Here is a 165,893-nt window from a genome sequence, read left to right as displayed (position 1 = left end):
ATGGCGCGCCCGAGAGGAGTCGAACCCCTAACCTTCTGATCCGTAGTCAGACGCTCTATCCAATTGAGCTACGGGCGCATACCTATGTGATTCTAATGGTGCGGGTGAAGGGACTCGAACCCCCACGTCGTAAGACACTAGATCCTAAGTCTAGCGCGTCTGCCAATTCCGCCACACCCGCGTGTGTGGTGCCGGCCAGAGGACTTGAACCCCCAACCTACTGATTACAAGTCAGTTGCTCTACCAATTGAGCTAGACCGGCGAAGTATTTTTATAGAGAAAGAATGGTGGAGGATGACGGGCTCGAACCGCCGACCCTCTGCTTGTAAGGCAGATGCTCTCCCAGCTGAGCTAATCCTCCAAATAAAAAGCGACCTCTATATTATATAACTACTTGTCCATTCACGTCAACACTTTTTTTCAAAGACATTATGTCGAAAAACGTTGTTTATGAGGACAAGATTTATATTATCAATAATCTTACTAGATTGCAATAGTTTTTCACATAAAAAAAAGCAAGGGATTTAATCCCCTGCTTATACTGATGATTGAACAAGAGTTTTATTTTTCTTTGGAGGCGCACTGCGTTCAGGATATTTCTTAGCTACCACTTCAACATCTACCTTACGATACTCTCGAATATTAGAGGCTTCCCTTAGTAGCTGATCTTCAACATAGTGACGCTTTCGTTTCAATAAAACCCCTCCTCATACTTAGTAACCCCTAGTTACCCTCTTTAGACCAATCATAAACCTGGTCTTTATTACCATATTTAAGCTGGTAATGATAGGTAGGATATAATGTATTCCTCTAGAGCACGTATTATGAACAGTCAATTGAAAAATGAAACTTGTTTATTTTTTCACCGGTAGCTTTTTCTAGAAACGTCACTTCTCCTTCGTTAGAGACCATAACGATCGTTTGTGCTCTGGTGCCATACTTTTCAGATTTAATATAGATGGGCGACAAAAGTCTTTCCCATTCTAGCGGGATACCTGTGTTTGGAAGATCTTTATCTGGCGCTGGTTCAGCATGATCAAGTAATTTGAACAGCTGATCAGAGTCAATCTCTTTAGTTTGGTCAAGATAATCTGATAGTTCTCTCTTGATTCGATCCACTTTGGGCCAGCTTGTATTCAACAGGTGATTACTTACAGCATGAATGCCCGACTCAACTTTCCTAACCTCGTTCTCCCGGTTTGAATAGTAAAAGAACTCATTTACATTACCCACAAACAAGTTGAAACCATTGTAGTGATCCTTTTGTTCCTGCACACTCTTTAAATAATCGTATGGATGAATAGACTGCGTGAGGTAATTGACAGGCAGCTCCCCTCTTGACCGCTCCTTACGATCTTCATTAGGCTCTCGAAAATTTGTTAATGCAGCAATGTTACCCTCAGTCGTAATTCCAAGCCATGTACCTTTTGCTCTTAGGTCTCTTCCAGCTAAAAGGTTAGTATAATCAGTCCAATAATGAGCCCTTTCAGTGGGTCGTTCGTAGAATTCATCTCGATTAGCAATTAAAATGAATGGGTATTTTCGGTTAACATCGATTGCAACTGCGATTAAACACATACGATTTGCCGCCTTCCGATAAGCAGAGGAGCACAGTGTTAACCACTGTGCTCCTTCAACCCTTTATTGTATCAACTTAACCAGCACAAGATGATGAACAGTAACGTTGTTGTGAGTCCAAGCACTCATCACAAACGATGTGTAGTTTATCACACTCTACATTTGCGCAGTTAATGTAAGTGTCTGCATGTGTGCCGCAATGATAGCATGTTCCAACTACCTTTGCTTCATCCGTTTGATTGACATCAACAGCTAAGCGATCGTCAAACACAAAACACTTACCATCAAAATATTTCCCTTGTACTTCTGGGTCTTTGCCATATGTTACGATCCCACCATGAAGCTGAGATACATCATTAAAACCTTTCTTCTTCAAATAACCAGAAAACTTTTCGCAACGAATTCCACCTGTACAATACGTGAGTACTTTTTTGTCCTTTTGATCTGATAAGTTCTCTTCAATCCATTCCGGTAATTCACGAAACGCTTTTATATTCGGTCGAATTGCATTTCTGAAGTGACCGATATCATATTCATAGTCATTTCTCGCATCAATAACGATAACATCATCTCGTTCAAGTGCATTCATAAACTCTTTTGGCTCAAGATAATTTCCCGTAAGCTCATTTGGATCGATATCCTCATCAAGACGGAGTGATACGATCTCATTTCTAGCTCGAACGTGCATTTTTTTAAATGTGTGAGCTTCCGCTTCATCGATCTTAAATTCAATATCAGAAAAACGAGGATCGTTCCTTAACTCTTGAATGTATTGCTCAGTGTATTCTTTTAGTCCTGAGACGGTACCATTTATGCCTTCTTTACCTACGAGTATTCTACCTTTTAAGTCTAGAGACTTACAGAATTTCAAATGCTTTCTAGCAAAGTACTCGGGATCTTCTATTTCTACATACTTATAATATAACAGCACTTGATATGCTGAAGCTTCTGATTGCAAGTCAAAAACCACCTTCTGCGTATTCTAAAATCAGTATTAAATCTTACCTGATTTCTGATGTGATGTAAAGATGATTCTCACGATGTAAAGTATTCATCCTTAAGCTTTTCCAACTCGATTAAAGAAGCCTCTGCCCATCTTCCACCTTCGTGTTTTAGTTCGTTGACTTGTGTGTCCACCGCTTCCTTTAACGACTCGAGGTAATCTGGAATTTCTTCATCATAGTGGTTGATGGCGGAAATAGGGACAAGCGCTTTTTCGTATTGTGATAGCGCCTTACGCTGGTGAAATAATGGCACGTCGAGCTGCTTCGGGTTGTGCAGGTCCCCTTGTGTTGGGTGCTTGATGACTGCAAGAACCTTTACGACTGCTTTGGGAGATTTTACATCCACGATTTCTCCAATGTATCTCCCTGTTTTATAACCTGCTGTAACGATTTCACCTTGTTCAAATGACTTTTTATCTGCCATGATGTCTTCACTCCTTCACCAATGCTTTTACAACCTGATGATATCACAAAATCCTCCAGGGTCTGGAGGATTTCATCTTGTGAATACATGTTTTCCAATTGTCTTAATGACATGTCTGCTTCGAATCCAATCATCAGTGGCTGTTTTTGGATTATAGTAAAACAATGCCCCGGAGCTTGGATCTTCACCTTTTAATGCTTCATATGCTGCAAGGTAAGCCTTTTTTCCAGGTTTCTTGCTATATTGACCGTCAGATACTGCTGTATATGCTCCACTCTGAAAGATAACCTCTTTGATCGAATTTGGGAACTTTGATGAACGAACACGGTTTAGCGTAACAGCCGCAACTGCCACTTTCCCTTCGAACGATTCTCCTCTAGCTTCACCATTTATCAATCGAGCTAGCATTTCAACTTCTTTTACAGAGTATTTTTTAACTGATAATTGGTGACCTTTTACTTCTTTTACATCATTCATATTATTAATAGGTAGGTTCATTCGTAATGCTACCTGGTGCTTTGTTTCTGGATCAGGTTTTGTTTCTTTAGGAGTATCTAATTCTCGTGTAGGCACTTTCGTTTCTGCTTTAACCGAAGTAACTGCTTCAACCTGATGTGATTGATAAGAGATCAGATTTATGAAAAGAGTCATAATCATTAACAATGATACATGTTTTTTCACTTAGCCTCACCCTTCCTATCTCTCAAAATCGTCACAGTTAGAAAGGTTAGAGCATATTCATCATCATTTCAATAGGAAATCGAAGGCCGTATTTCCAGAAAACCGTACAACATGAAACTTATTCCACCTTATTTAAATTCACTATTTGCTAAAACTTGCAACGTCAATTCGTCACTAGGTGGGTTATGGAGTCCTGCTCGTACGTCTCTATATAAACGTTCAATCTTGTTCTTTTTCATTAAACTTCTACCACCGATTATCCTCATAGAAAGGTCGACTACGTCGATTGCCGCGTTTACTGCTTGATGTTTCGCAGCGAATAGCTGTGACTGCATCTGCATTCGCTCTTCAGGATACTTATCCCATTGATCGGCAACAGAATATAGAAAATGGCGTGCACTCAATAGTTTTAATGAAATCTGTCCAATCTTATCTTGAATATGAGGCACTTCACTCAATGGTTTATCCAAACTGTTCGGCTGATACGTATTTACGAATTCGATCGCTTCCTGCTTAGCTGCTTCAGCAATTCCAAGGTAAACCGCAGGTATATGCAACAGCCATCCAGGTGGTATAGCTTTCGTTTTCCGCTCTTTGTCATACACTTCTAATAATCGTTCAGCAGGGACATGGACACCATTAAGAACAAGATCATCACTCCTCGTACCCCGCATGCCAATTACATCCCAAGTTTCTTCAATAGAAACTCCTTCATCTTTCATAGAAATGAGGAAATCGCAAGCTTCCTCACTGTCTTCCAAAGTCGCTTTCACAATCACCTGATCGAGATGAGTACTAAGAGTTGTAAACGTCTTTCTACCTGTCAAACGATATCCTGAATCAACTCTCTTAGCAATCGTTACAGGTAGCCCACCTCTCGTAGGGTCCCCTGTCTTTTCCTCTGTTTGAGCACGATTAATGATCGTTCCTTCTACAACATCTCTAGAAAGTCTCCCGAATGTAATGTCGTTCCACGGTCGTCGATCGTTTAGATCTTTCAAAATACCAAGATGCCAGCCGATCGAAAGCGCAGTAGCCCCCTCTCCTTTACCTAGCTCTTCTTGAATTAAAACAAGCTCATATAAAGAAAGGTCTTCTCCACCATATTGCTTTGGAACAGGTAGCGCTGAGTAACCAGATGTTCTGAACCGATCTAGAATCGATGTTGGAATACTCGCTTCTTCATCGATTTTCGATGCGAATTCCTGTAACTCTTCACTTAAATCCTGCGCTAAATGATGAAGTTTTTCTTCACGCTCATTACGAATAAATTTTTCTATCAAATAAGTCACCTTCCTTTAGTTGACTACTTATCACCGTTCAATTACGATAAAAGCAAATTAAGTTCTTATATTTAACAGTTCATCGATTCGGTCTTGCTTGAAGCCGATAATTACTTCTTCATCGATCACGATCGTAGGCGTAGACATCGATTTATGAGTATTGATCAATTCATCACGAGCTCTTGCATCTTCTTTAATATTAAGCAGCTCATATTCTATCCCATTCACATCGAAATATTGTTTAACAAACTCACACGGCGGACAAGCAGGCTGCGTGTAAACTTTTACATTCTTCATAAACGTCACTTCCCTAATAGAATCTTTTCCGTATAAAACATATCACCAGCGTTTCATACTTGCAACACATCTGTTCTTTAAAACGTTTGTTCCCGATCGATGAAGGGAATTATGCCGACAAGTAGTTGAAACTTTTTTTGAAGATAGAACGTATAAGGTATTACATGGTACCCAACTTTTCATTCTTTTGAAGGAGTGACATATATGAACAACTTACCTGAACAAAATGATAAACAGCGAGAAAAAGCGGAAGAAATTATCCAGAGCTTTTATAATGAAGATGACTCTGATAAAATCCTACAATCTTTATCAGGATTAGGAGAAGATGCTCAGAGGAACGCAGGGCAATCTTTAGAAGCGTTAAAACGTCCTGTAAAAGGAATGATCGATCAACCAGATAATGATCTTCCTGAAAACCTCCACAAGCTAAGGGAGCATGTATCTGAACTAGAACCGACTTATTTAAAGAAAACTAAGTTCAACAAGCTAATGAACAAAGTTCTTGGACGTAATGAAATCGAACAGTATGCAAAAAAGTATAAGACCGTTGAATCTCAAGTAGAGGTTATTGTTGAGTCATTATTAACAGGCAGAGACAAACTTCAAGAAGACAACTTGATGTTGAGAGAACTCAAAGATGTTGCACGTGAAAGGATCGGCGGATTAGAAGAGCAAATGGAACTTGGACAGACGTTGATGACGATGCTTGATGAAGAAGCTGCGAAAGATGAATGGAAGGAAAATCCTCTACCCATTCAAAAAGCTCAACAAAAAGTGGTCAGCCGCGTTAAAAATATGTCACAAGCTGTAATGGTATTGAGGCAATCGATGGCTTCCGTTGATCTAATCATAGAAAATAACGAAAAGCTAGAAGAAGCGATTTTCAATGCTGTTACGATGACGAAAAACATCATCACAGTTACCGCTTCCATCCAACTTGCACTTGGTAATCAGCAAAAAGTTATCACAGCTGTTCAAAATGTGAATGAAGCAACGGAATCAATGCTACTTCGAAATGCAGAAATGCTCAAACAGAACACCGAGGAAACGATTAAAACTCTTGAAAAACCTGCAATTGCGATCGAATCTTTCCGCAAAGCTTATAACGACGTATTCGAAGCGATCGATCTTACAGAAAAATCGAACGCTAGAATCATCGATAGTGGAAAACTATTTATTACTGAGATGGAACAACTCAACAATGAAATGAAGCTTAAGCTTGACGGATCAACTGTAAAGCAAAAGCAGCTTTCTGAAGCTGCAGACCGTCTATAAGACTGGAGGTTATGAACGTGGGGCTACTAAACTCTCCTGAATATCAATGGGTGGAGAAATTTTTGCCTCCCAGATTTAAAACTGTGGAATCATCGTTATTACAAGACGTAGGTTCCTATGAATTTTTAAATTTTGCAGAGCAACTATTAGATGAATTTATTCATAAAATCTCAAACGATTCTCACAAACAAGAAAAATGGAAGCGAACAGAAAAAGGATTTACTATTTTCTTAAAGATCAAACGGAATCTCATTCTTTTTTCAGGGTATGACAGCCAAAAAACTCGCTCTTCTACCCCAAAAAAATTCTTTATACAATGGCAAAGACAAGTTAAGTCTTCGAGTGAACATGGGAAATGTAAACAGGGGTTGATCTTAATCAATGATCGCGGACGAATCATCAAGCGAAGTGTGAAACGGTCCCCTTATTTTTCCGGCATCTTTCATCGAATTAAACAATTAGATCGAGCTCTATTAGGTCCAAAATACGTAGCCCATGCGCCTCAAATTGATGCTACTTTACAAGAAAATGTACAGTTGGTCGAACAGCTTTTGAAAGACCCATCTATCAAAGGGGTTATTTATTCAAGAGCAAACCGACTGTTAAATCTCATCAGTACGATGTTACCTGAACTAGACCTTCTTGATATCGAGGAAAGACACACTGTGAAACGAATGCTATCCACTGAAATCCCTGACCTTTTAGGAGGATATATCGGTTTATCTAAGGATAATAAAGAATTAAGACACGGTGACCTGTTTCAGGCGTTATGTAAAATGGAACTAACACTTCATCAACTGTTGGAAAAGTTAGAGCAACTAAGATTATCTAAAGTTGACCACCTCTTAAAAGTTAACAAGATGAGATACGATAACGATTAAAAGCTAGCTGTCAAAAAAGACAGCTAGCTTTTATTATACTTCTTGCTCTATATTTTCTTTCATGATCGCTTGAATGCGTTCTGTTACTTCTTCTTCTGATAGTCCGTGTTCTTCCACATAGCGATTACGTGGAGATACTCGGCATTCATGAGAACACCCTCGCAAGTATTTATGCTCATTCTCTTCAGAAGTAATGATTTGCTTATTACAATCTGGATTTGCGCAGTTGACGTATCTCTCACAAGGCTCACCAGTGAAATGGTCTTTACCAACGATCACGTGCTCTTTTTGATTGATCGGAACAGAAATCCGCTCATCGAATACGTAACACTGACCGTTCCAGTATTCACCTTTCGTTTCCTCGTCTTTACCGTACGTAACGATGCCACCATCAAGCTGGTTCACATCTTCAAAGCCCTGATTGATCATCCAGCCAGTGAATTTTTCACAACGAATACCACCAGTACAATAAGTTAGGATCTTCTTATCTTTTTTATCAGCAAGATTTTCCTGCACCCACTCTGGTAAATCTCGGAAGTTCTTAATATCTGGATTTATCGCACCTTTGAAATGACCAAGCTCATACTCATAGTCATTACGAGTATCTAAAATGATGACGTCCTCATCCTGCATCGCTTCACGCCATTCTTTAGGGGATAAGTGCTTTCCACCTACTTTGGTAGGATTGTGGTTATCCTCTAATCGAAGAGTTACCAATTCAGGCCGTTCACGAACGTGCATCTTTTTAAACGCATGCTCATCTGCTTCGTCTATCTTAAAGAAAAGATCAGAAAAACGTTCGTCAGCATGCATCATATCCATATAAGCTTGAGTTTGCTCAACTGTTCCAGAAAGCGTTCCATTGATGCCTTCTTCAGCAACAAGGATTCTGCCCTTTAATTCATGTTCGTTACAAAACTCCTGGTGTTTCTCCACAAACTCTCCAGGATTATCGATTTGTACATATTTATAATACAATAATACGCGATAGTCTTTATTGCTCATAATCGTATCTCCTTTATTTCACTGTTTCCATAACAGGCTCAACCGCTCCAAAATATTATTATAATAAATTCTCGCTAGAATGCAAATAGATGGTTTTGAATTACCATATGGTTTCAGGGATGAGCACAGTAAGGAAGCTAAACGATTTCAATTGATGGTTTTACAAATACCTTCACATTTCCTTTGATGGCACGTGTGATCATGCACCCATCTTCTGCTCGTTCTGCAATGTCCATGATCTGTTGTCTCAGTGATTCATCAGGAGATTCCTTCAAATAGACAACTGGGAAATGGTGAATCGATTCAACATGTATTCTTCCTTCTTCACTCACAATTAATTTAGATGAGATTTGAATATCGTCAAAAGGAATCTTTTTTGCTTCAAGATAAAGTCCAAGCGTCATAAAATAACAAGCTGCAGAAGAGCTAAGCAATAGTTCATCAGGGTTGGTGCCTTCATCTAACCCCCCCATTGACGTTGGGATCGTTACACTTGCTGAAAGATTTTCAGAATGAATTTCACCTATCCCAGTTCTCCCGCCTTTGTAGCTTCCCTTTAGCTCAAATACATGTTCCATCCTACATACCTCCATCTAATTTTTCTTATAAGAAAACTCCACTCTTGGAACAGAGTGGAGGTTGATTTAACAATATTGCTCGAAAGCTCCTGTCAAGTTTTCCACGATGTCTTCAACTTCGTGATCTTCAATTTCTTCACGAGGAATGAAATGGAGAACCTGGCCATCTTTCATCAACGCCATGGAAGGAGAAGAAGGTTCGTATCCTTCTAGATACTCTCTCATTTGGGCAGTTGCTTCACGATCTTGTCCGGCAAACACTGTCACAATATGATCTGGTTTCTTTTCATGTTCAATTGCTTCACGAGCTGCTGGTCGCGCTAAACCTGCCGCACAGCCGCAGACAGAATTGATCACAACTAGTGTTGTACCTTTCGTGCCAGTTACAAATTCTGCAACATCTTCAGCAGTGGTGAGTTCTTTAAAACCTGCAGAAGTTAATTCGTCTCGCATCGGCTGAGCCATTTGTTTCATATATTCTTCATATGGATTCATTATGAGAACCTCCTCTTATTTCGATTTCCGTGCTTGCGTCATTTGATGCCATACTGAGCCTTTTGCTTCTTCGCCACCCTTAATACGCTCAAGCGCCATCCTTGCTTGCATCTTTACTTCGAACTCTGGATCTTCTGTTGCCTGTTCTAAAGCAGGTACTGCTGATTCATCGCCTACCTCGTATAAGAACATGGCAGCCCTCCAACGAACAAGCTTGTTTTTATCAGATAGGGCTTCCACCATTTCAGGAATTGCTTCTACATAACCTAAATCAGACATACAGTCTCCCGCAGTACGTCTCACAGTCACTGACTTATCTTTCAACGCTTTATATAGTAGAGGCAAGACGTCTTTTGATTCGATCATCCCAAGATAAACAGCAGCTAGTCTACGTATAGAAGCCTTTTCATCTTGTAGCGCTTTTTCTAGTAAAGGAAGGTCGGTGATTTCTGGATCTAATCGATCTAGAGCAGCATATCTTTCCTTCCATTCTGGATGGTCGAGCATCTCAAGCGTAACATGCTTCTTTTCTTGTTTTCTTGAATCAGGCTGTCCTGGGTTAAAAGCATCTTTCACAAGTGCCCCAAGTCTTTTTTCATCATAAGTTGCAGATACTTCCTCAGTGACTTCAACGCCAACTTCTTCCGGAGAACCATAGCGAGGATTTTGCTCTTTCCACTCTCGTTCCATTACCATATTGTCAGAAGCTGAAGAAGCATCCATCGCCGCTTTCATAAATCGATCAGGTAGACCGAAACGATGTTCTTCTTCACCATCGAGCAGCTTTACCTGCATAGGAATACCTCTAAACATTTGAATGAACACTTTTACTTCGCCGAAATCATCGTCAACGGCATCCTTCGAATTGCTCGTTTCATTCGTTTCTTGTCCAAATGCTGCCCTTGCGCCAGGTAAGATATCTTCCCAGGCAAATCTTGCATTACGTTCTAAAGCAATAAAGTCCATTACATGATAGATTTCTTTTACACCAGGAACTTCCATTAGCTGTTGAATATAATCCGGCGCGTCAGCAAGGTCACTCCCCTGCTTATACTGGCGCGTATCCCCTGCGGCTAATGATTCGTTCAGGTTGATTTTCATCGAATTTGGACTCGGTGTTGGTTCGATCGATACGATCTTCATAGAACCTCCCCCTTCTTCAAGTGATTTTATCATAAGTGATTAACATGTACCATTAAGACCCATCACTCATTAAGTGTAACAACCGTCGCATTTTCTTTGTACTCATAATAATAACTTAATACATCATCCACATATTCATCACTATGGTTGTAAGCATACAGAGCGGTTTCTAACTTACCTTCACTCGCTCCGTTAGCTGATAGATAACTTGCGGCTGTGAATGCTGCATCAGTAATATTGTATGGGTCTGCTTTGCCATCCCCGTTTCCGTCTTTTCCATAGCCGCCGTATTTATTAATCAAGGCAGGATCAGTGATATCGATATCGTCACCCGCATTCAATTTTCCTAAGGCACTACCTTCATATTGCCAACCAAGCCATGTACGAGGCATGAACTGGTAATGGCCGATGGCCCCTTTTGGACTTTCTAGAGATGCCATCGTTGAAAATTTGGTCTCTACGCGATGCACCGCAGCAAGTAATTCCCACTGTATGTCATACTCTTCAGCAGCTTTTTTATACGTATCGACGTATTCTTCCGGAATATGAGACTTCGATAATTGAAAACGGAACGGTTCACTGTTCCCTTGCAGGAAAAGTGCGATTATGACACTTGCTATAATCGTAGTTATTATCAATCGTGCAGGTCGTTTCAACGTTGCCCTCTTCCTTCCTATTTTCGTTCGTTGATGTCTGTAAATTCTTCGCTTGGAAGATGGATCCATTTTCCTAAATAACCGTGATCGAATAGCGCCTTAATTAGAATTAATAAAATTGGCGAGAGAATGACCCCAGCAATCCCGAACAGTGATAGAGAAATGATCATAAAGGAGAGAATTGTAAACGCAGACACACCTAAAGAGTCACCAGTGATTTTCGGCTCCATAATCTGTCTAACAAGCATGACGACTCCTAATAAACCGATTAACCAGAATGCTAGTGTAGTCTGACCCACAATGAACAAATAAATCGCCCATGGTAAGAAGATTGCAGATACGCCTAGCAATGGAAGAATATCAAAAAACGCTGCTAACAATGCGATCGTAAAAGCATTATCTACTCTTAATATCCATAGCCCGCAAAGAACAAGAACAAACGTAATCATGATTAGTTTTAGCTGAGCTTTAACATAAGCACCAATCCCACTAAGAACGTTTTCTTTTAAGAAATAATATGCTTTCTTAAATGTGTTAGGCGTGCGTTTGTTCGCGATTCGTTTCCACATTTCGATTTCTACACTCAAAAAATACGCAAGAACGATGCCGATCACAAAATTGATAATTAACGTAGGGATCGATGTCACAAAAGAAAAGATGCCATTAAGAAATCCAGTCAATATAAACGAAGCTTTCTCAACAACGGTAACGGAGTATTCTTGTGCTTTAAGTAAGACATCAGGTGGTAATGCATTCATCTGGAGCTGAGCCCACTCAACATAATTCAACACCTGCTCTTGAAAGATGTCTACATAGCCAGGAATCAAAGATATTAGGTTTTGTAATTGCACGACAAAAATGGCACCAGCAAGAAAGACTACACTTAATACGACTAAAACAAACAGCAGGGTCGAAATCGTTGTTGCTACTGTTTTTCCCAAACCTTTTCTATGTAAAAACCTAGCGAACGGTTCGATGATCAAGAAAATAACATATCCAACAAAGATAGGAGCTGCAATATCAAACAAAAAGCTAAAAACAAACATGATTAAAAATACTGTTAAGACAATCAAACCAATATCGAAAGCAGTACGAGCATATTGCCTATAAAACGTTAACATTTCTTCACCTCTTGTCACTCTTATGACGTAAGCATATCTTTTTTACGCTCTCTTTTCCATAAAAAAAGGGCTTAGATCCCTATTTTTTATGTGTGCAGATGAAACAATGGCTTTTCAGAAGGTTTGCCAAAATAATAGCCTTGGCCTAGTGAGATTCCAATATCGTTACAGAAGTCAGCTTCTTCTTTCCGTTCGATACCCTCAGCTAATAGTTGGATTCCTTCTTCATTTGCGAGTTTCGCAATTTCGCGCAATGCATCCTGTTTACTCCTATCCCTATAACATTGATCGATAAATTGTCGATCGATCTTTGCGTAATCAGGTTTTAAGGCTAGTAGAATTTCCTTTGTTGCATACCCAGTCCCTAAATCATCGAGAGCGACTTTCATGCCTTCTTGTTTATAAGAAGTAAAGATTTTCTTCAAATGGTCGATGCGTTGAATCTGCTCCGTTTCCACCACTTCAAACACCAGATCACCAGGATTTACGTTATAGTCTTCAACTGCTCGAAATGTCGTCTTCAAGCAATGAGCAGGGTCATAAATAGAAGAAGGTAAAAAGTTAATAAATCTCTTGATTCCATTCGGAAGGAACTTTGAACTGATTTCAATCGCTTTGGTTCGAGCTGCGCTATCTAAAAAGGATTGTAAACCAGAGTTTTGAGCCATTTCAAAAAGTTTGAAGGGCTGAAATGAGTAATGATCATTAGTAGGTCTCAATAGAAATTCATATGCAACGGTTTCGTTTCTTTCAAGTGATAAGATCGGCTGCATGTGTGCAGTAAACAGACCTTCTTGCATTATGGTGATATAGTTCAGATTCTGCAACCGAACATAAAAATGCGGAAAAGCTATCGCAGGCTTCTTATCATCACGTAAAGTTAAAGTAGCACAGCTAAATGTTTTTGAAGCGTTTGAACTAAAATGATCGTCAATCCGACTACATATGTCTGTCAAATCAGTAAGGTTGTCATACGGGATTAAAAAGCTTTCTCCTGAAAGGTTAAATAAAGCGTTTAAACTTTCTAACAATATCGGGGAAGGCGTCGTAATTTCGAAGATACCATTCGGCAAGACTTTTGGAATAAATCCACAATTATTACAGAGCAAGTTTATCATCATCTCCTTATCATAAGAAAAGACAGGGGAATGCCCCCTGTCTTCCTACACTATAACTCTATTTTAAGAGGTTTTCATATAGGTCTGAATAAGTTTCAGCAGACTTTTCCCAAGAGTAATTCAATCGCATCGCACGTTCAACGAGCTTTCTCCATGTAAGACTTTCGTGATGGTAGTAGTGTAATGCGAGTCGAATCGTACTTAGCATATCGTGAGCATTATAATCAGCAAAACTGAAGCCATGCCCTTCACCCGTATACTTATTGTAAGGTTGTACCGTGTCCTTCAGTCCACCTGTTTCTCGAACGATCGGTAAACTTCCATATCGTAGTGCTATGAGCTGACTGATCCCACATGGTTCAAATTGAGAAGGCATTAGAAATAGATCGGAGGCTGCATAAAGCTGTCTTGCAAAGTCATCATTAAAATAAATGTTAGCCGAAAATCTACCTGGGTATCGATGCTCAGCCTCTCTAAGCATGTGCTCGTAGTGCTCATCTCCAGTTCCAAGAACGACAACCTGTACTTTTTCTTCCATGATCTCTGGAAGTACTCTGAAGAATAAGTCCATTCCCTTTTGCTCAACAAGCCGAGTGATCATAGATATCATTGGAATACCTTCACCTTTTTGAAGACCAAGCTTTTCCTGAAGATCGACTTTGTTTTTTTCTTTTAGAAGAAATGATGCATGGTACGTATATTTTAACGCAGCATCTGTTGATGGATCATAAAGCTCGCTATCGATTCCGTTAATGATTCCTTTGAAATCAGCTTCTCTCTTCCTTAGGATCCCATCTAGATATTCTCCAAAATAAGGCTGCTTGATTTCATCAGCATAAGAAGGGCTTACAGTCGTAATATAGTCCGAGTATGTAAGTCCGCCTTTCATAAAACTTACGTTACCGTGAAATTCTACACCCTCATTCGTGAAATGTAATTCACTCAAGTCCAGAAGGTCATGAAGGATGTCTTTTGGAAATATCCCTTGATAGCGTAAATTATGAATCGTGTACACGGTCTTGATGCTATCGTAGTGAGGATGATTACGGTAATGCGCTTTTTTCAATACTGGTACCATCCCAGTTTGCCAATCATGACAGTGGAGGATATCTGGTCGTTCATCCAAGTAAGGAATGGCTTCTAAGACCGCTCTACAGAAGAAAGAAAACCTCTCTCCGTCATCGTAATATCCATAGCTACCACTTCTTTTAAAGTAGTATTCATTGTCGATAAAGTAATACGTAATACCATTGTACCTAAGTGTTTCGATACCACAATATTGATGTCTCCATCCAACTGGTACCGTGATTGCTTCTTTTAGCTCAAGTTTTTCTTTAAACGATTCATTCATATCCTCATATTTTGGGAGGATGACAGATACGTTGATCCCTTGCTTTTGTAGTTCCTTCGGTAAAGCACCGATCACATCACCAAGGCCTCCCGTTTTAATGAACGGGTGGCCTTCGGATGCGGCAAACAATACATTCATGAATTGTTCCCTCCTGCTAAATAACTGTAGACTTTGCAATTACTCTCGGTTCATCTTCAGATGTCACTTTTTCATGTGGTGAGACGGATACATCCTTATCAAGGATAACGTTCTCAATAACAGCGCCCTCACCGATTTCACACTTCTGCATGATGATACTGTTACGAATAATCGCACCTTTTCCTACTCTGATTCCTCTAAATAAAATACTATTTTCGACTGTCCCTGAAATCTTGCAGCCATTGGCAATCAAGGAATTAGCAACGGTTGAAGACTCATCATACTTAGCAGGTGCCTCATGCTTAACCTTCGTATAGATCGGACCTTTGTTGTAAAAGAGTTCCTGAGTTACATTTGGGTCAAGCAGTTCCATGCTATAGCGGTAATAGCTCTCAACGTTATCGATAAATGTCACGTAGCCGCCGAAATGACAGCCGTGAACATTGTAACGCTCTAAGTTACTCGCTATTGCCTCATTAACTGACTTGTATTTACCCGTCTCCATGCTCTCTTCAACGATTGAAATAAGAAGGGATGACTTCATCACGAAGGTATTCAGGTACACATCGTCCCCAGGCAGTGGCTCTACATCAAGATTTAGCTTTTCAACACGATTTTCTTCATTCGTATAAAGAACATTGTACGTATTGCCACTTACATAAGGATCATCACATGGTTTATATACTAACGTAATATCCGCACCGTTTTCTTCGTGTTCATCGATTACGCTGTTAAAATCTACATTCCATACTAACTTTCCATTCGTTACGACAACATAGTTTGAAAGACTACGCTTAAAGTATGATAGATTCTCATAAAATGAACGGATATCACCATTTTCGATTCGTTCCTCACTTGCTGGAGGCTGGAAGAACAATCCGCCTTGATGTCTATCTAAATCCCATTCTTTCCCTGACCCTAGATGATCTAGTAAAGAACGGTATTTCTCTCTTGTGAAAACAGCAACCGTATTAATACCTGCATTCGTCATGCTTGACAGTGAAAAATCGATCAATCGATATCGCCCTGCAAAAGGAACAGAGGCAAAGCTCCGATGACTTGTTAATTCGCTAAGATCATTCTTTTCATCGATTAAGTTAATGACACCTACTACTTTTCTCATCGTTCATCCTCCTGTTCTATTTTGGTACAGAGACTATTTCGCCGTCAGCAATCAAGGAGATAGATCCGTCTTTATTTCCAAGCTCCATGCCATCTTCAATCACTGTACCACTCTCAATGATCGCATTCTCGATTTTAACATTCGCACCAATCTTCACATCAGGCATAATGATTGAGTTCTTGATCGTTGTACCAAGGCCAACGTGCACCCCGTAAAATAGTACTGAACGATACACATCGCCATACACTACGCATCCTTCGTTCACGAGTGAACGGCTCACGTTCGCCTTTGGAGCGATGTATTGTGGTGGCTGGTTTGGATTTACAGAATAAATTCTCCAAGATGGGTCATTTAGGATTAAATCTGGATCGTCATCTAACAGATCCATGTTAGCTTCCCAGAGACTTTGAAGCGTTCCAACGTCTTTCCAGTAACCGCTAAACGAATAGGCATATAGATCCTTTTGGTCTTCGATCATCGCAGGAATGATGTCTTTTCCAAAGTCGTTTGAGGAATTCGGATTTTGCTCATCTTCAGTCAAATACTTTTCTAAAGCTTTCCAACTGAAGATGTAAACGCCCATAGATGCTAGATTCGTTTTCGGTTCTGCTGGCTTTTCTTGAAACTCTACAATTCGATCATCGTCGTCTGTATTCATGATCCCAAAGCGATTCGCTTCGTTCCAAGGCACTTCAAGCACCGCGATCGTAGCGTCTGCTCCTTTTTCTTCGTGATAATCTAGCATTTCAGAATAATCCATTCGGTAGATATGGTCACCTGAAATAACAAGAACGTATTCAGGATCATATTGACGAAGGTAATACATGTTCTGATAAATCGCGTTCGCTGTTCCTTTGTACCACTCTCCACCTTTTTGGCCTAGGAATGGCGGCAATACCGATACGCCTCCGTTCTTTCTATCAAGATCCCATGCACTTCCGATACCGATGTAAGAGTTGAGTATGTAAGGCTGATACTGTGTTAATACGCCAACGGTATCAATCCCTGAATTACTACAGTTACTTAACGTGAAATCAATGATTCTGTACTTACCACCAAACGGGACAGCAGGTTTAGCGAGGCGCGTTGTTAACTTGCCGAGTCTCGTCCCCTGTCCTCCAGCTAATAGCATCGCTACACAACGTTTTTTAGACATATCGATTTCTCCTTTCAAGGTTGCTTTTATTTTTTTTGCCGAGAACCACGATACCTAATGGTGGAATTTTGAGCTGAAGACTATATGGCTGATTGTGATACGGTTGTTTTTCACTAAGCAACTTGTCTGCATTCACCTGCCCGGATCCCCCATATTTTTTCTGATCGCTATTAAACATTTCTACATAGTGTCCAGATGAAGGAACGCCAATTCGATAATCGTAGTAGACATTTGCAGAAAAATTGCAAATAATGATGTCGCAATCACCCTTCGCCTTTCCTTTTCTCATGAAAGAGAGTACAGATTGCGAACTGTCATTCGCATCGATCCATTCAAACCCTTCTGGCTCATGGTCGATTCGCCATAATGCCCTTGATTCCAAGTAAAATCGGTTTAAGTCTTTCACATAACCATTCATTTTGTTATGAAGATCATAGTCAAACAACATCCAATCGAGTTCACTTAAATCTTTCCATTCATCAAACTGCCCGAACTCTCCTCCCATAAACAGTAGTTTTTTGCCTGGGTGTGACATCATATACCCGTAAAGCGTGCGAAGATTAGCAAATTTCTGCCAATAGTCGCCTGGCATTTTGTTCAGGAGTGATTTCTTTCCATGTACCACCTCATCATGAGATAGCGGCAGGAGATAGTTTTCAGAGAACGCATAGAAGAATGAAAATGTGAGTAGATTATGATGATGTTGTCGATCATCCATATGAAGTTCCATGTACTTTAAGGTATCGTTCATCCAGCCCATATTCCATTTATAATTAAACCCAAGACCACCTTCATGGACCGGGGCACTTACGAGTGGATAGTCTGTCGACTCCTCAGCCATCATTAAAACATTTGGGAAGTGTTCAAAAATCGTTTTGTTTAATTTCTGGATGAATTCTTTAGCTGCATGATTTTCTCCTACCCCGCCAGCTCCCTCATGATGATATAAAATCATTTGAGAAACAGCATCTATTCTTAAACCATCGATATGATATAAATCAAACCAAAAAAATGCATTAGAAATTAGAAAGCTAACGATTTCGGGTTTACTATAATCAAAGTTATATGTTCCCCAATTCTTTCTCTCAGCAAGCTCTGGATCTGATGGTTCGAAAACCGGACCACCATCGAACTGCCCGAGACCATGAGCATCTTTACAGAAATGAGCAGGAACCCAGTCTAAAATAACCCCGATATCCTCTTGATGGCACCGATCAATGAATGCCTTCAAGTCGTCTGGATCACCAAATCGACTCGTTACAGAGTAATAACCTGTGATTTGATATCCCCACGAACGGTCGAACGGATGCTCCATCACCGGCATGAGTTCAATATGAGTATACCCATGCTCTTTCACATAAGGAATCAATTCCCTTGTCAGGTCATCGTAAGAGTAATAAGAGCCATCCTGTTTTTTTCGCCATGAACCTGGATGTACCTCGTAGATCGATATTGGAAGGTCATACGGCGGTGTTTTCTTCCTTTTATTCATCCATCTACTATCTCGCCAATCGTACTCATCGACTTTTTTTACGATCGATGCAGTTTTGGGCTTATGCTCTGAATAAAAAGCATACGGGTCAGATTTCATTAAAAGTGAGCCATCTTGTGAAGTAACGCCGTACTTATAAAGTTCACCTTCACGAAGACCTTCAATAAACGAAGACCACAAGCCAGATTCTTCAATCTTGGTCATTTCGTTCCTTGTTGCATCCCACTCGTTGAAATTTCCAACAACAGCTACTGCTTTTGCGTGCGGCGCCCAAACGGTGAAACGTACCCCAATCTTGCCATCCTCTTCTGCTAGATGAGCACCCATCGATCGGTAAGCTTGAAATAAGTTCCCTTGATGAAATAAATACCGATCGTAATCTGTCGGCATCGAAACTGTCATTGCGACACCTCTCTCTCATGCTAATGGTAGCGATTTACTTATGTACTCCGCTACTGTGTTATCATTCGACAGCGTCATTCCAATTCCTTTTCAATCCATGTATTTTCATGAAAAAAAAGTTGAAAATACTGCTGATTAGTCGAAATGTTTTTTCAATGTAAAGAAACCGTGGGTAAACCCACGGTTTCTTTACAATTACGATACATTTTCTTGTGATTGAGCCATTCTTTCTAATAGTTGGTAGGTCATCGAAACTGACCATGCTAATGGAGTATTTTTGTTTGGTACATCCGTTCCACCAATATATAGCTCAGGTATTTTCCCGCTTTCTGGCGTGATCGTCATCGTCTTTTCAAAGTATTCATTCATTTTATCTACTTGACCGATTTGACCATAACAGAGACCTAGCCATGGGAATCCAAAACACCATTCTGCTTCACTGCCTTCGTTATAGTATTGATCACCTTCGTAACGGAGGACTCCACGTTCCCTTTCAAGTCGTTCAGTAATGCGTTCTAAGATTTTTATGGCTGTTGATCTAGAAACGACTCGCAGCGGATAGATCAACGATAAAAGTGAGAGGTCGACTTCCTTTGTGGCACTTTCTGCTGGAAGAAGACGATCAAGGGTTCTCTCTCCTTTTTGAATGAGCTCTTGCGGCACTTCGACTAACGTTCTTACTGCTTTTAATCCAGCTACACACGCTCCAACGCTTGAAGCATGAATCTCTACATTTTCTTCCCACATACCATTATCAGGGTTTTTCCAATACTCGAGACATTCGAGATAATTCACTAGCTTTTGAACGATGCGATAGTCGACTTTATCACGTAATATTGGTTTTCCTACTTGTATTCCTTGGCCTATTCCAAACAGCAGGATGCCGATCGCATCATTTTGAGCATGACCCCATTCGACAGGAATCTCCTCTAGGTCTTTTGAATATCTAGAGTGAATGTATTCATGTAAATATACTGGCTTCTGTTTTGTGTGGATATCTAGCTTCCATTCGTATTTTCTAAGTAATGAAAGAAGGGAATGATAGGCCTTCTCGTACCTTGTACATTTCGATGTTAAATAGGGCATCACAGTATAACAGACGTCTCGGATCCATATATAATCATAATCATCAGAAGTACTCGCAACGTAAGCTCCATTCGGTAACCTCATGCTTTCGAGTACGTTATGCAATTTATATTGGTTCATCCCACTCACCTGCTCCTTATTTTTTACTATAATTGTTACCCTATTCGACATTTTTTTAATCACAAAAAGACCGACCCTTTTTTTAGGGTCAGTCGATTGTACTAGTGATTGCTGTGATTTCTTCATCAACAGGCTCTAGTCGATAAACATAATCGATGTATGTGAGCAGGTTGTCACGTGCTTCTTTTACTTTAACGAATTCTGTTTCGCGTATGAATGCATGTACGAATTTTTCAATTCGTTTTGCAAGGATATCGTCATCAGTTTTCATCATCAGAACGCTTAGATCGATACAAGCGCAGTGATGAGTGTAATAAAGAGCTTTGTCATAGTCGGTAATATCCAATGACTTGCCCCCTTTCTAGGAGCTTACCTATAGTATTTGCAGGGGGACTCCACATACACGAAGAAAAAGATAACAATGATTTCTTAAAGGACGAAGGTATAACCGTCCTTCTGCTCAACTTTCTTTTCTTTTAAAAGCTTACCCATCGCACGTTTGAAAGCAGCTTTACTTATGTTGAACTCACGCTTGATCGCTTCTGGATCGCTCTTATCTGTAAAAGGCATCTTCCCACCGCGATCAACCATATATTGATAAAGTTTGTCTGCATCTTCAAGTCGTGCTTCTTTCACCAAAGGACGAGTCGAGACATTGATCCTGCCGTCTTCTCTTACGAATGTAACCCGGACCTGAACCCTTTCTCCAAGCCGCACGTTTTGCTTCATTTCATCATTGTGAAGAAATGCAAGGTAACCATCATCTGTGAAAACTGAAGCTCCTTCATCAGAAAAACGGTAAACGACGCCTTCCGTTTCTTTATTTTTCAAATCCTCGCTTGCTTCGGTAGAAAGTTCTTTGATTTCTTCAAAGTTGCTTAAATCTGCAAACAGCCGATTCTTCTTATCGAGCTTAAGTCCGCAGTATAACTCGTCTCCTACATCTGGCCACCTCGTGCGTTCTGTTGGCAAGTCGTCTTTTGAAAGGAGCATGTCCTTTTGAATGCCAATGTCTACAAAAACACCTAGTCGAGGTTGCACACCGACCACTTTAAGGATTGAAAAAGAATCGAGCGTAACGACAGGCATCGTCTCAGTTGCAGAAAGCCTGCCTTCATGATCATGATAAAGAAAAACTTCTACTTCATTTCCTTCGTCATGTTGCTCTACCGCCTCATTCTTGTGCAGCAAGACATCTTCGTTCCCGTTCGTTAAAAAATATCCATATTCTTGTTTACGAGCTACTTTTAGCTTCGTTATTTCTCCAGCGTATAATTGTGTTGCCAACTCATTTCACAGCCTTTCATAATCCTTTACTTAGTATATCACTACACCAATATGTATTCTCTATTTATCATAAATCTTTTCATCCTGTAAATACTAACATGGACTTCAATCAAAGGAGAGGTGCACCATGTCAACTTACCGAAAACTTGAAGAAATGCTTAAAAATGCCGATGAGCTCGTTGAATATGCAGGTGAGCAGCTTGAAAAAGCTACTCAAGTCGCGCCAGGAATTACGGATAAAGAATACACTGAAACTCAACAGCTTCTTGAGCAAATGGCGATCGATATCGATAAAATGATCCATAGTGCCACACCAGAACAACGAGATGCATTAACTCGAGCAAGACAGCAAGTACAAGATCGTCAAAACGACTTCATCTTAGGCTTCGATACGTAAAGGTCTGCATTTCTGCAGACCTTTTACTTTTACTATCCTGAATACCCGAAGGAACCGAACTCACTTGCTAATTTCTCAGAATGTTTCCGACGTGCCTTTCTAGCTTTCATTCTCTCTTCTCCACCATCGTAAACAAATTTTTCTTCCTTGGTTTCTGGCAATGCTTCAGGTACCATCGTTGGTTTCCCTTCTTCATTTAACGCTACAAACGTTAAAAACGATGTCGCACAAACTTTTTTCGCACCTGTAATGACGTTCTCAGCGAATATTTTCACTAATACTTCCATCGAGGTGTTGTGTGTCCAGCTGACATAAGACTCAAGACTAACGACTTCTCCCTCGCGGATAGGCTGAAGAAAATCGATCGAGTCCGCTGAAGCCGTCACTACAGCTGACCTAGCGTGTTTTGACGCAGAGATCGCTGCGATGTCATCGATGTATGACATGAGTCTGCCACCAAAAAGAGTTCCGTGTGTATTTGTATCTGAAGGAAGAACAAAGCTTGATTTTGTTGTTCTAGAAACGCGTATTAATTTTTTTGTTAATTGAGTATCTGACATAACGACATTCACCTTTTCTAAAACAGACCGACTGCTTGACCGTCTTCTGTTACATCCATATTTAACGCCGCAGGCTTCTTTGGAAGTCCTGGCATCGTCATTACATTCCCTGTCAGTGCTACGATAAAGCCAGCGCCGATCGATGGTCTAAATTCCCTCACATTAATGGAAAAACCTGTCGGTCGTCCGAGTAAAGCGGCATTATCAGATAATGAATACTGAGTCTTCGCCATACATACCGGTAAGTGAGACCATCCGTTTGCTTCAAACTCTTTTAGTTGCTTGAGAGCCTTAGGACCGAATTGTACCCCATCGGCACCATAAATTTCTTGTGCAATCGTTGTAATTTTATCTTCAATAGATGCATCCAGATCATAAAGTGGCGAGAAGTTGTTTTCGGAATGCTCGATTTGATCAATAACTGTTTTAGCAAGGACTTCTCCACCTTTACCACCCTCTGCCCAAACATCAGTGAGAGCAACTGGCACATCATTTTCATTACACCAATCGAGAAGCGCGTTCACTTCTAAATCAGTATCTGTCATGAAACGGTTGATCGCAACGACGAAAGGTACGCCGAATTTTCTAATGGAAGAAATATGCTGCTGTAAATTGGCTAAACCTTCCTGTAGTGCTGCAACGTTTTCTTCTTTAAGGTTATCTTTTGGAATTCCTCCGTGCATTTTTAACGCGCGAATTGTAGCAACGATAACGGTAGCTGCAGGATCGATATCGCCAGCTCTTGTTTTGATATCAAAAAACTTTTCTGCGCCTAAATCCGCCCCGAACCCTGCTTCCGTCACGACATAGTCAGAAAGCTTTTGAGCCATTTTTGTCGCTGCTACACTGTTACAGCCATGAGCAATGTTCGCAAAAGGGCCACCGTGTATTAATGCAGGTGTGTTTTCTAGAGTCTGAACGAGGTTCGGATTCATAGCATTCTTAAGGAGGAGTGTTAGTGCACCCTGGACCCCAAGGTCAGCTACTGTAATCGGAAGTTTGGAACGGTTGTAGCCGATAACGATTCGTCCAATTCTCTGCTTAAGGTCCGTTAAATCTGATGCTAAACAAAGGATCGCCATCAGTTCAGATGCCACTGTGATATCGAACCCATCTTCTCTTGGAACACCTTGGGTTGGACCACCTAGCCCGATCGTCACTTGTCTTAAAGCTCTGTCATTAAGATCCAAAACCCTCTTCCATGTTATTCGTCTTGTATCAAAATCGAGTTCATTACCTTGATGGATATGATTATCGATCATCGCTGACAATGCATTATGAGATGATGTGATCGCATGTATGTCTCCTGTAAAGTGAAGGTTGATATCCTCCATAGGCATTACTTGTGAATAACCTCCACCAGCAGCCCCTCCTTTAATTCCCATACTCGGTCCAAGAGAAGGCTCCCTCATTGCAACGATTGCTTTCTCACCGATTCGATTAAGCGCCTGGGCAAGTCCAACTGTAACTGTGCTTTTCCCCTCACCAGCCGGTGTAGGATTGATAGCCGTTACAAGGATCACTTTACCAGATGGATTCTCGCTCAGCCTCTTCATGCTTGAAAGTGAGATTTTTGCTTTGTAATGTCCATAAGGCTCCCATTCATCCTCCGTTAAGCCTAAGCCGCTTGCTATTTCGTTAATTCGTTTCATTTTTGCATCTTGTGCAATCTCAATATCACTCTTCATTCGAACTTCCGACTTCATCAAATCCCTCCATACCCTATACTATTTCCATATATATCTTAACTAAGTTTATTAATTACGTTAAGAATAATCAACTGGAGTCTTTGAAAGCTTGACACTTCTCTTAAAATACAGTATATTTTAAATAACCGTTTATATTGCTGATTATTTATTGAATTTAGTCAGACCTTCTCGACTGTGCATTACGTACATAAAGATTGTTGCTTGATTCACAAACATACAATATGAATGGGGAAAATTAAGTTGCACGAAGAACGTGCTAAGTTTTTAGGAGGAACAAACATGCAAAACGGAAAAGTAAAATGGTTTAACGCTGAAAAAGGTTTTGGATTTATCGAAGTTGAAGGTGCTGACGATGTATTCGTACACTTCTCCGCTATCGAAGGCGAAGGCTTCAAAACTCTAGAAGAAGGTCAAGAAGTTTCTTTTGAAATCGTTGAAGGAAACCGCGGACCTCAAGCTGCTAACGTAAACAAGCTTTAATTAATATACGTTTGGAAGAGACTGATGCATGCATCAGTCTCTTTTTATGTTGAAACGATTAACGGATATTCTTTTGGGTCATACTATTCCAGAACAATACGTAAAGGTGGGATAGTATGTCAGAACCGTACTCTGATCTTCAACAGATCGAAATGTCGATTAAGTCGGCTCAACACCTCGTTGGACAAGCTACTAAAAGCATGAACGACAATCAGTTGAAGGCCGCACAAGATGCGTTGAATCAAGCTAAACAACAATTTCAACAAGCAGTAGCACATAAAACTGGCGTAAATGAGAATTTCTTTGAGTTTTCCAGTGAACTCATTGAAAAATGCGATACGCAGCTTAGGGAAGCACAAGAATAAAAGCAGCCAGTAGGCTGCTTTTTCTGTGTTTAGTTATCATCAAGTTCGATCACACTGTCGATTTCAGTTCCCTTTAAAGCTTGTACAGCGAGTCTATGCGATTCTTTATTTTCATTTCGTGAAACGTGCTCATAAATTGGCTGCAGTCTTAATTCCTTCAAGGTAGCATCAATACGATCCATCCATTTTGTTAGAAGCGGCTCATATACTGCCCATTCTCCTGAGAGCTGGCTGATCACTACTTTTGAATCTCCTTTGATCATGACCTCGGTATCATCGACTTTAATGTTCTTTAGCTCCTGTAAGCCAGTCCAAAGCGCTGCGTATTCAGCTTCATTATTATTTTCAAGATAGCTAAGAGCTTTATTCACACGAATCCTTTTTTTCTTTCTTCCTTCAAAAAAATAAATCACAGCGCCACAGCCAGACTCTTTAGATTCCTTATCAAAACTTCCATCAAAAAAAATCTCGACGGAAGAAAGGCTTTCTTCCTTTTTTGATGTGAATTTTTCAAATTCTTTCAGTGACCATTTTGTCCCCCGGTTATCAAGAAAATAAAGGTCGATGGAGCGTCCGGTTTTTTCAATATCTTTTGCCATTAAAATCGCTTGATGTGCAGGTATCTCATCAGATGTCATCCATGCTTGAATTCCTCGAGGCGTCTTGTATTTCCACTTTACAATCACGTTCATCATCTAAACTCCTTATTCATGTAAGGTGCTTTCCGAGCTGCTTTAATTCTTCACCTACAGAACATTCCGTAATACAAAAACGCTGGGCGTGGCACTTGCCATAGTCATGTTGATTCACTCTTTTTAACAAACACCCATCACAGTATGTATCTAGAATTAGACCCACTTCCATCATAACTTCTTTTTTCTTCATTTCTTTCACTCCTACACTCGTCCCCTTCTATATCAAGTTTCTCCATTTACCTTAAATGTATGTCTTCCAGTGCTGTTGATGTATATGATAGAATACAAAAAGACTTGATCAGGGGGGAGGAAACAAAAGTGATTGAAGTTTATATAGATGGAGCAAGTGCTGGTAACCCAGGACCATCAGGTGCTGGAATCTTTATAAAAGGGGATGGAGAAGTCATTCGCTCTTCGGTTCCTCTTGGCACACTTTCCAATCATGAAGCAGAGTTTCAGGCTTTGATTGAAGCACTACGCATTTGCCTTGAAAAGAAACATCGAATCATCTCGATTCGAACGGACTCTCAGCTTGTGAGTGATGCGATCGATCGAAGACAGACGAAAAAGCGAACGTATGAAACTTACCTCTCCAGTGCCCTCGCATTGGTAGATGAATTTGATCTTTGTTTTATTAAATGGATTCCTAGTTCTAAGAATAAAGTAGCAGATGAGCTTGCTAGAAAAGCAATCCAATTAAACACAGCAGGATAACCTATATTCTTATCCTCAATCCCAATGCATCTAGCTCCGTTTGTAACTTCTCATAATCCAGAGTCAGCTTTATATCTTCAAACGAATGTTCAGCAAGGTCTGGTATTTGTTTTTCGATTTTTACGAGTTGAAGACTCAACATAGCTGATTCTTCTCCCTCTATTAACTTCTTTCGATATCTGTTATATTTTGCATCTAATGTTTCGATGCTCGTATATACTCCTTCTACAGAGCCGTATTGTTGGACAAGTGGCAATGCTGCTTTGTCTCCTACCCCAGCAACCCCTGGGATATTATCACTTTTGTCTCCTAATAATGCTTTCACATCGATCCACTGATCTGGCGTAATTCCATATTCCGTCCTAAAATGATCTTCCGTGTACACCTTGTCTCCTTCTTTACGAATCGCAATAATTTGTGAGACGTTCTTATTCAGAAGCTGCAACAAGTCTCTATCATTGCTATAAATAAAACAGTCTCCCATTTCATCGAGACTCCATCGATGTGAAAGAGTTCCCATCACATCGTCCGCCTCAAACCCTTCTACAGTTAATTGAGGAATTCCTGTTGCATCAAAGAAATTCACTGCAGTTTGGTATTGCTGAATCAATGGTGGTGGAAGCTCACCTCGAGTACCCTTATATTCTTTGAAAAGCTCCCTACGCTTTGATTCATCTCGTTTGACGTCCCATGCAACTGCAAAATGAGTTGGGTTATAATCATTAATCAACGACATGATTTTTTGAAATTTCACCCTTAGCGCATTCGTATAAAGTCCTTCTGGTGTTTGGGTTAACTGATCTTCAGATTTCCCGTAAGCAGTCGCAAAATATCCTCTACTAAGTAAATTAAATCCATCTATTAGAATTAATCGGTTCATGAATTTGGTCATCCTTTCATTACATACCTTCCTTTATGGTAACATAAACCGTCTGCATGAACTTTTCCAATTTTTTAGTGGACTTCATCTTAAACAAAGAAACAGACTGCCGATTAACGGCAGTCTGCGTTGGACTTATTGTTGAGGATTCTTTAATTTCTTAGCTTCAATCTCTGCATATGACGGGATGTTCTGTTCCTTCTTCGCATTGTTGTTACGCTGAGCATTTGCATTTCCTTTTTTCTGACGACCCATGATGACACTCCTTTATCTTTCGTTACGATTAGTGTGTCAGAGTCGACCATTTCTATTCAAGAATTAATGAAGCGCCTGCTTGTAGGAACGAAGAAACGTGACGTATTGTTCTGATGCTTCCTGAAATGCTTTTTCGTCTCGACGATCAAGGGCTAAGTTGATCGTGTCTTGATAACGGTTTTTCTGGAAGGTAAAGACAGCTTCATCAAGGATTAATTGGGCGTACAATTCCAACTCAAACGTTTCTTGATCTTTCTTCTTTTTCATCGCTTTTTCTTTCATGTTGTCTCTATACGATTTATGATGGTTGTTCATGTTGCTCTCCCCCCTTAGAAGCTCTTTTTATTATTATACGAGGGAATCGTCAAAATATCAATATTTTTCAGAATATTCCGATTAAATTTCGTTTTTATTTGGTCAACCTCTTCTAGGGAATGCTATTTAAGCGGATAACGATCGATGTCAAAGTAATTCTTTTTTAAAAGCCTCGGTTGATCCATCAATTCCTTAAAGGTAAACGAGGAAGAAAGCTTGGAAGTATCGATCAACATCATTTGTTCTTCAACATCCCCAACAAGTTCATCAGTTTGGTAACACATCCCGCAATCGATACATTGAACAGAAGGTAGCTCCTTTATTTCAACTGCTCGCGTACCATCAGGAAGTTCCCAGTATCCAGTGCCTAGAGTCTCGAAAGCTCCTTCCGTTTCACACCATTTACACCTCATGAACTTTCCTCCTCCACATCATCCTTTTTATTGTATTTGGCTTGCTCAGCTTTAAACTTCTTTTCTTTCATTAAATCTCGCTTCTCTCTTTGATCTTTTAAAGAAGCATGATCTGGATCTTCACCATACTTACTTCTTCGATTCAACCTTTGTAGTCCTTCTGGCACAAGGTTAAATCGTTCATCCGTCATAAGTGAACTTATCCCGATCGCCGGTTTCTTCTCCGTCTGGTAGATACTATTAAAATACGTATCGGCCGTTCCAGGGGTGTAATTTTCTGGTTCTGGGTAAGAAGTGATCACACCTTCGAAATTACGCAGGATAACCTTATTCGCACTTTGGGAAATCATGTAGTTCGGTTGAAGGGCGATCTTCCCTCCTCCACCTGGTGCATCCACTACGAACGTAGGTACCGCGTAACCTGATGTGTGTCCCCTTAATCCCTCGATGATTTCGAGTCCTTTTGATACTGGCGCTCTGAAATGTCCGATGCCTTCTGATAAATCACATTGATAAATATAATATGGGCGAACTCTTATCTTAACAAGATCATGCATCAGCTTCTTCATAATCGCCACGCTATCGTTGATACCTGCGAGAATAACAGCCTGATTTCCAACAGGCACTCCAGCATTTACGAGCATCTCACACGCTTTCTTTGATTCCTCGGTTATCTCAATGCTCGTGTTGAAGTGAGTGTTCAGCCAGACAGGGTGGTATTTCTTTAAAATGTTACAAAGGTCCTCCGTTATTCTTTGCGGAAAAACAACTGGTGCTCTCGTACCGATTCGAATGATCTCCACGTGTGGAATTGCACGTAAATTTTTTAAGATGTATTCAAGGATTTTGTCATTGATCAACAGTCCATCTCCACCTGAGATAAGAACGTCTCTTACTTCCGGCGTTTTAGAAATGTAATTGATCGCTGCATCTAATTGTTTCTTCGGAACTCCCATACCGATTTGTCCTGAAAAACGTCTCCTCGTACAATACCTACAGTACATTGAGCACTGGTTCGTAACAAGAAAAAGTACACGATCTGGATAACGATGGGTTAAGCCGGGAACTGGAGAGTCTTCATCTTCATGAAGTGGATCTTCAAGGTCATATTTTGTTTTGTGCATTTCTTTAGAAATAGGGATCGACTGCATTCTCACTGGACACCTAGGGTCATCTGGATTCATCAAAGATGCGTAATAAGGTGTGATATTCAACGGAATTGTTTTCGTTGCAATTCTAACTCCTTCTTCTTCATCTGGAGTAAGGTTAACGACTTTACGAAGGTCGTCGAGCGTTCGAATCGTATTAGTAAGCTGCCAGATCCAATCGTTCCATTGATCTTCTGTAACATCTTTCCAAAGTTCGATATCCTTCCAATGTCGTGCTGGCTTATAGAGTTGCATAAGCATCGTACATTCCCCCTTCTTGGAATCTACTGATATACTATGCAAGTTTGATGCCAGCTCCATTATTTCTTTAAAACTCTTTTAAGTATACATTTATTACTGACCTTTTCTTTCGCATAAATAATTTATGCTCAATTTTCGGCACCTTCGTATTTCGAGAGTTTGTATTGCAATGTTTGCCTAGGAATCTGAAGCTGCTTGGCTGCTTTCTGAATGTTTCCTCCTGCGCTTTCCATAGCCTTCTCGATTAACCGAACTTCTGTATGGCGTAGCACGTCGCGAAGTGATCCAGACGACTGCATTGGAGTCTCGCTTATTTGTATAGCAGGGAAATCCTCTATTAACAATTTGTCGGTCTCTGAGAAGTTCATCGCTGATTGGATAACATGCTCAAGCTCTCGAACGTTACCTTGCCACTTCCGATCACACAGTAGCGATAAAGCAGCTTTCTCAATGCTTTGAACATTTTTGTTTAATACAGTATTATACTTTTGGATGAAATGATGGATTAGGTCAGGTATATCCCCACGCCTTTCTCTCAAAGGCGGAATCTTCAAATACACGACATTCAATCTGTAAAACAAGTCTTCTCGTAACCTTTTTTCTTTTAGTGCTAATTCAGGCTCTTCATTTAACGCTGCGATGATCCGAACATCGACACGACGTGTTTTGACTGCTCCCACTCTCCTAATAACACCATCTTCAAGAACACGTAGCAATTTTGCTTGTATTTCTACTGGCATCGAATTGATCTCATCGAGAAACAACGTTCCTTTATCAGCTAACTCAAACAAACCAGGTCGTTCTTCAGCACCTGTAAACGTCCCTTTAGATGTACCGAACAAAATAGATTCTAGAATGCTTGAAGGCAACGCTGCACAATTTTGAGCGATAAATGCTCCTTTTCTTCCTGAAGCATTATGGATCGATTGAATAATTAGCTCTTTACCTGTCCCTGTTTCCCCATACACGAGAACAGGCGATACTTGTTGCGCGGCCATCCGTGCCCATTTCTTCACTTTCAGAAACGTTTCATCTGATGTGATGATGTCTGTAAACGTGTATGACGTGCCATTATCGAATTCCTTTGAAGTATTGTTCGTCAACTTAGCTTGGAGTTCCATCACTTTATCAGAAAGTTTCTTTATTCTACTGATATCCCGCGCAATTTCAACAGCACCTACTAGCTCATCGTTCACGATGATCGGAAGAGTGGTATTTATGGTAGAAACAAGACTTCCTCTTACATTTCTATATGTTTGATCTTTATTAAAGATCGGCTTCTTTGTTGAAAGAACATATGAAAGTGTGCTCGTTTCTTTAGAAAGTGAAGGGAATGCTTCAAGATAGTGTTTTCCTAAGACATCTTCGACATTCAATCCATCATGCTTCGCGGCGATTTCGTTATAATAGATCGTCAAACCCTCACTATTAACAGCATGGATTCCTTCATCGATGCTTTCTAATATTGCTTGAAACATCCCATCCGTCATGGCGCTTTGTTTGACCATAAGCTACCCTCCCGCCCATTTTCCGTCTGCATCGCCAATTATTCGGCACTAACACCAAGAGATTTACTCCATAGATTCATATCTTCCCAATCGGAATAAATTTTCACATTATTAGTGAGCCTTCCACCGTATTCATATCCAAGTTGGCAAAAGACTGCGTTCATCCCAAACGATAAGCTCCTCGCGATCGAGTAGGCGTAGTAGATTTCTTCCTCTAATAGGGTGGATTCAAGAGCGTGAATCAGATGTCTCATCGTACCACCTTTTCGACTATCAGGTAACGTTGCACAATCTGTAATCTCGGCATTCTGGAACGTTCTGTTTACTTCTGCAGATGCGGCACTCGTAATTTTTTTATCATCTTCAACCAAATAAAAGATCGTGCCTTCCTTCATTACTTTTCGTATATACTCCGGTTGGTCCATCGGAGTTGGGTATACGTCGAATACCTTTTTATACAAGGTTGATAGCTTTTCTGCATCTTTCTCAGACGCTCGCCTCATGTTTGGTTTTTCAGAGAGAGGTGAAGGTGTTTTCGCAAAAACTCCATCGATAATTTTTTCTTCTTCTTCCCAGCGCTTCGCATTACGGCGCCAGCTTTGTTTATACTTCGTCATCACATGCATATCGACACCAGAAAAGTAGCGATTGATTGTTCCTTCGTATGAAAAACCCATGCTGATAAATGTTGAAAAGTCTCCTTCTTTCACTTTGACGATACATTTGGAGTAATCGTCTGTAAAAAGACGAAGCACATGAGCGATCACATGCTTTACATTTCCTGAGTAGTGTTCAATTCTAATACGTTCATTAAAAAGATCGTGATTACAATGAAATGCATAGTCAGTCCCTTTATAGTGCTGGTCCATCGCTAATTCTCTATGCTCTCCCATACCTTCCCCCACCTTTATTTCCTTTTTGTTTTTTTCGCTTTTTTCTTACCGAAATCCTCCACGATAAAAAGAATAAGAACGGTTTCCCGTTCTTATCAAGCTTAAAAAAATGTCTAATGACGTGTTCTAATTATTAGATGCTTACGCTAATCATCTTCACCAGTTAAACTGAAAGAATTGCTAACTATATTTTCTTATGCTTGGCCACACCATTCAATAATGGTATGAACGTAAATTTCTGCAACGAGCATCATTTTATCAATGTCTACATATTCATTCGAATAATGAGCAAGAGCTGTTTCTCCAGGACCAAAGATTAAGGAAGGGGTATCTGCCAATTCAGTAAGTAGGCCTCCATCAGTCCCCCAAGGAGATGCTTCGATTTGTATTTCTTCACCAGCGCTCTTCTTATAATTACGCTGTAAGATAGCTAGCAATGGATGTTCGACAGGTACTTCTCCTGGGAGCCACCTAGCTCCAAACCACTCGAGTTCGACGGGATGCTTCTTTAACCATTCATCATCAATCGCGTTAAGCGCGCTCGCCATCTCTTCCTTGGCATCCTCTAAAGTCTCCCCTGGAATAACACCCATCCTGCCTTCGATCGTAATTTGATCAGGAACAGAAGACGGCCAGTCGCCTCCTTTTATTGTTCCTAAATTAATCGGAACTGGAATCGGAATTTCTTTATATAGTGGGTCGTTTATCTTTTGGTTGCGATTTCTTTCGAGAGCTTGAATCGCGTTGATTACAATCAAACTCTTCTCTAACGCTGAAACTCCCTCATACCGTGTTCCCCCGTGAGCAGATTGACCGTTGATCCGTAATCGAAACCACATGGAACCCTGTTGCTTCGGAAACACTTTCAAGTTAGTCGGTTCAGGAATGAGTGCAGCGTCTGCTTTATAATTTCTCTGAATGGTTGAAAGCGTACCTGTCCCACCGCTTTCCTCTTCTACGACGCTTTCAAAGATCAGGTCTCCTTTTAGAGAAATACCTAGTTCTTTCAAGCATTTAAGAGCGAGTAACATAGAGGTATTGCCGCCCTTCATGTCTGTCGAACCTCTTCCATAAAGCTTTCCGTCTTTTACCTCACCACTGTATGGATCACTAGTCCAGTCCTCTCTCTTACCAGGGGGCACAACATCAACGTGACCATTTAATATCAGTGAACGTCCTCCACCCGTACCTCTTCTTACACCTACGACGTTCGGGCTATCTGAGAAGTCAGTACGGTTGGCACAAAAGAAAGGGTGAGATGTCGTTTCCTCACCCGGAACAAACCGATCGACTTGTAACTCTAACTGCTTAAGTTCTGCTTCAACGATATCTTGTACATACGCTTCGTTCCCTTGCACACTGTCACATGTAACGAGCTTTTGTAAGAGTTCTATTCCATATTCTTTGTTTCTCTCCATCCATTCCTTTACGTTTTTTTCCATGCTTTAATTCCTCCTGACGAGCTCGATTTCAATTTCCGCTTCAGTTGAATTAAGGACGTCTTCAACGGTGTATCCTGGCATAATTTCAATCAGCTTCAGACCACCACTCTCGATCTTAAGTACAGCCCTCTCTGTTATGATCATGTTTGCTCCTTCCTTTACAGTAAGAGGAAGCGAACAGGTTGTAAGTATTTTGGGCTTGCCATCCTTTGTGGTATGACTCATCAGAACGATCACCTTTTTTGCTTTTTGAGCGAGGTCGATCGCTCCTCCCATACCTGGCACCCGCTTTCCTGGGACGATCCAGTTTGCAATATCACCTTTACCACTTACTTCTAATGCGCCAAGAATCGTAATATCGAGATGGCCCCTTCGAACCATCCCAAACGCTTCAGCGCTATCGAAAAAAGAAGCTCCTTTGATGATCGATACGGGATAGCCTCCCGCATTAGAAAGATTTCCATCTTCATGTCCTCGTTCAGGACTTCCTCCCATTCCTAATATTCCGTTCTCCGTGTGTAGCATGACCCCTAAAGAATCCGGAATATAATCAGCTACGAGAGTAGGAATACCGATTCCAAGGTTAACCATCATCCCGAACTCAATCTCCTCTGCTGCTCGTTTAGCGATCAACTTTCTTGTTTCAGCTCCCATACCCATTTCCAATCAACCCCCTTACTTTGTACGACATGATCAACGAAAACACCCTGTGTGATGATCTCTTCAGGATGCAGCTGCCCAATATCCACAACTTCATCAGCTTCTGCTATCGTAATATTCCCTGCTGAAGCGACGAGGGGGTTGGTATTTCTCGCACTTTGATCATAAATGAGGTTCCCATACCCATCGGCTTTTTTACACGAAATTATCGCTAAATCTGCTTGTAATGCAGGTTCAATCATATATTCTCTTCCATTAACGGTAACTTTCTCTTTTCCTTCTTCGATCGACGTTCCTAGTCCAACGTCCACCAAGATTCCTCCGAGTCCCATGCCGCCTGCTCGAATCTTCTCAGCAAGGGTTCCTTGAGGGTAAAACGTTACCTCAAGGTCTCCGCTATGCATCTGCTTCCCAGCCTCTGGATTCGAACCTATATGCGAAGCGATCAACCTTTTCACACGCTTCTCAGTGACGAGCTTTCCTGGTCCGATCCAGGGAAACCCTGCATCGTTAGAAATCAACGTAATACCCTTTATGCCAGAATCCAATATCCAATCGATCAAGGTTGGTGGAGAACCAACGCCTCCAAAACCACCGCACATGATCGTCATTCCATCTTTCAAAAGGTCAAGATCATCTAGATGGCAGAGTTTACTCTTTCTCATTTTCTTCCTCCCCTTTATCAACTGATCGATCTTGCTTCATATAGTCCCTGATCCATCAATTCTTTCATTAAACTCGTGAATCCTTTATAAAGTTTATCGAGTACCAAGTCTATTTCTTTTTCGTTTATGATGAGGGGTGGTGCAACGAGAATTGCATCGCCTGCTGATCCGTTTAGTCCTCCTGCAGCAGTGTAGACGAGTAACCCAGCATCGTAGCAATGACTGATCAACCTATTGGTTATTTGATGTTCAAGTGGGAACGGTTCTTTTGATATCGTATCTTTCACAAGTTCTATGCCTGTGAGTAGACCCTTTCCTCTTACATCTCCTATGATTGGAAAAAAGGATTTGAGCTTCACTAATCCTTTCATAAGATGGTCACCTTGTTGTTCAACATTTTTGATGACGTTGTTACGTTCTAAATAGTCAAAGACCGCTAGACAAACTGCCGATGATAAGGGATTCGCGCTAAACGTATGACCACTCAGGACAATCTTCGACCCATTATAGATCGTTTCGATGATTCGGTCTGATACTAACGTTCCTGCCATAGGTGTAAATCCGGCACTCATTCCCTTCCCTAATGCGATGATGTCAGGTTGAACGCCCCAGTGTTCCATCGCATACATCTTTCCTGTTCTCCCAAGTCCAGTCATTACTTCATCAGCGATAAATAAAATATCATAGCGATCACAAACTTTTTTCATCGCTTTAAAATAGTGATCAGGTGGCACAACGGCTCCTCCGGCTGCGCCGATCACTGGCTCACAAACAAATGCTGCGATCGTATCAGCACCGAGTCTCTGAATTGTTTGTTCAAATTCTGCCGCATAAAGTTCCGAGCAGTTCGGGCACTTCCCCTCAAACGTACATCGATAGCAATAAGGCGGAGAGAGAGATGGGTAATGTTCTAGCATGGAAGAAAAGCGACTTCTACGTATCACATGTCCTGACATCGATAATGCGCCCATCGTAATCCCATGGTAGCTCATCCATCTTGATATTACTCTGTTCTTTGTAGGCCTCCCTTGCTCCTGCCAAAATTGAACAGCGATTTTCAGTGCTGTTTCCATCGCTTCAGAACCACTATTTACAAAGAAGATATAATTTAAATCCCCAGGTGCTGAGTTGCATAATTTTTCGGCTAATTCTTCAGCGGGACGACTAGTGAACTGTGAACGGTAAACAAACGATACTTTCTCAGCTTGCTTGGTCATCGCTTCATTGATTTCCTTAACGCCATGACCTAAGTTCGCAGTTATGGCACCAGAAGAACCGTCTATAAACGTATTGCCATCTTCGTCATACAAGTAAATTCCCTGACCGTGAGAAATGACCCCATAGTCCAATCCGAGAAGTGGTTTGATTAAATGAGTTCTATTCATAAAATCACTTCCCCTTTTTCTTTTTATTATTAGCCTATGATGAAATACAGGAATTTTCTATCTACTTTTTATACAAAAAATTCTGACTTTATTGTACGATTTGGATAAGAGAATGGGGGGACATCCATGTCGATCACAGTATATGAAGCGCTTCAATTACCAGAGATGAAAGAAATAAAATTGATCGCAGGAAAACAGGGGCTTCACAATAACATTAAATGGATCACGATTGTAGAAGTGATGGAGGATGTTTCACGCTTACATGAAGGTGAGTTTTTAATTACAACAGCGTATGGTTGGCATGAAGCAGAAGGATTTTATTCAGATTTAATCGATACGCTAGCGAGCAGGAAACTATCAGCACTCGCCATTCATACTGGCTTCTATCTCGATGTGATTCCAACTAGTATGATCGAAGCTGCTAATCGTACGGGGCTACCTTTACTCGAGATACCTAGAACGATGAACTTTTCAACTGTGACGAGGAGTATCCTCGAACAGCTCGTTAACAAACAGCTTTCTATGCTCGCATATACGCAGCGAATACAAGAAGATTTAACTTCACTCGTTTTAAAAAACGTGGGACTTTCTGTCATTTCACGATCTCTATCGAAGCTTATCAACGGAAATGTGTTCTTATATGATAAAGATCAAAACCTATTAGCAAGTTCATCACTCGTTCATAGAAAAATTCACGTAGAGGAGACGTATCATATAAGAGGAGATGGACGGGTCATCGGTAAGATGGTGATTCAAAAAGAAGGTGACATCTCACCTTTAGACCGCCTAGCGTTAGAGCAAGCTATCCCGATCTTTGCAATCGAATTTCAAAAACTACAAATTATTCATGATACGAAAGTTCAAATTCAAGCTGATTTCTTAGATATATTGCTTACAAAGAACTATGAAAGTGAAGAAGCCATCCTAAAGAAAAGCAATGAATTAGGATTTGATTTCGAAGGAAAGAATCGAATCGTCATCATCTCCTCAAATAACCTCGAACACCTAGAAAAGTTCGTTCACGAACGGCTTATAACCAAGACAAAAGGCATTGCAAAAAGGAAAATCGATCACCTTATACTTTTACTCACAGGAGATTTAACTGACATCGATGCATTTCAAACTCAGAGCTCTTCTTCTGGTATCAGCTCCTACGTCGTCGGAATTCATGATCTCGACAAGGCACTCAAAGAAGCTTATGCCGCTCATTTATTCTCAAAGTATAAAGGTAATCCAATCGTAATGTATGAAGAACTTGGCGCGTATCAAATGTTTATACAGCTAAAAGACAATGGCGTAGACCTCAAAACGTACTACGAACCTCTTTTGCTTCCAATTATCCATTATGATGAAAAACATCAGTCAGAACTTCTTAAAACACTTGAGACGTTTCTTGAAAACAATCTCGTCATCAATCGAACCGCAGAAAAACTTTTTGTTCATCGCCACACATTAAACTATCGAATCAAACAGCTTGAGAAATTAACCGGTATCAACATTTATTCCTACGAGCTTCGCATTCACATTCAAATCGCACTGTTAGCTTATCTAACCGACCGTATTCTTTCAAATTAAAGTCCGCACGCATTCGAGCGTGCGGACTTTTTATTATCGTCAGAAAATTGGTTATCCACAGAATTCTGTGGGTAATTACTCACCGACCATGATACCCCCTAAACTTTCAAAAATACCTCTATAGGGTATATGGTTTCACCTGTTGATAAGTGTCAGAAAGCTTATCATACTAAGGATTCCTCCATTTATCAACAGGTGAGAAAAAAGGGGATTGTGGAAAAAAGGATCGATTCAGTCCATTTCGACGATACCAATAAAACTATGCTACAATTATGTTTATATTGTTCTCTGAAAGGAAGACGCGACTATGGAACACCTCCTCAACCCAAAAGTAAAATCAATTGAAATATCAGGTATAAGACAATTCTTTAATATGGTTGCTGATTACAAAGACATGATTTCACTCACGATCGGTCAGCCAGACTTTCATACTCCAGAGCACATTAAAGATGCTGCGAAAGTTGCAATCGATAACAATAAAACTACGTATACACACAATGCTGGTATGATCGAGTTACGGAAAGCAGTTGGACATTTTGTCCAATCAAAATATGGCTTATCTTATGATCCAAATCATGAGATCATTACAACTTCAGGAGCGAGCCAAGCTATAGACATAACGTTACGTACGATTCTAACGGAAGGCTCAGAAGTTCTATTGCCTGGACCTGTGTACCCAGGGTATGAGCCGATCATTACACTCTGTGGAGCAACACCTGTTCATATCGATACAAGACAGAATGACTTTAAGCTTACACGTGACTTAATTGAAAAATCTTTGACTCCAAAAACAACATGCATCATTCTTCCTTCGCCTTCAAATCCGACAGGCGTAGCTCTTTCTGAGCAAGAATTAGCTGATCTATCCGAGTTACTGAAAGATAAGGAGATCTTTGTTTTATCTGATGAAATTTATTCAGAGTTAGCATTTTCCGGAAAGCATACCTCGATCGCACAATTTGAAGGGATGCGAGATAAGACAATCGTCATCAACGGATTATCTAAATCACACTCAATGACCGGGTGGCGAATCGGTTTCCTATTCGCCCCAGCGAATATCGCAAAGCATATTTTAAAGGTTCATCAGTACAACGTTTCGTGTGCTTCTTCCGTATCACAGCATGCTGCATTAGAAGCTCTCGAGCATGGGGCAACAGATGCCATTCCAATGAGGACAGAATATGAAAACCGAATGAACTATGTGTTTAACAGACTTGTAGACATGGGCCTCTCTCCTGTTAAGCCTGATGGCGCTTTTTATATCCTCCCATCGATCGAACAATTTGGCATGTCTTCCTTTGACTTCGCTATGAAGCTTGCAAAGGAAGGAAACGTTGCTGTAGTCCCAGGAAGCGCGTTTTCAGCATATGGTGAAGGCTATGTGAGGATTTCGTTCGCATACGATATGGAAATTCTAAAAGAAGGCATGGATCGTCTCGAGTCATTCCTCTCTAAGTTGTAAAATAAAAAACGAGTCCTGATTGTTGAATCAGGACTCGCATTTTTTTTACGGTTCGATAGGATTGTCTTCATAGCTAATCCAGTCACTAAAACTGCCGGGATAAAGCTTTGCGTCAATTCCTGCATCGTGATAGGCCAGTAGGTTCACACAAGCGGTTACACCTGAGCCACAGTAGATGATCGGGGCATTATTTTCTTTCGTTACCCCTCCCCTACTCTCTTTGTCTTTCCACGTATGATCTGAATTTAAGTGGTTTTTCCAAAACAGGTTCGTCGCAGTTGGGATATGACCAGCTCGATTATCGATCGGTTCATTTTGTCCTAAATACCTTTCTTCCGCTCTCGAATCGATGATTTTTTCTCCTCGTTTGATTGCGTCTCTTACCTCTTCCATCGTAACGATCATTTCCTCATTAAGTGTAATAGGGTATGCGGTACGCTTCACTTCTACTTCTTCCGATTCAAGTCCATATCCAGCATCTTCCCATGCTTTAATTCCACCATCGAGAACTGCTCGATTCGTATGACCAGCGTAGCCAAGTAGCCACCATAACCTTGAAGCCATAGCGCCCATTTGTCTGTCATATGCAATTACGTTTGAGTTCTCGTTGATTCCAAGCTTTTCTAATGCAGCCTGTAGCTTGTCCCTGTTCGGGAGGGGGTGCCTACCGCCATGCTTTTTTACTGGTCCTGATAGATCCTTCTCTAGATCTGCATAACGAGCACCAGGGATATGTCCATTAAGGTATGCGTTGTACCCACTTTCTTTGTCAGATAAATCATATTGGCAGTCTACTACTATAGTATCTTCATCACCGAGGTTTTTCTTTAACCAGTCAACTGATACAATATTGTTCATCTGTCTCCCTCCTCTACTTTGCTAGGTACTTAAGTTCGTTGATCTTACTTGCAAGCTGCTTTTTCTCAATAGAGCTCATTTTCATTTCGATTTGAGACTCTACAAACTGATCTACACTCTTCTCGATGTTTTTTCTTACATTGATCACTTGCTGATCATAAAAGCGATGAGCCTTGCTTTCTAAACTTTCTTTAATACGTTCCACATATCGTTTCAGCGGCTCCTCTAGAAGAGCTGAGAGTTTTGTTTGCAGGTTTGCACTACCTTGTTGTTCAAAGAACTGCTTTGAACTTTTATATTCTGACCGAGCAGTCTTCACTAGTTCTTCACTAGAAATCCATTTTTTTAAAGAAGCTGTAAATTCTGGAGTTTCCATCTCCTCAATTTTATCCATTTCACTTAAGAAATCTGGCAACTCTTTGTTGATCAAATTGAATAATTCTCGATGATTTGATTTCAATTCATGTTGAATAAAATAGTCCATCCTTAGTGAAGCTGCTCTCATTTCTTGAATCAAATCTTTTTCTAAGTCCCCTATAAGGTCGTTTATCGCTTTACCTAACCCCTCTTTTCTAGTAAGCATGGACGGGTTAAATGCTTCCTTGTAAAAATCACCAAACCGATAAAAAAGACGTTGAGGAATATAATGAATTAGCTCTTCAATTTCTTGTTTGATCTTACTTTCTGTAGACTTAACAGAATACTCATTTATCTTCTTGACCGCATTCGACTTCGCTGTTTTTAACCGCTCGATATCCTCTTCCTTCTCAACACTATTACTATCAAAATTCGTTAACCATGATTCAAGCATCACAATCATTCGGTTAAGCTCACTCCAGTTCGACTGGATTGCCATTTTCGATAGATCAGACTCAATGAACGTATAGAAACGATCTTCAAACCGTTTCACACCGCCCTTTTCTTGCAATACGTCCGGAAGTGTTGAAACGCCAGCTTCATCGGTCATGGCAACTAAACTCGATACTGGAAATAGCGTAGGCTGTCGTATCCCGTATTGAGCAAGTTGGTCCTCAACATGTTCTTCAACAATCGAAAGTTCCTCACTATCTTTTGCAAGGTCTGCCGCATTCAACAAGAAGAACATCTTATCCATTTCAAAAACGTCTTTAACTCTACCGAGCTGGATGAGAAACTCTCTGTCAGCCTTTGAAAATGCGTGATTATAATAGGTAACATAGAGAATCGCATCTGCTTCCTTGATGTATTGAAAAGCAACCCCTGTATGCCTCGCATTGATCGAGTCAGCCCCTGGCGTATCGACTAGAGTGATTCCTTTTCTAGTAAGAGCGTTGTCATGATATAAGGAGATGGAAGCGATAAAACAAGCTCTAGATTCGTTAACAACTAAATCTTTGTACTCTTCTATCGCAACAGTACGACGTTTTCCTAAATAATCAAGCTGTGATTTACCTTCTAAAACCGCTCTTAAAAACAATGCGTGTGGTTTTGTATCTGATGATTCTCTTGCGAATATTTTTCCACTCTCAATTAAGCGTAAACTATCTTCAATCGAGAAAGTTTTCTCACCGAAGAACGCAAGTGAATGCTGAATATCTTTTAGCAGTTCTTCCTCAGTTTTATAAAACACATCAGCTGTTTCGTGCACGTGGTCAGGGCTTACGGGACATACTCTGTTTAGAGTTGCCGTCGTAGGATTTGGAGATGAAGGAAGAACTCTCTCACCGATCAGCGCATTAGCAAATGAAGATTTACCAGCGCTAAACGCCCCAAAGAGAGCAACCGTGTACGATTTGTGCTCAAGCTTATCCGCTCTTGACAGCAGTGAACGACGACTTTGAGTAAGTCCAGGAACGTCTTCGATTATCTCGGCAGCCTTATTCAATGCTGTGACGGTTTCTTTTCTAGACGGTAGATCATCATGAGAGCTGGTATCGGCAATCGTTTTTTTTCTCTCTACATGCGTTCTTTTTATAGATTCAGTCGAGTGATCAGGTTCTACATAAATTACCTCTTTTTTAGGAAGCTCAAGAAGCTCTTCCATATCGATTCCTTTAGCTTCTGAATCGCGTTTCCCTGTTAATAGATCTTCCAATCCTTCTTTCGTTTTGGACGCTTCATTCACTAACTTGAAATATTCCTTCGCTCGTTCTTTACCTACTGCATTAGAGAATTTCTCTTTCTCTTCTTCTTGAAAATTTTGCAATTCTTTCTCTAATTTCTCTATAAGAGCGTCTTTTTTTCGTTCTGATTGTCCTTTGACCTGAGACTTCAACCTGTTTGATATATTCTCTGTGAAGTGTAAAACAGCCTCGCCAGTTGCTCCTGTACCTTTTTCAGCTTCATGCTTCACAATCGCGTAATCAACCGAAACGGCATAGTCAGCTAATTCATTCTTCTGAACCATTCCTGCCTCTTCTTCTAGTGAAAGTAGCAACTGTTGAAAATGCCATTCTAATTGAGACTTGACCTGTTCTTTTAGTTTCTCTACGAAAACATCGTGCCGCTGTTCTCTTTCTTGCTCCGTTTTTTTATCGCGGAAAATCAATCCAACTTTGAAGCCCGGCTGTATGGATTCGAGGTATGCCCTTCCTGCCTCTCTTACCTCATAAGGCATCAACATAGCACCCTTCGTAATGTTTGTTGCCTCAGAATCGAAAGTTGCCTGCATTTGAGCAATTCTTTCTTTTTGTGATGCGATTGCTTTTGACATAGCAGACACAGCGTCGCTCACTTCATCATCTTCTGGATGAACCGTCGTCACTTCGTTAATCAATGATTGGGCAGACTCGTATACGCTCAGAACCTTGTCTTCTTTTGATTTTTTTGCAAGTCCTTCAATATACACCTTCAGTTGCTCAAACTGGTTATGTGGGTGAGAACGGTCCCTGAGTGAGATGAAGAAGAAGGACTCTAACGTCATGCCCCAAGCTTGAAAAGAAGAAGCTACAGACTTCTTAAACGCGCTAAAGGATAACTCTGATTCTTTGTGTTTATCGATTTGATTGACGATTAAAATAATTTTCTTTTTCTGACGATGGAGCTCACGAATGAATTGATAGTTCACTTCAGATTGAACATGGTTGTAATCCATTACATAAAACACAACATCAGCTACATACATTGAATTCTCAGTCGCTAATCGGTGCGCCTCATCCGTTGAATCGATTCCTGGCGTATCGATAAGAATGACGTCCTCTTCAAGAAAAGACGACGGAGCACTCAACTCGACTTGAGCCACTTCATCACCGTTCAGACAGTAGTTTTTTACTGTGTCAATATTGTATGGTGCTTGAAACACCATTCTTTTGCCATTAAAGAAATCTACGGCTGCACCCTCTTCTCCACTTCTCACCCTTACTGTGTTTGCACTAGCAGGTATCGGACTCGATGGTAGTAGATCTCGATCGAATAATGAGTTGATTAAAGTAGACTTTCCAGCAGAGAAATGACCAGAAAATAAAAAGTGCTGCTCTCTACTCTCAAGCTTCGCAATTAGCTGTTCGATTTTAGAAACTTCTTTAGAATCCAACTCGTTTTTGATTAGTGCTAGCCTCTTTATCAGTAATTCTGTATTTTTTAGTTGTACTGTCTGCTGACTGTTTTTCATATCGTTCCGCTGCCTTTCAAAGTAGTGTCTCTATAAGGATAACGTTTTCAAATGGTTTTTCCCAGTATTTATATATGAAAAAAAGCCGGGAAAGGCCCCGGCTATGATAATTAAGAATTTTTCTTTTTGTCGTTAAACTTACGGCGCTTTGCACCTGAACTACGGTCTTGACGGTAGTTTCCTTTACGTCCACCGCGGTCGTTGCGGTTACGACGGTCGCGGCCGCCACCACCACCTCGGCCATGGCTTTTCTTCGCACGTAGAGGTGCGATGTCTGTAATTTTAACTGGCGTTGTATCTGGTTCTCTAGTTAGAAGCTTAAGAGCTGCAGATACGAGCGTTACTGGATCGTGATCGTCTAGAAGCTGCTCAGCTGAAGAACGATATCCACTGTGATCTTGTTCTTCGATCGTGCTTTGAAGCTGTTGGATAGCAGACTGCTGCTGCCCTTCCATCGCTTCAGCAAAGCTTGGAATCGAACGCTTTTGCATCGAACGCTTCGTGATCTTTTCGATCGTCTTAAGGTGATCGTATTCACGATGCGTGATAAATGTTGAAGCTAGACCGGACTTACCAGCACGTCCTGTTCTACCGATACGGTGAACATAGCTTTCTGGGTCTTGAGGAATATCGAAGTTATAAACGTGTGTAACTCCGCTGATATCAAGACCACGAGCAGCCACGTCTGTTGCTACCATGATATCGATGGTACCGTCTTTAAACTGTTTGATCACCTGGTCACGTTTGCCTTGAGGAAGATCACCATGGATGCCTTCTGCCATATAGCCACGTTTCTTAAGGCCTTCCGCTACTTCATCAACACGTTTTTTCGTTCTACCGAAAACGATTGCTAGCTCAGGAGCCTGAATATCAAGAAGACGACAAAGTAGATCGAATTTCTTCGGTTCACGTACATCGTAGTAATGCTGATCGATTTGAGGAACAGTCATTTCCTTTGATTTCGTTCTAACCGTCTCAGGGTTCGTCATGAACTTCTCTGCAAGGATCGCGATACGCTTAGGCATCGTCGCTGAGAATAGAAGCGTTTGACGCTGTTCAGGAACACCTTTAAGAATTTTTTCGATATCTTCGATGAAGCCCATGTTAAGCATTTCATCTGCTTCGTCAAGGACAACGAAGGAAACTTCTTGAAGACGGATCGTCTTACGTTCCATATGATCGATTAGGCGTCCTGGTGTTGCTACAACGAGTTGAGGGCGCTTTTTAAGGGCTTTGATCTGATGACCGATACTCTGACCACCGTAGATCGGAAGCGCACGTACACCCTTTGCTTGGCCGATACGATTCAATTCTTCAGCTACCTGTACAGCAAGCTCACGAGTAGGTGCAAGCACGATTCCCTGTACATGTGATAGAGATGTATCGATTTTCTCGATCATCGGAATACCAAACGCTGCAGTTTTACCCGTACCCGTTTGAGCCTGTCCGATTACATCTTTATTCTGTAGTCCTAGAGGAATCGTACCAGCTTGAATTGGTGTCGTTTCTTCGAAGCCCATCTGATTTAAAGCTTCGAGTATTGTATTACTTAATCCAAGGTCTTGAAATTTTTTCAACGTATAAAAACTCCTTTTTACATTTAAATGCTATAAACTGGAGAATGCTCTCCACATCATTTTTAAAAAGAGCATTTTCCTTATGTTGGAAAATGCTCTAAACAAGCAATTCTTCATTCACATATAGCGCTAATTAACAGTACCACTATCGCATTAAAAATTCAACTGCGAGAAAAAAATATTTTACATTTATGAATCGGCTTTCGGAAGTCGTTTTTTGAATTCCTTTTGCAGGAGAGCGGTTACATCCCCCATGGTTCCTGATCCGATTTGATTACCACTCACTTCGATAATAGGTCTAACTTCCTGTGTTGTACTCGAGATAAAAACTTCATCGCTTTCAAGTAGTTGTGACTTACTGAACGCTTTTTCAACAGTGGTGATCCCAGAATCCTCTGCAGCACGTAAGATTGCTCTTCTCGTAATGCCATCAAGGATGAATTGATTAGCAGGGTGCGTGTAAAGAACGCTATCCTTCACCATGAATACATTCGTAGAACTTCCCTCTGTCACGATTTCTCCTCTATGGAAGATCGCCTCATCAAACCCTTGTTTTTTGGACTCTTCTTTTGCTAGTACATTCCCTAGCAAGTTTAAGCTTTTAATATCACAGCGCAGCCATCTAATATCTTCTGTGAACATGGCCTTCCCAGGTGGAGGTGTTTCATTACTTTCATATTCTTTGGTATATGCCACTACCACAGGTTCAGCTTTTGAAGGGAATGGATGATTACGAGGTGCGACGCCTCGAGAAACTTGCATATAGAGGTGTCCATTCGAAACGTTATTCCGTTCGACTAGCTCATTCACTTTCTTAGTGAACGTTGCTTGGTCGAAAGGCAGATCAATATGAATTTCCTTGGCACTTCTTACTAATCGCTCAAAATGACCTTCTAATTCAAAGAAGCAGCCATCATAGATTCGTATCACTTCATAGACACCGTCACCGAATTGATATCCTCTATCTTCTATATTAATAGAAGCGTTTTCTTTTGATATTATTTCATCATTTAATAGAATCATGTTAATCCACTCCCGTCTAACATATATACCATTTCACCTTAACATATTCTTTGTGTCGAAAGTATAAACACACTTTTTAATTTTAATACAAATTATCTATTTACAAATTGTGGCTATTAGACTAGTATTTGTATCTGTAGAGAACATTCTAACATTTCAGGAGGTTACACGGATGAAAAAGGTTTTATCTCTAACTATGCTTCTGGTTCTAGTATTCGCAGCAGCTTGTAGCAATGGTAATGGCGCTAACGAAAATGCTTCTGAGAATAACGGCCAGAACAACGAGCAAGCTAGCTCTGAAGAAAATGGTGATCAAACTGATGTTAAAGGTGCATTACTTGATTTCCAAATGAACCTTACAGGTATGATCAATGAAAAAGATGCACCGATCGCCGCTTTTGAAGCTGCTAAAGCGCAAGAAGAAAAGCCATCTGATGAAGAGCTTGCAACGATGAAAGAAGAAGCAAAAACTGCTGCAAACACGATCGCTGAAGATATTCGTGGCATGGAAATTCCAGCTGAACTTGAAGCTCACAAGAGTGACCTTGAAGCCGCTCTAGAAGATCTTGCAAAAGCATATGAAACAAAAGCATCAAACCTATCTGATGAAGCTGGTTATGTTTATGAAGAATCAGATAACCTATTCGCTTCAGCTGAAGAAAAGTTAGCAACAGTTTACGAAGACGCTGGACTTACAGCTCCAAGCATCTCTGCAGAAGTAGCTGACTAATATAAAAAACCGTTACTCTGTAACGGTTTTTTATATTGACTTCATATAGATCAAAATCCATAGATCGTCATGCCGCCATCTACAAATAGTGTTTGCCCCGTCATATAGTCCGACGCTTCAGAGGACAAAAACACGGCAGCTCCGACAAGATCCTTCAATTCTCCTACTCTATTCATCGGTGTTCTTGATAAGATATCTTCAAGATATTCCTTATTCTCAAGCAATTGATCCGTTAGTGGTGTTCTGAAATACCAAGGACCGATCGCATTTACTGAAATACGATCTTCTGCCCACTCTAGCGCTAAATTCTTCGTCATTTGTATCATGCCCGCTTTCGTTGCAGCATACACAACACCCGTACGAAGAGCTACATGTCCTGCAACTGAGGAAACATTGATTATCTTACCTCCCCCATGTTCCCTCATGATGGCTGCGCATGCTTGCGACATAAAAAACGCCCCCTGAAGGTTCGTTTGGAAAATCTTATTCCATTCATTTTCCGTTACGTCTGAAGCTTTCGATCGGATATTCATGCCAGCGTTATTAATCAATACATTGATCTTCCCAGCTTCTTGATAAATCTGCGACACCGCTTCTTCAATTTCTTGTTTGCTCGTTATATCTGTTTGAATCGGATAAGCCTTTCTCCCCTTATCTCTGATCAAACCTGCCGTTTCTTGAATATCAGAAGAAGTTCTAGCAAGGATTGCAACATCTGCACCTGCTTCAGCCGCACCGATCGCAACGGCTCTTCCAATCCCTTTTCCTCCTCCTGTTACTACTACTACTTGATCTGTCAATTCGAATGAAGGTAAATAATTCACCAAAGCCCACCCCTTGTAAAAATTGTGTCACATGAATTTCTTCTAGATATCGGGCGAACTTCCTGCAACTATTTAATTAACATAATGTTGTTATGGTAATCAAAACAAAAAGATTATGTATGGATAATATTTCCTTGTGATATAATCAAACTAAAAGGGGGATAGCAGATGCGACAGGATACACTCGGAACTTCCTTACGTGAACTTCGAATGTACCTTGGGCTATCGCAGGCTGATTTAGCAGATGGCATCTGTACTCAAGCATTGATCAGTCAGATTGAAAACAGTGACGTTTCACCGTCAGCAGAACTTCTCTATCACCTAGCATCTAGACTAGGAGTAGACATCAACTACTTTTTTAATATGATAGAAACGCCTCGCCTGGATTATGTGAACGAAGTATGTCGTCAGGTAAGGCGACACATTAAGAACCGTGAGTATCATACCGTCGCTGAAATCCTCTCTGATGAACAAAACAACCCTCTCTTTTCTACGATTAAAAATCGTCAGTTTTTGTTGTGGCATAAGGCGATCTGCCACTATTATATCGAGCATGATCCTCACAGTTCATTCCAGTTACTTAAGGACGCCCTTCTATTAACTGCAACCACCTCGAAAAATTTTTCTGAGAGAGAAATAGAAATATTAATCAGTATGGCGATTTTACACTGTGAAGAAAAAGAATGGGATCAAGCGCTTCCTTTGTATAAGAAAGCATTCTATCATGTTCGCTTTTACCCTATCATCAACGATGAGACGATTGAGATCAGACTATACTATAATTATTCTAAAGCTCTTTCCTCTACCGGTGATTACGAAAAATCGCTCTCAATTGCGAAAGATGGCGTGCAAATTTGTCGAGAGAAACAGCGGTTTTATTTATTTGGTGAGCTCACCTTTCAATGTGGAAAGCTACATCACCTTCTTGGGAACAAGGATCTTGCACAAACATACTTGTCCACCTCATCCACCATTTTTCAATTAGAAGAAAATACACCCTATAAAGAACACGTCGAGACGTTTGTTAAAAAGATTGGGTGCTAACCCTATTTATGCTTCGTTTTTTCTATTAAAATCACAATAAAGTTAAACAATGATACAAAGAATAAACCAGCAGTGATGAATAACATTAGCTCTTCCATCATGCTACCTCCTTTCGTATGAGGCTATGGACTATTCATTTTTCTACGATCGTATTTCATTTTTGCACACACGTGAAAGACCCCTTTTCATTAATTAGTGACAGTATGGTAGATCGTCTTCATCGAGTTGAACCATAACCCCTTGAGCCATTTCATTCGATTCTACTGGAGCAATCGCATAGCCACCTAATAAAACGATGGAAACGAGTAGCATTAATGACCATCTTTTCATCACTTCACCCCCCTTTGTTACACTTATATTACAGGTTTGGGAAAAATTATGCGTTTGTCCTATTCTATGCTTGGACATAACTAAAAAGCCTTATCCTTCTTAGGATAAGGCTTTTGGATCATTTCAATAAACTTACTTATACTTTATGACGATTTAATGCTTCGATCACCTGTGAAACAGGCTCTTGATAGCGCTCTCGACTCCATGAATTATAAGATGGATGTGGTACATCTTCGATAACCGTCCAATTTTCGCTAGAAACGTTTGCGAGACGGAAGAACTTTTGCGCGAATCTCCCGCACGGTACTAATGTCACTTCTTTATCTAATAAAGCAGCAAGACGCTCCCTAAACTTATGAAGTATGAACGATTGAACGATATTGAGCTCTTCTTCTTTAAAAGTATCCTTATGGTTATATTTTCGAATTGTTTCTAATCGTTCTAATAAATCCGCAGCAGATTCGATGTCATTTTGATGATAGGGACGCTTCTGCATCGGGATGTTGCATACGTTCAACAATCCGATCGTATCTAGTGAAGGCCGATCGACGTCATCCTCTTCATGCTTTTTTAACAATAATCCTAGCGGCTTGTTGTATTCCTGACCGAATAGCTTTTTTGCCATCGTAGCACCTGAAGCTCCAGCTACAGGAACCCCATTCTTAACCTCCGCAACATGAGGTGATTCTAGAATGAAAATCAACCTAGATTTAGGTGTGATGAATGGCTCAACACAATAACGCTCAGCTAATCGATTATATTCTTCTTCATATTGTTTATCCAAGTTAACCACTGCCTTTGTTCATATCTTATAGGTGCTCTTCATTCGATCGGGATATCATCCATGATGTCACTTTGATTTAAGTGATATTGAATTTGTCGTGCCATCAATTCATAGCCATCGTCGTTTGGATGGAACTGATCCTCAAAGAACAGATTTTCATCAACTGAATTGAAAAGTTCATAAACAGGCACAAACGTTGTGTTCTCATCTTTTTCTACAGTGGTCTGTGTTATGCCATTCCACCTTTGAACGATTTGATCGATCTCAGTTATTGATTGGAAACTCTCTAATAAAGGGTTATAAAGTCCGATGAAAATAATCGGTGCATCGCTATTCAAAGAACGAATGCGATTCATGATCTTATCAAGACGATCGACATAGGAAGACTGCTCTCTTTGAAAATCTGCCATCTGTAAGTCTAAGAAATGTTCTCTCACGACTTTCATCAAATCGTTCCCGCCAATACTCATCAAAATAACATCAGCGTCGCTCACTGCATTCTCAACTTCTTCTTCGAAAAGAATTTTGTATAATTTTGGTGTTCGTCTACCATGTACTGCGTAATTTTGGACTGAAACGCGTGTATCCGTGTCACTCTCTATATTCGTCGAAAGACGCCCGATATAGCCTTGACCAGTGGAATCACCGCTTCCTTTTGTAAGGGAATCCCCTAGTCCAACCATTCTTATATCAGCATCTTCTATCTCTTCAGGTTCGTTTTCGTTTTGGGCAGCCTTCGTTTTTTCTTGTGAATCAGCTTCCTCTTCCTCTTCTAATTCGTTTCTTTCAGCGATAGAAGAGATGACGGTTTCATTCGGTACTTCATTCACAACCATCATCGAAGCTGCTTGTTTTAGTTCATTCAGCCGCTGACTCCTATGCTCCATGATTGGCTTGATACTCAATAGGATGACACCGGCGAAGGTGAGGAAAACGATCAGCCAAATATTTTTCTTACTCAAGTTAAAGCCCTCCTCAGTTCAATACCTTCTATACCCTTATTATATCTTCTTATAACTACTAATTCTAACAGATGCATTCCTTTGCAAGATAACATTACATCTTTATAATAGATATGTAACGTAGTGTAGTGTCAGGAGGAATAATTATGATGATAACGATTACCCAGCCAGCATTGAACTGGTTCAAGCGTGAAATGGCATTAGAAAAAGGTGATTCGCTCCGCTTTTTTGTACGCGTAGGAGGATGCAGCACCGTTCAAGATGGTTTCTCACTCGGAATGACTGTTGAGGCCCCAACTGAACCAGCTTTATCGACCGAAGAAGAAGGCATTACGTTTTTCGTTGAAGAAAAAGACATTTGGTTTTTCGAAGAACTTGACTTCACTGTTAAATACAGCAGAAAAAAAGACGAAATCGTTTTTCAACATGGGAAGCAGTGATCAAAAAAACGCGAAAGCAATGAAGCTTTCGCGTTTTCAAATCAGCTTAAACCTTTCTAGATGGCTGATGAGTCCTTCGCTCTTAAGCACTCTCACTTGCTCATTCCCTAATAAGTCAAAATGCGGATACCCTTCTCGATCATGGATCCATTCGCCTTTAAAATTGTACTTCTTCCCCCACTCCACTAACTTAGCTACATCTCTACAGCCAGCCTTTGTAACAGTTTTGTATTGAGGAAATCGAGGGTCATACCAATAATGAGTTAGAAACGCAACTTCTCCATTCGCAACGTTTCGTTTCCATTCTTTTAATTCTTCTTTTGAAAGTCCAAATGCCATCGTTTTATAATTCCTTACTCAACGGTTTTTTCACTTTTTCATACTCTTCATGCCACTTCGGAAAACGTTTCTTGATCGAGATCGGTCGAAAAGATTCCTTCTTCACACAAGTATGTACCGATTTTCCTGTCACACAAATCGTATCGTCTTCTTTCGTCACTTCATACCCATAAACGACTCTAATTCCGTCATAGTGTTCAACCCAGGTCTTGACTCGTACTTCGTCTCCGTAACGCACAGGGCGTTTATAGCTCGCTTCAATGTCAACGACAGGTGATAAGATCCCTTCTTCTTCCATATCAGCGTATTTAAATCCGAGGTCATTTATTAGAGTGGTTCGTCCGAGCTCAAACCAGATCAAATAGTTGGCATGATAAACAACGCCCATCTGATCCGTTTCAGCATATCGGACAGTGATTGGTGTAGTTGATATAAACACTGGATATCCTCCTTACTTATAGCTAACCATCTCTAGTTTATCATAATTGCACGTTACGTAATGAAAAAAGCCGAATGGAAATCGCCATTCAGCTCCAATCGGTTACCGATTATTTATGTTCCTCGTCTTTAATTTCTTCTCTCATCGCATCGATGCTATCCGCACGACGTTCGTTTTTGGCTTGAATTTGCTGTTTTTGTTGATCGCTATCCGTAAATTCAATCGATGCTTCAGCATCATGGATGTTTTCGATCGTATCCTGTACCATTCTCTTCAACTTTTCAGCATTATCTCGTCTATCATCAGGTTTTGCTTTCATTATGTTGCCCTCCCTATTCATACAGTCCTGCAACTCAGTTGCCCTACTAGTATGTGTGAGAAAGGGTGGTCCTATCCTTTTATCCTTTAGTTTTGCAAGCTTTTTGAAAGGGTTCCATAGAGGGCATTTTCGTAAGCAAGCATGTCTTTCCGCATTTCTGCACTGCATCCGTTTGAAAGCAAAATGTTTTCCGCTGCCTCAAATACTTGCCTTAACAATCGCATCGCCATTCGGTAGTCAACGACTACGTTCTTTTTTATGTCTTTCTCATACTGTGAGAGTTCAAGCATAAGACGATACGTACATTCTAAAAGCCTCATCGGTACATCGTTTAACGTTTTAGCACTGCCATTCTCTAAGAACTCTTCGAATTGCACATCATCTTCATCACAAAGTAAGAAGTATGTTCTAGGTACATCTTCAAGGTCATGCTCGATTCCTGAGATCGTTAACGTCATGACCGCTAGTCTTGAGGCAAATCCTCCAGTCAGTGCGGCTGTTCCACAACCATACGGAGGACCTGAAGCTTCAAACATTTTAAAGATTTCACTGCCTAGTAAATCTTTTCTTTCCATGATCATCACCCACCTTACGGACCCTTTACCCTTTTTTTATTGGAAAAAATCGTCTAAACGGCTTCTTCAAAGATAATAGGGCTCATAAAGTCGATACTTTTCTGAGTGATGTCGATGAAGTTTCGCCAATATTCCTTTACGTTCTCATCGTATTTTCCTTGATCAAAACTAATTTGTAACCATGACAATTCTTCAAGCAGCCTTATCGATGATCCTACCCAAATTTTTTGTCCTTCGATTTGGAGTGTGAACGGTTCTTCAAATCGAAAAGGAAGATAAATGCCTGTATGGTTTGGATGAAGAATTAGATTTTGAAAAATTGTACCTTTAAAAAGCTTCGCATACGTTAATAACACACGGTCATTCTTCGCTGCTGCTTTTTTTAAGCTATGCAACGTTTTACTTTCCCCTAGTTCTAGGCTGGCGATCGCCTTCTCCCAATTTAACTCTTCACGGTAAGGAACTAGGTAACCCATCTGTTGCATCTTTATTTCTAACTCCTTGATTAGGAGTCCAGTTTCTGGTGCCTCTTTGGAACTGAAATTTGAAATTGGTTCTATTCTTGCTGTAATCGTCATAAAGATCCCCCCGAAAAACATATCTATTGTAATCATTCGCTTTTCTTATTACCTTTAAGACGTTTTTACAAACTTTGTTATAAATTGTTATAAATGAAATAAACCAGAAAGATCACTCCTTCTGGTCTAGCAAGCATTATTTCCCTTTAGGGGGAGCATAGTCTGGCTTTGGATTCCCTTTTGTTTGCATCTGCTTCCCTTTGTTTCCTTCTGCTTCTGGATGAAGGGAAGATAAATGGTTAGGAGCAAAAGATTTCGGAAATCGCTTTGGATTACTCATAAAGATCTCCTCCTTTACAGTTATACTGTGCAATAAGAGGAGAATTATCAGGTTTTCGTGTTAATTTTTTGCGTGTTTCTTTTCAAACTTGTCTTCAATACGCTCGATTGCTTCTTTGTCGTTCATGAGTTCCTGCTTATACTGAGAGACCAGTTCTTTGAAAGTAATCTTTTGTGTTTTTCTCATCATGTTCTCCTTTCGTAACGCGTCGCTTTATTGCAAGTATTCCCGAATTCAGAATATTTAATACAAAAAACGCAATTTTTTTGTGAAATGATACAAAAAAGACCGTCGAGTTTTACTCGACGGTCTAGAACTTTTATTAATTTGCTTGTAACTTGTCACGAAGAACCATTTGTAGAATTCCACCGTGACGATAGTAATCGATCTCTACTTCGCTATCGAAACGAGCGACTACATTAAACGTCTTCTCATCACCTTCTGGAGAAATAGCCGTTACTTTAATTTCTTCACGAGGTTTAACATTTTCAGTAATTTCTACTGCGAATGTTTCTTTCCCAGTTAGGCCAAGAGAGTCAGCAGAATCTCCCTCTTTGAATTGAAGTGGTAATACACCCATCAATACGAGGTTACTTCTGTGGATTCTTTCGTAGCTCTCTGCGATGACTGTTTTAATACCAAGAAGGTTAGTTCCTTTTGCTGCCCAGTCACGCGAGCTTCCCATACCGTAATCTTTACCTGCAAGAACAATCAGGTCAGTTCCGTCTTCTTTATACTTCATCGCTGCATCGTAGATTGGCATAACATCTTCTGTTTTCCAATACGTCGTCCAGCCACCCTCAGTGTCCGGTGCGATTTGGTTACGAATACGAATGTTTCCGAACGTTCCTCTCATCATGACTTCATGGTTTCCTCGGCGAGAACCATAGGAGTTAAAGTCGATCGGACGAACACCTTTGTCTTGAAGATATTGACCTGCTGGCATATCCTTCGCGATGGCACCTGCTGGAGAAATGTGGTCCGTCGTTACTGAATCGCCAAACTTCGCGATGGCTCTCATGTTTTTGAGCTCATGAATCGCTTCTGGATCTTTTGAAAGGTTTTCGAAGAAAGGAGGGTTTTGAATATAAGTTGACTCTTCATCCCAGTTGTAAAGATCGCCTTCACTCGTGCTCAACTGGTTCCAACGCTCGTTTTCTTCAAAAACAGTTTTGTATTGACGCTTAAACATTTCAGGAGTAACCGTTTCTGCTACGGCTTCTTTTACTTCTTCAGGAGATGGCCAGAGGTCTTTCAAATACACGTCATTGCCATCTTTGTCTTTACCGAATGATTCATTGTGAAGGTCAAAGTTTACACTTCCTGCTAGTGCGTAAGCAACGACTAGTGGTGGTGAAGCAAGATAGTTTGCTTTTACTAATGGATGAATACGACCTTCAAAGTTACGGTTACCAGAAAGAACAGATGTTACTGTTAGATCGCTCTTTGCTACCGCGTCTTCGATTTCTTCTTTAAGTGGACCTGAGTTACCGATACATGTTGTACAACCATAACCTACAAGGTGGAATCCAAGATCTTTAAGATATGGCATTAGTCCAGACTTCTCGAGGTAATCGGTTACGACTTTAGATCCTGGAGCAAGACTTGTTTTAACATATTCAGGTACTTGAAGTCCTTTTTCGACTGCTTTCTTCGCAAGAAGTGCAGCACCAAGCATTACAGATGGGTTCGATGTGTTCGTACAGCTTGTGATCGCAGCGATTGCAACCGCACCTGTTTTCATCGTTACCTCTTTTCCATCATGGAACTTTACAGTTGTTTCTTTCTTGATTTCATCCTTATCCATGCCTAGCCCCTGGTTACCTTGAGGAGCAACAAGCGCTTTATTGAACTCTTCTTTCATGCTAGAAAGAGGGATCAAATCTTGTGGACGTTTAGGTCCAGCTAAACTTGGCTCAACTGTTGAAAGATCAAGTTCTACGACGCTAGAGAACTCAGGATCCTCTGATTCTGGCGTATAGTAGAGACCATTTGCTTTACAGTACTCACGCACAAGGTTGATGTGCTCTTCTGAGCGTCCAGTTAAGCGCATATACTCAAGAGCTTCTTCGTCTACAGGGAAAAAGCTACATGTCGACCCTTGTTCAGGAGCCATGTTTGAAATCGTCGCACGGTCTGCAAGCGGCATGCTAGATAGACCAGGACCGAAGAATTCAACAAACTTACCTACTACTTTCTTTTCACGAAGTAGCTGCGTAACTTTTAGCGCAAGGTCAGTTGCAGTTGTTCCACTTGCAAGTTCACCCGTTAGCTTCACACCGATAACTTCTGGTACTGGGAAATAGGAAGGCTGACCAAGCATTCCAGCTTCAGCTTCAATTCCACCTACACCCCAACCAAGAACACCTAGACCGTTGATCATCGTTGTATGTGAATCTGTTCCAAACAAAGTATCTGGATAAGCAACATTTTCACCGTCAAAGCTGTTTTCTTGTACAACATTTGCTACGTACTCCAAGTTAACTTGGTGAACGATTCCAGTTGCTGGTGGAACAGCGCGGTAGTTATCGAAAGAATCTTGCGCCCATTTAAGGAATTTATAACGCTCAAGGTTACGTTCGAATTCTTTATTCATGTTAAATTCTAATGCATCTTCAGAAGCATATTTATCAACTTGAACCGAGTGGTCAATAACAAGGTCAACCGGAATTTCAGGGTTGATCTTATCAGGATCTCCGCCCATATCAGCCATCGCTTTACGAAGTGACGCAAGGTCAACAACTGCTGGTACTCCAGTAAAATCCTGTAGGATAACGCGAGAAGGTTTAAACGGTACGTCGATATCAGTCTTTTGCTCGCTAGTTCCCCATTTAGCGAGGTTTTCAATGTGCTCCTCTTTAATTACCTTACCGTCGTACTGACGCAGCACGGATTCAAGTAAGATCTTAATCGTGTAAGGGAGCTTGCTAACATTTGCGATGCCTGCTTCTTCTAGCGCTTGTAAGCGGTAGAATGAATATGTTTTACCATTAGCATCGAACGTTGATTTTGAATTATAAAGTTCATGATTTGCCATATGTAGTTCCCTCCTTCAAATTGCATAACAAAGCGGTAGTTGCAAAAACGCTTTCAACTTCCCTTTATCCATATTAGTAGTTTTTCAAACATAAGTAAATAACAAGATTGTTATTATACTTCATAAGTTTACCTTATCACTACATATTTTGACGGCCTGAGGACAAAGTAACATCGTGGAGGTGAAAGCTGATGGGTAAGCGTAAAGCAAATGGCGTACGTCCTGGAATGAACGATGCTGATGCACAGGGGAACGGAGCGGGATCTGATAATGAATATGCTCACGAGCATCTGTCCGCAGAACAGCGTGCGTTCAACAAAAAAACGAAGAAACGTCAATAGATGAAATACCAAACCCGTCATCAGAAAATGACGGGTTTTCCGTTTAAACGTCTTTGTTCATTTCAGCTTGTATGGATTGTAAATCTTTCTGAAACTGAAGCAGTTGTTCACGCTGATGTTCTGAGGCGTTCACTAGTGCTCCTTCAATTTGTGACATCGCTTCCCCTACTTCTTGTTGGAGATGTTTCAGGTCTTTTCCGTAATCACTGCTCGTATCGACGACTTCCTTACTCGCGTCTATCGCCTGATCATATCCTTGTTGAGCTGCTTGAAATGCCTGCTGTTTGTCTTTGTTATATGGCATCGCTCGGCCTCCTTATCCAATGGTTTCACCATAGTTTTATCCAAAATAAGGCTTGCTATTCCAGTCGTATAAGATGAACCTCCATGCAAATACTAACCGTAAAGGAGGGATAAACCATGACAGAAAGCAACACGTTTAAAGACATGCGTAAAAATGCCCCCAAAGGTCAAACTGGCCAACAAGAGCCAATGAAAGGCTCACATAAAGTTAAGAAACGTAATCAGACGAGACAAAAAAATGGTGAAGGGTTTTAATTATTTTATTCTATAAAAAAAGGCGACCTATTCGTCGCCTTTTTTTGATGAGATCGACCGTAACGCGTCGATTATATGCATTTCTTCATCCTTACTTACCGTTCTGAGGTCCAGTAGGATTCGATCTTCTTTTAGCCTTGCAATCACCGGAACTTCGAATTCCCTCAAGCCTTTCTCAATCTCATTACTTGTAAGCCGGTCAGAGGTAATAGCGATTACGAACGTATCGAGGTTAACTTCAGGCATTGTACCTCCGCCTACTTGAGAAACATCTTCTAGAATTTCAGTATGGTACCCCGTTGTTTTTTCATGTAAGGTTTCGATAAAGTCACGCGACCTTACGTTTATTTCCTCTTTTGATAGTAAGATATCCCTCACGACAGGAATATTCGTTTCTTCATTCATCAAGTGCTGCTGTAACGTACTTTCTAAAGCAGTTAAAGTAAATTTGTCCACTCGTAATACTCTTGCTAACTGATGCTTTTTCAGCTTATCGATGAGCGCTTTTTTACCAGCGATAATCCCTGCCTGTGGTCCACCAAGCAGTTTATCGCCACTAAACGAGACAACGTCTGCACCTTCTTTTAACACAGTCGGTACGGTAGGTTCCTCACCGATCCCATATTTATGATAATCAAAGATTGCACCGCTTCCTAAATCTTCGTAATAGATAACCTGATTACTTCTTGCAAAACTTGATAATGTTTTCCGCTCCACTTCTTCAGTAAACCCAACGATAGAGAAATTACTACGATGTACTTTCATAATCATGGACGTATTTTCAGAAACGGCCTCTTCATAATCATAAAGATGTGTTTTATTTGTTGTACCAACTTCTTTTAATAATGCTCCACTCTCCCTCATGATTGAAGAAACACGAAACGATCCTCCGATTTCAACGAGCTCGCCTCTTGAAACAATCACTTCTTGTTCATTCGCTAAAGCACGTAGCACTAAGTATACTGCCGCAGCATTGTTATTAACGACCATGGCTGCTTCAGCTCCAGTAGCTTCACAAATCAAGCTTTCAGCAATATCGTGCCTAGAACCTCTCTTCCCTGTAGAAAGGTTATACTCCAGAGTCGAGTAGCTACGTGCAACGTCTGTTAGACCTGTTAGCGCTCGTTCACTAAGTCGAGCACGGCCTAGATTCGTATGTAATACCACTCCTGTTGCATTGATCACAGGACGAAGATTTGGAGTAAGTTTTGCTATCGCGCTCTGTTCCAATTTCTCGATTATCTCTTTTTGAAATTCCTCTCTTGTCCTTGAACTACCAGAATAATTCTCATTAAGTAAACTACTACGAAGTTCATTAACCTCTTCTTGGATTAGGTGGGTTAGCCTTTCTTCTGGATAGACTCCGGCAAGGTCACTTCGTCTAAATGCATGCTGTATTTGATGAATGGGAGGAAGCTCCCTAACTAGTGTTTTCAACGGTATCAACTCCTAATAATGAAGGAAAGACACCCTTCCTGGGGTGTCTACCTACTCCTTCATCTGTTCCATCTCTTTAATAAAGCGATCTAATTCAGGATATTCTCCTGTTTCATGCTTGGAATGAAGCTTGTTACCATTCACGGTAACCTCAAAAGCGCCTTTAAATCCTGGTTTCATTTCTAGAGTAGTAATGTCATGGCGGAAATGATTGAAAAGTTCCTCCGCGAAACTCGCGGCTTTAGGTGCATAGTTTCACTGCATGCAGAATTCAATCGAAACAGTATACTTCAACTTTGTTCCTCCTTTTTTTTATTATGTTGCCCATACTATATCATTTCAAAAATCGAAACAAAAGAATTATACTTATGTGAGGAGGTGGTACGATGTCGAGTGAAGAAAAAATTCGTCTTACGTCTCTCTCAACAAAAGGTGGTTGAGGATGTAAGCTTGGTCCTGAGGACCTGGCGCAAGTTTTGCGTCACTTACCTAATAAAAAGACAGATCCAAATTTACTAGTTGGAGTCGAAACCTCCGATGATGCAGGCGTGTATCGATTGACCGATGAAATCGCCATGATCCAAACTGTCGACTTTTTCACACCGATCGTCGATGATCCATATATGTTTGGGCAAATCGCAGCTGCGAACTCATTAAGTGACGTGTATGCGATGGGCGGTGTTCCGAAAACAGTTTTAAACATTGTTGGCTTTCCAATTAAAAAACTCGCTCCTGAGATACTATCTTCTATCTTAAAAGGAGCTAGCGATAAAGTAGAAGAAGCAGGGGCAGTGATTGCAGGAGGCCATTCGATCGATGATCAAGAACCTAAGTTTGGGTTGTCGGTGACTGGTATTGTTCATCCAGACAAGTTCTATGCGAATGTTGGTGCGAAACCAGGTGATGCGATTGTTTTAACAAAACCGATTGGAGTTGGCATCCATACGACAGCAATCAAGCCACAAAAACTATCAAGCGAAAGGCTTGATATCGTCTCAGACACGATGGCAGAACTGAATAAAGTTGCATCTGAAGAACTCGGCTATTTCGAACCGAATGCTGTGACAGATGTTACAGGATTTGGCTTACTCGGACATTGCTATGAAATGGCAACAGGAAGTAATGTCAGTATCGAAGTTGATTTTGAAAAAGTACCAGTTCTTGAAGGTACACACGAGTTAGCCGAACAAGGCTTCATTCCTGGAGGCTCGAAAGCGAATCATCGCTGGATCTCTCAATCTGTTCAGTATACGAACCTAAGCGAACTAGAAGAGCTTATCTTATGTGACGCAGTTACGTCGGGCGGCCTTCTGATCAGTATGCCTGAAAGCCAAGCACACGCATATGTAGAGCGGATGAAAAACAAAGGAAAAAAGGCAGACGTCATTGGGAATGTTACAGAAAAACAATCATCATTCATCCATGCATATCGGTAAAAAAAAGCCGTAGGAATTCAATCCTACGGCTTTTTATCGTTCATACAAGTCGTTCTCTATTTCCTCTGTGAATTTCTCAGGCACATCATCAAAGACAACCCTGCCATCCTTTAATGCTACGATCCGAGTCGCATACCGAAGGGCAAGCTTTACACTATGGACATTCACGATCGTTAGCAGCTTTTGTTCTTCATGGATTTGCTTGATCAAAAGGAAAATCCGATCTGCAGTACCAGGATCTAAGCTAGCCACAGGTTCGTCCCCTAAAAACACATATGGAGACTGCACAAGAGCTCTCGCAATACCGACTCGTTGTTTTTGTCCACCACTCAGCTGATCAGCGCGCTGGTTTTGAAACGGTAACAGTTCGACCTGTTCAAGTACCTCTTGTGCTTTCAATTTTTCTTCTTTAGAAAACAAACCGAGTACGTTCTGAAATGTGGAGTGATAACCGAATAAACCGGTATAAACGTTTTGCAAGACAGATAGCCGGGGGATCAATTGATGTTGTTGGAAAATCATGCCCATATTTCTTCGAATCCTACGTAACCCTTCATCATCTAATCGATCGTATGACTGGTTTTGATAAGAAACCGTACCTTTTGAAAGAGGCTCGAGCCCATTCAGTGTACGGATTAAGGTAGACTTCCCTGCCCCTGTTTTGCCTAAAACACAAACAAACTCTCCTCTAGAAAAAGTTAAAGACACACCCTCAATCGCGGCGGATTCTGTTCGACCATACGTCACTGTACCGTCCGTGATTGTTATCAGTTCATCCTTACATAACATCTTGCCTCACCCGACTTCCTAAAAAATCAACTGCAATCACGATCACCATGATGATAAGAACATCAACGGCTACAGTCGAGTACTGAAAGGTTTTAAAATGAACAAATAACTGCTGCCCGATGCCTCCTCCGCCGACAAGGCCAAGAATTAATGATGTTCGAACCGCTACTTCAAATCTATAAAAGTAATGTGAAAGAACGTTCGGCCATATTTGCGGAAAGATCCCAAATAAAGCACGCGTAATTGTGGGAGCACCAACAGCTTTCATAGCTTCTTGTTGCCCCTTATCCGCCGCCTCGATCAATTCTCCAATCAACTTACTCAATACACTAGCGTTATGAAAGATGATCGCAAGTGTTGCAGCAAACGGTCCGGGGCCAACAACTGTAAGGAACATTAAGCCTAATACGATTTCAGGAATAGACCGAAAGAAGCTTAATAGTATCCGAGTACCTTTATAGAATCGCCCCGCAGTGTTTTTCGCAGCGAGTAGACTAAGCGGAAGAGCTATTAATAGCCCAAGAAAACTTCCTAAGAAAGCCATACCCAGTGTCACTAAACTTGCTTCTAACATTCGAGGAACAACTTCTAAATTGAGAGGAAACCAGTTTGAAAGGAAATCCACCATGTTGGTCAATGCGCGAATTTTACTTAAATCGAAATTAGTGATCCTAATACTCCAAATCGTGGTGGCTAGGATCAGTAGTGCACTGGCTACGTGCTTCCAATTGAACCAAATCATGATTATTCCTTAATAAGACCCTGCTTCACAGCGGCATCTCGTATACTTTCATAGTCTTGATTACGAGCTTCAGTAAATCCAGAAGCACCGAACGCATTTAAAATTGTCTCATTCTCAATCGATAAAAAGACCTCTTGCAATTTCTTTTTCGTTTCATCATCTGTACCCTTCCCAATAGCCCATGGGTACTGAAATAGCTTGTCTGACTCCCAGATCACCTTTAGTTTTTCTTCATCTATTTTTCCTGACTCGATCAGTTGATGGTAGATTGCGCTGTCAATTGCGCCAGCATCTACTTGCTTATTCTGTACGGCTAGTGCTGTGGCGTCGTGTGATCCTGTGTACGTAACCGAACGAAATGAATGATTATCTTGATCTTGGAATACTTCTCTGTCTTGCAGTTCAATCGAAGGGATCAATGAACCAGACGTCGAGTTAGGATCACCAAACGCAAAGCTTCGTTCATTACTTCTTTCTAAAAAGTTTTCTAGTGAGGTCCAGCTGTTCGAGCTGTGCGTGATCACGTAAGAGTGATAAAACGGTTCGCCATCGATCAGCTGGGTGACAATCGCTTCTGCCCCACTCTTTTCATGTGCGATCACATAAGTTAGTGGGCCAAAGAACGCCATATCGATCTGTTCATAATTCATTGCTTCTACGACACCATTGTAGTCTGGAAATGTTGTAATCTCCACGTCTTGATCTAGCTCATCTGTAAGTATATCTTGTAATTCATCCATCGCTTGATCGATTTCACCTTCTGTTTGAGCTGGAATAACCCCAATCGTGAATGAGTCGCTACCTTCTTTTTCATTCTCTTGATCGCTGCATCCAGCGAGAACACTAGCTAGCAATAATATACTCAATAGTCGTTTCATACTGCCATCACTCCGATTTCTCTTGTTTACGTCGATCGAGCCATCTTCTTTCTTGTCCATCTCGTACGGTATAGCCTTTTTCATCTAGGCTTTCGAGAAAAGGAACGAGAAACTTCCGGCTCACACCTAGAACTTCCTTTGCAGACTGCAGTGTGAAAGAGGTTGACGTTTCATTCTTCAACAAATCCTTTGATTTCTCCCACGCTGAGCGATGAATCATCAAATCTTTCGTTAGCTCCATTGCTACCGATTCCTCTAGTAAATATTGCTTTAACTCGACCTTTTCCTCTGATGGAATGCCTTCTTTATCAATAAGCACATCGATCGGTGAAGCGTTCATTCCCTGATCTCTCAGAGCAACTACGACATTCTCCATTCTTGTTTTCCAGGCTTTTGAAAAGGATGGGATAAAACTCTCAATCGAAAAATATGGTCCCTTTCGTATGACATTCTCCGTTTCATCTAACGTTCGTTCGATCAGCTTACCAGGGTACTTTGCCTTTAGTTCCTGAATCAATTCTGCCTTCGGAATGCCGGGTCTCATCGGATATTTATCATGATAATCCTGTAACCGCTCATCGATTTCAGAGCTAACGCTATTGAGGATAACTCGTGTTGTAACATCATCCTCAACAAAAACAAACTCAGGCGTCTTCTCTAGCTCTAAAAGAGTTTGATCATCCATACCAAGTGTTTGTTGAATCTCTTCTTTCGTAAGTAGCATCTCTTTATCAAGCAGCTGCTGAAGCTGTTCTGATGGTGTCCCCATACTCATTCTTTCAAGCATTTCGACAGTCTCTTTACCAAATTTATATTTCTGTCCCATTACGTTTACAATCGATCCACCACCGATCGTTTCAACAGGTGATGGCCTTCGAATGATCACTCTGTCACTCTTCTTCGCTAAGATGGGAGTTTGAAGACGTAGTTGACATAAGACCTTTTCGTCCTCTTCGTACTCTAAAACATTCCGATCAAAAAATACGATTGTTCCCCTCACTTCAGCAGTTCCAATATGAACGGTAACGGTTGATCGTTGCTTTAATTCATAGGACATCGTTTTAGCCATCTTCAAACTAATGTCTACTGTAGACGTAGTATGATAATAATCGCTCGCTACAACAACTTGACCTCTATCAATATTATCGCGGTCAACGCCAGCAAGATTGATCGCAACCCTCTGCCCAGCATATGCCTTGCTTACTTTTTCATTATGAGACTGGATTTGTCTGACCCTCGCTTCGATCCCCTTTGGAACGATCGATACGGGTTGTCCATCTTGTAACTCTCCGTCAAAAATCGTCCCTCTCACAACAGTTCCATGTCCTTGAAGAGTAAAAACTTGATCGATCGGCATACGAAACGGTCCAACTTTATTTCTTGAAGGCACGTCCAATAGATAAGCATGGATGCTATGTTTTAACGCCTCGATGCCTCTTCCAGACTTACTGTCTACTACATGAAAAGTAGCGTCCTCAAAGGCAGACCCAGATATGTATTCGATAATATCTTCTTTTACAAGTTCAATCATCTCTTCGTCAACAGCATCTGCTTTCGTAATAACGATGATTGATCGTTCAATGCCAAGAAGCGATAAGATTTCTAAATGTTCTTTCGTTTGAGGCATCACACCCTCATCCGCTGCAATAACTGGTATTACTATATCGATACCTGCTACACCAGCGATCATTTGCCTGACAAATCGTTCATGACCAGGTACATCGATAATCGATACTTTCATATCATCTGATAATTCGAAAGGTGCAAATCCTGGCTCAATCGAAACATTCCGCTCTTTTTCTTCCTTGAGACGGTCTGTATCAACTCCTGTCAGCGCTCCAGTTAACGTCGTTTTTCCATGATCGATATGTCCGGCAAGACCTATCGTGTAATAATTCATTCTTCTCACCTGCCTAAATGAAGTCATCCTTCATTAACATTAATGAAATAATGTTCCCTACGCAACTGAAAGCCCTTCGACTTTAAAACCTTGTATATGCATCGATGTATGTTTATTCAACCGTGTATACGAAAAAAGTTATTCACATTTATCCACACCAGCATCTGTTATACTGTTTATTTCACGCTGTACCACCCCTCATCCTGTTATAGTTCTCAATCAAGAACTGTACCAGTCACTCCGAATGTCGAACAATGTCAGATGATGGATTTCATCGAGGTTTGTCGTAATTTCTGGTTTCTGAAATGAATCAATAATTAATCGTTCTGTTTCTTGCTAATTCGACATAACCTCACAAAATATCCAACTAAACGCAATCAAATCGTTCAAATTAGTTGATTCTATGAAACGTATGCTTTATCATTCTAATAGCAATGGGGCTGGTTGTACGTCTGGTGAGTGCCACGGTCTTCAAAACCGCTTGTGACCTGCGTGCCAGGTCAGCTGGGTTCGATTCCCAGACGGTCCCGCCAATTTTTATCACCTGAGTCCTCTAATGACGTTTCATTAGAGTTTTTTTATGCAATTTATCTCGTTTTTTCAACTACCGAATGAAATTGTACGGATTGTTTAGCCTATACATTAAATACGTACTAAACAACGAGGTGAATAAAGTTATTATGAAATCTTCTCATACACTACTCTTCCTCGTAGTCCTATTTAGTTTTCTAGGCCTACCCTACAATAAAACTCATGCCATCCAACAGCCACATTCAGCTACACTAAGTTTTATGAAATCAGAAACAAATAAAGACGAGAAATTAGAAGAAGCTTTCAGTAAAATCTTTCAATTACAGCCCGGTGATGTTAAGTACTATTACAACCGTATCGATTTAAATGAGGATGGCACCCCTGAAACGTTCGTCTATTTGTCAGGACCTTCAGTTTGTGGAACTGGAGGCTGCAGCGCACTCATCTTCCAAAAGATCAATGAAGAATACAAAATGCTTTCGCGATTCAGTCTAGTTAGAACTCCAATTATCATTAGTGAAACATCCACTAACGGCTGGAAGGATCTCATTATGTATGTAACAGGTGGTGGTATAGAGCCCAGTTATAAGAAGCTAACTTTTGCCGAAGGAACGTACCCTCTAAATCCATCCATACAACAAGATGTAGAAATCGATGAAGTGAAAGGCGTTGGAATAATAAGTGACAACATGTCAGAGGATACAGGAATCACCTATTAAGCTTTATTACTCTAGGAAAATGAAAGAAGTAAGAATGTTTCCCGACAATTCCTTTCAGAGGTCCTAAATTGCAGCCCCCACTCCCCTACTCCACTTGATTTATGCGTGTTTTGAGCGTATAATGTGACCGAGTTCAAAAGCATGAGAGGTGAATGCGATGGCAGGTTGGTTTCAGTATTTTATCGTCGGTTGGACAATCGTGTTGATCTCGCTAATGGCGATCGGCGGTTTCTTCATGTTCCGAAAATTCTTAAAGCGTCTCCCTAAAGAAGATGGAAAATCCATACTGGATTGGGAAGACTATTACATCCAACAAACGAAACACATGTGGAACAATGATCAAAAAAAGCTTTTAGAAGAATTGGTATCTCCTGTTCCAGAACTATTCCGTGATATTGCTAGAAATAAAATCGCTGGGAAGATCGGTGAACTTGCGTTGAAAGAGAACAGCAAGGAAATGACGCAAGATCTCATTATTAGAGGATATATCATCGCAACTCCAAAAAGAGATCATAAATGGCTTATCAAAAAATTACACGATAAACGGATCGATGTTACACCTTATCAGCATTTATTCCATTAAAAAACTCGTTTAGCATGATGCTAAACGAGTTTTTTATAAAGTACTTTGATGTAATTCAGGGTTATGGCTTCTCTCTGTTTTACGAAACTGATAATACATAGCGACGCGCCATGGCACAATCATTCCAAAAGCAAGTATAAAAAACAGTGAGCTCGTTTGGAGGACAGGTATCGACTGACCGATTATGGTTTTAAAAGCGATCCTTACAACGAGTAATCCGAGCAAGATAAATACAAACGCTTTCGAACGTGTTAAATAAATCTTATTGTTTTTAATTTCAAATTTAGAAGTACGAATCAGTAGTAACGAAAATGCCGCACCAACAAGCAGTGCCTCCATCGCTTCATATAATGGTACTCTAGCTTCTGGTAATACAAACATAAAAAAGCCTGTCGCCATAAAAAAAGGCGGTAGGATAATTTTCTTTATCGTTGCAGGTTTTTTCGAAGCCTTTAACCTGATCATAATAACACCTAGAGCCATCAATGCTCCTACTACTGTACTGAAAATCAGCATATTTTCATCCCTCACCTATCAGGTTACTGCTTATCATTTCCATTGTATGTGTAAGAACAGAAAAAAACAAGCGCACATAAAAGAACAGGACAAGCGTCCTGTTCTTATCATTGCGTATTTTGTTTGGAAAGCTCCTCTTCACCTTCATCTGCAGCAATGTTCAAAATAATCGTCATCGTAACACCAACTACTGTAAAATACACCCCTAAATCAAACAAAATCGCCGTAGCCAAGTGAGTGTGCCCTAGGATTGGAAGCTCAAAGTAAGCATCCGTATGGCTTAAAAAGGGCTGGCCGAAGAAAAACGAGCCGATTCCAGTTAAAACCGCTATCAACAATCCGATCGGAATAAAATTTTTGAAGTCAAACCGAATGACCCGTTCCATCGTTTTAAATCCATAGGAGATATAAAGCAGCACAAGCGCTCCCGAAGTCATTAATCCACCGATAAATCCGCCACCTGGCGCATTATGACCAGCGAAAAAGAGATAGATCGAGAAGCCCATGATGATAAAGACGATGATCGTCGTTGTTGTTTTTAAAATAAGATCGTTGCTACGTTGCATCGAGTCGCATCCTTTCTAGTTAGAATCCTTGAAAACCGTTAAAGAGATTGTTAACAAGGAATGAAGTGAACATCGTCATGAAATTAAAGTATAGCAATACTCCCATAACGATCATTAAATATCCGCCTGCTTTCATAATGACTGTGCTGTTCTTCTTAATCCACTGTAACTTTCCGATAAAGAATGATAACAGGAAGAACGGAATGGAAAACCCTAGCGTATATGCAACCATATAGAAGAGACCAGCTCCCGGGTTTGAAACACCAAGTGCGATAACTGCTGCTAAAATCGGACCAGTACATGGAGTCCAACCAGCAGCAAAGCCCATTCCGATCAACACAGATCCAATGAAGCCTGATGGACGATTCCGAATCGTTAACCGTCGATCTTTCAAAAGGAAAGAAGGTTTCCAAAACCCTACGACAACGAGTCCGAAAACTACAATTAAGATCGCCCCTACTTGTCTCAATAAGTCTTTATATTGAACAAACAAGTTTCCAATAAGTGAAGCAGACATTCCTAGAACGAGAAAAATAATCGAAAAGCCTAATAAGAAGAATACTGTATGTAGAATTGCTCTTCGCTGCATCATTCCCCGTTCTTCTTTTAAGTCATTTACTGATACCCCTGTAATGTATGAAATAAACGCCGGATAAAGCGGCAATACACAAGGAGAGATAAAGGACAGGAATCCCGCTCCAAAAGCTAAAAAAATATTTAAATCAGCCATAACCTAACTCCCGTTCTATGCACGCACTTAGCATGCGCATTCTGAAATCGTTTCAACCCCATTGTACCGGTTTTCACATTAAATTGTGTGAACATTACGTAACGATTTACTTTGCAAAGAATTCTTCAAGAGTTATTCCAGCTTCATGAATTTCTTTGGCAGCTTCTTTTCCTACATACCGAACATGCCAAGGCTCATATTGATAGCCAGTAATGTCTTCTTTTCCTTTAAGGTACCTCACAACAAACCCGTATTTGTATGCATTTTCAGCTACCCATTCACCTTCAGGGGTACTTCCGAACTTTTCAGTTAACGCACCATTCAGTGAAGGTGTACTAATATCCATTGTTAATCCAGTCTGATGTTCACTCTGCCCTGCATGTGCACTCACCTGATTTGCTTTTTCAGCACCATATCTTTCTGCGTTGTAAGCAAAAATCGCTTCCTGCCTTTCATAAGAACGGTAACCAGAGACAGCTTTGATTTGCATATCAGCTTCTTCTGCAGCCGCAAACATTTCTTCAAGCGCCTTTGCTGCTTCGTCTACCATCAGTCTCTTCGGATCACCTTCATTTGCATAAAAAGGGACGTTAGGTTCTACAAGGTTTTTCGGAACAAAATCAGCCGGCAAATTTCTGTTTTTGTTAGCCACAACATAGATACTATCAGGATTTGTTACGATTTTTTTGCCGTTTTCTTCCGTCACCGTTTCACCCATAGCTGGATAAGCATTTTGTTGTGACTCATCAGGTTCGTTATTCGCACCATTTTGATTCGTATCTTCATTTGAAGAGCTATTTTCTTCGTTCGCTTCACTATTGGTCTTGTTATCTTCGTTTTTTTCTTCTTTATCAGGCTCAGTCTGCTCCGACTTTTCATCATTCATCGTCTGATCACTCTGCTCATTCGATGAACAACCTGCCACAAGAGCGAGCGATAGCCCTGATACGAATACTAGCTTTCTTACCGTCATCTCAACACTTCCTAATAAAATATAGTCTATCTTATCATATCATCATCTAGAATATGCCCGTCAACCAAAACCCCTCCATATAAAAAGCACTCTGTTCCCAGAGTGCCAGTACATTATTTGTTATTATCCATTTGACTATTCATAGCCTTCATCATCTGATTAATCTTCTTCTGAGAAGGTTTTTGCCCCATTTGCATCATCATTACGCGAAGCATATTTTCATTGATAGGGGGATTTTTCTTTAGATAATCCATCATATATTTGCGGGCAATAAAAAAGCCAAGCGCAGCCCCAGCAATTAATGCTAGAACGCCCACAAGCGTATACATCCACCACATGCTGTATTTCCTCCTTATTCTTTCTCTTCCATTAGTGTACTACAACCCTTCCTGATTATACAATAACGTCTACTAAAATAGTAGGGTTTGTTTAAACTAGCTTTTGTTTTTTGAGCGGGTTGAGCCATCCATATCGATTCGATTGATGATCGATGGCAAATAAAGTAGGAGTGAGCTTTCTTAGCACCTCAAAGAAGATCGTCTCTGCTTCATATGTACCGTTCGAATATACGTTGATTTTCTTTTGGTTTACAAACAGAGAGCCGTCACTTTTCGATTGTAAAATCGTTAAACAATGCCCTCCATTTCGATATTCATAATTCCGGAATCCACCTAATTCTGAAACAAGATATCGATTCACATCTATTACAGGGATAGACTCTGAAATAAATTCAATTTGTTTATCTAGCAATTCTTTTGCTTCTTTCTGAAGCGTACGTTTTCTTTCATTAAATAGTTGATATAACAGGAGTTCTTTTCCACCATATTGAACGGCTATTTCTTGCTTGATCAAGTGCATCTCATAATGCCTCATAACGATTCCTCCTGTCTACCTTGTATAATAAACATAAGTATAAAGGAAATTCATTAAGATGATTGTCTATACCTGTAGTTCAGTTTCCACTAGTTTTGTCGAAACTAAAAAACCTGTACTATAACATCTATGTTATAGTACAGGTTTATGTTATGCCATGCTCGGTAGGTCGCAAAGAACGCCACCGCACTTCGCATCATAATCTAGTTTCATTCGATCAACGAACCATTCATCTCCCGGCTTCACGAAGTAAGTGATTCCCCCAACTTCTTTTTTGAAATCGTCTGTAGCAGGCTTATCAGACATTACTCCTAGTGAAAATCCACCGCTATCTCCACTCCCAGCGTACCTTACAAAAAGTCTTAAACAATCCCCATTATTAAGCTCCATTTCATTCTTGTAAAACTCAGCCGCTGAATCCGTTACAACAAACATCCTATCCATCCTCTCTCTTTGTAATATAACACCTTGTTATAGTACAGTATAACGAATTTTCTAAAAATTGCAACCAAAAAAATAGCCTAATTTTGCGAAATGCAAAATTAGGCTATTTTTACTGAATCGGACCTCTATTTTTTTTACTCTCTTTTAGCTTGTCAGGTGTAACGTCATCGCCCGTCTCATCCACTACCTTAATGGAATGAAGTTGGTTTTCAAAGGAAGAACGAAGACTTTGAAGATATTCTTGACGAAGATCTTTTTGTTCTTTTTTCTCTTGATCTGTTAGTTGAGACTCTTTTGATTTTCTTGAGAGCTCATTAATTCGCTTTATTTTATCCTGTGATAACATACAGAAATAACTCCTTTATAACATCTAATTACTTTTATCCTAACGTAAGTCGTTACCACAGGCAAGTTTATAGCTTCTTCTCCAATTCGTCAACATGCTCCTTGTAGCGCCTATGAACCGTTGCTTTTGATGCTTCATAACCAAACCCTTTTAACGTAGCGGCAATCTCGTGGAACGTTAACCCTCTATCACGTAAATTCACTATTTCTTCGATCGGAACAATCTTTCGTTCCCTTCCACCGTGCCGTTGGTCACTTAAATTCCGCTGAGGCTTATACCCCTCTCGTACCGCTTTCTCCATTCCTCGCTTTATTTTAAGGTTATGTAGTTTTCTTTGAAACTCCTCAACGATACTTACGATTTCAAGGACCATCGAATCAGCTTCAGATAGCTGTAGCTCACCGTTCTGGTTTACTGTATAAATCGTTCCGCCATACTTATGGACTGCATGAAGCAGGGCGATCTTAGCATTTCCTCTTCCTAATCTTGTTTCATCTTGAATAAGAAGAACGTCTGCTGAGCCTTCTTTCAACAAATCTAAAACTTCTAAGATGCCATTTCGATCAATGTCATATCCACTGTGCTTTTCCTCGATCACTTTATGTACTGTAAAACCAGATTGAGCTGCAAATCTTTGCAGCTCTTCTTTTTGCCTGGCAAGTGATGATTCCTGTGTTTCTTTCTTTGTACTTACCCGACAGTATATGATTGCATTCATTACTTTTCCTTTACCCCCAGCGCTGTTGCATTTGCCTCAACAGGAATGATAAGTGTATCTCCTGCTACTATTCGATCTGCATCTATTTTGTTCGCTTCTTCCACCCAGCTGATAAAATTACGGTCAGACAGCTCATGTGCATCACGATATTCTTCTGCGATTTCAAGAACAGTATCTCCCCGCTCTAATTCAATTTCAGTATAACGATCATACCCTTCAGCAGCTGCTGCTCTCAATGATACAAACACGAATATTAATACGGCCACAAAAGATATAATGACAAGAAAATCAATTCCAGACAAGCCTCTAGCTTGTTTTCTCATCCCAATCACCCCGAATACGAATATTTGTTCTGGTTTCAGTATAAACAGAACCTCTGTTCGTGTCAACTGAATTTTCGAACTTATGTTTGTATGCGAACAAAAATTCTGGTATACTACTAACAAATAGATAGATTGGAACGAGGTGCCAGAGATATGAAACTATCAAACCGTCAGCAGGATATTCTGGACTTTATTAAAGTCGAAGTGAAACAAAAGGGTTATCCACCCTCCGTTAGAGAAATTGGTGAAGCTGTAGGACTCGCTTCAAGCTCAACTGTCCACGGACACCTTGCAAGACTTGAGAAGAAAGGTTACATCCGACGCGACCCAACGAAACCAAGAGCAATCGAAGTACTCGGACTAGATGAAACGATCGATATTCCTCGTCCAGAAACGGTGAACATTCCGGTCATTGGTAAAGTAACTGCCGGCCAACCGATAACGGCGATCGAAAATGTTGAAGAGTATTTTCCTCTACCAGAACACTTTGTACAAGATGACGAGCACACGTTCATGCTAATCATCGAAGGTGACAGTATGATCGAAGCTGGCATTTATAACGGTGACATGGTAATTGTGAAACAACAGCCTACTGCGAACAACGGAGATATTGTTGTTGCGATGACGGAAGATAGCGAAGCTACGGTTAAGCGATTCTTTAAAGAAAGCAACTACTTCCGCCTACAACCAGAGAATTCATCGATGGAGCCGATCATCCTTGATTCAGTTTCCATTCTAGGTAAAGTCATCGGTGTATTTCGTTCAATCCACTAGAAGCGCAAATTGCGCTTCTTATTTTTTATTCTAAAAACATGAATCCTTTCTTTATCTCTTATCGTATAATCAGGAAACAGCTAATTATGAAAGGTGGAAAATCATGTTTAAGAAGTTTCTAGCAAGTGTCGGAGTAGGTGCTGCAAAGGTTGATACGCAGTTAGAGAAGGATTATTTCGTTCCGGGGGAAACCGTTAATGGTAAAGTAGTCATAAAGGGTGGTGAAATCGAGCAATCGATCGATGCGATTCATATCTTCCTTATGACAGAAGCTATCCGTGAAGTAGATGATAAAAAAGTAAGAGAAAAAGTGGCGCTAAAGAAATATAAGGTTGCTGATCAGGAGAAGATCTCAGAAGGTGAAACGAAAGAAATTCCGTTTTCCATTCAACTGCCATACGACACGCCAGCTTCACTCGGAAGGCTTCCAGTATGGTTTGAGACAGGCCTAGACATCCCGATGGCGCTTGATCCAAAAGATAGAGACCTTATTCAAGTTTCTCCACATCCACATGTAAAAAAAGTAATCGAAGCATTAGAAAGCTACCTGGGCTTCCATGTGAAAAAGGTGGAAATGGAGCAGTCTCGCTACGGCTATGTTCAAGAGTTCGAATTCACGCCTAGCGGGAAATATCGCGCTTACTTAGATGAACTCGAAGTGATCTTCTTTTTACACGATAACCATTTAGATGTCATGCTTGAAGTCGATCGCCGCGCTCGCGGACTCGGAGGATTGTTTGCAGAAGCTTTGGAAATGGACGAAAGCATTGCAAAAGTGACGTTAACAAACCAAGAGCTGAACGATTCATCTGACGTTATCGCAAGAAAATTACAGCTAAAAATTGATCAATATAAAAAGTAATCTTATAGATTCACAAAAAACTGTCTCGATTGTTTATCGAGACAGTTTTTTGATTACGGAGAGTTCACGTTATTTTAATGGTATTACTACCTTTGTAATATTCCCGACTCTTTCATCGATACCATTATACAATTCCTTAAGCACTTCCAATGCTCTTTCGTTCGATTCAAACGTTCCTAACGTCTTTTTCCATTCGATGAAGAATCTTCTCTCTATGACCCCTTCGATCATGTTATCTTTTACAGTTATTTCTTTCACATTCACGAAGCTTTCAAGATTTTGAGTCATAACCCATATCATTCTCTTCTACCGCCTTCACATTTCGATGCTTACACTACACCTTTTAAAGAACCGAAACTTTTCTCATATTTAGTACGTACTACAGTTACAAAGCTTTGGAGGTGCCTAGTGAAAAATACTGCTAAACTGATTTTAGTCGTAATAGCGAGCTTAGCTTTATGGGATGGAATTAAGTACATCTTCAAATCTTTTACTTAACAGAAAAACAGCTTCTTGTAGCTGTTTTCCTTCCAAATAAACATTTTCTATCAAGAATCACTACTCTTTTAATGGCTTTTTATAGATTATAGGAGCATCAAAGCCTTCTTCATCTACCAATTCAATAAGTGCAATTTCTTCAACTCTTCCTTCAATCGTTTGAATTCGTTTCATACAATAGTTGAATGCTTCAGAGAGTTTATCGGATGATAAGTTATTTGCCAACGTACAATGCGGTATCCATTGATCAGGTTCATAGTATGGATTGGCATTCGTACTTAACTCACTAAAAAAATCATGGTGATTTGAATGCAGCTCTAATAGTTTTTTTGTATGTGTAGGTGATAGAAATAGGGTTTGATAATTTAAAAAGGATCCAATCGTATTAAATGTAATTTCGAAGCAACCTTTTGCTTCATAAAATGTTTTCATACCTTCAATGAATGCCTCTTTATCTAACTCGTAATAATGTCCCAATGTGAGATGAGGCCTCGCATCTTTCACTTCTTCTGAGTAGAAAGAAATCGAGTTTTGCTTTAGCTCTTCCCATATCGCTTTGATTTCTTGTTCTGTATTCTTATCAAATAACGCTACAACCCAAAACATGAAATTAGCCACCTTTAACAACGTTTATCGTTCACTAAGTCTTCACGCTTTCTTTATGTTCAATAATCAACTCATAATACGTTAAGGTTTGATCACTAAGCTCAAACTCATCTTTACCCCACGTGTCTCGTAAAAAAAGTTCCGCTATCGCACGCTTTCTCATCCCGCCTGCCGCGGCATCTCTTAACGAAATCACACTTTCATAGATAGACGTCATTAAGTTAGTAATCCGTTTACAGTGGAGAGTCTGTCGTGCTTCATCCATCTTCTCCAATTGCGCCAATTTCTTCTCTAGTACTGAAATACCACCGTAAACAAGTTCTTTCCTACCTGCTTCCTGTGGAATTTTCTCTAACTCATGCTTCATTTTATCAATAAAGATCAGATGGACTTTGTGCTTTTTGATCAGCCTAAGCACCTCTAAACCAAGAATATTCGCTGTTCCTTCCCAAACCGTTAATACTTGAGCGTCTCGTAATAGTCTTGGTGTGACGAAGTCTTCTATGTACCCATTCCCACCGTGCATTTCAATCGCTTCATGCGCGAATCGAACTGCTTGCTCTGCGGATTCTTTTTTCACAAGAGCGATGAGCAACCGATTTAAGGCTTCGTCCTCTGTCGTCACATGTGATTGTTTATCCATCACACCGTCAAATAGCGAGATTGCAGAAAAAACGCTGCTGAGTTCAACCTCTTGTTTCACCTTTAACTTTACTAAACTTTCTTTTATCATCGGAAAATCTTTTAACTGCTTTCTAAACGCTTCACGCCTGTACGAATACTCCTTTGCTTCAAGAAAAGACCGCTGCATGATTCCTACTGAGGCGATCGCATTGCAAAGCCTTGAGAGGTTCAACGCTTCCATCATATAATAGAATCCCCTGCTCGCATCTCCAACTAGAAAGCCTTTCGACCCTTCAAATACTACTTCAGCTGAAGGGACTGCTCTCACGCCTAGCTTATCTTTCAGCCGCCTTATACATAAGTCATTCACTTTACCATCTTCTTTTCTCCACGGAACAAGAAAGAGGCTTAATCCCTTCGTTCCCTCTGGGGCACCTTCGAGTCTAGCAAGTACCATCGCTACACCACACGTACCTGCATTACTAGCAAAGTATTTTTCTCCGTAGAGCCTATAATCACCTCCTTCATTAATGGCTTTCGTTTCGTTCGCTCCTACATCAGATCCTCCCTGTCGTTCAGTTAAAAATGTCGCTCCTTCATAAAGCTCGACCTCGCCAGTAGATAGGACATGTGGAAGGTATTTCTTCTTGAGCGCTTCATCTCCGTAGTGATCGAGAAGATACGCAGTCGCCATCGTTAATGTGACCGGACAATAAAACCCTGGTTCTGACTGTGACAAAAGGTAGCCTTGCGCGAACGAATAAAGATAGTTCCCTTTCGTACCGAGGTCTGGAATCTCTTTATGTACGTAGGCTACGATGCCACGATTATACGTCTCACTAACCGTTTTCTTGTACCCTTCGTTCACCCATACTTCAGATATATCGTTGCCCATCTTATCGTACTTAATGAGCCTTGGCTGGCCTTCTCGATCTGTATGTACTGCACGTTCATCAATCTCTGTCCCACAACGTTCTCCAAACTCGTATAACTCTTTCTCAGCCCATTTATAAAAGTTGGGTTCTAAGTACTGCTCCAATACAGATGATAAGTTTGGATCTTCTAGATAAAAATTCATAGCTAGCCCCCTTTTTAATTTTAAATTTTCAGATAGTTTAATTCTACACTAACCTCTAGTTAAGTTCCATAAAATGTTAAGTATAATAAAAAGCTACAGGAGGTCCTGTAGCTTTTTATTTCACTTCATAATGTAGCTGTGCAAACTGACCATATTGCTTTACGGATGTTAATAACAAATCTTGCTCGATGTCAGATTCCTTGAACAGTGGTATCCCTTTTCCAATAAGAGAAGGAGCGATGGAAATAATAAACCCATCCACTAGTTTTTCTCGCATCAAAGTATGGATAATCTCTCCACCACCGACTAGCCAAATCGTCTTGCCTTCTTGTTTTTTCAGCTCACGTGTGAATGTTGAAATATCTTCGTTAATAAACGATACATGCTCCGTATTTTCCTGCGTTCTCTTTGTAAATACATAACTTTCAATGCCCTTGTAAGGATAGTTCCCTTTTTCCTGATCCATCACCCAGTCATACGTTCTTCTACCGATCAATACGGTATCCACACTCTCAAGGAACTCAGAATAGCCAGCATCTCCTTCAATCTCGCCTCGAAACAGCCAGTCTAACGAATCATCGTTCGTTGCAATATATCCATCTAGACTCGTTGCTATGTACACGACTACTTTTCTCACTCTCTTTCCCTCCTTTAATTTCAATGTCCATTTACTAGTTTACCTAACCTTTTGATTGAACGCTAATCAACACCCCATAGAAAAAGCTCCTAACCACCTGTGGCGGTTAGGAGCTTAAAAAATTTATTAATAAGTCGTCATATACTGTTCGCGTTCCCAAGGGTGAACTTGCGTGCGGAACATATCCCACTCGATTTCTTTCGCTTCGATGAAGTGTTCAGAAGCGTGCTCACCAAGAGCGTTCATCATGACTTCATCCTTCTTAAGCAATTCAAGTGCATCGTGTAGCGTTGCAGGAAGATCAGTAATGCCTTCTGCTACACGCTCATCTTTGTCCATCACGTAGATGTTACGCTCTGTTGGAGCTGGAGGCGTCATGTTGTTCTTGATACCGTCAAGACCAGCTGCAAGTAGTGCTGCCATCGCTAAGTACGGGTTCGCTGATGGATCAACGCTTCGAACTTCGATACGCGTGCTGATTCCGCGAGATGCAGGAACACGGATAAGCGGGCTACGGTTACGAAGAGACCATGCAACGTAACAAGGTGCTTCGTATCCTGGAACAAGACGCTTGTAAGAGTTGACCGTTGGGTTTGTGATCGCTGTGAATGCTTCTGCGTGCTTCATCGTACCAGCGATGAATTGACGCGCTGTTTCACTTAGGCCAATTTCGTCGTTCGGATCGTAGAATGCGTTCTTTCCATCTTTGAATAATGACATGTTCGCATGCATTCCGGAACCGTTAACGCCGAATAGTGGCTTAGGCATGAACGTTGCATGTAGTCCGTGCTGACGAGCGATCGTCTTTACAGCCAATTTAAACGTTTGAATGTTGTCACACGTTGTGATTGCATCTGCGTATTTGAAATCAATTTCGTGCTGACCAGGTGCAACTTCGTGGTGAGACGCTTCGATCTCAAAGCCCATGTCTTCAAGCTCAAGCACGATATCACGACGGCAGTTTTCACCAAGGTCTGTAGGGGCAAGGTCAAAATAGCCACCTTTATCGTTTAGTTCGAGCGTAGGCTCACCGTTTTCATCCATTTTGAAAAGGAAGAATTCTGGCTCAGGTCCGATATTGAAGTCAGAGAATCCAAGCTCTTCCATCTCTTTAAGTACACGTTTCAGAACGGAACGTGGATCACCATCGAAAGGAGTGCCGTCAGGGCTATAGATGTCACAGATCAAACGTGCAACTCTACCTTTTTCAGATGACCAAGGGAAAACGACCCAAGTATCTAGATCAGGATAAAGGTACATGTCCGATTCCTCGATACGTACGAACCCTTCGATAGAAGAACCATCGAACATCATTTTATTATCAAGAGCTTTTTCAAGCTGATCGACTGGGATCTCAACGTTTTTGATAATTCCTAGTAGATCTGTAAATTGTAAGCGAATAAATTTAACATTTTCCTCACTTGCGAGGCGCTTGATATCATCTGCTGTGTATTTGCTAGCCATGTAAATTAAATCCTCCTTAGAAATAAAAAGTTTAGAAATTGGGATAACCAAACCTGTGTTTTACAGACAACGGAAACAAAATTTTTCTGAATTCATAGAACATTCCCAATTGCCGATCCCTTTCTCACTTATACTATACTATACACTAGACCGTTTGTCGTCGTGACAGAGTATGTCAGATTATCTAACATACTTTTAGGGCGAATAAAAAGCAGGGGATTCCCCCTGCTTTAGCTGATCGATACGAGACCTTTTGTTAGAAGGTCATCAACTGCTCTCAATACACTAATTTTCACATGTTCATATGTTAATCCACCTTGAACATACGCCACATAAGGTGCTCTTAGTGGTCCGTCGGCAGACAGTTCGAGGCTAGCTCCTTGAATAAATGTTCCTGCAGCCATGATGACGTCATCTTCATATCCTGGCATATAAGCGGGCTCTGGACGGACGTGCGCGTTTACTGGTGATGCTGCTTGAATCGCCTGGCAGAACGACACCATCCGCTCTCGGTCGTTAAACTGAACAGATTGAATCAGATCCGTTCGTTTACTATCCCAAGAAGGGCTCGTATTGAAGCCTGCGGATTCTAGCAGCGCAGAGCTATAAACGGCTCCTTTTACTGCTTGTCCTACAGTATGAGGAGCAAGGAATAGCCCCTGGTACATTTCTTGGAGCGAATACAGCGACGCTCCGACCTCTCTACCGATACCAGGCGAAGTTAATCGGTAACCACAAAGTTCGATTAGGTCTTCCCTTCCGACTATGTATCCACCGGTTTTCACGATTCCTGCACCTGGATTTTTAATCAATGAACCCGCCATTAAATCTGCTCCGACATGACAAGGTTCACGTTCTTCAACGAATTCTCCGTAGCAGTTATCAACAAATACGATCACATCTTCTTTAATCGATTTAACAAATGAAATCATCTCACTGATTTCATCGATCGTGAATGAAGGGCGGTTCGCATATCCTTTTGAACGTTGGATACCGATCATTTTCGTTTGTTCTGTAATCGCAGCTTTAACAGCTTCGTAGTCGATCGCATCATTCTTTAATGGGATAGCTTGGTAGCCGATATGGAAGTCTTTTAAAGATCCGTGACCTTCTCCTCTTGTACCGACAATTTCTTCAAGCGTGTCATAAGGTGCTCCTGTAATATAAAGAAGCTCGTCTTGAGGACGTAATATTCCAAACAAGGCTGTCGATATTGCATGCGTACCAGAAACGATCTGAGGTCTAACAAGTCCTGCTTCTGCTCCAAAGACATCACCGTAAAGTTTCTCGAGTGTGTCTCTCCCATCATCATCATAACCATAGCCAGTTGATGGAGTGAAGTGATAGTCGCTGATCTTATTGTTATGGAAGGCTTCAAGTACACGGTATTGATTGCTTTCAACCCGTTGATCGATTTCTTTCAGTATTGGGTAAATTCTTTCTTCTGCTTCAGTAGATAGCTGTTTCAATTTCTCTTGGTGTGTAAAGTGATTAAACATCGTTTCTTCTCCTAATCGTTGTTCCATTCTGTAGCGATACGTTGATAGAGGTGCGCTGGGGTGTAGCCTTTGCACCGGTAATGCTTATGATCTTCATCCCACTTTCGCTCGATGAGAATCGTATTTCTCTGAAGGAATGCGAGCTTATCTCCTTGATCTGCCTTTAGTGAGATCGAATAGTACTCCATTTGCTTTAACACTTGACTTTGAAGCGTCTCGTTCAGTTTCCTTAGATCTTCTTTTTTCTTAGCTGAGATATGAATCTGCTCGTTCATGCTGCTTCTTACACCAGGCTCTGCGCGATCGATCTTGTTGAACACGGTGAGAACAGGGATATGAGAAGCGTCGAGCTCCTTCAGTAGATTCAGAACGATTTCTTCATGACGCTCCCGATCTGGATGAGATGCATCGATCACATGTAGGATCAAATCTGCTTCCTTTGCTTCTTCCAGCGTCGATTTAAAGGAAGCAACGAGCGTCGTAGGGAGGTCTTGAATAAATCCTACCGTGTCTGTAAGCAGTACGTTGTATCCATTCGGCAGTTTTAGCTGTCTTGTCATAGGATCGAGAGTAGCAAATAACTTATCTTCTTCATAAGAGTCAGCCTTGGTCAGTCCGTTAAAGATCGTTGACTTTCCAGCGTTCGTGTATCCGACAAGTGCAACTTGAAGGGTCTCATTACGCTTTCTGCGAAGCCTGTATTGCTCTCGATGCTTCACAGTATTGTCTAGCTGCTTCTTAAGGTCAGAGATCCGGTTTCGAATGTATCGGCGATCGGTTTCTAACTTCGTTTCACCTGGTCCTCTTGTCCCAATTCCACCACCGAGTCGAGATAAAGAAGATCCCTGACCAGCAAGTCGAGGCAGCATGTATTGCAGCTGTGCGAGCTCCACTTGCAGCATCCCTTCTCTCGACCTTGCTCTTTGAGCAAATATATCCAGAATAAGCTGCGTTCGATCAATCACTTTCGCTTCGAGCTGTTCTGAAAGATTACGAAGCTGACTTGGTGAAAGTTCACTATTAAATATTATGACGCCAGCTTCGTTTTCATCGATCAGGTGAGACAATTCTTCTACTTTTCCTTTCCCGATATAGGTTGCTGGATGGATGCGCTCTCTTTTCTGAGAAAGCGTTTCTAACACTACTCCGCCAGCCGTTTCTGTTAATGCAGCAAGTTCATCCATCGAATAGGCAAACTGCTCATCTGTTTGATCTGGAAGCTGACAGCCGATCAAGATTGCTGGTTCAGCTACTTCAATTCGGTCTTTTTTCAACAGTACGTTCCCTGCCTTTACTTATCAGTCTGCTCTCATCATACCAGATGGCCCTTTAATCTTCTATAGGGATGTCTTCTGGCAGGATTAGCTCGAGTGACGTCCGGTCGATCACTTCCGCTCCGAGGAGCCGAACAGCCTGCTTTCGAATGGCTTTCTCGATAATATTACGAACGAATCTACCGTTACTAAAAGCCCCTGTCTCATCGATTCTCTTCATGATGAATGACTTTTTCAACTTCCATTCTGCTTCCTTAGAAAAACGATACTGACGCTCCGTTACCATCTTTCTTGCGATTTCTAACAATTCATCATTCGAATAGTCCGGAAAGTCGATCACAAGTGGAAAACGCGATGGCAGCCCCGGATTGAGAGATAGGAAGTTATCCATTTCTTCAGAATAACCGGCAAGAATTAAAATAAAGTCCTCATGGTTATCTTCCATCGCTTTCACCAATGTATCGATCGCTTCTTTCCCAAAGTCTTTCTCGCCACCACGTGCAAGGGAATACGCCTCATCTATAAAAAGAATGCCTCCCTTAGCCTTCTTAACGAGCTCTCTTGTTTTCTGCGCGGTGTGTCCGATATATTCACCAACAAGATCCGCTCTTTCCACTTCGATCAAATGACCTTTCGATAGGACGTTCATTTCTAAGAAAAGGGTACCTAGTAACCTTGCGACTGTAGTCTTTCCTGTTCCTGGATTCCCTTTGAACATCATGTGAAGGGCCTGAGGATTTTGTTTCAAACCATTTTCTTGACGGCACTGGTTAACGAATAACCATGCATATACTTCTTTTAACAGGTGCTTCACTTCTTTTAACCCGATCAACTGTTCCATTTCTTTTTGAATCCGTTCAAGAGGAATATGCTTTCTCGCTGCTTCAGCAAGCGCAGAGTCAGCTGCTTCCAATTTCTCTTCAGCATGGTGCAAAACAATATTAATCTGACTTTTTCGCTGAGTGATAGATTGCTGCAAGATGCTCACCTCGTTTTATTCTGACACGATAGTATACGCACCCGCCCAAAAAGCGTGACAAATGCCCAAAAGAAAAACACTCCTATTCGAGTGTTTTCCCTTGTATCATTCGATCCACAAACTTCTCTGGTATGGTTACTTTTTGGTCAGCCGAGTTCTTCTCGAACGATCTGTAATGATGGAGGTAGCGATCGTTTTCAGTGATGTCTAATTCGAGCACATTTCCGTCAGCATGTTCGAGCTGCCTCACAAAAACATCATCGTCCTTATACGTATACCTCTTGAACCCTATTCCAAGGTATGAAAATTCTTCAGACTTTACGCCAGAGAGGTCTTTGAAGACGGTAGAGAACCGTTGCTGAGGGATGACGTGTTTCCCCTTCCCTTCAGCTTTTGTAATGCTGAGCGCTTTATCAACTAATTTTTCGATCAGTTTATTCATATCACAGCCTCCGTTTACTTAATCTCAGGGAGGTTACGTACTTCACTCGCCATCTCACCGCCACATAACGGACATGAAGGTGTGTCTGAGAAGGAATAATCTGCTCTCATCCAACCAGAACAGTCCCCACTGGAACATGACCACACATCAGTGTCAACTTCAGGAATTGGTTCTTGTTGCTGTTTTGAAAAAAAGGCCATTGCAACCGCTCCTTTATTGTTTAGTATTGTTAGCATTCCCAAAAAAACCAAAATCATGTAATTCATTTCACGTTGTTTGTTATAATGGAAAAAAGAAAGGGGTAACGCAATGGAACTATTTGAGCAACCGCTACCTGATTTTCTAGAGGAGTACCTTACCTCCCTTGAAAGAAAGGGACGCCGGGCGTCAACCATCCGGCGTTATCGGTATGACCTTGTCGACTTTACAACCTGGCTCAAGACATTTCATCGAAAAGTTGAATTTCAAAACTTTAGTGAGCTATCGACAGAACAGCTACAATCATACATTCGTTACTTACATTTAGAACGTCATTATTCTGAGCGAACCCTCAAACGAATCATGACAGTATTGAATCAAGTATACCGTTATTATATGTCATTAAATCGGACAAAGAACAATCCTATGAAAGAAGTTGTCCTCCCCACGAATGAAGAAAGTGGATTTAAGGAAGAAGATTTTGTGGGAGAAAGCGAAAGCGAGCGGTTGTTAGAAACAATCGTTTCTCTTGCTGACTTAACTGAAAACCAGTTAAAAGCACGTGAGTTCCTAATCGATCGAAACCTTATCATCGCACGTTTGTTTCTTAATTACGGCCTAAGCTTACAAGAGCTCTGCAAGTTATCCATGAAGCACGTATCTTTTGAACAGAACGAATTAGAAGTTAATTCAGCTTCAGGTAACAGGACGATCAAGCTCGATCCAGAACATAAGAAGATCTTATTCAGTTACTACCAAACGATACCTGCCCCTGTTCGTCCTCGGTTAAAAAGTGATGATCCTTTATTCGTTGCATTTGATTTTCAACGTCAAACGTACCGATGGAGTTATGAAGTGGATCGACCGAAGCGACTGACAGAAATCGCCGTACAAAAGATGATCCGCTTAGAAGTACAGCGAGCAGGTATTCGAAAAGGAGTTTCGGCTCAGCACATGCGAAGGACGTGTGTGATCAAAGCGATTGAACAGGATGCTTCGATCGAACATCTACGGAGTAAGTTTGGACTGAAATCAGAGTTAACTCTCAAGAGATACTTCGATTATCTTGAAACCCATCAACCATCTTAGCTCTCATAAAGAAGTCCCTCGTCCTACCTAGAACGAGGGACCGGTATTACTTTTCAGAATCAAAATTTATTTCAACTGTACGCTGAGGAGCGAAAGTAGAAATCGCGTGTTTATAAATCAGCTGCTGCTTCCCATCGGACTCAAGAATGATCGTAAAGTTATCGAATCCTTTGATCGTCCCCTTTAGTTGGAATCCGTTCAGTAGGTACACTGTTACAAAAACATTATCTTTGCGCAGCTGGTTCAGAAATTGATCCTGGATGTTAATCTGTTGCTTCATATTCAGTCCTCCTCTTTTTCTCTAAAGGCATTCAATATGTACAGTTCTAGTTATCTGCTAACTTTCCTGCAACAGAGTGTAATATTTTTCGTATTTTTTCTTCTCTATTCTCCGTCATATCAAACCAGTCGATGTCCATCTGATGTCGAAACCATGTTAGCTGACGCTTCGCGTACCTTCTTGAGTTTTGCTTTAGTTCATCGACCGCATCCTCGTAGGATACCTTTCCTTCAATGTATCGATAGATTTCCTTATAACCGATCGCTTGGATCGATTGACAGTTCCTCACGCCTTGATCGTAAAGGGTGCGTGCTTCTTCCAATAGCCCCTCTTCCATCATTAGATCTACCCTCTTGTTGATTCTGTGATAAAGTGTGTCTCTATCCATCGTCAACCCAACATTAACAAGATGATAAGGCGAGTGCTCAGGTTGAGAATCTTTCGAGGCGGAAACTGGCTTTCCCGTCACATGATGGACTTCTAGCGCCCGAATTACTCGCCGAATGTTGTTCGGATGAATCGAATCATAACTCTTCGGATCGATATCTTTCAACCTCGAGTGGAATGCAACTGGACCTTCCTCGTTTGCAATCCGCTCTAGCTTTCTCCTATACGCTTCATCTTCTTTCACTTCAGAAAACGAATATTGATGCGTAACAGCTTTCACATAGAGACCCGTTCCGCCAGCGATGATCGGAACTTTCCCTCTTTCATTAATTTCACGAACAAGATTTGTCGCGAGTTCTTGAAATTCTGCCACTGAGAAGTTTTCTGTTGGCTCTTTTATATCAATCAGATGATGAGGGATGCCTTCCATTTCTGACTCCGTTACTTTGGCCGTCCCTATATCCATCCCTCTGTATATTTGCATCGAGTCACCGCTGATCACTTCTCCGTTCAAGGCTTTTGCTAACTCGATGCTTGTTTTCGTTTTACCTACAGCAGTAGGACCTAAAACCGTTACTAATTTTTGATCGTTAGTCATAACCTATTCACGTTCTTTCCACTGAGTTTGTTCTCATTTTCGACGTTACATCACTCGCTTAAACATTTTTTCCATCTCATATGTGGAGTAATGAATGATGATCGGTCTTCCGTGAGGACACGTATACGGATCGATCGCCTTTCGAAGCGTCTCAAGAAGTGTGAACACTTCATCATCTCGTAAGTGACGATTCGCTTTGATCGACTTCTTACAAGACATCATGATCGCTGCTTCTTCTCTTAGCTTTTTCACATCGATCGCGCGATTGTCGATCACTTCTTGAACGAGTTCTTCGATCGTCTCCTGCTCTGCTCCGCTTGGAAACCATACAGGATGAGAGCTGACGAGATAGCTGTTGCGACCAAATGATTCTAAAAACACCCCAACACTCTGAAGATCTTCAATTCGGCTATCGATGATCACACATTCTGAAGTCGTATATTCAAGCGTGATCGGTACGAGGAGTTCTTGTACTTCCGGATCGATCTCGCCGACCTTCTCACGGTAAAACTCATATTTGATTCTCTCTTGAGCAGCGTGCTGGTCGATGATGTAGAGGCCGTTCTCATTTTGAGCGAGAATGTATGTCCCATGCATTTGTCCGATTGGATAAAGCGGAGGAATACGTGTTTCCTCACTCTTCTCCTTAACGTAGTCGATTGCACGTTCTAACTCATCGACTTTGCTTGTTTCCATAGTCTTTACGGGCGACTCATAGTTTGATAGTGACAGCTCTTCTTTTACACTAAAAGGTTCTACAAACGAATCGTTAGCCTCTTCAGTCGTAACTTTTTGAGGTGAAGGAGTCGCTTCTTCAATCAGACGCTTTTCAGGAACGTCCTGTTTTTCATGCTGAAAGTGAAAAGCCGGCTGCTCGCTCTCCTTTTCTTTCTGCTTCAATGGTTTTTGTTCTGGTATAAGCTCCGTTTTCTTGAATATTGCAGTGATTGCGTCTTCAATCGCTTTCGCGAGCTCTTGTTCTTTACTAATACGCGCTTCTAATTTCGATGGGTGCACGTTCACATCGATCAACGTTGGATTCATCTTGATATGAAGCACGACGATCGGATACCTCCCGATTGGAAGCAGCGTATGGTAGCCCTGCTGAATACCTTTCGTAATCGGATAGTTCTTAATATAACGGCCGTTGATGACGAGAGAGATGTACTGCCGTGAAGCGCGCGTTAGTTCTGGCTTTGCAACATACCCCGTCACGTTGAAATCAATCGTTTCTGTTTGTAACGGAAGCATTTTTCTAGCAGTATTGTAGCCGTAGATCGCTGCGATGACTTGTAACAACTCTCCACTGCCATTTGTAGACAACAGTTTTTTACCATTATGAAAGAACCTGAAGGCGATCTCTGGATGAGCCATGGCCTGTCTGTTTACAACATCTGCAACGTTCGCAAGCTCTGTGTGCACAGTCTTCATATGCTTCAATCGAGCGGGTGTATTGTAAAAAAGACCTGAAATCGTCAGTTCAGTCCCTTTCCGACTATCTGTCGCCTTAAATTCGGTTACTTCTCCTGCTTCGATCTTCACATATGTGCCAGCACGCTCACCTGTAGAGGTCTTTAACTCGAGATGAGAAACTGCCGCGATACTTGGAAGTGCTTCTCCTCGAAACCCTAACGTTTCAATCTGAAACAAATCTCGCTCATTTCGAATCTTGCTCGTAGCATGTCTAAAAAATGCAAGTTTACAATCCTCTTCGTCCATGCCCGTTCCGTTATCCACGATTCGGATCTTGGAGAGACCGCCTTCTTCGATTTCGATCCTGATTTCACTGCTTTCCGCATCGATCGCGTTCTCTACAAGCTCTTTCACAACTGAGGCTGGTCTTTCGACAACCTCACCTGCTGCTATTTTATTTGAAAGCTGATCATCAAGTTGAACGATCTTCCCCATTTTCCTCACCTTTCTTTCATTCCTACTTTAGCTGTTTCTTTAATTCATAGAGTGTATTGATCGCATCCATCGGGGTCATTTCCATAATATCGACGGATTTGAGCTTCTTTAGAATCGCTTCCTCACCAGATGACTTTGAACGCCCCTTCTTTACATTTGATTCATCAAAGAAAGCTAGCTGTGCGTCTTCGTTCGCTTTCACGTACTCTTGTTTTGGACTCGCACTCGTTTCAGTTGTTTCAGTCGTTTCTGTACTCGACTCGAACTCAGACAAGATCGTTTGAGCCCGTTTAATGAGTTGGTCTGGTAGATTCGCAAGTTGAGCTACGTGAATTCCATAACTCTTATCAGCTGAACCATCGTGTACACGGTGAAGGAATACAACTCGGCCTTGTTCTTCAACAGCCTTAACATGCACGTTCTTCACGCGCTGTAGCTCCTCTTCAAGCGATGTTAATTCATGATAATGTGTTGAAAACAATGTTTTAGCTCGAACATGATCATGAATGTACTCGATGATGGACTGCGCGAGGGCCATTCCATCATACGTAGAAGTTCCACGACCAATTTCATCTAGTAGAATCAAGCTATTTTCTGTCGCTTTCGTGATCGCATAGTTCGCCTCAAGCATTTCCACCATAAATGTACTTTGACCTGCAGCAAGGTCGTCTGCTGCTCCAATTCTAGTGAAGATTTGATCAAAGATTGGAAGTACTGCAGATTCCGCTGGGACAAAACAGCCGATTTGACCAAGTAGGGAGATGAGCGCTAACTGCCTCATATACGTACTCTTACCGCTCATGTTTGGTCCTGTAATCAATAGGATTTCGCGATCTTCATTCATCATTACATCGTTAGCAACATACTCTCGCCCTTTTAGCATCTTTTCTACAACCGGATGGCGCCCCGCTTCGATCGCTACTTGTCGATCTTTAGAAAAGGACGGTTTTGTAAAACGATTTTCTTCACTAACAACTGCGAATGCTTGCAATACATCGAGTTCACTAATCTTCTTTGCTAGTTTTTGCAGTTCTGGAATATACTGTTTCACTTGCTCTCTTAGATTCGTGAATAAGTCATACTCCAAGTCAACAATTTTTTCTTCAGCTTCAAGTATAAGAGATTCTTTTTCTTTCAGTTCAGGAGTAATAAAACGCTCTGCGTTAGAAAGCGTCTGTTTCCTTTCATACCTTCCTTCAGGAAGATTCTGAAGGTTAGATCTCGTCACTTCGATATAATATCCAAAGACTTTATTGTAACCTATCTTAAGCGAACGAATGCCCGTTCGTTCTCTTTCTTGCATCTGCAAGGAAGCGATCCAATCCTTCCCATTTCTGCTCGCATCACGATAGCGATCGAGATCGCTATTATAACCGTCTCGAATCATCTGCCCTTCTTTTACTGAGAGAGGTGGGTTGTCTTCGATCGCTTCACTCAAAAGCTCAGTCAGCTCATCGCATGTTAAGATCTCATCTCCAAGCTCACTAGCATACGTATTATCGAGTTCTGTTACGGCTTGTTTGATCCCAGGGATTTTCTCTAATGATTTACGAAGCTGGACGAGGTCTCTCGCATTCAGGTTTCCAAATGCAACTTTACCAGCTAATCGCTCGAGGTCATAAACCCCCTGCAGCTGTTCACGAATCGTTTCACGTTCGAAAAACTGCTTCATCATCGTTTCAACAAGCTCCTGTCGCTTCACGATTTCACGATGCTGCAATAGCGGTCGTTCTACCCATTGTTTGAGGAGACGCCCTCCCATAGCCGTGACAGTACTATCTAAAAACCATACAAGAGAGCCTGTCCGATTCTTGTCTCTGATCGTTTCAACGAGCTCTAGGTTTCGTTTTGAATTCACATCGAGCTTCATATACTGTGAAACGTGATAATGACGTAATGGCTGAAGATGATCCATCGAGCGTTTTTGAGTTCGAATCAAGTAATGCAACAACCGGCCAAATGCACTCAGTAGCTTGCTCTGATCGATGTGCTCAGAAAGTTCCTGAAACTGCTCTGGAATCGTAACGTTATCCTCGGTCGAAACGGTAAGAGACATTCTTTCACGGATCGCAGTCGCTAACGGACCATCTTCAGTTCCAAGAATTACTTCTTTTGGAGATAGATTCGAAAGCTCACCAAGTACTTCATGATGATCGCCAGTTAAGATCGTGGCCATGGTTTCACCTGTGGTTAAATCGTTCGCAGCTAGGGAATATGTGCTATCTTCAAATTCAGATATCGCCACTATGTAGTTGTTTTCCTTTTCTTTTATCAAACGATCTGACATGACTGTTCCTGGTGTGATGAGTTGAACGACTTCTCGTTTCACCACGCCTTTTGCATGCTTCGGGTTTTCAGTCTGTTCACATATCGCAATTTTAAATCCTTTTTCTACTAGTTGAGAAATATAGTTTTCTGCAGAATGATAAGGAACACCGCACATCGGGATACGGTCTTCTCCCCCGCCATCTCTACTCGTTAACGTTATTTCAAGCTCTTTAGATGCACGCGTCGCATCTTCAAAGAACATTTCATAGAAGTCACCTAATCTAAAAAATAAAAAGGCATCTTGATACTCTGCCTTAATCCGTAAATATTGTTCGATCATAGGGGTATATCGAGCCATACTTCTTCTCCACCAATCTACATTTCTATTCAGCTAACAGTATATCACATCATTCTTCAACGCTTCTATGATAAAGAAGGTCGTGACTCGGCAAAAAAAATAAAACCAGGAAGAAGAACCCCTTCTCCCTGGTACGACTATTCTTCAAGATCACCAATTAAAAAGTTCGGATCTAAATCTTCAAACTCTTCATCTTCTACTTCATATTCCCAATCGTCATCATCATCTTCACAGCCATCAGGATTCACGTAAACGCAAATTTTTGTTTCTCCAATCACTTCTACGAGAAACTCCCTTTCGACTTGAACGATAATTTTATTTCCGTTCGGTGCAATGGTAGCTTCAAGACAGTTCGGCTCTTGAATCGCTTTTGCAACCACTTCGTCCGTTTTGCAATCTTTATCCTTGTAGCGAAGAGGGATTTCTTCACGATATTTAACGTTTTCCGTTACGACTTCTGTTTTTGTGTTATGACTGTATGAGTACCAGATATTAATGTCATAAGAGCCTTCAACAATGACGCAATCATGGTGCTTTTTCGCCTTGAATTTGTTGTTGATGATCCAGCAACCAAGAATACTTGAAGGTTTGTGCTCTGGAGTAACTGTGTTTGTATCCTGAGTAAATTTACGCCCTTTTCCGCAAACAGCTTTGGCGAATATCTCTCTGTAATTATAATCCTCTGACATCGATCATACCTCCTCTTCCAATCTTCATTCTCATCCTATGCATGACAAATGACTAGTGTGCCTTTTTTTTATTAAGGCTGTTCCACTATCAGTCTATGACCCTTATGTACAATGCTTTACAACCTTTTGTAAAATTTCTAAAAAAAATACGGTGAATGAAATTAAAAACGGAATAGGAGCACGAATATCAGCATAACAAAGCATAAAAAAAAGCCGGGAAAACTCCCGACTTTTACTTACTACAACCAGATCCTTGTGCAGAGCCAGTCGTACCTTCTAGTACGTTACCACCAGTCGCTTCGATGATCTCATCTGTGACGGTGTTTGAGATTGTATTCGCAATAAGCTGAAGAAGATCATTCACATCTGACTGAGAACGTTTGAATTCCTGAACAACAGGAATTTCATCAAGCTGCTCCATCAGTTTGTCGATACGCTCGTCTTTTTCTTTCAACGCCTCATGCTTACCATAATGCTGAAGGTTAACCGCTTCTTTTTGTTCAAGCTTAATGCGAGCGATTAAACTTTGCACTTTCTTGTTTTCATTTATCTTTTCTTCTGCACGCTTGAAGAAATCAACTTCTTCCGTCTCAGATACGAGCTTAGCTAGCTCTTTTGCTTTTACGATCACTTCTTGTCTTGAAATCATTATGCTTTCACCTCTGCAGTATTTTCTATATATTCTCCGTCTAACGACCAGGTTTTTGCTTTCGTAATCTTCACTTGAACGAGCTCACCGATAAGAGACTTCGGTGCTCTGAAGTTAACTACTTTGTTTCTGCTCGTATAGCCCGATAGGACGTCAGGATTCTTTTTACTTTCACCCTCGACGAGCACTTCAACGATTTCCCCTTCGTATGCTGCATTTTTCTTCGCCGCCATATCATTTACAAGGGCATTCAAACGCTGTAAACGCTCTTTCTTCACTTCCATCGGCACGTTATCCTTCATTTTTGCTGCTGGCGTACCATCTCGCTGTGAATAGATGAATGTATAAGCGCTATCAAACTCTACTTCTCTTACGAGTGACATCGTCTCTTCAAACTGTTCATCTGTTTCGTTTGGAAAGCCGACGATAATATCCGTCGTGAACGTTGCATTAGGCATAACTGCTTTAATTTTCCCAACAAGTTCTAAATACGTTTCTCTCGTATATCGACGGTTCATGAGCTTAAGAACATCATTGCTTCCGCTCTGAACCGGAAGATGAATGTGATCGAGCAGGTTGCCACCTTGTCCAAGAACTTCTACAAGACGATCATCAAAATCTCGTGGGTGACTTGTAGTAAAACGCACTCTTGGGATGTCGATCTTATGAATTTCATTCATTAGATCACCTAGGCCGTATTCCATATCCTCAAGGTCTTTTCCGTACGCATTCACATTCTGTCCTAAAAGCGTCACTTCTTTATACCCTTTTGCTGCGAGGTGCCTTACTTCCTGAATGATATCTTCAGGTCGGCGGCTTCGCTCCTTGCCTCGGGTATAAGGCACGATGCAATATGTACAGAATTTATCGCAGCCATACATGATGTTAACCCACGCTTTGATCTCACCTTTACGGGTTCTTGGAAGATTCTCAATGATATCGCCTTCTTTGGACCACACTTCCATAACCATTTCTTTACCGAAGACGGCTTGCTCCATCAATTGAGGCAGTCTATGAATATTGTGCGTTCCGAAGATCAAATCTACGAACTGATGCTTTTGCATGATTCGATTGACGACCGACTCTTCTTGAGACATACAGCCACATACCCCGATGATCAAATTCGGATTCTCCATCTTAAGAGGTTTTAAGTGACCGAGCTCTCCAAACACTTTGTTTTCCGCGTTCTCTCGTATCGCGCATGTGTTCAGCAAGATAACATCAGCTTCTTCCACAACGGTCGTTGCTTCAAAGCCCATGCCCTCATAAATTCCAGCCATGATCTCAGTATCATGTTCGTTCATCTGACAACCATACGTACGGATCAAGTACTTCTTATCTTGACCTAGGTTTCGTATATTCTCAGGAATCTCGAAGTCATAATGTACGTTAACGTTTTCTTTTCCGCGCTTTTTCGCATCTTTTAACGAAGGTGGCTGATAGGTAGTCTGAAAATACTTCGCAAAGTCCTCAGTCGTTTTCTCCGTTTTCTTTGGTGTCTGAATGTGCGACGACGCAAGCCGCTGTTGTTCGTTCATATGTTACGTCTCCTTTCCAGTCAAAGGATAACTCTGCTATGAAAAGGAGCATGTTGCTCCTAAACTTAGAAAAAACAGGCAGTGCACATCGTGCAAGCCTATGTTCTTTATGTTTGATCCTTTAATGTTTAACGGTGGACATTACCTTATTATAAGGGGTTGTACGTATTTAAGCAATAAGACCGGATGATGAAAAGGCAGTATCGCTTTAGAATCTACTAAATTGTCGAACGAGTACCATTCTTTACATCGTAAACGCTTAACGGATAAAAAATCAGACTGCCGAGCTCGACAGTCTGAGTATGCTGCTTATTTTAAAATGCCTAATTCTTTTGCTGATTTTTCGAAAGCGTCTAACGCTTCTTGTAGCTCTTCTTTCGAATGCTGCGCTGTTACGATCGTTCTTACACGCGCTTTCCCTTTCTGCACTGTTGGGAATGCGATGCCTTGTGCAAATACTCCATTCTCAAACAGCTTGTCTGAAAACTTATGTGTCAGGGCTTCGTCCCCAATGATAACAGGAGTGACCGGCGTTTCACTGATCCCCGTATCAAAGCCTAACTTCTCTAGACCGTCTTTGAAGAATTTCGTATTGTCCCAGAGCTTTTCGATCAGCTCAGGCTCTTCTACGAGAACATCGATCGCTGCAGAGCATGCTGCGGTTACAGCAGGTGGATGGGATGTGCTGAATAAGAATGGACGGCCTTTATGGATCAAGTAGTCACGAAGGGTCTTTGAACTAGCGATATAGCCGCCTAACACCCCGATCGCCTTACTTAATGTTCCTACTTGAATATGAACGCGACCGTTAAGATCAAAATGATCGACCGTTCCACGGCCATTACGACCAAGTACGCCGCTTGCGTGAGCGTCATCAACCATTACGAGCGCATCGTATTTTTCACAAAGCGCTACGATTTCAGGAAGAGGCGCAATGTTACCATCCATTGAGAATACACCGTCTGTTACAACGAGACGAGTGCGGTACTCTTGCGTTTCTTTAAGAGCATTCTCTAAATCCTCCATATCCGTATGCTTGTAAATACGACGACCAGCTTTCGTTAAACGGATACCATCGATGATCGAAGCGTGATTAAGCTCATCAGAAATAACCACATCTTCTTTCGTCAAAATTGCAGATAGCACAGCCTGGTTTGTTGCGAACCCAGATTGTAGCACGAGAGCTGCCTCAGTGTGTTTGAATTCAGCAAGCTTTTGTTCAAATTCTTCATGCATCGATAGTGTTCCTGCGATGGTACGAACAGAACCTGTTCCCGCTCCGTATTTTTCGACAGCTTCGATTGCAGCTTGCTTCATTTTAGGATGATTTGTTAATCCAAGATAGTTATTAGAGGAAAGCTGAATAACTTCTTTCCCTTTGATCGCAACACGAGATCCTTGTGCTGATTCTAGAGGGATCAGATTACGGAAAACTCCCTCATCTTGCATTTGGTCAAGCTCTTCTTGGAGATATTCAAAACCTTTCATATGACCTGCCTCCTTCTAATTATGTAAAAGCTCAACATGAGCTTTATGGATGTAATACTACCTTACCACATTTCCCTTCGAGCATTAATTCAAAGCCTTTCTCGAACTCTTCTAATGGAAAGTGATGAGTGATCATCGGTTCGACATCTACTTGTTCAGATTGTAACAAACCTGACACCTGACGCCATGTTTCAAACATCTTTCTCCCTGTAATCCCTTGAACGGTGATTCCTTTAAATACGATATCGTTTGTCACGTCGATTTCAACAGGGCGTACAGGTAAACTCAATATGGAAACACGCCCGCCGTTCGTAACCATCTTAAAGCCCTGGTTCATCGCGATCGGGTGTCCTGACATTTCACATACTACGTCGACTCCATGACCGTCAGTCAGCTCTTTTACTTTTTCAAGAGGATCTTCATGACGAGAGTTCACAACAGTCGTTGCGCCCATCTTCGCCGCAAGATCTAGTCTGTAGTTATTAAGGTCGAAGGCAATAACCTCTGAAGCACCGGCAGCCTTCGCTACGCCAACTGCCATAATACCGATCGGACCACAGCCGATGATCGCAACTGTTTTACCAGCAACATCACCTGCAAGAACAGTGTGTACCGCATTTCCCATCGGCTCCTGCACAGAAGCAACATCAAATGAAAGAGACTTAGGGTTCTTCCAAATATTTTGAGACGGTAGCGCCACATATTCTGCAAAGCAACCATTTGTATCTACACCGATGATCTTCGTATTCTCACAAATATGAAACTTGCCAGTTAAGCATTGCGGACACTGGTTACATACGATGTGCGTTTCAGCAGATACGTGATCGCCAACCTCTACATTTGTTACTCGCTCTCCCTTTTCAACGACTACCCCTGCAAATTCATGACCGAATACATACGGAGGATTCACGCGACTTTGAGACCACTCGTCCCAAGCATAAATATGTACGTCAGTTCCACAAATGGACGTCGCTTTCACCTGTATAAGAACTTCATTTTCATCTATTTGTGGAATATCGACTGTTTGCAACTGCGCTCCTTTAGCTCGCTCGTGCTTTACAATCGCTTTCATCTTTCCTTCCACGACAAACACCTCTCTTTTTTCCAACCTTCTCACAATACTGTTACCACAATCATAGTACCACTTTTCCTATTTATCGTAAAGGAAAAATGTCCACTCTGCGCGGACACCTATAGTTTTATTTCTGGACTTTATTATCTCTTTTATAAACCAATAAAATCCCTCGTTTTTCAACGAGGGACGACTTATCATTACATAAATTCTGCCATCAATTCAGTAAACTTGTCTTCAGATAACGTCAGGTTTTGTTTGGACAGAGGTGATTCACTATAACCTGTCACTGATTCCTGATAGGATGGTTTCGTTGGGTTATGATAGATCAACCCTTTTACAAGACCATCATGCTCCATGAGAGTTTGCATCGCCAACATCCGATTCGTCGGATCGTAGCCTTCAATATCTTTTAAACTGATCAAGTTTTCTTTGAACCAATCATACGTGTTGATCTTATTGAATGTTACACAAGGGCTGAACACGTTGATCAATGAGAATCCCTTATGCTGTATACCTTGTTCGATAAGGGCAACTAAATCTTTTAGATCGGTTGAAAAGCTCTGTGCTACGAAGCCACAACCGCTCGATAGAGCTAATTCCATGATGGAGAGTGAGGATTCGATCGAACCTGACGGTGTACTCTTGGTTTTAAATCCTTCAGCACTCGTAGGAGACGTCTGACCTTTTGTCAGACCATAGATCTGGTTATCCATGACAATGTAGGTGATGTCAATATTGCGTCGCATCGCATGGATCGTGTGCCCCATTCCGATCGCAAACCCATCACCGTCCCCACCGGAAGCAATAACGGTAAGGTCTCTGTTTGCCATCTTAACACCTTGCGCAATAGGAAGGGAGCGACCGTGAATTCCGTGAAATCCGTAAGCGTTGATGTATCCACTGATTCTACCTGAACATCCAATTCCTGACACAACTGCTAAATCATCTGGTTCAAGTCCGACGTTCGCAGACGCACGCTGTATAGCCGCTTGAACAGAAAAGTCTCCACAGCCAGGACACCAGTTTGGTTTCACCTGATTTCGAAAGTCTTTAAATGTTGCCATCAGTTAACAGCTCCTTGCATTGTTGATGAATATCACCTGGTAAGAATGGATTGCCATCATATTTTAGGAGACTTTCAATCTTATCAGCATAACCTACGTTCATCTTCACCAAGCTCGCCAGCTGACCCGTTGCGTTATGCTCGATGATCACAACCTTCTTAGCAGCTTCAAGCATCGGTCTCAGCTCATCCGCTGGAAATGGATGTACGAGTCGAATGTGTGCATGATTTACTTTGTACCCATCTTCTTCTAGTCGAGGGATCACCTCTTCGATCGACCCTCTCGTGGAGTTAAAGCCTACCAATAGCACATCAGGTTCTTTATGCTTCTCATCTTTATAGACAGGGGTGTCGAACGTTAGTCCTCTGACCTTACGAAGACGTTTTTCCATCTGATCTTTCCTGTTCTGAGGCACTTCAGAAGGTTTTCCTGTCTCGTCATGCTCAACACCTGTCACATGAAAGATTCCGTTCTTTGTACCTGGGATAACGCGGGGTGACACACCGTCTTCCGTCACTTCAAATCGCTTGAAATAGGACTTATCCTCTCTCTCAGGTAAATCATAGTCCGCCAGTTTCCCTCTTCGGATTTGAATTCTATGATAATCTAAAGGTTCCACCGTTTGTTTTCCTAGAGATAGTTGAAGGTCAGAAAGTAATATCACAGGGCACTGGTACTCTTCAGCGAGATTGAACGCTTCTATTGAATCATAGAAAGCTTCCTCTACAGTACTTGGTGCGATTACAATCTTAGGGATTTCCCCATGCGTACCATAGATCATCGCAAGGAGATCTGACTGTTCCTGCTTTGTAGGAAGACCGGTACTAGGACCGCCACGCTGTGTATCGACGATGACGAGAGGTGTTTCTGTGATACCAGACAGTCCGATCGACTCCATCATGAGCGATAGTCCAGGTCCAGCTGAAGCAGTTAGTGTCCTTACCCCTGCATAGTTTGAACCGATCGCCATCGTAGCGGCTGCGATCTCATCTTCTGTCTGAATAACCGTTCCGCCGAATTCAGGAAGCTTCTTGATTAAGTATTCCATGATCTCAGATGCTGGAGTGATCGGATAAGCAGCCATAAGCCTTGCGCCACCAGCAATCGCACCGAGGGCGATCGCATCGTTCCCAATCATGAACATGCGATTCTTCCCATCAGCTTTCTTAAGAGAAAGCGTCTTAAGATTTGAGTCAGCTGTCTGTTTAAATGCTTCAGCCCCGCGCTGAATCGCTTCCATATTACTATTGACGACTTTTTCCCCTTTTCTTCCAAAGATTTCATCGACAACTGCCTTATATGTCTCCGTATCGATCCCAAGAGCTGCGCTAGTTGCACCGATCGCTACCATATTCTTCATGAGTGAGGTACCGAGCTCTGTTGCAATTTCCGTAAACGGAACAATCACGAGCGTTGCTTTGCAATCATCTGGTTTAACAGGCTTGAATTTTGCATCTGCGATGATGATTCCATCCCCATGTAATTCGTGGCCGTTAACATCGATCGTTTCCTGATCAAATGCGATGAGCATGTCCAAGTCATCTGAAACAGCGCGAACTTCCTTCGTGCTTACCCGTATCTTATTATTCGTATGTCCACCTTTAATACGGGAAGAAAAATGCCTATACCCGTACAAGTAATAACCCATACGATTAAGTGCTATCGCAAAAATTTCACCTGTGCTGTCGATACCTTCCCCCTGCTGTCCGCCAACTTTCCATGAAAGTTGTTCGATCATATTGCCCCACCCTTTCTAGTCTAGTGAGAGAATCACTTGCATATAGTACTAGTTCGAAATAGGAACGGTTTTCCCTGCTCTATCATATTTATATTGTTAATTTCTACCTTAAGAAGGGATTCGTTCTTGCAAGTTCCTCCATAAAAAGCCTTCCACTTCCTTATTCGAATAGCGCATGCGTAATTCCTCTATCAACTTTGGGTAATCTCCATAACTTCTTAAGTCTCTAGGTACTTGGTCGATGCCATCAAAATCTGAACCAAGCGCAATATTAGCGATTCCACCGAGTGAAACAATATAGTCGATATGATCTAAAATATCTGCGATGCTCGCATTCCGATCGTTTCGAAGGAACTTCGGTACAAACGTTACGCCTATAACTGCATCTTTCTTAATGAGAGCCTTCAGCTGCTGATCATCAAGGTTTCTCGGATGCGTACATATTTTCTTTACGTTTGAATGAGAAGCGATAATAAGATCTGTTTCCTCTAACACATCCCAAAATGCCTGTATCGATAAATGGGACACATCTGTCCAAATACCATTTTCATTATGTAATCGTACGATACGCTTACCAAAATCAGTAAGCCCTCCACCCCGTGTTTCAAGAATCCCATCACAAGCGGCGTTTCCATAATTCCATGTCAGTCCAACTGAACGTACGCCAAGTCTAATGAGTGTCTTTAACCTCGTAATCTCTCTACCAATTGCGTCACAGCCTTCTAAAGTAAGCATCGCGCCAATCTTACCAGGAGGTAGTCGTCTCGCTTCTTCCCTCGAATAAACAGCTACAACGTCATCGTATGGTCTTATGATACGATCATAAAAAATATCGACCATCTCGAGCGCACAATCAAACTTTGCAGCATCTGGTACGCTTTCTGGTATATAAATCGCAAACAGCTGCAAACCGGCTCCCGCACTTCTCATTTGCTGTAAGTTCGTATGAAGGTCTGCTCCATCGAGAAATGAGAGTGAAGGATCATTCCACATCTTACTTAGTACGTCACAATGTGCATCGTATATTTTCATAGATATCCTCCAATGCCTATGTATTTCTCTAATCCGTATAAAAAAACCTGTTTGTAAAAACAAACAGGTTATCTTAACGGAATCACTTATCGCGGTTCAACAATTAACTTGATAGCGGTTCGTTCCTCACCATCAATTTGAATGTCGGTAAAAGCAGGGATACAAATGAGATCAACTCCGCTCGGTGCTACGAATCCTCTTGCAATTGCTACAGCTTTGACAGCTTGGTTAAGCGCTCCTGCTCCAATTGCTTGAATCTCAGCATTACCTCTCTCTCGCAGGACGCCAGCAAGTGCACCAGCTACAGAATTTGGATTGGATTTTGCTGAAACTTTTAAGATTTCCATTTTGAAAGCCCCTCCTTAATTTGAGCATCCATTACCACTCTAGACTATATTCCTTGCCATAAGCTTGTATTCCTGCTGATTCCGTTAATTTTTCAAGCTTTCAAACCTATTCGTAGAATGGATGATCCTCATTGATTGCGATTCGTTCGATAGCTTTAGCTGTACCAGTTTTTGGGTCAACTGTTAAAAAGACCCCACTAAGTTGTTCCCGACCTTTGGTTACTTCAAACCTTACGGGCATCGTTGTTAGGAATTTTTTAATAACCGCTTCTCGCTCCATTCCAAGGATACCATCATATGGTCCCGTCATCCCCGCGTCAGTCAAATAAGCTGTCCCTTGTGGCAAGATCCGTTCGTCTGCAGTTTGAACGTGAGTGTGCGTACCGATAACCGCAGAAACTCTTCCATCTAAATACCAGCCCATCGCTAGCTTCTCGCTTGTTGTTTCAGCGTGGAAATCCACAAAGATAACGGACGTACGCTTTCTCATTTCCTCTACAAGTTCATCCGCTTTAGTAAATGGATCATCGATTGCAGGAAGAAACGTTCTCCCCTGTAGGTTGATGACACCAACTTCCGTTCCATTTATATTAACGATCGTAGATCCATTTCCTGGTGTACCTTCAGGAAAGTTCGCTGGACGCACGAGCTTTGGCGCACGGTCGATGAACTCGAAGATTTCTCGATTATCCCACGTATGGTTTCCCATCGTGATCACTTGAGCTCCTGACTCTAAGAAATTACGGTAAATCTTCTCTGTAATTCCTCTTCCTCCTGCAGCGTTCTCACCGTTTACAATCGTAAAAGTCGGCTTGTACTTTCGTTTTAAACGAGGTAAATAGTGAGATACCATATCTCGCCCCGGCGATCCAACAACATCTCCAATAAATAATATCTTCATAATACAACTCCAATCTGTCTAGTCTTACTTAGTTTATCAAATGCTTCGCCGCTTTTTAAGCATTATAGAAATAAATAAAGCGATGCACGAGGCATCGCTTTATTATTTCGCATACTCTACTGCCCTAGTTTCACGAATGACCGTGACTTTAATGTGTCCTGGGTAGTCGAGTTCATTTTCGATTTTTTTGGTGATTTCTCTTGCGAGTCTGTAGGATGTTACATCGTCTACGATATCTGGCTTAACCATAATTCGAATCTCACGACCAGCCTGAATCGCAAATGACTTTTCAACACCGTCGAACGACTCAGAGATTTCTTCGAGTTTTTCAAGGCGTCGGATATACGTTTCGAGTGTCTCTCGACGTGCACCTGGACGAGCTGCGGAAAGTGCATCCGCTGCTGCAACAAGTGTCGCGATAACCGAAGTAGCTTCCGTATCACCGTGGTGTGATGCAATCGCATTGATGACGACCGGATGCTCTTTATACTTCGTTGCAAGCTCAACGCCAATCTCAACGTGACTTCCTTCAACTTCATGATCGATCGCTTTACCTAAATCATGTAAGAGACCTGCACGTCTAGCTAACTGTACATCTTCTCCAAGTTCAGCTGCCATCAGTCCAGTTAAATACGCAACTTCCATAGAATGCTTCAATACGTTCTGTCCGTAACTTGTACGGAATTTCAAACGACCAAGAATTTTGATCAGATCTGGATGTAGCCCATGTACCCCAATTTCGAACGTGGACTGCTCTCCTACTTCTCGAATGTATTCATCCACTTCCCTGCGAGATTTCTCGACCATTTCTTCAATTCTCGCTGGGTGAATTCTACCATCCTGTACGAGTTTGTCCAGAGCATTTCGTGCGATCTCTCTTCGAATCGGATCAAAACCGGAAAGAATAACTGCTTCCGGCGTGTCATCGATGATAAGATCGATCCCAGTCAGCGTCTCAAGAGTTCGAATGTTTCGGCCTTCACGACCAATGATTCGACCTTTCATCTCATCATTTGGCAGGTTAACAACGGATACCGTTGTTTCTGCTACGTGATCTGCTGCACAGCGCTGAATTGCAAGGGAAAGGACCTCTCTTGCTTTCTTATCAGCTTCTTCTTTCGCATTGTACTCACGCTCTTTTACCATTTGCGCAAGTTCATGTTCGAGTTCCTGCTCACTTTCACGCATGATGATCTGCTTCGCTTCTTCCCTAGTTAAACCGGAAATCCGCTGCAGTTCACGCTGTTGCTCTTGAAGCATCTCCTCCACTTTGCTTTCCATCTCTTCAATATGTCGTTGTTTTTTGGCGAGAGCGTCCTCTCTTCTTTCCAGGGAATCCTCTTTTTTGTCTAGAGTCTCACTTTTTCGATCAAGGACCTCTTCTTTTTGAACCAAACGATTCTCTTGTTTTTGTAACTCATTTCTGCGTTCACGAATTTCACGCTCTGCTTCAACACGAAGATTATGATTCTCATCCTTCGCTTCGAGCAAAGCTTCCTTCTTCATAGCTTCCGCATCGTTTTTACCTTCTCTGATAATCCGTTGCGCTTCTAATTCTGCACTGGAGATCTTCGCTTCAGCAATCGTTTTGCGAACAAGAAATCCAACAACTGCTCCGACGATTACAGAGACAAGCACAGTGGAGATGATGATAAATATATCCATCGAACTCACCTCCTCCTGCTATTAACTTGTTGGTTTGCTGTCATGTTAGTTCTTTGTACCACTTGCAAGATTTCAATCCAGCACATTTCATGTGTTAAAGTAAAGTTATAATTTTGCTAGAAAATTATAATTATACACTTAATATTGTAGCTTTCACCATTCAGGTTGTCAAGAGAGTGTCAGAAGGCGAAATTGCTTTAAATCCCTCTTTGTTACTCATTTTTTCTTGCCATTTAACAAGATAAGGTGATTCCTAGTATTGCCAACATTTCCTTATGCTAGACGATTTTTACTAGTTTTCATAGAAACATCATCTATGATATGCACCTTTATCTAATAAGAAAGAGCCGATCGAATTCGATCGGCTCAGTTTATTTTACTCATCTTCAAGAAGTGAATCTTGTCCAGCAGCTGTTTCGTCCACCTGCTTATCAGCATCTAAGTTATGATGCGCGCGTACGCGTGCATTGATTTCGTCTTGAATTGCAGGGTTTTCCTTCAAGAATTGCTTCGCATTCTCACGACCCTGTCCTAGACGTTCGCCTTCGAACGAGAACCATGCACCGCTCTTCTGAACGATCTCAAGGTTAGAACCAATATCAAGGATTTCACCTTGCATAGAGATTCCTTCACCATACATGATGTCCACTTCAGCTTGCTTAAATGGAGGTGCTACTTTGTTCTTTACAACTTTGATACGGGTTTTGTTTCCGACCATATCATTTCCTTGCTTGAGCGTTTCTGCACGACGAACTTCAAGACGTACAGAAGAGTAGAATTTAAGTGCTCTTCCACCTGGTGTTGTTTCAGGATTACCGAACATAACGCCTACTTTTTCACGGATCTGGTTGATAAAGATAGCGGTTGTTTTCGACTTGCTGATTGCTCCAGACAGCTTACGAAGCGCTTGAGACATCAAACGTGCTTGAAGACCAACGTGTGCATCTCCCATTTCCCCTTCGATTTCAGCTTTAGGAACTAATGCTGCTACTGAGTCAACAACAACCATATCTACTGCTCCACTACGTACTAGGGCTTCAGCGATTTCAAGCGCCTGCTCACCAGTATCCGGCTGTGAAAGCAATAGCTCATCTATATTAACACCTAACTTTTCTGCATATACAGGGTCTAGAGCGTGCTCTGCATCAATGAAAGCAGCCTGACCGCCACCGCGCTGAACTTCTGCGATCGCATGAAGTGCAACAGTCGTTTTACCTGAAGATTCAGGTCCGTAAACTTCGATAATACGGCCCCTTGGATATCCACCTACACCAAGAGCAATATCTAGAGCAAGTGAACCACTGGATACTGTAGAAACACGCTGCTCAGCCTGTTCGCCAAGCTTCATGATCGATCCTTTACCGAATTGTTTTTCTATTTGTCTCAATGCCATATCTAAGGCAGCTTTGCGATCACTCACGAAAAATTCCTCCTCGTTATTAAACTATCACTATCATATCTCTTTTTGGACGATTTGCCAATAGAAAACCGAACATTTATTCGTCTTTTTTTATATCGACTTCTTCTACTTCGCCATCCTAGCTTACCATAGGTACTTTAAAAAGAAGAACGATCAGCTCTTGAGCTGATCGCCTGGTATTATACTCTGCTTTTTTGAGGTTTTGCAGGTTCAAGGTGGATTGATTTACCACTTACTCCGCCTGCGCGAAGTGCTTCATATACGAACGGTGCTACGTCTTCAGGTACTTCAAAGAAGGAGAATTTCTCAAAGATATCGATTCTCCCAACAGTTGAGGTGTTTACGCCAGCAAGTGTTGAAAGCTCTTCAAGAAGCTTTTTCGGATGCAGGTCAATATTTCTTCCGACGTTTAAGAAGAAACGAACCATGCCGTTTTGTCCGCCTGTTTCACCGAAGTTGTACTCAGAAGGCGTCGTGTTTTGTTTCTCTTCGATGGCATTCTCAAGAAGTGACTGAACGACGCTATGTGCATCGTATTTAGAAAGAAGCAGATCTGCAATCTCACTTGCAGTCGAATCTTGTTTGAGTGACTTCATCTGCTTTTCAACAGATTTAACGATATTCTCAAGGTCGACCGTTTCATCTTGGAGTGGTTCTGCTGATAGGTTCAACTTGATCTTTGATTCGATCGACTGTAGAAAACGCATATCTTTAGGTGTGACTAACGTTAATGCAACACCTTTGTTTCCAGCTCGACCCGTACGCCCTATTCTGTGAACATAGCGCTCAGGATCTTCTGGAATATCGTAGTTGATCACGTGGCTAACGTGCGCTACGTCGATACCACGAGCTGCGATATCTGTCGCAACTAAAAAGTTAAGCTGCGAACGTCTAAACTGCTTCATAACACGTGTACGCTGTTGCTGTGTTAGGTCTCCGTGCAGCTCCTCTGCACGATAACCGCGTTTTTTAAGAGACTCCGTCAGCTGAGAAGCGCCCTTTTTTGTTTTTGTGAAAATGATACCGAGACGAACCTGTTCATTTTCAATAACACGACAGAGCGTATCAAATTTCTCACTATCGAACGTTCGATAATAGACTTGCTCAACCGTATCTGCAGTCACATCACCTTTTGAAACGGAAATCGTAAGCGGATCCTTCAAGTACTTTCCTGAAAGCTTACGGATTGGTGCTGGGATCGTAGCTGAAAACAGTAAAGACTGACGTTTGTCTGGTAGCTGCTTAAGAATCAATTCGATGTCGTCGATAAAGCCCATATCCAACATTTCATCGGCTTCATCGAGGATTGCTGTGTGAACGTGGTCCGTTCGTAGCGTCTTTCGTTTCAAGTGGTCAAGCATACGCCCCGGTGTACCTACAACGATATTGACACCTTTTTTTAGAGCTCGGATTTGATGGTAGATCGGTTCTCCACCGTATACAGCCAGAACATTTAACCCTTTGTAGCGAGAAATCTTCTGAAGTTCAAGCGCAACTTGAATTGCGAGCTCTCTTGTTGGAGTTAAAATGATCGCTTCCGGTCCGCCTCGCTTCGATACTTTCTCAACGAGAGGGATACCGAACGCAGCGGTCTTACCAGTTCCTGTTTGAGCCTGGCCAATCATGTCTCTACCTTCTAAAATAGGTTCAAGAGCCTTTTCCTGTATAGGAGTAGCCTCCTTGAATCCCATTTCTAGAACCGCTTTTCTTACTTCTGGTGATAAATCAAAGTCTTCAAAATTCTTCATACGTCCGTAATTCACCTTTCTAGCTTCAATAATGTATTAAATCCATATTTTACTGTTCGTTTTCGGATAGCATCTCGATTACCAGCAAGCTTTAAGCAAATGACTTCCTCACCTCGAGGAGATGCCATTCCAATAAAAACAGTGCCGGCTTCCTTTCCTTCAATTGAGTCAGGTCCGGCCACGCCGGTGAAACTAATGCCGATGTCTGTGTTATACGTATTCTTGATACTTCTCGCAAGTTCGATCGCACATTCTTCACTTACAGCGCCTTGAGAAGAAAGCGTTTCAGCTGAGACGCCCACCTTCTGTTTTACTTCGTTAGAGTAACACACAATTCCCCCATAAAAAAGCGATGAAGCTCCGGAAATACTCGTAAGCTCCTGACTGAACATACCTCCAGTGAGGCTTTCTGCAACAGCGATCGTCCAGTTTTGCTTTTGTAATAGAGAGAATGCTTCCAACGAAAGAGAGGTTTGGTCGTACCCATAAAAATACTTGCCAACTCTCTTTTGGATTTCTTTCTCTGTCTTTTCGATCAGCTTACTCGCTTCTTCTTCAGAGGCAGCTCTTGCAGTAAGTCTTAACGTTACTTCCCAATCACCAGCTAACGGGGCGATCGTCGGATTCGTCTGTTGATCGATTAAATCTTCGAGCTCAGTCTCTAGGCTGGATTCGCCGATACCAAAGAAACGTAGGACGCGAGAAATAATTCTCTCCTCCTGCTTCATTTCCTTCAACAAAAATGGTTCAGCGTAACTTGTAAACATCGGATAAAGTTCTTTTGGCGGTCCTGGGAACAGCATATATGTACACTCATTATTCGAGAATGCCATTCCAGGTGCCATCCCATTATCATTTGGAAGAACAGTAGACCCTTCGATGACTAGAGCCTGCTTACGGTTATTCTCTGACATGGTGAGACCAGTCTTCTTATAGTATGCTTCGATGTTATCCATTGCTTCCTGGTTGTAAACGAGCTGTTTTGAAAGAGCTTTCGCGATGGTTTCTTTCGTGAGGTCGTCTTTCGTAGGACCTAGCCCTCCAGTGAATATCAATAAATCTGAGCGGCCCTCAGCAACTTCGATCGCCTGTTTGAGACGAGTGCTGTTATCGCCGACAGCAGTGTGGTAAAACACATTTATCCCAAGGTCCGCAAGACGCCTCGAAATAAACTGAGCATTCGTGTTAGCGATTTGTCCTAATAATAATTCTGAGCCAATTCCAATAATCTCTGCATTCATAAGCTAACGCTCCTCCTCAAAACTTAAGCATAGTTCCTTTATATGTTGCGGGAGACAAAAAGGAACAGAAGAGTCTGTTCCTTTTTTGACATCAACGAGACTTTAGTAGAATCTCTTTGTTCTTATTAAAATAATCCCATCCTGAATAAACTGTGATGATTAACGCAGCCCATAAGGATATTGTTGCAAAAGGAAATCCTATCGCTTCAAAAGGGATGTTATTGATAAGTAGGGCTGAGATCGCTACGATTTGAATCCAGGTTTTGAGCTTACCGAGATTACTCGCAGCCAGAACCTCACCTTCAGATGCCGCAACGAGTCGAAGTCCTGTTACTGCAAATTCACGGCTCAAGATGAATACTACGATCCAAGCAGGAGCTGATCCGAGCTCTACTAATGAAACGAAAGCAGATGTAACAAGTAACTTGTCAGCTAGCGGGTCAAGAAACTTCCCAAGATTCGTCACGAGATTATGCTTCCTCGCAATGTAACCATCCACCCAGTCCGTTACAGAAGCCACAATAAAAATAATGGCAGCAATAAGCTGAGAATTTGAAATAAGTGTACCTGCAATTTCAGTTTCCCCTAATGGAAGTGGCGCTAATAAAAATAAAAGAAAAACAGGGATTAGAAATATTCGAGATACTGTAATTTTGTTAGGCAAGTTCACGTGTGTTCCTCCTAGAGATCATTTAGCAAAATCGTTTTCTATTTTATCATTGTTCCCTCAGACCAGAAAGGAAAACATATCCAGATCGGTTTTAAAAGAAGCAGGGGCCATCTCAAATAAGATGACCCCCAAGCTGCTACTCTGCTTTTTTGTAATTAAAGGTAACATTCTGGACTACTGGTTCGTTAGGGATATCGATCTTCTCACCGTTTACAAGAACGGTAATGTTTGGCGAACTGCCGATTCGTAAGGAAGCAGAAGCTACATTCGTTAAATCATGAGTGACCTTTTTATCCTTCTTGAGGCTTTCGTAGATATATTTCTTATTATCTCCACCGATTAAGGCAACCCAGCTACTTCCTTTTGCTTCAACGGTAATCTCAAACTTTTCGGCATTTGTAATTTCATATGTTGAACTAGATGCATTGCCTTCTGTTTTATTGATTTCCATTGCAGGAGCTGGCTCCTCTTCTGGCTCTTCATTTACTTCAGAATCTTTTTCATCTTCGGCTGAAGGCTCTTCGTCAGCTGCTGGCTCTTCTTTCGAGTCATCCTTTGGCTCGTCTTTCACTTCATCAGATGCAGGAGCATTTCCACTATTTTCGTCGCTCGACACCTGTTCTTCTGTTTTGTTCGACGCACCGTTTTGACTTGTTGTCGCATCGTTTCCTTGTACAACAAACCATATGATACAGGCTACCCCAATGATCAATAAGATAACTAGAACGGAAGGAAATACGGATGACCACCTGTTTGGCTTACTTGGAACGGTCGGTCTCGTACGCCTAGGGGGAAGATTTTCTGGTACATCTGAGTTTGATTTTGGTATTTCTGAGGCATACTCCTCCAGCAGTTCTTCACCGTGAAGGCCAACTGCTTCCGCATAGTTTTTAATAAAAGCACGCGTATAAAAATTACCTGGAAGCAGTTCGTAGTTCCCTTCTTCTATTGCAAGAAGATAACGTTTTTGAATTTTTGTAATGGATTGAATTTCATCGAGCGATAAATCTTTATCGTTTCGAGCACTCTTCAATCGTTGACCTAGCTCTGTCAATGGAAAACACCTACCAATTAGTTAAAGTCAAAACCACCCGAAAACCCAGAAGCTTGATTGTCGATAACTTGATATGTAATCTCTTGCTCTGGATCGTCACGCAATTCAATTATATAATCAAAATCATTCATCGTATACTCTGTTTCTCTCACAAAAATATCTGGATGTTCTACAACCTTCGTTGCAGGTAATCTCATCATATCACGTAGCAATTGCCAATGCTTCTCAGAAGACCTTTTAGCAGATACGATTCCATCGATGATAAAAATATGGTCGCTATTCATCTCATCATCAGCGATTTGCTGGCGAACCGTTTGCTTTAACATCGTAGACGAAAGGAAAACCCATCTTCTATTCGCACAAACGCTTGATGCTACGATCGATTCTGTTTTTCCAACTCGCGGCATACCTCTGATTCCAACGAGCTTATGGCCATCCTGCTTAAAGATTTCCGCAAGAAAATCAACGAGTAATCCTAACTCATCTCGAATAAATCGAAACGTCTTTTTATCATCTGCATCACGCTGTATGTATCGGCCATGACGGACAGCGAGTCGATCACGAAGCTTTGGCTCCCTTAGCTTGGTTACTGTAATGTTGTCCATCGTGTTCAAAATCGATTCTAAACGCTCGATCTGTTCAATTTGTTCAACGAGTAATAGCATCCCTCTTCGCTGATTATCAACACCATTGATCGTGATGATATTAATCCCAAGCATACCTAATAATGATGCGATGTCACCGAGAAGACCCGGTCTATTTTTGTGTATTTCGTATTCCAAGTACCATTCCTTCTTCTCCATATAGCAACTCCTTACACCTACACATTTTCCCATGTTTATTTAATCATAAATGATTTTAGGTAAGGTTAAAAGAGATGATTCAGTATTTTGTTTACTTTTCTTGTCTGCATTGGTAAATAAATAAAAAAAGAAGGGTGATAGCACCCCTCTCGCACTTGTTATTTATTTTGACCTTGAACAAGTTTCACCATCATGTTGGCAATCGCATGCTGTTCTTCTTCATCAGCAACATGCCATAGATCAGCTAGTAACTGTTCTTCTTCATTCTTCGCTTTAACGCCATCAGCTAAATAACCGCCGATTTGATATGCAACATCAGAGATTACTTCTTGAGAAAGTCCCTGCTGCTCCCCTTGAGATAGGCGGTCATGCAGAAAGCCCTTCCAGCTATCAAAGTTATCGAGTACAGACATCTTTGTCCCTCCTTTATTAGGTCATCACCTATATGTTGTCTAGAAGAGATTCCAATTATGCACAGATCTTTTTAAATCCAAGCTCCATCAACAGAAATAATTTGTCCACTTATATATGAAGAGTTCGTGGAATCTAGAAACGTTATAACGCCTGCGACTTCTTCAGGTGTACCCGCTCGACCTAAAGGAATCTCATCGATCAAATTCTGTTCATCCTCACTCGATAAGGAATCGTTCATATTTGTAGAAATGTACCCGGGAGCGACTGCATTCACACGAATTCCGCTTGGTCCAAGCTCTTTCGCAAAACTTTTCACAAAGGCATTCAATCCACCTTTTACAGTGGAATAGACCACTTCACAAGATGCACCTGTTGCCCCCCATACAGATGATACAACGATGATACTTCCACTTTTTTGTTGTACCATCGACGATGAGTAATGTTTCGCAAGCTTGACAGAAGACGTTAACTGCAGCGTGATCATGTGATCGATGTCTTTATCATTCATATCTGTTAAGAGTCCAATAAAGCTTGATCCGGCATTTAAGATCAGCGTATCGACTTTCTCAGCAATTCGATAGACGTGATCTAGTTCAGCATTGTTAGATAAATCTGCACGCACAGGAATGATATCTGCATTCGGATATTCAGCTATCATCTCCTTAATCCTTCTTTCGTTCGAATGATAATGAGCATAAACACGGTAGCCCCTCTGTATATACTCCTTCATCGTCGCTCGCCCGATCCCCCCGCTTGCTCCAGTAATCAAAACGTTCTTCATCACTACTCTCCCTTTCTACGCTAAAAAAAGCACCGCGCGGGTGCTTTTTTTACTTTGGAACTACTTGACATACCGTAAATGAATCTTCTCTGAAATGATTTTTAACGGCAGCTTCTACATCTTTTGCAGTCAATTCTTCAAGTACCGGAACAACTTCAAAAAGATCCATGTCGTTGAAGCGGTAACGTGTGAACTGATTTGCGATAAATTCTGGTGAGTTCAGAGCTCTTAAAAAGCTTCCGATCTTTTTCTTTCGTATACGCTCAAGCTGGCTCTCATCGATTGGATTTTTGGAAAAGTCTTGAACCATCTTATACAATCGATCCGCAAGTTCATCTGGAGAACTTGTGTTGCTTCCCATCACTGAGAAACCAAACTTTTCTTCTTCTGTAAAATCATAAGAAAAGCTTTGGTCGATCAGTCCTTCATTATACAATGCTTCATAATTCTCAGAGCTTTGACCAAACATCAAATCGAGGGCGAGATTGATCGAAAGCTCATGCTTTAGAAGTTCTCTCCCTTGACGACCAGGATTAGGTTCCTTAAATCCTACGAGGCACTTCGCCACTTGAACGGACATCGGCAGTACCTTCTTCTTCTCTGCCACGCTCTCTGGCTCATTATCAAAGAAACGCTCGATTGGTGGTTGATCTTTGTATGATTTTGAAGCTTGATTGCTTTCCACAAACGTCATGATCTCTTCAGGATCAACGTTTCCAACGACAAAGAGCAGCATGTTGGAAGGATGGTAGAACGTCTCGTAACACGTGTAAAGGGACTCTTTTGTAATCTTAGCGATCGAGTCAATCGTACCTGCAATATCGATTTTTACAGGATGCTTATGGAACATGTTTTCGATCACACCAAAGTACGCACGCCAATCGGAGTTATCGTTGTACATTTCGATCTCTTGCCCGATGATGCCTTTTTCCTTCTCTACACTTTTGTCGCTGAAATAAGGAGCCTGAACGAAATCGACAAGCGTTTCAAGATTTTGCATAACATTTTGTGTTGTTGAGAAAAGGTAAGCTGTTCTCGTAAACGACGTAAACGCATTTGAGGATGCACCTTGTTTACTGAAATCTTGAAAAACATCACGATCTTCTTTTTCAAATAGTTTATGCTCAAGAAAATGAGCGATCCCATCTGGAACTTTTACATCTTCAGAACCATTTAATGGAACGAAATGGTTATCGACGGAACCGTATTTCGTCGTAAATGTGGCATATGTTTTGTTAAACCCTTTCTTCGGGAGTACATACACATCCAGGCCGTTATCCATCGTTTGATGGTAAAGCGTTTCCTGAAGCTGATTAAATGGAATAGTTCTCATCCTTATGCCTCCTCCCCTTTTAAGAAATAAACGGTGTCGAGCTTCACTTGAGCTGCTACCTTTTTAATATCTTCTTCAGTGACCGCATCGATTCCGTCCAGCCAATCTTCTAGCGATCGAAGCTTCTGAGAAACCACACCATGATAAAGGAGTTCTACCATTCCTTTTGCGTCGTCTACCGTTTCAAGGAGCTGATTTCGAATCATTGTTTTCGTTTGCTTCATCTCACCATCGTTAAAATCGCCATTCTGCATCGCAGTTAACTGTTCTTTGATGATGTCGACTGTTTTATTATAGTTCTTAAACTCGATACCAGACATGACGATGATCAAACCTTTATGACTTTCATATCTTGATGCCGCATAGTAAGCAAGACTCTCTTTTTCCCGAACGTTTCTAAAGAGTTTTGAATGTGAAAAGCCTCCGAACATTCCGTTAAACACCTGAAGCGCATAATAAGCATCATCCGCGTAGCTAATTCCAGAACGAAAGCCCATATGAAGCTTACCTTGTTTAATCTCCTGCTCTTCTTTCACTTCTTTTTCTTCCACTTCTAACGACGCTTTTTCAGTAATGTCCGTTGAAGCTTGCGTTCTTTCTTTAAAAGGAAATAGATCCGTTACTAAATCCTTGATCGAAATTTCGTCTAAATCTCCTACGATATAGAGGTCGACTTCGTCTTCGTTACAAACTTTTTCGTAATACTCGAATAAGTTGTTCGCATCGATGCCATCGATTTGGTCTTTTACTCCATACACATGCAGGCCAAAAGCCTCATTCGGGAACATTTCCTCCGTTAGTCTCATATTGGAATATCTCATCTTATCATCGTAAATCGATTGAATACGCTGCTTAAGTGTGCGTTTTTCTTTATCAACGATTGAAGAATCAAAAGCCCCATCGACTTTCTTAGGGTTCATCACCACTTCTGCAAACAAACCAAGCGCTTTCTCTAGAAGTGGTTTATCCTCTGATAGGAACTTCTCATTGGCAAAATCCATTCTAAACGTCATGATATGAAAGTCGCCTTTCTTCGCTAAATCCACACCTAACGTCGCACCATAAAGCTTTTCAAGCTCCGTACGAAGAGCCTTCGATGATGGATAATTTTCTGTTCCACTTTGAAGCACATATGGCAGAAGCGCACGCTTCGTCACAGTATCTTCGGTTAACCGAGACTTAAACTGCATGACCACAGTGGTCGTCTTATACTTCTCAGTCTGAATCTTATGTAGCGTTAAACCGCCGCATGAGCTCTTCTCATGAGGGATAATTGCCATACAACTCACTCCTTTTCATCTCTCCATCGTTTTCCAACACAGGAAACCAATTCTTATTCCCTTTATACCATAGTATGTGTCAATGTGTAAGTAATTAACACTTGAAAAGCGAAGGTGGGTGTTTAGAAACGGAGATATTGGAGCTCTTGAACTGGAACACGCTTTTTGTGTTCAAGTGAAAGAGCGAAATATCGCAGTTTCTGCCCACCGCAGCTGGACATTAAAAGCGGAAGTGACCGTTTAGGTCCGACAAGCGCTGGAGCATTTCAATATGAACACGGTTTTTGTGTTCGGATTGAAATGTGAAGCGATCGAGGACCTGGTCACTGCAGCTGGACACACGAAAAGCGAAGACGAGCGTTTAGAAACGGAGATATTGGAACTCTTGAAATAGAACACGCCTTTTGTGTTCTGTTGAAAGAGTGAAATATCGTAGTTTCTGCGAGTCGCAGCTGGACATTAAAAGCGGAAGTGACCGTTTAGAAACGGAGATATTGGAGCTCTTGAACTGGAACACGCTTTTTGTGTTCAAGTGAAAGAGCGAAATATCGCAGTTTCTGCCACCGCAGCTAGACATTAAAAGCGGAAGTGACCGTTTAGATTAGAAAACCTCTGTTAACCTTTAAAAAGAGCACATTTTACTACTCAAGATGCTCAAATCCACTCCTACTCAACACGTTATTGTCCAAATTCTTCTTTTATTATCTAAAATCTATTTTTATTGTCCAAAATCGCGTTTTATTAGCCAAAATCATTTTTTATTGTCTAAACTAATATTTCTAATCAGTTTACTAGCTGCCAAACAAAAAGAACCCTCTTCAAATGTAGAGGGTTCTTACTTTCACCTAACGTTTTCCTTTTTCATAAGGTTGACCGATTGCTTTTGGTGCATCTGCTCGTCCAACGAGCCCTGCTAGTGCGAGGATTGTTAAGACATACGGTGAAATGAGGAGGTAAACTTCAGGAATTTCTTTTAGCCCAGGAATTTGTTGTCCTGTAATACTCAGTGACTGAGCTAGTCCGAAGAATAAAGCTGCTCCCATTGCACCAAGGGGATGCCACTTACCGAATATCATCGCTGCAAGTGCCATGAATCCTTGGCCAGAAATCGTTGCGTGACTGAAATTACCTGCGATGGATGTTGCATAAACAGCTCCACCTAGCCCCGCAAACCCACCACTTAGCATTACGGCAACATAGCGCATTTTTGTTACGTTGATTCCCATCGTGTCTGCAGCCATCGGATGTTCCCCAACCGAACGCAAGCGCAAACCGAACGGCGTCTTATAGATCACCCACCAAACGAGAACTGCAAGAGCAATCGCGATGTAAGAAGTATAGTAAGCATTTGAGAAAAATAGTGGTCCGATAAAAGGAATGTCACTTAAGAATGGTACATTCGTTTTATAGATACGTTCTTGAATAATTGGCGTCTGACCTGCATCAAAGATCTTCTTCACTAAAAAGATCGCAAGTCCTGCTGCTAGAAAGTTTAGTGCTACACCACTTACGACTTGGTCCGCTCGTAACGAAATACTTGCAACCGCATGGATTAGTGAGAACAGCGCTCCGATAATGATTGCGACGATTAGTGAGAACCAAGGTGAAGCTGCACCCATTCCCCACTGTTCCCCTAAGTATGTGAATAATGCTCCTGTAAATGCCCCCATTAGCATTAAGCCTTCCAAACCGATGTTAACAACACCTGACCGTTCACTGAATACACCACCTAATGCGGTGAAGATCAGGGGAGCGGCTGAAAAGATAGCTGCAGGGATGACGATTTGTAGAATCTGCATCATATCCATTTAAATTTTCCCCCTTTTGTTCACCCTATTGCTGATCCAGTGAATGAGATAGCTTGATGCAACAAAGAAAATAATCATGGCTATAACAATTTCAACGAGCTGAGTTGGTACTTGTGCCACAGACTGCATGTTCAAAGCACCGATTTTCAAACCTCCGAACAAAGCAGCAGCTAACACTACACCTAGTGCACTATTGGCACCGAGCAATGAAACTGCGATCCCATCGAAACCTACTCCAGTAAAGGCTGGCATGATCGTCATATAACCATATGTTCCAAGTCCCTCCATCGCACCTGCAGCTCCTGCAAATGCACCTGAAACGACCATGGAAAGGATGATGTTACGACGCACGTTAATGCCGGCATATTCTGATGCATACTTATTGAATCCTACAGCTCTAAGCTCGTAGCCTGTAGAGGTTTTCCATAGTAAGAACCACATGATGATCGCACCAATAATCGCGACGATAATGCCATAATGTAGTCGTGAGAAGTCCGTGACACTTTCAAGAAATGCTGATTGAAGTGACGCAGATTGATGAATTTCTTCTGTTCTTTCGCCAGGTGCTAGAAGATAAGTACGAATGATGGCATTGACTACGTGAAGCGCAACATAGTTCATCATAATCGTTGTGATTACTTCATGAACGTGATATTTTGCTTTTAATAAACCAGGCACAAATGCCCAGATTGCACCAGCCACTCCAGCTGCCAAAATCGCTAGCGGAATGTGAACGAATGGACTTAACCCTTCAAATTGAAGGCCAACGTACACAGATGCTAACCATCCTACTAAAAGCTGCCCTTCAACACCGATGTTGAAAAGTCCGGTACGAAAAGCAAACGCAACTGCGATACCTGAGAGGATAAGGGGCGTCATTTGACGAATCGTTTCCCCAAGAACATACGTATTTGAAAAGATTCCGTTAAAAAGGGCAGCATATGCTACGAACGGGTTGTAACCGCTCACTAGCATAATGATTCCGCCGACGAATAAACCGAGCATTACCGATAGAAGCGGGACTGTTATTGCTGACCATTTCCCATTTAGTATTTTCAAGATGTCTCACCAGCCTTTTTCCGCTTTCCACCGGCCATAAGTAACCCAAGTTCTTGTTCGGTCGTTTCTTCCGGCTTTACAATCGCAACGATTTTTCCTTCGTAGATGACGGCGATACGGTCACTTACGTTCATGATTTCATCAAGTTCGAATGAGATGAGTAGTACTGCTTTTCCTTTGTCTCGTTCCTCTATTAACTTAGAGTGAATAAATTCGATCGCGCCCACGTCTAGTCCACGAGTCGGCTGTGCTGCAATTAGGAGATTTGGACTACGATCGATCTCCCTTGCGATAATCGCTTTTTGTTGATTACCCCCTGACAACGCTCTCGCTGGTGTTGATTCACTAGGAGTACGAACATCAAACTCACTGATCAACGACTTCGCTTTATTTACGATCGTAGAAAAGTTAAGGATTCCATTTTTCGAAAAAGGTCTTTTATAGTAGGTCTGAAGGACCATGTTTTCGCCAATTGAAAAATCCAATACAAGGCCATGCTTATGTCTATCTTGAGGGATATGACCAAGACCACTTTCAGTTACACGACGTGGTTTCCAGTTCGTGATGTCTTTTCCCTTTAGCATAACGTTGCCGGATTTTGTTTTTCTGAGGCCTGTGATCGCCTCGATCAGTTCTGATTGTCCATTTCCATCTACCCCAGCGATACCGACGATTTCTCCAGCTTTAATCGAAATGTTTAGTCCGTTCACAGCTGGCACGTTCCTGGCATCTTCTACGACGAGGTTTTGTACTTCTAAAACGCTTTCTTTTGGTTGTGAAGGTTGTTTTTCAACTGAGAAATTTACTTCTCTACCTACCATCATCGAAGCTAAATCGTCCGGATTCGTTTCAGAAACGTCGACCGTTCCAATTCCTACACCACGTCTTATTACAGTACACCGATCGCATACTTCCATAATTTCTTTTAACTTATGAGTAATCAAGATGATCGATTTTCCTTCTGAAATCAATTTCTTCATGATCTCGATCAATTCTTTGATTTCCTGTGGTGTTAGAACTGCAGTGGGCTCATCAAAAATCAGGATATCCGCACCTCGATAAAGTGTTTTGAGGATTTCAACTCGCTGCTGCATACCAACTGATATGTCTTCTATTTTTGCTGTAGGATCGACTGCAAGACCATATTGTTTTGAAATAGCTTCAACTTCTTTTTCAGCTTCTTTCAAGTTAACCTGCCCTTGCTTTGTTGGTTCGTTTCCTAGAATAATATTTTCAGTAACCGTAAACTTTTCTACAAGCATAAAGTGTTGGTGTACCATTCCGATCCCAAGCTCATTTGCAATGTTCGGATCTGTGATCTGAACTTTATTTCCCCGAACATAGATATCACCTTTTTCGGGCTGATAAAGTCCAAATAAAACGTTCATCAAAGTTGATTTTCCAGCACCGTTTTCACCAAGAAGAGCGTGTATTTCGCCTTTTTGTAGCTGAAGGGTGATATTATCATTCGCAACAATTCCAGGGAACTCCTTACGAATGTTTCTCATTTCAATAACATACTCCATACAGATTTCACTCCCTTATGCGCTAACATAAAACAAAGGCTAGCCTATGAAAGTACTAGCCTTCGACATGCTATTTTCAAGATGAGACTTTCTCCAGGACCGACGAAGCCCCTGCTTCGATACTCCTTATAGAGAGCTTTCGAACGCTTCGTATTCTTCGTCAGTTTTAGGAACTTCTAATTCGCCATTCTGGATTTTCTCTTTATACTCTTCTACTTTTTTCAGTGCTTCTTCAGAAACGTTTTCTTGTGTTTCAGCGATACCCACTCCGTCTTCTTCAAGACCAAACTCTGTTACTTTTCCACCTGGGAAGTTATCTTCCATCGTTTGTTTTGACACTTCCATAACTGCAGTATCAACACGTTTAACCATAGAAGTAAGCGTTACGTTCTCAGGCATACCTTCTTCATGCTGGTCACGGTCTACACCGATAACCCAAACTTCTTCTCCGTTTTTCGCACGGTTCTTCGCTTCAGTGAACACGCCGTTTCCTGTTCCACCTGCAGCATGGTAAATGATATCTGCACCTTTATCGTAAAGTGTTCCAGCAATTGCTTGTCCCTTCTCAGCTGCGTTAAAGTCACCAGCATACTGTTCGAAGATCTCAGCGTCAGGATTTACAGATTTAACACCTGCTTTAAATCCGCTCTCAAATTTCTTGATAAGCTCGGAATCTACTCCACCGATAAAGCCTACTTTATTTGTTTTTGTTTGCATTCCAGCGATAACTCCAACTAGGAATGAACCTTGATGTTCTTTAAATGTAATACTTGCTACGTTCTCTAGAGGCTCGCCACTCTCGTTAACTGCTACACTATCTACTAAAGCAAGCTGAGCTTCAGGCTTTTGCTGAGCAATCGCTTGAATATCTTGCTGCATTAAAAATCCAATTCCGAAGATCAAGTCATAGTTATCACGCACAAGACCTGATAGGTTTGGTTGATAATCACTTGCTGCAGTGGATTGTACGTACTTGTACCCTTTATCTTCTTCTAGTCCATTCTCTCCACCAAACTCTTGTAGTCCTTCCCAAGCTGATTGGTTAAAGGACTTATCATCTACACCGCCAGTATCTGTAACCATAGCAACTTTGAAGTTATTTTTGTCTCCTTCTCCGCTACCGCCGCCAGCGTTCTCACCACTCGTGTCGTTCGAACCACACGCTGATAACAGCGTACCTGCAGCTAAAACAGCTGACATCATAAAACCATACTTCTTTCTCATCTTCCTAATCCCCCCAATAATAATTAAACTTAAGCCTAGCAATCTAGGAACAAGTTTGTATCCGTTTTCATAGTGATCAAAATATTTTTGGATAAAATATCCTTCTATGAAAACGATTTGAAAAATAAGTCATTTTTCGACATAACTATACCATTATTAATAAGATAAATAAATAGTTTTTTGAAAAAAAGCTCGATTACTAATATTTAAAATCGGAGGTAAATTCTCTTTCTTCGCCGACTATTTCACAAAAAAAGAAGCATAGTCCTTATGGACTGTGCTTCTCAGCTTGTCAATAAACCTAAGTTATTATTCGAGCTCCCTATGCCGTAGTCGATGACGATCGCATGCTTTCCGCGGACGAACGTCCAAGCCCGAGGTGAAACCCACACCCCGGTCTCGGCCGCCCGTACGACCGCAGGAGTCCGCGATCGTCTCTCCTACTTGATAAGAATTAATCCAAAACGAACATTCCGTCCCAATGGTTTGGGAGAAGGATATTGCGATTCTGACCTTCCATTTATCCATCAATTTTAATTTGGGAAAGAAATGATCGACTACTATCATTTCAACACCGCGAATTTCTCACCCTGTAAGAAGTATAGTCCTTAACTTGACTGTGCTTCTTCTTCTTTACTTACAAGAACTTCTCTTGGTTTACTGCCTTCATAAGGTCCAACGACTCCTCTTGCTTCCATCGCATCGATCAACCTCGCTGCTCTTGTATATCCGATTCTAAATCGACGTTGCAGCATTGATACAGATGCTGTTTGCATCTCTGTGATGAGCTGAACGGCATCATCGTACAAGTCATCTTCCACTTCAGGTTGGTCTTGTTCAGGCTTATCAGTTGGAATCATTTCTTCTTGATACTGAGCTTTTTGCTGCGCAATGACAAAATCGACAAGCTCCTCAACTTCTTCATCTGATAAGAATGCACCTTGAACTCGTTTAGGTTTGTTGGCGCCTACTGGTAGGAAAAGCATATCCCCTTTTCCGAGTAGCTTTTCGGCGCCACCCATATCTAGGATCGTTCTAGAATCTGTTTGGGATGACACGCTAAACGCAATACGAGATGGGATGTTTGCTTTGATTACGCCAGTGATCACATCAACAGATGGTCGTTGTGTAGCGATGATCAAGTGGATACCAGCAGCACGGGCCATTTGTGCGAGCCTTGTAATCGCATCTTCCACATCACTCGAAGCAACCATCATCAAATCAGCTAACTCATCCACGATAACGACGATATAAGGCAACGTTGGTTGCTTTGATTCAGCCGTTTCGTTATGGCGCTTGATGTAATTGTTGTACCCTTCGATGTTTCTCGTTCCACTATGTGAAAAGAGCTCATAGCGCCGCTCCATTTCACTCACTACTTTTTTCAACGCTTGTGAAGCTTTCTTAGGATCAGTAACAACAGGAGCGAGCAAGTGTGGAATCCCATTGTAAACATTTAGTTCGACCATTTTTGGGTCGATCATCATCATCTTCACTTCATGAGGTTTCGCCTTTAGCATGATGCTTGCAATGATTCCGTTAATACAAACACTTTTTCCACTTCCTGTCGCACCTGCGACGAGAAGGTGCGGCATACGGGAAAGGTCTGAGATGACCGCTTCGCCAGAAATATCTCTTCCAAACCCAATCGCAACTTTGGAATCGTGAGACTGATACTCTTTTGACTCTAACACTTCACGGAGCGTCACCATCGCCACTTCTGAGTTTGGTACTTCGATTCCAATTGCAGACTTCCCTGGAATAGGAGCCTCTATACGTAGATCTCTTGCAGCTAAAGCTAATGCAAGATCGTCAGTAAGGTTTACAATTTTACTAACCTTTACACCAGTGTCTGGGTACACTTCATACTTCGTAACAGCTGGTCCAAGGTGTACTTTCATTACCTTCGCTTTTACACCGAAGCTTTCAAACGTCTTCTCTAGTTTTCTAGCGTTTGCTGAGATTTGTTGACGCTCATTCTCTTGCGTGATTTTCTTCGGCGGTTGAAGTAGTGAAAGGGATGGTAATTTATAATCTTTGTTCTCAAGTTCTCCAACTGTGAGTGTTTGAAGAGGCTTATCCTCTTGAGGTTCTTTCGGTTCTGTTTTTACTTGTTCAGGCTTTGATTCGGTAGCCTCTTGTTGTGGCTCTTGATTTGCATATGCACTTTCAGTAAATGTACGTATCTCAGGCTCAAAATCCCCTTCTTCATCAGATGAGAGATCGTACGTTTTTTGTTCTTCAGGTATTGCTTCTTCTTCTTTCTTAAGTGCTTGCTGACGTTCTTTCTTATCTTTTCGAGACTTTTTACTATCTGCCATCAGTGTTTTTGCTTCATCATACGTATTAAGGACAAAGGCTTTCACCCATTCGATCGCTTTTCCAAATACGTCGCTGAAAGACTTTCCTGTAATTAGAACGAAAGAAAGTAGGATGAGCAGAAATGCGATCACTTGTGTACCTGCAGCATCGAAAAGCCTATAACAGAATGCGAATAGCAGAGCACCGATCATGCCTCCACCAAGTGGACCTGGGTTAGCTGGGTCTGTTACGCCCATTTGGAAGAGTTCGTATGTATTGAGAATCACAGATGCATTTTCCCACTCTCCATTTCGGGACAATGTTTCAAATAGACCCACATGGCTTAACAATAATAATGATACGCTCAATAAATAAAATCCCGAGAGTCTTCTTGTCCAAAAGCTCGGCATTTTTCTCTTAACGATTAAGTAACAAGCGAATAGAACTAATCCAGCTACGATTAAGCCGTACCATTCCCCTGCGAAAAATCGGAACATATGATAGAACGCTCGACCAACGATCCCCATCTTCAATACACCTAGAATCGTGAATGCAAGAATAGTCAGACCGATAAATTCCATTTTTACTTGTGATTGCCAGGCCTGTTTTTTCTTTGTTGTCGTCTTTTTTCTTTTTCGTCTTTTTGCCATATTCTCACCTCATTACAAGCCGTAGCTGGTGCGAAAAAGCAGCCGTTTCCGGCTGCTTTTTTTCTCACCAATCTATTCCTAGTATACCACATGTTACCGTGGTGCTATAGGCTCTATTTTTGAGGCGGCGTTAACGTCAACATCTGCCCAGGCTGTGTCGATTCATTTAAAAAATCTTGAGGATCTGTACTCAGTACTTGAACGACTCGACATTCACTGTGTGAAGTACGTTCAACAACGAGCTGTACGCCGTTCCAGTCGATCACCTGTTGCTGCTCATAAGCACTTTGTTCAGTTGGAAATACGGCTTCATTCGGTAAAATCGTATAAAGGATCACTGTACAACTTCTCCTTCCTGTGTTCCTTTATAATCCTCAATCAATCCGTTCAGCTTTTTCATCGCCTGTCCTACTGCTCCAACTTCATCGATCAATCCATAATTCACCGCATCCTGACCGACTACATTTGTCCCAATATCCCTCGTCAGATTACCCCTAGAAAACATAAGCTCTTTGAATTTATCTTCTGAAATGTTGGAGTGTCTTGTGACGAAACTCACGACACGCTCTTGCATTTTATCTAAGTATTCAAATGTTTGAGGTACACCGATCACGAGACCTGTTAAACGGACTGGGTGAATGGTCATCGTTGCCGTTTCAGCAATAAACGAATAGTTTGCAGCGACTGCAATTGGAACGCCGATCGAATGCCCTCCTCCTAAAACGATCGATACACATGGTTTAGATAAAGAAGCGATCATTTCTGATATTGCAAGACCTGCTTCTACATCTCCACCTACCGTATTCAATAAGATTAAGACACCTTCAATTTTAGGATTTTGCTCAATCGCTACGATTTGTGGAATAAGGTGTTCGTATTTCGTTGTTTTGTTTTGGGGTGGGAGCTGAACATGTCCCTCAATCTGACCCACGATCGTTAAACAATGGATGTTTGAATGTTCCATGCTTGGGACATTCGTTTGTCCTAACTGCTGGATTTTATCGACAAGCGTAGATTTCGACTGATCATCTTTCTTCGGATCAGGCTGAGTTGATGGATTCGGTGTTTCATTCTGTTCGAAGTTCATACTGGGTTCTCCTTCCTCACTCTGGTATTAGTAGTATGAACGTCGACTTGTTTTTCAATTCAAAAAGAAAAGCAGACGCGTGGGCGTCTGCTTTCAAACTTTATTTGTTTAATACTGCTGCTAGTGAAGAACGTTCTTCAGCTGTTAGAGGCAGCATCGGTAGACGAACGCTTCCTACATCTAAACCTTTTAGCTGTAGTGCAGTTTTAACTGGAGAAGGGCTTGGAGCTTTGAACAGTTCATTCATAGTTGGAAGGATCTTTCTATGAATTGCGGCTGCTTCCTTTACTTCTCCTGCATGGTACGCTTTAATCATTTCTTGCATCTCATTACCTAATATGTGGGATGCGACAGAAACAACACCATCACCGCCTACTGATACGATCGGAAGTGTAAGACCGTCGTCACCACTATATACAGAAAATGAATCATCTGTACGGCTAATGATATCTGTGATTTGGTCGAGATCACCGCTAGCCTCTTTCACTGAAACGATGTTCTCAATTTTTGATAGCTCTACAATCGTATCAGCCGTCATGTTGACCACTGATCTTCCTGGGATATTGTAGATCATAACTGGAAGCTTCGTTGACTCTGCTACAGCTTTAAAATGCTCATATAGGCCTCTTTGACCTGGTTTGCTGTAGTAAGGAGAAACGATCATAACAGCATCGACACCCGTATCTTCAGCCTTTTTCGTAAGTTCGATGGTGGCATGTGTATTGTTGCTTCCTGTTCCTGCGATAATTGGAATTCTTCCGTTAGAAGCTTTCACTGAATGCTTGAACAACGCGACCTTTTCTTCTGAAGAAAGCGTTGGTGATTCTCCAGTAGTACCTGCTATCACAAGACCGTCTGAGCCGTTCTTAATCAGGTAATTGATCAACTGCTCTGTTTTGGTGAAATCCACGTATCCTTTACGATCGAATGGCGTCACCATTGCTGTAAGTACTTTTCCAAAATTCATTTTCTACCCACTCCTTGCTTCTGGGTTACCGCTGATCCATCATCTGTTCTACTTCTTCTGTACCTGGCTCTAAGTGTAGATAAAACGTTTCATGCAGTGCGTTCACAGCTGCAGAGAGGTCGTTTTGTTTTACTAGAACCCATATGGTGGTATGTGAATCTGCAGATTGTAGAATGTCGATATTCTGCCCCGCTAACGCCTCGACGATTTTTGAGGTAACCCCTGGGACTCCGCTCATTCCTGCTCCTACTGCAGATACTTTAGCACAGTTTTCGATGACGACAGGATCGTAACCCATATCGTTTAACGTTTTCACTGCTTTTTCCGTCATTTCTTCCATGACAGTGTAGACGACGCCAGTTGGACTTATGTTGATGAAATCAACACTGATCCCTTCGATCGCCATTGCTTTAAACACTTTTGACTGTAAATCGTATTGCCCTTCTTTGGCAAATACTTTTATTTGTGAAACTCCATTCACATGGGCGATTCCTGTAATGAGCCGATCAACAACTTGTTCTCCTGCAGGATTACCCTTCATAGAAGTTACAAGCGTTCCTGTGGAAGACGAGTAAGTTGAACGGATCCTCATCGGAACCTTGGATTGCATCGCAATTTCAACTGCTCGAGGATGGATGACCTTGGCCCCTTGATATGCCATGTTGCACACTTCGTTGTATGTGACGATCGAAAGAGGACGTGCCTTCTCTACTAGGCGAGGGTCAGCTGTCATAATTCCTTCTACGTCTGTAAAGATATCTACCCATTCAGCTGAAAGAGCCGCTCCTAAAGCTGCAGCTGACGTATCGCTTCCTCCTCTACCGAGGGTCGTCACATCTCCTTTTTCTGTTATTCCTTGGAAGCCTGTCACGACAACAACGTCCATCGTATTTAACTCTTCAGATAAACGCTCTGTTCTCATCTCAAGAATCCGCGCTTTACTATGTTCACCCGTCGTGATGAATCCAGCCTGCCCTCCTGTATAAGCAGTAGCTTTCAGTCCTTCTTCAAGAAGCATGTTAGAGAACACGACAGATGAAATACTTTCACCGCACGATACGAGTAGATCATATTCTCTTGACGTTACTTTTCGATTACGATCACCTATCAGTCCAAGCAGCGTGTCCGTCGCATACGGGTCGCCGAATCGGCCCATAGCGGATACAACGACGACGACTTTGTATCCATCCTTAACTGCATCTTTTATATGATTTACTGCTCGATTTCTTCCGTCTTCACTTTTTAATGAAGTGCCACCAAACTTCTGGACGATGACTTTCATTTCGCACACCTTCTTCAGTCTATTTCAATATATTTAGGGCTGCAAGACTTTCAGCGATTTGCACCGAGTTCCACGCTGCCCCCTTCAGTAGATTATCAGAGACAATCCACATATGAAAGCCATTTTTTCGGTCAAGATCTTGTCTTATGCGTCCAACGAACACATCTGGTTTACCAACCGCATCAACAGGCATCGGATATACTTGATTCGTTGGATCATCTTGAAGCGTAACACCAGGCGCATTGCTCAATAGCTCTCTGATCTGCTCTACTGAAACATCATCGCTCTCAATCTCGACGTATACGGATTCAGCGTGACCTGTTTCAATCGGTAGGCGTACACATGTCGCTGCTACTTCAAGCTCAGCATCATGCATAATCTTCTTCGTCTCGTTTATCATTTTCATTTCTTCGAAAGTAAATCCATTTTCTTCAAACATATCTATTTGAGGAATTGCGTTAAACGCAATTGGATAATGTTTCTTATCACCTTTTACTGGTAGGTACTCAGGAGTATGATCCTGACCTTCTAATACGGCTTTCGACTGTTCTTTCATTTCCGTAACCGCATTCGCTCCTGCACCGCTTACAGCTTGGTACGTGGATACGATAATCTTGTTTAGGCCGTATGCTTGCTTCAAGGGCTCGAGTGCAGCGACCATCTGGATCGTCGAGCAATTAGGATTGGCAATGATTCCTTTATGATCGTTTAAATCTCTTTCATTCACTTCTGGTACGACGAGAGGTACATCTTCGTTCATTCTGAATGCACTCGTGTTATCAACAACAATCGCACCATGCCTCACTGCAGCAGGTGCTAATTGTTTTGAAATTCCGCCTCCTGCACTAAATAAAGCCAGATCGACGCCAATGAATGATTCAGGTTTTGCTTCTTGAACTGTCACTTCTTGGCCCTTAAAGGACACTTTCGTTCCAGCTGAACGTGATGATGAAAGGAGCGTTAAGGTCGAGATCGGAAAATCTCGTTCTTCTAGTGTTTTGATCATTTGTTGTCCGACTGCACCTGTTGCTCCAACTACTGCTACGTGAAATTGTTTAACGCTCATGTTAATAATTCTCCTTCCATATTCCAATCATTCAATACCCAGCACAACAGAAGGAGAAACCTACGTTTCTCCTCAAGATCTGGTGATTTTATTCTCTATTCTATCATAAACCTGTTTTAAAGAAAGAAAAACTGTTCTTTAATCTAAATAACGTTCGACTAAGACAGGCTGATACTGTTTTCCATTCATGGCATTCTCAATTGTCTCAGTCAGTGAGGTCATTCTTGCGACGAGGGAATTTGGTTTCTTAACAGGATCATCTTGACCAAAAGGAATGAAATAAATATTTTTAGTCGACATCAATCTAAGGATGTTTGTTCCATTCAAGCCGAGTCCATCATTGGTTGAAATTCCAAGAACAACTGGCTTCTCATTCCTTAACGTTGCTTTTGCTCCCATCAATACAGGAGAGTCTGTCATAGCATTCGCAAATTTACTGATGGAATTGCCCGTAATCGGAGCAATTACCATACAATCTAACGGAGTTCTAGGACCGAATGGCTCAGCTTTCACAATCGAATCCACCGCTTCATTACCGGTAATTTCTACAATTTTAGAAACCCAGTCTTCTCCATCTCCAAAACGTGTATTTGTCGATGTGACGGTATGAGAAACAAAGGGCGTTACCTTCGCCCCTAACTGCACGAGTTCTTCTATCTGTGGAACAACAGCGTCGTACGTACAATGAGATCCTGTCAAACCAAATCCAATGTGTTTTCCTTTCAAACTCATGGATTCTTCTCCTCCCCTTCTTTAAGCTGTTCAATTAGCAGCTGCGTCAAAACTCCGGCTATGATTTTCCCAGCTGTTTTTGGAGCGACAATTCCCGGTAGTCCTGGAGCTAATAGCGCTTTGATCCCCCGCTTTTCTGCGAATCGAAAGTCTGTTCCACCTGGTTTGGATGCTAAATCGATAATCAGAGTATGAGAAGGCATTTTGGAAATGACCTCTGACGTAACGATTTGAGCTGGAACGGTATTGATGCACACATCGATGTTCGCAACTTCAGTAGCGAGCGATGATAAATGAAACGGTTTTAACCCCATTTCCGTTATTCTCGCAAGGTGTTCGGGTTTTCTTGCTCCAACGCTTACGTTTGCACCGAGAGCATCGAATGATCGCGCTACTGACATCCCGACCCTTCCAAGTCCAAGTACAGCGATGTTCGATTGGTGGATCGTAATATCAGTATGCTGAATGACCATCATGATCGTTCCTTCTACAGTAGGAATCGAATTGTATATTGCAATATCATCTCGTTCGAATAATTTTACGAGTTTTCTTGACGCTTTCATAGCCATCCCCTCGAGGTGGCTATTACTAATACCACTATAAACAACGCAGTGTGAAGGAGTTTTACTGAAGTGCTCTGCAGTCAATACGACTTTTTCATTAGAAAAAATACTATCGACTTCACCTTCCATATTGGTTCCGGCAACTGGAAGGACAATGGCATCGAGCTTCGTAAGGTCTACTTCATCGACCGAGCACTTTGTTGCTCCTGTGAATCCATGATCTAACTGATCAAAGCCGATCAAAAATAAATCAGCGTTCATCTCTGTTAACTTTCGAATGATTTCAAGCTGGCGGGCATCACCGCCGATTACTGCGATATGTTGATTCGTTAGCATCGTTCCTCCCCTTTCTTTTTCCACGTCTACCTACGGGGATTTATTGTAATTTCTCAACATTCTATGTGGTTGATGCCCGCTTGGTGAATTATCGATCTTGCTCAATTTTACCTTCATTTTTATTTTGAACAATGATCATATCTCGACCGATCGTTTGAATATTTTCCCAAGGTATCGATATCGCGTTTTCCGTCCGTTTTAGTCCTCCCCATGATGTTTTTGGGATGATCAGCGCCTTCAAAGATCCGTTTGTTTCATCGAATAGTAAATCTGTTTGCCCGAGTACGCCGAGCCTTTTCCCCTTTTCAACGTCCACAAGCTCTTTTCCACTCAACTGACTAAGTCTCATTCGAAGCCCTCCCTGAGCAATATCCTTACCATAGTCTATGTTTGAGGCGAATGTAGAAGACGTGATAAACGAGTCGATTTCAGATGACAGAAAAAAAGCTGCCGAGTTAAACTCGACAGCTTCTAATCACTTCTCCATGCCTTTTGGAAACAATCCGTTCGGACTGATTAAAGAAGAAGAGAAATCGTCTGTAAACGTTGCCTGAACCATGTTGTTCACTTTTTCATGGTCAACGTTTTCAATGTTTTTAATGATATCATCAAGCGTGCGATGTTGATTTAGCAGAAGTTCATTCTTACCGTTACGGCTCATTCTACTATTTGTACTTTCTAAACTGAGCATCAAGTTACCTTTTAACTGTTCTTTACAGTTTTGAAGCTCTTTCGTCGTGATGCCTTCTTGTTTGAACTGAGAAAGCGTGTTCTGAATCGTTTCGTAAAGACGATCTAGCTGATTTTGAGCTGTACCTGCATAAATCGTTAGCAATCCACTATCTTGGTATGCAGAGTGATAGGAGAACACAGAGTAAGCTAGACCCTGTTCTTCACGTACTTCTTGGAAAAGTCGACTACTCATGCTACCGCCTAACACATTGTTCATGACGATTAAGCTATAGATGTCGTCTGTTCCGAACGGAAGCCCTTTATACCCTAGACAAAGATGAGCCTGCTCTGTTTCTTTCTTTCTAGCGATATGACCAGGTTCAAACGTCGGTGCTTGAACTTCTGGTTTTCCTGCAGGTGTCTCCCAGTTCTCAAACGCTCTCTCCACTTTTTCCATGAACGATTTGTCCACATTACCAGCGATCGAGATCACGATGTTGTCAGGTGTGTAATGAGTTTGCATATACTCTCGAAGCGTGTCGCCTGAGAATCCTTTTAACGTTTCTTCTGTTCCTAGAATAGGCATCGCAAGTTCGTGGTCCCCATAACTCGCCTGACTAAGAATATCGTGTACGATGTCATCAGGAGTGTCTTCATACATCTTAATTTCCTCATAAACAACGTTTTTCTCTTTCGCGAGCTCAGATGCTTCAAACTGTGAATTGAAAAACATATCGCTTAGCACATCTAACGCATATTCAGAATGATCATCGAGAACCTTCGCATAATAGCACGTGTATTCTTTTGAAGTGAACGCATTCACCTGTCCACCGATGCTATCGAATGATTCAGCAATTTCCTTTGCGTTTCGCTTGTCAGTGCCTTTAAAAAACATATGCTCAAGAAAGTGAGAAACTCCATTAAGTTCTTTAGGTTCAAAACGAGATCCAGTACCGATCCAGATTCCTATAGCTACTGATCGAACGGTCGGAATATTTTCTAATACTACTCTTACTCCATTTTTACAAGTTACTTTGTTAATCAAGCTTGTTCCTCCTGTAATGTAACCTAGTCATTCTGTTCCAAAAACACTATATCATTAAAACAGATTGGAAACAATTTTATGGAATCTTCGAAACTCGTTTTGAATCCAAAACTTGAGATACCGTACCTAAGTGATAGCCTCGATCTTTAATTCCCCTAACCATTGCTTCCAAGCTTTTTTCTGTTGGCTCTGTAGGGTGCATTAGAACTAAAGCACCTGCATGAACCTTTTGAAGAACTCTCTGTGTAATCACATGAGGTGATGGTTTTTTCCAGTCCACCGTGTCAACACTCCACAGTACCGTTTGCATACCGAGCTTATGTGCGATTTCTACGCTATTGTAAGCGTAGCTTCCACTAGGTGGTGCGAACACGACAGGCTTTTGATCGATCGCTGCTTCGATCACTTTATTCGTATCTTCGAGCTCCTTTTTAATAGCAGCATCATTCATTTGCTTCAAATCTGGATGTGAATAAGCGTGATTCCCTATTTCATGCCCTTCTTCATGAATCATTCGAACAAGATCCGAATTTTTCTTAGCCCAGGAACCATCCAGAAAAAATGTAGCATGCACATTATGTTTCTTTAGATGCTTCAACATGTCTGGTAAAAATTCTTCTCCCCATGCGACGTTGATCATCAAGGCCACCATCGGTTTGTTTGGGTTCCCTTTATAGACAGGTGCTGGTTTCAGGTCTTCTAGCTGGATTTCAGGCTCGATTTCTTTTTTAACTAACATCGCTTCGTCAAACTTCTTCCCTTGCATTTTTTCAAGAGATGCTTTTACTTCTACCTCTACTCCATTGTACCCAGGAATGCCTTTCCATACCCGATCGACGACGGCATTTACCGGCTTTATATCGTATTTTTCTTTCGCTTCTAAAATCTCATTATGTAGTGAGTTACTGCCACTCACCATGATTGCTTCCTCTTTTAGAGAAGTTAAGTACATCGTTGTGTAGGGGTTTTGAATGGTTTCTGCTGTCATTGCCAGAATGATCACAAATACAACAATGTGTATCCAAGTTTTCTTCATCAACATGACCCCCTTTTGTACAAAGGTTATGTGAAAAAGGCAAGCCCTAGAACTAGTGTGAAAAGAAACTAAATTGAAATAAAAAAAGAATTCGGCTGAGCCGAATTCTTAGCTTTGTTGACTTTGTTCTTCTCTTTCACGCGCTTCTTTCAATAATGCTTTGCGAGAAAGGTTAACGCGTCCCTGCTTGTCGATCTCTTTTACTTTAACCATTACTTCATCGCCGATCGATACAACGTCTTCAACCTTGTTCGTACGCTCTTCAGCGAGCTCAGAAATATGAACGAGACCTTCTTTTCCTTGGAAGAGTTCAACAAACGCGCCGAACTTCTCAACACGCTTAACTTTACCAAGGTAAGTTGCGCCTACTTCTACTTCTCTTACAAGATCTTCGATGATCTTCTTCGCTTTTGCGTTCATTTCTTGATCAGTTGATGAGATGAAGATCGAACCATCTTGTTCGATATCGATCTTAACGTTAGTCTCTTCGATAATCTTGTTGATGATCTTCCCGCTTGGCCCGATCACGTCACGAATCTTATCTGGTTTGATGGACATCGTTAAGATCTTCGGAGCATATGCAGAAAGCTCAGTACGTGGCTCGCTGATCGCACTCATCATGTTCTCAAGGATATCTAAACGCCCTTTTCTAGCTTGTTCAAGTGCTTGACGAAGGATATCTTCGTTGATACCTGAAATCTTGATATCCATTTGAAGTGCCGTTACACCTTGCTTCGTTCCGGCAACTTTAAAGTCCATATCGCCTAGTGCGTCTTCCATGCCTTGAATATCAGTCAGAACGGTTACGTCTTCTCCGTCGCTTACTAATCCCATTGCAATTCCAGCGACAGGTGCTTTGATCGGTACACCCGCATCCATCATAGCAAGTGTGCTTGCGCAGATACTTGCTTGAGATGTAGATCCGTTTGATTCAAGAACTTCTGAAACAAGACGGATTGTGTATGGGAAGTCTTTTTCAGTTGGGATAGCAGGTTCAAGCGCACGCTCACCTAGCGCACCGTGTCCAATTTCACGACGACCAGGTCCTCTCATAGGTCCAGTTTCACCAACACTGAACTTAGGGAAGTTATAATGATGCATGAAACGTTTGGATTCTTCTGTCCCTAGACCATCTAAGATTTGAACATCACCGAGTGCTCCTAGCGTACAAATACTTAGTGCTTGCGTTTGTCCTCTAGTGAACAATCCAGATCCGTGTGTTCTTGGAAGAATGCCAACTTCTGAGTTTAGTGGACGAATTTCATCCACACCACGTCCATCAGGTCTCACTTTATCCTTAAGGATCAAGCGACGAACTTCCTGTTTTACGAAGCTATTCATGATCGAACTTACTTCACCTTCAGGAACTTCTTCATTGTCTTCGTAAGCTTCAACAGCACGATTCATTACTTCATCGATCGCTTCTTGACGTGCATGCTTTTCAACTACTTTTACTGCCTCTTTAACGTCAGTTAGAAACTTTTCGCTAAGTTCAGCTTCAAGCGTTTCATCAGCTTTTTTCAGAACGACTTCACGCTTTTCTTTTCCGCAAGCTTCAATGATTTCTTCTTGGAACGTAATCAGGCGTTTGATTTCCTGATGTCCGAATAGGATCGCTTCAAGCATCGTTTCTTCAGGAACTTCATCTGCACCTGCTTCTACCATGTTGATCGCTTCTTTTGTTCCTGCAACCGTTAAGTTGATATCACTTTCTTCAAGCTGCTCAACGCCAGGGTTTACGACAAACTCTCCGTTGATGCGTCCGATTACAACTCCAGCGATCGGTCCATCGAATGGTAGATCACTGATACCTAAAGAAAGAGATGAGCCGAACATTGCTGCCATTTCAGAAGAGCAGTCTTGATCAACGCTCATTACAGTACTTACGACCTGTACCTCATTACGGAAACCATCTGGGAACAATGGACGAATCGGGCGGTCGATCAATCTGCTTGCTAAGATTGCCTTTTCACTAGGACGGCCTTCACGTTTAATGAAGCCTCCTGGAATCTTACCGACTGCATATAGTCTTTCTTCATAGTTAACTGTAAGTGGGAAGAATGGAAGGTCCTTTGGTTCCTTCGAACCTGTTACTGTTGATAGTACAGCTGTATCGCCATAACGAATCATGGCTGCACCGCTCGCCTGTTTAGCCAATTGACCGATTTCTACAGTCAGCTGGCGGCCAGCCCACTCGATCGAAAACACTTGCTTATCTTGTGCCATTACTGTGAGAACTCCTCTCATCCTATAAAATCATTTCTTTTAGTATACATTATACCCTAACCTTTTATCTTCTAAAAAGAAAGGACGAAATCTATGTATTTTAAACCTAATAAAAAAGCGGGAAAGAATCCCGCTTTTTAACTCATTATCTACGTAGACCAAGTTCTTTGATTAGTTCACGGTAACGAGTAACGTCCTTGTTACGAAGGTACGTTAGTAGGTTACGACGTTTACCAACCATCTTTAGAAGACCGCGACGAGAGTGGTGGTCTTTCTTGTGGAAACGAAGATGACCGTTCAAATTGTTAATTTCCTCAGTTAGGACAGCGATTTGAACTTCTGGAGAACCAGTATCATTCTCGTGAGTTTTGAACTTAGTGATAAGCTCTTGCTTACGCTCTTGTGTGATTGCCATCCTTTTCACCTCCTTCAATTCTTAATCCCCTGTTACCGCGCAAACGTCGGAGAGTCGATTGCCCAGTAAAGGTTGTGTACATATCGTACAGATATTAGACTACATGTTTTTGTAGTAAAATGCAAGAGGAATCTATTCTAGGATTTTTCTTGCGAGATCTGCATCTTTTCCAATCTGTTCGATCAATGCGTCAACGGATGGAAATTTCACTTCACCACGTATCTTCTTGTAAAACTCGACCGAAACTTCTTTTCCATACAAATCTTCTTCGAAATCAAAAACATGAACTTCGATAGAAGGTTTGTCTGGAGCATCATCATAAAAAGTAGGTTTATAGCCTATGTTGCAAACACCATTTCTCCACTGGCCATCGTGTTTCAGCCTTACAGCATATACACCAGTTGCAGGAACAAGGTATTCGTTATCAAGCTGAATGTTTGCTGTAGGAAATCCAATCGTCCTGCCTCGCTGATCACCTTTGATTACATTCCCAGAAATCACGTACCTACGACCTAAGACTTCTTCGATGTTTTCTACTGCGCCATCTCGAATATAAGAGCGGATTAGAGTAGAGCTCACTTTTTCATCATCCCTTGACACTTTTTCAATAACCGTCTGGTCGAATTTATTACGCGCATGGAATGGCATCGACTCCATCGTTCCTCTGCCTTTACTTCCATATGTAAAATCGAATCCAGCTACGACATGAACCACTGATAGATTGATGATATAGTCATCAACGAATTGCTGTGGCGTCAATCCTGCGATGGTTGTATCGAACTTTACAATATATAGTACGTCGATTCCCATCTCGTCGATCAGGTCGATCTTCTCATCAAGCGGCGTGATCGCTTCAACTTGAGGTGATGACTTTCCAAGAACGACTGATGGATGAGGGTAAAACGTCATAACTGAGGAAGCAACGCCTTTTTCCTCTGCGATTTTCTTCGCTGTAGATATCACCTTTTGATGACCTCGGTGAATCCCATCAAAATACCCGAGCGCCATGACAGATGGTTTATTCGATTCAATAAAATGCGGATGAGATAAATAAATTGTTTTCATAGCTTTCACCTTCTAACTTCATCTCGAGAACACTTTTTCAGGTTTCATAAGCCCTGGCTTTTCTGGGTGTTTCTGATAAATGGCGATGGCTTTACCTTCTTCACTATACATAACGAGTCGCTCATCTGTCATCTCTTCAACTTCAGGCAGTACCGAACCATTTTGTAGCTTCGATTCCATCTCTTTGTCTACCGTAAGAGAAGGCATAGAAGAAAGGGCATATTCCAGGGGAAAAAGTCTTAACGTTTCTTCTTCTATCATCTGTGTAATCTCATCAAATGTCAAACATTCTTCGAGCTTAAATGGGCCAGAAGCAGTCCTGACTAATGATGACATATGAGCCGGATATCCTAATGAAGCTCCGATATCGACAGCTAGCGTTCTGATATACGTTCCTTTACTACATACGACTCGAACAGGAATATCCACTGTACCGTCCTTATAGACGATTTCTCCGGTTCGTTCAATTTCATGAATCGTGACATGACGTGAAGGTCGTTCGACTACTTTTCCTTCAAATGCATATTCGTACAGCCGCTTTCCGTTCACTTTAACCGCTGAATACATCGGTGGAATTTGTTCAATTTCTCCTTTGAAGGCTTCTAGAGTAGACGTGATTTCCTCAGGTTCGAAATTCGTCGTTATGCTTTTTTCTTCAATCTTCTCTCCAGTTGCGTCTTCAGTAGAAGTCGAATAGCCAAGAGTAATAACTGCTTCATAAGTTTTAGAGAAATCCGTCATATACTGTGCAACCTTTGTTGCTCTTCCAATACAGAGGGGCAACACTCCCGTAACTGCAGGATCGAGCGTTCCTGTATGCCCTACCTTCTTTGTCATAAGAATTTTGCGTACTTTCGCAACGCAGTCATGTGACGTCATCCCAGCAGGTTTCTTTAATGGTAAGATCCCTTCCATCACTTTTCCTCCTTTCTAAACATAGAGAAAGGATAGACATTCCTGCCTATCCTAACGTTCTCTATTCATCAGATTGATTTAAATCCGCAAGAAGTCTCTCTATTTTATTACCGTAATCGATGGATTCATCGAATTCGAAATAAATTTCAGGTGTTTTGCGAAGACGAATTCTCTTTCCGATTTCTGAGCGAATAAAACCTGTCGCTTTTGCAAGACCGTTAAGAGTAGCATCTTTCTTCTCTTCATCACCTAAAACAGTAATGAATACTGTTGCTTGTTGAAGGTCGTTTGTAACCTCAACAGCTGTTACTGTAACGAAACCTACACGAGGATCTTTTATCTTTCTGCTGATGATATCCCCAAGTTCTTTCTTCATCTGTTCACCTACGCGGTGCGCGCGAACATTGCTCATCGTTACACCTCATTTCTTCCTAAAGCCATTCATAAGTTGTTCGGGTAAGCTCAATGTCAGGATTTGAATCGATCAATGCGATAGCTCTCTGTAATTCCCGCTCACAGGCTGTCTTGCTAGAAGCAGTCGTTACGATTCCTATCACAGTTCGTTGCCACAAATCCTGATTATCAAGCTCAGAAACTGCTAAATTATAGTGCTTCAGCCGGCTTATCACCGACTGCAGCACTGATCTTTTCTGTTTAAGTGACTGCGCATCATAGATTATGCATTCGCACTCAATGTAGCCGATCACTTAGGTTTTACTTCCTCCATTACGAATGCTTCAATGATGTCGCCTTCCTTAACATCGTTGAACTTCGCAAGTGTAATACCACACTCATAGCCTTTCGCAACTTCTTTTGCATCATCTTTGAAACGCTTCAAGGTATCGACTTCACCTTCGAAAACGACGATGCCGTCACGGATTACTCGTACGCCAGAGTTTCTAGTGATCTTACCTTCGATCACGTAAGAACCTGCGATCGTACCAACTTTAGAAACTTTGAACGTTTCACGAACTTCAGCTTGACCGATGACCTTTTCTTCATAAACAGGATCAAGCATCCCTTTCATCGCTGATTCAATTTCTTCGATCGCTGTATAAATTACGCGGTGAAGACGAATATCAACTTGCTCTGCATCTGCAACTTTCTTCGCATTGTTATCAGGACGTACACTGAAGCCGATAATGATCGCATTCGAAGCAGAAGCAAGGATGATGTCAGATTCAGTGATCGCACCTACGCCTGTATGAATGATGTTGATCTTAACACCTTCAACTTCGATCTTCTTGAGAGAACCTGCAAGTGCTTCAACGGAACCTTGCACATCTGCTTTGATGATGATGTTGATGTCTTTCACATCACCTTGTTGGATCTTCTCAAATAGATCGTCAAGATTCATCTTAGAAGACTCTTTACGCTGTGCTTCAATTTGTTGCTGAGCACGCGCTTCACCTACTTGGCGAGCCTGCTTTTCATCTTCAAATGCCACGAAGCGGTCTCCAGCTTGAGGAACATCACTAAGTCCAGTTATTTCAACCGGTGTAGATGGTTCAGCTGTTTTCACGCGCTTACCAAGGTCGTTGACCATTGCACGCACACGTCCGAACGTATTACCGACAACGACAGGATCTCCAACTTTTAACGTACCTTCTTGTACGAGAAGTGTTGCAACTGCACCACGACCTTTGTCTAGCTGAGCTTCAATAACAGATCCAGAAGCTAACTTATCAGGGTTCGCTTTGAATTCTTCTACTTCAGAAACTAGAACGATCATTTCAAGGAGCTCATCGATTCCTTCCCCTTTGATCGCAGAAAGATTAACAGTGATCGTGTCACCACCCCATGCTTCTGGAACTAGCTCATACTCAGTAAGTTCCTGAAGGACACGGTCAGGATTTGCACCTTCTTTATCCATCTTATTAACTGCAACGATAATTGGCACCTCTGCAGCTTTCGCATGGTTAATCGCTTCGACAGTCTGAGGCATAATACCGTCATCTGCCGCTACTACGATGATTGCGATATCTGTAACTTTCGCACCACGTGCACGCATTGTTGTAAATGCTGCGTGACCAGGTGTATCTAAAAAAGTGATCTTTTTGTCTTTGTTATCGATTTGGTAAGCACCGATGTGCTGTGTGATTCCGCCAGCTTCACCTTGCGTTACCTTCGTGTTACGGATGCTATCTAGTAGAGTTGTTTTACCGTGGTCAACGTGACCCATGATTGTTACGACAGCAGGACGCTCTACAAGCTTCTCGCTATCATCTTCTTTTGTATAATTATCAAGGTCTGTAATTTCAAAGATTTCTTCTTCTTCTACTTTTACGCCGTAATCGTCACAAATAAGTTCCATTGTATCTTTATCGAGCTCCTGGTTGATCGTTGCCATTACACCAAGACCCATAAGCTTCTTGATGATCTCAGAAGCATCTTTACCAAGCTTCTCTGCAAGCTGTCCAACCGTCAATGAACCGATGAACGTTACCTTTTCAGGCAATCTTCTTGGAGCTGCAGTGTTCTTAGGTGGTTGTCCTTTGCCACGACGATTTGGGCGTCTGCCACCACGACGTGCATTGTTTGGTTTATTTGTGTTGCTCTTTTGGTTTGAGTTTGCTTTTGGGTTATTTCTGTTGTTTTTATTTTCCATACTGTTTTTGTCGCTTCCCTTTTTGGATTGTTTCGAATTGCTATTAAGCTTCTCCACTGTTGAATCGTCGATCACAGACATGTGATTCGTGACTTTTATATTCATGCTTTTTAACTTTTCGATAACATCCTTACTTGTTGTATTGTGTTCCTTTGCATATTCATAAATTCGCATCTTACTCATACGTTCACCCCCGAGTTATTGATCAAGAATAGCAAAAAGTTTCTTTGCAAATCCTTCATCAGTGACGGCTATCGTCACTCGCTGTGCTTTACCGATCGCATGCCCGAGTTCATAGCGTCCTGCTACAATACATACTGGGATTCCATAAGTAGTTGCTTTATCTGTAATTTTCTTCTTTGTATTGTCGGATGCGTCATCCGCTAACAGTACGAGTCTCGCATGTTTTCGTCGGATTTCCTTAACTACTAATTCTTCACCCGATACGAGTTTGCCTGCACGTTGAGCAAGTCCCAGAAGTGATTCCCAATTTCCTCTCATGAACGTAACTCTTCAAGATGGAGATAAACGTCATCTGTAACTTCTGCTTTAAGATGTGCAGAGAGTGCGTTCTTTTTTCTAGCTAGTTTAAAACACTCTTCACTATTGCAGAGGTATGCCCCACGGCCGTTCATCTTTCCAGTCGGGTCAATCGCTATTTCTCCTTCTTTAGACCTGACAACGCGTACTAGTTCTTTCTTTGGCTTCATTTCCTGACAGGCTACACACTTACGCATCGGAATCTTACGGTTTTTCACGATGGACACCTCTCCTGATCCTACTATTCGTTATCGTAGTCAGTTTCTTCCTCTTCGAAGAGCGGAGTGTCATCTTCAGTATAAATGCCTTCTTCTTCCGCTTCTGACTGACTCTTAATATCAATTTTCCAGCCTGTTAGTTTCGCAGCAAGACGTGCATTCTGACCACGTTTTCCAATCGCTAGAGATAGTTGATAATCAGGTACGATCACCTGAGTCATCTTATTCTCTTCATCAACATTCACTTTAAGTACTTTTGAAGGACTTAGAGCGTTTGCTACGTATTCAACGATATCTTCTGACCAGCGGACGATATCGATTTTCTCGCCTTTCAATTCGTTCACGATCGCCTGTACTCGCTGTCCACGCTGGCCTACACAAGAGCCAACCGGATCGATTTCAGGATCTTCTGCATGAACAGAGATCTTTGAACGATCGCCTGCTTCGCGGGAGATCGACTTCACTTCTACAGTACCATCGTAGATTTCTGGTACTTCAAGCTCGAAGAGACGCTTCAAAAGACCAGGGTGTGTACGTGAAACCATCACCTGTGGTCCTTTTGTCGTTTTTTCAACTTTTGTAACATACACTTTTATTCTATCATGCGATTTGTATGTTTCGTTCGGCATCTGTTCGCCAGTTGGAAGAAGGGCTTCGATCCTACCGAGGTCAACATAGATGAAGCGGTGATCTTGACGCTGTACGATACCTGTCATGATATCGTCTTCACGCTCGATAAACTCACTAAAAATAATGCCGCGTTCAGCTTCACGAACTCGCTGAGTGACAACCTGCTTCGCTGTCTGAGCGGCAATTCTACCGAAGTTACGAGGCGTTACTTCAATCTCAACAACATCTTCAACTTCATACTGTGGATCCATATCCTTCGCATCTGCAAGAGAGATCTCTAAGCGGGAGTCTTCAACTTCTTCCACAACATCTTTACGTGCGAATACACGAATCGACCCTGTATCTTGATTGAAGTCTACTCTAACATTTTGCGCCTGGTGGAAATTACGCTTATAAGCGGAGATCAACGCTGCTTCGATTGCCTCCACGATAATATCCTTACTGATGCCCTTCTCCTTTTCAAGAACGGTCAGTGCATCCAATAGATCACTACTATTCATTTTCATTCTCCCCTTTAATTAAAAAACAACTGCAAGCCTAGCGCTTGCCACTTTGTCATAAGGTACTTCTACCGTTATTGTTCTTGTTTTAACCTTCTGCTCGACGACAACCGTCTCACCATCAAAGTTTACAAGCTTACCTTCAAAGCTCTTTTCGCCGTCGATGGGTTCATAGGTTGTAATGTATACTTGCTTACCTACCACTTTCTCGAAATCGGATGGTTTCTTAAGTGGACGCTCGGCACCTGGCGAAGATACTTCTAGGAAGTATGGTTGCTCGATCGGATCTTGCTTATCAAGTTGCTCACTTAATTTCTCGCTCACAACACCGCATTCCTCGATATCAACGCCCCGCGGAGAATCGATATAGACACGGAGAAACCAGTTCTTTCCCTCCTGTGTGAATTCTACATCTACAAGTTCCAGGTTCATTTCATCTGCTATTGGTTTTACTAGTTCTTCTGTAACCGTGATCACATGTTCAGTCATTGGTTGTCCTCCTTTCTGATCCTGTCAAGCAGGGTCCCAATCGAAAACGAAAGAGTGGGTTAGCCCCACTCTTTCGCTGCGTGTGTATTCACTAGTATTTCCACAATTACTATACCATACTCATTTAGCCAATTCAACAAAGAAGAGAACGCGGCTTCCTTTAGAAAAGACTGAGCTGATTAGCATCTGGCAGCCCTTCTAGACAGCCATGGTCATCTAGATACTCAAGGACCGTTTTTGAAATCTTACTTCGCTGTTGAAGATCTTCTTTCGAGAGGAATTCTCCATCCTCTTTTGAAGCTTCGATATTCAATGCAGCGTTTGTTCCCACTCCAGGTAGTGAGTTGAACGGAGGAATAAGAGAATCGCCATCTACGATAAACTCTGTTGCCTTCGATCTGTAGAGATCAACTTTCTGCATACGAAGACCTCTCTCTGACATTTCAAGCGCGATCTCAAGGACAGTGAGTAGGTTCTTCTCTTTCGGAGAAGCATCGAGACCCTTTTCGTTGATCTCTTCAATTCTCGCTCGGATTGCGTTCGATCCTTTTACCATCGTATCGATATCAAAGTCATCTGCTCTTACTGTGAAGTAAGCAGCATAGAAAAGAATAGGATGATGCACTTTGAAGTAAGCGATCCTCACCGCCATAAGGACATATGCTGCCGCATGGGCTTTTGGGAACATGTATTTGATCTTCAAGCAAGAATCAATATACCAATCAGGCACATCGTGCTTCTTCATTTCGTTGACCCATTCCTCTTGAAGACCTTTCCCTTTACGAACGAACTCCATGATCTTAAATGCAAGGGATGGTTCGAGCCCTTTATAGATCAAGTACACCATGATATCGTCACGACACCCGATCACTTCACTAAGTGAACATGTACCGGCCTGAATGAGCTCCTGTGCATTCCCAAGCCATACATCCGTGCCGTGTGATAGACCAGAGATCTGTACGAGTTCTGAGAACGTACTAGGTTTCGTGTCTTCAAGCATCTGTCGAACGAAGCGCGTACCGAATTCAGGAATGCCGTACGTTCCAGTTTTACACATGATTTGATCTTGCGTAACACCGAGCGATTCTGTGCCACTGAATAGCTTCATCACTTCAGCGTCATCGGTCGGAATCGTCTTCGGGTCGATTCCACTTAAATCTTGAAGCATTCTGATCACGGTAGGATCATCATGTCCTAGAATATCGAGCTTCAAGAGATTGTCGTGGATCGAGTGGAAGTCAAAATGAGTTGTTTTCCAAGCGGAAGTTTTATCGTCAGCTGGAAATTGTATCGGTGAAAAGTCGTAGATGTCCATGTAATCTGGTACTACGATGATTCCTCCAGGGTGCTGACCTGATGTACGTTTGACGCCTGTACAGCCTGCTACGAGTCGGTCGATTTCAGCACCTCTGAAATGGAGGTCGTTATCACCCATGTACCCTTTCACATATCCATATGCCGTTTTTTCTGCGACAGTGCCGATGGTTCCCGCACGATAGACGTTGTCTTCCCCGAAGAGTTCTTTCGTATAATTGTGTGCTCTCGGCTGATATTCACCTGAGAAGTTCAAATCGATATCGGGTACTTTATCCCCTTTAAATCCTAGGAACGTTTCAAACGGAATATCATGACCATCCTTAATGAGCGGAACGCCGCACGTATCACACTCTTTATCAGGAAGGTCAAACCCTGAGCCTACGGAACCGTCATCGAAGAATTTGGACTCTTTACACGTCGGACATACGTAATGAGGCGGCAATGGGTTAACTTCTGTAATTTCCGTCATCGTTGCTACGAATGATGACCCGACTGACCCACGTGAGCCTACGAGATATCCGTCATCCAATGATTTTTTAACTAGCTTTTGAGAGATCAAATAGATTACCGCAAATCCGTGACCTATAATACTTTTCAGCTCTTTTTCTAGTCTTTCCTCAACGATCGTCGGTAGTTCATCACCATAAATACTCCTAGCCCGATCATAGCTCATCTTTCTCATCTCTTCATCGGCACCTTCGATCTTAGGCGTGAAAAGATCATCCTTGATCGGCTTGATGTCATCGATAAGACTCGCGACATGCTGCGGTTTTTCAACCACGATTTCTTTTGCTTTCTCTGAACCAAGGAAATGGAAGCAGTCGAGCATTTCGTTCGTCGTTCTAAAATGAACTTGAGGCAACGTCTGTCTGTTCAATGGATTACCAGCTTGTGCTTTGATCAGAACTTTACGATAGATGTGATCTTGAGGGTCTAGATAATGCACATTCCCTGTCGCAACGACAGGCTTATCTAATTTCTCTCCTAGCTTTACGATATTTCCGATAATGTCTCTTAGTGCCATTTCATCCTGTACAAGCTCTTTTTCAATAAGATGCATGTAGTTCTGAGGCGGCTGAACTTCTAGATAGTCGTAAAATTTTGCAATCTCCTCAACCTCTTCAGGAGATTTTTGCATCATGCCTTCAAATACTTCACCTTTATCGCACCCTGATCCGATCAATAGACCTTCTCGATACTTCTCAAGCTTTGACCTTGGAATACGTGCTGTCCGATAAAAGTAGTCGAGATGGGAAAGCGATACAAGTTTGAAAAGATTTTTTAGTCCTACATCGTTTTTAGCTAGAATGATCGTGTGAGATGGTCTTGTTCGCTGGAATCCTGTCTGTCCCATATTCTCATTAAGCTGATTATGGTTTGTAATTTCTCTTTCCAGCGCATCTTTTAAAAGTTTCCACATCAGATAGCCTGTCGCTTCCGCGTCATAGATCGCCCTATGGTGCTGCGTAAGGTTGATATCAAACTTCTTACAAAGCGTATTGAGTCGGTGGTTTCTCATTTCTGGAAACAGGAATCGCGCAAGCTCTAGTGTATCGATAACTGGATTTTTCGCTTCACCTAATCCGATGTTACGAAACCCAACGTTCAGGAATCCCATATCGAAACTAGCGTTATGGGCTACGAGGATATCGTCGCCGATAAACTCATGAAAATCTTTTAAAACGTCCTCTATTTCAGGTGCATTCTCCACCATGTCATCTGTTATGCCAGTAAGTTCGATCGTAGTCGACGATAGCGGATGATGAGGATTTGCGAATCGCTCAAACTTATCGACGATCTCTCCGTCCTTCACTTTAACGGCTGCAAGCTCGATAATCTTATTATAAACTGCAGATAACCCTGTCGTCTCGACGTCAAATACGATATACGTACTTGACTCAAGATCTCGATCTGCTTCGTTATATGCGATAGGAACACCGTCATCAACAAGATCAGCTTCTAATCCGTAAAGGATTTTGATGCCATTTTTCTTCCCCGCTGCGTATGCATCAGGAAACGACTGTACGTTGTTATGATCCGTAATCGCAATAGCCGGGTGACCCCAGTTAGCAGCCTGACTGATCAGATCACCAACAGAACTCACAGCATCCATTTGACTCATCTGTGTATGTGCATGCAGTTCTACACGCTTCTCATCTTCAGGTGCTTCATCTTTACGAAGCTCCGGCGTCACTTGAGTGAGGTCGTTTCCAATCATGACGAGATCTCGAACGAACGTATCGTTTTGAATACCGCCTCTAACTTTTACCCAAATTCCTTTTCGAACCGCTTCAAGAATCGGCACATCTTCTTTGTCGCGAGAGAACATCTTCACTAAGATCGAATCCGTGTAATCTGTAATTTTGAATGTTAAGAGCGTACGACCACTTCGAAGCTCCTTCGTTTCTGCATCGAACACATAACCTTGAACAGCGATTCTCCGCTCTTCATCTTGAATGGTTTCGATCGGCACAGGATCTTCCTTGATCTTATAGCCGATAACGAGCGTATCAGGCGTCTGACCTTTGCTTTCAGCTGTATCAGCTTTTTGCTTTTCGATCAATGCTTCCATCATCTTGGAGTGGTCTTCTTGCTGCTTCTGCTCCATAAACTTATCGTAATCTTGCTTTGATTCTTTTACTTCGATTTCTAGCATGTATTTAGGAAAGCCAGCTGCTTCATAGCACTCTGCTAATGGGCCTGTTAGCTTCTTCTTTGCGATGGCTGCTTCCGTCTCGTTTCGAACGTGAACGAGCAGCTTGTTTCCATTGATTCTCGGTGTTTGACTCTTCAATAGTGCCGTTAAGGAAGCAGAGTGGTCCTGCATGAGTTCCACTACATTTTCCCAGTAGCTAGAAGCTAGTTCTTCAGTTGCTTCACCATCTGTCGTAATCGAAAAGTCAACTGTAGCGATATGCTTTAACCCATCGACCAATCGACTTCGAAATAGTTCATATATATGAAATGGTAGGATTGTAGGTAAATGAAAGTGGAAATGCCACTTCCTCGTTTCCTTGTATACTGTTAGTTTCGAGATATATCCTTCTTTAAAGAATTCTTCAAACTTATCCGGAAACGATATTTGCTGAAGGAGTAGCTGAAGTCGTTCCTTCCTTACCGTTAACTCCTGATCCATGTCAAAACCCCCTTTATTGACATCCTTTGGGTAAACGAAAAAAAAAGGTGGCAGGACCCAATAAAGGGCACCTGTCCACTATTTAACCCAATTGTTCAAAGAGCTTTTGTAGTTCTGAATTCAATTCATCTACAGCCACTTCGAATGATTCACCTGTATCTCTGCGTTTTACTTCAACGATGCCGTCTGCTGCCTTTTTACCAACAACAACGCGAAGCGGTACTCCGATTAAATCGGCATCCTTGAACTTCACTCCTGCTCGCTCTTTACGGTCGTCGTAAAGAACATCGTAGCGCTCATTACGCAGCGATTCATAAAGTCTGTCCGACAATTCCTTTTGATCATCATTTTTTACATTGACTGCAATAAGATGAACATGGAACGGAGTGACACCCATCGGCCAGTTGAGTCCGTTTTCGTCTGCACTTTGCTCTGCGATCGCTGCTAACGTACGAGAGATCCCGATTCCATAGCAACCCATGATGATTGGCTCAGCTTTTCCGCCCTCGTTAAGATAATTCGCTCCCATCGCTTCGCTATATTTTGTACCTAATTTAAAGACTTGTCCAATTTCGATTCCTTCAGCAAAGACGACTCTGCCTTTTCCGTCTGGAGAAGGGTCGCCTTCTTGGATAAATCTTAAATCTTCATAGCGTTCGATGTTAAGGTCACGTTCAGGGTTCACATTATGATAAGGGTTACTACCATTAACGCTTCCGTTAACGATCGATTTGACCGCATTGTCAGCAATGACCGTGCCTTCGAATTCTCTTACATCGATCTCTTTATTTACTTTTTCTACAAGGTCTGTACCGAATAAGTTCTTCACTTTAATTTCATTGAGGTCATGGTCGCCTCTTACAAGAACGAGCAGCTCTTCATCGTTTACATTCAGAAGTGTTGCTTTCAGTTCACGATCAGGAGATGTTTCTTTTTCACCTTTAGCTAAAGCCTCTTCCGCTTCACTAGGCTTAACGTATTCGACTTTCACTTCTGCCATCTCGATGTTCGCTGCATAATCGGATTCATCGCTATACGCGATCGTGTCTTCTCCAACGCTTGAGAGAGCCATAAATTCCTCTGTATCTTTTCCACCCATGGCGCCTGAATCTGCCACTACAGGACGGAAATTAAGTCCGAGTCTAGTAAAGATTTTGCTATAGGTTTTGTGCATAAGATCATATGCTTCATCTAATTGCTCTTCAGATGAATGGAAAGAATAAGCATCTTTCATGATGAACTCTCTACCTCTTAAAAGGCCAAAGCGAGGACGACGCTCATCTCGGTACTTCGTCTGAACTTGATAAAGAATAACCGGCATTTGCTTATAAGAGCTAAGCTCATCTCTGACAAGGCTCGTAATCAATTCTTCATGCGTTGCACCTAGAGCGAAAGGTCTGTCATGACGATCTTTAAGCCTCATAAGCTCTGGTCCATAAACATCCCATCGACCTGTTTCTTGCCATAGTTCAGCTGGTTGAATAGCAGGCATAAGAAGCTCCTGTGCACCAGCCTCGTTCAATTCTTCTCGAACGACTTCTTCAATCTTCATTAATACTTTCTTACCTAAAGGAAGGTAAGAATAAATGCCTGCTGCGTTCTGTCGTATAAAACCCGCTCGGACAAGCAGCTGATGACTTTTTATCTCGGCATCAGCTGGGTTGTCTCTGAGGGTAGGATTAAAATAACTCGATTGTTTCATGACCTGCACCTCATTTCATTTAAAAGGACTTCTGCCCCTACTTTCTTACAAAAAGAAACGTTGAATATCATTCCATGTTACAACGAGCATAAGTAACATGAGGAAAGAGAATCCAATAAAGTGTACAAGACTTTCTTTTTGAGGGTCGATCGGCTTGCCTCTTAATGCTTCTACCCCAATAAACAATAATCTTCCTCCATCTAGAGCAGGTAATGGCAGGAGATTAAAGATTCCTAGGTTGATGCTTAGAAAAGCAGCCCATCTCATCAATACGTACACACCTTTTGATGCCGCTTCTTCTGTATAACTATAGATCCCTACTGGTCCAGAAAAAGCATCGATCGAAAGCTGACCTGTTACGAGCTGACCTAGACCTACAAAGATCGCTTTAGAGAATTCATACGTAGATGTAAAACCAAAAGCAACTGAATCGAGGAAGTTCACCTGATATGCCGGTGCAACTCCGATTCGACCCACCGACTGATTCTCAGTCAACTCTTGTTTTTCCGGAGTTATTGAGAGAGATACTGCTTCTCCTTCACGATCCACGGTGAAACTTAGCTGGTTTTCTGCATTATCTTGAATGATCGAGGTCATTTTGTCCCAGCTCGTTATTTCAGTTCCGTTGATCTCAGTGATCACATCTCCATTCATCATACCTGCTTGCTCAGCGGGGCTTCCTTCAACAACTTCATTCACTTGATTCGTAGGTGTTCCTTGAAGCAAACCAAGTAGGAAGAAAATCACGATAGCAAGTAAAAAGTTCATGACTGGTCCAGCGAAAATAGCTAGGAAGCGATCCCAGAGAGACTTAGATCCGAATTGACGATCATATGGCGCAATCTGAAATTCAGATCCGTCCATCACATAGTGTGACTGCTCATCAAGCGGATAAACGACCGCTGGTTCATCTTCACCTTCGTACCCTTTTATAAAAAGTTTGTGTTCTAAATCGGCTTCTTCAACCGTGATTTCTTTTAAGTTCGTGTAAGCAGATTTCTGATTAATAACGATTTTTTCTATCTTGTTTTTGTTATTGAATAGCAAGCCTACGCGTTGACCGGGTTTTAATTCGATCATTTCCGGATCTTCTCCGGCCATTCGAACAAACCCACCAAGTGGCAATAGTCTTATCGTATATACCGTTTCACCTTTTTTTATCGTGAAAAGCTTCGGCCCAAATCCGATCGCGAATTCACGGCATAGAATTCCTGCACGTTTTGCAAGGAGCAAGTGACCCAGTTCATGGAAAAAGACCAGTGCTCCGAATATGATAATGATCGAAATCACAGTATTCATATCCACTTAACCACCTTTATTTAATTAATGACTGAACTCTCGATCGCGTTTCAGAATCGATCTCAAGAATTTCTTCTAGCGATGCGTTCTGAATCGAATCGTGTTGTTCTAGCGCTTTTTCAACGAGCTCTTCAATCGTCAAGAAATCGATCTTGCTCTGTAGAAATGCAGCAACTGCCGTTTCGTTCGCAGCATTCAACACCGCTGTCATTGAGCCGCCAATTCGACCAGCATCATAAGCGAGTTTCAAACTACGGAAACGCTCGAAATCTACCTTTTCAAAGTGAAGCTTACCAACTTCCCATAAGTTTAACTTTTTTGCATTTCTCATTTCAAGCCGATCAGGATAGCTAAGTGCATATTGAATCGGAATTCTCATATCCGGAGTACCTAGATGAGCCATTACGCTTCCGTCTATGTACTCGACCATCGAGTGGATGATACTCTCTTTATGAAGCAGAACGTCGATCTGATCATAAGGAGTTCCAAATAACCAATGAGCTTCGATTACTTCTAGACCTTTGTTCATCATAGTCGCAGAATCGATCGTAATTTTTGCTCCCATTGACCAGTTTGGATGATTTAGCGCATCTTCTACGCTGACACCTTGTAACTCTTTTCTTGTTTTATCTCGAAAGCTTCCTCCTGAAGCAGTAAGAATCAATCGGTCCATCTGATCGATCTTCTCTCCATTCAAACACTGAAATAGCGCAGAATGTTCGCTGTCTACAGGCAACAGAGCTGATCCGTACTTTTTGGCTGCTTCCGTCACGAGATGTCCTGCAGTGACGAGTGTTTCTTTGTTTGCAATCGCAATCGTCTTACCCTGTTCGATTGCAGACAACGTTGGAGTAAGACCAATGCTTCCAAGAACCGCATTTACGAGGACGGTTGATTCCGGATGACACGCTACTTCAAGCAATCCTTCTTCCCCATAAACGATCTTCGTTTGTCTCGAAATACTTCTTCTCAAGCTTTCTGCGTCTTCCCTTAATTGAACCGATAGCAACTTAGGTTGGAATTCATCTACGATCTCAGCAGCTTTTTCAATGTTTCTACCTACTGAAACCGCAACGAGGGAAAACAACTCAGGGTGCATTCTTATGATATCAAGAGTCTGGGTACCAATGGACCCAGAAGCTCCCAGTAAGCTGATTTTTTTCAAACGATCTGTTCCTCCAATCCATTCTGTTGATCCAGTTGCACATTTATACCAGGTGTAGCAAATGTAGAATTGGGAGTACAAAGATCAGGCTATCAAACCGGTCTAATATCCCTCCGTGTCCTGGTAAAATGCTTCCAGAGTCTTTTACGCCATAATGACGTTTAAACGCTGACTCTACCAGATCACCAATCTGTCCAAAAACTGAGGTTAATACTGAGACGATAATCACGATAGAAATTGATTCATAGACCGGATAGATCATTTGAAAAACAATTCCTACAATCAGAGCCATCCCTACTCCTCCGAGCGCACCTTCTACCGTTTTATTAGGAGATATATGCGGCCATAGCTTTTTCTTTCCTATTGCTCGACCAACAAAGTACGCACCAGAGTCCGAAGCCCATATCAAAAAGATGATAAAGAAGAGCTGGATCATGCCTTCTAAGCTTGTGTCTCCTAAATAACGCGTTGCTGTAAAATAATAAAAGCCTAATCCGACATACAGTGATGCCATCAAAATAAAAGAACTTTCATCAAAACTATATTTATTCTTTGTAAGGACCGTCATTGCTAAAAGAATGAGCAAGCCAAAAAATAATAAATCTATCTTTGTAAAAACAGAGGATGTGAGCGCAGCGATCCAATCTTCAGGCATGACTAGAATCCAAGTCCCGATAAGAGCCAGCAAACCAGGTAATGAAACGAGCGAGATCTTTTTCATCAACAATAGCTCGACCATTCCAACAGTAGCTACCAGCGTCATTAAAATAATAAAAGGCCAGTCTCCTACAATGATCATACCTAATAGTAATACGCCAAAAATCACACCAGTAATAATACGTTGCTTCATAACGCTAATGTCCTCCTACAATTAAACCCCGCCATAGCGGCGACCACGTCGCTGATACTCTTGTACAGCCTCAACAAAATGATGCTCTGTAAAGTCGGGCCATAGCACCTCTGTAAACCAGAGTTCAGTATAAGCCAGTTGCCATAGCATAAAATTGCTGAGACGAATTTCCCCGCTTGTCCGAATCAACAGGTCAGGATCTGGGTATTGGCTACTTAGAAGATAGGAGGAAATCTTTTCCTCGGATATCTCATCTTCAGACAGTATCCCCTTTTGTACGTCGCTTAATAACCGTTGCATCGCAGTCTTCATTTCATGACGACTTCCATAGTTCAATGCGAAATTCAAAATAAGTCCGGTATTGTCTTTCGTATCTTCGACTGCCTTCGAAATTGCTTTAAAGGTATGAGAAGGCAGTTGTTCACGATCCCCCATTATTCGAACTTGTACATTCTGCTCGATTAATTCTGGCAGATGACTTAGTAAAAACTGTTCAGGGAGCTTCATCAAGAAGTCTACTTCTTCTTTTGGCCGCTTCCAATTCTCGGTTGAGAAGGCGTATAGCGTTAAATAGTTAACACCGATGTCATTTGCTTTCCTGACGATTTTCTTAACTACTTTAACTCCTTCACGATGCCCAGCCACTCGTGGCAGGCCACGCTTCTTCGCCCAGCGTCCATTGCCATCCATTATGATCGCAATATGCCTTGGAATATTAGCAGATGTGTTAATGTCTAAATGTTCTTCATCTTCATTCTTTCTCATCCAGTTTGAGAACTTCCCAAGCATTGCAAATCCTCCATTGTGTCACTTACTTAACAAAAAAACCCCCTGTGGGAAAAGAGGGTCCTTTTATTATCTTATTTTACCTGTTATTGAATTAGACTTCCATGATTTCTTTTTCTTTGTCTGATGCAATGCTATCTGCTTCAGCAACGAACTTATCAGTAAGCTTTTGTACTTCGTCGGTTTTACGGCGAAGCTCATCTTCTGTGATGTCGCCATCTTTTTCCTTCTTCTTTAACTCATCGTTCGCATCACGACGGATGTTTCGGATAACGACCTTACCATCTTCAGCATACTTCTTAACGAATTTTACTAGCTCTTTACGACGCTCTTCAGTAAGAGCTGGGATCGTAATACGAATGACGTTTCCATCGTTAGAAGGAGTAAGACCAAGATCGGATTTCAAGATCGCTTTCTCGATATCACCGATCGCTGACTTATCATAAGGCTGGATAAGAAGCATACGAGCTTCAGGAACAGAGATCCCTGCAAGTTGGTTTACTGGAGTCGGAGCGCCATAGTAGTCAACTTGGATCTTGTCGAGTAAAGAAGCGTTAGCTCTTCCTGCTCTTAGAGTAGCTAGCTCTTTTCTTAAGCTAGAAATTCCGTTCTTCATACGTTCTTCAGCGTTTTTCAAGATTTCTTCTGGCATCTTAATTTCTCCCCTTTACGACTGTTCCGATTTCTTCGCCACAAACGGCGCGCTTGATGTTACCTTCTTCCATAATGGAGAAGACGACAAGTGGAATATCATTATCCATACAAAGTGAAGAAGCAGTAGAATCCATTACTGCAAGACCTTCTTTAAGTACATCGAGATATGATAGAGTTTCATACTTTTTCGCTGTTGCGTCAACAGTTGGATCTGCTGAGTACACACCATCTACATTGTTTTTCGCCATTAAAATCACGTCAGCCTCAATTTCAGCTGCTCGTAGTGCCGCAGTTGTATCTGTAGAGAAGTAAGGGTTCCCTGTACCTGCTGCAAAGATCACAACGCGTTTTTTCTCAAGATGGCGAATTGCTTTACGACGAATATAAGGTTCTGCTACCTCTTTCATCTCGATCGACGTTTGGACTCTCGTTTCAACGCCCAACGTCTCAAGGCTATCTTGCATCGCTAGAGAATTCATCACTGTTGCAAGCATTCCCATATAATCTGCAGTAGCGCGGTCCATGCCCATCTCGCTACCAACTTTACCACGCCAGATATTGCCACCGCCAACGACGACTGCAACTTCTACACCCATCTCATGGATCTCTTTGATTTGGGATGCAATCGACTGAACGATGGAAGGTGATATACCAAGTCCTTCTCCACCTGATAATGCTTCACCGCTTAATTTTAACACAACGCGTTCATACTTGGCTCCGCTCATATTAACCCTCCAGCATGTTTATTCTATCCTTTTTCTTGAAAAATAGGGAACACATCGTGTTCCCTACCTGTATTACTTCTTCACTTGAGACATAACTTCTTCAGCGAAGTTATCTTCGCGTTTTTCCATGCCTTCTCCAACTTCATAGCGGATGAATCCTTTTACAGAACCACCTTTAGATTCAACATACTTGCCAACCTTTTGGTCAGTATCTTTAACGAATGCTTGGTCAACTAGAGAAATTTCTTCGAAGAACTTGCCAAGACGGCCTTCTACCATCTTCTCAACGATCTTTTCAGGCTTTCCTTCGTTAAGAGCTTGTTGTTTTAGTACTTCACGCTCACGCTCAACTTCTTCAGCTGGGATCTCATCACGAGAAACGAAACGAGGGTTAACAGCTGCAGCGTGCATAGCAACGTCTTTTGCAACTTCTTCGTCAGTTGTTCCTTCTAGAAGAGTCAATACGCCGATGCGTCCACCCATGTGTAGGTAAGAACCGAATGCGTCAGCATCTGTTTTCTCAACGATTTGGAAGCGACGTAGAGAAATCTTTTCACCAATCTTAGCGATTGCATTGTTCAAGAATTCTGAAACAGTTTGTCCGTTTTCCATCTTGCTTTCAAGAGCTGCTTCTACAGACTCAGGGTTCGTCTTAAGAAGGTGAGTAGCGATGTCGTTGATCAACACTTTGAAGTTATCGTTCTTCGCAACGAAGTCAGTTTCAGAGTTGATTTCAGCGATTACTGCTTTGTTACCTTCAACTGCGATAGCTGCAAGACCTTCTGCTGCCACGCGATCAGCTTTCTTAGCTGCTTTAGAGATACCTTTCTCACGTAGCCAGTCGATTGCCTTGTCCATGTCACCGTCGTTTTCAGTTAGTGCCTTTTTGCAATCCATCATACCTGCGCCAGTTTGGTCGCGCAATTCTTTTACCATTTTAGCTGTTACTGCCATTAGAAATTCCTCCTTGGATTATGATATGTAAACATACTCTGTTGGTTAAAAAAAGGTGATAAAGGGGTAGAGTTCCCCTTTATCACCCCTTTGTGTTCTTATACAGATGTTTCTTCAGTTTCAACTGCTTCAGCTTCTGCCTCTTCTTCTTCTACTTTGCTAACTTCGATAACAGCGTCAGCCATTTTAGCAGTAAGAAGTTTAACAGCGCGGATCGCGTCGTCGTTACCAGGGATCACATAATCTACTTCATCAGGATCACAGTTAGTATCAACGATTGCAACGATCGGAATGTTAAGCTTACGCGCTTCCGCAATTGCAATACGCTCTTTACGAGGGTCGATAACAAACAATGCGTCCGGAATACCGTTCATATCCTTGATACCACCAAGGAATCTTTCTAGACGGTCCATTTCCTTCTTAAGAAGAATAACTTCTTTCTTAGGAAGTACATCGAACGTACCATCTTCTTGCATCTTTTCAAGACTCTTAAGACGGTTGATACGCTTTTGAATTGTTTCAAAGTTCGTAAGCGTTCCACCCAACCAACGTTGGTTGATGTAGTATTGACCAGCACGGATCGCTTCATCCTTAACAGATTCTTGCGCCTGCTTTTTCGTTCCTACGAAAAGAACTTTACCGCCGTCTTGAGCGATTTCACGTACAAAGTTGAATGCTTCTTCAACTTTCTTCACTGTTTTTTGAAGATCGATAATGTAGATACCGTTTCTTTCAGTGAAGATGTAAGGTTTCATTTTTGGGTTCCAACGACGAGTTTGGTGTCCGAAGTGTACCCCAGCTTCTAGAAGCTGTTTCATAGAGATAACTGCCATGATAAATCCTCCTAATGGTTTTTTAGCCTCCGCTTGCATCGCTTTCGGGAAAAACTGCGAACGCAGCACCATTTCCCAAATCAACAAGCGTGTGTGTTTAACACCGTTGATTAATATACCATATTGTTTTCTCTGCCGCAAGTTAGAAATCTAAAATTCCGCTTATGACCTAGTAAGTTCTTACTAATAAGCTCTATAAATACGAATGGTGAGGTTTTCACAAAGAAAAAAACTGCCGAGAAATCTCGGCAGTCGGTACATTCACGTAATTCTATTGCGTCTTAAGTTTTGATAATTCAACGAGGAATTTATCATTAAGAACTTTAATATACGTTCCTTTCATACCTAGAGAACGAGATTCAATTACACCAGCACTTTCAAGCTTTCTAAGTGCGTTAACGATAACAGAACGCGTGATGCCTACTCTATCAGCAATTTTACTAGCAACTAGCAAACCTTCGTTACCTTCTAGTTCTTCGAAGATATGCTCGATCGCTTCGAGTTCACTATAAGATAGCGACGAAATCGCCATTTGAACGACCGCTTTGTTTCTAGCTTCTTCTTCAATTTCTTCTGCTTTCTCATGCAGAATCTCCATACCTACAACTGTAGCACCATATTCTGCAAGTAGAAGGTCGTCGTTAGAGAACGAATCGCTTAGACGAGAAAGAATCAGTGTTCCAAGACGCTCTCCTCCACCAACGATCGGTACGATCGTAGTTAAGCCTTTTTCAAATAGGTCACGGTTTTCAACTGGAAAAGCAGTGTACTCACTCGTAATATCAAGGTTAGAAGATGTTTCATTAATGTTAAATAGATTCTGAGTGTACTCCTCAGGGAATTGTCTTTCAGAGAACATTTTCTTCATGCGCTCATTTTCGATCTCCTGGTTAATCGCGATTCCTAACAGCTTTCCTCTACGGCTAACCACATATACGTTAGCAAGAATCACGTCACGAAGCGTTTCTGCCATGTCTGTGAAATTTACCGGTCCTTCTGATTTCTGTAGCATTCCATTAATCTTTCTTGTTTTCTCAAGTAAGTTCATCTTTTTGTCCTCCTGCATGTGTTATAAGATATATTGACTTAAGTCACGATTCTTAGCTATAGTCGCTAATTTTTCATCAACGTATTCTGGTGTGATCGTAATACTTTCCAAATTGATATCGGGCGCTTCGAAAGATAGATCTTCTAATAGTTTCTCGAGAATCGTGTGAAGTCTTCTAGCTCCGATATTATCTGTGTCCTGATTTACGTCTGCTGCAATTGTTGCAATTTTATAAATAGCATCGTCAGAAAATTCAACTTTAATACCTTCAGTTTCCAATAATGCTGTGTATTGCTTCACAAGTGCATTATCAGGTTCTGTTAAAATTCGTTTAAAGTCATCGACTGTCAAGCTCGATAACTCAACACGAATTGGGAACCTTCCCTGTAATTCTGGTATAAGGTCTGATGGTTTAGCCATATGGAAAGCACCAGCCGCAACGAATAAGATATGATCGGTTTTTACTGGACCATATTTCGTTGTTACCGTTGAACCCTCAACGATTGGTAGGATGTCACGCTGGACCCCTTCGCGTGAAACATCGGCGGATTGTTGACTCTTACCAGCTACCTTATCAATTTCATCAATAAAAATGATACCCGTTTGTTCTGTCTTCGAAACAGCATCCTGGGATACTTCATCCATATCGATTAACTTAGCAGCTTCATCCTGAGTCAAGACCTTCCTTGCTTCAGCTACGGAAAGCTTTCGCTTCTTTTTCTTCTTTGGCATGATGTTTCCTAGCATATCTTGCATGTTCATTCCCATTTGCTCCATGCCGGAACCTTGGAACATATCCATCATCGATTGATTCTGCTCTTCTACTTCAACCGTAATCATTCTGTCCTCTAATTCACCAAGCGCTAGCTGATGCGCGATCTGTCTTCTCTTCGTAGCAATTGTTTGGTCTTCAGAAGTCTGTTGATCACTCGTGTCATCTTGCCCTTGATTACCAAAGAACATTTCGAGTGGGTTTTTGTACTGAGATTGTTTTTTTGCAGAAGGTACGAGCAGCTCAACGATTCGTTTGTTTGCATTTTCCTCTGCTTTATCTTTTACCTGATCCATCCGCTCTTCCTTCACGATACGGATCGAGGTTTCAACGAGATCTCTTACCATCGATTCTACATCTCTACCTACATACCCTACTTCAGTAAACTTCGTTGCTTCAACTTTAATAAATGGCGCATTAACAAGCTTCGCAAGGCGTCTAGCTATCTCGGTCTTACCAACACCAGTAGGTCCGATCATCAAGATGTTTTTCGGATTCACTTCATCTCTTAACTTATCGCTCAAAAGGCCTCTGCGGTATCGATTTCTTAGCGCTACAGCTACGGCTTTCTTAGCATCGTTTTGACCTACAATATATTGGTCGAGTTTTTCTACGATTTGGCGAGGTGTTAACGGATTAGACATATGATCGCCTCCAAGGTTACAAAATTTATCTTATAAGGATTCTACGATTATCTGATCATTTGTATAAACACAAATTTCTGCAGCAATCTGCATCGAAGCTTTTGCAATTTCTTCAGCGCTTTTCCCTTCACTATATCGCTTCAGCGCCCTTCCTGCTGAGAGAGCATAATTGGACCCAGAACCGATTGAGAGAATGCCATCGTCAGGCTCGATCACTTCACCCGTTCCTGAGATGAGCAGCAACTGTTCCTTGTTCATTACGATTAGCATTGCTTCAAGTTTTCGTAACACACGGTCGCTTCTCCATTCTTTCGCAAGTTCGACCGCTGCTCTCTGGAGGTTACCTCCAAATTCTTCGAGCTTTCCTTCAAACTTTTCAAAAAGAGTAAACGCATCGGCCACAGAACCAGCAAAGCCTGCCACGACTTTCCCATGGAAAAGTCTTCTTACTTTTTTTGCAGTATGCTTCATAACAACTGCATTTCCGAACGTTACTTGGCCGTCGCCAGCCATTGCACATCCTCCATTATGTTGAATTGCAAATATAGTGGTTGCGTGAAAGTCTCCCATAAGTTCCTCCTCCCGAGCATTCAAGCTCTTGGATGATGGTTCATATATATATTTCGCAATCGATCGCCTGTCACATGGGTGTAGATTTGCGTCGTTGAAAGGTTCGCATGGCCTAACAGCTCTTGAACAGACCGAAGATCAGCCCCTTCATTCAACAGGTGAGTTGCAAAGGTATGCCTCATGACATGTGGACTGATATGTACATGCATCGAAGCTTCTTCAACAATACGATTTAAAATCGTTCTGACGCCACGAGCCGTTAACCTTGCACCTCGAAAGTTTAAGAAAAGAGCTCTCGTAGAGTCTTTGTCTTTCGGAATAAGCTGCCTTCTTCCATCGTCCATGTAATTTTTAATTGCATCGATTGCAAAACTCCCGATCGGGACATACCGCTCTTTACGACCTTTTCCAATTACAAAGATCGTTCCGATAGAAAAATCGATATCTTCTATATCAAGTGCTACACATTCACTCACACGAATGCCACAGCCATAAAGAACTTCGAGTAACGCTTTATCTCGCTGACCAAGTGCAGTCGTTACATCCGGAGCATCGAAGAGCTTATCTAACTCCTGTGTGTACAAAAACTGCGGAAGTCGCTTCTCTTGTTTAAGAAGTGAACTCATCGTAAACGGATTAACCTCTAAAACTTCCTCTCTTAAAAGAAAACGATAAAGGCTACGTAACGTTGATATTTTCCTAGCAGCCGTTTTTCTTGCAAATCCTTGCTCATGCAATTGAGTTAGGTAAATCCTAACATCTGCATAAGAAACAGCAGCAAAGACATCGAGAGTCTGCTGCTTCATGAAGTTCTGAAAATGTTCGATATCCTGCAAATAACTAGAGATCGTATGAGGTGAACAGTTCTTTTCAATCTGCAAATACTCTGAGAAAGACTGAACAAGCCTCTTTTGATTATTATCCATCCTTTATCACCTCAAAAGGCTTCTAAATCGTATCACAATTTAGAAGCCTAAGCAATAGAAATTTACAATATTTTTTTAAAATTCTGAATTGTTTCCAATGCGCGATTAGCGATCGCTTCATTGCGTTCTTTTTTGTTCTTAATCCTGTTCTCTAACGGTGGAAAAAGACCAAAATTAGCGTTCATCGGTTGGAAGTTGTCCGGGTTCGCAGTAGTGATATAGTTAGCTAAGCTTCCTAGAGCCGTTTGCTCAGGGAACACCACTGTTTCTTCTCCGTCCATCAACCTCGCAGCGTTAAACCCTGCAATGAGTCCTGCAGCTGCAGATTCTACATAACCTTCTACTCCAGTCATCTGACCAGCGAAGAATAAATCATCTCGATCTCTATACTGATAAGTTGGCTTCAGTAGATTCGGTGAGTTGATAAACGTGTTTCGGTGCATAACACCATAGCGTACGATATCAGCATTCTCTAGACCAGGAATCATTCGGATCACTTCTTTTTGAGGTCCCCACTTCAGATGAGTTTGAAAACCAACGATGTTATAAAGTGTCCCTGAGGAATTATCCTGTCGCAGCTGCACTACTGCGTATGGGCGCTTTCCTGTTTTAGGATCTTCAAGTCCAACTGGCTTGAGTGGACCGAACGTCATCGTTTTCTTCCCTCTTTGTGCCATGACTTCGATCGGCATACACCCTTCGAAAAAGATTTCTTTTTCAAATTCTTTCAAAGGTACCGTTTCTGCTGAAATGAGAGCTTCATAGAAACGGTTGAACTCTTCTTCAGTCATCGGACAGTTTAAATAAGCAGCCTCACCTTTATCATAACGAGACTTCTTGTACACTTTATCCATGTCGATGCTCTCCGTTTCGATTATCGGAGCTGCTGCATCATAGAAATACAAGTACTCTTCACCCGTTAGTGCTTTAAGCTGATCTGATAGATCTTTTGAAGTGAGTGGTCCAGTTGCAATAATTGCAGGACCTTCTGGAATCGTTGTGAATTCATCAGAAAAAACCGTTACGTTTGGATGTCCTTTCACATATTCCGTTACTTTCGCTGCAAATTCATGTCGGTCGACAGCTAATGCACCACCAGCAGGTACTGCACACTCATCCGCTGCTTTGATGATGACAGAATCCATCTCACGCATTTCTTCTTTCAAGACACCAACGGCATTCGTTAATGTATTTGCACGAAGTGAGTTACTGCAAACGAGCTCAGCGAACTTATCCGTATGGTGAGCAGGCGTTTGCTTCTTTGGTCTCATCTCATAAAGATGTACGTTGATTCCTCGCTTGGCTAGCTGCCAGGCCGCTTCACTTCCAGCGAGCCCAGCACCAATCACCGTAACGTGATTACTCATTTCAAAAACCCCTTACTAGTTTTCTTCTTCAACGAAATCACAGTTCACACACTTGATTTCTTTTTTCTTCTTCGTTTTCTTTTCGACAAGCATGTCTCCACATTTCGGGCATGGACGCTTGATCGGCTTATCCCAAGAAAGGAAGTCGCATTCAGGAAAACGGTCGCACCCATAGAATAGACGATTCTTTTTGCTTTTTCGTTCTACGATGTTTCCTTCCTTACATTTCGGACAGTCGACACCGATCTCTTTCAAGATTGGTTTCGTGTTTCGGCAATCTGGGAAATTAGAGCACGCCATGAATTTTCCGTAGCGCCCCATTTTGATAACCATCGGCGATCCGCATTTTTCGCAGTCCTCACCGGCTGGCTCATCTTTTATCTCAACTTCCTTCATTTCCTCTTCTGCGACTTTCAATCGCTTATCGAAGTTCTGATAAAATTCATCGATTACAGAAATCCATTCTGCCCCTCCATCCTCAACTTTGTCAAGGTCATTTTCAAGAGCAGCTGTAAATTCGATGTTAATAATGTCTTCGAAGAACTCCAGAATGAGCTCTAGCACAATTTCACCTAGCTCAGTTGGAACGAATTTACGATCTTCTAACGCAACGTAGCCTCTTCTTTGAATCGTATCGAGAGTTGGTGCGTATGTTGAAGGTCTTCCTATACCTAGCTCTTCCATCGTTTTTACGAGTCGTGCCTCGGAATAACGTGGAGGTGGTTGAGTGAAGTGCTGAGTAGGATCAATTTCCGTCGTAGCTACATCCATCCCCTCTTCTAAATCAGGAAGCATCTTATCTTCTTCTTTTTTGTTATCGTCGTTCCCTTCTACATACACCTTCATAAAGCCTTTGAACTTTACTTTGGATCCTGTAGCTCGGAACGTAGCGCCATTATTATCGAGATCGACGCTCATCGTGTCCATGATCGCAGGAGCCATTTGGCTCGCGACGAAACGCTCCCAAATCAATCGGTATAAACGAAGTTGGTCGCGCTTTAAATAGGCTTTCATTTCAGTTGGATTTCTCATCACAGAAGTAGGTCTTACAGCTTCGTGTGCATCTTGAGATTTACCAGATTGTTTCTTGGAAGGTTTTTTAGTCGATAAGTACTCTTGACCATACTTACCTTCGATGTATTCACTCGCTTCTGCTTTAGCAGTTTCAGAAATTCTCGTAGAATCCGTTCTCATATACGTGATTAAACCAACGGTACCCTGTTTCCCTAACTCGATTCCTTCGTATAACTGCTGAGCGAGCATCATCGTCTTCTTTGCTCTAAAGTTAAGCTTTCTCGCAGCTTCCTGTTGAAGGGATGACGTCGTGAACGGTTGTGCAGGGTTTCGCTTCCGTTCCTTCTTTTGAACGGACTGTATACGGAACTGATCCCCTTCGATTCGATTCAATATGTTATCAACATCTTCACGGGATGAAAGGTCTGTTTTCTTTCCTTCTATACCGTAGAATCCAGCTTCAAACTGTTCGCCGTCTTTCTCAAAAGCAGCTTTAATCTTCCAATATTCTTCAGCCTGGAAGTTTTGTATTTCCTTTTCTCTTTCCACGATCAACCGAACCGCTACCGTTTGAACTCTTCCTGCGCTCAATCCTTTTTTCACTTTCTTCCAAAGTAAAGGACTGATATTGTAACCAACGAGTCGGTCCAATACTCTTCGTGCTTGTTGAGCATCTACTAAGTCCATGTTGATTGCTCGAGGTCGTTTAAACGCATCTTTTACTGCATCTTTCGTAATTTCATTAAATACTACTCTGCATTCTTTGTCTTCATGAATTTTCAAGCTATGTGCTAAATGCCATGCAATCGCTTCCCCTTCGCGATCGGGGTCGGCCGCTAGATAAACTTTCTTCGCCTTCTTCGCAGCATCTTTAATTTCTTTAAGCACAGGCCCTTTCCCGCGTATTGTTATATATTTAGGAGCATAGTTGTTTTCTACATCAACGCCCATCTGACTTCTGGGTAAGTCGATCACGTGACCCATCGATGCTTTCACCTTATACTTCTTTCCTAAATATTTTTCAATTGTTTTTGCTTTAGCGGGAGATTCAACAATAACTAGATAATCTGCCACAGTAAGTTTCCTCCCCCCATTGAGGTAATTTTAAAATCTTCACCATTATTAAATATTCAAAACTCTTTTGTCAAATAGTGCTAGCTACTTTTTCTTGAAATTCACTGTATTCAGCCAGTATATCTTCACCTTTTAATATAAGTTTTGCTCCCTGCTGAATCAATCGATTCGTACCTTCAGAATGCACGTCTGTCAATCTTCCAGGCAAACAGAAGACGTCGCGTCCCTGGTCGATGGCCTGGTCTGCTGTTATAAGAGAGCCACTTTTCTTTTTCGCTTCGACAACGAGAGTACCTTTTGATAAGCCGCTGATGATGCGGTTTCTCTCCGGGAACTGTTTTCGTTCTGGAAAACGGTGAGGAGGATACTCGGATAAAAGCAATCCTTCCTTCGCAATCGTTGCAGCAAGCTCTATGTTTTCTTTAGGATAAATATGTTTGAAACCAGAACCTAGTACTGCTATCGTTCCTGACTGGAGTGCAAGACGATGGGCGAGTGTATCGATCCCCCGTGCTAGTCCACTCACCACTGTCACATTATGTTGAATGATCGGTTTTAAGACGATCTTCATCGTATCTTTAGCATGTGGTGAAGGGTGTCTCGTCCCCACTACACTTAAGCTAGGAGTATTCAAAAGTTGAACCTTCCCCATACAGTAAACAACCCATGGTGCATCATAAATATGCTTTAGACTTTCTGGGTATGCTTCATCGAACCGTGTGATCACTTTCATTTCTCTAATCCCATTCGTTTTCCAGGGTTTCGTTACATGCAGGTCCTGGTGAAACCGTGATGCGGACTGAAAATCAAGGTTAAAGTTCATTAAGTCAACAGCAGACATATCATATATGCTTTGAAGCGTGGGGTCAAATGTTAACAGTGATCGAATAACGTTCCAATTTGCGCCTTCACAGTGATGTAGTTGGATCAATCGGCTTCTCAATGTCCTCACTACAATTCTCTCCAATCAAGGAATCTTTCATTTTTTTATGTATAAGAGAAATAGCTCCCGACCGGGAGCTATTGCCTTTACGCTTTATGTGTTGTGCATTTCTCTAGTAAGTCTTTTTCCTTCAAAACGGAAATCAGTGTATCACCCATTACGGCAGGGGTAGGAGCAACTTTAATGCCCGCTGATTCCATCGTTTTGATCTTCTCTTCAGCAGTACCCTTACCGCCAGAAATGATCGCACCAGCATGGCCCATGCGCTTCCCTGGAGGTGCCGTTTGACCACCGATAAAGCCAACAACAGGCTTCGTCATGTTTGCTTTGACCCACTCTGCTGCTTCTTCTTCAGCTGTACCACCGATTTCACCGATCATGATAACTGCATACGTATCTTCATCTTCATTGAATGCTTTCAATACATCGATAAAGTTCGTACCGTTAACCGGGTCACCACCGATACCTACTGCAGTAGATTGTCCGATACCTTGTTCAGATAGTTGATGTACAGCTTCATACGTCAACGTACCAGAGCGGGAGACAACACCGACGTGACCTTTTTTGTGGATGTATCCAGGCATGATACCGATCTTGCACTCGTCAGGAGTGATGACCCCTGGACAGTTTGGTCCTACAAGACGGGTTTTCTTCCCTTCCATATAACGACTAACTTTTACCATATCGATTACAGGAATACCTTCAGTAATACAGATCGCAATATCGAGTTCAGCGTCGACAGCTTCCATGATCGCATCAGCTGCAAATGCAGGTGGAACATAGATTACTGACGCTGTAGCACCTGTTGATTTAACAGCTTGCTCAACCGTGTTGAAAACCGGAACGCCTTCGATTTCTGTTCCGCCTTTTCCAGGTGTCACTCCGCCGACAATCTTAGTACCATACTCTAGCATTTGCTGTGTATGAAATAATCCAACTGAACCGGTGATACCTTGAACGATAACTTTTGTATCTTTATTAATGTAAACGCTCATTCCTAGTCCCGCCTTTCTACTTAACTAATGAAACAATTTTTTCTGCGCCGTCAGCCATTGATTCTGCAGCTGTAATATTTAATCCTGAGTCTTTAAGGATTTGCTTTCCTAGATCTACGTTTGTACCTTCAAGTCGAACCACAAGTGGAATTTCAAGACCTACTTGTTTTGTTGCTTCGACTACACCTTCAGCGATTACGTCACACTTCATGATTCCACCAAAGATGTTTACATAGATACCTTTAACATTTTGATCTGAAAGGATGATCTTGAACGCCTCAGTAACTTTCTCAGCTGTAGCACCGCCCCCAACGTCAAGGAAGTTAGCAGGGTCGCCTCCATAGTGCTTGATAATATCCATCGTAGACATAGCAAGACCTGCGCCATTGACCATACAACCGATATTTCCTTCTAATGCAATATAGCTGAGCTCGTATTTTGAAGCCTCAATTTCCTTCGTATCTTCTTCATCAAGATCACGTAGCTCAAGGATATCCTTATGACGATAAAGCGCATTTGGATCAAAGTTAAGCTTCGCATCTAGCGCCATCACGTTACCATCACCAGTAGTTACTAGTGGATTGATCTCAGCGATGGAAGCATCTTTTTCAATAAAGGCTTTGTAAAGACCAAGCATAAACTTCACTGTCTTATTTACCATTTCTTTAGGGATATTAATGTTAAACGCTAGTCTTCTAGCTTGATAGCCTTGAAGACCAACTGCAGGATCGATTACTTCTTTGAAGATTTTCTCTGGCGTTTTTTCAGCCACTTCTTCAATTTCAGTACCGCCTTCTTCAGAAGCCATCATTACGACGCGAGATGTCGCACGATCGACTACTAGACCTACATAGTATTCGTTTTTAATGTCGCAACCTTCTTCGATAAGTAAGCGCTTTACTTCCTTACCTTCAGGACCCGTTTGATGAGTAACGAGTGTTTTACCGAGGATCTCCTCAGCATATGTACGTACTTCGTCGAGGTTCTTTGCAATCTTAACCCCACCGGCTTTGCCTCGACCACCAGCATGGATTTGAGCTTTCACTACATAAACGTCGCTCTCTAGTTGTTTAGCAACGTCCACCGCTTCTTTTGCGGAGTAAGCAACTTGTCCATTTGGGACTGAGACCCCATAACTTCTTAGGACTTCTTTTCCCTGATACTCATGGATATTCATTCTCTTGTCCTCCTATCCTACTCAATCAAGTCATTGACGACGTTTTCATTGTATAGAAAATTCCCACCGCTTGTCTACCCTTTTACTAAAAGTACCTTTTCTTTACATTACTTAAGTTGGATGGGTGGTCTTCCTTAAGCCTTTCACATAGCCTTTCTTTAGCAGTTTAGTGCGTTCAAAACAAAAGGCTCCTTTCTTAAACTTTGTTGCTATAAGAGGAGTGGTTAACTTGCGCTCTAGCGGGGTCTCACCTGTTCCGCAAGTCCTGTAGGAGTCGAGCACCCCTCCAATCAACTAAGTGTGGGTCTCTATAGCAAAATCTTCAAAAGCAACCGTCTTTTAGAAAAAACCAAACAAAAACTGCCGAGGCGTCCTCAGCAGTAACTATTTTTATCTTCGATCTTCTTGTTCTTTTTCACCTGGAGATTTTTTCTCCTGCTCCCGCTTTTGATGATCCGTTACAGATAGATCCCTTGCTGCAGCAGGAGTATAGACACCAAACTCCTCACCAGCTTCTTCATAATAAGGGTCATTTTTTTCTGGATGCAATCGATCGTTCACTTGGCTCTTCTCCTTCTAAGTAGAATAACCATAGTATCATCAATTTACAGTGATTCATGCATCAAAGCATACCTAAACGTTCTCTCACAGGAGCAAACGTCTTACGATGTTCATTTGTGACGCCATAACGGTCTAATGCAGTCAGATGCTCTTTCGTTCCATAACCAACGTGTCTTTCGAAGCCATACTGAGGATACCGTACCGCCAGCTTCTCCATCATGCGGTCTCGCGTAACTTTTGCAACGATCGAAGCAGCAGCGATGCTTATACTTCTAGCATCTCCTTTGATTAACGATTCTTGTTGGATTGATAGCGGAAGCTCCATCGCGTCCACTAGTAAGAAGTCAGGGGAAACCGATAGCGCATGGACTGCTTTCTGCATTGCTTTTTTTGTTGCGTGGTAGATGTTGAGTTCGTCTATTTCCTCAGGGGTCATGACTCCTATCCCAACAGAGACAGAGTTTTCAAGTATCGCTTCGTATAGTTCTTCAAGCTTTGCTGTAGAAAGCTTCTTCGAGTCCTGAAGGCCATAGATTGGCTTCTCACCATCTAATATGACCGCAGAAGCCACTACAGGCCCCGCTAATGGCCCTCTTCCTACTTCATCGACTCCTGCTATAGTCGTAAACCCAGATGCGCTGTATCGCTCTTCAAACACGCTCATCTCTTTATGTAATTCTTTAACTTTTTCGATTTGCTCCTTTTTTCTCTGTTCTTTCGCTAAAAGTTCTTTCACACCTTTTCTGTCATCAGATTGAAATTCAGCCCAGTCTTCCTCTGAGTACTTCTTTTCTAAAATCATCTTTTTGATTTCGCTGATTGTTTTTTTGGAATTGCCCACACATTTCCCTCTTTCTTTATTTGAAAAATAATAAAAAAGGCAAGGCAATGCCTTACCTTTCCTCCTCTGGCGTCTCAAGAGTCAGATCGCCAAGCTTACCACTTCTAAGTTCTCTAAGTACTGTTTCAGCAGTTTTATCGTAATCGATCCAACCACCGCCTAATAAGAACCCACGTTTTTTACCGATTTCATCAAATAATTCAACGATATCTTCTGGAAT

General features: G+C 41.7%; 172 protein-coding genes, 5 tRNA genes and 1 pseudogene (1 of these 178 cut by a window edge). 22 read left to right on the top strand and 156 right to left on the bottom strand.

Annotation, left to right across the window (positions count from 1 at the left end; all coding sequences use genetic code 11):
* Nucleotide 1 precedes the first annotated feature (1 nt).
* The 11 genes from PFZ69_RS15815 to PFZ69_RS15765 all read right to left on the bottom strand — a co-directional run bounded on the left by PFZ69_RS15815 (nucleotide 2) and on the right by PFZ69_RS15765 (nucleotide 5,267).
* Nucleotides 2-78, bottom strand: a tRNA-Arg gene (locus tag PFZ69_RS15815).
* An 18-nt stretch (nucleotides 79-96) separates the two neighbouring features.
* Nucleotides 97-181: transfer RNA gene (locus tag PFZ69_RS15810), tRNA-Leu, on the bottom strand.
* Nucleotides 182-186: 5 nt separating this feature from the next.
* A tRNA-Thr gene (locus PFZ69_RS15805) sits at nucleotides 187-262 on the bottom strand.
* A 23-nt stretch (nucleotides 263-285) separates the two neighbouring features.
* Nucleotides 286-361, bottom strand: a tRNA-Val gene (locus PFZ69_RS15800).
* Between the two features lie 175 nt (nucleotides 362-536).
* Nucleotides 537-695, bottom strand: coding sequence for a hypothetical protein (locus PFZ69_RS15795; protein WP_270182004.1), 159 nt, complete (start codon nucleotides 693-695; stop codon nucleotides 537-539).
* 127 nt (nucleotides 696-822) lie between these two features.
* A complete protein-coding gene (locus PFZ69_RS15790) occupies nucleotides 823-1,578 on the bottom strand; it encodes an NRDE family protein (RefSeq protein WP_270182003.1) in 756 nt (251 codons plus the stop codon).
* A gap of 76 nt (nucleotides 1,579-1,654) precedes the next feature.
* Nucleotides 1,655-2,536 (bottom strand): oxygen-dependent tRNA uridine(34) hydroxylase TrhO, encoded by an 882-nt coding sequence (gene trhO / locus PFZ69_RS15785; RefSeq protein ID WP_270182002.1) that lies wholly within the window; start codon nucleotides 2,534-2,536, stop codon nucleotides 1,655-1,657.
* 77 nt (nucleotides 2,537-2,613) lie between these two features.
* Complete coding sequence (locus PFZ69_RS15780; protein WP_270182001.1) at nucleotides 2,614-3,006, bottom strand: kinase-associated lipoprotein B; 393 nt, start codon at nucleotides 3,004-3,006, stop codon at nucleotides 2,614-2,616.
* A 72-nt stretch (nucleotides 3,007-3,078) separates the two neighbouring features.
* On the bottom strand, nucleotides 3,079-3,687 hold the full coding sequence (locus PFZ69_RS15775; RefSeq protein WP_270182000.1) for a cell wall hydrolase: 609 nt from the start codon (nucleotides 3,685-3,687) through the stop codon (nucleotides 3,079-3,081).
* A 128-nt stretch (nucleotides 3,688-3,815) separates the two neighbouring features.
* Nucleotides 3,816-4,979, bottom strand: a complete 1,164-nt coding sequence (locus PFZ69_RS15770) for an acyl-CoA dehydrogenase family protein (protein WP_270181999.1) — start codon at nucleotides 4,977-4,979, stop codon at nucleotides 3,816-3,818.
* 48 nt (nucleotides 4,980-5,027) lie between these two features.
* The gene (locus tag PFZ69_RS15765; RefSeq protein WP_270181998.1) at nucleotides 5,028-5,267 is read right to left on the bottom strand and encodes a glutaredoxin domain-containing protein; all 240 of its coding nucleotides are present in this window, start codon (nucleotides 5,265-5,267) and stop codon (nucleotides 5,028-5,030) included.
* Between the two features lie 204 nt (nucleotides 5,268-5,471).
* Between PFZ69_RS15765 and PFZ69_RS15760 the strand changes: the two genes are divergently transcribed.
* On the top strand, nucleotides 5,472-6,542 hold the full coding sequence (locus PFZ69_RS15760) for a toxic anion resistance protein (RefSeq protein WP_270181997.1): 1,071 nt from the start codon (nucleotides 5,472-5,474) through the stop codon (nucleotides 6,540-6,542).
* A 17-nt stretch (nucleotides 6,543-6,559) separates the two neighbouring features.
* A complete protein-coding gene (locus PFZ69_RS15755) occupies nucleotides 6,560-7,423 on the top strand; it encodes a hypothetical protein (protein WP_270181996.1) in 864 nt (287 codons plus the stop codon).
* Nucleotides 7,424-7,456: 33 nt separating this feature from the next.
* Here PFZ69_RS15755 and trhO (PFZ69_RS15750) read toward each other — a convergent pair whose 3' ends face one another.
* The 14 genes from trhO (PFZ69_RS15750) to PFZ69_RS15685 all read right to left on the bottom strand — a co-directional run bounded on the left by trhO (PFZ69_RS15750) (nucleotide 7,457) and on the right by PFZ69_RS15685 (nucleotide 21,694).
* Entirely contained in the window at nucleotides 7,457-8,428 is a 972-nt protein-coding gene (gene trhO, locus PFZ69_RS15750) for an oxygen-dependent tRNA uridine(34) hydroxylase TrhO (RefSeq protein WP_270181995.1), read from the bottom strand.
* A gap of 137 nt (nucleotides 8,429-8,565) precedes the next feature.
* Nucleotides 8,566-9,006 carry an OsmC family protein gene (locus tag PFZ69_RS15745; protein WP_270181994.1) on the bottom strand — a complete coding sequence of 147 codons (441 nt, stop codon included), beginning with the start codon at nucleotides 9,004-9,006 and terminating at the stop codon, nucleotides 8,566-8,568.
* A 66-nt stretch (nucleotides 9,007-9,072) separates the two neighbouring features.
* Nucleotides 9,073-9,504, bottom strand: a complete 432-nt coding sequence (locus PFZ69_RS15740; protein ID WP_270182070.1) for a BrxA/BrxB family bacilliredoxin — start codon at nucleotides 9,502-9,504, stop codon at nucleotides 9,073-9,075.
* Nucleotides 9,505-9,516: 12 nt separating this feature from the next.
* Nucleotides 9,517-10,644, bottom strand: a complete 1,128-nt coding sequence (locus PFZ69_RS15735) for a conserved virulence factor C family protein (protein WP_270181993.1) — start codon at nucleotides 10,642-10,644, stop codon at nucleotides 9,517-9,519.
* A gap of 62 nt (nucleotides 10,645-10,706) precedes the next feature.
* Nucleotides 10,707-11,300, bottom strand: coding sequence for a lytic transglycosylase domain-containing protein (locus PFZ69_RS15730; protein ID WP_270181992.1), 594 nt, complete (start codon nucleotides 11,298-11,300; stop codon nucleotides 10,707-10,709).
* Between the two features lie 17 nt (nucleotides 11,301-11,317).
* Nucleotides 11,318-12,421 (bottom strand): sporulation integral membrane protein YtvI, encoded by a 1,104-nt coding sequence (gene ytvI / locus PFZ69_RS15725; RefSeq protein ID WP_270181991.1) that lies wholly within the window; start codon nucleotides 12,419-12,421, stop codon nucleotides 11,318-11,320.
* Nucleotides 12,422-12,507: 86 nt separating this feature from the next.
* Nucleotides 12,508-13,530, bottom strand: coding sequence for an EAL domain-containing protein (locus PFZ69_RS15720; protein ID WP_270181990.1), 1,023 nt, complete (start codon nucleotides 13,528-13,530; stop codon nucleotides 12,508-12,510).
* Between the two features lie 67 nt (nucleotides 13,531-13,597).
* Nucleotides 13,598-15,028 carry a glycogen synthase GlgA gene (glgA, locus tag PFZ69_RS15715; RefSeq protein WP_270181989.1) on the bottom strand — a complete coding sequence of 477 codons (1,431 nt, stop codon included), beginning with the start codon at nucleotides 15,026-15,028 and terminating at the stop codon, nucleotides 13,598-13,600.
* Nucleotides 15,029-15,044: 16 nt separating this feature from the next.
* Nucleotides 15,045-16,151: a glucose-1-phosphate adenylyltransferase subunit GlgD gene (glgD, locus tag PFZ69_RS15710; RefSeq protein ID WP_270181988.1), complete on the bottom strand. Its 1,107-nt coding sequence runs from the start codon at nucleotides 16,149-16,151 to the stop codon at nucleotides 15,045-15,047.
* Between the two features lie 16 nt (nucleotides 16,152-16,167).
* Nucleotides 16,168-17,307, bottom strand: coding sequence for a glucose-1-phosphate adenylyltransferase (locus tag PFZ69_RS15705; RefSeq protein WP_270181987.1), 1,140 nt, complete (start codon nucleotides 17,305-17,307; stop codon nucleotides 16,168-16,170).
* A complete protein-coding gene (glgB, locus tag PFZ69_RS15700) occupies nucleotides 17,300-19,201 on the bottom strand; it encodes a 1,4-alpha-glucan branching protein GlgB (protein WP_270181986.1) in 1,902 nt (633 codons plus the stop codon). The genes PFZ69_RS15705 and glgB overlap by 8 nt, the downstream gene beginning before the upstream one ends.
* A gap of 195 nt (nucleotides 19,202-19,396) precedes the next feature.
* Nucleotides 19,397-20,407, bottom strand: coding sequence for a glycoside hydrolase family 15 protein (locus PFZ69_RS15695; RefSeq protein WP_270181985.1), 1,011 nt, complete (start codon nucleotides 20,405-20,407; stop codon nucleotides 19,397-19,399).
* Nucleotides 20,408-20,495: 88 nt separating this feature from the next.
* Nucleotides 20,496-20,753: a YhdB family protein gene (locus tag PFZ69_RS15690; RefSeq protein ID WP_270181984.1), complete on the bottom strand. Its 258-nt coding sequence runs from the start codon at nucleotides 20,751-20,753 to the stop codon at nucleotides 20,496-20,498.
* A gap of 83 nt (nucleotides 20,754-20,836) precedes the next feature.
* Nucleotides 20,837-21,694: a CvfB family protein gene (locus PFZ69_RS15685; protein ID WP_270181983.1), complete on the bottom strand. Its 858-nt coding sequence runs from the start codon at nucleotides 21,692-21,694 to the stop codon at nucleotides 20,837-20,839.
* Between the two features lie 127 nt (nucleotides 21,695-21,821).
* On the opposite strand from PFZ69_RS15685, the gene PFZ69_RS15680 reads away from it, so the two are divergent.
* Entirely contained in the window at nucleotides 21,822-22,091 is a 270-nt protein-coding gene (locus tag PFZ69_RS15680; RefSeq protein ID WP_270181982.1) for a DUF2524 family protein, read from the top strand.
* A gap of 32 nt (nucleotides 22,092-22,123) precedes the next feature.
* Here PFZ69_RS15680 and PFZ69_RS15675 read toward each other — a convergent pair whose 3' ends face one another.
* Nucleotides 22,124-22,651 carry an acyl-CoA thioesterase gene (locus tag PFZ69_RS15675; protein ID WP_270181981.1) on the bottom strand — a complete coding sequence of 176 codons (528 nt, stop codon included), beginning with the start codon at nucleotides 22,649-22,651 and terminating at the stop codon, nucleotides 22,124-22,126.
* A 17-nt stretch (nucleotides 22,652-22,668) separates the two neighbouring features.
* Entirely contained in the window at nucleotides 22,669-24,357 is a 1,689-nt protein-coding gene (locus PFZ69_RS15670) for a formate--tetrahydrofolate ligase (RefSeq protein ID WP_270181980.1), read from the bottom strand.
* 282 nt (nucleotides 24,358-24,639) lie between these two features.
* Here PFZ69_RS15670 and cspD point away from each other — a divergent pair, with 282 nt between their 5' ends.
* Together cspD and PFZ69_RS15660 are read left to right on the top strand one after the other, a co-directional pair.
* Entirely contained in the window at nucleotides 24,640-24,840 is a 201-nt protein-coding gene (gene cspD / locus PFZ69_RS15665) for a cold-shock protein CspD (protein WP_224882404.1), read from the top strand.
* A gap of 116 nt (nucleotides 24,841-24,956) precedes the next feature.
* Complete coding sequence (locus PFZ69_RS15660) at nucleotides 24,957-25,205, top strand: DUF2564 family protein (protein ID WP_270181979.1); 249 nt, start codon at nucleotides 24,957-24,959, stop codon at nucleotides 25,203-25,205.
* Nucleotides 25,206-25,234: 29 nt separating this feature from the next.
* Here PFZ69_RS15660 and PFZ69_RS15655 read toward each other — a convergent pair whose 3' ends face one another.
* Together PFZ69_RS15655 and PFZ69_RS15650 are read right to left on the bottom strand one after the other, a co-directional pair.
* Nucleotides 25,235-25,900 (bottom strand): reverse transcriptase-like protein, encoded by a 666-nt coding sequence (locus tag PFZ69_RS15655; protein ID WP_270181978.1) that lies wholly within the window; start codon nucleotides 25,898-25,900, stop codon nucleotides 25,235-25,237.
* Nucleotides 25,901-25,913: 13 nt separating this feature from the next.
* Nucleotides 25,914-26,090, bottom strand: coding sequence for a zinc-finger domain-containing protein (locus PFZ69_RS15650; RefSeq protein WP_270181977.1), 177 nt, complete (start codon nucleotides 26,088-26,090; stop codon nucleotides 25,914-25,916).
* 128 nt (nucleotides 26,091-26,218) lie between these two features.
* Between PFZ69_RS15650 and PFZ69_RS15645 the strand changes: the two genes are divergently transcribed.
* Nucleotides 26,219-26,614: a reverse transcriptase-like protein gene (locus PFZ69_RS15645; protein WP_270181976.1), complete on the top strand. Its 396-nt coding sequence runs from the start codon at nucleotides 26,219-26,221 to the stop codon at nucleotides 26,612-26,614.
* A gap of 1 nt (nucleotide 26,615) precedes the next feature.
* Here the strand turns inward: PFZ69_RS15645 and PFZ69_RS15640 are convergent, their stop codons facing one another.
* The 10 genes from PFZ69_RS15640 to PFZ69_RS15595 all read right to left on the bottom strand — a co-directional run bounded on the left by PFZ69_RS15640 (nucleotide 26,616) and on the right by PFZ69_RS15595 (nucleotide 36,439).
* Nucleotides 26,616-27,494 (bottom strand): 5'-3' exonuclease, encoded by an 879-nt coding sequence (locus PFZ69_RS15640; protein ID WP_270181975.1) that lies wholly within the window; start codon nucleotides 27,492-27,494, stop codon nucleotides 26,616-26,618.
* Between the two features lie 318 nt (nucleotides 27,495-27,812).
* Nucleotides 27,813-28,064, bottom strand: coding sequence for an IDEAL domain-containing protein (locus PFZ69_RS15635; protein ID WP_270181974.1), 252 nt, complete (start codon nucleotides 28,062-28,064; stop codon nucleotides 27,813-27,815).
* A gap of 122 nt (nucleotides 28,065-28,186) precedes the next feature.
* Nucleotides 28,187-28,477: a YokU family protein gene (locus PFZ69_RS15630; RefSeq protein ID WP_270181973.1), complete on the bottom strand. Its 291-nt coding sequence runs from the start codon at nucleotides 28,475-28,477 to the stop codon at nucleotides 28,187-28,189.
* Nucleotides 28,474-29,886: a lysine 2,3-aminomutase gene (ablA, locus tag PFZ69_RS15625; RefSeq protein ID WP_270181972.1), complete on the bottom strand. Its 1,413-nt coding sequence runs from the start codon at nucleotides 29,884-29,886 to the stop codon at nucleotides 28,474-28,476. Before ablA ends, PFZ69_RS15630 begins: the two co-directional genes overlap by 4 nt.
* A gap of 128 nt (nucleotides 29,887-30,014) precedes the next feature.
* The gene (locus PFZ69_RS15620) at nucleotides 30,015-31,394 is read right to left on the bottom strand and encodes a sigma-54 interaction domain-containing protein (RefSeq protein WP_270181971.1); all 1,380 of its coding nucleotides are present in this window, start codon (nucleotides 31,392-31,394) and stop codon (nucleotides 30,015-30,017) included.
* Between the two features lie 38 nt (nucleotides 31,395-31,432).
* Nucleotides 31,433-32,287 carry a putative beta-lysine N-acetyltransferase gene (gene ablB, locus PFZ69_RS15615; protein WP_270181970.1) on the bottom strand — a complete coding sequence of 285 codons (855 nt, stop codon included), beginning with the start codon at nucleotides 32,285-32,287 and terminating at the stop codon, nucleotides 31,433-31,435.
* Between the two features lie 194 nt (nucleotides 32,288-32,481).
* A complete protein-coding gene (locus PFZ69_RS15610) occupies nucleotides 32,482-33,729 on the bottom strand; it encodes a peptidase (protein WP_270181969.1) in 1,248 nt (415 codons plus the stop codon).
* A 3-nt stretch (nucleotides 33,730-33,732) separates the two neighbouring features.
* Nucleotides 33,733-34,389, bottom strand: coding sequence for a 3-oxoacid CoA-transferase subunit B (locus tag PFZ69_RS15605; protein WP_270181968.1), 657 nt, complete (start codon nucleotides 34,387-34,389; stop codon nucleotides 33,733-33,735).
* A complete protein-coding gene (locus PFZ69_RS15600) occupies nucleotides 34,359-35,054 on the bottom strand; it encodes a CoA transferase subunit A (RefSeq protein ID WP_270181967.1) in 696 nt (231 codons plus the stop codon). Before PFZ69_RS15600 ends, PFZ69_RS15605 begins: the two co-directional genes overlap by 31 nt.
* 17 nt (nucleotides 35,055-35,071) lie before the next feature.
* On the bottom strand, nucleotides 35,072-36,439 hold the full coding sequence (locus PFZ69_RS15595; RefSeq protein ID WP_270181966.1) for an aspartate aminotransferase family protein: 1,368 nt from the start codon (nucleotides 36,437-36,439) through the stop codon (nucleotides 35,072-35,074).
* Nucleotides 36,440-36,565: 126 nt separating this feature from the next.
* Here PFZ69_RS15595 and PFZ69_RS15590 point away from each other — a divergent pair, with 126 nt between their 5' ends.
* Nucleotides 36,566-38,014, top strand: a complete 1,449-nt coding sequence (locus PFZ69_RS15590) for a PucR family transcriptional regulator (protein WP_270181965.1) — start codon at nucleotides 36,566-36,568, stop codon at nucleotides 38,012-38,014.
* 307 nt (nucleotides 38,015-38,321) lie between these two features.
* On the top strand, nucleotides 38,322-39,476 hold the full coding sequence (locus tag PFZ69_RS15585) for an aminotransferase A (protein ID WP_270181964.1): 1,155 nt from the start codon (nucleotides 38,322-38,324) through the stop codon (nucleotides 39,474-39,476).
* 45 nt (nucleotides 39,477-39,521) lie between these two features.
* Here the strand turns inward: PFZ69_RS15585 and PFZ69_RS15580 are convergent, their stop codons facing one another.
* The 4 genes from PFZ69_RS15580 to dat form a co-directional block, all read right to left on the bottom strand.
* A complete protein-coding gene (locus tag PFZ69_RS15580) occupies nucleotides 39,522-40,334 on the bottom strand; it encodes a sulfurtransferase (RefSeq protein ID WP_270181963.1) in 813 nt (270 codons plus the stop codon).
* 13 nt (nucleotides 40,335-40,347) lie between these two features.
* Nucleotides 40,348-43,923 (bottom strand): dynamin family protein, encoded by a 3,576-nt coding sequence (locus PFZ69_RS15575; protein ID WP_270181962.1) that lies wholly within the window; start codon nucleotides 43,921-43,923, stop codon nucleotides 40,348-40,350.
* A 110-nt stretch (nucleotides 43,924-44,033) separates the two neighbouring features.
* Nucleotides 44,034-45,500, bottom strand: coding sequence for a DEAD/DEAH box helicase (locus PFZ69_RS15570; RefSeq protein WP_270181961.1), 1,467 nt, complete (start codon nucleotides 45,498-45,500; stop codon nucleotides 44,034-44,036).
* A 189-nt stretch (nucleotides 45,501-45,689) separates the two neighbouring features.
* A complete protein-coding gene (dat, locus tag PFZ69_RS15565) occupies nucleotides 45,690-46,523 on the bottom strand; it encodes a D-amino-acid transaminase (protein ID WP_333489744.1) in 834 nt (277 codons plus the stop codon).
* Nucleotides 46,524-46,695: 172 nt separating this feature from the next.
* Here dat and PFZ69_RS15560 point away from each other — a divergent pair, with 172 nt between their 5' ends.
* On the top strand, nucleotides 46,696-47,253 hold the full coding sequence (locus tag PFZ69_RS15560; RefSeq protein ID WP_270181960.1) for a hypothetical protein: 558 nt from the start codon (nucleotides 46,696-46,698) through the stop codon (nucleotides 47,251-47,253).
* 50 nt (nucleotides 47,254-47,303) lie between these two features.
* Here PFZ69_RS15560 and PFZ69_RS15555 read toward each other — a convergent pair whose 3' ends face one another.
* Nucleotides 47,304-48,077 (bottom strand): SDR family NAD(P)-dependent oxidoreductase, encoded by a 774-nt coding sequence (locus tag PFZ69_RS15555; RefSeq protein WP_270181959.1) that lies wholly within the window; start codon nucleotides 48,075-48,077, stop codon nucleotides 47,304-47,306.
* 168 nt (nucleotides 48,078-48,245) lie between these two features.
* Here PFZ69_RS15555 and PFZ69_RS15550 point away from each other — a divergent pair, with 168 nt between their 5' ends.
* Nucleotides 48,246-49,121 (top strand): helix-turn-helix domain-containing protein, encoded by an 876-nt coding sequence (locus tag PFZ69_RS15550; protein WP_270181958.1) that lies wholly within the window; start codon nucleotides 48,246-48,248, stop codon nucleotides 49,119-49,121.
* Nucleotides 49,122-49,123: 2 nt separating this feature from the next.
* Here the strand turns inward: PFZ69_RS15550 and PFZ69_RS21040 are convergent, their stop codons facing one another.
* From PFZ69_RS21040 to PFZ69_RS15535, 4 genes are all read right to left on the bottom strand, one after another.
* Nucleotides 49,124-49,222 carry a putative holin-like toxin gene (locus PFZ69_RS21040; RefSeq protein WP_442865174.1) on the bottom strand — a complete coding sequence of 33 codons (99 nt, stop codon included), beginning with the start codon at nucleotides 49,220-49,222 and terminating at the stop codon, nucleotides 49,124-49,126.
* 91 nt (nucleotides 49,223-49,313) lie between these two features.
* The gene (locus PFZ69_RS15545) at nucleotides 49,314-49,451 is read right to left on the bottom strand and encodes a hypothetical protein (protein WP_270181957.1); all 138 of its coding nucleotides are present in this window, start codon (nucleotides 49,449-49,451) and stop codon (nucleotides 49,314-49,316) included.
* A 136-nt stretch (nucleotides 49,452-49,587) separates the two neighbouring features.
* Nucleotides 49,588-50,235, bottom strand: a complete 648-nt coding sequence (locus PFZ69_RS15540; RefSeq protein WP_270181956.1) for a uracil-DNA glycosylase family protein — start codon at nucleotides 50,233-50,235, stop codon at nucleotides 49,588-49,590.
* 38 nt (nucleotides 50,236-50,273) lie between these two features.
* Complete coding sequence (locus PFZ69_RS15535; RefSeq protein WP_270181955.1) at nucleotides 50,274-51,197, bottom strand: SGNH/GDSL hydrolase family protein; 924 nt, start codon at nucleotides 51,195-51,197, stop codon at nucleotides 50,274-50,276.
* Nucleotides 51,198-51,343: 146 nt separating this feature from the next.
* Between PFZ69_RS15535 and PFZ69_RS15530 the strand changes: the two genes are divergently transcribed.
* Entirely contained in the window at nucleotides 51,344-51,637 is a 294-nt protein-coding gene (locus PFZ69_RS15530) for a HesB/YadR/YfhF family protein (RefSeq protein ID WP_270181954.1), read from the top strand.
* 36 nt (nucleotides 51,638-51,673) lie between these two features.
* Here PFZ69_RS15530 and PFZ69_RS15525 read toward each other — a convergent pair whose 3' ends face one another.
* From PFZ69_RS15525 to acnA, 8 genes are all read right to left on the bottom strand, one after another.
* Nucleotides 51,674-51,976, bottom strand: a complete 303-nt coding sequence (locus PFZ69_RS15525) for a hypothetical protein (protein ID WP_270181953.1) — start codon at nucleotides 51,974-51,976, stop codon at nucleotides 51,674-51,676.
* Between the two features lie 4 nt (nucleotides 51,977-51,980).
* Nucleotides 51,981-52,415 (bottom strand): acyl-CoA thioesterase, encoded by a 435-nt coding sequence (locus PFZ69_RS15520; RefSeq protein ID WP_270181952.1) that lies wholly within the window; start codon nucleotides 52,413-52,415, stop codon nucleotides 51,981-51,983.
* A 109-nt stretch (nucleotides 52,416-52,524) separates the two neighbouring features.
* The gene (tlp, locus tag PFZ69_RS15515) at nucleotides 52,525-52,734 is read right to left on the bottom strand and encodes a small acid-soluble spore protein Tlp (RefSeq protein ID WP_270181951.1); all 210 of its coding nucleotides are present in this window, start codon (nucleotides 52,732-52,734) and stop codon (nucleotides 52,525-52,527) included.
* Nucleotides 52,735-52,820: 86 nt separating this feature from the next.
* Nucleotides 52,821-53,309, bottom strand: a complete 489-nt coding sequence (locus tag PFZ69_RS15510) for a hypothetical protein (RefSeq protein ID WP_270181950.1) — start codon at nucleotides 53,307-53,309, stop codon at nucleotides 52,821-52,823.
* Nucleotides 53,310-53,362: 53 nt separating this feature from the next.
* Entirely contained in the window at nucleotides 53,363-53,887 is a 525-nt protein-coding gene (locus PFZ69_RS15505; RefSeq protein WP_270181949.1) for a hypothetical protein, read from the bottom strand.
* 136 nt (nucleotides 53,888-54,023) lie between these two features.
* Nucleotides 54,024-54,167 (bottom strand): small acid-soluble spore protein N, encoded by a 144-nt coding sequence (sspN, locus tag PFZ69_RS15500; protein WP_270181948.1) that lies wholly within the window; start codon nucleotides 54,165-54,167, stop codon nucleotides 54,024-54,026.
* A 60-nt stretch (nucleotides 54,168-54,227) separates the two neighbouring features.
* Complete coding sequence (locus tag PFZ69_RS15495; RefSeq protein ID WP_270181947.1) at nucleotides 54,228-54,353, bottom strand: FbpB family small basic protein; 126 nt, start codon at nucleotides 54,351-54,353, stop codon at nucleotides 54,228-54,230.
* Nucleotides 54,354-54,489: 136 nt separating this feature from the next.
* Nucleotides 54,490-57,204 (bottom strand): aconitate hydratase AcnA, encoded by a 2,715-nt coding sequence (acnA, locus tag PFZ69_RS15490; protein ID WP_270181946.1) that lies wholly within the window; start codon nucleotides 57,202-57,204, stop codon nucleotides 54,490-54,492.
* Nucleotides 57,205-57,395: 191 nt separating this feature from the next.
* Here acnA and sspO point away from each other — a divergent pair, with 191 nt between their 5' ends.
* Nucleotides 57,396-57,545, top strand: a complete 150-nt coding sequence (sspO, locus tag PFZ69_RS15485; RefSeq protein ID WP_224882338.1) for a small acid-soluble spore protein O — start codon at nucleotides 57,396-57,398, stop codon at nucleotides 57,543-57,545.
* A gap of 43 nt (nucleotides 57,546-57,588) precedes the next feature.
* Here the strand turns inward: sspO and PFZ69_RS15480 are convergent, their stop codons facing one another.
* Entirely contained in the window at nucleotides 57,589-57,849 is a 261-nt protein-coding gene (locus PFZ69_RS15480) for a hypothetical protein (RefSeq protein WP_270181945.1), read from the bottom strand.
* 116 nt (nucleotides 57,850-57,965) lie between these two features.
* Between PFZ69_RS15480 and PFZ69_RS15475 the strand changes: the two genes are divergently transcribed.
* The gene (locus PFZ69_RS15475; RefSeq protein ID WP_224882334.1) at nucleotides 57,966-58,103 is read left to right on the top strand and encodes a small acid-soluble spore protein P; all 138 of its coding nucleotides are present in this window, start codon (nucleotides 57,966-57,968) and stop codon (nucleotides 58,101-58,103) included.
* A gap of 27 nt (nucleotides 58,104-58,130) precedes the next feature.
* Here PFZ69_RS15475 and selA read toward each other — a convergent pair whose 3' ends face one another.
* Both selA and PFZ69_RS15465 read right to left on the bottom strand, forming a co-directional pair.
* Nucleotides 58,131-59,540: an L-seryl-tRNA(Sec) selenium transferase gene (gene selA / locus PFZ69_RS15470; RefSeq protein WP_270181944.1), complete on the bottom strand. Its 1,410-nt coding sequence runs from the start codon at nucleotides 59,538-59,540 to the stop codon at nucleotides 58,131-58,133.
* A gap of 51 nt (nucleotides 59,541-59,591) precedes the next feature.
* Nucleotides 59,592-59,783: pseudogene (locus PFZ69_RS15465) on the bottom strand (Rdx family protein); the annotation flags it as partial.
* A gap of 143 nt (nucleotides 59,784-59,926) precedes the next feature.
* On the opposite strand from PFZ69_RS15465, the gene selD reads away from it, so the two are divergent.
* Nucleotides 59,927-60,976, top strand: coding sequence for a selenide, water dikinase SelD (gene selD / locus PFZ69_RS15460; RefSeq protein ID WP_270181943.1), 1,050 nt, complete (start codon nucleotides 59,927-59,929; stop codon nucleotides 60,974-60,976).
* Between the two features lie 33 nt (nucleotides 60,977-61,009).
* Here the strand turns inward: selD and phnC are convergent, their stop codons facing one another.
* Genes phnC through selB form a run of 4 tightly spaced genes read right to left on the bottom strand, consistent with a single transcriptional unit; the run spans nucleotide 61,010 to nucleotide 65,285 of the window.
* The gene (gene phnC / locus PFZ69_RS15455; RefSeq protein ID WP_270181942.1) at nucleotides 61,010-61,765 is read right to left on the bottom strand and encodes a phosphonate ABC transporter ATP-binding protein; all 756 of its coding nucleotides are present in this window, start codon (nucleotides 61,763-61,765) and stop codon (nucleotides 61,010-61,012) included.
* Nucleotides 61,755-62,507: a phosphonate ABC transporter, permease protein PhnE gene (gene phnE / locus PFZ69_RS15450; protein WP_270181941.1), complete on the bottom strand. Its 753-nt coding sequence runs from the start codon at nucleotides 62,505-62,507 to the stop codon at nucleotides 61,755-61,757. The genes phnC and phnE overlap by 11 nt, the downstream gene beginning before the upstream one ends.
* A gap of 2 nt (nucleotides 62,508-62,509) precedes the next feature.
* The gene (gene phnD / locus PFZ69_RS15445) at nucleotides 62,510-63,385 is read right to left on the bottom strand and encodes a phosphate/phosphite/phosphonate ABC transporter substrate-binding protein (RefSeq protein WP_270181940.1); all 876 of its coding nucleotides are present in this window, start codon (nucleotides 63,383-63,385) and stop codon (nucleotides 62,510-62,512) included.
* Between the two features lie 7 nt (nucleotides 63,386-63,392).
* Nucleotides 63,393-65,285 carry a selenocysteine-specific translation elongation factor gene (selB, locus tag PFZ69_RS15440; protein WP_270181939.1) on the bottom strand — a complete coding sequence of 631 codons (1,893 nt, stop codon included), beginning with the start codon at nucleotides 65,283-65,285 and terminating at the stop codon, nucleotides 63,393-63,395.
* A gap of 436 nt (nucleotides 65,286-65,721) precedes the next feature.
* Here selB and PFZ69_RS15435 point away from each other — a divergent pair.
* The 3 genes from PFZ69_RS15435 to PFZ69_RS15425 all read left to right on the top strand — a co-directional run bounded on the left by PFZ69_RS15435 (nucleotide 65,722) and on the right by PFZ69_RS15425 (nucleotide 67,118).
* Nucleotides 65,722-65,818, top strand: a tRNA-Sec gene (locus tag PFZ69_RS15435).
* A 147-nt stretch (nucleotides 65,819-65,965) separates the two neighbouring features.
* Entirely contained in the window at nucleotides 65,966-66,535 is a 570-nt protein-coding gene (locus PFZ69_RS15430; protein ID WP_270181938.1) for a hypothetical protein, read from the top strand.
* A gap of 157 nt (nucleotides 66,536-66,692) precedes the next feature.
* The gene (locus PFZ69_RS15425) at nucleotides 66,693-67,118 is read left to right on the top strand and encodes a DUF2621 domain-containing protein (protein WP_270181937.1); all 426 of its coding nucleotides are present in this window, start codon (nucleotides 66,693-66,695) and stop codon (nucleotides 67,116-67,118) included.
* A gap of 33 nt (nucleotides 67,119-67,151) precedes the next feature.
* Here the strand turns inward: PFZ69_RS15425 and PFZ69_RS15420 are convergent, their stop codons facing one another.
* The 10 genes from PFZ69_RS15420 to yneA all read right to left on the bottom strand — a co-directional run bounded on the left by PFZ69_RS15420 (nucleotide 67,152) and on the right by yneA (nucleotide 72,607).
* Complete coding sequence (locus tag PFZ69_RS15420; protein ID WP_270181936.1) at nucleotides 67,152-67,634, bottom strand: CcdC family protein; 483 nt, start codon at nucleotides 67,632-67,634, stop codon at nucleotides 67,152-67,154.
* Nucleotides 67,635-67,741: 107 nt separating this feature from the next.
* Entirely contained in the window at nucleotides 67,742-68,200 is a 459-nt protein-coding gene (locus PFZ69_RS15415; protein ID WP_270181935.1) for a Na(+)/H(+) antiporter subunit B, read from the bottom strand.
* Nucleotides 68,201-68,219: 19 nt separating this feature from the next.
* A complete protein-coding gene (locus PFZ69_RS15410) occupies nucleotides 68,220-68,930 on the bottom strand; it encodes a cytochrome c biogenesis protein CcdA (RefSeq protein ID WP_270181934.1) in 711 nt (236 codons plus the stop codon).
* Between the two features lie 106 nt (nucleotides 68,931-69,036).
* Complete coding sequence (locus PFZ69_RS15405) at nucleotides 69,037-69,903, bottom strand: M15 family metallopeptidase (RefSeq protein WP_270181933.1); 867 nt, start codon at nucleotides 69,901-69,903, stop codon at nucleotides 69,037-69,039.
* A 113-nt stretch (nucleotides 69,904-70,016) separates the two neighbouring features.
* Entirely contained in the window at nucleotides 70,017-70,241 is a 225-nt protein-coding gene (locus PFZ69_RS15400) for a YneF family protein (RefSeq protein ID WP_224882311.1), read from the bottom strand.
* A gap of 91 nt (nucleotides 70,242-70,332) precedes the next feature.
* Nucleotides 70,333-70,776 carry a sporulation inhibitor of replication protein SirA gene (gene sirA, locus PFZ69_RS15395; protein WP_270181932.1) on the bottom strand — a complete coding sequence of 148 codons (444 nt, stop codon included), beginning with the start codon at nucleotides 70,774-70,776 and terminating at the stop codon, nucleotides 70,333-70,335.
* Nucleotides 70,777-70,926: 150 nt separating this feature from the next.
* Entirely contained in the window at nucleotides 70,927-71,211 is a 285-nt protein-coding gene (locus PFZ69_RS15390; protein ID WP_270181931.1) for a HesB/YadR/YfhF family protein, read from the bottom strand.
* A gap of 118 nt (nucleotides 71,212-71,329) precedes the next feature.
* On the bottom strand, nucleotides 71,330-71,566 hold the full coding sequence (locus PFZ69_RS15385) for a DUF896 domain-containing protein (protein ID WP_270181930.1): 237 nt from the start codon (nucleotides 71,564-71,566) through the stop codon (nucleotides 71,330-71,332).
* 67 nt (nucleotides 71,567-71,633) lie between these two features.
* Nucleotides 71,634-72,284, bottom strand: a complete 651-nt coding sequence (locus tag PFZ69_RS15380) for a YneB family resolvase-like protein (protein ID WP_270181929.1) — start codon at nucleotides 72,282-72,284, stop codon at nucleotides 71,634-71,636.
* Complete coding sequence (gene yneA / locus PFZ69_RS15375; protein ID WP_270181928.1) at nucleotides 72,284-72,607, bottom strand: cell division suppressor protein YneA; 324 nt, start codon at nucleotides 72,605-72,607, stop codon at nucleotides 72,284-72,286. Before yneA ends, PFZ69_RS15380 begins: the two co-directional genes overlap by 1 nt.
* 153 nt (nucleotides 72,608-72,760) lie before the next feature.
* On the opposite strand from yneA, the gene lexA reads away from it, so the two are divergent.
* On the top strand, nucleotides 72,761-73,381 hold the full coding sequence (gene lexA / locus PFZ69_RS15370) for a transcriptional repressor LexA (protein WP_270181927.1): 621 nt from the start codon (nucleotides 72,761-72,763) through the stop codon (nucleotides 73,379-73,381).
* 103 nt (nucleotides 73,382-73,484) lie between these two features.
* On the top strand, nucleotides 73,485-74,243 hold the full coding sequence (locus PFZ69_RS15365) for a sporulation protein (RefSeq protein WP_270181926.1): 759 nt from the start codon (nucleotides 73,485-73,487) through the stop codon (nucleotides 74,241-74,243).
* Nucleotides 74,244-74,312: 69 nt separating this feature from the next.
* Here the strand turns inward: PFZ69_RS15365 and PFZ69_RS15360 are convergent, their stop codons facing one another.
* The 10 genes from PFZ69_RS15360 to PFZ69_RS15315 form a co-directional block, all read right to left on the bottom strand.
* Nucleotides 74,313-74,543, bottom strand: a complete 231-nt coding sequence (locus PFZ69_RS15360) for a hypothetical protein (RefSeq protein WP_270181925.1) — start codon at nucleotides 74,541-74,543, stop codon at nucleotides 74,313-74,315.
* A 258-nt stretch (nucleotides 74,544-74,801) separates the two neighbouring features.
* Complete coding sequence (locus PFZ69_RS15355) at nucleotides 74,802-75,347, bottom strand: 2'-5' RNA ligase family protein (protein WP_270181924.1); 546 nt, start codon at nucleotides 75,345-75,347, stop codon at nucleotides 74,802-74,804.
* A 34-nt stretch (nucleotides 75,348-75,381) separates the two neighbouring features.
* Complete coding sequence (locus PFZ69_RS15350; RefSeq protein ID WP_270181923.1) at nucleotides 75,382-77,049, bottom strand: acyl-CoA dehydrogenase family protein; 1,668 nt, start codon at nucleotides 77,047-77,049, stop codon at nucleotides 75,382-75,384.
* A 115-nt stretch (nucleotides 77,050-77,164) separates the two neighbouring features.
* Nucleotides 77,165-77,686, bottom strand: a complete 522-nt coding sequence (locus PFZ69_RS15345) for a dihydrofolate reductase family protein (RefSeq protein WP_270181922.1) — start codon at nucleotides 77,684-77,686, stop codon at nucleotides 77,165-77,167.
* 126 nt (nucleotides 77,687-77,812) lie between these two features.
* Nucleotides 77,813-79,150: a type I glutamate--ammonia ligase gene (gene glnA / locus PFZ69_RS15340; RefSeq protein ID WP_270181921.1), complete on the bottom strand. Its 1,338-nt coding sequence runs from the start codon at nucleotides 79,148-79,150 to the stop codon at nucleotides 77,813-77,815.
* Between the two features lie 230 nt (nucleotides 79,151-79,380).
* Nucleotides 79,381-80,649, bottom strand: coding sequence for a methionine gamma-lyase family protein (locus tag PFZ69_RS15335; RefSeq protein ID WP_270181920.1), 1,269 nt, complete (start codon nucleotides 80,647-80,649; stop codon nucleotides 79,381-79,383).
* A gap of 11 nt (nucleotides 80,650-80,660) precedes the next feature.
* Entirely contained in the window at nucleotides 80,661-81,923 is a 1,263-nt protein-coding gene (gene hflX / locus PFZ69_RS15330; RefSeq protein ID WP_270181919.1) for a GTPase HflX, read from the bottom strand.
* Nucleotides 81,924-81,978: 55 nt separating this feature from the next.
* Entirely contained in the window at nucleotides 81,979-82,905 is a 927-nt protein-coding gene (spoVK, locus tag PFZ69_RS15325; RefSeq protein ID WP_270182068.1) for a stage V sporulation protein K, read from the bottom strand.
* Between the two features lie 79 nt (nucleotides 82,906-82,984).
* Nucleotides 82,985-83,344 carry a hypothetical protein gene (locus PFZ69_RS15320; RefSeq protein WP_270181918.1) on the bottom strand — a complete coding sequence of 120 codons (360 nt, stop codon included), beginning with the start codon at nucleotides 83,342-83,344 and terminating at the stop codon, nucleotides 82,985-82,987.
* A 14-nt stretch (nucleotides 83,345-83,358) separates the two neighbouring features.
* Entirely contained in the window at nucleotides 83,359-83,544 is a 186-nt protein-coding gene (locus PFZ69_RS15315; protein WP_270181917.1) for a cold-shock protein, read from the bottom strand.
* Between the two features lie 109 nt (nucleotides 83,545-83,653).
* Here PFZ69_RS15315 and PFZ69_RS15310 point away from each other — a divergent pair, with 109 nt between their 5' ends.
* On the top strand, nucleotides 83,654-84,631 hold the full coding sequence (locus PFZ69_RS15310; protein WP_270181916.1) for a tyrosine-type recombinase/integrase: 978 nt from the start codon (nucleotides 83,654-83,656) through the stop codon (nucleotides 84,629-84,631).
* Between the two features lie 46 nt (nucleotides 84,632-84,677).
* On the opposite strand, the gene hfq is transcribed toward PFZ69_RS15310, so the two are convergent.
* From hfq to yfmF, 25 genes are all read right to left on the bottom strand, one after another.
* On the bottom strand, nucleotides 84,678-84,911 hold the full coding sequence (gene hfq / locus PFZ69_RS15305; protein WP_224882269.1) for an RNA chaperone Hfq: 234 nt from the start codon (nucleotides 84,909-84,911) through the stop codon (nucleotides 84,678-84,680).
* 46 nt (nucleotides 84,912-84,957) lie between these two features.
* Nucleotides 84,958-85,896, bottom strand: a complete 939-nt coding sequence (gene miaA / locus PFZ69_RS15300; protein ID WP_270181915.1) for a tRNA (adenosine(37)-N6)-dimethylallyltransferase MiaA — start codon at nucleotides 85,894-85,896, stop codon at nucleotides 84,958-84,960.
* Between the two features lie 45 nt (nucleotides 85,897-85,941).
* Nucleotides 85,942-87,804 carry a DNA mismatch repair endonuclease MutL gene (gene mutL, locus PFZ69_RS15295; RefSeq protein WP_270181914.1) on the bottom strand — a complete coding sequence of 621 codons (1,863 nt, stop codon included), beginning with the start codon at nucleotides 87,802-87,804 and terminating at the stop codon, nucleotides 85,942-85,944.
* A gap of 22 nt (nucleotides 87,805-87,826) precedes the next feature.
* Nucleotides 87,827-90,430 (bottom strand): DNA mismatch repair protein MutS, encoded by a 2,604-nt coding sequence (gene mutS / locus PFZ69_RS15290; RefSeq protein ID WP_270181913.1) that lies wholly within the window; start codon nucleotides 90,428-90,430, stop codon nucleotides 87,827-87,829.
* Nucleotides 90,431-90,567: 137 nt separating this feature from the next.
* The gene (cotE, locus tag PFZ69_RS15285; RefSeq protein WP_224882245.1) at nucleotides 90,568-91,119 is read right to left on the bottom strand and encodes an outer spore coat protein CotE; all 552 of its coding nucleotides are present in this window, start codon (nucleotides 91,117-91,119) and stop codon (nucleotides 90,568-90,570) included.
* Nucleotides 91,120-91,351: 232 nt separating this feature from the next.
* Nucleotides 91,352-91,768 carry a RicAFT regulatory complex protein RicA family protein gene (locus PFZ69_RS15280; protein WP_270181912.1) on the bottom strand — a complete coding sequence of 139 codons (417 nt, stop codon included), beginning with the start codon at nucleotides 91,766-91,768 and terminating at the stop codon, nucleotides 91,352-91,354.
* Nucleotides 91,768-93,306, bottom strand: a complete 1,539-nt coding sequence (gene miaB, locus PFZ69_RS15275; protein WP_270181911.1) for a tRNA (N6-isopentenyl adenosine(37)-C2)-methylthiotransferase MiaB — start codon at nucleotides 93,304-93,306, stop codon at nucleotides 91,768-91,770. The genes PFZ69_RS15280 and miaB overlap by 1 nt, the downstream gene beginning before the upstream one ends.
* A 309-nt stretch (nucleotides 93,307-93,615) precedes the next feature.
* Nucleotides 93,616-94,794, bottom strand: coding sequence for a glycine C-acetyltransferase (locus PFZ69_RS15270; protein ID WP_270181910.1), 1,179 nt, complete (start codon nucleotides 94,792-94,794; stop codon nucleotides 93,616-93,618).
* A gap of 43 nt (nucleotides 94,795-94,837) precedes the next feature.
* Complete coding sequence (gene tdh / locus PFZ69_RS15265) at nucleotides 94,838-95,878, bottom strand: L-threonine 3-dehydrogenase (protein WP_270181909.1); 1,041 nt, start codon at nucleotides 95,876-95,878, stop codon at nucleotides 94,838-94,840.
* Nucleotides 95,879-96,066: 188 nt separating this feature from the next.
* Entirely contained in the window at nucleotides 96,067-96,933 is an 867-nt protein-coding gene (locus tag PFZ69_RS15260; RefSeq protein WP_270181908.1) for a 2-oxoacid:ferredoxin oxidoreductase subunit beta, read from the bottom strand.
* Complete coding sequence (locus PFZ69_RS15255) at nucleotides 96,920-98,671, bottom strand: 2-oxoacid:acceptor oxidoreductase subunit alpha (RefSeq protein WP_270181907.1); 1,752 nt, start codon at nucleotides 98,669-98,671, stop codon at nucleotides 96,920-96,922. Before PFZ69_RS15255 ends, PFZ69_RS15260 begins: the two co-directional genes overlap by 14 nt.
* A 108-nt stretch (nucleotides 98,672-98,779) precedes the next feature.
* Nucleotides 98,780-99,703, bottom strand: coding sequence for a dipeptidase (locus PFZ69_RS15250; protein ID WP_270181906.1), 924 nt, complete (start codon nucleotides 99,701-99,703; stop codon nucleotides 98,780-98,782).
* Nucleotides 99,704-99,789: 86 nt separating this feature from the next.
* Entirely contained in the window at nucleotides 99,790-100,050 is a 261-nt protein-coding gene (gene spoVS, locus PFZ69_RS15245; protein ID WP_066231967.1) for a stage V sporulation protein SpoVS, read from the bottom strand.
* Between the two features lie 106 nt (nucleotides 100,051-100,156).
* The gene (locus tag PFZ69_RS15240; protein WP_270181905.1) at nucleotides 100,157-100,951 is read right to left on the bottom strand and encodes a TIGR00282 family metallophosphoesterase; all 795 of its coding nucleotides are present in this window, start codon (nucleotides 100,949-100,951) and stop codon (nucleotides 100,157-100,159) included.
* Between the two features lie 102 nt (nucleotides 100,952-101,053).
* Entirely contained in the window at nucleotides 101,054-102,616 is a 1,563-nt protein-coding gene (rny, locus tag PFZ69_RS15235; RefSeq protein WP_270181904.1) for a ribonuclease Y, read from the bottom strand.
* A gap of 376 nt (nucleotides 102,617-102,992) precedes the next feature.
* On the bottom strand, nucleotides 102,993-104,036 hold the full coding sequence (recA, locus tag PFZ69_RS15230) for a recombinase RecA (RefSeq protein ID WP_270181903.1): 1,044 nt from the start codon (nucleotides 104,034-104,036) through the stop codon (nucleotides 102,993-102,995).
* A 179-nt stretch (nucleotides 104,037-104,215) separates the two neighbouring features.
* Nucleotides 104,216-105,784 (bottom strand): DEAD/DEAH box helicase, encoded by a 1,569-nt coding sequence (locus tag PFZ69_RS15225; protein WP_270181902.1) that lies wholly within the window; start codon nucleotides 105,782-105,784, stop codon nucleotides 104,216-104,218.
* An 11-nt stretch (nucleotides 105,785-105,795) separates the two neighbouring features.
* Entirely contained in the window at nucleotides 105,796-107,025 is a 1,230-nt protein-coding gene (locus tag PFZ69_RS15220; RefSeq protein ID WP_270181901.1) for a competence/damage-inducible protein A, read from the bottom strand.
* A gap of 91 nt (nucleotides 107,026-107,116) precedes the next feature.
* A complete protein-coding gene (gene pgsA / locus PFZ69_RS15215; protein ID WP_270181900.1) occupies nucleotides 107,117-107,695 on the bottom strand; it encodes a CDP-diacylglycerol--glycerol-3-phosphate 3-phosphatidyltransferase in 579 nt (192 codons plus the stop codon).
* Between the two features lie 136 nt (nucleotides 107,696-107,831).
* Nucleotides 107,832-108,749, bottom strand: coding sequence for a helix-turn-helix domain-containing protein (locus tag PFZ69_RS15210; RefSeq protein ID WP_270181899.1), 918 nt, complete (start codon nucleotides 108,747-108,749; stop codon nucleotides 107,832-107,834).
* Nucleotides 108,750-108,766: 17 nt separating this feature from the next.
* A complete protein-coding gene (locus PFZ69_RS15205) occupies nucleotides 108,767-109,552 on the bottom strand; it encodes a DUF3388 domain-containing protein (protein ID WP_270181898.1) in 786 nt (261 codons plus the stop codon).
* Nucleotides 109,553-109,710: 158 nt separating this feature from the next.
* A complete protein-coding gene (locus PFZ69_RS15200) occupies nucleotides 109,711-109,965 on the bottom strand; it encodes a DUF3243 domain-containing protein (RefSeq protein ID WP_224882202.1) in 255 nt (84 codons plus the stop codon).
* Nucleotides 109,966-110,036: 71 nt separating this feature from the next.
* Nucleotides 110,037-110,747, bottom strand: a complete 711-nt coding sequence (ymfI, locus tag PFZ69_RS15195; RefSeq protein WP_270181897.1) for an elongation factor P 5-aminopentanone reductase — start codon at nucleotides 110,745-110,747, stop codon at nucleotides 110,037-110,039.
* 49 nt (nucleotides 110,748-110,796) lie between these two features.
* A complete protein-coding gene (gene yfmH, locus PFZ69_RS15190; RefSeq protein WP_270181896.1) occupies nucleotides 110,797-112,080 on the bottom strand; it encodes an EF-P 5-aminopentanol modification-associated protein YfmH in 1,284 nt (427 codons plus the stop codon).
* 2 nt (nucleotides 112,081-112,082) lie between these two features.
* Nucleotides 112,083-113,360 carry an EF-P 5-aminopentanol modification-associated protein YfmF gene (gene yfmF, locus PFZ69_RS15185; protein ID WP_270181895.1) on the bottom strand — a complete coding sequence of 426 codons (1,278 nt, stop codon included), beginning with the start codon at nucleotides 113,358-113,360 and terminating at the stop codon, nucleotides 112,083-112,085.
* Between the two features lie 118 nt (nucleotides 113,361-113,478).
* Between yfmF and PFZ69_RS15180 the strand changes: the two genes are divergently transcribed.
* Nucleotides 113,479-113,604: a hypothetical protein gene (locus PFZ69_RS15180; protein ID WP_270181894.1), complete on the top strand. Its 126-nt coding sequence runs from the start codon at nucleotides 113,479-113,481 to the stop codon at nucleotides 113,602-113,604.
* 27 nt (nucleotides 113,605-113,631) lie between these two features.
* The gene (locus PFZ69_RS15175; RefSeq protein WP_270181893.1) at nucleotides 113,632-113,754 is read left to right on the top strand and encodes a hypothetical protein; all 123 of its coding nucleotides are present in this window, start codon (nucleotides 113,632-113,634) and stop codon (nucleotides 113,752-113,754) included.
* Nucleotides 113,755-114,205: 451 nt separating this feature from the next.
* Here PFZ69_RS15175 and PFZ69_RS15170 read toward each other — a convergent pair whose 3' ends face one another.
* From PFZ69_RS15170 to ylqF, 48 genes are all read right to left on the bottom strand, one after another.
* Entirely contained in the window at nucleotides 114,206-115,168 is a 963-nt protein-coding gene (locus PFZ69_RS15170) for an ABC transporter permease (RefSeq protein ID WP_270181892.1), read from the bottom strand.
* A complete protein-coding gene (locus PFZ69_RS15165) occupies nucleotides 115,169-116,221 on the bottom strand; it encodes an ABC transporter permease (RefSeq protein ID WP_270182067.1) in 1,053 nt (350 codons plus the stop codon).
* A gap of 2 nt (nucleotides 116,222-116,223) precedes the next feature.
* On the bottom strand, nucleotides 116,224-117,753 hold the full coding sequence (locus PFZ69_RS15160) for an ABC transporter ATP-binding protein (RefSeq protein WP_270181891.1): 1,530 nt from the start codon (nucleotides 117,751-117,753) through the stop codon (nucleotides 116,224-116,226).
* A 126-nt stretch (nucleotides 117,754-117,879) separates the two neighbouring features.
* On the bottom strand, nucleotides 117,880-118,977 hold the full coding sequence (locus PFZ69_RS15155; RefSeq protein WP_270181890.1) for a BMP family lipoprotein: 1,098 nt from the start codon (nucleotides 118,975-118,977) through the stop codon (nucleotides 117,880-117,882).
* 608 nt (nucleotides 118,978-119,585) lie between these two features.
* A complete protein-coding gene (locus tag PFZ69_RS15150) occupies nucleotides 119,586-121,928 on the bottom strand; it encodes an FtsK/SpoIIIE family DNA translocase (protein ID WP_270181889.1) in 2,343 nt (780 codons plus the stop codon).
* Nucleotides 121,929-122,041: 113 nt separating this feature from the next.
* Complete coding sequence (locus PFZ69_RS15145; RefSeq protein WP_270181888.1) at nucleotides 122,042-122,266, bottom strand: YlzJ-like family protein; 225 nt, start codon at nucleotides 122,264-122,266, stop codon at nucleotides 122,042-122,044.
* Complete coding sequence (locus PFZ69_RS15140) at nucleotides 122,263-123,015, bottom strand: ClpP family protease (RefSeq protein WP_270181887.1); 753 nt, start codon at nucleotides 123,013-123,015, stop codon at nucleotides 122,263-122,265. The genes PFZ69_RS15145 and PFZ69_RS15140 overlap by 4 nt, the downstream gene beginning before the upstream one ends.
* 100 nt (nucleotides 123,016-123,115) lie before the next feature.
* Nucleotides 123,116-123,982, bottom strand: a complete 867-nt coding sequence (gene dapA, locus PFZ69_RS15135) for a 4-hydroxy-tetrahydrodipicolinate synthase (protein WP_270181886.1) — start codon at nucleotides 123,980-123,982, stop codon at nucleotides 123,116-123,118.
* A gap of 25 nt (nucleotides 123,983-124,007) precedes the next feature.
* Nucleotides 124,008-125,264 (bottom strand): aspartate kinase, encoded by a 1,257-nt coding sequence (dapG, locus tag PFZ69_RS15130; RefSeq protein ID WP_270181885.1) that lies wholly within the window; start codon nucleotides 125,262-125,264, stop codon nucleotides 124,008-124,010.
* A gap of 19 nt (nucleotides 125,265-125,283) precedes the next feature.
* A complete protein-coding gene (gene asd, locus PFZ69_RS15125) occupies nucleotides 125,284-126,330 on the bottom strand; it encodes an aspartate-semialdehyde dehydrogenase (protein ID WP_270181884.1) in 1,047 nt (348 codons plus the stop codon).
* A gap of 138 nt (nucleotides 126,331-126,468) precedes the next feature.
* Nucleotides 126,469-127,062, bottom strand: coding sequence for a dipicolinate synthase subunit B (locus PFZ69_RS15120; RefSeq protein ID WP_270181883.1), 594 nt, complete (start codon nucleotides 127,060-127,062; stop codon nucleotides 126,469-126,471).
* Nucleotides 127,059-127,961: a dipicolinic acid synthetase subunit A gene (gene dpaA, locus PFZ69_RS15115; RefSeq protein ID WP_270181882.1), complete on the bottom strand. Its 903-nt coding sequence runs from the start codon at nucleotides 127,959-127,961 to the stop codon at nucleotides 127,059-127,061. The genes PFZ69_RS15120 and dpaA overlap by 4 nt, the downstream gene beginning before the upstream one ends.
* A gap of 88 nt (nucleotides 127,962-128,049) precedes the next feature.
* Nucleotides 128,050-128,310, bottom strand: coding sequence for a YlmC/YmxH family sporulation protein (locus tag PFZ69_RS15110; RefSeq protein ID WP_270181881.1), 261 nt, complete (start codon nucleotides 128,308-128,310; stop codon nucleotides 128,050-128,052).
* 126 nt (nucleotides 128,311-128,436) lie between these two features.
* A complete protein-coding gene (locus PFZ69_RS15105; RefSeq protein ID WP_270181880.1) occupies nucleotides 128,437-129,678 on the bottom strand; it encodes a M16 family metallopeptidase in 1,242 nt (413 codons plus the stop codon).
* A 76-nt stretch (nucleotides 129,679-129,754) separates the two neighbouring features.
* Nucleotides 129,755-130,714: a polysaccharide deacetylase family protein gene (locus PFZ69_RS15100; protein ID WP_270181879.1), complete on the bottom strand. Its 960-nt coding sequence runs from the start codon at nucleotides 130,712-130,714 to the stop codon at nucleotides 129,755-129,757.
* A 108-nt stretch (nucleotides 130,715-130,822) separates the two neighbouring features.
* Nucleotides 130,823-132,940: a polyribonucleotide nucleotidyltransferase gene (locus PFZ69_RS15095; RefSeq protein ID WP_270181878.1), complete on the bottom strand. Its 2,118-nt coding sequence runs from the start codon at nucleotides 132,938-132,940 to the stop codon at nucleotides 130,823-130,825.
* Nucleotides 132,941-133,085: 145 nt separating this feature from the next.
* Nucleotides 133,086-133,355 carry a 30S ribosomal protein S15 gene (gene rpsO, locus PFZ69_RS15090; RefSeq protein ID WP_270181877.1) on the bottom strand — a complete coding sequence of 90 codons (270 nt, stop codon included), beginning with the start codon at nucleotides 133,353-133,355 and terminating at the stop codon, nucleotides 133,086-133,088.
* Nucleotides 133,356-133,487: 132 nt separating this feature from the next.
* Complete coding sequence (ribF, locus tag PFZ69_RS15085) at nucleotides 133,488-134,420, bottom strand: bifunctional riboflavin kinase/FAD synthetase (RefSeq protein ID WP_270181876.1); 933 nt, start codon at nucleotides 134,418-134,420, stop codon at nucleotides 133,488-133,490.
* Nucleotides 134,421-134,438: 18 nt separating this feature from the next.
* Nucleotides 134,439-135,335 carry a tRNA pseudouridine(55) synthase TruB gene (gene truB / locus PFZ69_RS15080; RefSeq protein ID WP_270181875.1) on the bottom strand — a complete coding sequence of 299 codons (897 nt, stop codon included), beginning with the start codon at nucleotides 135,333-135,335 and terminating at the stop codon, nucleotides 134,439-134,441.
* A 61-nt stretch (nucleotides 135,336-135,396) separates the two neighbouring features.
* Nucleotides 135,397-135,747 (bottom strand): 30S ribosome-binding factor RbfA, encoded by a 351-nt coding sequence (rbfA, locus tag PFZ69_RS15075; protein WP_270181874.1) that lies wholly within the window; start codon nucleotides 135,745-135,747, stop codon nucleotides 135,397-135,399.
* 19 nt (nucleotides 135,748-135,766) lie between these two features.
* Nucleotides 135,767-136,042, bottom strand: coding sequence for a DUF503 domain-containing protein (locus PFZ69_RS15070; RefSeq protein WP_270181873.1), 276 nt, complete (start codon nucleotides 136,040-136,042; stop codon nucleotides 135,767-135,769).
* Nucleotides 136,039-138,126, bottom strand: a complete 2,088-nt coding sequence (gene infB, locus PFZ69_RS15065; protein WP_270181872.1) for a translation initiation factor IF-2 — start codon at nucleotides 138,124-138,126, stop codon at nucleotides 136,039-136,041. Before infB ends, PFZ69_RS15070 begins: the two co-directional genes overlap by 4 nt.
* Before the next feature lie 15 nt (nucleotides 138,127-138,141).
* Nucleotides 138,142-138,444 carry a YlxQ family RNA-binding protein gene (locus PFZ69_RS15060; RefSeq protein ID WP_270181871.1) on the bottom strand — a complete coding sequence of 101 codons (303 nt, stop codon included), beginning with the start codon at nucleotides 138,442-138,444 and terminating at the stop codon, nucleotides 138,142-138,144.
* The gene (gene rnpM, locus PFZ69_RS15055; protein ID WP_270181870.1) at nucleotides 138,441-138,701 is read right to left on the bottom strand and encodes an RNase P modulator RnpM; all 261 of its coding nucleotides are present in this window, start codon (nucleotides 138,699-138,701) and stop codon (nucleotides 138,441-138,443) included. The genes PFZ69_RS15060 and rnpM overlap by 4 nt, the downstream gene beginning before the upstream one ends.
* 23 nt (nucleotides 138,702-138,724) lie before the next feature.
* Nucleotides 138,725-139,831, bottom strand: coding sequence for a transcription termination factor NusA (nusA, locus tag PFZ69_RS15050; RefSeq protein WP_270181869.1), 1,107 nt, complete (start codon nucleotides 139,829-139,831; stop codon nucleotides 138,725-138,727).
* Nucleotides 139,832-139,849: 18 nt separating this feature from the next.
* Complete coding sequence (gene rimP, locus PFZ69_RS15045; protein ID WP_270181868.1) at nucleotides 139,850-140,320, bottom strand: ribosome maturation factor RimP; 471 nt, start codon at nucleotides 140,318-140,320, stop codon at nucleotides 139,850-139,852.
* Nucleotides 140,321-140,480: 160 nt separating this feature from the next.
* The gene (locus PFZ69_RS15040) at nucleotides 140,481-144,773 is read right to left on the bottom strand and encodes a PolC-type DNA polymerase III (RefSeq protein ID WP_270181867.1); all 4,293 of its coding nucleotides are present in this window, start codon (nucleotides 144,771-144,773) and stop codon (nucleotides 140,481-140,483) included.
* An 82-nt stretch (nucleotides 144,774-144,855) separates the two neighbouring features.
* Nucleotides 144,856-146,475, bottom strand: coding sequence for a proline--tRNA ligase (locus PFZ69_RS15035; RefSeq protein ID WP_270181866.1), 1,620 nt, complete (start codon nucleotides 146,473-146,475; stop codon nucleotides 144,856-144,858).
* 45 nt (nucleotides 146,476-146,520) lie between these two features.
* Complete coding sequence (rseP, locus tag PFZ69_RS15030; protein WP_270181865.1) at nucleotides 146,521-147,774, bottom strand: RIP metalloprotease RseP; 1,254 nt, start codon at nucleotides 147,772-147,774, stop codon at nucleotides 146,521-146,523.
* A 16-nt stretch (nucleotides 147,775-147,790) separates the two neighbouring features.
* Nucleotides 147,791-148,939, bottom strand: coding sequence for a 1-deoxy-D-xylulose-5-phosphate reductoisomerase (locus PFZ69_RS15025; RefSeq protein ID WP_270181864.1), 1,149 nt, complete (start codon nucleotides 148,937-148,939; stop codon nucleotides 147,791-147,793).
* Between the two features lie 43 nt (nucleotides 148,940-148,982).
* Nucleotides 148,983-149,789, bottom strand: coding sequence for a phosphatidate cytidylyltransferase (locus PFZ69_RS15020; protein ID WP_270181863.1), 807 nt, complete (start codon nucleotides 149,787-149,789; stop codon nucleotides 148,983-148,985).
* A 21-nt stretch (nucleotides 149,790-149,810) separates the two neighbouring features.
* Nucleotides 149,811-150,578, bottom strand: a complete 768-nt coding sequence (locus PFZ69_RS15015) for an isoprenyl transferase (protein WP_442865170.1) — start codon at nucleotides 150,576-150,578, stop codon at nucleotides 149,811-149,813.
* A gap of 91 nt (nucleotides 150,579-150,669) precedes the next feature.
* Nucleotides 150,670-151,191, bottom strand: a complete 522-nt coding sequence (gene frr, locus PFZ69_RS15010) for a ribosome recycling factor (protein WP_442865188.1) — start codon at nucleotides 151,189-151,191, stop codon at nucleotides 150,670-150,672.
* A 37-nt stretch (nucleotides 151,192-151,228) separates the two neighbouring features.
* Complete coding sequence (pyrH, locus tag PFZ69_RS15005) at nucleotides 151,229-151,954, bottom strand: UMP kinase (protein ID WP_270181861.1); 726 nt, start codon at nucleotides 151,952-151,954, stop codon at nucleotides 151,229-151,231.
* Between the two features lie 72 nt (nucleotides 151,955-152,026).
* Nucleotides 152,027-152,908, bottom strand: a complete 882-nt coding sequence (gene tsf, locus PFZ69_RS15000) for a translation elongation factor Ts (protein WP_270181860.1) — start codon at nucleotides 152,906-152,908, stop codon at nucleotides 152,027-152,029.
* Nucleotides 152,909-153,006: 98 nt separating this feature from the next.
* Entirely contained in the window at nucleotides 153,007-153,741 is a 735-nt protein-coding gene (gene rpsB / locus PFZ69_RS14995; protein ID WP_224882129.1) for a 30S ribosomal protein S2, read from the bottom strand.
* 271 nt (nucleotides 153,742-154,012) lie between these two features.
* On the bottom strand, nucleotides 154,013-154,789 hold the full coding sequence (gene codY / locus PFZ69_RS14990; RefSeq protein WP_224882127.1) for a GTP-sensing pleiotropic transcriptional regulator CodY: 777 nt from the start codon (nucleotides 154,787-154,789) through the stop codon (nucleotides 154,013-154,015).
* A gap of 21 nt (nucleotides 154,790-154,810) precedes the next feature.
* A complete protein-coding gene (hslU, locus tag PFZ69_RS14985) occupies nucleotides 154,811-156,205 on the bottom strand; it encodes an HslU--HslV peptidase ATPase subunit (protein WP_270181859.1) in 1,395 nt (464 codons plus the stop codon).
* Between the two features lie 30 nt (nucleotides 156,206-156,235).
* Nucleotides 156,236-156,775: an ATP-dependent protease subunit HslV gene (gene hslV / locus PFZ69_RS14980; RefSeq protein WP_270181858.1), complete on the bottom strand. Its 540-nt coding sequence runs from the start codon at nucleotides 156,773-156,775 to the stop codon at nucleotides 156,236-156,238.
* Nucleotides 156,776-156,795: 20 nt separating this feature from the next.
* Nucleotides 156,796-157,701: a tyrosine recombinase XerC gene (gene xerC, locus PFZ69_RS14975; protein ID WP_270181857.1), complete on the bottom strand. Its 906-nt coding sequence runs from the start codon at nucleotides 157,699-157,701 to the stop codon at nucleotides 156,796-156,798.
* 62 nt (nucleotides 157,702-157,763) lie between these two features.
* Nucleotides 157,764-159,068, bottom strand: a complete 1,305-nt coding sequence (gene trmFO / locus PFZ69_RS14970) for an FADH(2)-oxidizing methylenetetrahydrofolate--tRNA-(uracil(54)-C(5))-methyltransferase TrmFO (protein WP_270181856.1) — start codon at nucleotides 159,066-159,068, stop codon at nucleotides 157,764-157,766.
* Nucleotides 159,069-159,083: 15 nt separating this feature from the next.
* On the bottom strand, nucleotides 159,084-161,156 hold the full coding sequence (topA, locus tag PFZ69_RS14965) for a type I DNA topoisomerase (protein WP_270181855.1): 2,073 nt from the start codon (nucleotides 161,154-161,156) through the stop codon (nucleotides 159,084-159,086).
* 70 nt (nucleotides 161,157-161,226) lie between these two features.
* Complete coding sequence (gene dprA / locus PFZ69_RS14960; RefSeq protein ID WP_270181854.1) at nucleotides 161,227-162,108, bottom strand: DNA-processing protein DprA; 882 nt, start codon at nucleotides 162,106-162,108, stop codon at nucleotides 161,227-161,229.
* 77 nt (nucleotides 162,109-162,185) lie between these two features.
* The gene (gene sucD / locus PFZ69_RS14955; RefSeq protein ID WP_270181853.1) at nucleotides 162,186-163,094 is read right to left on the bottom strand and encodes a succinate--CoA ligase subunit alpha; all 909 of its coding nucleotides are present in this window, start codon (nucleotides 163,092-163,094) and stop codon (nucleotides 162,186-162,188) included.
* A 16-nt stretch (nucleotides 163,095-163,110) separates the two neighbouring features.
* Nucleotides 163,111-164,271 (bottom strand): ADP-forming succinate--CoA ligase subunit beta, encoded by a 1,161-nt coding sequence (gene sucC / locus PFZ69_RS14950; protein WP_270181852.1) that lies wholly within the window; start codon nucleotides 164,269-164,271, stop codon nucleotides 163,111-163,113.
* A 390-nt stretch (nucleotides 164,272-164,661) separates the two neighbouring features.
* Nucleotides 164,662-164,832, bottom strand: coding sequence for a hypothetical protein (locus PFZ69_RS14945; RefSeq protein WP_270181851.1), 171 nt, complete (start codon nucleotides 164,830-164,832; stop codon nucleotides 164,662-164,664).
* Nucleotides 164,833-164,893: 61 nt separating this feature from the next.
* Nucleotides 164,894-165,673, bottom strand: a complete 780-nt coding sequence (locus PFZ69_RS14940) for a ribonuclease HII (protein WP_270181850.1) — start codon at nucleotides 165,671-165,673, stop codon at nucleotides 164,894-164,896.
* 52 nt (nucleotides 165,674-165,725) lie between these two features.
* Nucleotides 165,726-165,893: the 3' portion of a ribosome biogenesis GTPase YlqF gene (gene ylqF / locus PFZ69_RS14935; RefSeq protein ID WP_270181849.1), read on the bottom strand. It continues 687 nt past the right edge of the window; the window shows 168 of its 855 coding nt (coding positions 688-855); its start codon lies off the right edge, out of view — the gene reads right to left on this strand; its stop codon occupies nucleotides 165,726-165,728.

The organism is Alkalihalobacillus sp. CinArs1, assembly GCF_947387515.1.
Taxonomy (GTDB): domain Bacteria; phylum Bacillota; class Bacilli; order Bacillales; family Guptibacillaceae; genus Guptibacillus.
This window is presented reverse-complemented; position numbering and strand designations above follow the sequence as displayed.

What these genes read in the sequence shown, in the direction of transcription:
- glgD (WP_270181988.1), bottom strand. Translation starts at nt 16,151, where the DNA reads ATGAGAAAAGTAGTAGGTGTCATTAACTTAATCGATGAAAAGAATGAT.
- PFZ69_RS15320 (WP_270181918.1), bottom strand. Translation starts at nt 83,344, where the DNA reads ATGAATAAACTGATCGAAAAATTAGTTGATAAAGCGCTCAGCATTACA.
- PFZ69_RS15335 (WP_270181920.1), bottom strand. Translation starts at nt 80,649, where the DNA reads ATGTTTAATCACTTTACACACCAAGAGAAATTGAAACAGCTATCTACT.
- PFZ69_RS15530 (WP_270181954.1), top strand. Translation starts at nt 51,344, where the DNA reads ATGATGATAACGATTACCCAGCCAGCATTGAACTGGTTCAAGCGTGAA.
- hslV (WP_270181858.1), bottom strand. Translation starts at nt 156,775, where the DNA reads ATGGGAGACTTTCACGCAACCACTATATTTGCAATTCAACATAATGGA.
- PFZ69_RS15630 (WP_270181973.1), bottom strand. Translation starts at nt 28,477, where the DNA reads ATGAGGTGTAAATGGTGTGAAACGGAAGGAGCTTTCGAGACTCTAGGC.
- PFZ69_RS15035 (WP_270181866.1), bottom strand. Translation starts at nt 146,475, where the DNA reads ATGAAACAATCGAGTTATTTTAATCCTACCCTCAGAGACAACCCAGCT.
- PFZ69_RS15040 (WP_270181867.1), bottom strand. Translation starts at nt 144,773, where the DNA reads ATGGATCAGGAGTTAACGGTAAGGAAGGAACGACTTCAGCTACTCCTT.
- PFZ69_RS15020 (WP_270181863.1), bottom strand. Translation starts at nt 149,789, where the DNA reads ATGAAGCAACGTATTATTACTGGTGTGATTTTTGGCGTATTACTATTA.
- PFZ69_RS15505 (WP_270181949.1), bottom strand. Translation starts at nt 53,887, where the DNA reads ATGACGATTACAGCAAGAATAGAACCAATTTCAAATTTCAGTTCCAAA.
- PFZ69_RS15610 (WP_270181969.1), bottom strand. Translation starts at nt 33,729, where the DNA reads ATGGAAAAAAACGTAAAGGAATGGATGGAGAGAAACAAAGAATATGGA.
- PFZ69_RS15545 (WP_270181957.1), bottom strand. Translation starts at nt 49,451, where the DNA reads ATGAAAAGATGGTCATTAATGCTACTCGTTTCCATCGTTTTATTAGGT.
- PFZ69_RS15650 (WP_270181977.1), bottom strand. Translation starts at nt 26,090, where the DNA reads ATGAAGAAAAAAGAAGTTATGATGGAAGTGGGTCTAATTCTAGATACA.
- phnE (WP_270181941.1), bottom strand. Translation starts at nt 62,507, where the DNA reads ATGATTTGGTTCAATTGGAAGCACGTAGCCAGTGCACTACTGATCCTA.
- PFZ69_RS15205 (WP_270181898.1), bottom strand. Translation starts at nt 109,552, where the DNA reads ATGGAGAAGAAGGAATGGTACTTGGAATACGAAATACACAAAAATAGA.
- glnA (WP_270181921.1), bottom strand. Translation starts at nt 79,150, where the DNA reads ATGGCTAGCAAATACACAGCAGATGATATCAAGCGCCTCGCAAGTGAG.
- trhO (WP_270181995.1), bottom strand. Translation starts at nt 8,428, where the DNA reads ATGAGCAATAAAGACTATCGCGTATTATTGTATTATAAATATGTACAA.
- PFZ69_RS15600 (WP_270181967.1), bottom strand. Translation starts at nt 35,054, where the DNA reads ATGAGAAAGAGTAAACTCTGCCATCTAGATGATCTTGACCTTTTGAAA.
- PFZ69_RS15225 (WP_270181902.1), bottom strand. Translation starts at nt 105,784, where the DNA reads ATGAAGAATTTTGAAGACTTTGATTTATCACCAGAAGTAAGAAAAGCG.
- PFZ69_RS15360 (WP_270181925.1), bottom strand. Translation starts at nt 74,543, where the DNA reads ATGATATGGGTTATGACTCAAAATCTTGAAAGCTTCGTGAATGTGAAA.
- PFZ69_RS15575 (WP_270181962.1), bottom strand. Translation starts at nt 43,923, where the DNA reads ATGAAAAACAGTCAGCAGACAGTACAACTAAAAAATACAGAATTACTG.
- PFZ69_RS21040 (WP_442865174.1), bottom strand. Translation starts at nt 49,222, where the DNA reads ATGATGGAAGAGCTAATGTTATTCATCACTGCTGGTTTATTCTTTGTA.
- PFZ69_RS15250 (WP_270181906.1), bottom strand. Translation starts at nt 99,703, where the DNA reads ATGAAAATATACGATGCACATTGTGACGTACTAAGTAAGATGTGGAAT.
- PFZ69_RS15675 (WP_270181981.1), bottom strand. Translation starts at nt 22,651, where the DNA reads ATGTCAGATACTCAATTAACAAAAAAATTAATACGCGTTTCTAGAACA.
- PFZ69_RS15760 (WP_270181997.1), top strand. Translation starts at nt 5,472, where the DNA reads ATGAACAACTTACCTGAACAAAATGATAAACAGCGAGAAAAAGCGGAA.
- nusA (WP_270181869.1), bottom strand. Translation starts at nt 139,831, where the DNA reads ATGAATAGTAGTGATCTATTGGATGCACTGACCGTTCTTGAAAAGGAG.
- PFZ69_RS15510 (WP_270181950.1), bottom strand. Translation starts at nt 53,309, where the DNA reads ATGGAAAGAAAAGATTTACTAGGCAGTGAAATCTTTAAAATGTTTGAA.
- PFZ69_RS15200 (WP_224882202.1), bottom strand. Translation starts at nt 109,965, where the DNA reads ATGTCTGTACTCGATAACTTTGATAGCTGGAAGGGCTTTCTGCATGAC.
- PFZ69_RS15170 (WP_270181892.1), bottom strand. Translation starts at nt 115,168, where the DNA reads ATGGATATGATGCAGATTCTACAAATCGTCATCCCTGCAGCTATCTTT.
- PFZ69_RS15270 (WP_270181910.1), bottom strand. Translation starts at nt 94,794, where the DNA reads ATGAAAGGTTTTGAATATCTCCAAGAAGAGCTTGACCAAATGCAAGAT.
- PFZ69_RS15550 (WP_270181958.1), top strand. Translation starts at nt 48,246, where the DNA reads ATGCGACAGGATACACTCGGAACTTCCTTACGTGAACTTCGAATGTAC.
- rpsO (WP_270181877.1), bottom strand. Translation starts at nt 133,355, where the DNA reads ATGGCAATCACACAAGAGCGTAAGCAAGAGCTTATCACTAAGTTCAAA.
- ablB (WP_270181970.1), bottom strand. Translation starts at nt 32,287, where the DNA reads ATGGGAGAGCATAGAGAATTAGCGATGGACCAGCACTATAAAGGGACT.
- PFZ69_RS15240 (WP_270181905.1), bottom strand. Translation starts at nt 100,951, where the DNA reads ATGAAGATATTATTTATTGGAGATGTTGTTGGATCGCCGGGGCGAGAT.
- PFZ69_RS15790 (WP_270182003.1), bottom strand. Translation starts at nt 1,578, where the DNA reads ATGTGTTTAATCGCAGTTGCAATCGATGTTAACCGAAAATACCCATTC.
- PFZ69_RS15425 (WP_270181937.1), top strand. Translation starts at nt 66,693, where the DNA reads ATGGCAGGTTGGTTTCAGTATTTTATCGTCGGTTGGACAATCGTGTTG.
- truB (WP_270181875.1), bottom strand. Translation starts at nt 135,335, where the DNA reads ATGGAAGGGATCTTACCATTAAAGAAACCTGCTGGGATGACGTCACAT.
- selB (WP_270181939.1), bottom strand. Translation starts at nt 65,285, where the DNA reads ATGAATTATTACACGATAGGTCTTGCCGGACATATCGATCATGGAAAA.
- PFZ69_RS15060 (WP_270181871.1), bottom strand. Translation starts at nt 138,444, where the DNA reads ATGAGAGGAAATTGGGAATCACTTCTGGGACTTGCTCAACGTGCAGGC.
- PFZ69_RS15635 (WP_270181974.1), bottom strand. Translation starts at nt 28,064, where the DNA reads ATGAACAACCATCATAAATCGTATAGAGACAACATGAAAGAAAAAGCG.
- PFZ69_RS15480 (WP_270181945.1), bottom strand. Translation starts at nt 57,849, where the DNA reads ATGCCATATAACAAAGACAAACAGCAGGCATTTCAAGCAGCTCAACAA.
- PFZ69_RS15120 (WP_270181883.1), bottom strand. Translation starts at nt 127,062, where the DNA reads ATGAGTTTGAAAGGAAAACACATTGGATTTGGTTTGACAGGATCTCAT.
- xerC (WP_270181857.1), bottom strand. Translation starts at nt 157,701, where the DNA reads ATGGATAATAATCAAAAGAGGCTTGTTCAGTCTTTCTCAGAGTATTTG.
- PFZ69_RS15110 (WP_270181881.1), bottom strand. Translation starts at nt 128,310, where the DNA reads ATGAGACTTAGTCAGTTGAGTGGAAAAGAGCTTGTGGACGTTGAAAAG.
- PFZ69_RS15260 (WP_270181908.1), bottom strand. Translation starts at nt 96,933, where the DNA reads ATGGCAACATTTAAAGACTTTCGAAATCAGGTGAAACCAAACTGGTGT.
- PFZ69_RS15220 (WP_270181901.1), bottom strand. Translation starts at nt 107,025, where the DNA reads ATGAATGCAGAGATTATTGGAATTGGCTCAGAATTATTATTAGGACAA.
- PFZ69_RS15495 (WP_270181947.1), bottom strand. Translation starts at nt 54,353, where the DNA reads ATGAGAAAAACACAAAAGATTACTTTCAAAGAACTGGTCTCTCAGTAT.
- lexA (WP_270181927.1), top strand. Translation starts at nt 72,761, where the DNA reads ATGAAACTATCAAACCGTCAGCAGGATATTCTGGACTTTATTAAAGTC.
- PFZ69_RS15640 (WP_270181975.1), bottom strand. Translation starts at nt 27,494, where the DNA reads ATGAACCGATTAATTCTAATAGATGGATTTAATTTACTTAGTAGAGGA.
- PFZ69_RS15015 (WP_442865170.1), bottom strand. Translation starts at nt 150,578, where the DNA reads ATGCTTGGGAAGTTCTCAAACTGGATGAGAAAGAATGAAGATGAAGAA.
- rny (WP_270181904.1), bottom strand. Translation starts at nt 102,616, where the DNA reads ATGGATATATTTATCATCATCTCCACTGTGCTTGTCTCTGTAATCGTC.
- PFZ69_RS15405 (WP_270181933.1), bottom strand. Translation starts at nt 69,903, where the DNA reads ATGACGGTAAGAAAGCTAGTATTCGTATCAGGGCTATCGCTCGCTCTT.
- PFZ69_RS15160 (WP_270181891.1), bottom strand. Translation starts at nt 117,753, where the DNA reads ATGGAGTATGTTATTGAAATGAGAAACATTCGTAAGGAGTTCCCTGGA.
- PFZ69_RS15605 (WP_270181968.1), bottom strand. Translation starts at nt 34,389, where the DNA reads ATGGGTATGGGAGCTGAAACAAGAAAGTTGATCGCTAAACGAGCAGCA.
- ytvI (WP_270181991.1), bottom strand. Translation starts at nt 12,421, where the DNA reads ATGTTAACGTTTTATAGGCAATATGCTCGTACTGCTTTCGATATTGGT.
- cspD (WP_224882404.1), top strand. Translation starts at nt 24,640, where the DNA reads ATGCAAAACGGAAAAGTAAAATGGTTTAACGCTGAAAAAGGTTTTGGA.
- rbfA (WP_270181874.1), bottom strand. Translation starts at nt 135,747, where the DNA reads ATGAGCAATGTTCGCGCGCACCGCGTAGGTGAACAGATGAAGAAAGAA.
- PFZ69_RS15390 (WP_270181931.1), bottom strand. Translation starts at nt 71,211, where the DNA reads ATGTTTGTTGTAACGGATTCAGCGGCTGAGTTTTACAAGAATGAAATG.
- dpaA (WP_270181882.1), bottom strand. Translation starts at nt 127,961, where the DNA reads ATGCTAACGAATCAACATATCGCAGTAATCGGCGGTGATGCCCGCCAG.
- sspO (WP_224882338.1), top strand. Translation starts at nt 57,396, where the DNA reads ATGGGTAAGCGTAAAGCAAATGGCGTACGTCCTGGAATGAACGATGCT.
- PFZ69_RS15735 (WP_270181993.1), bottom strand. Translation starts at nt 10,644, where the DNA reads ATGAAGATCGTATCGATCGAACCAACACCGAGTCCAAATTCGATGAAA.
- PFZ69_RS15475 (WP_224882334.1), top strand. Translation starts at nt 57,966, where the DNA reads ATGACAGAAAGCAACACGTTTAAAGACATGCGTAAAAATGCCCCCAAA.
- dat (WP_333489744.1), bottom strand. Translation starts at nt 46,523, where the DNA reads ATGATTCTATTAAATGATGAAATAATATCAAAAGAAAACGCTTCTATT.
- PFZ69_RS15670 (WP_270181980.1), bottom strand. Translation starts at nt 24,357, where the DNA reads ATGAAGTCGGAAGTTCGAATGAAGAGTGATATTGAGATTGCACAAGAT.
- sirA (WP_270181932.1), bottom strand. Translation starts at nt 70,776, where the DNA reads ATGAGGCATTATGAGATGCACTTGATCAAGCAAGAAATAGCCGTTCAA.
- PFZ69_RS15140 (WP_270181887.1), bottom strand. Translation starts at nt 123,015, where the DNA reads ATGAACTTCGAACAGAATGAAACACCGAATCCATCAACTCAGCCTGAT.
- PFZ69_RS15590 (WP_270181965.1), top strand. Translation starts at nt 36,566, where the DNA reads ATGTCGATCACAGTATATGAAGCGCTTCAATTACCAGAGATGAAAGAA.
- infB (WP_270181872.1), bottom strand. Translation starts at nt 138,126, where the DNA reads ATGAGTAAGATGCGAATTTATGAATATGCAAAGGAACACAATACAACA.
- PFZ69_RS15255 (WP_270181907.1), bottom strand. Translation starts at nt 98,671, where the DNA reads ATGATCGAACAACTTTCATGGAAAGTTGGCGGACAGCAGGGGGAAGGT.
- PFZ69_RS15415 (WP_270181935.1), bottom strand. Translation starts at nt 68,200, where the DNA reads ATGCAACGTAGCAACGATCTTATTTTAAAAACAACAACGACGATCATC.
- PFZ69_RS15420 (WP_270181936.1), bottom strand. Translation starts at nt 67,634, where the DNA reads ATGCTGATTTTCAGTACAGTAGTAGGAGCATTGATGGCTCTAGGTGTT.
- PFZ69_RS15765 (WP_270181998.1), bottom strand. Translation starts at nt 5,267, where the DNA reads ATGAAGAATGTAAAAGTTTACACGCAGCCTGCTTGTCCGCCGTGTGAG.
- PFZ69_RS15175 (WP_270181893.1), top strand. Translation starts at nt 113,632, where the DNA reads ATGAACACGGTTTTTGTGTTCGGATTGAAATGTGAAGCGATCGAGGAC.
- PFZ69_RS15315 (WP_270181917.1), bottom strand. Translation starts at nt 83,544, where the DNA reads ATGGCCTTTTTTTCAAAACAGCAACAAGAACCAATTCCTGAAGTTGAC.
- PFZ69_RS15680 (WP_270181982.1), top strand. Translation starts at nt 21,822, where the DNA reads ATGTCAACTTACCGAAAACTTGAAGAAATGCTTAAAAATGCCGATGAG.
- PFZ69_RS15745 (WP_270181994.1), bottom strand. Translation starts at nt 9,006, where the DNA reads ATGGAACATGTATTTGAGCTAAAGGGAAGCTACAAAGGCGGGAGAACT.
- yfmF (WP_270181895.1), bottom strand. Translation starts at nt 113,360, where the DNA reads ATGGCAATTATCCCTCATGAGAAGAGCTCATGCGGCGGTTTAACGCTA.
- glgB (WP_270181986.1), bottom strand. Translation starts at nt 19,201, where the DNA reads ATGACAGTTTCGATGCCGACAGATTACGATCGGTATTTATTTCATCAA.
- miaB (WP_270181911.1), bottom strand. Translation starts at nt 93,306, where the DNA reads ATGAACGAACAACAGCGGCTTGCGTCGTCGCACATTCAGACACCAAAG.
- PFZ69_RS15400 (WP_224882311.1), bottom strand. Translation starts at nt 70,241, where the DNA reads ATGTGGTGGATGTATACGCTTGTGGGCGTTCTAGCATTAATTGCTGGG.
- yfmH (WP_270181896.1), bottom strand. Translation starts at nt 112,080, where the DNA reads ATGAGAACTATTCCATTTAATCAGCTTCAGGAAACGCTTTACCATCAA.
- miaA (WP_270181915.1), bottom strand. Translation starts at nt 85,896, where the DNA reads ATGACTAACGATCAAAAATTAGTAACGGTTTTAGGTCCTACTGCTGTA.
- PFZ69_RS15385 (WP_270181930.1), bottom strand. Translation starts at nt 71,566, where the DNA reads ATGTTATCACAGGATAAAATAAAGCGAATTAATGAGCTCTCAAGAAAA.
- rpsB (WP_224882129.1), bottom strand. Translation starts at nt 153,741, where the DNA reads ATGGCAGTTATCTCTATGAAACAGCTTCTAGAAGCTGGGGTACACTTC.
- PFZ69_RS15365 (WP_270181926.1), top strand. Translation starts at nt 73,485, where the DNA reads ATGTTTAAGAAGTTTCTAGCAAGTGTCGGAGTAGGTGCTGCAAAGGTT.
- PFZ69_RS15095 (WP_270181878.1), bottom strand. Translation starts at nt 132,940, where the DNA reads ATGGCACAAGATAAGCAAGTGTTTTCGATCGAGTGGGCTGGCCGCCAG.
- rseP (WP_270181865.1), bottom strand. Translation starts at nt 147,774, where the DNA reads ATGAATACTGTGATTTCGATCATTATCATATTCGGAGCACTGGTCTTT.
- pyrH (WP_270181861.1), bottom strand. Translation starts at nt 151,954, where the DNA reads ATGAGCGGAGCCAAGTATGAACGCGTTGTGTTAAAATTAAGCGGTGAA.
- hfq (WP_224882269.1), bottom strand. Translation starts at nt 84,911, where the DNA reads ATGAAGCAACAGATTAACATCCAGGATCAATTTCTGAACCAGCTGCGC.
- tsf (WP_270181860.1), bottom strand. Translation starts at nt 152,908, where the DNA reads ATGGCAGTAACAGCTAAAATGGTAAAAGAATTGCGCGACCAAACTGGC.
- asd (WP_270181884.1), bottom strand. Translation starts at nt 126,330, where the DNA reads ATGAGCGTTAAACAATTTCACGTAGCAGTAGTTGGAGCAACAGGTGCA.
- ribF (WP_270181876.1), bottom strand. Translation starts at nt 134,420, where the DNA reads ATGAAAACAATTTATTTATCTCATCCGCATTTTATTGAATCGAATAAA.
- PFZ69_RS15150 (WP_270181889.1), bottom strand. Translation starts at nt 121,928, where the DNA reads ATGGCAAAAAGACGAAAAAGAAAAAAGACGACAACAAAGAAAAAACAG.
- mutL (WP_270181914.1), bottom strand. Translation starts at nt 87,804, where the DNA reads ATGGGGAAGATCGTTCAACTTGATGATCAGCTTTCAAATAAAATAGCA.
- PFZ69_RS15585 (WP_270181964.1), top strand. Translation starts at nt 38,322, where the DNA reads ATGGAACACCTCCTCAACCCAAAAGTAAAATCAATTGAAATATCAGGT.
- sucD (WP_270181853.1), bottom strand. Translation starts at nt 163,094, where the DNA reads ATGAGCGTTTACATTAATAAAGATACAAAAGTTATCGTTCAAGGTATC.
- glgA (WP_270181989.1), bottom strand. Translation starts at nt 15,028, where the DNA reads ATGAATGTATTGTTTGCCGCATCCGAAGGCCACCCGTTCATTAAAACG.
- PFZ69_RS15380 (WP_270181929.1), bottom strand. Translation starts at nt 72,284, where the DNA reads ATGAATGCAATCATATACTGTCGGGTAAGTACAAAGAAAGAAACACAG.
- hslU (WP_270181859.1), bottom strand. Translation starts at nt 156,205, where the DNA reads ATGTCTAATCCGTTAACACCTCGCCAAATCGTAGAAAAACTCGACCAA.
- rimP (WP_270181868.1), bottom strand. Translation starts at nt 140,320, where the DNA reads ATGACTGAACATGTGATCACGGTTACAGAAGAACTAGTAAAACCAATA.
- phnC (WP_270181942.1), bottom strand. Translation starts at nt 61,765, where the DNA reads ATGTTATGTAAGGATGAACTGATAACAATCACGGACGGTACAGTGACG.
- trmFO (WP_270181856.1), bottom strand. Translation starts at nt 159,068, where the DNA reads ATGAGTAATCACGTTACGGTGATTGGTGCTGGGCTCGCTGGAAGTGAA.
- PFZ69_RS15695 (WP_270181985.1), bottom strand. Translation starts at nt 20,407, where the DNA reads ATGAACCAATATAAATTGCATAACGTACTCGAAAGCATGAGGTTACCG.
- cotE (WP_224882245.1), bottom strand. Translation starts at nt 91,119, where the DNA reads ATGTCAGAGGATTATAATTACAGAGAGATATTCGCCAAAGCTGTTTGC.
- PFZ69_RS15660 (WP_270181979.1), top strand. Translation starts at nt 24,957, where the DNA reads ATGTCAGAACCGTACTCTGATCTTCAACAGATCGAAATGTCGATTAAG.
- PFZ69_RS15100 (WP_270181879.1), bottom strand. Translation starts at nt 130,714, where the DNA reads ATGAAGAAAACTTGGATACACATTGTTGTATTTGTGATCATTCTGGCA.
- ymfI (WP_270181897.1), bottom strand. Translation starts at nt 110,747, where the DNA reads ATGAAGAACGTTTTGATTACTGGAGCAAGCGGGGGGATCGGGCGAGCG.
- yneA (WP_270181928.1), bottom strand. Translation starts at nt 72,607, where the DNA reads ATGAGAAAACAAGCTAGAGGCTTGTCTGGAATTGATTTTCTTGTCATT.
- PFZ69_RS15620 (WP_270181971.1), bottom strand. Translation starts at nt 31,394, where the DNA reads ATGGTCAAACAAAGCGCCATGACGGATGGGATGTTTCAAGCAATATTA.
- PFZ69_RS15310 (WP_270181916.1), top strand. Translation starts at nt 83,654, where the DNA reads ATGGAACTATTTGAGCAACCGCTACCTGATTTTCTAGAGGAGTACCTT.
- PFZ69_RS15580 (WP_270181963.1), bottom strand. Translation starts at nt 40,334, where the DNA reads ATGAACAATATTGTATCAGTTGACTGGTTAAAGAAAAACCTCGGTGAT.
- PFZ69_RS15525 (WP_270181953.1), bottom strand. Translation starts at nt 51,976, where the DNA reads ATGGCATTTGGACTTTCAAAAGAAGAATTAAAAGAATGGAAACGAAAC.
- PFZ69_RS15410 (WP_270181934.1), bottom strand. Translation starts at nt 68,930, where the DNA reads ATGGCTGATTTAAATATTTTTTTAGCTTTTGGAGCGGGATTCCTGTCC.
- phnD (WP_270181940.1), bottom strand. Translation starts at nt 63,385, where the DNA reads ATGAAACGACTATTGAGTATATTATTGCTAGCTAGTGTTCTCGCTGGA.
- PFZ69_RS15595 (WP_270181966.1), bottom strand. Translation starts at nt 36,439, where the DNA reads ATGAATAGAACTCATTTAATCAAACCACTTCTCGGATTGGACTATGGG.
- frr (WP_442865188.1), bottom strand. Translation starts at nt 151,191, where the DNA reads ATGAAGAACGGAATTTCTAGCTTAAGAAAAGAGCTAGCTACTCTAAGA.
- ablA (WP_270181972.1), bottom strand. Translation starts at nt 29,886, where the DNA reads ATGCTTATGCAACTCTATAAGCCAGCACGACATTGGAAGGATATCGAA.
- dapA (WP_270181886.1), bottom strand. Translation starts at nt 123,982, where the DNA reads ATGAATTTTGGAAAAGTACTTACAGCAATGGTGACGCCATTCGATCGT.
- PFZ69_RS15705 (WP_270181987.1), bottom strand. Translation starts at nt 17,307, where the DNA reads ATGTCTAAAAAACGTTGTGTAGCGATGCTATTAGCTGGAGGACAGGGG.
- tlp (WP_270181951.1), bottom strand. Translation starts at nt 52,734, where the DNA reads ATGAAAGCAAAACCTGATGATAGACGAGATAATGCTGAAAAGTTGAAG.
- mutS (WP_270181913.1), bottom strand. Translation starts at nt 90,430, where the DNA reads ATGGCTCGATATACCCCTATGATCGAACAATATTTACGGATTAAGGCA.
- codY (WP_224882127.1), bottom strand. Translation starts at nt 154,789, where the DNA reads ATGAACTTACTTGAGAAAACAAGAAAGATTAATGGAATGCTACAGAAA.
- dapG (WP_270181885.1), bottom strand. Translation starts at nt 125,264, where the DNA reads ATGAAAGTCATCGTCCAGAAGTTTGGTGGCACTTCATTAAAAAGTGAA.
- PFZ69_RS15350 (WP_270181923.1), bottom strand. Translation starts at nt 77,049, where the DNA reads ATGAATTTTTATCTAGAAGATCCAAACTTATCATCTGTATTGGAGCAG.
- sspN (WP_270181948.1), bottom strand. Translation starts at nt 54,167, where the DNA reads ATGAGTAATCCAAAGCGATTTCCGAAATCTTTTGCTCCTAACCATTTA.
- PFZ69_RS15155 (WP_270181890.1), bottom strand. Translation starts at nt 118,977, where the DNA reads ATGAGAAAGAAGTATGGTTTTATGATGTCAGCTGTTTTAGCTGCAGGT.
- PFZ69_RS15655 (WP_270181978.1), bottom strand. Translation starts at nt 25,900, where the DNA reads ATGATGAACGTGATTGTAAAGTGGAAATACAAGACGCCTCGAGGAATT.
- PFZ69_RS15355 (WP_270181924.1), bottom strand. Translation starts at nt 75,347, where the DNA reads ATGTTTTGGGTTGTAGCGTTATTTGATAAGAATACAGAACAAGAAATC.
- PFZ69_RS15430 (WP_270181938.1), top strand. Translation starts at nt 65,966, where the DNA reads ATGAAATCTTCTCATACACTACTCTTCCTCGTAGTCCTATTTAGTTTT.
- acnA (WP_270181946.1), bottom strand. Translation starts at nt 57,204, where the DNA reads ATGGCAAATCATGAACTTTATAATTCAAAATCAACGTTCGATGCTAAT.
- PFZ69_RS15780 (WP_270182001.1), bottom strand. Translation starts at nt 3,006, where the DNA reads ATGGCAGATAAAAAGTCATTTGAACAAGGTGAAATCGTTACAGCAGGT.
- spoVS (WP_066231967.1), bottom strand. Translation starts at nt 100,050, where the DNA reads ATGGAAATCTTAAAAGTTTCAGCAAAATCCAATCCAAATTCTGTAGCT.
- sucC (WP_270181852.1), bottom strand. Translation starts at nt 164,271, where the DNA reads ATGAATATCCATGAGTATCAGGGAAAAGAAGTCCTAAGAAGTTATGGG.
- PFZ69_RS15560 (WP_270181960.1), top strand. Translation starts at nt 46,696, where the DNA reads ATGAAAAAGGTTTTATCTCTAACTATGCTTCTGGTTCTAGTATTCGCA.
- PFZ69_RS15280 (WP_270181912.1), bottom strand. Translation starts at nt 91,768, where the DNA reads ATGATTTCAAGACAAGAAGTGATCGTAAAAGCAAAAGAGCTAGCTAAG.